Source organism: Neobacillus sp. SAB-20_R2A, from assembly GCF_049568635.1.
GTDB lineage: Bacteria > Bacillota > Bacilli > Bacillales > Cytobacillaceae > Neobacillus > Neobacillus citreus.
The window spans coordinates 4,455,000-4,685,685 of the sequence record NZ_CP145895.1 but is presented as its reverse complement, the minus strand read 5'-3'; the positions used below and the strand labels follow the sequence as shown (position 1 = coordinate 4,685,685).

At 41.7% G+C, this 230,686-nt stretch carries 224 protein-coding genes, 1 tRNA gene, 1 other RNA gene, 1 pseudogene, 1 riboswitch and 5 other annotated features (2 of these 233 only partly in view); of the genes and pseudogenes, 196 read left to right on the top strand and 31 right to left on the bottom strand.

The window, feature by feature from the left end; genetic code table 11:
• Window positions 1-207, top strand: the 3' portion of a protein-coding gene (locus V5M37_RS23005; RefSeq protein WP_423799295.1) for a DHH family phosphoesterase. Its footprint begins 726 nt before the window's first position; 207 of the gene's 933 nt are visible here — the last part of the coding sequence; its start codon lies beyond the left edge, outside the window; it ends in the stop codon at window positions 205-207.
• 143 nt (window positions 208-350) lie between these two features.
• On the opposite strand, the gene ytrI is transcribed toward V5M37_RS23005, so the two are convergent.
• Together ytrI and V5M37_RS22995 are read right to left on the bottom strand one after the other, a co-directional pair.
• Window positions 351-854: a sporulation membrane protein YtrI gene (gene ytrI / locus V5M37_RS23000; protein ID WP_213119916.1), complete on the bottom strand. Its 504-nt coding sequence runs from the start codon at window positions 852-854 to the stop codon at window positions 351-353.
• Window positions 851-1,189, bottom strand: a complete 339-nt coding sequence (locus V5M37_RS22995) for a YtrH family sporulation protein (protein WP_213144620.1) — start codon at window positions 1,187-1,189, stop codon at window positions 851-853. Before V5M37_RS22995 ends, ytrI begins: the two co-directional genes overlap by 4 nt.
• Window positions 1,190-1,349: 160 nt before the next feature.
• Here V5M37_RS22995 and dnaE point away from each other — a divergent pair, with 160 nt between their 5' ends.
• The 7 genes from dnaE (at window position 1,350) to pyk (ending at window position 11,774) form a co-directional block, all read left to right on the top strand.
• Complete coding sequence (dnaE, locus tag V5M37_RS22990; RefSeq protein ID WP_423799294.1) at window positions 1,350-4,715, top strand: DNA polymerase III subunit alpha; 3,366 nt, start codon at window positions 1,350-1,352, stop codon at window positions 4,713-4,715.
• 115 nt (window positions 4,716-4,830) lie between these two features.
• Window positions 4,831-6,069 (top strand): NAD(P)-dependent malic enzyme, encoded by a 1,239-nt coding sequence (locus tag V5M37_RS22985; protein ID WP_213144622.1) that lies wholly within the window; start codon window positions 4,831-4,833, stop codon window positions 6,067-6,069.
• Between the two features lie 55 nt (window positions 6,070-6,124).
• Window positions 6,125-6,691, top strand: a complete 567-nt coding sequence (locus V5M37_RS22980) for a FadR/GntR family transcriptional regulator (protein WP_423802671.1) — start codon at window positions 6,125-6,127, stop codon at window positions 6,689-6,691.
• Between the two features lie 189 nt (window positions 6,692-6,880).
• Window positions 6,881-7,768: an acetyl-CoA carboxylase, carboxyltransferase subunit beta gene (gene accD / locus V5M37_RS22975; RefSeq protein WP_423799293.1), complete on the top strand. Its 888-nt coding sequence runs from the start codon at window positions 6,881-6,883 to the stop codon at window positions 7,766-7,768.
• The gene (gene accA, locus V5M37_RS22970) at window positions 7,753-8,730 is read left to right on the top strand and encodes an acetyl-CoA carboxylase carboxyl transferase subunit alpha (RefSeq protein ID WP_213144624.1); all 978 of its coding nucleotides are present in this window, start codon (window positions 7,753-7,755) and stop codon (window positions 8,728-8,730) included. The genes accD and accA overlap by 16 nt, the downstream gene beginning before the upstream one ends.
• A 303-nt stretch (window positions 8,731-9,033) precedes the next feature.
• On the top strand, window positions 9,034-9,993 hold the full coding sequence (gene pfkA, locus V5M37_RS22965) for a 6-phosphofructokinase (RefSeq protein ID WP_423799292.1): 960 nt from the start codon (window positions 9,034-9,036) through the stop codon (window positions 9,991-9,993).
• A 20-nt stretch (window positions 9,994-10,013) separates the two neighbouring features.
• Window positions 10,014-11,774, top strand: coding sequence for a pyruvate kinase (gene pyk, locus V5M37_RS22960; protein WP_423802670.1), 1,761 nt, complete (start codon window positions 10,014-10,016; stop codon window positions 11,772-11,774).
• 113 nt (window positions 11,775-11,887) lie between these two features.
• On the opposite strand, the gene ytvI is transcribed toward pyk, so the two are convergent.
• A complete protein-coding gene (gene ytvI / locus V5M37_RS22955; RefSeq protein ID WP_423799291.1) occupies window positions 11,888-12,991 on the bottom strand; it encodes a sporulation integral membrane protein YtvI in 1,104 nt (367 codons plus the stop codon).
• A 626-nt stretch (window positions 12,992-13,617) separates the two neighbouring features.
• Here ytvI and citZ point away from each other — a divergent pair.
• The 17 genes from citZ to thrS all read left to right on the top strand — a co-directional run bounded on the left by citZ (window position 13,618) and on the right by thrS (window position 33,650).
• Window positions 13,618-14,736 carry a citrate synthase gene (citZ, locus tag V5M37_RS22950; RefSeq protein ID WP_423799290.1) on the top strand — a complete coding sequence of 373 codons (1,119 nt, stop codon included), beginning with the start codon at window positions 13,618-13,620 and terminating at the stop codon, window positions 14,734-14,736.
• A gap of 135 nt (window positions 14,737-14,871) precedes the next feature.
• Window positions 14,872-16,140, top strand: a complete 1,269-nt coding sequence (gene icd / locus V5M37_RS22945) for an NADP-dependent isocitrate dehydrogenase (protein ID WP_423799289.1) — start codon at window positions 14,872-14,874, stop codon at window positions 16,138-16,140.
• A gap of 93 nt (window positions 16,141-16,233) precedes the next feature.
• Window positions 16,234-17,172: a malate dehydrogenase gene (gene mdh, locus V5M37_RS22940; protein WP_213144628.1), complete on the top strand. Its 939-nt coding sequence runs from the start codon at window positions 16,234-16,236 to the stop codon at window positions 17,170-17,172.
• Between the two features lie 85 nt (window positions 17,173-17,257).
• On the top strand, window positions 17,258-17,734 hold the full coding sequence (locus tag V5M37_RS22935; RefSeq protein WP_423799288.1) for a MaoC/PaaZ C-terminal domain-containing protein: 477 nt from the start codon (window positions 17,258-17,260) through the stop codon (window positions 17,732-17,734).
• Between the two features lie 935 nt (window positions 17,735-18,669).
• Window positions 18,670-19,386 (top strand): winged helix-turn-helix domain-containing protein, encoded by a 717-nt coding sequence (locus tag V5M37_RS22930; RefSeq protein WP_423799287.1) that lies wholly within the window; start codon window positions 18,670-18,672, stop codon window positions 19,384-19,386.
• On the top strand, window positions 19,383-20,807 hold the full coding sequence (gene pnpS / locus V5M37_RS22925) for a two-component system histidine kinase PnpS (protein ID WP_423799286.1): 1,425 nt from the start codon (window positions 19,383-19,385) through the stop codon (window positions 20,805-20,807). Before V5M37_RS22930 ends, pnpS begins: the two co-directional genes overlap by 4 nt.
• 4 nt (window positions 20,808-20,811) lie before the next feature.
• Window positions 20,812-23,448: a DNA polymerase I gene (gene polA, locus V5M37_RS22920; RefSeq protein WP_423799285.1), complete on the top strand. Its 2,637-nt coding sequence runs from the start codon at window positions 20,812-20,814 to the stop codon at window positions 23,446-23,448.
• Window positions 23,449-23,475: 27 nt separating this feature from the next.
• Entirely contained in the window at window positions 23,476-24,333 is an 858-nt protein-coding gene (gene mutM / locus V5M37_RS22915; RefSeq protein ID WP_423799284.1) for a DNA-formamidopyrimidine glycosylase, read from the top strand.
• Window positions 24,334-24,409: 76 nt separating this feature from the next.
• Window positions 24,410-25,045 carry a sporulation membrane protein YtaF gene (gene ytaF / locus V5M37_RS22910; RefSeq protein ID WP_423799283.1) on the top strand — a complete coding sequence of 212 codons (636 nt, stop codon included), beginning with the start codon at window positions 24,410-24,412 and terminating at the stop codon, window positions 25,043-25,045.
• Between the two features lie 26 nt (window positions 25,046-25,071).
• Window positions 25,072-25,683 carry a dephospho-CoA kinase gene (coaE, locus tag V5M37_RS22905; RefSeq protein WP_378584272.1) on the top strand — a complete coding sequence of 204 codons (612 nt, stop codon included), beginning with the start codon at window positions 25,072-25,074 and terminating at the stop codon, window positions 25,681-25,683.
• Between the two features lie 166 nt (window positions 25,684-25,849).
• Complete coding sequence (locus tag V5M37_RS22900; RefSeq protein WP_423799282.1) at window positions 25,850-26,881, top strand: glyceraldehyde-3-phosphate dehydrogenase; 1,032 nt, start codon at window positions 25,850-25,852, stop codon at window positions 26,879-26,881.
• A gap of 101 nt (window positions 26,882-26,982) precedes the next feature.
• The gene (locus tag V5M37_RS22895) at window positions 26,983-27,381 is read left to right on the top strand and encodes a hypothetical protein (protein ID WP_423799281.1); all 399 of its coding nucleotides are present in this window, start codon (window positions 26,983-26,985) and stop codon (window positions 27,379-27,381) included.
• Between the two features lie 102 nt (window positions 27,382-27,483).
• Window positions 27,484-27,945, top strand: a complete 462-nt coding sequence (gene nrdR / locus V5M37_RS22890; RefSeq protein ID WP_213144638.1) for a transcriptional regulator NrdR — start codon at window positions 27,484-27,486, stop codon at window positions 27,943-27,945.
• A gap of 48 nt (window positions 27,946-27,993) precedes the next feature.
• A complete protein-coding gene (locus V5M37_RS22885) occupies window positions 27,994-29,382 on the top strand; it encodes a replication initiation and membrane attachment family protein (protein WP_378584422.1) in 1,389 nt (462 codons plus the stop codon).
• A gap of 16 nt (window positions 29,383-29,398) precedes the next feature.
• Complete coding sequence (dnaI, locus tag V5M37_RS22880) at window positions 29,399-30,328, top strand: primosomal protein DnaI (RefSeq protein WP_423799280.1); 930 nt, start codon at window positions 29,399-29,401, stop codon at window positions 30,326-30,328.
• A gap of 117 nt (window positions 30,329-30,445) precedes the next feature.
• Window positions 30,446-31,324, top strand: coding sequence for a sporulation protein YtxC (gene ytxC, locus V5M37_RS22875; RefSeq protein ID WP_423799279.1), 879 nt, complete (start codon window positions 30,446-30,448; stop codon window positions 31,322-31,324).
• Between the two features lie 87 nt (window positions 31,325-31,411).
• Window positions 31,412-31,671: a binding site (T-box leader), on the top strand.
• Window positions 31,672-31,718: 47 nt separating this feature from the next.
• Complete coding sequence (gene thrS, locus V5M37_RS22870; protein ID WP_423799278.1) at window positions 31,719-33,650, top strand: threonine--tRNA ligase; 1,932 nt, start codon at window positions 31,719-31,721, stop codon at window positions 33,648-33,650.
• A 423-nt stretch (window positions 33,651-34,073) separates the two neighbouring features.
• On the opposite strand, the gene V5M37_RS22865 is transcribed toward thrS, so the two are convergent.
• A complete protein-coding gene (locus V5M37_RS22865; RefSeq protein WP_423799277.1) occupies window positions 34,074-35,003 on the bottom strand; it encodes a nuclease-related domain-containing protein in 930 nt (309 codons plus the stop codon).
• Window positions 35,004-35,211: 208 nt separating this feature from the next.
• Window positions 35,212-35,343, top strand: a sequence feature (ribosomal protein L20 leader region).
• Window positions 35,344-35,449: 106 nt separating this feature from the next.
• Here V5M37_RS22865 and infC point away from each other — a divergent pair.
• The 6 genes from infC (at window position 35,450) to V5M37_RS22835 (ending at window position 38,532) form a co-directional block, all read left to right on the top strand.
• Window positions 35,450-35,953 (top strand): translation initiation factor IF-3, encoded by a 504-nt coding sequence (gene infC / locus V5M37_RS22860; protein WP_277398316.1) that lies wholly within the window; start codon window positions 35,450-35,452, stop codon window positions 35,951-35,953.
• A 16-nt stretch (window positions 35,954-35,969) separates the two neighbouring features.
• Window positions 35,970-36,170 (top strand): 50S ribosomal protein L35, encoded by a 201-nt coding sequence (gene rpmI, locus V5M37_RS22855; RefSeq protein ID WP_213119942.1) that lies wholly within the window; start codon window positions 35,970-35,972, stop codon window positions 36,168-36,170.
• A gap of 38 nt (window positions 36,171-36,208) precedes the next feature.
• A complete protein-coding gene (gene rplT, locus V5M37_RS22850) occupies window positions 36,209-36,568 on the top strand; it encodes a 50S ribosomal protein L20 (RefSeq protein WP_423799276.1) in 360 nt (119 codons plus the stop codon).
• A gap of 58 nt (window positions 36,569-36,626) precedes the next feature.
• Window positions 36,627-36,887: a DUF1294 domain-containing protein gene (locus V5M37_RS22845; RefSeq protein ID WP_423799275.1), complete on the top strand. Its 261-nt coding sequence runs from the start codon at window positions 36,627-36,629 to the stop codon at window positions 36,885-36,887.
• A gap of 2 nt (window positions 36,888-36,889) precedes the next feature.
• Complete coding sequence (locus tag V5M37_RS22840; RefSeq protein ID WP_423799274.1) at window positions 36,890-37,381, top strand: dUTP diphosphatase; 492 nt, start codon at window positions 36,890-36,892, stop codon at window positions 37,379-37,381.
• Between the two features lie 65 nt (window positions 37,382-37,446).
• The gene (locus V5M37_RS22835; protein ID WP_423799273.1) at window positions 37,447-38,532 is read left to right on the top strand and encodes a M42 family metallopeptidase; all 1,086 of its coding nucleotides are present in this window, start codon (window positions 37,447-37,449) and stop codon (window positions 38,530-38,532) included.
• Between the two features lie 234 nt (window positions 38,533-38,766).
• On the opposite strand, the gene sspI is transcribed toward V5M37_RS22835, so the two are convergent.
• The gene (sspI, locus tag V5M37_RS22830; protein ID WP_213119948.1) at window positions 38,767-38,976 is read right to left on the bottom strand and encodes a small acid-soluble spore protein SspI; all 210 of its coding nucleotides are present in this window, start codon (window positions 38,974-38,976) and stop codon (window positions 38,767-38,769) included.
• Window positions 38,977-39,206: 230 nt separating this feature from the next.
• On the opposite strand from sspI, the gene V5M37_RS22825 reads away from it, so the two are divergent.
• From V5M37_RS22825 to pheT, 3 genes are all read left to right on the top strand, one after another.
• On the top strand, window positions 39,207-39,962 hold the full coding sequence (locus V5M37_RS22825) for a TrmH family RNA methyltransferase (protein WP_423799272.1): 756 nt from the start codon (window positions 39,207-39,209) through the stop codon (window positions 39,960-39,962).
• A gap of 349 nt (window positions 39,963-40,311) precedes the next feature.
• Entirely contained in the window at window positions 40,312-41,349 is a 1,038-nt protein-coding gene (pheS, locus tag V5M37_RS22820; RefSeq protein WP_423799271.1) for a phenylalanine--tRNA ligase subunit alpha, read from the top strand.
• Window positions 41,350-41,361: 12 nt separating this feature from the next.
• On the top strand, window positions 41,362-43,776 hold the full coding sequence (gene pheT, locus V5M37_RS22815) for a phenylalanine--tRNA ligase subunit beta (RefSeq protein ID WP_423799270.1): 2,415 nt from the start codon (window positions 41,362-41,364) through the stop codon (window positions 43,774-43,776).
• 44 nt (window positions 43,777-43,820) lie between these two features.
• Here pheT and V5M37_RS22810 read toward each other — a convergent pair whose 3' ends face one another.
• Both V5M37_RS22810 and rnhC read right to left on the bottom strand, forming a co-directional pair.
• Complete coding sequence (locus V5M37_RS22810; protein WP_423799269.1) at window positions 43,821-44,108, bottom strand: 4a-hydroxytetrahydrobiopterin dehydratase; 288 nt, start codon at window positions 44,106-44,108, stop codon at window positions 43,821-43,823.
• Between the two features lie 20 nt (window positions 44,109-44,128).
• Window positions 44,129-45,097, bottom strand: coding sequence for a ribonuclease HIII (gene rnhC, locus V5M37_RS22805; RefSeq protein ID WP_423802669.1), 969 nt, complete (start codon window positions 45,095-45,097; stop codon window positions 44,129-44,131).
• Window positions 45,098-45,201: 104 nt separating this feature from the next.
• Here rnhC and zapA point away from each other — a divergent pair, with 104 nt between their 5' ends.
• The 13 genes from zapA (at window position 45,202) to V5M37_RS22740 (ending at window position 60,165) form a co-directional block, all read left to right on the top strand.
• Complete coding sequence (gene zapA, locus V5M37_RS22800; protein ID WP_423799268.1) at window positions 45,202-45,462, top strand: cell division protein ZapA; 261 nt, start codon at window positions 45,202-45,204, stop codon at window positions 45,460-45,462.
• A gap of 5 nt (window positions 45,463-45,467) precedes the next feature.
• Window positions 45,468-46,010, top strand: coding sequence for a CvpA family protein (locus V5M37_RS22795; protein ID WP_423799267.1), 543 nt, complete (start codon window positions 45,468-45,470; stop codon window positions 46,008-46,010).
• An 82-nt stretch (window positions 46,011-46,092) separates the two neighbouring features.
• Window positions 46,093-47,808, top strand: coding sequence for a DNA polymerase/3'-5' exonuclease PolX (gene polX, locus V5M37_RS22790; protein WP_423799266.1), 1,716 nt, complete (start codon window positions 46,093-46,095; stop codon window positions 47,806-47,808).
• An 18-nt stretch (window positions 47,809-47,826) separates the two neighbouring features.
• Window positions 47,827-50,190, top strand: a complete 2,364-nt coding sequence (locus V5M37_RS22785) for an endonuclease MutS2 (protein WP_423799265.1) — start codon at window positions 47,827-47,829, stop codon at window positions 50,188-50,190.
• A 113-nt stretch (window positions 50,191-50,303) separates the two neighbouring features.
• Window positions 50,304-50,711, top strand: coding sequence for a DUF350 domain-containing protein (locus tag V5M37_RS22780; RefSeq protein ID WP_423799264.1), 408 nt, complete (start codon window positions 50,304-50,306; stop codon window positions 50,709-50,711).
• A 339-nt stretch (window positions 50,712-51,050) separates the two neighbouring features.
• The gene (locus tag V5M37_RS22775; RefSeq protein WP_423799263.1) at window positions 51,051-52,757 is read left to right on the top strand and encodes an AMP-binding protein; all 1,707 of its coding nucleotides are present in this window, start codon (window positions 51,051-51,053) and stop codon (window positions 52,755-52,757) included.
• Window positions 52,758-52,922: 165 nt separating this feature from the next.
• Complete coding sequence (locus V5M37_RS22770) at window positions 52,923-53,507, top strand: TetR/AcrR family transcriptional regulator (protein WP_378584250.1); 585 nt, start codon at window positions 52,923-52,925, stop codon at window positions 53,505-53,507.
• Between the two features lie 24 nt (window positions 53,508-53,531).
• Window positions 53,532-54,305 (top strand): enoyl-CoA hydratase, encoded by a 774-nt coding sequence (locus V5M37_RS22765; RefSeq protein ID WP_423799262.1) that lies wholly within the window; start codon window positions 53,532-53,534, stop codon window positions 54,303-54,305.
• 113 nt (window positions 54,306-54,418) lie between these two features.
• Window positions 54,419-55,192, top strand: coding sequence for an electron transfer flavoprotein subunit beta/FixA family protein (locus V5M37_RS22760; protein WP_423799261.1), 774 nt, complete (start codon window positions 54,419-54,421; stop codon window positions 55,190-55,192).
• A gap of 41 nt (window positions 55,193-55,233) precedes the next feature.
• Window positions 55,234-56,211: an electron transfer flavoprotein subunit alpha/FixB family protein gene (locus V5M37_RS22755; protein ID WP_378584247.1), complete on the top strand. Its 978-nt coding sequence runs from the start codon at window positions 55,234-55,236 to the stop codon at window positions 56,209-56,211.
• 168 nt (window positions 56,212-56,379) lie between these two features.
• Window positions 56,380-56,694 carry a thioredoxin gene (gene trxA, locus V5M37_RS22750; RefSeq protein ID WP_423799260.1) on the top strand — a complete coding sequence of 105 codons (315 nt, stop codon included), beginning with the start codon at window positions 56,380-56,382 and terminating at the stop codon, window positions 56,692-56,694.
• 130 nt (window positions 56,695-56,824) lie between these two features.
• On the top strand, window positions 56,825-58,600 hold the full coding sequence (gene uvrC, locus V5M37_RS22745; protein WP_423799259.1) for an excinuclease ABC subunit UvrC: 1,776 nt from the start codon (window positions 56,825-56,827) through the stop codon (window positions 58,598-58,600).
• A gap of 66 nt (window positions 58,601-58,666) precedes the next feature.
• A riboswitch (Lysine riboswitch) is annotated at window positions 58,667-58,844 on the top strand.
• A 103-nt stretch (window positions 58,845-58,947) separates the two neighbouring features.
• The gene (locus V5M37_RS22740) at window positions 58,948-60,165 is read left to right on the top strand and encodes an aspartate kinase (RefSeq protein ID WP_423799258.1); all 1,218 of its coding nucleotides are present in this window, start codon (window positions 58,948-58,950) and stop codon (window positions 60,163-60,165) included.
• A gap of 95 nt (window positions 60,166-60,260) precedes the next feature.
• Here the strand turns inward: V5M37_RS22740 and V5M37_RS22735 are convergent, their stop codons facing one another.
• Window positions 60,261-60,704: a YslB family protein gene (locus tag V5M37_RS22735; protein ID WP_423799257.1), complete on the bottom strand. Its 444-nt coding sequence runs from the start codon at window positions 60,702-60,704 to the stop codon at window positions 60,261-60,263.
• Between the two features lie 420 nt (window positions 60,705-61,124).
• On the opposite strand from V5M37_RS22735, the gene V5M37_RS22730 reads away from it, so the two are divergent.
• From V5M37_RS22730 to yihA, 19 genes are all read left to right on the top strand, one after another.
• Window positions 61,125-61,733, top strand: a complete 609-nt coding sequence (locus V5M37_RS22730; RefSeq protein WP_213144665.1) for a succinate dehydrogenase cytochrome b558 subunit — start codon at window positions 61,125-61,127, stop codon at window positions 61,731-61,733.
• Between the two features lie 59 nt (window positions 61,734-61,792).
• The gene (gene sdhA / locus V5M37_RS22725) at window positions 61,793-63,544 is read left to right on the top strand and encodes a succinate dehydrogenase flavoprotein subunit (RefSeq protein ID WP_423799256.1); all 1,752 of its coding nucleotides are present in this window, start codon (window positions 61,793-61,795) and stop codon (window positions 63,542-63,544) included.
• A gap of 21 nt (window positions 63,545-63,565) precedes the next feature.
• Entirely contained in the window at window positions 63,566-64,327 is a 762-nt protein-coding gene (gene sdhB, locus V5M37_RS22720; protein ID WP_423799255.1) for a succinate dehydrogenase iron-sulfur subunit, read from the top strand.
• 129 nt (window positions 64,328-64,456) lie between these two features.
• Complete coding sequence (locus V5M37_RS22715; protein WP_423799254.1) at window positions 64,457-65,053, top strand: class D sortase; 597 nt, start codon at window positions 64,457-64,459, stop codon at window positions 65,051-65,053.
• Between the two features lie 175 nt (window positions 65,054-65,228).
• Window positions 65,229-65,453 carry a spore germination transcription factor GerE gene (gene gerE, locus V5M37_RS22710; RefSeq protein WP_019154738.1) on the top strand — a complete coding sequence of 75 codons (225 nt, stop codon included), beginning with the start codon at window positions 65,229-65,231 and terminating at the stop codon, window positions 65,451-65,453.
• Between the two features lie 145 nt (window positions 65,454-65,598).
• Complete coding sequence (gene hmpA / locus V5M37_RS22705) at window positions 65,599-66,888, top strand: NO-inducible flavohemoprotein (RefSeq protein ID WP_423799253.1); 1,290 nt, start codon at window positions 65,599-65,601, stop codon at window positions 66,886-66,888.
• Window positions 66,889-67,057: 169 nt separating this feature from the next.
• On the top strand, window positions 67,058-67,507 hold the full coding sequence (locus tag V5M37_RS22700) for a MarR family winged helix-turn-helix transcriptional regulator (protein WP_423799252.1): 450 nt from the start codon (window positions 67,058-67,060) through the stop codon (window positions 67,505-67,507).
• A gap of 103 nt (window positions 67,508-67,610) precedes the next feature.
• The gene (racE, locus tag V5M37_RS22695; protein ID WP_423799251.1) at window positions 67,611-68,405 is read left to right on the top strand and encodes a glutamate racemase; all 795 of its coding nucleotides are present in this window, start codon (window positions 67,611-67,613) and stop codon (window positions 68,403-68,405) included.
• Between the two features lie 135 nt (window positions 68,406-68,540).
• Window positions 68,541-69,593, top strand: coding sequence for a GerMN domain-containing protein (locus V5M37_RS22690; RefSeq protein ID WP_423799250.1), 1,053 nt, complete (start codon window positions 68,541-68,543; stop codon window positions 69,591-69,593).
• A gap of 133 nt (window positions 69,594-69,726) precedes the next feature.
• Window positions 69,727-70,485 (top strand): ribonuclease PH, encoded by a 759-nt coding sequence (gene rph, locus V5M37_RS22685; RefSeq protein WP_213144671.1) that lies wholly within the window; start codon window positions 69,727-69,729, stop codon window positions 70,483-70,485.
• An 11-nt stretch (window positions 70,486-70,496) separates the two neighbouring features.
• Window positions 70,497-71,108: an XTP/dITP diphosphatase gene (locus V5M37_RS22680; protein WP_423799249.1), complete on the top strand. Its 612-nt coding sequence runs from the start codon at window positions 70,497-70,499 to the stop codon at window positions 71,106-71,108.
• Window positions 71,105-71,617 (top strand): metallophosphoesterase family protein, encoded by a 513-nt coding sequence (locus V5M37_RS22675; RefSeq protein WP_423799248.1) that lies wholly within the window; start codon window positions 71,105-71,107, stop codon window positions 71,615-71,617. Before V5M37_RS22680 ends, V5M37_RS22675 begins: the two co-directional genes overlap by 4 nt.
• A 105-nt stretch (window positions 71,618-71,722) precedes the next feature.
• Window positions 71,723-71,799 (top strand) — tRNA-Arg (locus V5M37_RS22670).
• Between the two features lie 103 nt (window positions 71,800-71,902).
• On the top strand, window positions 71,903-72,931 hold the full coding sequence (locus V5M37_RS22665) for a tetratricopeptide repeat protein (protein WP_423799247.1): 1,029 nt from the start codon (window positions 71,903-71,905) through the stop codon (window positions 72,929-72,931).
• 165 nt (window positions 72,932-73,096) lie between these two features.
• The gene (gene tig / locus V5M37_RS22660) at window positions 73,097-74,383 is read left to right on the top strand and encodes a trigger factor (RefSeq protein WP_423799246.1); all 1,287 of its coding nucleotides are present in this window, start codon (window positions 73,097-73,099) and stop codon (window positions 74,381-74,383) included.
• Window positions 74,384-74,759: 376 nt separating this feature from the next.
• On the top strand, window positions 74,760-76,022 hold the full coding sequence (gene clpX, locus V5M37_RS22655) for an ATP-dependent protease ATP-binding subunit ClpX (protein ID WP_213144676.1): 1,263 nt from the start codon (window positions 74,760-74,762) through the stop codon (window positions 76,020-76,022).
• A 361-nt stretch (window positions 76,023-76,383) separates the two neighbouring features.
• Complete coding sequence (gene lonB, locus V5M37_RS22650; RefSeq protein ID WP_423799245.1) at window positions 76,384-78,051, top strand: ATP-dependent protease LonB; 1,668 nt, start codon at window positions 76,384-76,386, stop codon at window positions 78,049-78,051.
• Between the two features lie 238 nt (window positions 78,052-78,289).
• The gene (gene lon / locus V5M37_RS22645) at window positions 78,290-80,617 is read left to right on the top strand and encodes an endopeptidase La (protein ID WP_213144678.1); all 2,328 of its coding nucleotides are present in this window, start codon (window positions 78,290-78,292) and stop codon (window positions 80,615-80,617) included.
• Window positions 80,614-81,195 carry a ribosome biogenesis GTP-binding protein YihA/YsxC gene (gene yihA, locus V5M37_RS22640; RefSeq protein ID WP_423799244.1) on the top strand — a complete coding sequence of 194 codons (582 nt, stop codon included), beginning with the start codon at window positions 80,614-80,616 and terminating at the stop codon, window positions 81,193-81,195. The genes lon and yihA overlap by 4 nt, the downstream gene beginning before the upstream one ends.
• A 38-nt stretch (window positions 81,196-81,233) precedes the next feature.
• On the opposite strand, the gene V5M37_RS22635 is transcribed toward yihA, so the two are convergent.
• Complete coding sequence (locus V5M37_RS22635) at window positions 81,234-81,722, bottom strand: LiaF transmembrane domain-containing protein (protein WP_423799243.1); 489 nt, start codon at window positions 81,720-81,722, stop codon at window positions 81,234-81,236.
• Window positions 81,723-81,936: 214 nt separating this feature from the next.
• Between V5M37_RS22635 and hemA the strand changes: the two genes are divergently transcribed.
• From hemA to ysxE, 9 genes are all read left to right on the top strand, one after another.
• A complete protein-coding gene (gene hemA, locus V5M37_RS22630; protein WP_423799242.1) occupies window positions 81,937-83,274 on the top strand; it encodes a glutamyl-tRNA reductase in 1,338 nt (445 codons plus the stop codon).
• Between the two features lie 15 nt (window positions 83,275-83,289).
• Complete coding sequence (locus V5M37_RS22625) at window positions 83,290-84,123, top strand: cytochrome c biogenesis protein (protein WP_378584221.1); 834 nt, start codon at window positions 83,290-83,292, stop codon at window positions 84,121-84,123.
• A 14-nt stretch (window positions 84,124-84,137) separates the two neighbouring features.
• Entirely contained in the window at window positions 84,138-85,073 is a 936-nt protein-coding gene (gene hemC / locus V5M37_RS22620; RefSeq protein WP_213144683.1) for a hydroxymethylbilane synthase, read from the top strand.
• A complete protein-coding gene (locus V5M37_RS22615; protein WP_423799241.1) occupies window positions 85,070-85,846 on the top strand; it encodes a uroporphyrinogen-III synthase in 777 nt (258 codons plus the stop codon). The genes hemC and V5M37_RS22615 overlap by 4 nt, the downstream gene beginning before the upstream one ends.
• A gap of 159 nt (window positions 85,847-86,005) precedes the next feature.
• The gene (hemB, locus tag V5M37_RS22610) at window positions 86,006-86,986 is read left to right on the top strand and encodes a porphobilinogen synthase (protein WP_423799240.1); all 981 of its coding nucleotides are present in this window, start codon (window positions 86,006-86,008) and stop codon (window positions 86,984-86,986) included.
• A gap of 24 nt (window positions 86,987-87,010) precedes the next feature.
• The gene (gene hemL / locus V5M37_RS22605) at window positions 87,011-88,297 is read left to right on the top strand and encodes a glutamate-1-semialdehyde 2,1-aminomutase (RefSeq protein WP_423799239.1); all 1,287 of its coding nucleotides are present in this window, start codon (window positions 87,011-87,013) and stop codon (window positions 88,295-88,297) included.
• Between the two features lie 620 nt (window positions 88,298-88,917).
• Entirely contained in the window at window positions 88,918-89,691 is a 774-nt protein-coding gene (locus tag V5M37_RS22600; protein WP_423799238.1) for a hypothetical protein, read from the top strand.
• Between the two features lie 146 nt (window positions 89,692-89,837).
• On the top strand, window positions 89,838-90,971 hold the full coding sequence (spoVID, locus tag V5M37_RS22595) for a stage VI sporulation protein D (protein ID WP_423799237.1): 1,134 nt from the start codon (window positions 89,838-89,840) through the stop codon (window positions 90,969-90,971).
• Window positions 90,972-91,064: 93 nt separating this feature from the next.
• Window positions 91,065-92,117 carry a spore coat protein YsxE gene (ysxE, locus tag V5M37_RS22590; protein ID WP_423799236.1) on the top strand — a complete coding sequence of 351 codons (1,053 nt, stop codon included), beginning with the start codon at window positions 91,065-91,067 and terminating at the stop codon, window positions 92,115-92,117.
• 26 nt (window positions 92,118-92,143) lie between these two features.
• Here the strand turns inward: ysxE and V5M37_RS22585 are convergent, their stop codons facing one another.
• Window positions 92,144-92,332, bottom strand: coding sequence for a hypothetical protein (locus tag V5M37_RS22585; RefSeq protein ID WP_213119996.1), 189 nt, complete (start codon window positions 92,330-92,332; stop codon window positions 92,144-92,146).
• 270 nt (window positions 92,333-92,602) lie between these two features.
• Window positions 92,603-92,836 (top strand) — a binding site (T-box leader).
• Between the two features lie 52 nt (window positions 92,837-92,888).
• Between V5M37_RS22585 and V5M37_RS22580 the strand changes: the two genes are divergently transcribed.
• From V5M37_RS22580 to V5M37_RS22555, 6 genes are all read left to right on the top strand, one after another.
• Window positions 92,889-95,531: a valine--tRNA ligase gene (locus V5M37_RS22580; RefSeq protein WP_423799235.1), complete on the top strand. Its 2,643-nt coding sequence runs from the start codon at window positions 92,889-92,891 to the stop codon at window positions 95,529-95,531.
• A 67-nt stretch (window positions 95,532-95,598) separates the two neighbouring features.
• Complete coding sequence (locus V5M37_RS22575; RefSeq protein WP_423799234.1) at window positions 95,599-96,927, top strand: bifunctional folylpolyglutamate synthase/dihydrofolate synthase; 1,329 nt, start codon at window positions 95,599-95,601, stop codon at window positions 96,925-96,927.
• A 71-nt stretch (window positions 96,928-96,998) separates the two neighbouring features.
• Window positions 96,999-98,720, top strand: a complete 1,722-nt coding sequence (locus V5M37_RS22570; RefSeq protein WP_423799233.1) for a sensor domain-containing diguanylate cyclase — start codon at window positions 96,999-97,001, stop codon at window positions 98,718-98,720.
• Between the two features lie 189 nt (window positions 98,721-98,909).
• Window positions 98,910-99,362, top strand: a complete 453-nt coding sequence (locus V5M37_RS22565) for a prepilin-type N-terminal cleavage/methylation domain-containing protein (protein ID WP_423799232.1) — start codon at window positions 98,910-98,912, stop codon at window positions 99,360-99,362.
• A complete protein-coding gene (locus V5M37_RS22560; protein ID WP_423799231.1) occupies window positions 99,350-99,766 on the top strand; it encodes a prepilin-type N-terminal cleavage/methylation domain-containing protein in 417 nt (138 codons plus the stop codon). Before V5M37_RS22565 ends, V5M37_RS22560 begins: the two co-directional genes overlap by 13 nt.
• A gap of 9 nt (window positions 99,767-99,775) precedes the next feature.
• Window positions 99,776-101,104, top strand: coding sequence for a pilus assembly PilX N-terminal domain-containing protein (locus V5M37_RS22555; protein ID WP_423799230.1), 1,329 nt, complete (start codon window positions 99,776-99,778; stop codon window positions 101,102-101,104).
• A 44-nt stretch (window positions 101,105-101,148) separates the two neighbouring features.
• Here the strand turns inward: V5M37_RS22555 and V5M37_RS22550 are convergent, their stop codons facing one another.
• From V5M37_RS22550 to V5M37_RS22540, 3 genes are read right to left on the bottom strand one after another with little or no spacing between them, the layout of a single operon-like run.
• Window positions 101,149-102,150: a hypothetical protein gene (locus V5M37_RS22550; RefSeq protein ID WP_423799229.1), complete on the bottom strand. Its 1,002-nt coding sequence runs from the start codon at window positions 102,148-102,150 to the stop codon at window positions 101,149-101,151.
• Between the two features lie 50 nt (window positions 102,151-102,200).
• Window positions 102,201-102,638 carry a PilW family protein gene (locus V5M37_RS22545; RefSeq protein WP_423799228.1) on the bottom strand — a complete coding sequence of 146 codons (438 nt, stop codon included), beginning with the start codon at window positions 102,636-102,638 and terminating at the stop codon, window positions 102,201-102,203.
• A 9-nt stretch (window positions 102,639-102,647) separates the two neighbouring features.
• Entirely contained in the window at window positions 102,648-103,178 is a 531-nt protein-coding gene (locus V5M37_RS22540; protein ID WP_423799227.1) for a PulJ/GspJ family protein, read from the bottom strand.
• A gap of 159 nt (window positions 103,179-103,337) precedes the next feature.
• Here V5M37_RS22540 and V5M37_RS22535 point away from each other — a divergent pair, with 159 nt between their 5' ends.
• The 28 genes from V5M37_RS22535 to pheA all read left to right on the top strand — a co-directional run bounded on the left by V5M37_RS22535 (window position 103,338) and on the right by pheA (window position 128,407).
• Window positions 103,338-104,129, top strand: a complete 792-nt coding sequence (locus tag V5M37_RS22535; protein WP_423799226.1) for a hypothetical protein — start codon at window positions 103,338-103,340, stop codon at window positions 104,127-104,129.
• Between the two features lie 42 nt (window positions 104,130-104,171).
• Window positions 104,172-105,476: a VanW family protein gene (locus V5M37_RS22530; RefSeq protein ID WP_423799225.1), complete on the top strand. Its 1,305-nt coding sequence runs from the start codon at window positions 104,172-104,174 to the stop codon at window positions 105,474-105,476.
• Window positions 105,477-105,491: 15 nt separating this feature from the next.
• Window positions 105,492-107,153, top strand: coding sequence for a GspE/PulE family protein (locus V5M37_RS22525; protein ID WP_423799224.1), 1,662 nt, complete (start codon window positions 105,492-105,494; stop codon window positions 107,151-107,153).
• A gap of 12 nt (window positions 107,154-107,165) precedes the next feature.
• Complete coding sequence (locus V5M37_RS22520) at window positions 107,166-108,215, top strand: type IV pilus twitching motility protein PilT (RefSeq protein ID WP_423799223.1); 1,050 nt, start codon at window positions 107,166-107,168, stop codon at window positions 108,213-108,215.
• Window positions 108,208-109,413: a type II secretion system F family protein gene (locus V5M37_RS22515; RefSeq protein WP_423799222.1), complete on the top strand. Its 1,206-nt coding sequence runs from the start codon at window positions 108,208-108,210 to the stop codon at window positions 109,411-109,413. The genes V5M37_RS22520 and V5M37_RS22515 overlap by 8 nt, the downstream gene beginning before the upstream one ends.
• 141 nt (window positions 109,414-109,554) lie before the next feature.
• Window positions 109,555-110,004, top strand: a complete 450-nt coding sequence (locus V5M37_RS22510) for a prepilin-type N-terminal cleavage/methylation domain-containing protein (protein ID WP_423799221.1) — start codon at window positions 109,555-109,557, stop codon at window positions 110,002-110,004.
• Entirely contained in the window at window positions 110,004-110,759 is a 756-nt protein-coding gene (locus tag V5M37_RS22505) for a prepilin peptidase (RefSeq protein ID WP_423799220.1), read from the top strand. The genes V5M37_RS22510 and V5M37_RS22505 overlap by 1 nt, the downstream gene beginning before the upstream one ends.
• Window positions 110,760-110,777: 18 nt before the next feature.
• Window positions 110,778-111,773, top strand: coding sequence for a type IV pilus biogenesis protein PilM (gene pilM / locus V5M37_RS22500; RefSeq protein WP_423799219.1), 996 nt, complete (start codon window positions 110,778-110,780; stop codon window positions 111,771-111,773).
• Window positions 111,773-112,651, top strand: coding sequence for a PilN domain-containing protein (locus V5M37_RS22495; RefSeq protein ID WP_423799218.1), 879 nt, complete (start codon window positions 111,773-111,775; stop codon window positions 112,649-112,651). Before pilM ends, V5M37_RS22495 begins: the two co-directional genes overlap by 1 nt.
• Window positions 112,648-113,505 (top strand): hypothetical protein, encoded by an 858-nt coding sequence (locus V5M37_RS22490; protein ID WP_423799217.1) that lies wholly within the window; start codon window positions 112,648-112,650, stop codon window positions 113,503-113,505. The genes V5M37_RS22495 and V5M37_RS22490 overlap by 4 nt, the downstream gene beginning before the upstream one ends.
• Before the next feature lie 132 nt (window positions 113,506-113,637).
• Window positions 113,638-114,702 carry a hypothetical protein gene (locus V5M37_RS22485; RefSeq protein WP_423799216.1) on the top strand — a complete coding sequence of 355 codons (1,065 nt, stop codon included), beginning with the start codon at window positions 113,638-113,640 and terminating at the stop codon, window positions 114,700-114,702.
• Between the two features lie 237 nt (window positions 114,703-114,939).
• Entirely contained in the window at window positions 114,940-115,512 is a 573-nt protein-coding gene (locus tag V5M37_RS22480; protein WP_423799215.1) for a Maf family protein, read from the top strand.
• A 43-nt stretch (window positions 115,513-115,555) separates the two neighbouring features.
• Window positions 115,556-116,245: a RadC family protein gene (gene radC / locus V5M37_RS22475; protein ID WP_213144708.1), complete on the top strand. Its 690-nt coding sequence runs from the start codon at window positions 115,556-115,558 to the stop codon at window positions 116,243-116,245.
• A gap of 149 nt (window positions 116,246-116,394) precedes the next feature.
• Window positions 116,395-117,417 carry a rod shape-determining protein gene (locus V5M37_RS22470; RefSeq protein ID WP_213144709.1) on the top strand — a complete coding sequence of 341 codons (1,023 nt, stop codon included), beginning with the start codon at window positions 116,395-116,397 and terminating at the stop codon, window positions 117,415-117,417.
• A gap of 22 nt (window positions 117,418-117,439) precedes the next feature.
• Window positions 117,440-118,321 (top strand): rod shape-determining protein MreC, encoded by an 882-nt coding sequence (gene mreC / locus V5M37_RS22465; protein WP_423799214.1) that lies wholly within the window; start codon window positions 117,440-117,442, stop codon window positions 118,319-118,321.
• Window positions 118,318-118,836: a rod shape-determining protein MreD gene (gene mreD / locus V5M37_RS22460; RefSeq protein WP_423799213.1), complete on the top strand. Its 519-nt coding sequence runs from the start codon at window positions 118,318-118,320 to the stop codon at window positions 118,834-118,836. The genes mreC and mreD overlap by 4 nt, the downstream gene beginning before the upstream one ends.
• Window positions 118,837-119,034: 198 nt before the next feature.
• On the top strand, window positions 119,035-119,715 hold the full coding sequence (minC, locus tag V5M37_RS22455; protein WP_423799212.1) for a septum site-determining protein MinC: 681 nt from the start codon (window positions 119,035-119,037) through the stop codon (window positions 119,713-119,715).
• Between the two features lies 1 nt (window position 119,716).
• Entirely contained in the window at window positions 119,717-120,520 is an 804-nt protein-coding gene (gene minD, locus V5M37_RS22450) for a septum site-determining protein MinD (protein ID WP_213120020.1), read from the top strand.
• A 110-nt stretch (window positions 120,521-120,630) separates the two neighbouring features.
• Window positions 120,631-121,416: a peptidoglycan DD-metalloendopeptidase family protein gene (locus tag V5M37_RS22445; protein WP_423799211.1), complete on the top strand. Its 786-nt coding sequence runs from the start codon at window positions 120,631-120,633 to the stop codon at window positions 121,414-121,416.
• Window positions 121,409-122,278, top strand: a complete 870-nt coding sequence (locus tag V5M37_RS22440; protein ID WP_423799210.1) for a M50 family metallopeptidase — start codon at window positions 121,409-121,411, stop codon at window positions 122,276-122,278. The genes V5M37_RS22445 and V5M37_RS22440 overlap by 8 nt, the downstream gene beginning before the upstream one ends.
• A 121-nt stretch (window positions 122,279-122,399) precedes the next feature.
• Window positions 122,400-123,845, top strand: a complete 1,446-nt coding sequence (locus tag V5M37_RS22435; RefSeq protein WP_423799209.1) for an Rne/Rng family ribonuclease — start codon at window positions 122,400-122,402, stop codon at window positions 123,843-123,845.
• Between the two features lie 35 nt (window positions 123,846-123,880).
• Window positions 123,881-123,962 (top strand) — a sequence feature (ribosomal protein L21 leader region).
• Between the two features lie 13 nt (window positions 123,963-123,975).
• A complete protein-coding gene (gene rplU / locus V5M37_RS22430) occupies window positions 123,976-124,284 on the top strand; it encodes a 50S ribosomal protein L21 (RefSeq protein ID WP_213120024.1) in 309 nt (102 codons plus the stop codon).
• Between the two features lie 15 nt (window positions 124,285-124,299).
• On the top strand, window positions 124,300-124,632 hold the full coding sequence (locus tag V5M37_RS22425; RefSeq protein ID WP_423799208.1) for a ribosomal-processing cysteine protease Prp: 333 nt from the start codon (window positions 124,300-124,302) through the stop codon (window positions 124,630-124,632).
• 12 nt (window positions 124,633-124,644) lie between these two features.
• A complete protein-coding gene (gene rpmA, locus V5M37_RS22420) occupies window positions 124,645-124,935 on the top strand; it encodes a 50S ribosomal protein L27 (RefSeq protein WP_213144717.1) in 291 nt (96 codons plus the stop codon).
• Between the two features lie 191 nt (window positions 124,936-125,126).
• Entirely contained in the window at window positions 125,127-125,654 is a 528-nt protein-coding gene (locus V5M37_RS22415; protein WP_423799207.1) for a Spo0B C-terminal domain-containing protein, read from the top strand.
• A gap of 69 nt (window positions 125,655-125,723) precedes the next feature.
• Complete coding sequence (gene obgE / locus V5M37_RS22410; RefSeq protein WP_423799206.1) at window positions 125,724-127,016, top strand: GTPase ObgE; 1,293 nt, start codon at window positions 125,724-125,726, stop codon at window positions 127,014-127,016.
• Between the two features lie 23 nt (window positions 127,017-127,039).
• Window positions 127,040-127,495: an ACT domain-containing protein gene (locus V5M37_RS22405; RefSeq protein ID WP_423799205.1), complete on the top strand. Its 456-nt coding sequence runs from the start codon at window positions 127,040-127,042 to the stop codon at window positions 127,493-127,495.
• A 57-nt stretch (window positions 127,496-127,552) separates the two neighbouring features.
• Window positions 127,553-128,407 (top strand): prephenate dehydratase, encoded by an 855-nt coding sequence (pheA, locus tag V5M37_RS22400; protein WP_423799204.1) that lies wholly within the window; start codon window positions 127,553-127,555, stop codon window positions 128,405-128,407.
• 41 nt (window positions 128,408-128,448) lie between these two features.
• Here pheA and V5M37_RS22395 read toward each other — a convergent pair whose 3' ends face one another.
• Together V5M37_RS22395 and V5M37_RS22390 are read right to left on the bottom strand one after the other, a co-directional pair.
• Complete coding sequence (locus tag V5M37_RS22395) at window positions 128,449-128,988, bottom strand: transcription repressor NadR (protein WP_378584166.1); 540 nt, start codon at window positions 128,986-128,988, stop codon at window positions 128,449-128,451.
• A 53-nt stretch (window positions 128,989-129,041) separates the two neighbouring features.
• Window positions 129,042-130,190, bottom strand: a complete 1,149-nt coding sequence (locus V5M37_RS22390; RefSeq protein WP_423799203.1) for an IscS subfamily cysteine desulfurase — start codon at window positions 130,188-130,190, stop codon at window positions 129,042-129,044.
• Between the two features lie 101 nt (window positions 130,191-130,291).
• Between V5M37_RS22390 and nadB the strand changes: the two genes are divergently transcribed.
• The 13 genes from nadB (at window position 130,292) to yajC (ending at window position 142,795) form a co-directional block, all read left to right on the top strand.
• Window positions 130,292-131,860 (top strand): L-aspartate oxidase, encoded by a 1,569-nt coding sequence (gene nadB, locus V5M37_RS22385; RefSeq protein WP_423799202.1) that lies wholly within the window; start codon window positions 130,292-130,294, stop codon window positions 131,858-131,860.
• Complete coding sequence (nadC, locus tag V5M37_RS22380; protein ID WP_423799201.1) at window positions 131,829-132,677, top strand: carboxylating nicotinate-nucleotide diphosphorylase; 849 nt, start codon at window positions 131,829-131,831, stop codon at window positions 132,675-132,677. The genes nadB and nadC overlap by 32 nt, the downstream gene beginning before the upstream one ends.
• 1 nt (window position 132,678) lies before the next feature.
• On the top strand, window positions 132,679-133,782 hold the full coding sequence (gene nadA / locus V5M37_RS22375; RefSeq protein WP_423799200.1) for a quinolinate synthase NadA: 1,104 nt from the start codon (window positions 132,679-132,681) through the stop codon (window positions 133,780-133,782).
• A gap of 152 nt (window positions 133,783-133,934) precedes the next feature.
• Window positions 133,935-135,641, top strand: coding sequence for a SafA/ExsA family spore coat assembly protein (safA, locus tag V5M37_RS22370; RefSeq protein WP_423799199.1), 1,707 nt, complete (start codon window positions 133,935-133,937; stop codon window positions 135,639-135,641).
• A complete protein-coding gene (locus V5M37_RS22365; protein WP_423799198.1) occupies window positions 135,628-136,614 on the top strand; it encodes a phosphotransferase in 987 nt (328 codons plus the stop codon). The genes safA and V5M37_RS22365 overlap by 14 nt, the downstream gene beginning before the upstream one ends.
• 99 nt (window positions 136,615-136,713) lie before the next feature.
• Complete coding sequence (locus tag V5M37_RS22360; RefSeq protein WP_423799197.1) at window positions 136,714-137,400, top strand: YhcN/YlaJ family sporulation lipoprotein; 687 nt, start codon at window positions 136,714-136,716, stop codon at window positions 137,398-137,400.
• Window positions 137,401-137,526: 126 nt separating this feature from the next.
• Complete coding sequence (locus V5M37_RS22355; protein WP_423799196.1) at window positions 137,527-138,057, top strand: BofC C-terminal domain-containing protein; 531 nt, start codon at window positions 137,527-137,529, stop codon at window positions 138,055-138,057.
• A 288-nt stretch (window positions 138,058-138,345) separates the two neighbouring features.
• Window positions 138,346-138,957 carry a Holliday junction branch migration protein RuvA gene (gene ruvA / locus V5M37_RS22350; protein WP_423799195.1) on the top strand — a complete coding sequence of 204 codons (612 nt, stop codon included), beginning with the start codon at window positions 138,346-138,348 and terminating at the stop codon, window positions 138,955-138,957.
• A 10-nt stretch (window positions 138,958-138,967) separates the two neighbouring features.
• A complete protein-coding gene (gene ruvB, locus V5M37_RS22345; protein WP_213144733.1) occupies window positions 138,968-139,969 on the top strand; it encodes a Holliday junction branch migration DNA helicase RuvB in 1,002 nt (333 codons plus the stop codon).
• Between the two features lie 20 nt (window positions 139,970-139,989).
• A complete protein-coding gene (locus V5M37_RS22340) occupies window positions 139,990-140,172 on the top strand; it encodes a DUF2905 domain-containing protein (RefSeq protein ID WP_423802668.1) in 183 nt (60 codons plus the stop codon).
• Window positions 140,173-140,191: 19 nt separating this feature from the next.
• Window positions 140,192-141,220 carry a tRNA preQ1(34) S-adenosylmethionine ribosyltransferase-isomerase QueA gene (queA, locus tag V5M37_RS22335; RefSeq protein ID WP_423799194.1) on the top strand — a complete coding sequence of 343 codons (1,029 nt, stop codon included), beginning with the start codon at window positions 140,192-140,194 and terminating at the stop codon, window positions 141,218-141,220.
• Between the two features lie 127 nt (window positions 141,221-141,347).
• Window positions 141,348-142,487 carry a tRNA guanosine(34) transglycosylase Tgt gene (gene tgt, locus V5M37_RS22330; RefSeq protein ID WP_213144735.1) on the top strand — a complete coding sequence of 380 codons (1,140 nt, stop codon included), beginning with the start codon at window positions 141,348-141,350 and terminating at the stop codon, window positions 142,485-142,487.
• Window positions 142,488-142,516: 29 nt separating this feature from the next.
• Window positions 142,517-142,795: a preprotein translocase subunit YajC gene (gene yajC, locus V5M37_RS22325; protein ID WP_423799193.1), complete on the top strand. Its 279-nt coding sequence runs from the start codon at window positions 142,517-142,519 to the stop codon at window positions 142,793-142,795.
• A gap of 45 nt (window positions 142,796-142,840) precedes the next feature.
• Here yajC and V5M37_RS22320 read toward each other — a convergent pair whose 3' ends face one another.
• Window positions 142,841-143,200, bottom strand: a complete 360-nt coding sequence (locus V5M37_RS22320; protein WP_423802667.1) for a TIGR04086 family membrane protein — start codon at window positions 143,198-143,200, stop codon at window positions 142,841-142,843.
• 264 nt (window positions 143,201-143,464) lie between these two features.
• On the opposite strand from V5M37_RS22320, the gene V5M37_RS22315 reads away from it, so the two are divergent.
• The gene (locus V5M37_RS22315; protein ID WP_423799192.1) at window positions 143,465-144,127 is read left to right on the top strand and encodes a DUF421 domain-containing protein; all 663 of its coding nucleotides are present in this window, start codon (window positions 143,465-143,467) and stop codon (window positions 144,125-144,127) included.
• A gap of 95 nt (window positions 144,128-144,222) precedes the next feature.
• On the opposite strand, the gene spoVB is transcribed toward V5M37_RS22315, so the two are convergent.
• Window positions 144,223-145,776 (bottom strand): stage V sporulation protein B, encoded by a 1,554-nt coding sequence (gene spoVB / locus V5M37_RS22310; RefSeq protein WP_423799191.1) that lies wholly within the window; start codon window positions 145,774-145,776, stop codon window positions 144,223-144,225.
• Between the two features lie 128 nt (window positions 145,777-145,904).
• Here spoVB and V5M37_RS22305 point away from each other — a divergent pair, with 128 nt between their 5' ends.
• The 6 genes from V5M37_RS22305 (at window position 145,905) to dtd (ending at window position 154,465) form a co-directional block, all read left to right on the top strand.
• Complete coding sequence (locus tag V5M37_RS22305; RefSeq protein ID WP_423799190.1) at window positions 145,905-146,189, top strand: post-transcriptional regulator; 285 nt, start codon at window positions 145,905-145,907, stop codon at window positions 146,187-146,189.
• A gap of 130 nt (window positions 146,190-146,319) precedes the next feature.
• Entirely contained in the window at window positions 146,320-148,581 is a 2,262-nt protein-coding gene (gene secDF, locus V5M37_RS22300; RefSeq protein WP_423799189.1) for a protein translocase subunit SecDF, read from the top strand.
• A 113-nt stretch (window positions 148,582-148,694) separates the two neighbouring features.
• Window positions 148,695-151,058 carry a single-stranded-DNA-specific exonuclease RecJ gene (gene recJ / locus V5M37_RS22295; RefSeq protein WP_423799188.1) on the top strand — a complete coding sequence of 788 codons (2,364 nt, stop codon included), beginning with the start codon at window positions 148,695-148,697 and terminating at the stop codon, window positions 151,056-151,058.
• Window positions 151,049-151,561 carry an adenine phosphoribosyltransferase gene (locus tag V5M37_RS22290; protein WP_423799187.1) on the top strand — a complete coding sequence of 171 codons (513 nt, stop codon included), beginning with the start codon at window positions 151,049-151,051 and terminating at the stop codon, window positions 151,559-151,561. The genes recJ and V5M37_RS22290 overlap by 10 nt, the downstream gene beginning before the upstream one ends.
• A gap of 254 nt (window positions 151,562-151,815) precedes the next feature.
• Window positions 151,816-154,011, top strand: a complete 2,196-nt coding sequence (locus V5M37_RS22285) for a RelA/SpoT family protein (protein ID WP_423799186.1) — start codon at window positions 151,816-151,818, stop codon at window positions 154,009-154,011.
• Between the two features lie 13 nt (window positions 154,012-154,024).
• On the top strand, window positions 154,025-154,465 hold the full coding sequence (gene dtd / locus V5M37_RS22280) for a D-aminoacyl-tRNA deacylase (RefSeq protein ID WP_423799185.1): 441 nt from the start codon (window positions 154,025-154,027) through the stop codon (window positions 154,463-154,465).
• A gap of 43 nt (window positions 154,466-154,508) precedes the next feature.
• On the opposite strand, the gene V5M37_RS22275 is transcribed toward dtd, so the two are convergent.
• The gene (locus V5M37_RS22275; protein ID WP_423799184.1) at window positions 154,509-156,296 is read right to left on the bottom strand and encodes an SH3 domain-containing protein; all 1,788 of its coding nucleotides are present in this window, start codon (window positions 156,294-156,296) and stop codon (window positions 154,509-154,511) included.
• Window positions 156,297-156,460: 164 nt separating this feature from the next.
• On the opposite strand from V5M37_RS22275, the gene V5M37_RS22270 reads away from it, so the two are divergent.
• The 16 genes from V5M37_RS22270 to V5M37_RS22195 all read left to right on the top strand — a co-directional run bounded on the left by V5M37_RS22270 (window position 156,461) and on the right by V5M37_RS22195 (window position 171,653).
• Entirely contained in the window at window positions 156,461-156,637 is a 177-nt protein-coding gene (locus tag V5M37_RS22270; RefSeq protein ID WP_423799183.1) for a hypothetical protein, read from the top strand.
• A 63-nt stretch (window positions 156,638-156,700) separates the two neighbouring features.
• Window positions 156,701-156,940, top strand: a binding site (T-box leader).
• A gap of 78 nt (window positions 156,941-157,018) precedes the next feature.
• Window positions 157,019-158,290, top strand: coding sequence for a histidine--tRNA ligase (gene hisS, locus V5M37_RS22265; protein WP_423799182.1), 1,272 nt, complete (start codon window positions 157,019-157,021; stop codon window positions 158,288-158,290).
• 15 nt (window positions 158,291-158,305) lie between these two features.
• Window positions 158,306-160,075 (top strand): aspartate--tRNA ligase, encoded by a 1,770-nt coding sequence (gene aspS, locus V5M37_RS22260; protein ID WP_423799181.1) that lies wholly within the window; start codon window positions 158,306-158,308, stop codon window positions 160,073-160,075.
• A gap of 67 nt (window positions 160,076-160,142) precedes the next feature.
• Window positions 160,143-160,338: non-coding RNA, 6S RNA (gene ssrS / locus V5M37_RS22255), on the top strand.
• A 96-nt stretch (window positions 160,339-160,434) separates the two neighbouring features.
• Window positions 160,435-161,610: a nickel pincer cofactor biosynthesis protein LarC gene (gene larC, locus V5M37_RS22250; RefSeq protein WP_423799180.1), complete on the top strand. Its 1,176-nt coding sequence runs from the start codon at window positions 160,435-160,437 to the stop codon at window positions 161,608-161,610.
• 2 nt (window positions 161,611-161,612) lie between these two features.
• Entirely contained in the window at window positions 161,613-162,239 is a 627-nt protein-coding gene (locus V5M37_RS22245; RefSeq protein WP_423799179.1) for a nucleotidyltransferase family protein, read from the top strand.
• A gap of 87 nt (window positions 162,240-162,326) precedes the next feature.
• Entirely contained in the window at window positions 162,327-163,094 is a 768-nt protein-coding gene (locus V5M37_RS22240) for a tRNA threonylcarbamoyladenosine dehydratase (protein ID WP_217033761.1), read from the top strand.
• Between the two features lie 105 nt (window positions 163,095-163,199).
• Window positions 163,200-164,741: a spore germination protein gene (locus V5M37_RS22235; protein ID WP_423799178.1), complete on the top strand. Its 1,542-nt coding sequence runs from the start codon at window positions 163,200-163,202 to the stop codon at window positions 164,739-164,741.
• 7 nt (window positions 164,742-164,748) lie between these two features.
• Window positions 164,749-165,858 carry a GerAB/ArcD/ProY family transporter gene (locus tag V5M37_RS22230; protein ID WP_423799177.1) on the top strand — a complete coding sequence of 370 codons (1,110 nt, stop codon included), beginning with the start codon at window positions 164,749-164,751 and terminating at the stop codon, window positions 165,856-165,858.
• Window positions 165,833-167,080, top strand: a complete 1,248-nt coding sequence (locus V5M37_RS22225) for a Ger(x)C family spore germination protein (protein WP_423799176.1) — start codon at window positions 165,833-165,835, stop codon at window positions 167,078-167,080. The genes V5M37_RS22230 and V5M37_RS22225 overlap by 26 nt, the downstream gene beginning before the upstream one ends.
• 1 nt (window position 167,081) lies before the next feature.
• Entirely contained in the window at window positions 167,082-167,237 is a 156-nt protein-coding gene (locus tag V5M37_RS22220; RefSeq protein WP_423799175.1) for a hypothetical protein, read from the top strand.
• 148 nt (window positions 167,238-167,385) lie between these two features.
• Window positions 167,386-168,312, top strand: coding sequence for an ABC transporter ATP-binding protein (locus V5M37_RS22215; protein WP_423799174.1), 927 nt, complete (start codon window positions 167,386-167,388; stop codon window positions 168,310-168,312).
• Entirely contained in the window at window positions 168,305-169,255 is a 951-nt protein-coding gene (locus tag V5M37_RS22210; RefSeq protein WP_423799173.1) for an ABC transporter permease, read from the top strand. Before V5M37_RS22215 ends, V5M37_RS22210 begins: the two co-directional genes overlap by 8 nt.
• 116 nt (window positions 169,256-169,371) lie before the next feature.
• Entirely contained in the window at window positions 169,372-169,665 is a 294-nt protein-coding gene (locus V5M37_RS22205; RefSeq protein ID WP_378584136.1) for a HesB/YadR/YfhF family protein, read from the top strand.
• Window positions 169,666-169,817: 152 nt separating this feature from the next.
• Complete coding sequence (locus V5M37_RS22200) at window positions 169,818-170,657, top strand: 2OG-Fe(II) oxygenase (RefSeq protein ID WP_423799172.1); 840 nt, start codon at window positions 169,818-169,820, stop codon at window positions 170,655-170,657.
• Between the two features lie 21 nt (window positions 170,658-170,678).
• Complete coding sequence (locus tag V5M37_RS22195) at window positions 170,679-171,653, top strand: rhodanese-related sulfurtransferase (protein ID WP_423799171.1); 975 nt, start codon at window positions 170,679-170,681, stop codon at window positions 171,651-171,653.
• A gap of 58 nt (window positions 171,654-171,711) precedes the next feature.
• Here the strand turns inward: V5M37_RS22195 and V5M37_RS22190 are convergent, their stop codons facing one another.
• Complete coding sequence (locus V5M37_RS22190) at window positions 171,712-172,983, bottom strand: replication-associated recombination protein A (RefSeq protein WP_423799170.1); 1,272 nt, start codon at window positions 172,981-172,983, stop codon at window positions 171,712-171,714.
• A gap of 155 nt (window positions 172,984-173,138) precedes the next feature.
• Between V5M37_RS22190 and cymR the strand changes: the two genes are divergently transcribed.
• The 5 genes from cymR (at window position 173,139) to V5M37_RS22165 (ending at window position 179,281) form a co-directional block, all read left to right on the top strand.
• Entirely contained in the window at window positions 173,139-173,558 is a 420-nt protein-coding gene (gene cymR, locus V5M37_RS22185; protein ID WP_213144757.1) for a cysteine metabolism transcriptional regulator CymR, read from the top strand.
• Window positions 173,559-173,603: 45 nt separating this feature from the next.
• The gene (locus V5M37_RS22180) at window positions 173,604-174,746 is read left to right on the top strand and encodes a cysteine desulfurase family protein (protein ID WP_423799169.1); all 1,143 of its coding nucleotides are present in this window, start codon (window positions 173,604-173,606) and stop codon (window positions 174,744-174,746) included.
• A gap of 41 nt (window positions 174,747-174,787) precedes the next feature.
• Complete coding sequence (mnmA, locus tag V5M37_RS22175) at window positions 174,788-175,906, top strand: tRNA 2-thiouridine(34) synthase MnmA (RefSeq protein WP_423799168.1); 1,119 nt, start codon at window positions 174,788-174,790, stop codon at window positions 175,904-175,906.
• A gap of 259 nt (window positions 175,907-176,165) precedes the next feature.
• A complete protein-coding gene (locus tag V5M37_RS22170) occupies window positions 176,166-176,819 on the top strand; it encodes a tetratricopeptide repeat protein (RefSeq protein ID WP_423799167.1) in 654 nt (217 codons plus the stop codon).
• Window positions 176,820-176,854: 35 nt separating this feature from the next.
• Window positions 176,855-179,281 (top strand): SF1B family DNA helicase RecD2, encoded by a 2,427-nt coding sequence (locus tag V5M37_RS22165; protein ID WP_423799166.1) that lies wholly within the window; start codon window positions 176,855-176,857, stop codon window positions 179,279-179,281.
• Between the two features lie 36 nt (window positions 179,282-179,317).
• On the opposite strand, the gene V5M37_RS22160 is transcribed toward V5M37_RS22165, so the two are convergent.
• Window positions 179,318-180,010 (bottom strand): N-acetylmuramoyl-L-alanine amidase, encoded by a 693-nt coding sequence (locus V5M37_RS22160; protein ID WP_423799165.1) that lies wholly within the window; start codon window positions 180,008-180,010, stop codon window positions 179,318-179,320.
• A 147-nt stretch (window positions 180,011-180,157) separates the two neighbouring features.
• Between V5M37_RS22160 and V5M37_RS22155 the strand changes: the two genes are divergently transcribed.
• The 16 genes from V5M37_RS22155 (at window position 180,158) to V5M37_RS22080 (ending at window position 194,465) form a co-directional block, all read left to right on the top strand.
• Entirely contained in the window at window positions 180,158-180,634 is a 477-nt protein-coding gene (locus V5M37_RS22155) for a PRC-barrel domain-containing protein (protein ID WP_213144763.1), read from the top strand.
• 12 nt (window positions 180,635-180,646) lie between these two features.
• Window positions 180,647-180,838: a hypothetical protein gene (locus V5M37_RS22150; protein ID WP_213144764.1), complete on the top strand. Its 192-nt coding sequence runs from the start codon at window positions 180,647-180,649 to the stop codon at window positions 180,836-180,838.
• Window positions 180,839-180,860: 22 nt separating this feature from the next.
• Window positions 180,861-180,995 carry a YrzQ family protein gene (locus tag V5M37_RS22145; protein WP_213144765.1) on the top strand — a complete coding sequence of 45 codons (135 nt, stop codon included), beginning with the start codon at window positions 180,861-180,863 and terminating at the stop codon, window positions 180,993-180,995.
• Between the two features lie 93 nt (window positions 180,996-181,088).
• The gene (locus V5M37_RS22140) at window positions 181,089-182,168 is read left to right on the top strand and encodes an AI-2E family transporter (protein ID WP_423799164.1); all 1,080 of its coding nucleotides are present in this window, start codon (window positions 181,089-181,091) and stop codon (window positions 182,166-182,168) included.
• Window positions 182,169-182,501: 333 nt separating this feature from the next.
• A complete protein-coding gene (gene alaS / locus V5M37_RS22135) occupies window positions 182,502-185,141 on the top strand; it encodes an alanine--tRNA ligase (RefSeq protein ID WP_423799163.1) in 2,640 nt (879 codons plus the stop codon).
• 55 nt (window positions 185,142-185,196) lie between these two features.
• Complete coding sequence (locus V5M37_RS22130; protein ID WP_066311816.1) at window positions 185,197-185,463, top strand: IreB family regulatory phosphoprotein; 267 nt, start codon at window positions 185,197-185,199, stop codon at window positions 185,461-185,463.
• Between the two features lie 3 nt (window positions 185,464-185,466).
• The gene (ruvX, locus tag V5M37_RS22125; protein ID WP_423799162.1) at window positions 185,467-185,883 is read left to right on the top strand and encodes a Holliday junction resolvase RuvX; all 417 of its coding nucleotides are present in this window, start codon (window positions 185,467-185,469) and stop codon (window positions 185,881-185,883) included.
• Window positions 185,884-185,895: 12 nt separating this feature from the next.
• Window positions 185,896-186,198 carry a DUF1292 domain-containing protein gene (locus V5M37_RS22120; protein WP_213120080.1) on the top strand — a complete coding sequence of 101 codons (303 nt, stop codon included), beginning with the start codon at window positions 185,896-185,898 and terminating at the stop codon, window positions 186,196-186,198.
• 179 nt (window positions 186,199-186,377) lie between these two features.
• On the top strand, window positions 186,378-187,502 hold the full coding sequence (gene mltG / locus V5M37_RS22115; protein ID WP_423799161.1) for an endolytic transglycosylase MltG: 1,125 nt from the start codon (window positions 186,378-186,380) through the stop codon (window positions 187,500-187,502).
• A 232-nt stretch (window positions 187,503-187,734) separates the two neighbouring features.
• Window positions 187,735-188,379, top strand: coding sequence for an O-methyltransferase (locus V5M37_RS22110; protein ID WP_423799160.1), 645 nt, complete (start codon window positions 187,735-187,737; stop codon window positions 188,377-188,379).
• Window positions 188,380-188,381: 2 nt separating this feature from the next.
• On the top strand, window positions 188,382-189,311 hold the full coding sequence (locus V5M37_RS22105; protein ID WP_423799159.1) for a peptidase U32 family protein: 930 nt from the start codon (window positions 188,382-188,384) through the stop codon (window positions 189,309-189,311).
• Window positions 189,312-189,335: 24 nt separating this feature from the next.
• Window positions 189,336-190,604, top strand: a complete 1,269-nt coding sequence (locus tag V5M37_RS22100) for a peptidase U32 family protein (protein WP_423799158.1) — start codon at window positions 189,336-189,338, stop codon at window positions 190,602-190,604.
• 1 nt (window position 190,605) lies between these two features.
• Window positions 190,606-191,241: a uridine kinase gene (gene udk, locus V5M37_RS22095; protein WP_213144773.1), complete on the top strand. Its 636-nt coding sequence runs from the start codon at window positions 190,606-190,608 to the stop codon at window positions 191,239-191,241.
• Window positions 191,242-191,406: 165 nt separating this feature from the next.
• On the top strand, window positions 191,407-191,883 hold the full coding sequence (gene greA / locus V5M37_RS22090) for a transcription elongation factor GreA (protein WP_423799157.1): 477 nt from the start codon (window positions 191,407-191,409) through the stop codon (window positions 191,881-191,883).
• 66 nt (window positions 191,884-191,949) lie between these two features.
• On the top strand, window positions 191,950-193,698 hold the full coding sequence (locus V5M37_RS22085; protein WP_423799156.1) for a peptidoglycan D,D-transpeptidase FtsI family protein: 1,749 nt from the start codon (window positions 191,950-191,952) through the stop codon (window positions 193,696-193,698).
• A 95-nt stretch (window positions 193,699-193,793) separates the two neighbouring features.
• Window positions 193,794-194,465, top strand: coding sequence for a YrrS family protein (locus V5M37_RS22080; protein ID WP_423799155.1), 672 nt, complete (start codon window positions 193,794-193,796; stop codon window positions 194,463-194,465).
• A 30-nt stretch (window positions 194,466-194,495) separates the two neighbouring features.
• On the opposite strand, the gene V5M37_RS22075 is transcribed toward V5M37_RS22080, so the two are convergent.
• Window positions 194,496-194,699 (bottom strand): YrzA family protein, encoded by a 204-nt coding sequence (locus V5M37_RS22075; protein ID WP_213120089.1) that lies wholly within the window; start codon window positions 194,697-194,699, stop codon window positions 194,496-194,498.
• A gap of 189 nt (window positions 194,700-194,888) precedes the next feature.
• Between V5M37_RS22075 and mtnN the strand changes: the two genes are divergently transcribed.
• The gene (gene mtnN, locus V5M37_RS22070; RefSeq protein ID WP_423799154.1) at window positions 194,889-195,581 is read left to right on the top strand and encodes a 5'-methylthioadenosine/S-adenosylhomocysteine nucleosidase; all 693 of its coding nucleotides are present in this window, start codon (window positions 194,889-194,891) and stop codon (window positions 195,579-195,581) included.
• A gap of 524 nt (window positions 195,582-196,105) precedes the next feature.
• Here mtnN and V5M37_RS22065 read toward each other — a convergent pair.
• Window positions 196,106-196,366: a YrhC family protein gene (locus tag V5M37_RS22065; protein ID WP_423799153.1), complete on the bottom strand. Its 261-nt coding sequence runs from the start codon at window positions 196,364-196,366 to the stop codon at window positions 196,106-196,108.
• A gap of 523 nt (window positions 196,367-196,889) precedes the next feature.
• On the opposite strand from V5M37_RS22065, the gene V5M37_RS22060 reads away from it, so the two are divergent.
• From V5M37_RS22060 to V5M37_RS22050, 3 genes are read left to right on the top strand one after another with little or no spacing between them, the layout of a single operon-like run.
• Window positions 196,890-197,030: a YrzI family small protein gene (locus V5M37_RS22060; RefSeq protein ID WP_213120092.1), complete on the top strand. Its 141-nt coding sequence runs from the start codon at window positions 196,890-196,892 to the stop codon at window positions 197,028-197,030.
• Between the two features lie 36 nt (window positions 197,031-197,066).
• Window positions 197,067-197,207, top strand: a complete 141-nt coding sequence (locus V5M37_RS22055; protein ID WP_423799152.1) for a YrzI family small protein — start codon at window positions 197,067-197,069, stop codon at window positions 197,205-197,207.
• A gap of 39 nt (window positions 197,208-197,246) precedes the next feature.
• The gene (locus tag V5M37_RS22050) at window positions 197,247-197,387 is read left to right on the top strand and encodes a YrzI family small protein (RefSeq protein ID WP_213144781.1); all 141 of its coding nucleotides are present in this window, start codon (window positions 197,247-197,249) and stop codon (window positions 197,385-197,387) included.
• A 431-nt stretch (window positions 197,388-197,818) separates the two neighbouring features.
• Here V5M37_RS22050 and V5M37_RS22045 read toward each other — a convergent pair whose 3' ends face one another.
• Together V5M37_RS22045 and V5M37_RS22040 are read right to left on the bottom strand one after the other, a co-directional pair.
• Window positions 197,819-199,621: a M3 family oligoendopeptidase gene (locus V5M37_RS22045; RefSeq protein WP_423799151.1), complete on the bottom strand. Its 1,803-nt coding sequence runs from the start codon at window positions 199,619-199,621 to the stop codon at window positions 197,819-197,821.
• A gap of 122 nt (window positions 199,622-199,743) precedes the next feature.
• The gene (locus V5M37_RS22040; protein WP_423799150.1) at window positions 199,744-199,911 is read right to left on the bottom strand and encodes a hypothetical protein; all 168 of its coding nucleotides are present in this window, start codon (window positions 199,909-199,911) and stop codon (window positions 199,744-199,746) included.
• 160 nt (window positions 199,912-200,071) lie between these two features.
• On the opposite strand from V5M37_RS22040, the gene V5M37_RS22035 reads away from it, so the two are divergent.
• Window positions 200,072-201,046: a F510_1955 family glycosylhydrolase gene (locus V5M37_RS22035; protein ID WP_423799149.1), complete on the top strand. Its 975-nt coding sequence runs from the start codon at window positions 200,072-200,074 to the stop codon at window positions 201,044-201,046.
• A gap of 13 nt (window positions 201,047-201,059) precedes the next feature.
• On the opposite strand, the gene sigK is transcribed toward V5M37_RS22035, so the two are convergent.
• Window positions 201,060-201,779 (bottom strand): RNA polymerase sporulation sigma factor SigK, encoded by a 720-nt coding sequence (gene sigK / locus V5M37_RS22030; protein WP_213144785.1) that lies wholly within the window; start codon window positions 201,777-201,779, stop codon window positions 201,060-201,062.
• A gap of 171 nt (window positions 201,780-201,950) precedes the next feature.
• Window positions 201,951-202,490, bottom strand: a complete 540-nt coding sequence (pssA, locus tag V5M37_RS22025) for a CDP-diacylglycerol--serine O-phosphatidyltransferase (protein WP_213120099.1) — start codon at window positions 202,488-202,490, stop codon at window positions 201,951-201,953.
• A 131-nt stretch (window positions 202,491-202,621) separates the two neighbouring features.
• Between pssA and V5M37_RS22020 the strand changes: the two genes are divergently transcribed.
• Entirely contained in the window at window positions 202,622-203,404 is a 783-nt protein-coding gene (locus tag V5M37_RS22020; RefSeq protein ID WP_423799148.1) for a phosphatidylserine decarboxylase, read from the top strand.
• A gap of 63 nt (window positions 203,405-203,467) precedes the next feature.
• Here the strand turns inward: V5M37_RS22020 and V5M37_RS22015 are convergent, their stop codons facing one another.
• Complete coding sequence (locus V5M37_RS22015) at window positions 203,468-203,608, bottom strand: sporulation histidine kinase inhibitor Sda (RefSeq protein WP_213144787.1); 141 nt, start codon at window positions 203,606-203,608, stop codon at window positions 203,468-203,470.
• 488 nt (window positions 203,609-204,096) lie between these two features.
• Between V5M37_RS22015 and V5M37_RS22010 the strand changes: the two genes are divergently transcribed.
• The 8 genes from V5M37_RS22010 to V5M37_RS21975 are packed head-to-tail and all read left to right on the top strand — an operon-like array spanning window position 204,097 to window position 209,123.
• The gene (locus V5M37_RS22010) at window positions 204,097-204,612 is read left to right on the top strand and encodes a YqeG family HAD IIIA-type phosphatase (RefSeq protein WP_423799147.1); all 516 of its coding nucleotides are present in this window, start codon (window positions 204,097-204,099) and stop codon (window positions 204,610-204,612) included.
• Between the two features lie 3 nt (window positions 204,613-204,615).
• Window positions 204,616-205,722, top strand: a complete 1,107-nt coding sequence (yqeH, locus tag V5M37_RS22005) for a ribosome biogenesis GTPase YqeH (protein ID WP_423799146.1) — start codon at window positions 204,616-204,618, stop codon at window positions 205,720-205,722.
• 27 nt (window positions 205,723-205,749) lie between these two features.
• Window positions 205,750-206,580 (top strand): shikimate dehydrogenase, encoded by an 831-nt coding sequence (aroE, locus tag V5M37_RS22000; protein ID WP_423799145.1) that lies wholly within the window; start codon window positions 205,750-205,752, stop codon window positions 206,578-206,580.
• Between the two features lie 3 nt (window positions 206,581-206,583).
• Window positions 206,584-206,874, top strand: a complete 291-nt coding sequence (gene yhbY / locus V5M37_RS21995) for a ribosome assembly RNA-binding protein YhbY (RefSeq protein ID WP_423799144.1) — start codon at window positions 206,584-206,586, stop codon at window positions 206,872-206,874.
• 17 nt (window positions 206,875-206,891) lie between these two features.
• On the top strand, window positions 206,892-207,461 hold the full coding sequence (locus V5M37_RS21990) for a nicotinate-nucleotide adenylyltransferase (RefSeq protein ID WP_423802666.1): 570 nt from the start codon (window positions 206,892-206,894) through the stop codon (window positions 207,459-207,461).
• Entirely contained in the window at window positions 207,451-208,020 is a 570-nt protein-coding gene (gene yqeK / locus V5M37_RS21985) for a bis(5'-nucleosyl)-tetraphosphatase (symmetrical) YqeK (protein ID WP_423799143.1), read from the top strand. The genes V5M37_RS21990 and yqeK overlap by 11 nt, the downstream gene beginning before the upstream one ends.
• Window positions 208,021-208,377, top strand: a complete 357-nt coding sequence (gene rsfS, locus V5M37_RS21980) for a ribosome silencing factor (protein ID WP_213144793.1) — start codon at window positions 208,021-208,023, stop codon at window positions 208,375-208,377.
• Window positions 208,374-209,123, top strand: a complete 750-nt coding sequence (locus tag V5M37_RS21975) for a class I SAM-dependent DNA methyltransferase (protein ID WP_423799142.1) — start codon at window positions 208,374-208,376, stop codon at window positions 209,121-209,123. The genes rsfS and V5M37_RS21975 overlap by 4 nt, the downstream gene beginning before the upstream one ends.
• 69 nt (window positions 209,124-209,192) lie before the next feature.
• Here the strand turns inward: V5M37_RS21975 and comER are convergent, their stop codons facing one another.
• A complete protein-coding gene (gene comER, locus V5M37_RS21970; RefSeq protein WP_378584100.1) occupies window positions 209,193-210,017 on the bottom strand; it encodes a late competence protein ComER in 825 nt (274 codons plus the stop codon).
• 87 nt (window positions 210,018-210,104) lie between these two features.
• On the opposite strand from comER, the gene V5M37_RS21965 reads away from it, so the two are divergent.
• From V5M37_RS21965 to V5M37_RS21955, 3 genes and pseudogenes are all read left to right on the top strand, one after another.
• The gene (locus tag V5M37_RS21965; RefSeq protein WP_423799141.1) at window positions 210,105-210,758 is read left to right on the top strand and encodes a helix-hairpin-helix domain-containing protein; all 654 of its coding nucleotides are present in this window, start codon (window positions 210,105-210,107) and stop codon (window positions 210,756-210,758) included.
• Window positions 210,759-210,831: 73 nt separating this feature from the next.
• Window positions 210,832-211,278, top strand: a pseudogene (locus V5M37_RS21960) (ComE operon protein 2); the annotation flags it as partial.
• Window positions 211,279-211,355: 77 nt separating this feature from the next.
• Entirely contained in the window at window positions 211,356-213,686 is a 2,331-nt protein-coding gene (locus tag V5M37_RS21955; RefSeq protein ID WP_423799140.1) for a DNA internalization-related competence protein ComEC/Rec2, read from the top strand.
• Window positions 213,687-213,753: 67 nt separating this feature from the next.
• Here the strand turns inward: V5M37_RS21955 and V5M37_RS21950 are convergent, their stop codons facing one another.
• On the bottom strand, window positions 213,754-213,888 hold the full coding sequence (locus V5M37_RS21950; protein ID WP_213120113.1) for a YqzM family protein: 135 nt from the start codon (window positions 213,886-213,888) through the stop codon (window positions 213,754-213,756).
• 341 nt (window positions 213,889-214,229) lie between these two features.
• Between V5M37_RS21950 and holA the strand changes: the two genes are divergently transcribed.
• Window positions 214,230-215,246, top strand: coding sequence for a DNA polymerase III subunit delta (gene holA, locus V5M37_RS21945; protein ID WP_423799139.1), 1,017 nt, complete (start codon window positions 214,230-214,232; stop codon window positions 215,244-215,246).
• A 34-nt stretch (window positions 215,247-215,280) separates the two neighbouring features.
• On the opposite strand, the gene rpsT is transcribed toward holA, so the two are convergent.
• On the bottom strand, window positions 215,281-215,541 hold the full coding sequence (gene rpsT / locus V5M37_RS21940) for a 30S ribosomal protein S20 (protein WP_213120116.1): 261 nt from the start codon (window positions 215,539-215,541) through the stop codon (window positions 215,281-215,283).
• A gap of 220 nt (window positions 215,542-215,761) precedes the next feature.
• Here rpsT and gpr point away from each other — a divergent pair, with 220 nt between their 5' ends.
• The 12 genes from gpr (at window position 215,762) to mtaB (ending at window position 230,036) form a co-directional block, all read left to right on the top strand.
• The gene (gpr, locus tag V5M37_RS21935; RefSeq protein WP_423799138.1) at window positions 215,762-216,877 is read left to right on the top strand and encodes a GPR endopeptidase; all 1,116 of its coding nucleotides are present in this window, start codon (window positions 215,762-215,764) and stop codon (window positions 216,875-216,877) included.
• 105 nt (window positions 216,878-216,982) lie between these two features.
• Window positions 216,983-218,182: a stage II sporulation protein P gene (gene spoIIP, locus V5M37_RS21930; RefSeq protein ID WP_423799137.1), complete on the top strand. Its 1,200-nt coding sequence runs from the start codon at window positions 216,983-216,985 to the stop codon at window positions 218,180-218,182.
• A gap of 18 nt (window positions 218,183-218,200) precedes the next feature.
• Window positions 218,201-218,527, top strand: a complete 327-nt coding sequence (locus V5M37_RS21925; RefSeq protein WP_213144801.1) for a DUF3679 domain-containing protein — start codon at window positions 218,201-218,203, stop codon at window positions 218,525-218,527.
• 110 nt (window positions 218,528-218,637) lie between these two features.
• Window positions 218,638-220,473: a translation elongation factor 4 gene (gene lepA / locus V5M37_RS21920; RefSeq protein WP_423799136.1), complete on the top strand. Its 1,836-nt coding sequence runs from the start codon at window positions 218,638-218,640 to the stop codon at window positions 220,471-220,473.
• A 74-nt stretch (window positions 220,474-220,547) separates the two neighbouring features.
• Entirely contained in the window at window positions 220,548-221,690 is a 1,143-nt protein-coding gene (gene hemW / locus V5M37_RS21915; RefSeq protein ID WP_423802665.1) for a radical SAM family heme chaperone HemW, read from the top strand.
• Window positions 221,691-221,767: 77 nt separating this feature from the next.
• On the top strand, window positions 221,768-222,799 hold the full coding sequence (hrcA, locus tag V5M37_RS21910; RefSeq protein ID WP_213145290.1) for a heat-inducible transcriptional repressor HrcA: 1,032 nt from the start codon (window positions 221,768-221,770) through the stop codon (window positions 222,797-222,799).
• Window positions 222,800-222,900: 101 nt separating this feature from the next.
• Window positions 222,901-223,527 (top strand): nucleotide exchange factor GrpE, encoded by a 627-nt coding sequence (gene grpE, locus V5M37_RS21905; protein ID WP_423799135.1) that lies wholly within the window; start codon window positions 222,901-222,903, stop codon window positions 223,525-223,527.
• A 34-nt stretch (window positions 223,528-223,561) separates the two neighbouring features.
• A complete protein-coding gene (gene dnaK, locus V5M37_RS21900) occupies window positions 223,562-225,397 on the top strand; it encodes a molecular chaperone DnaK (protein WP_423799134.1) in 1,836 nt (611 codons plus the stop codon).
• Window positions 225,398-225,700: 303 nt separating this feature from the next.
• A complete protein-coding gene (dnaJ, locus tag V5M37_RS21895; protein ID WP_423799133.1) occupies window positions 225,701-226,837 on the top strand; it encodes a molecular chaperone DnaJ in 1,137 nt (378 codons plus the stop codon).
• A gap of 17 nt (window positions 226,838-226,854) precedes the next feature.
• Window positions 226,855-227,796 (top strand): 50S ribosomal protein L11 methyltransferase, encoded by a 942-nt coding sequence (gene prmA / locus V5M37_RS21890; RefSeq protein WP_423799132.1) that lies wholly within the window; start codon window positions 226,855-226,857, stop codon window positions 227,794-227,796.
• 109 nt (window positions 227,797-227,905) lie between these two features.
• On the top strand, window positions 227,906-228,655 hold the full coding sequence (locus V5M37_RS21885) for a 16S rRNA (uracil(1498)-N(3))-methyltransferase (RefSeq protein ID WP_423799131.1): 750 nt from the start codon (window positions 227,906-227,908) through the stop codon (window positions 228,653-228,655).
• Window positions 228,656-228,662: 7 nt separating this feature from the next.
• The gene (mtaB, locus tag V5M37_RS21880; RefSeq protein WP_423799130.1) at window positions 228,663-230,036 is read left to right on the top strand and encodes a tRNA (N(6)-L-threonylcarbamoyladenosine(37)-C(2))-methylthiotransferase MtaB; all 1,374 of its coding nucleotides are present in this window, start codon (window positions 228,663-228,665) and stop codon (window positions 230,034-230,036) included.
• A 23-nt stretch (window positions 230,037-230,059) separates the two neighbouring features.
• On the opposite strand, the gene V5M37_RS21875 is transcribed toward mtaB, so the two are convergent.
• Window positions 230,060-230,686, bottom strand: partial view of a Na/Pi symporter gene (locus tag V5M37_RS21875; protein ID WP_213144810.1) — the 3' portion only. 318 nt of this gene lie beyond the right edge of the window; 627 of the gene's 945 nt are visible here — the last part of the coding sequence; its start codon lies off the right edge, out of view; it ends in the stop codon at window positions 230,060-230,062.

The window sequence follows — 230,686 nt, the reverse complement described above, 5'->3', positions numbered from 1 at the left end:
GGGGATGTAAAAGGGATTAAAGCATGGGTTTTCTTCATTGAGGAAAGTGATCAGATAAGGGTGCGGCTTCGTTCAAAGGGACCGGTCATCAATGTGGTCGCCAGAAAGTTTAACGGAGGAGGTCATCCGTTAGCGGCAGGTGCCTCCATCTATTCATGGGATGAAGTAGATAATGTACTTAGAGAACTACATGCAGTTTGTAAATAATACACAAAGAAACGGCCAGATGCGGCCGTTTCTTTATTCAGCTAATAGGAAAGTATAAATTTTCACAAATTTATACTTTCCTAACGCATGAATTCAATTACGTCTCTGTCTTCGTCCTATCGGACTCGCCAATCGACGAGTTTTCATTCAGCAAATTCCATTTCCAACTGTATGGTCAGGGTGGTATAGATAACCATTTCCTTTACCTTAAGGCGATACCGCTTTTCGTTTAATTCATATGGTTTGTTTTCAATGATTTTTTTCAGCATGTCTTTGCTTTTAGCGACTGTTTCCAAATCTTTTGCCAGTACGATTTTGATATCATCTCTGACGGCTTCTTCTGTTTGAAAAACACTGAACTGATCTAATTTATATTTCTCCCAGTTGGTTATTCGGATATTTATTTTTTCAATCGTGATTTTTCCTAAATTTTTATTATTCAATTCAGCGTAATCTTGTTGCCAAATTTTAACGTCGTCTTTTAACTCCGCTATATCCTTCTGCTGCTTTCTGATTAATTTTGCATTGTCCTCTTGAAAAACTCCATAAATATATAAAAATATGCACCAGCTGATGGCACCGCCGACGGCCATTCCGGAAATAAAACGCTGCCACGAAGGTCTGCGGTAATAAGGAGGAATTCTCATGATGAAATATGCTCCTGGGTCAGCCAGTTAATAATCAGTGCACCTGTCTGGGCACCGCCCAAGGCCGAAAGAATTAATAGAAATTGTTTAAATAGGTCTTTCGTATCGGCGTTTAAAAAACCGCGTTCAAATGTATAAACCGTATCAAAAGTTCCTCCTATCGCCGCCACAATCGCCCAAATTCTAAGGGCGGATGATAATCGGTAAACCGTTGTTAATGGAGGCTGTCCAGTTATAAAGGAGGCAATCCCCCCAATAAGCGAACCTCCCAGCACAACTCCTAACGCAATAAAATAGCTTTCGATAAAAGCTGGAAAAAAACCAAGTTCTTTCATTCCTTCAACCGCCTTTGTCTAGCCAAATGATCTTTATACATTTATATGGACAAGTGCAATTTAATATGAGTTGGCAGTGAAAAATAGAACATATTTTCTTTTTTTCATATCAAGTTTTATAATGGAAGTAAGATAAAAGTAGAATGAGAGGTGCGACCGGATGTCTTTTATTCACCTTCATGTATATAGTGCCTATAGTTTATTGACCAGCACGGCGTCTGTATCCGATTTAGTGGAGAATGCCCGAAGCAAAGGATTTCGGACGCTGGCATTAACCGACCGGAATGTTATGTACGGGACGATTGAATTTTATAAGCTTTGCAAAAAACAACAAATAAAACCGATTATTGGACTGACGGTGGATATCGAAAGTGAACGGATGGAAGAAGGACCGTATCCACTTGTGTTGTTAGCGGAAAATGACGCAGGCTATAAGAATCTATTAAAAATATCCAGTGCCGTGCAAACAAAGGCTGAAAATGGACTTCCTCACAAATGGCTCAAAGCTTATTCTAAGGGACTCATTGCCATTACACCGGGAATAGAAGGGGAGATTGAGCAGGCTTTATTAACAAACGAAGTGGCTTTGGCCAAAGATATTGCTCTTGAACTTTCTGATATTTTTGGCCGCGGCAATTTTTATCTTGCCCTTCAAGACCATCAGCTTGAACAGGAAAAAACACTTAGGGAACCGCTCCTCCGGCTTTCAAAAGAATGGAATATCCCGCTCGCGGCCACCAATCAAGTTTATTATTTGGAAAAAGAAGATATGTTTGCTCATGAATGCCTGTTAGCCATTAAAAATGGTGACAAATTGCAGGACGACCATCGTCAGCAGCTGGGCAGTGACCAATTCTATTTAAAAAGTTCCGCTGAAATGGCTGAGTGCTTTGCGGATGTCCCGGAGGCGCTGGAAAATACGCTTAGGATTGCTAAACGTTGTAATATAAACATAAATTTAGACAAAACGTACCTTCCATCCTTTCCAACGGAAAACAGCATGCCGGCGGAAGAATATCTGGAAAAACTTTGTCAAAAAGGTTTAAAGGAAAGAATTTCGGAGGAACCATCAACGGAGTACTTGGACCGCCTGGCCTATGAATTGAATGTAATTAAGCGGATGCAGTTCAGCAATTATTTTTTAATTGTTTGGGATTTTATGAGATACGCACGGGAAAAGGGGATTTTAACCGGACCGGGCAGGGGATCTGCTGCTGGGTCCCTAGTCGCCTATGTGTTATACATAACCGATGTTGACCCTCTTGAGCATCATCTGTTGTTTGAGAGATTTTTAAACCCTGAACGGATTTCCATGCCTGATATTGATATCGATTTTCCCGACCATCGCCGGGATGAGGTCATTGAATATGTGGCACAAAAATATGGAGAGCTGCATGTTGCACAAATTGCTACATTCGGTACACTTGCTGCGAAAGCAGCCTTAAGGGATGTCGGAAGGGTGTTCGGTTTAAATACGAAAGAGTTGGATTATATGTCAAGGCTTATTCCTTCTCGCCCGGGTCTAACCTTAAAGGATGCCTATAAGGAATCGGAAGGTTTACGGAAATTCATCCAGGAGACTCCTTTAAATAGCCGATTGTTTAATACAGCGCTGAAACTGGAAGGGCTGCCCCGTCACACCTCAACGCACGCTGCAGGTGTTGTCATCAGTGAGAAGCCGTTAATCGACTTAATCCCGATTCAGCAAGGATCAGGTGAGATTTTTTTAACCCAGTTTTCTATGGAATACTTAGAGGAACTGGGTCTGCTCAAAATGGACTTCTTGGGGCTTAGAAATTTATCGTTAATTGAAACGATCCTGTCTTCCATCTATCGCCACACAGGAAGGAGATTGGATATTGGCTCTATACCGCTTGATGATGATAAAACCTTCAATCTATTAGCTCAAGGCGAAACAACAGGTATTTTTCAGCTTGAATCAGAGGGAATGAGGAAGGTGTTAACACGCCTGAAGCCGACTCATTTTGAGGATATTGTTGCTGTCAACGCTTTGTACAGGCCGGGTCCGATGGAAAATATCCCGCTTTTTATTGACAGGAAGCATGGCATGCAGAAAATTGATTATCCGCATCCTGACCTTCAGGCGATCCTTGAGAATACGTACGGCGTCATTGTCTATCAAGAACAAATTATGCAGATTGCTTCCATCATGGCAGGATTTTCCCTTGGTGAAGCAGATCTGTTAAGAAGAGCGGTTGGGAAGAAACAAAAAGAAGTGTTGGATAAAGAGCGTCAGCATTTTGTCCAAGGCACGCTGAAGAAGGGATACAGCGAAACTTTGGCAAATGAAATATATGATTTGATTGTCCGATTCGCCAATTATGGGTTTAATCGCAGCCATGCCGTGGCTTATAGCTTAATTGCCTATCAGCTCGCCTTTTTAAAAGCCAATTATCCGGTTCACTTTATGGCTGGCCTGCTTACCTCCGCCATCGGAAACGAGGCGAAAATCGGCCAGTATATTTTAGAAGCAAAACAAAAGGAAATTGATATCCTATCTCCTTCCATTAATTTGAGCAGTTATTTATTTCAAGTGGAGAAAGGAAAAATCCGCTATAGTCTGGGTGCCATCCGCGGGGTTGGGGCGGCTGCTTTGAAGGAAATTTTTCAAGCGAGAAAACGAAAGAAGTTTAGCGATTTATTTGATTTTTGTATCAGGGTATCGGGAAAGGCAATCAATCGTAAAACACTTGAATATCTAGTCCATTCCGGCAGTTTTGATGAATTCGGGGAGGACCGGGCCGTCCTATTGGCCAGTCTGGATGTTGCGATCGAGCATGCGCAAATATTTAAAACGGATGACACAAATCAAATTGATATGTTCGAGGATGAACTGATTCCGAAACCGAAATATGTGCAGGTTGATGAAATGACCCAACAAATAAAGCTTTCCTATGAAAAAGAGGCGCTTGGTTTATATCTTTCCAATCACCCGATCTCCATTTTTGAAAAAAAGCTTAGACGGGCAGGTGCTCAAGCCTTATTTCAATTAAATAGCCAGATCAGGAAGGCGCAAGCAGGAGTCTACATTACATCCAAAAAATCAATCCGGACGAAAAAAGGGGAATCGATGGCCTTTTTAACTATAAGCGATCCAACCGGTGAAATGGAGGCAGTCGTTTTTCCTGATGCATACCGAAAATACTCCCAATACTTAGGGGAAGGATGCTTTGCCCTGCTTGAAGGGAAAGTCGAAGAACGTGATGGAAAGCGGCAATTGATTATTCAACAAGTTACAGAAATCGAGAAATGGCTGGATGCGCATGCAGTCAAACAGACTGTGCTGTATTTAAAAATCACCCATGACAAGGAAGATGAAAGGACTCTCCAAGAATTAAACAAGCTTCTAAGTAGCAATAAGGGGACTGCAACGGTAGTCTTGCATTATGACACCACAAAGAAAACAGTAAGGTTAGGCGCGGAAAAAAATATTAACCCCCATTCGGAAATTATCCAATCCTTAAAGGATTTATTGGGTAGTCATAACGTAGTCTTGAAAGATTAAATCTTTACAACTTTGGAAGATATGTTATAGTGGTAAGGAGACATGTGTGGTCTGACCACCAATGTTAAAACGGGGAATTTATTTTATTTTTTTATTCATTTGCGGGGTGACAGTCTTGACTTTAAGAGAAGAAGCATTACATATGCATCGAATTAATAAAGGGAAATTAGAGTCGAAATCGAAGGTGCCAGTAAGAAATGCACAGGATTTAAGCTTAGCCTATTCTCCAGGTGTAGCAGAACCTTGTAAGGATATTTATGAAAAACCGGAAACTGTCTACGACTATACAATGAAAGGGAATATGGTTGCAGTTGTTTCTGACGGAACAGCCGTTCTTGGACTTGGCAATATTGGCCCTGAAGCAGCGCTGCCGGTTATGGAGGGTAAAGCGGTCTTGTTTAAGAGCTTTGCCGGCGTCGATGCCTTTCCAATTTGTTTAAACACTACCGATGTAGACAAAATTGTTGAGACTGTTAAGCTTTTAGAACCTACCTTTGGCGGGGTAAATCTTGAAGATATTGCCGCCCCAAACTGCTTTGTCATTGAGGAAAGATTAAAGAAGGAAGCGAATATTCCAGTGTTCCATGATGATCAGCATGGAACAGCTATAGTAACCGTAGCAGGACTTGTCAATGCTTTAAAGCTGACAGGCAAGAAAATGACGGAAATTAAAGTCGTGGCTAACGGTGCAGGAGCAGCAGGGATTGCCATTATAAAATTATTATTTAGCTATGGTGTAAGAGATATCATCATGTGTGACACTAAAGGTGCGATATATGAAGGTCGTCCGGAAGGCATGAACAATGTGAAGGCTGAAGTGGCGAAGTATACGAACCGTGACAGCTTGGCAGGAAGCCTGAAGGATGTAATTAAGGGTGCCGATGTATTCATTGGTGTTTCCGCTGCGGGTTCGTTAACGAAAGAAATGGTTGCATCCATGAATACTGACCCGATTATTTTTGCGATGGCAAATCCGGTACCGGAAATTATGCCTGATGAAGCGAAAGAAGCAGGGGCAAAAGTAGTGGGAACAGGACGTTCTGATTTTCCGAATCAGGTAAACAATGTTCTTGCATTCCCTGGGATTTTCCGCGGAGCACTTGATGTTCGGGCTACCCATATTAATGAAAAAATGAAAATTGCTGCAGTTGAAGCCATTGCCGGTTTGATTAAGGAAGAGGAAATCAATGCAGATTATGTCATTCCGGGGCCATTTGACCCGCGGGTTGCTCCAAATGTTGCCGCTGCAGTAGCAAAAGCTGCCATGGAAACAGGTGTAGCACGGATAAAAGTAGATCCTGAAGATATAAAGGAAAAAACAAAAAGGCTCGCTCTAATTGGCAAAAGTGAGTGATTCTTTCGTGAGCAATTCTAAAGTGTACCTAGAGATTTTAAAACAGCTAAGAGAAATGATAACGGATGATGGACTAAAGCAGGGGGATAAAATTCCTTCGGAACGTGAACTGTCGGAGCGCCTGAATGTCGGGCGCTCTTCCGTTAGAGAAGCACTGAGAGCTTTGGAACTGTTAGGCTTAATTGAAACACGCCGGGGTGAGGGTACTTATCTTCGAGACTTCCGGGGAAATCAATTGGTCCAGCTTCTCAGCACGTTTATTTTGCAGGATGAAAAAGCAAAACTGGATGTCTTCGAAACAAAAAACTTTATCGAAATGGATGGTCTGCGCCTCGCACTGAAAAGAATGGACCGATCGAATATCGCTGCCGTGAAAGAATGGGTGACGGAGTCAGAAGGATTCCAGGATGATGAATTTTTTTATCAGATTTTTGAAGCCGCAGACAACCATCTTTTTTTTAAGATATGGGAAATCTTAAAGGATTACTATCATTCGTTATCTTCTTCTCCTGTAGAGTACAAGCGTGAAGACTATCTATATTTATTGGATGCAATGGCTGATAAAGACGAAATGAAGGTCCTTTTGGCATACGTTCAATTACGAAAATTGTCATCTGTCTAACGACAGAAAGCAACAGATTTTGAACTTTTTTTATTTTATAGTAAATTATACAAGCCCCTTTTTAGGGCATTTTTAAATCCTTCAGTGGTCTGGCCACCTATCGGTATATGTATGAGAAAGCCAATTGTTAGAAAGACTGCTGATAGATTATCGTCATCAGCCAAAATTCCATACAAGGAGGTTTATTTTTTGGCGCTTAAAGATTTATTTTCCAAAAACCAGACAAAAAAGAAGAAATACGCAACCATTCCTACAGAAGCGGCGAAAAGCGACGTTCCTGAAGGAATAATGACAAAATGTCCTTCATGCAAAAAAATTATGTATACAAAAGAACTTTCAAAAAACTTAAAGGTTTGTCTTCATTGCGGACATCATTTCCCTATGAATTCAAAGGAGCGTATTGAAAGTTTTCTTGATGAAGGAAGCTTCGAGGAATTCAACGAAAATATGATTTCAAAGAATCCTTTGAATTTTCCCGACTATCTAGAAAAGGTTGAAAAGGACCGCAAAAAAACCAATATAAATGAAGCGGTTGTCACTGGGGTTGGTACAGTTAACGGCCATAAAGTCGTTGTGTCCGTTATGGATTCAACCTTCCGTATGGGCAGTATGGGATCGGTTGTCGGCGAAAAAATTACCTTAGCGATTGAAAAAGCGGATGAATTGTCCGTTCCATTCGTTATTTTTACAGCATCGGGCGGAGCCAGGATGCAGGAAGGTGCACTAAGTTTGATGCAAATGGCGAAAACAAGTGTTGCCTTAAAGAAATTCAGCGACAATGGCGGTTTAATCATTTCAATTATGACCCATCCAACAACTGGCGGGGTGTCTGCTAGCTTTGCATCATTGGGGGATTATAACCTTGCCGAACCTGGAGCATTAATCGGTTTTGCGGGACGCAGGGTGATTGAGCAGTCAATCCGTGAAAAATTGCCGGAAGACTTTCAAACAGCAGAGTTTTTGTTAAAACATGGGCAGCTTGATGCCATCATTTCCCGATTAGAATTGGCAGAGAAAATTGCAACGATACTTGATATCCATCAGCCAGGGGGTGTGTTTGAATGGCAGGCGAATTAGAATTTGAACGCCCGATCAATGAACTGAGAAAAAAAATAGCTGAGCTTAAGGAATTTACAGATACCACTGATGTGGATTTGAGTTCGGAAATCAATAAATTAGAGGCCCGGTTGGAGAAGCTGGAACGGGAAATATATGAAAATATTAAACCGTGGGACCGGGTGCAAATAGCCCGCCATCCTAACAGGCCAACAACCTTGGATTATATTTCCTATCTATTTGACGATTTCTTTGAATGCCATGGGGACAGGACTTTTGGCGATGATGAAGCGATTGTTGGCGGGATTGCCAAATTTAAAGGGTTGCCTGTCACAGTAATAGGCCATCAGCGTGGAAAGGATACGAAGGAAAATATCCGCAGAAACTTTGGAATGCCTCATCCTGAGGGCTACAGAAAGGCTTTGCGGTTGATGAAGCAGGCTGATAAGTTCAACCGGCCGATTATTTGTTTTATCGATACGAAAGGCGCATACCCTGGTAAAGCAGCAGAAGAGCGGGGACAGAGTGAAGCAATTGCCCGTAACCTGTTCGAAATGGCAGGGTTGAAAGTACCAGTTATCTGTATTGTCATTGGTGAAGGCGGAAGCGGCGGCGCGCTTGGACTAGGTGTTGGCAACCGGATTTACATGCTTGAAAACTCCACCTACTCAGTCATTTCGCCTGAGGGAGCGGCGGCAATTTTATGGAAGGACGCTGCCTACGCTAAAAATGCGGCAGAATCTATGAAAATCACGGCGCCTGACCTAAAGGAACTAGGAGTTATCGATGATATCGTTCCAGAAATTAAGGGCGGTGCTCACAAGAATGTGCAAGGACAAGCTGCGGAAATTGAACCTGTCCTAATTAAATCTTTGGAGGAGCTTTTGAAGCTTTCTGCTGACCAATTAATTGCTGATCGATACAAGCGTTTTAGAACAATCGGAGAGTTTGGATTGATAAATGAATACATTGGAGTAAATTAAGGAAAATGCGTGCTCATTTGGGCACGTTTTTTCGTTGAGCATTCACAAAAAGTTCATATAAAAATGGCTGTAAAATCCATGACAACGTTCTCATTATGTTATGAAACGCTTTCAGTTAACGAACTATTCCGTCTATTCTAAAATGGCTATTGACATAGTTGTTATGGCTATTGCTTCGTGATATTTTATTAATATTCAAGGGTTTTATGTTAATAATAGAAGAAGGAAAACAAATGCAATTATAAACCATCCTTCTTAAAGAGGCTTACATAGTACCTTTATCCTATTAATGAGGTGATTACCATGAAAAAAATTGGGGTGCTGACAAGCGGCGGGGATTCACCAGGAATGAACCCAGCAATCCGCGCTGTTGTCCGAAAAGCCATTTATCACAATGTTGAAGTTTATGGCATCTACGGTGGTTACTCAGGGTTAATTTGCGGCAATATAAAAAAGCTTGAGCTCGGTTCAGTTGGAGATATCATTCATCGCGGAGGAACAATGCTTCAATCGGCCCGCTGCCCGGAATTTAAAACAACAGGGGGCCAGCAAAAAGGAATTGAACAGTTAAAGGCTCATGGTATTGAAGGACTTGTCGTCATTGGCGGTGACGGGTCATATCGCGGTGCGAAGGCATTGACAGAGCTTGGCTATCCTTGTGTTGGTGTACCGGGTACGATTGATAATGACATTCCTGGAACTGATATGACAATCGGTTTTGACACGGCATTAAATACAGTCATTGATGCAATAGATAAAATTCGCGACACGGCTACCTCGCACGAAAGAACTTTTATTATTGAGGTAATGGGGCGAGATGCCGGTGATATTGCCTTGTGGGCAGGGCTTGCCGGAGGAGCGGAAACGATTCTGATTCCAGAAGAGAATTACAACATGGACGAGATTGCTGATCGTTTGAGAAAAGGTCAAGAACGTGGGAAAAAGCATAGTATTATTGTGGTCGCCGAAGGTGTATGCAGCGGGGGTGAGTTTGCTAAGCAGCTAAAGGATGCCACCAACCTCGATACAAGGGTATCAGTATTGGGACATATTCAACGTGGGGGTTCGCCAACTGCCGCAGATCGGGTGCTTGCCAGCAGATTGGGTGCGAGAGCAGTGGAACTTCTAATTGAGGGCAAAGGCGGCCGTGCTGTCGGTGTGGAGAATAACAAGCTTGTCGACTACGACATTATTGACGCTCTTGCCAAAAAACATACATTGGATCTTGAACTATTTAATCTTTCTAAAGAACTTTCGATTTAAAAAAGGGAGGGCAAGAAATGTTGCGCAAAACAAAAATTGTTTGTACGATTGGCCCTGCAAGTGAAAGTGTTGACAATTTAACACAATTAATGAATGCAGGAATGAATGTAGCACGATTAAATTTTTCTCATGGGAATTTTGAAGAACACGGCGCTAGAATCAAGAATATCCGTGAAGCAGCCGGTTTAACAGGTAAAACAGTTGCCATTTTGCTTGATACAAAGGGGCCAGAAATTCGTACCCACAATATGCAAAATGGAGCTATTGAACTGAAGTCCAGAGAAGAAATTATTGTATCAATGACTGAAGTGGAGGGAACCACAGAGAAATTTTCCGTTACATACGAAGGTTTAATTGATGATGTACAAGCAGGTTCCAAAATTCTGTTGGATGACGGTTTAATTGGGCTGGAAGTGATCAACATTGATCATTCTAAGGGCGAAATTAAGACGAAAATTTTAAACAGTGGTACATTGAAAAATAAAAAAGGTGTTAATGTGCCGGGAGTTTCAGTTAACCTGCCCGGTATTACAGAGAAGGATAAACAGGATATTTTATTTGGAATTGAGCAGGGCGTTGATTTTATCGCGGCCTCATTTGTTCGCCGTTCCAAGGATGTCTTGGAAATTCGCCAGCTTTTAGAAGAAAACCAGGCAACACATATCCAAATTATCCCTAAAATTGAAAACCAAGAAGGCGTCGATAATATTGATGAAATTCTTGAGGTTTCAGACGGACTGATGGTAGCACGCGGTGACCTTGGTGTAGAAATTCCTGCAGAAGAGGTTCCATTGGTGCAAAAATCTTTGATTAAGAAATGTAATGCCCTAGGTAAACCGGTTATTACTGCAACACAAATGCTTGATTCAATGCAAAGAAATCCAAGGCCAACTCGTGCGGAAGCAAGTGACGTGGCCAATGCCATTTTTGATGGAACAGATGCTATAATGCTTTCTGGAGAAACTGCTGCAGGGCTATATCCGGTTGAAGCAGTGCAAACGATGCATAATATCGCTTCACGGGCTGAACAGGCTCTGAACCATAAAGAAATCCTTTCACACCGCAGCAAGAATGCAGAACACAACCTAACTGATGCGATTGGTCAATCGGTTGCTCATACAGCATTAAATTTAGAGGTAAAGTCAATTATCACGCCAACTGAAAGTGGACATACAGCTAGGATGATTTCAAAATATCGTCCGAAGGCAGCGATCGTGGCAATTACTGCGGATGAATCAACCTGCAGGCGTCTAGCACTTGTCTGGGGAGTTTATCCACGGATGGGAAGAATGTGTACCACGACGGATGAAATGCTTGAAAGCGCCGTAGAGGAAAGCTTAAACAGCGGCATTGTTAAACACGGTGAGCTGGTGGTCATTACTGCTGGTGTTCCTGTCGGAGAAGCGGGAACAACGAATTTAATGAAAATCCATGTAGTGGGCGATATTATTACGAAGGGACAAGGGATTGGACGCAAGTCCGCTTTTGGAAAAGTCGTTATTGCCCATGATGCAAATGAAGCTACTGAAAAGGTAAAAACGGGTTCCATTCTTGTAACCATCGGCTCCGACCGGGAAATGGTTCCGGCCCTTGAGAAATGTGCCGCCCTTATTACAGAGGAAGGCGGCTTAACAAGCCATGCTGCTGTTGTTGGTTTAAACTTAGGTATTCCTGTTATTGTGGGAGTTGAAAATGCACTCAAACTGTTTAAGGAAGGCCAAGAAATCACGGTGGACGCATCAAGAGGCATTATTTATAACGGACATGCTAGTGTACTATAATAAAAAAACTCGCCAATCGGCGAGTTTTTTTAGCTAATAGGAAAGTATAAATTCAACTACGGCTCTGTTTTCGTCCTATCGGACTTGCCAATCGGCGAGTTTTCCTTTAGCTTTTAAGCTTCTTTTCCCACGATAAACTTCCATAAATCATGAAAAACATTGGCCCTGTATAGCGTGCTTATGATGACAAGAGTTACGGGACCGACAATTAATCCAAGAAAGCCGATTAGTTTAAAACCTACGAAAAGTGCAATTAGTGTTGCCAAAGGGTCCAGTCCAATGTTTGAAGAAAGGATTTTTGGCTCCATGATCTGTCTTTGAACCAACACGATTATATATAGGACACCAAGCCCAATGGCAAGCCCCACGTCGCCGCTTATAACTTCATAGACAATCCAAGGGACGAATACCGCTCCTGTACCAAGGTAGGGAATAATGTCGACTAGACCAGTCAAAAGGGCAATGGTAATGGCATAGTCCACACGAAGAATAAGCAATCCAACAAGAATGATAACCGTTGTTATGGAAATCAGCGTCAACTGCGCTCTAATAAAGCCGAAAAGTGCCTTTTTCAAATCAACAAATACTGTTTTTCCACTTGTTCTGGCTTTTTGTGGCAAAAGCCTTCCACCCATCGCCTTTAAACGGTACCAATCCTTGCTGATGAAAAAGGTTGCCAACAAGGAGAAAATCAATACGGTTGCAGCATTTGGAATCCATGAAATAACATTAGGAATGCTGCCAAAAAAGCCTTGAATAAAGTTTCCGACAGTTGACCCTACCCTTTTGCCGATATTCTGAATATTAGTAATGATCGTGTCTTTCTGCCCGGGATTCAACTTATTAAAGACGCTAGTTAATTGATTGTACAAATCTGTAAAATAGTCTTCTAGGAATTTAATTAAAGTGTTTAAATGCTCTGGAATAACTTTAGCTAAGTAAGTGGCTCCGGTAACGATCTCGACTACGAGCAAAGTAATCAAGCCGGCAAAGATGGCAAATATAATAATGAGGGCAACAAAAACAGCAAGTACTCTTGGCATTTTTGTTTTATTTTCAAAAAGATTGACTAGCGGGTTTATGGCAAGTGCTATAATAAGGCCGATTAAAAATGGATAGGTTATTCTTGATAAATAGTAAAAGGAAAGCAGCCCTAAAACAACAACGCCGATAACAATTAAAAACCTAATGCTCCGGTTTATGTATTTGGGATTCAAAAGTAATAGACCTCCATTTTTTTAAAATCGCTTACTCTATTTTACCATTTTATTAATTTTTCTGCATATTTTTCCATCGCCTAAAATTTCTTCTTAAATTTATACGTTCAGTTATTAAAATTAGTTTCAGAGGAATATAGAAAAAAACTACTGGAGTTATTGTATTCCACATCATCGATAATGTTATGGTAAAATAACTTTAAGGGAGATTCGGTGAAAACATAGGCTGAAACTAAGTGAAATGGCTCTTGTTTTTAGCGCCGTTTTTTTTGAAATAATATTTTTTTGCTATTTTTAATTCCTTTTCATTCACAAAAATCTGATTATTGTTTATAATAGGCTTGTAGCAATATCTTTTTTTACATAAACCGTATAGGAATACTGGAATACTTGAAAAATTATTTATTCCTGTGAATGAAAGGGCATACAGACTTTTTGGTTTTAATCCGAGCAATCGCTCAGTCACCTAGGGTAATGATCAGTTTATCGGCGATGATTTTGCAGTGGAAATCTTCAAATTACTTTATGCCGTTTCTTTTTATCCTAGACTGGGGATTTTCCGGTTTAAAAGAATTAATGAAGCAGTGGGTAATGGGGAATTTTACAATGTAAAGGAGAGATTTTTGATGACAGTAACACGTGGTCTCGAAGGGATTGTGGCAACTACTTCTTCCATTAGTTCAATTATTGATGATACGCTGACATACGTTGGCTATAACATCGATGATTTAGCTGAAAATGCAAGCTTTGAAGAGGTTATTTATCTATTATGGCATCGCAAGCTGCCTAATTCAGAACAATTGGCTGAATTAAAGCAACAGCTTGCTGAAAGTGCTGCACTTCCACAGGAAGTAATTGAGCACTTTAAATTGTTCCCGGTTCAGACAGTACACCCAATGGCAGCACTTCGTTCAGCTGTTTCTTTATTAGGACTTTACGATACGGAAGCAGATGTAATGGAGAAGGAAGCTAATTATCGTAAAGCGATTCGTCTTCAAGCTAAAATGCCTTCTATCGTGGCAGCTTTTGCACGTATCAGAAAAGGACTTGAGCCAGTTGCACCTAGACAGGATTTGAGCTTTGCGGCGAATTTCTTATATATGCTCTCCGGTAAAGAACCGGAACAAATTGCAGTAGAGGCAATTGATAAAGCCCTAGTTCTGCATGCCGACCACGAATTAAACGCTTCTACATTCACAGCTCGTGTCTGTGTTGCTACATTATCCGATGTTTATTCTGGTATCACAGCAGCAATCGGAGCGTTAAAAGGACCTCTTCACGGAGGAGCAAATGAAGCGGTAATGAAAATGCTTACCGATATTGGTACCCTTGAAAACGTCGAGCCTTATATCCGCGGCAAGCTTGAGAATAAAGAAAAAATTATGGGCTTTGGCCACAGGGTTTACCGCCAAGGAGATCCTCGGGCCAAGCATTTAAAAGCAATGTCCAAAAAATTAACAGAACTAACTGGCGAACCACAATGGTACGATATGTCAGTGAAAATTGAGAGCATCGTAACCGGTGAAAAGAACCTGCCGCCAAACGTTGATTTCTATTCCGCATCTGTATATCACAGTTTAGGTGTTGACCATGACCTAATGACGCCAATTTTCGCTGTCAGCCGTGTATCCGGATGGCTTGCTCATATTTTAGAGCAATACGACAACAACCGTCTAATCCGCCCACGTGCTGAATACACAGGTCCTGGAATGCAGAAATATATTCCAATCGAACAAAGAGGATAACATTTTACTTTTTTTCGAAAAATTGGTTAAATAAGATTTGGTAGAGGTTAGGGGTGAATACCTGCTAACCTTTACTTAAGTCTTTACCATATCATCAGGTTTTCACGTTTTTACATACTAGGAGGGAGAACTACCATGCAAGGTGAAAAAATCACGGTAACAAATGGAGTCTTAAACGTACCAAACAATCCAATTATCCCATTCATTGAGGGAGACGGCATCGGTCCAGATATTTGGGCTGCATCTGAGAGAGTTTTAAATGCAGCTGTTGAAAAAGCCTATAAAGGCGAGCGTAAATTAGTTTGGAAGGAAGTTCTTGCTGGAGAAAAAGCATTCAATCAAACTGGCGAATGGCTTCCAAAAGAAACTTTAGATGTAATTAATGAGTACCTAATTGCCATCAAAGGTCCACTTACTACTCCTGTTGGCGGAGGAATTCGTTCGTTAAACGTAGCTTTACGCCAAGAGCTAGATTTGTTTGTGTGCTTACGTCCTGTAAGATGGTTTGAAGGTGTTCCTTCACCAGTTAAGCGTCCGCAAGATACAGATATGGTTATCTTCCGTGAAAACACTGAAGATATTTATGCAGGTATTGAGTATGAAAAAGGAACTGAAGCAGCTAAAAAGGTAATTGACTTCCTTCAAAACGAAATGGGCGTAAATAAAATCAGATTCCCTGAAACTTCAGGTATCGGTATTAAGCCTGTTTCTCAAGAAGGTACAACACGTCTTGTCCGTGCTGCTATTAATTACGCAATTAAAGAAGGCCGTAAATCCGTTACACTCGTGCATAAAGGCAATATCATGAAATTTACAGAAGGCGCGTTTAAAAACTGGGGTTATGAGCTTGCAGAAAAGGAATTTGGCGATAAAGTCTTTACTTGGGCTCAATATGATCGCATTAAAGCTGAGCAAGGTGCAGATGCTGCTAACAAGGCGCAGGCTGATGCTGAAGCTGCTGGCAAGATTATCGTGAAAGATGCGATTGCTGATATCTTCTTACAACAAATCCTAACTCGTCCACGTGAGTTCGATGTTGTGGCTACAATGAACTTAAACGGCGACTTCATTTCAGATGCACTTGCAGCACAAGTTGGCGGTATCGGGATTGCTCCAGGAGCTAACATCAACTATGAAACTGGACACGCAATCTTCGAAGCAACACACGGTACTGCACCGAAGTACGCAGGTCTTGATAAGGTAAATCCTTCATCTGTCATTTTATCAGGTGTACTACTGCTTGAGCACTTGGGCTGGACTGAAGCAGCTACAATGGTCATTAAATCAGTGGAAAAAACGATTGCTTCAAAAGTTGTTACTTATGACTTCGCTCGTTTAATGGAAGGCGCAACTGAAGTTAAAACTTCTGAATTTGGTGACGAACTAATTAAGAACATGGAATAAGAAAAGCTAATGTGATAACAACAAAGTGTATTTAGGGCTGTTTTTATAACAGCCCTTTATTTAAAAAGTTCATTCAAAAAGGGGAGAAAAAGTATGTCATTAAAACGTAAAAAGGTTTCTGTAATTGGCGGAGGTTTTACTGGAGCAACTACTGCATTTTTGCTTGCCCAAAAAGAGCTTGGTGATGTTGTATTAGTTGATATTCCGCAAATGGAAAATCCCACTAAAGGGAAAGCGTTAGATATGCTTGAAGCAAGCCCTGTTCAAGGATTTGATGCCAATATTACTGGAACATCAAATTATGAAGATACGAAAGACTCAGACATCGTTGTTATCACTGCAGGTATCGCACGCAAACCGGGCATGAGCCGTGATGATTTAGTGCAAACAAACCAAAAAGTAATGAAAGCTGTTACCTCTGAAATCGCAAAATATTCTCCAAACTGTACAATCCTTGTATTAACGAACCCGGTGGATGCGATGACCTACACTGTGTTTAAGGAATCTGGCTTCCCTAAAAACCGTGTAATCGGTCAATCCGGTGTACTTGATACTGCTCGGTTCCGCACATTTGTTGCACAAGAATTAAACATTTCAGTTAAAGATATTACGGGCTTCGTACTAGGAGGCCATGGGGATGACATGGTACCACTCGTACGTTATTCTTATGCCGGTGGTATTCCTTTAGAAACGCTGATTCCAAAAGATCGGTTAGAAGCAATTGTTGAACGCACAAGAAAAGGCGGCGGTGAAATCGTTAACCTTCTTGGTAACGGAAGTGCTTACTATGCTCCTGCAGCCTCATTGGTTGAAATGTGTGAAGCGATTTTAAAAGACCAACGCCGTGTATTACCTTCTATCGCTTACCTTGAAGGTGAATTTGGTTATGAAGGCATTTATTTGGGTGTGCCGACTATCCTAGGTGCGAATGGTATTGAAAAAGTAATCGAGCTTGACCTGACTGCAGAAGAAAAAGCTGCGTTAGATAAATCGGTTGAATCTGTACGTAATGTCATGAATGTTTTAGTTTAATAATGGTGCTTTATATTCGGGAAGGGCATAAACCCTTCCCGAATTTTCCTGAGGTAATGAAATCGTTTTCAAATGGAGGTTCGTGATGCTTTTAGGAAAAAAACGTAAGCTAGGAAGAAGAATTGAGGAAATAACCGTTGGGGAAAAACTTTCCTTCTCAGAGAAGGTGGAGGATAAAGACCTTCTTTTATATTTGGGAATAACCGACGATGCTAATCCGCTCTACATACAGCACGACTATGCTTCACAGACCCCTTTTGAAAAGCCGATTGTCCCAAGCGTGATGCTGACAGGGATGATGACTTCAGCAATCTCAAAATATCTCCCTGGCCCGGGAAGTCATGTAATGAGCCAAACGATCGAATTTACAAAGCCTGTTTACCATTATTCAACAGTTGAATTTCTATTTGAAGTAATCGAGGTAAATCGTGAAGGGCATTTTGTTGCTATTCATGTTTCGGCATTCAATGAAAAAAATGAAACGGTTATCAACGGTGTGCTTAAAGTCTGTCCGCCATATCGCCTGGAAGAAATCCATGCCAGAGCATTAGATAATTTTTAATAGAACCTGTTTTTTATTAATAGATTGTCTCTGCATTTGGGCCTGTTGATTTCCGCTCCGGGCACACGCTTTCCGCGGGGAGGTCCTGGAGCCTCCTCGGCGCTGAATGCGCCTGCGGGGTCTCCAGTGACCTCTATATCCCGCAGGAGTCGGTGCCCTCCACTCCAATCAACAGGGAGTCATTCAACTAAAGATTGCAAGACACTTTTTCTAAGATTATTAAGTGTGTTGCAATCTTTTTTTATTTTTTGGTCTGTTATAACTGAAAGTTGATTTCACTGTGTTTGTAAAATAAACGGTAAAATTCCGTTTAAATTGGGAAATACCCATATTTCCTTAAAAATAAAGGAAGCTTTTCCGTTAATATGCTCCAAATCTTTGGATTTTGTCTTATTTAGAGCAGTTAATCGGAATAACTCCGTTTATTTCTGCTTCTTAAGCTTCCTCTATATACATTAGCGGGAAATTCTCCGCCTATGAATTCTCTTAGCTACAAGAAATCAACAATGAATAATAACAGAGCCTATTTTTTATTGTGTGATTAAGGTCCTTATTAAATACACCTGTTGATTGGAGCGGAAGGCGCGAAGACTCCTGCGGGAGTACGGGGCAGGGGAGACCCCGCAGGAGCTTTAGCGACGAGGAGGCTCCCCGGCACGCCCGCGGAAAGCGAAGCGCCTGGAGCGCAAATCAACAGACCTGTTGAAAAGCCTTTAAACTAATAAAATCATAACAAATTAACGCGTTGAAAATTGTTATAGATTGAGGTGAAATAAAAGGCTATCGAAAGTTCTTCGACAGCTTGAGGAATGTGCAAATACACATTCCTTTTCATATTTTCAGTGCGAGTTATCCGATAAAGGTTTTCTTTTCGGATTTATAATATAATAATGTTAAATGAAGGAAAGAGAGAACCGAAATCGGAGGGCCTTACGATGAAAACAAAGGTATTGGTAGTTGATGACGAACACTCTATTGTGACACTTCTAAAATACAATTTGGAACAGGCGGGATATGAAGTAATTACCGCAATGGATGGCGAAGAAGGGCGGCAGCTAGCTGTACAGGAATCACCAGACATCATCCTGCTGGATTTAATGCTTCCCAAAATGGATGGTATGGAAGTCTGCAAGCAGCTTCGGCAAGAGCGTATAATGACACCTATATTGATGCTAACGGCAAAAGATGAAGAGCTTGATAAAATCTTGGGCTTGGAGCTTGGCGCGGATGACTATATGGTGAAGCCTTTCAGTCCAAGGGAAGTGATTGCACGTGTTAAGGCGATTCTCAGAAGAACTTATTTGCAGACGGATGTGGGAGACCCAAGCCCAAAAGAAGATTCATTGATTACAATCGGGAAAATAACCATTTTTCCGGGAAAATATGAAGCATTTATTGAGGGGAATTTGCTTGAGCTAACTCTTAAAGAATTCGAATTGCTGCACTACCTTGCCCAAAACAAAGGAAATGTCTTAACCCGGGATCAATTATTAAGTGCTGTTTGGAATTATGACTTTGCTGGCGATACTAGGATAGTCGATGTACATATTTCTCATTTAAGAGAAAAAATTGAAAAGGATACCAGAAAACCGGCTTATATAAAAACTATTCGCGGACTTGGTTACAAATTGGAGGAGCCAAAAGAAGAATGACAAAGTTTCGAACTAAACTTTTGTTTTCTTTAATTATATTAATTTTTTCAGAATTAATCGGATTGGGAATTCTGTTCGGTCAGTTGTTCCATAGCTATTTTGTACATTCATTTAATGAAAGGCAAATATGGTGGATCCTATCCGTCAGTCTTTTAATTGACCTTATCATCATTGTTTATCTCGGAATCCGAATTTCCACCAGATATATAAAGCCGATAAAGTCTGTGACAAATGTAGCGGTCGAACTCTTAAAGGGAAATTACCGTGCCCGGACAACTGTTGACAGAAATGATGAAGCAGGGATGCTGGCTGTCACCATTAATAGGCTGGCAGAAAATCTTCAGGAACTCAAAAAAATGCAGGAAATGCAGCAGGACCGTTTAAAGGCATTGATTGAGAACATGGGAGCAGGTTTAATTCTTATTGACAGCCGAGGGTATATTAATTTAATTAATAAAGGCTATATCGAACTATTCCAAGTAGAACCATCTGATTATTTAGATAAGCTTTATTATGAAGTTCTTCAGGAAAAAGAACTATGCCAGATCATAGCAGAGGTTTTTCGGACAGAACAAAAAGCAAGAAAGCAGCTGCTTATCCCATTACAAATTGAAAGAAGATATTTTGATGTATACGGTGTTCCAATCATTGGGAAAAACAATGTCTGGAAAGGAATTTTACTCGTTTTTCATGACATTACGGAAATGAAAAAGCTCGAACAAATGCGAAAAGACTTTGTCGCCAACGTTTCGCACGAACTAAAAACACCAGTCACATCAATTAAAGGGTTTTCAGAAACTCTTCTGGATGGAGCAATGAATGACAAAGAGACATTGGAATCATTTCTTTCTATTATTTTAAAAGAAAGCGATCGGCTACAATCCCTAATCCATGACCTGCTAGAACTTTCAAAGATTGAGCAGCATAACTTCCTGTTAAACATTAATGAATTGGATTTATTTGAGCTGCTAGAGGACGTCATTACTCTATTATCCGGTAAAGCACAAGCGAAAAACATTCAGCTTGAGCTTGTCAGCGAGCAAAAAAGTGCCTGCCTTAAAGGTGATATTGACCGATTAAAGCAAGTTTTTATTAATCTTATAGGGAACGCCATTACCTACACACCTTCAGAAGGAGTAGTAAAGGTATTACTCGTTGAAAAGGACGAAGTTGTCCGTGTTCATGTTAAGGACTCTGGTGTAGGGATAAAGAAGGATGAAATTCCCCGGATTTTTGAACGTTTTTACCGGGTCGACCGGGCCAGAGATCGAAATTCAGGAGGGACAGGCCTTGGTTTGGCCATCGTGAAACATTTGATTGAGGCACACCATGGAAATATTAAAGTGAAAAGTGATTTAGGAAGCGGCAGCGAGTTTATAATCGAACTGCCGAAGAACGTGAACTATTTTTTAGGAAGGTGATTGAATGGAACACAAAAAGCTTGTGCTGATTGATGGCAATAGTATTGCATACCGGGCTTTTTTTGCATTGCCGCTTTTGAACAATGATAAAGGTATTCACACTAATGCGGTCTACGGCTTTACCATGATGCTGATGAAGATTTTGGAGGAAGAGAAGCCAACCCATATTTTGGTTGCTTTTGATGCCGGCAAAACAACCTTCCGCCACAAAACCTTTGAAGAATACAAAGGCGGCAGACAGAAGACACCGCCGGAATTATCAGAGCAATTTCCGTTTATTAGGGAGCTATTAGATGCTTACGGAATATCAAGATATGAATTGGAGAATTACGAAGCGGACGATATTATTGGGACGCTTTCGTTAACAGCTGAAAAAGACGGATTTGAAGTAAAGGTTATTTCCGGCGACAAGGATTTAACACAGCTTGCTTCACCGCATACTACCGTGGGGATTACCCGTAAAGGGATTACAGATATAGAGGTGTACACGCCGGAGCATGTTCAGGAAAAGTATGGCTTAATCCCTGACCAAATTATTGATATGAAAGGTCTGATGGGGGACTCATCCGATAATATACCTGGCGTACCAGGAGTAGGCGAAAAAACTGCCATCAAGCTGCTGAAGGAATTTTCCACTCTTGAACAATTATTAGAATCAATTGACAAGGTTAGCGGGAACAAGCTGAAGGAAAAGCTTACAGAGTTTAAAGAGCAGGCGGCAATGAGTAAGCAGCTTGCAACGATTGAAAGACATGCGCCCGTGGAGGTAGACTTAGAGGATATCTCATATGATGGGTTTACGAGAGAAAAATTAATAGGCTTGTTTAAGGAATTAGGATTTTCATCTTTATTGGATAAATTTGGTGAAGATTCGGCAGTAGATGTGATACAAGAGCTTGAAGAGGTTGAATACATAATTCCATCCGAAATTAGCGGCGATTTATTTGCAAATACCAATTATTTTTATGTGGAAATGCTAGAAGATAACTATCATCAAGCGGAAATCATCGGATTTTCGATCGTTAACGACAATGGACATTTCTTTCTCCCAACGGAACAAGCGCTAAATTCGGAATCGTTTAAGAACTGGGCTGAGGATGAAGGGAAGAAGAAAACGGTATATGACGCAAAACGCACTGAAGTTTCCTTAAGAAGACAGGGAATTCATTTAAAAGGGGCGGATTTTGATATTTTAATGGCTTCTTATATTTTGAATCCATCAGAAACGGGTGAGGATTTAGCGGCAATTGCGGGTAAGTATGGCATTCGTAATATTCAATCTGATGAATCGTTTTATGGAAAAGGGGCTAAACAAAGGATTCCTGAAACAGACCGGCTTGCCGAGCACCTTGTCCGCAAGGGGATGGCTATGGCCGAATTAAAAGACAAATTAGAAGATGACCTAAAGAAAAATGAACAATATAGTTTATTTACGGAACTCGAAATGCCGTTATCACTCATCTTAGCTGATATGGAATCATGCGGCATTAAGGTGGAGCGGGAGCGCCTGGAGTCAATGGGTCGTGAGCTTAACGAACGGCTTATTGAAATCGAGGAGAAAATCTGTGAATTAGCCGGTGAAAAATTTAATATTAATTCTCCGAAACAATTAGGCGTCATTTTATTTGAAAAATTGCAGCTCCCTTCTTTTAAGAAAACGAAAACCGGGTATTCGACCTCGGCCGATGTTTTAGAAAAGCTGGCTGGTGAACATGAGATTATTGAACATATTCTTCTTTACCGTCAATTAGGAAAGCTGCAATCCACTTATATTGAAGGATTGCTAAAGGTAATCGAACCAGAGACAGATAAGGTTCATACAAGATTCCAGCAAACCTTAACGGCTACAGGGAGGTTAAGCTCCATTGATCCCAACCTGCAAAATATCCCGATTCGTCTCGAGGAAGGAAGAAGAATCCGTCAGGCCTTCGTTCCGTCCGAAAAAGACTGGTTGATTTTTGCAGCGGACTATTCACAAATTGAGCTGCGGGTTCTTGCACATATTTCCGGTGATGAAAAGCTAATCCAAGCATTTAAAGAGGATATGGATATTCATACACGCACAGCCATGGAGGTATTCCATGTTGATACAGACCAAGTTACCTCCAATATGAGACGGCAGGCAAAGGCTGTAAACTTCGGGATCGTTTATGGAATCAGCGATTATGGACTCTCCCAGTCGCTCGGCATTACGAGGAAGGAAGCAGGGCAGTTCATTGAGCGTTATTTGAACAGTTATCCGCGTGTAAAGGAATATATGGAGACAATCGTCCATTCAGCAAAGCAGAAAGGATATGTCTCTACATTGCTCCATAGGAGAAGATACCTTCCGGAAATAACGGCCCGAAATTTTAACTTGAGAAGCTTTGCCGAAAGAACGGCAATGAATACGCCCATTCAGGGAAGTGCCGCTGATGTCATAAAAAAAGCGATGATTGATATGGATGAGGCATTAAAAGATAAAGGGTTGAAATCACGATTACTCTTGCAGGTACATGACGAATTGATTTTTGAAGCTCCTGAGGAGGAATTGGAAATACTTAAACAATTAGTGCCGTTAGTGATGGAAAATGCGATTGAGCTATCCGTCCCGTTAAAAGTAGATTATGCTTACGGACCAACATGGTTTGATGCAAAGTAAATACACCAGCAAAGGGGGCTGCATTATATGCCAGAGCTTCCAGAAGTAGAAACAGTCAGGAGAACACTGGAAAAGCTTGTTCTTCATAAAACCATCGAAGATGTAACCGTGTATTGGCCGAAAATCATTAAAAATCCTGCTGAAGCGGAACAATTCATCGATGCTTTAAAAGGTGAGACTTTTGCTGCAATCGGAAGAAGAGGGAAATTTCTAATTCTTTATACAGAGAATTTAGCCTTAGTTTCCCATTTGCGTATGGAGGGCAGATACGGATTATACCCGAAGGAAGAGCCATTCGATAAGCACACCCATGTGATTTTTCACTTTACAGATGGGACTGAACTGCGCTACCGGGATGTCCGGAAATTTGGAACCATGCATCTATACAAAAAGGGTGAGGAATTTACTAAGCCTCCCCTTATCCAGCTTGGTCCTGAACCTTTTTCAGAAGACTTTACCAAAGAGTACTTAGGGGAAATGCTTAAAAAAACGAATCGAAAAATTAAAACGGCTTTATTGGACCAAAACCTATTTGTTGGTCTTGGAAATATATATGTTGATGAAGCGTTATTTCGGTCAGGTATCCACCCCGAAAGGCTGGCGGGATCACTGAAGAAAAAAGAAATTGAGTTGCTGCATAAAGAAATTGTTGAAACTTTAAGTGAAGCAGTCGAAAAAGGCGGCAGCACGATTCGCTCCTATGTGAATTCTCAAGGGGAAATTGGCATGTTTCAACTAGAGTTATATGCCTATGGCCGCAAAGGGGAACCTTGTAAGAAATGCGGAACGCCCCTTGAAAAAACGACCGTAGGGGGAAGGGGCACCCATTATTGCCCGAAATGTCAAAGGCTTAAAATTAAAAGAGCAAAGAATGAATCTGTCTAGATTCCAGTTTTAACACTGGATAGGCTCCTGCCATATACTATCGTAGTATTTTGCAGGAAGGAGTCCTAGACACATCATGGTTCAGTTGTTCTCACTTCTCATACTCGCTCTTGCTCTCAGTCTTGACAGCTTTAGCGTAGGGTTTACGTATGGATTAAGAAAAATGGTTATGCCGTTTAAGTCCATTCTCATCATTGCATGCTGCTCAGCCATCTCATTGATGATTGCGGTATCAATTGGACATGGACTTGAAAAAGTATTATCACCGAGTATTACAGCAAGACTTGGAGGATTTATTTTAATCGGGCTTGGAGCATGGGTGTTATACCAGTTTTTCCGCCCTGAGAAAGAAAAAGAACCGATTGAACATGAAAAAACAATTGTAAACTTTGAAATTCGGTCATTGGGGCTGGCAATCAATATTTTAAGAAAACCGATGTCGGCGGATTTTGACAAATCCGGGACGATTACCGGGATAGAGGCATTAATGTTAGGCTTCGCTCTTTCACTGGATGCCTTTGGTGCAGGAATTGGAGCAGCGATGCTTGGATTCCCACCCATTTATTTAGCCTTGACCGTTGCGGTTATGAGTTCATTATTTGTGTTATTGGGAATTAAATTCGGGTCCTTTTTTTACCGTTTTGACTGGGTTCAAAAGTTTACGTTTATACCGGGAATCTTATTAATCATCATAGGAATATGGAAGATATAACATTAGGAAAGGGAAAGGGCAGGAGTATGTCACTTGTTATCGGTTTAACAGGCGGAATCGCCAGTGGAAAAAGCACAGTATCTAATATGTTAAAAGAAATGAATATAACAGTTGTTGATGCAGATGTCGAAGCGCGTCTGGCGGTAGACAAAGGAGAACCTGCCTACCTGAAAATCATTGCCGAATTTGGTCAGGACATCTTATTAGAAAATGGGGAAATAGACAGACAAAAACTCGGCGCGATTATTTTTTACCAAGAAGAAAAAAGGCAGCTTTTAAATCAAATTGTTCATCCCGAAGTTAGAAAAAGAATGATGGAGAAGATTCAAAAGGCTTCGGAGAATCAAGAAGAAGTAATTATTCTTGATATTCCTTTGTTATTTGAAAGCAAGCTGACCTTCATGGTTGAAAAAACGATCCTTGTTTATGTAGACAGAGAAACGCAGTTGAAACGGCTGATGCAGAGAAACCAGCTATCAGAAGCAGATGCACAGGCCAGGGTCAACTCGCAAATGCCGCTTGCTGAAAAAGTAAAACTGGCCAATGCCGTCATTGATAATAATGGATCAATAGAAGAAACAAAAAAGCAGCTCATTGAAATATTAGCCGGATGGGGAATTCAAAAAACATATCAATAACTATGGAAGGGGGGCATTCACCCCTTCTTTTTTTGTGTGGAGTTATCTGAATTATAAAACTTTTAAAAAATACGCTTTTTATTCATCACAAATAAAACTAAATGTGTTATACTAATACCATCAGATGGAGATAAAAGTATAACATTAATGCGGAAGGGGCCGTAAAATGAGAGCAAGAATTGCCATTAACGGGTTTGGAAGAATTGGAAGGATGGTTTTTAGACAAGCAATCCTTGAGAAAAAGCTGGATGTTGTCGCAATCAACGCAAGCTATCCTGCTGAAACGTTAGCACATTTAATTAAATATGATACCAATCACGGAACATTCCAGGGAGAAGTTATCCCTTTAGATAATGAACTGCTTGTAAATGGAAAAAGAGTCAAGCTTTTAAGTAATCGTAATCCAGAAGAACTTCCATGGAGAGAATTGGGAATTGATATTGTCATTGAAGCAACTGGAAAGTTTAACGCTAGGGAAAAGGCTGCGCTGCATTTAGAAGCGGGAGCAAAGAAGGTAATCCTTACTGCACCGGGTAAGAATGAAGACGTTACGATTGTTATGGGTGTAAATGAAGAAATGCTCGATATTGAACACCATGAAGTTATTTCTAATGCATCTTGTACAACAAACTGCCTTGCACCAGTTGCAAAGGTTTTAGATGATAAATTTGGAATTGAATGCGGATTAATGACCACTGTTCATGCTTACACAAATGATCAAAAAAATATCGATAATCCACACAAGGATTTACGACGGGCTCGTGCGTGCGGACAATCTATCATTCCGACTACGACAGGAGCAGCGAAAGCACTATCTCTTGTTCTGCCGCAATTGAAGGGCAAACTACATGGAATGTCACTGCGCGTTCCAACGCCAAATGTTTCCCTTGTTGATTTAGTTGTAGACCTTAAGCAAGATGTAACGGTGGATGATGTTAACAAGGCGTTTAGAGAAGCTGCCGGAGGTCCGTTAAAAGGAATTTTAGACTTTACGATGGAACCATTAGTTTCAGTCGATTTTAATACGAATGAACATTCCGCCATTATCGATGGACTTTCCACGATGGTAATGGGGACAAGAAAAGTAAAAGTATTGGCTTGGTATGATAATGAGTGGGGCTATTCTACACGAGTAGTCGACTTAAGTTTACTTGTCGCCGAAGAAATGGCTAAAATGTCGCAGGTAAAGGTTAGCTAAATAAGATAAGATTAAAAAGAGGTTGCTTTACAGGCACCTCTTTTTATATTTTCGGGATATTGATATACACTAGAAACAAAGGTTTACAAGGAGGGACGCTAATGGCGATTTTATTGGGGCTCTTTACCCGTTTTAAAAGACAAATTGAAACAACAGATAAACAAACTGATGATTCTTTAAAAACTCATTATTATAAAGGGACATTCAATCAGGTTTTCGATTCGGTAGAACAAATTTTTAAAGAAGATGCTGATTGCCATGTTACAACGGTTTCTAAGGAGCACGGCGAGATTGCTGTTGATATTCAGAAGCCCTTCCCATGTTTTCTTATTGCAACAATTGTCTCTGTTAAACCGATGGAAACAGCTGTGGATTTTACTATTTCATCCGAAAAGTTCGCAATGCTTGGGACCTATCCGGAATTAAAAAAACGTATTGTCGCCTACTATAAGCGAATTAGCCAAGTACATACCAATATTGGAACAGGAAAAAACTATTAATACTTTTACTTGTGAAAAGGTGTTCTTTTTTATAAGATAATAGTAAGAATTGTTGCGGAAAATGTTCGGATTTACCTATTAGATTTGGAGTTGGTTTAGGAGATGAAATGCCCTTCATGTCAGAATTATGGCACACGCGTACTTGATTCCCGGCCTGTGGATGAGGGACGTGCAACACGAAGACGACGAGAATGCGAAGAATGCGGGTACCGTTTTACTACATTTGAGAAAATCGAAGAGATTCCTTTAATTGTCGTCAAAAAGGAAGGAACGAGGGAAGAATTCAGCCGCGATAAAATCCTGCGCGGGCTTATTAAGGCATGTGAAAAGCGCCCTGTTGCTTTAAAGGAATTAGAGGACATTACACATGGTGTAGAGAAAGCTCTTCGAAGTCAGGGTGTTTCTGAAATTAAAAGTGATGAGATTGGCGAAATGGTAATGGACAGGCTCTCAAAAGTAGATGAGGTTGCATATGTCCGCTTTGCATCAGTTTACCGCCAATTTAAAGATATCAATGTTTTTATCGAAGAATTAAAAGAATTAATGAACAAAGAGAAATTATAAAGAGCTGTTTCGGCTCTTTTTTAGCTAATAGGAAAGGTTTGAATGAAAATGGCGCAGCATTGGCAGGAAATACTTCCAATCGATCGTTATATTGTTACCGCTAATGGACTGCTGCATGAGTATGACCGAAAAGTGCTGACATTTTTATACCAGCCTTTAATTGGGTCAACTTGCTTTAGCTTGTATATGACACTCTGGGCTGAACTGGAAGAAAATCGATTATGGTCGGAATCCTCCACACACCATTTATTAATGAATCTACTAGGTCGGAATCTAAATGAAATCTATGAAGCACGCCTAAAACTCGAAGGAATCGGCTTGGTGAAGACTTATGTTAAAACGGAGGATGAGGTGCGTTCCTTTATTTATGAACTCCACCCTCCGTTAAGCCCGGACCAGTTTTTTTTGGATGGTATGCTTAACATTTATCTTTATCGTAAAATTGGAAAAAATCATTTTTCCCGTTTAAAACGCTTTTTCTCGGAACAGCAAATCCCAAAAGGTACAGGATATCAGGAAACCACTAAGGCGTTTCAGGAAGTGTTTATGTCAGCAACACCCGGTACTATCCAATATATGCAGGATAACTCTGAGGATCTTGCTGCCGATACAGACCAGCACTTTATAGGGCGTCACGATTCAAGTGGTGTGCAAATTGATATCGGTACGTTTGATTTTGATCTGCTTATCGCCGGTTTAAATGAATCGCTTGTCCCGAACAAAGCTTTAAACCATAAGGTAAAAGAGGTTATTAGTAAACTCGCATTTCTTTATAATATCGATGCTATTCAAATGAAAAATATTATTCTCAGTGCTGTTAATGAGGCAAATGAAATTGATTTGGAAGAGTTGCGAAAAGCTGCGCGTGATTGGTATCAATTTGTGAACTATGACCAGCTGCCGACACTCATCGAACGTACCCAGCCGGCTGCCCATCGGGTTCAAACGGAAGAGCCAAAAACAAAGGAAGAGAAGCTCATTCATTATTTGGAAACAACGTCCCCTTTGCAGTTTTTAAAAGACCTGTCGGGAGGGGCAGAACCATCAAAATCGGAAATTGAGCTGATTGAAGAGATCATGTTCAATCAAAAGCTTCTTCCAGGTGTTTTAAATGTGCTGATGCATTTTGTGATGCTAAAGACCGATATGAAGCTGACAAAGGGGTACACCGGGACAATTGCCAGCAACTGGGCAAGGCTGCAAATAAAGACGGTCAAAGAAGCGATGGAGCAAGCCAAGAAGGAATCCCAAAAAACGGCCAAAAATAAACAGGCTACCGGAAAAACATCAAAGCAAAAGCCAATCCGGACGGAGTTTCTTCCAGAATGGTTTGACGAAGATCCATCCAAAAAGGCTGAGCCGCACAAGGAAACGACCAAAGATTTAGAAGCAAAAAAACGTGAAATAGAAGAAATGCTTAAGGCATTTGATGACTAGATGCTGGAGGTGAATTATGGAAAAGATCAACAAAACTCTAAAACGGTTAGCCTCACATGAGAATTTTCAAAAACGATTTGCGCAAATGCGTGAGGACACATTGGCCAATCCTGATGTCAGGGATTTTTTAAGGAAGCATCAGCAGGACCTCACGGAGGAGATTATTGAGAAGAGCCTGATGAAGCTTTATGAATATACGCAGCAAAGCAGGTACTGTCACAAGTGTGAAAATCTTGAGGCATGTACCAACATGATGAAGGGGTATCATCCTGAATTAATTTTAACGAGGAGTTCCATCGATTTGCGGTACGACCGCTGTCCGCGAAAAATTATGGAAGATGAGAAGCGGAAAAATGAGAAACTCATTAAAAGTTTACATGTGCCAAAGGATATCCTGAATGCCTCGTTCGAGGAACTTGAACATGATGAGGAACGGATCGATGCCGTTCAGAAAGCGGCCGCTTTTTTACTGAAATATGAGCAGGGCAAGCCGGTGAAGGGACTTTATTTTTACGGGAAGTTTGGTGTTGGAAAGTCCTATTTATTAGGAGCCATTGCCAATAAACTTGCCAAAAAACAGATTTCTTCGATGGTTGTCTATGTTCCGGAGTTGCTGCGGGAGATGAAAAGCTCCATCGCCGATTCGACTTTAAACGAAAAAATCGATGCGTTAAAAAAAGAGCCGATTTTAATGCTTGATGATATTGGTGCTGAAGCGATGTCCAGCTGGACGCGCGATGAAGTGCTTGGACCAATCCTGCAATTTCGCATGCTTGAGAGCCTGCCGACCTTCTTTACTTCTAATTTTGATTTTCAAGGGCTCGAGCACCATTTAACCTACAGCCAACGCGGCGAAGAGGAAAAAATGAAGGCCCGCCGCATAATGGAGAGAATTCGTTCTTTGAGCGAACCCGTAATGGTGGGCGGTTCCAACCGCAGAAATTAATGTTACAAGGGATTCCGGTATTTCGCCGGAGTCCTTTTTTGCACTTTTAAAACTTCTATTTTGGCCAAGTCCCCCATATATATTAAAACAGAGATTCGGTTTTTAGGGGGGATTTGGTTGGCAGAAATCATCTTCCAAAATAAGATGGATGCAATCCGTTTTTATAATCATTTGCAAAAAGTATTAAATAATCTTCTTGATTATGAAAATATTCTTCTTTTTGAAGATCGACATATAGTGAAAATAATGGATGGCTCTTGTTCTGACCATTTATTTGCCAAGGTTAAAGACGCTTTTTATGAGTTTATTACATGTATCAAACGCGATGACTGGTTTATGGATATTTTGGAGCAGCAATTTTTTTACGAAGACCTGGAGGAACGGCAGCAAATTTTGGAGATTCTTTATTCCATTTTAGAAGGGCATCGCTTTGAACTTTCTTCTTTTTTACAGGAAAATAATGAGGAACCTAATATTAAGGAAGCCATTCATCATGTTTTCCAGGAAAATATTTCGTTCTCGTTTGATTCGTTTGCGAAATTTAGGTTGCGCTCGTATCTCCAGCTCCTTGAAAGCTATGTGGAGCTTTCAATTGATGAATATAAAATGGAGCAGGAATACCAAATGTTTGTGAATATGCTGAGAGATTTTTTGGCAAATCGGGAGCCGAAAATTGATGTGCTGCATCTATTATTTGATGATGAAATCACCTTTTACAATGAACATTTTGAAGAAATGAAACGAAGCGAATTGATACGTCTGATTGACCGAAAGCTGTTGGTGAATCATCCGGTTTACGTCGATTCGGCCTCGATTGCCCCGCTATTATCTCTGGCGCCAACATCTATTTTTCTTTATACAAATGATCCGGAGGCCCCGCTTGTCAGAACAATTAAGAATATTTTTGAGGAAAGAGTGAAGGTCAGGCAATTCGAGGCGCTCCGGGAAGTGAAAAATTGGGTAGGAAAAGCAACTTCCTCCGAAAACCATGGATAAAAAATACAAATTGTTAAAATAATTTGTTTTATGAAGTTGATTTTTTAAAACTAAATCATTATAATAACGTACATAGCTTATATCATAGTAAATGTAATGATAAGGACAACAGTATTTTTTTACGGTTTTTAGAGAGGGAGGACGCGGCTGAAAGCCTCCTAACACGAAAGAAATACTTACCACCTTTAAACTTCACCAGTGAACACTTCATTTTTTCATGAAGCTAGTAATTGTTGACGGCAATCAGCCGTTACCCTGACCTAAAGTCATTTTCAGTATGCCTGTTGGCAGCTTCTGAAAATGAAAAATTGGGTGGAACCACGTGTTAATCAAAACTCGTCCCTATTCCTAGGGACGGGTTTTTTATTTTTTATTTTATAAGGAGGAATTGATGATGTCAGATGTTGTAAAAATTGCATTTCCTGATGGGGCAGTAAAGGAGTTCCCAAAAGGAACGACAACAGAAGATATTGCGGCATCCATCAGCCCTGGTCTGAAGAAAAAGGCTATTGCCGGCAAACTAAACGGTCAAATGTATGATCTTCGCCGTCCAATTCAAGAAGACGGTTCAATAGAAATCGTGACACCAGAATCTAAGGATGCCCTTGAGGTATTGCGCCACAGTACTGCCCACTTAATGGCACAGGCTGTTAAGCGTTTGTACCCGGGAGCGAAGCTTGGTGTCGGCCCTGTTATTGAAGGCGGATTTTATTACGATATGGATTTAGAGGAATCTTTGACACCTGAAGACCTTCCTAAAATCGAAAAGGAAATGGCGAAAATCGTTAGCGAGAACATTGAAGTTGTCCGCAAAGAAGTCAGCCGTTCCGAAGCGGTTCAGCTTTTTAAAGAAATCGACGATGAGTATAAGCTTGAGTTGATTGAAGCTATTCCTGATGATGAACAAGTAACGATCTATGAGCAGGGGGATTTCTTCGACCTATGCCGCGGTATCCATGTTCCATCAACTGGAAAAATTAAAGAATTTAAGCTGTTAAGCATTGCGGGTGCCTACTGGCGCGGCGACAGCAATAACAAAATGCTTCAGCGCGTATACGGCACTGCCTTTTTCAAAAAGGAAGAGTTGGCTGAACATCTTCGTTTGCTTGAAGAAGCAAAAGAGCGTGACCACCGCAAGCTTGGTAAGGAGCTTAACTTATTTACTAATTCTCAAAAGGTAGGGCAAGGGTTGCCGCTTTGGCTGCCAAAGGGTGCAACCATCCGTCGTATCGTTGAACGCTATATCGTGGACAAAGAGGTCAGCCTAGGCTATGACCATGTTTATACACCGATTATGGCAAACGTGGAGTTATATAAAACTTCCGGCCACTGGGATCATTACCATGAAGATATGTTCCCGGTAATGGAAATGGACAATGAGCAATTAGTGCTCCGCCCGATGAACTGCCCACACCATATGATGGTGTACAAAAATGCGATGCACAGCTACCGTGAGCTTCCAATTCGGATTGCTGAGTTAGGAACAATGCACCGTTATGAAATGTCAGGTGCTTTATCCGGATTGCAGCGTGTCCGCGGGATGACTTTGAACGATGCGCATATCTTTGTTCGTCCGGATCAAATTAAGGAAGAATTCCAGCGAGTTGTTCGGCTGATTCTAGAGGTTTATAAAGATTTCGATATTAAGGAATATTCATTCCGATTATCGTATCGTGATCCTCAAGATAAGGAAAAGTACTTCGATGACGATGCAATGTGGGAAAGAGCACAAAGCATGTTAAAAGAAGCGATGGATGACCTTGGCCTTGATTATTTCGAAGCTGAAGGAGAAGCGGCATTCTACGGTCCTAAATTGGATGTTCAAGTCAGAACTGCTTTAGGCAAGGACGAAACTTTGTCGACTGTGCAATTGGATTTCTTGCTGCCTGAACGTTTTGATTTAACGTATGTTGGTGAAGATGGCAAGCAGCACCGTCCGGTTGTTATCCACCGTGGCGTGGTGTCCACTATGGAACGGTTTGTGGCTTACTTAATTGAAGAATACAAGGGCGCATTCCCAACTTGGCTGGCGCCTGTACAGGTTCAAGTGATTCCTGTTTCGCCAGAAGCGCATTTTGATTATGCCCGAAAGGTACAGGAACAATTGAAGGCTGCAGGCTTCCGCGTTGAATTGGACGGCCGTGATGAAAAAATCGGCTATAAGATCCGCGAAGCGCAAATGCAGAAAATCCCTTATATGCTGGTTGTCGGCGATAAGGAAGTCGAGGAAAACGCTGTTAACGTACGTAAATATGGCGAGCAGAAGTCTGATACTAAGGCGTTTGAGGAGTTTCTTGCTGGGTTGAAGGCGGAAGTGCAGAAATAATTTTAGAAGGGGAGAGCAATCTCCCTTTTTTGTTTTTTAAGGACAAAACTGCTTGAAATAGAGGCGGAAGTGTCCGAATCAGCGTAACCTTCGGACAAAATCGATTGAAAAAGAGATGAAAGTGTCCGAACCCGGGCAACCTTCGGACAAAACCGATTGAAAAAGAGATGGAAGTGTCCGAACCCGTGCAACCTTCGGACAAAACCGATTGAAAAAGAGATGAAAGTGTCCGAACCCGTGCAACCTTCGGACAAAACCGATTGAAAAAGAGATGGAATTGTCCGAACCCGAGCAACCTTCGGACAAAACCGGTTGAAAAAGCGATGAAAGTGTCCGAACCCGTGCAACCATCGGACAAAACCGGTTGAAAAAGCGATGGAAGTGTCCGAACCTGAGCAACCTTCGGACAAAACCGTTCCGGACTTACTCGAAAAAAGTATTTGAACTAACCCCAATTGCTTTAAAGTGCTTATTCAATATCCTTCTGATTCTCTTTTTACATTCAACAACCCCGCACCATTCATAAACAACATTAGTCGTTATTTTCATCCCAGGAAAAAGCAGCTTAATTTCGCTCACACATCGCAAAACAGCGTCTGTCACCAACTCTTCATTCCCGCAATCCAAGCAAATACAATTCTTTCCTTCAACAGAAATCGAAAACGAGTTGCAGATTTTACAGGTATGTCCTTTTCTCAGCTGGTCATATCGATATGAGGGCAATTGTGTATAAGGTGATTTTTTAATATGGAGAGAAACAAGTTTGTCTGCAAGCCTCTTGTGATAGTCAGTTAGCTTTAATGGTGACTTGTCCAATTTTTCTAAATAACTAGATACCTGTGTTGGAAAAATAAAGGGCTTGGTGAGGGGAGCTTGGTATAGTGTGAACTTGGGATTGATGAAAATTACCTTGGCTTCAATCGGCAGATTTACTCCCAGGCTTTGAAGCAATTGGCGGAGCAAAGATTCACTCCGAATTAACTGGTAAAGTGGATTAGTATATTCAGTCTTTGGCAGCTTATATAATCTATCTGATTCTGGTTCGGATTCTGGCCCTAACTCGTAAAAATAATTACCTTCATAATTTTTTACTTCATACAAATAAATTTGTTCAGGCACAATAATCAATGAGTCAATTTGAAAAGTTTGATTGTGTACCGTAAACAACAAATCGTTTAAAATAATGCTTTCGCATCTGAGCTGTTCCGTCAGCTTATCAAACATTATCTCTCCTTCATATCCCTTTTTTAGTCGTAGATAATGCTTCTTGTCATCATCTGATAAAGTCATCCGGGCATTTAACAGTCCTAAAATGAGTAATTCTTCAGACTCAGTTCGCGGTTTATATGCCATTTAGCCACATCCTTTCTCCAAATTTATTTTAATAAAAAATGCTTCTCCTAGGAATGAATATTTTGTTAACTTTTACCTGTAATAAAAATATGTTGAATAATTTCCGCTTTCCTGCTAAAATAAATTTCGTTGTCACAAAAGGAGTTCATTTGACAAAAGTTCTTTGCTTGTGATATAGTATCTAAGGTATAAATTGAATACTTGTTTCTAGGAAAAGAAGAAGCACCCGCTTCTCACCTGATTGACGCAGTTTGGTAGTTGGCAGGTTTTACGAGGACTTTTAGTTATTTTAACTTTGTTCGTAAAGTGTGGGTGTGTACATCCACACTTTTTTATTTGTACTTCTCATGGACTGCCAAACATAAAAAAATCTTGGTGGGGAGTATGTTTTTCCAAACGTTGTATTCTTGATTAAACCTTGGAGGTGGCTAATTATTAGCAAAGACATGTTAGTAAATGATGGGATTCGCGCTCGTGAAGTTCGCTTGATTGATCAAAATGGCGAGCAGTTAGGAATTAAATCCAAAATCGAAGCGCTGGAGATTGCCGGACGAGTGAATTTAGATTTAGTGCTTGTAGCACCAAACGCTAAGCCTCCGGTAGCCCGGATTATGGACTACGGCAAATTTAAATTCGAGAATCAAAAGAAAGAAAAAGAAGCTCGAAAGAACCAAAAGATTATCACGACAAAAGAAGTTCGTTTAAGTCCAACAATTGATGAGCACGACTTTAATACAAAGCTTCGCAATGCTATTAAGTTCTTGGAAAAAGGCGACAAGGTAAAGGCCTCCATCCGTTTCAAGGGCCGGGCAATTACCCATAAAGAAATCGGTCAGAAAGTATTAGACCGTTTTGCAGTAGAGTGTAAGGAAGTAGCTACGATTGAGTCTCATCCAAAAATGGATGGCCGTAGCATGTTCTTGGTTTTAGCACCTAAAATCGAAAAGTAATAAGGAGGACATCCCAATGCCAAAAATGAAAACTCACCGCGGCGCTGCTAAGCGTTTCAAGAAAACTGGATCTGGTCAATTAAAGCGTGACCACGCTTATACAAGCCACTTATTCGCAAACAAATCTACAAAAGCTAAGCGTAAGCTTCGCAAGTCTTCACTTGTATCTAAAGGTGATTTCAAACGCATTCGTCAATTATTAACAAACGTAAAGTAATCGATATAAGCATTGATTTAATCTAGGAGGGAAATTACATGCCACGTGTAAAAGGCGGTACAGTTACTCGCAAACGTCGTAAAAAAGTTCTTAAATTAGCTAAAGGTTATTATGGTTCAAAACATACATTATATAAAGTTGCTAACCAACAGGTTATGAAATCTTTAATGTATGCATTCCGCGACCGTCGCCAAAAGAAGCGCGACTTCCGCAAACTTTGGATTACTCGTATCAACGCAGCAGCTCGCATCAACGGTCTTTCTTACAGCCGTTTAATGCATGGTTTAAAGCTTGCTGAAATCGAAGTAAACCGCAAAATGCTTGCTGAATTAGCAATCAGCGATGCAAACGCATTTGCTGAATTAGCAAACGCTGCTAAAGCTCAACTAAATAAATAATTAAACATATGGCCATTCTCTATGATGAGGATGGCCTTTTCTGTAGAGGAGATTGTTTATGGTAGGATTATGGGCAGCTATTATGGCTATAAACATAGTGGCGTTCAGCTTAATGGGCGTTGATAAAAACAGAGCGAAGAAACATCAATACCGGATTCGTGAAAGAACGTTATGGCTTGCAGCGTTATTTGGCGGTGCTGTTGGCGCTGCGGTTGGGATGTACTTTTTCCGGCATAAAACAAAGCATCTGCAGTTCAAGATTGGCTTTCCGATTCTGGCAATCATCGATGTCATACTTTTTATAAAGGGAGTGTTCTAATAATGAACCTTGTGAAGTTGTTTCAAATGCAAAAGGCATTAGATTCGCATATTGAGGAAAAGCATCAGCTTCAGGACGAGGATTTATTCAGCCGAAAAGTTCTCGCTTTATTAGTTGAGCTTGGTGAGCTCGCTAACGAAACCCGCTGCTTTAAATTTTGGAGCGTTAAGCCTTCATCATCAAAAAATGTGATTCTTGAGGAGTTCGTTGATGGGGTTCATTTTATTTTATCGCTGGGGATTGAGTGCGGATTTGATCAAAAAGGAATGGAATTAAAGGCTGCACAGCCTGAGTGCAGCGTGACGGAACAGTTCTTACGTGTTTATGAAGGGGTCACCATTTTTCAAAAAACACAAAGCTTTGAGGATTACCTGCGATTATTCGAAGCATATTTGCAGCTTGCAGTCCTGCTTGGGATATCTTATGAAGAAATGGAACAGGCATATTTTTCAAAAAACGAAGTAAATTATCAAAGACAGCAAAACAACTATTAATTTGTTAATTGTCAAATAGTTTCGTTATAATGAAAATGATCGTACATATAAAAGGGGGCTAAATAATGGCAAAAATGGATGAAACATTGACCATGTTGAAGGATTTAACCGATGCCAATGGAATTCCTGGCAATGAGCGTGAAGTCCGCGAAGTCATGAAAAAATACATAGCACCATATGCAGATGAAATCACGACTGACGGATTAGGCAGTTTAATTGCAAAGAAAGTCGGCAAGGAGGGCGGCCCTAAAATCATGGTAGCCGGTCACTTGGACGAAGTCGGTTTTATGGTGACGGCAATTGATGACAAGGGTTTCCTCCGTTTTCAAACAGTCGGCGGCTGGTGGGGGCAGGTCATGCTTGCACAGCGTGTCACGATTGTTACTAGGAAAGGCAATGTAACAGGAATTATCGGCTCTAAGCCGCCGCATGTTTTATCAGCGGAAGCCCGCAAGAAGCCAATTGAAATCAAAGATATGTTTATTGATATCGGTGCATCAAGCCGGGAGGAAGCATCTGAGTGGGGCGTGCGTCCTGGAGACATGGTCGTGCCATATTTTGAATTTACCGTAATGAACAATGAAAAGATGCTTCTTGCGAAAGCTTGGGATAACCGCATCGGCTGTGCGATTGCGATTGATGTTTTAAAGCAATTGCAAGGTGTTGATCATCCGAATGTTGTTTACGGCGTCGGAAATGTTCAAGAAGAGGTTGGCTTACGCGGTGCCAAGACAGCTACTTATAAAATCGAGCCGGATATCGGCTTTGCAGTTGATGTAGGTATAGCCGGCGATACACCTGGAATTAGCGAAAAAGAAGCGATGAGCAAAATGGGCAAAGGGCCCCAAGTGGTTGTCTATGATGCGTCGATGGTAGCGCACAAAGGACTGCGTGATTTTGTAACGGATACTGCGGATGAACTCAACATCCCTTACCAGTTTGAATCCATCCCAGGCGGTGGAACAGATGCGGGCTCCATCCATTTAACGCATAATGGTGTACCAGCGCTGGCGATTACGATTGCAACCCGTTATATTCATTCACATGCTGCAATGCTCCATCGAGATGACTATGAAAATGCTGTTAAGCTGATTGTAGAGGTCATTAAGCGTTTGGATCGCGAGGCTGTTGATAAGATTACGTTTGAATAAGAATATTGGGGTCCCCGGCTGCTGTGTTTGCGCCGGGGATTATTTGTAATTTGGCGATTCGCCGATAGAATGCTCCGATTCGCCGATAGAATGCTGCGATTCGCTGATAAAACCCAAAAATTCGCCGATAGACTTCTCAAATTCGCTGATAGAACCCGAAAATTCGCCGTTAGACCCTGCCTCCCCAAAAAAAACAGCCGCCAACCCATCGGCTGGCGGCTAAAAATCCCATTTTTAATGCTTTAACCCGCTTTCAAGCGTGCCAAGCATCTCTTTTTTCTCTTGTTCAGATGAATTTTGCCAAATTACTTCAAATAAAACGCCTAAACCCGGCAGCATTTTCTCTTCCCCGCTTTGAATCGCATCGACAATGGTATCCTCTAATTGGTCTTGCGTATTATTGGAAACATTGTGAATAACAGCATTCCGCAAATTGAAATTCATAATGGGCCACTCCTTCTTTAACCTTAAATTCTTTAGTTAATAGGGAATTTTAAAATTCCCCAAATTTATACTTCCCTAACGCATAAATTCAACTACGCTTCTGTCTTCATCCTAACGGACTCGACAATCAGCGAGTTTTCATCTATTATCATTTCTAATTTTGGTTTTAATATGTATTTTAAATGGGCTATAATGTAAAAATCAGAGTAATTTTTAAAGGGGAAACAGAATTGAAATATATCCAATCGCAGCAAAATCCGCAGGTTAAGCAATGGAAAAAGCTTTTAACGAAAAAAGAGCGGGACCGCTCAGATACATTTTTAGTGGAAGGCTTTCATTTAGTGGAAGAAGCACTCAAACAGGATGAACAAGTTTTAGAAATCATTATTTCTGAAAAAATAGGTGTGCCGCCGCGCCTCGATGCAGGGCAGACACCTATTTACATGGTGACGGAGGAAATCGCCGATTCCTTATCGGAAACGGAGACCCCCCAGGGGATTTATGCTGTCTGCCGGCAAGCCGATCAAAAAACAGACTTAAAAAATGCAAAAACGTACCTCCTAATCGATGCTGTTCAAGATCCCGGAAATCTCGGCACGATGATTCGGACAGCCGATGCGGCGGGAATTGATGCGGTAATTGTAGGTAAAGGCAGCGTCGATGTCTTTAACGGAAAGGTTCTTCGTTCCGCTCAAGGAAGTCACTTTCACCTTCCAATCATAAGAGGCGACCTTCAAGAATGGACGAAAAAACTGAAAGAAAAAAATATACCTGTATATGGAACAGCACTCGAAGGAGCTTCTGCATATACTGATATTTCAACCGGTGAAGCTTTCGCCCTGATTGTCGGCAACGAGGGGATCGGCATGGATAAAGGACTTCTGTCCCAAACAACCGCCAACCTTTATATTCCGATTTACGGCAAAAGCGAATCGCTGAATGTCGCGGTTGCGGCAGGAATTCTTTTATATTACTTGAAAAAATAAATTTGAAACACTCAAAAAATTAGTATATAATAATGAACAATGTTGATATTTAAAAGACAATGACGGAGAAAAGTATCTTGTCAAATGGCCATTTTTAGGGAGAAAGTGCCGCGACTGAAAGCACTTTTATGGACAGGGCAGGAGAAGTTCACCTCCCGAGTCGGCATCGGGACCATTTCCATTGGAGATGTAAAGATGCGCCCGGCTACAGCCGTTATCTGAATCGAGCGAACACAATATGTGTATACATACGTGTTTACAAGGGTGGTACCGCGATCTAATACCTCGTCCCTTTTTTGGGGGCGGGGTTTTTTTATTTTTTACATAAAAAATTTAAGGAGGAATCCAAATGCAAGAGCGTTTAAAGGAATTGCAAGCTGAAGCAATTCAGAAAGTGGAACAGTCTTCAAGCTTAAAAGATTTGAATGACATCCGTGTTGCATATTTAGGGAAAAAAGGCCCGATTACCGAGGTATTGCGTGGCATGGGCAAATTATCGGCGGAAGAGCGTCCGGTGATTGGAGCTCTCGCTAATGAAGTACGTGAAGCCATCGCTGCTAAAATCGAAGCTAAGCAAAATCAGCTGGAAGAAGCAGCTGTCTTAGAAAAATTGGCTTCTGAAAGCATTGACGTCACCCTTCCAGGGCGTCCTGTTAAGGTTGGGAACCATCATCCATTAACAAAAATCATCGAGGAAATCGAAGACTTGTTTATCGGAATGGGCTATGAAATAGCAGAAGGACCTGAGGTAGAGCAGGATTATTATAACTTCGAAGCGTTGAACCTGCCGAAAGGCCACCCAGCACGCGACATGCAGGATTCCTTCTACATTACGGAAGAAATCTTGCTTCGCACCCATACATCGCCGGTTCAGGCCCGGACGATGGAAAAGAACAACGGCAAAGGTCCGATCAAAATCATCTGCCCTGGTAAAGTATACCGCCGCGATAATGATGATGCGACGCACTCACATCAGTTCATGCAAATTGAGGGCTTAGTGGTAGGCGAAAATATCCGCATGAGTGACCTTAAGGGAACGTTGGATGTATTTGCTAAAAAGATGTTCGGCCAAGACCGTGAAATCCGTCTTCGCCCAAGCTTTTTCCCATTCACAGAACCTTCCGTTGAGATGGATATTTCCTGTAAAGTATGCGGCGGCCACGGCTGTAATGTTTGTAAGCAGACAGGCTGGATTGAAATCCTTGGCGCCGGAATGGTTCATCCAAACGTACTTGAGATGGCTGGCTATGATTCAAAGAAATACACTGGATTTGCTTTTGGAATGGGACCTGAGCGGATTGCGATGCTGAAATACGGTGTTGATGATATCCGTCATTTCTATACAAATGATGTTCGTTTCTTAAAGCAATTTTCGGTGGAAGAATAGGAGGTTGACATTATGTTCGTTTCATATAAATGGCTCCAGGATTACGTAGACTTAACTGGAGTATCGGCAAATGAATTAGCTGAAAAAATTACTAAAAGCGGGATTGAAGTAGAAGGCGTTGAAATCCTAAATGAAGGCATTAAGGGTGTTGTGGTTGGTCATGTAGTAGAACGTGTGCAGCATCCAAATGCCGATAAATTAAGCAAGTGTCAGGTTGATATTGGCGAGGGTGAGCCAGTTCAGATTATCTGCGGTGCGCCGAATGTCGCCCAGGGTCAAAAGGTAGCTGTTGCAAAAGTTGGTGCCGTTCTTCCAGGCAATTTTAAAATTAAGAAAGCAAAACTTCGCGGCGAAGAATCAAACGGTATGATTTGTTCTTTACAAGAGCTTGGCATGGAAGGGAAAATTGTTCCTAAAGAATACGCAGAAGGAATCTTTGTTTTTCCAGCAGATGCAGAGGTCGGGACAGATGCACTCGCCTTGTTGAATCGCGACGACGAAGTTCTTGAACTTGGGTTAACGCCAAACCGTGCCGATTGCTTAAGCATGTTAGGGGTTGCTTATGAAGTGGCAGCAATTCTTGGCAGAGAGGTTACGCTTCCGGAAACAAGCCTAGAGCCGCTTAGTGAAAAGGCAACGGATTATGTAAAGGTTGTTGTCGAGGCGACTGAGGATAATCCGCTATACGTTGCGAAAATGATTAAAAATGTAAAAATCGGGCCGTCACCACTGTGGATGCAAACCCGCTTAATGTCTGCGGGAATCCGTCCGCACAATAACGTGGTTGATATCACAAACTACATTCTTCTCGAATATGGCCAGCCGCTTCATGCGTTTGACTACGACCGTTTGGGTTCAAAAGAAATCCTTGTCCGCCGTGCGAACGATGGCGAGAAATTTGTGACGCTTGATGATGTAGAGCGCACATTAACGGCTGACCATTTAGTGATCACGAACGGAACAGAACCTGTTGCGCTTGCTGGTGTAATGGGCGGTGCCAATTCTGAGGTAACTTCTGATACGACTACTGTGTTATTGGAAGCAGCTTATTTTAACGGGGCAACAGTAAGAAAAGCGTCTAAAGATCACGGCCTGCGCAGTGAAGCTAGCGCCCGGTTTGAAAAAGGGGTAGACCCGAACCGTGTACGTGTTGCTGGTGAACGTGCAGCCTACTTAATGGCTAAGTACGCTGGCGGTGAAGTGTTAGAGGGTGCAGCAGAGGTTGATACATTAACTGTTGAGCCGGCAGTGGTTTCAGTTACTCTTGAAAAAATCAATCGCGTACTTGGAACCGGCCTTGAAATGAAGGATGTGGAAGCCATCTTCGACCGCCTTCAATTTGGGGTTTCTGTTGAAGGTGACACGGTTACTGTAACGGCACCAACACGCCGCGGCGATATCAAAATCGAAGAGGATTTACTCGAAGAGGTTGCCCGCCTATTCGGCTATGACAACATCCCGAAAACCTTGCCGATTGGTTCCACAACACCAGGAAAGCTATCTGAATACCAAAAGAAACGCCGTGTCGTCCGTGCTTATTTAGAAGGAGCCGGTCTGTACCAGGCCGTAACTTATTCTTTAACAAGTGAAGAAAAAGCATCTCAGTTTGCTATGGAAAAGCGGGATTTCATTCGCCTAGCGATGCCAATGAGCGAAGACCGCAGTATACTTCGCCTAAGCATCCTGCCACAGCTGCTCGAAGTATTGAAATACAACAGCGCTCGTCAAAATGACAGCCTAGCAGTATACGAAACCGGAAATGTCTTTTTATCCAACGGTGTGGAAGTTCTTCCTGAAGAAAAAGAGCATTTGGCTGGAGCGATTACCGGTCTTTGGAACAATCATTCTTGGCAGGGCGAAAAGAAACCTGTTGATTTCTTCGTTTTAAAAGGTATTTTGGAAGGATTATTCGCAAAGCTAGGTCTGACAGAACGTGTCTCATATGTTCAAGCACAAGTAGAAGGCATGCACCCAGGGCGCACCGCTGAAATCCGGATAGATGGCTCGAAAATTGGTTTTGCCGGCCAGCTGCATCCAAGCGTCCAAAAAGACTTAGATTTAAAGGATACCTATGTATTTGAAATATCCTTAAAAGCAGTTCTTGGTGTAGAAACGGAAGTACTGCAATATCAGTCTATTCCGCGCTACCCATCCATCACAAGAGACATTGCTCTTGTGGTAAACCGAGAAACGGTGTCAGGCACGTTGAAGGATATTATCGTTAAAGCTGGTTCACCTCTTTTGAAAGAAGCTTATGTCTTTGATTTATATGAGGGCGATAAGATGGAGGAAGGCAAGAAGTCGATTGCGTTCTCATTGAAATATGTGGATCCAGAACGTACTTTGACAGATGAAGAGGTAACAAAGGTTCACGCGCGCGTGCTTGAGGCATTAAAAGAGCAAGCAGGTGCGGTTTTAAGGGGATAAGTATTAAAAAAGAGTATCCATTGGCGTGGATACTCTTTTTGCGTTTAGTTGTGTTTCTCGTAGAGGGTGTCATATTGTTTTGCAAGGGAGATATCTAGGTCGGTTAAACCTCCAGCATGCCAGGAGGTTATTTTTAAAGTGACCATTTTATAGTCAATCGATATGAATGGATGGTGATTGTTTTCTTCGGATAATTGGGCGATGTCATTAACGAATGCAATCCCTTTTAAAAATTCCTGAAAGCGGTACTTTTTTACGATGAACTTGCCGTCCAGTTTCCAGCCGGTTAGATTATTAAGCACTAAAGCAACTTCTTCATCACTTAATCTCAATTTAACCCCTCCCTAAAATCTTACTTCTTCTTTTTATTAACTAATGCCAACGCCTTATCCGTATTTGCAAAATGAATCTTCACAAACCCCGGCAGCACTCTTTGCCCTTTTTTCAAGATAAGCTTGGCAGCAGCCTCATCCACCTGAGACCCGGCCCCTTTCGGCAGTCGAAAACCGGCCGCTTCGCTGAGTTTATCGATGTATTGGATAAAAGCATACCGGGCGAGAATACTTGCCGCGGCCACGGCTAAATGGATGCCCTCGGCCTTCGTGCTGAAATAGACATTCTCCCTGACAATTGCTTTCTGCCCTTTAAGATGCTGATAATAAGTTCCCGACTGAACAAATTGGTCAATTAAGACAGCGTCAGGCTTCTCCGGTGAAATTTTTTCTAAAACCTTCAAAATCGCCTGGTTATGAAGCAATGCCTTCATTTTTCCCTGTGACATTCCTGCCGCCTGAACTTGATTATACTTTTCATTTTTTAATGTCATGAGGCTAAAGGGAACAATATCCTTGATCACCTTTGCGATTTCAATTATTTTGTCATCGTTTAAATCCTTCGAATCTCTAACTCCCAATTCTTTTAATAAAGGAATATCCTTTTTCCGTACATAAGCAGCGACAACCGTAATCGGACCGAAGAAGTCCCCAGTTCCGACTTCATCCGAGCCAATGACAGACCATTCACTAAAACCGGCCGGAAGCCCCGCCCCTGCCTTGGCAGAGGAAGACGTCATTTTTCCATTGCCGGCTGCCTTCTTGGCAGGCTCGGCTCCTGAAGCGGCCCCGCCCCATCTTCCCGCTTCCTTCTCACAATCATTCCCCTGAAACAAAACCTTTCCCGATTTATAAGCGGTAATGGCACAACCGGGAGTTTTCGCGGCAAACACGCTTCCGGGCGGAACCTTATCCGTTAAATGCTTGCTGTAAAAGTCTTTCATCTTTAAAATGGTATTCATATTACATACTAAAACAACATTTGCCACTAAAAGCACCACATTTCTATTAAATATATTCATTATTACAACTTTTCGACTTTAATCTTTTCATGTTATGATATAGTGTAGGATTCCTGAAAGGGGCATTAACATTGTCGAATACTCAGAAAAATAGAATTACCGTAGATATTTACGGGCAACAATACGTGATCTTAGGCACGGAAAGTGCGAGTCATATTCGCTATGTAGCATCGTTGGTCAACGCTAAAATGCGCGAAATTAGTTCTAAGAATCCAGGACTCGAGGTAAATAAACTTGCAGTTTTAACAGCAGTTAACGCAGTCAATGATTATATCAAAATAAAAGAAGAGATGGAACGACTGACGATAGAACTTCAAAAAGAAAAGGAATAAAAACAATGTTAGATTTAGTCATTATTTTATTTTTAATTATTGGTTTTTTTGTCGGCCTGAAAAGAGGCTTTATCCTGCAGCTTGTACATTTAACAGGGTTCATAATTGCCTACATCGCCGCCTATATTTACTACGATGATCTTGCACCAAAACTGACCCTTTGGATTCCTTATCCAAACCTTGGCGAGGATACGGCATTAAAAATTATCACTGATGCCGCAAACATGGAGACCGCCTTTTATCGGGCGATTGCTTTTGTTATTATCTTTTTTGCTGTAAAGGTGATTATGCAGATTATCGGGTCCATGTTTGATTTTATCGCCCATTTACCGGTACTAAGGCTGTTGAACGTATGGGCTGGTGGAATTTTAGGATTTTTGGAAGTCTATTTAATTATCTTTATTGTATTATATATTGGCGCCTTATTACCAATTGAAATTTTCCAAAATATGCTAGATAGCTCCTTCATGGCAAAGGCGATTGTGAATTACACCCCTGTTCTTTCTCAGCAGATTAAGGACTGGTGGATCGAATATAAAGCTGCGTGAACTTCTCTAATGCAGAGAAGTTTTTCTATTGTTGGAAAAAAGGTTAAAATGAAAATGTGTTAATTAAAGGCAGGTGGAGTTAATGGAAGTGAACAAGAAGGAAGTCATTCGTTTATTGGAAACAATCGCGATTTATATGGAATTAAAGGGTGAGAACCCATTTAAAATTTCGGCCTTCCGCAAGGCTGCAAATGCTTTGGAGACGGACGAACGAAGTTTATTAGAAATAGACGACTTTACAGCACTATCCGGTATCGGCAAAGGGACGGCTGCTGTTATCGAAGAATACATAAAGGAAGGTTCTTCCACCGTTTTAAAGGAGCTAAAGGAAGAGGTTCCGCCAGGTTTGATTCCGCTTCTGCAAATCCCAGGTCTTGGTGGTAAAAAAATCTCCAAGCTTTATCAGGAATTAGGAATTACCGATGTATCAAGCTTAAAAGAAGCATGTGAAGCCGGCCGAGTACAGGGGCTGGCGGGTTTTGGAAAGAAGACGGAGGAAAAAATCTTAAGTGCAATCTCAAACGTGGGGACAAGACCAGAGCGGCTTCCCCTCGCTTACATGCTTCCGATTGCGGAGTGGGTTGAAGTGAACCTGGGGAAATTCAACAATATTGACCGGTTCTCAAGGGCCGGAAGCCTGCGGAGGATGCGGGAAACTATTAAGGATCTGGATTTTATCATTGCTACTGATCAGCCAGAAACTGTCCGTGAACAGCTGTTAAAATTGCCGAATATTAAAGAAGTGATTGGCGCGGGGGATACAAAGGTATCAGTTACCTTGGAATTTGATTATGATATATCCGTTGATTTCCGCTTGGTGAAGCCGGAGGAATTTATTACAACGCTGCACCATTTTACCGGTTCAAAGGACCATAACGTGCGGATGAGACAATTAGCTAAGGAACGCGGCGAAAAAATAAGTGAATACGGCGTTGAAAACGTGGAAACAAGGGAAATCCTCACCTTCTCTTCCGAAGAGGAATTTTTCAAGCATTTCGACCTTCCATTTATCCCTCCTGAAGTGAGAGAGGATGGCCGAGAAGTAGATACATTCAAAGCCGATGAGGAATTAATCGAACTTGAAGACATCAAAGGCGACCTGCACATGCATTCGACCTGGAGTGATGGGGCCCATACGATTGAACAAATGGTGGAGGCCTGCCGGGCCAGGGGCTATCAATACATGGCTATTACCGACCATTCTCAGTATCTGAAGGTGGCGAACGGATTAACTCGCGAAAGACTGTTGCAGCAAAAAGAAGAAATTAAGAAGCTAAATGAAATATATGATGACTTTTTGATTTTATCTGGTGTGGAAATGGACATTTTACCGGACGGCAGTCTGGATTACGAGGATGAACTTCTAGCGGAAATGGATTTTGTGATCGCCTCCATCCATTCAGCTTTTTCACAGCCAAAGGAAAAAATCATGGAGCGCCTAAAGAACGCGCTGCAAAATGCCCATGTTGATTTAATCGCCCATCCGACCGGCCGCAAAATTGGCCGTCGCGAGGGCTATGAAGTGGATATGGACCTACTGATCCAATTGGCGAAAGAAACGAACACAGCATTAGAGTTGAACGCGAATCCAAACCGGCTTGACCTTGCCGCAGAGCATTTACGGAAAGCCCAGGAGGCTGGCGTCAAAATATTAATTAACACCGACGCTCATCAATTGGATACATTAAAGCATATGGAAATCGGTGTGTCCGCGGCTAAAAAAGGCTGGATTAAAAAATCAACTGTAATTAATGCCTTGGATAAAAAGGACTTGCTTAATTTTCTGCATAATAGATAAAAAAGGAGGCTCGCCCTCATGCAAGATAGAGTTTTAAAGGTTTTAGAGTTTACCAAGGTCAGGGAGCAGCTGTTAGAGCACGCTTCCTCCTCCCTTGGAAGAGAAAAAATTAAAAATTTGGTGCCCTCAACAGATTACAATGAGGTCGTTAAGCTGCAAGCCGAAACAGATGAGGCGGCAACTGTTTTACGTATAAAAGGCAATGTACCGCTCTCAGGCATTCACGATATCCGGCCGCACATAAAACGCTCTGTAATTGGTGGTGTATTGAGCCCGCATGAGCTTGTGCAGATTGCCAGCACGATTCATACAAGCCGCCAAATGAAGCGTTTCTTGGAGGAAATTGCCGAGGAACGGACGGAAATTCCAATATTACTTGATCAGGTGGATCAAATTATACCACTAACGGATCTCGAGCAGGCCATCAAAATGGCCATTGACGAAAGCGGTGAAGTCCTTGATGGCGCAAGCGAACTGCTTCGTTCGTTAAGACATCAGCTTCGTACCAGCGAAGCGCGGGTGCGTGAAAAGCTGGAAAGCATGATTCGCTCTTCTAGTGCTCAAAAGATGCTTTCCGATGCGATTATTACGATTCGTAATGACCGTTTTGTCATACCTGTAAAGCAGGAATACCGCGGGCATTATGGCGGGATTATTCATGATCAAAGTTCATCGGGGCAGACGCTATTTATCGAACCCCAAGTGATTGTGCAGCTGAATAACCAGCTCCAAGATATCCGAGTGAAAGAGCATCTGGAGATTGAGCGGATTTTAATAGAGCTTTCCGCCAAGGCAGCAGAATACGAGAGTGAACTTCAGGTCATTGTAAAGATTTTGGCCAATTTGGATTTTGTTTTTGCAAAGGTCCGCTATGGGCGAAAGATAAAAGCGTCAATGCCGGCGATGAACAATGAGGGCAGAATCTCCTTATATAAGGCAAGACACCCCTTAATTCCTATCGAGGAAGTGGTCGCGAACGATATTATGCTCGGCAAAGACTATACGACCATTGTCATTACCGGTCCAAACACCGGGGGAAAAACGGTTACCTTAAAAACGCTCGGCCTATGCACCTTGATGGCACAGGCGGGCCTGCAGGTACCAGCTCTGGATGGTTCTGAGCTGGCTGTGTTCGGGGCCGTCTACGCCGATATTGGTGATGAGCAATCGATTGAACAGAGCTTGAGTACATTTTCCTCACATATGGTGAACATTGTTGACATTTTAGAAAGGGTTGATTTCAACAGCCTCGTCCTGTTTGATGAACTTGGGGCTGGTACTGACCCGCAGGAGGGGGCTGCATTGGCCATTTCCATTCTAGACGAAGTTCATAATCGAGGAGCAAGGGTAGTTGCTACAACCCACTACCCGGAATTAAAAGCATACGGCTATAACCGTGAAGGTGTGTTAAATGCAAGTGTAGAGTTTGATGTAGAAACATTAAGTCCAACCTATAAGCTGCTCTTAGGCGTCCCAGGCCGGAGCAATGCTTTTGAAATCTCGAAACGGCTCGGCCTGAATGAGCGGGTCATTGGGGCAGCACGATCGCATGTAAGCGAGGATACAAATCAAATTGACAAAATGATTGCCTCTCTTGAAGAAAGCAGACGTCAGGCTGAAAACGACCGTGATGAGGCTCTTGATTATTTAAAGCAGGCTGAAAAGCTGCACAAAGACTTGCAACAGCAAATGATCGAGTTTTATGAGAAGAAGGACTCGATGCTTGAGAAAGCCGCAGAAAAGGCGGAGGTAATCGTCGAAGAGGCGAAAAGAGAAGCGGAGCAAGTAATTCGTGATCTTCGCAAGATGCGGACCGAAAAGCATGCTGATATCAAAGAACACGAATTAATTGAAGCAAAAAGGCGCCTAGAAGGCGCGGCACCGGAAATCAAGAAATCGGATAAGCTCATCAATAAGAAAACGAAAAAGTATACTTTCACACCAGGGGATGAGGTAAAGGTACTTACGTTTAACCAAAACGGAATTCTGGTGGATAAAGTCTCGGATAACGAATGGCAGGTTCAGATAGGCATCTTAAAAATGAAGGTTAGAGAAAAGGATTTAGAATATATCGGTGCCTCTCAAACAAAACAACCGGAAATGAAGCCGCTGGCGATTGTTAGGGGGCGGGATTCAAATGTGAAGCTTGAATTGGACCTAAGGGGAGAACGGTATGAAGATGCCCTCTTAAAGGTGGAAAAATATATTGATGATGCCCTGCTGGCCAATTATCCGCGTGTTTCCATTATCCATGGAAAAGGAACAGGTGCATTGAGACAAGGAGTTCAGGAGTATTTGCGGAACCATCGTTCCGTCAAGAAAATCCGCTTTGGAGAAGCCGGTGAAGGCGGTTCAGGTGTCACCGTCGTTGAATTTAAATGAAAACTCGCCGATTGACAAGTCCGCTAGGACGAAGGCAGAGGAGTAGTTGAATTTATGCATTCGGAAGTTGAAAAAATTCCGATTAGCAAAATAGATTCAGGGGAGAGTAGGCAATGGACCAGTTCTGGGAAAACGAATATATTCAAATAGCGGCCTATTACAGTGTTGTCATTTTATGTATGATTGTATTTTTAGCCGTTTTCGAAATGGTTACGAAATACAAAAATTGGGATGAAATAAAGAAGGGAAATTTGGCTGTGGCAATGGCAACCGGTGGAAAAATTTTTGGCGTTGCCAATATTTTTAGACATACCATTGAAGACCACAGTTCATTGCTTTCCATGATTGGCTGGGGCATATACGGCTTTGTACTGCTGCTGGCCGGTTACTTTATCTTTGAATTCTTAACTCCAAAGTTTAAAATTGATGAAGAAATTCAAAATGATAATCGGGCTGTAGGCTTGATTTCGATGATTATTTCCATTGGGCTATCCTATGTCATCGGGGCAGGAATATCATAAGGGGAGAGAGTTTGTGGAAACATTAGCAAAAGTACTAATAGGATTATGCGGACTATTCGTGGTGCTGGGCGTTATCTATCTCTTATTTTAACTTAAGGAAAATCACCGTGTGAAATTATTGCACGGTGATTTTTTATTTTATAAACATAATGATTACGAAAAAAATCATGAATTTGAAACGTGAATAGACTAGATAAACTATTGCTTATTTAGTTGATAGACAAAAGGTAGTAATTATTTCAAGATATGGAAATGTAAATTGTTTATTGTAAAAATTTGTTCTATAATAGGTTTAGATGTTGGAATTTTCACAATTTAATAAACATAAGGGGGCATATTATGTCGGAGTTAAAACCGTGGTTGAAAAATTATCCTAAAGAAGTACCTGCCACACTGGAATACTCCACAGAACCAGTACACAAATACTTGGAAGTAACAGCCAAGAAGTTTCCGGATAAAGTGGCACTCCACTTTATGGGGAAGGAGCTTACCTTTAAACAGCTCTATGAAGATGCCCAAAGCTTTGCCGGCTATCTGCAGGCGAATCTTGGAGTTCAAAAGGGTGACCGGGTTGCAATTATGCTTCCGAATAGCCCGCAAAATGTTATCTGCTTCTTCGGAATTCTGATCGCCGGCGGGGTAGTCGTGGAAACCAATCCATTATACACAGAACGGGAGCTTGAACACCAAATGAATGATTCAGGCGCAAAGGTCATTGTCACAATGGATATCCTTTACCCGCGCGCCGCAAAAGTAATGCCGCACACTGATTTAAAACACATCATTGTTACCGCTATCAAAGATTTCCTCCCATTTCCTAAAAACTTAGTTTACCCTTACATCCAGAAAAAACAATACGGAATTGTTGTAAATGTAAAACATGAGGGCAGCACCCACTTGCTGACAGATGTTTTAAAACAAAAAAAGAAAAAAATAATGGAATATGACTTCAATATTGATGAAGATATTGCCTTGCTTCAATATACCGGTGGAACGACCGGCGTGGCCAAAGGTGTCATGCTAACCCATAAAAATGTGAATGCCAATACCACGATGAACCAGGCCTGGGTCTTTAAAGCTCAGCCAGCAAAAGAAGTCATCTTGGGCATATTGCCGTTCTTCCATGTCTTTGGATTAACCACGGTTATGATTCTGTCCGTAAAGATGGCTGCTAAATTAATTTTAATGCCTAAATTTGATGCGCTTGAGACGTTGAAAACGATACAAAAACACTGTGTAACACTTTTTCCGGGAGCACCAACGATTTTTATCGGCCTGTTAAAACATCCAGATTTGAAAAGATATGATTTATCATCAATTGAGGCATGTATCAGCGGCTCGGCTCCGCTTCCCCATGAAGTCCAGGAAAAATTTGAGGCAATTACAGGCGGTAAGCTTGTCGAGGGCTATGGTCTTTCAGAAGCATCACCAGTTACTCACTCCAACTTCTTATGGGGGGCAGTAAGAGTTAAGGGCAGTATCGGTGTTCCGTATCCTGATACGGATTCCAAAATTGTATCTTCTGAAACAGGAGAAGAGATGCCTGCTGGAGAAATTGGCGAACTCATCATTAAAGGTCCACAGGTAATGAAGGGATACTGGAATCGTCCCGAGGAGACAGCGCAAACAATAAAAGACGGCTGGCTGTATACAGGTGATCTGGGATACATGGATGAAAACGGTTATTTTTATGTGGTTGACCGGAAGAAAGACATGATTATCGCCGGCGGATTTAATATTTATCCGCGCGAAATAGAAGAAGTTTTATATGAACATCCCGATGTTGTCGAAGCAGTCGTCGCGGGTGTGCCTGACCCTTATCGGGGTGAAACGGTTAAGGCGTACATTGTTTTAAAAGAGGGCGTAACGGTTACTGCTGAGGAAATGAACAAGTATGCCAGAAAATTTCTTACTGCTTATAAAGTGCCAAGACTTTACGAATTCAGAAGTGAACTTCCGAAAACCGCTGTAGGAAAAATACTGCGAAGAATGCTGGTCGAAGAGGAAATTCAAAAATTAGAAGACGAGGCTAAAAAGCACGCGTAACTTGTCAAATATTAATTTTTAAAATATTATGAAGAAAATAGCTTGTCTTTCTTGACAGAAAGTTATATAAAAACTATTATAAAAATATGAATGATGATTCATTCATATTTTTTTCTTTTTTAATTTAATTGGTTTGTAAATTTTTCTTCAAAGGGGGGAACGTAAGTGAAAAAAATGAAACCAAAATACATGCAAATTATCGATGCTGCAGTGATTGTCATCGCTGAAAACGGCTACCACCAAGCCCAGGTTGCAAAGATTGCCAAGCAAGCAGGAGTGGCTGATGGCACGATTTATTTGTATTTTAAAAACAAAGAAGACATCCTTATCTCACTCTTTGAAGAAAAAATGGGTAGTTTCGTTGAAAAAATAGATGAAGAAATTGCAGGAAAAAAGACGGCGGCAGAGAAATTATTAGTGTTGGTGGAAACTCATTTTCAGCTTCTATCTGAAGACCATCATATGGCAATCGTCACACAGCTGGAATTACGCCAATCCAATAAGGAATTGCGGATGCGGATCAATAATGTTCTTAAAGGCTACTTGCAGGTGATCGACAAGATTATCATTGAAGGCATAGAAACTGGTGAGTTCTCAGAAACCCTGGATGTTCGACTGGCCCGGCAAATGGTCTTTGGCACCATTGATGAAATCGTTACTTCATGGGTGTTGAACGAGGAGAAGTTTAACTTAACAGCGCTTGCACCTAAAGTCCATCGTCTTTTAATCAACGGGTTTGCAGGCTGCTAGATCACAAATTAGAGGAGGGATACTATGGATTATTTAAAATGGTCAGTGGAGGACTCCATCGCAACCATTACGTTGCAGCGTCCTCCGGCAAATGCGCTTTCATCAGGCCTCTTACGGGAATTAACCGCAGCACTAGATGAAATTGAACCAAGCCGCGAGATCAGAGCAGTTGTCATCCATGGTGAAGGACGCTTTTTCTCGGCAGGTGCCGATATTAAAGAATTTACAACGGTAAGTTCTTCAGAAGGTTTTTCAAACCTCGGCAAATTTGGACAAGATTTGTTTGACCGGATGGAGAAATTTCCAAAACCTATTATTGCCGCAATCCACGGTGCAGCACTAGGCGGCGGGCTGGAACTAGCTATGTCATGCCATATCCGTCTTGTTAGTGAAACCGCAAAACTAGGGCTTCCTGAATTGCAGCTTGGGATCATTCCAGGCTTTGCTGGTACCCAGCGTCTGCCAAAATATGTTGGCACTGCAAGAGCAGCAGAGATGATGTTAACATCCGAGCCAATCACTGGATTGGAAGCGGTTCAATATGGATTGGCTAACCATGCTTATCCGGAAAATGAAGTCTTGGAACAAGCCTATAAAATGGCTGGAAAAATTGCCAAGAAGAGCCCTGGCTCTGTCAAAGCCGCTATTGAACTATTAAACTATTCAAAAACAAAAGAATTTTATGAAGGTGTAAAGCGGGAATCAGAACTATTTGGTGAAGTATTTGTTTCTAAAGATGCCAAAGAAGGCATTCAAGCCTTTATTGAAAAAAGAGAACCTCATTTTAAAGGTGAATAAACTTTCCTAGTCCTCCGAGCGAGTGCTCGCTAGGAAGCTTATTATATTTTTTTATAAAAAATTTTCTCAATCTTTCAAACTAAACAAATGTTTGAATATTTAGGAGGGTAACCATGAACATTTTTGTGTTAATGAAAAGAACCTTTGATACAGAGGAAAAAATTACGATTTCCGGCGGCAAAATCAATGAAGACGGTGCTGAATTCATCATTAACCCTTATGATGAATACGCCATCGAAGAAGCGATTCAGGTCCGTGATGCAAACGGCGGCGAAGTAACTGTTATTTCTGTCGGCAACGAAGAAGCTGAAAAGCAATTGCGTACTGCGCTTGCCATGGGTGCAGATAAGGCTGTTCTCATCAATACTGAGGATGATGTTGAAAACGGCGACCAATTTACAACTGCCAAAATTCTTGCTGAATACTTAAAAGATAAAAATGCTGACTTAATCCTTGGCGGAAATGTTGCCATCGACGGCGGATCTGGCCAAGTTGGACCGCGTGTGGCTGAACTTCTAAATATTCCTTATGTAACTACTATTACAAAGCTGGAAATTGACGGAACAAAGGCGACCGTTACTCGTGACGTTGAAGGGGATTCTGAAGTAATCGAAACAAGCCTTCCGCTTTTAGTTACTGCCCAGCAAGGCTTGAACGAGCCGCGCTATCCATCATTGCCAGGTATCATGAAGGCAAAGAAAAAGCCTCTTGATGAGCTGGAATTAGATGATCTTGATCTTGAAGAAGATGATGTGGAAGCAAAAACAAAAACAATTGAAATTTACCTGCCGCCAAAGAAAGAAGCAGGCAAGGTTTTATCTGGCGATTTAGCCGACCAAGTAAAAGAACTTGTTCAACTGCTCCACACTGAAGCAAAAGTAGTCTAATCGGTTTATCATAAAAATTGATTTGCAGGAGGTAAACACTAATGTCTAAAAAAGTATTAGTTTTAGGAGAAGTTCGCGACGGATCCTTACGTAATGTATCTTTTGAAGCAGTTGCTGCAGCTAAAACTGTTGCTGAAGGCGGAGAAGTAGTAGGAGTATTGCTTGGAGAAGCAGTACAAAGCCTTGGTGCAGAATTAATTCAATCCGGTGCAGACCGCGTCGTCGTTGTTGAAAATGAAAAATTAAAGCAGTATACATCAGATGGCTATTCTCAAGCACTATTAGCTGTCATTGACCAAGAAAAGCCTGAAGGTCTTGTTTTCGGTCATACAGCACTTGGGAAAGACCTTTCTCCAAGAATTGCTGCTAAGCTTTCATCAGGTCTAATTTCTGATGCTACAGCTGTTGAAGTGGCTGGCGGAAACGTTGTCTTTACAAGACCAATCTATTCTGGTAAAGCATTCGAAAAGAAAATTGTGACTGACGGTTTAATCTTTGCAACCGTTCGACCAAATAACATTGCTCCACTTGAAAAAGATGAGTCAAGAAGCGGCGAAGTTTCTTCCCTTTCTGTAGAAATCAAAGACCTTCGCGCCATCGTTAAAGAGGTAGTCAGAAAAGCTACTGAAGGTGTAGACCTGAGCGAAGCAAAAGTCGTTATTTCCGGCGGACGCGGCGTGAAGAGCGCGGAAGGCTTTGCACCTCTAAAAGAATTGGCTGCTGTATTAGGCGGAGCAATAGGAGCTTCCCGCGGTGCGTGTGACGCTGAATACTGCGATTACTCACTGCAAATCGGGCAAACTGGTAAGGTTGTAACTCCAGACCTATACATTGCCTGCGGTATTTCCGGCGCTATCCAGCATCTTGCGGGTATGTCCAACTCTAAAGTTATTGTAGCCATTAACAAAGATCCTGAAGCAAACATCTTCAAAGTGGCAGACTATGGTATCGTTGGTGACTTGTTCGAAGTTGTTCCACTTTTAACGGAAGAGTTTAAAAAACTTAAAGTTCATTCATAATAAATAATGGGGGCGAGCGGGATGTTCCGCTCGCCTTTATCATGAGTTTGCATAGAATACTTACTAGGCAAAAAGGGAAAATTACCTGCGAAACAGATTATTAGCGTGATTTTCCAAACGATGTTATACTTTCGTTAGATTTAAGTATTAATTAGGGAGGCAATGAAAATGGCTATTGCACACGTAACAGATCAAAACTTTGCGGCTGAAACAGGTTCAGGTCTTGTTCTTGTAGATTTCTGGGCACCATGGTGCGGACCTTGCAAAATGATTGCGCCAGTTTTAGAAGAGCTTGATTCTGAAATGGGAGATAAAGTAAAAATTACGAAACTTGACGTGGATGAAAATCCACAGACAGCTTCAAATTTTGGAGTCATGAGCATTCCAACTTTACTAGTGTTGAAAAACGGTGAAGTTGTTGATAAAACTGTCGGCTTCCAACCAAAAGAAGCTTTAGCTGGCTTACTTCAAAAGCATCTATAAGCCTCAATTAAAATAACCTTAACCGGTACAACGGTTAAGGTTTTCTTTTTTCTAAAGACTCCCTCTTTAATTTACTGGCGGATTGATTTAAAATTTGAAGAGAAACTCTAAGTGGAGAGGAGCGGCCGGAATGAATGAAACCATTAAACAAAAGTTAACACTGCTGCCGGACCAGCCCGGCTGCTACTTGATGAAGGATCGTCAAGGATCGATTATCTATGTTGGTAAGGCGAAAGTATTAAAGAACCGTGTCCGGTCTTATTTTACCGGTTCGCATGACGGGAAAACACTGCGCTTGGTAAACGAGATTGAAGACTTTGAGTATATCGTGACCTCATCCAATATCGAAGCACTTCTGCTTGAATTAAATTTAATAAAAAAATATGACCCGAAATATAATGTCATGCTTAGGGATGATAAGACTTATCCATTTATTAAGCTGACTGCGGAAAGACACCCAAAGCTAATCATTACAAGAAAAGTAAAAAAGGATAAAGGTAAGTATTTTGGTCCATATCCCAACGTAGGGGCGGCCAACGAAACAAAGAAACTGCTTGACCGGATTTACCCGCTCCGCAAATGTTCTACGCTTCCTGACCGAGTTTGCCTCTATTATCACTTGGGTCAGTGCCTGGCACCTTGCGTGAATGAGGTTTCAGAAGAACAGTATAAACAAATGACCGATGAAATTACCCGCTTTTTAAATGGCGGTTATAAGGAAATAAAAAAGGACCTGACTGAAAAAATGCAGGCTGCCGCGGAAGAGCTTGATTTTGAAAGAGCAAAGGAATTCCGTGACAAAATCATTCATATTGAAACAATCATGGAAAAACAAAAGATCACGATGACTGATTTTACTGACCGTGATGTATTCGGCTATGCCGTTGACAAAGGCTGGATGTGTGTTCAAGTATTTTTTGTGCGGCAAGGGAAGCTGATTGAACGAGACGTTTCGATGTTCCCTATCTATAATGAGCCGGAAGAAGAAATCCTTACCTTCCTCGGCCAATTTTATCAAAAGACGAACCATTTTAAACCGAAGGAAATTCTCATCCAGGACGATGTGGATTTGCAGATGGCTGAGCAGTTATTGGAAGTAAAAGTCATCAAGCCGCAGCGGGGTCAGAAAAAGGACCTTGTCAAAATGGCAATTAAAAATGCGAAAATCGCTTTGAATGAAAAGTTCTCTCTTATTGAAAAAGATGAGGAAAGAACGATCAAAGCCGTTGAAAACCTCGGAGAAATGCTTGGCATATATACGCCCCACCGGATCGAGGCCTTTGATAACTCTAACATTCAAGGAACAGACCCGGTGTCAGCGATGATTGTTTTTACAGACGGCAAAGCAAACAAGCGGGAATATCGGAAATATAAAATTAAGTCTGTTGAAGGCCCGGATGATTATGAATCGATGAGAGAGGTAACGAGACGAAGATACTCGAGGGCTCTAAAGGAAGAGCTTCCGCTGCCTGATTTGATCATCATTGACGGTGGAAAGGGACATGTGGAAGCTGTCCGCGATGTACTAGAAAATGAATTGGGGCTGGACATTCCTCTTGCTGGACTGGTCAAGGATGAGAAGCACCGCACATCACAGCTTATGTATGGGAATCCATTAGAAATTGTAGCGCTTGCCCGGAATAGCCAGGAATTTTATTTACTCCAGCGAATCCAGGATGAAGTTCACCGTTTTGCGATTACCTTCCACCGGCAGACACGCGGTAAAACTGCATTCCAATCCTTACTTGACGACATTCCTGGGATTGGCGAAAAACGCAAGAAGCAGCTATTAAAGGAATTTGGCTCCGTTAAGAAAATGAGAGAGGCAACCCTTGAGGAATTTAGAGGGATTGGCATTCCCCAAAATGTGGCAAAAGAATTAATAAAAAAACTTCAGTCACAATAATTGTCACTCTAATATTACTATGCTATAATGAATAAAAATTTAATAGACTATCACTTTTATAAGTAAAGTGAAGGTAGAGGTGCGAGCTTCAAGAGTAAAGGCCTGGAGAAGGATGAGCTTCAACGATAGGCTTTGAAAGGGAATGTTCGCCGAAGTAGGGAAACTCTCATTATTTTCTCCGCTGGTTCGTCATTGAAAAAATGCCGGATTGTCAAGACCGTTGTCTTGGAGCGCTATCTTTCATTGTCTACTAACGCGAAAATGTTAATTTTGTGTTTTCAAAGCAATGGGATGTGCTCCCATTGCTTTTTATTTTTTTACAAGAATGACTGAGAGAAGGGGAAGACATGGGTTTAATAGTACAGAAATTTGGCGGGACCTCCGTTGGCAACATTGAAAAAATTCTAAATGTCGCAGAAAGTGTGCAGGGGGAAAAGGAACGTGGAAACCAAGTAGTGGTCGTTGTTTCGGCGATGGGAAAATCGACAGACCAGCTTGTTAATATGGCAAAGGAAATATCCGAGCAGCCGAATAAGCGGGAAATGGATATGCTGCTCTCAACTGGTGAGCAGGTGACGATCGCATTGCTTTCGATGGCTTTAAACCAAAAAGGACTGGAAGCAGTTTCCTTTACAGGCTGGCAGGCTGGAATTATGACAGAGCCTGTTCACGGCAATGCAAGGATTTCAAAAATAAACACTGATGCTGTTCAAAACCAGCTTGATGCTGGAAAAGTCGTCATTGTGGCCGGATTCCAAGGGGTTACTGAAGACGGGGAAATCACTACGCTCGGACGCGGGGGTTCCGATACAACTGCCGTTGCGTTGGCGGCTGCGCTAAATGCGGATAAATGTGATATTTATACCGATGTAACCGGGGTATATACAACGGATCCCCGTTATGTCAAGAACGCTCGGAAATTATTATCAGTATCGTATGATGAAATGCTTGAACTGGCCAATCTGGGTGCGGGAGTTCTACATCCAAGAGCGGTCGAGTTTGCAAAAAATTATAATGTAAGGCTCGAGGTCCGCTCTAGCATGGAGAAGGTTGAAGGAACTGTAATTGAGGGGGAAGCAACGATGGAACAAAATTTAGTCGTACGCGGAGTCGCGTTTGAAGATGGAATTACACGGGTTACTGTTTTAGGGCTTAGAAATTCATTAACAAGCTTATCAACTATTTTTACGACATTGGCCAAAAATCACATTAACGTGGATATTATTATTCAAAGCACAACAGAAGAGGGAGCAGCCAATCTCTCCTTTTCCATCCATACCGATGATTGGATCCCAACCTTAAATGTGCTCGAAAGCAATAAAGAAACACTTGCCTATGACCAGCTTGATGCTGAGAATAAACTGGCAAAGGTATCAATTGTTGGTTCCGGAATGATTTCTAATCCTGGTGTGGCTGCGAAAATGTTTGAGGTTCTTGCCAACAGCAATATTCCTGTAAAGATGGTCAGCACCTCAGAAATCAAAGTATCGGCTGTAGTAGAAGAAAAAAATATGCTCAAAGCAGTAGAAGCCCTGCACGAGGCATTTGAACTTGGGCAAAATTAAATGAAAACTCGCCGATTGGCAAGTCCGTTAGGACGGTTCATGAGGCGTAGTTGATTTTGTGCGTTAAGAAAAAGGGGGCTTTGCCCCCCTTTCTTTTAGTCTTTATCCCATTTGACGGTGAAGCAAACTTTGTTAGATTTTTTTACCGGGTGTTCGAAGGTTTCCGCAATAGCCCCTTTTTGGACTTCGATTTGCTGAGCAAGGAAGCCGGCTTCAAGTTGAAAGAAGTTTTCCGCTTTTGATTTAACACGCGATACAATCATTGGACTTGCCAACTCGAATTCCAGCTCATTTTTTGCTTCCTTCTTAATTTCTAACTCACCCCATGAAGCTTTTGCAAAAAAATCTATCAGGCTTTCGTAGCTTTCCAAAGGATATTTTCGAGCGAGGCGTTTCCCTGCCCAGTAAAGAATTTCAGGAGTGTCCTTGCCGAAAATCTCAGGGAGAAGAACTTCTCTAATTAATTCATAGCCAAATATAGAGACTGTCCTTGGTTCAGGCGTTTGTAGATCTTGGTCCATTACTGCACTATCTTTCATTTACTTCCCCTCTTTCTATCATTCTATTATATACAAATCGAGTTCTGTTTCAGTACAGTTTTCTAATAATGTAAAGAAGTCGCAAAGAAATTTATTATTTTACAATATATGTTCTTATTTCTTATCATAATTATCGTTTCCGATATAGGAAAAAAATTCTCCCGTAAGATGTTGGTAATTACAAGCAAAAATAAAGCGCTTACAAAACGATAACATGCTGAAATTCATATCTATCATAATATCAATATATTATAAAAATTTTAGTTTTCAACGCTTTTTTATGTATCCGTTTCCTTGACGCTCTATGATGTTGGGAGTAAAATGGACATGTCACATAATTGTCACAGTGATGCTAGGTTATATTAATGAAGGAAGTAAAAACTTAACATCATTTTTTAAAATTTAAAAGGGGGTAAATCAATGGCGGGGAATCGCGAATTTTTCAATCGGAGACTGCACTCGTTGCTTGGGGTTATCCCAATCGGGGTATTCATTGTTCAGCACCTGATTGTCAACCACTTTGCAACAGAAGGAGTGGAATCCTTCAACAAGGCAGCAAATTTCATGGGGACACTTCCGTTCCGTATTGTCCTTGAAACAGTAGTAATTTATTTACCTTTGCTGTTCCATGCAATCTATGGTCTGTACATTGCATTTACAGCAAAAAACAATGTTTCAAGATTTGGTTTCTTTAGAAACTGGATGTTCCTGCTTCAGCGTGTATCAGGGGTAATCACTCTTATTTTTATCGCATGGCATGTGTGGGAAACACGTATTGCCGCTGCATTTGGTGCTGAGGTTAACTTCCAAATGATGCATGATATTCTTTCTTCACCAGTCATGTTTGCATTTTATGTAATTGGTATTATTTCAGCTATTTTCCACTTTGCGAACGGATTATGGTCTTTCATGGTAAGCTGGGGTATTACGCAATCCCCACGGTCACAAACTATTGCTACATATTTTACGATGGTAGTTTTCGTACTTCTATCAATCGTAGCCGTTCAAACTCTATTAGCTTTTGTTTGATAAATTAATGATTTCTTGATTGGAAAAATATTGGATTTGGATTAAGGGAGTGAGTCACGATGAGTAAAGGTAAGGTGATCATTGTCGGTGGCGGATTGGCCGGCTTGATGGCAACTATTAAAGTTGCAGAACACGGAACTCCTGTAGAATTATTTTCTCTTGTTCCTGTTAAACGCTCTCACTCTGTTTGTGCCCAAGGCGGTATTAATGGAGCAGTAAATACTAAAGGTGAAGGGGATTCCCCATGGATTCACTTTGATGATACGGTTTACGGCGGAGATTTCTTGGCTAACCAGCCTCCGGTTAAGGCTATGTGTGATGCCGCGCCTGGTATTATCAATTTATTTGACCGGATGGGTGTTATGTTTAACCGTACTCCGGAAGGTCTATTAGACTTCCGCCGTTTCGGGGGAACTCAACACCACAGAACTGCATTTGCTGGTGCAACAACTGGTCAGCAGCTTTTATATGCATTAGATGAGCAGGTTCGCCGCCACGAGGTAGCAGGACTTGTTACTAAATATGAAGGCTGGGAGTTTTTAGGTGCAGTCGTTGACGAGGAAGGCGTTTGCCGTGGAATCGTTGCCCAAGACTTAAAAACAATGGAAATCAAATCATTCGTTGCGGATGCCGTAATTATGGCAACTGGCGGACCTGGTATTATCTTTGGTAAATCTACAAACTCAGTAATTAACACTGGTTCTGCAGCATCGATTGTTTATCAGCAGGGTGCATATTATGCGAACGGTGAAATGATTCAGATTCACCCAACTGCCATCCCTGGTGACGATAAACTTCGCTTAATGAGTGAATCTGCACGTGGTGAAGGCGGCCGTGTTTGGACATACAAAGACGGAAAGCCTTGGTACTTCCTAGAGGAAAAATATCCTGCATACGGAAACCTGGTACCACGTGATATCGCAACACGTGAAATTTTTGATGTCTGCGTTAATCAAAAATTGGGTGTTAACGGTGAAAACATGGTATTCCTTGACCTATCTCATAAGGATCCTCATGAATTGGATGTTAAACTTGGCGGTATCATTGAAATTTATGAAAAATTCGTTGGTGATGACCCGCGTAAAGTTCCAATGAAAATTTTCCCTGCCGTTCACTATTCAATGGGCGGACTTTGGGTTGATTATGACCAAATGACTAGCATTCCTGGACTTTTTGCTGCCGGAGAATGTGATTATTCTCAGCATGGTGCGAACCGTCTTGGAGCAAACTCACTTCTTTCCGCTGTATTTGGTGGAATGGTTGCTGGACCAAATGTAGTCAAGTATATTGAAGGTCTTGAAAAGAGCTCTGATGCTGTTTCTTCTACTGTCTTTGACCGTCATGTTAAAGAGCAGGAAGAAAAGTGGAACAAAGTTATGTCATTAGACGGTAATGAAAATGCCTATGTTCTTCATAAAGAGCTTGGGGAATGGATGACCGATAACGTCACAGTAGTACGTTACAATGACAAGCTATTAAAAACAGATGAAAAAATCCAAGAACTATTAGAGCGTTATAACAAAATCAACATTAACGATACATCTAAATGGAGCAACCAGGGAGCGGCATTCACTAGACAGCTGCAAAACATGCTTCAATTGGCCCGCGTTATTACGCTTGGCGCATACAACCGTAATGAAAGCCGCGGCGCCCATTATAAGCCTGAATTCCCTGAACGGAATGATGAGGAATTCATGAAGACAACAATGGCTAAGTTTACAGATGCGAAAACTGCCCCAGCTTTCCATTATGAAGATATTGATGTGTCTTTAATTCAACCACGTAAGCGCGACTATACAACAAAACACTAAAAGGAAAGGGGAGAAGATAAAATGGCTGAAACTAAGACTGTAAAATTTATTATTCAACGTCAGGATAATGAAAATTCTGCCCCTTATGAGGAAGAATTTGAAGTTCCATACCGCCCGGGGATGAACGTTATCTCGGCGTTAATGGAAGTTCGGAGAAACCCTGTTAATGCAAAAGGACAAGCTACAAGCCCAATCACATGGGATATGAACTGTCTTGAAGAGGTTTGTGGTGCCTGTTCAATGATTATCAACGGAAAGCCGCGCCAATCTTGTTCGGCGTTAGTCGATCAATTGGAGCAGCCGATCCGCTTAGCTCCAATGCGGACATTCCCGGTTGTGCGTGACCTTCAGGTTGACCGCAGCAGAATGTTTGATGCGTTAAAGAGAGTGAAAGCATGGATTCCAATTGATGGAACCTATGACCTAGGACCAGGACCACGTATGCCTGAGAACAAACGTCAATGGGCATATGAGCTTTCCAAGTGTATGACATGCGGTGTCTGCCTTGAGGCATGTCCGAATGTTAACAGTAAGTCAAGCTTTATCGGACCGCAGCCATTATCCCAGGTTCGTCTTTTCAATGCTCATCCAACAGGTGCGATGAATAAGGCAGAGCGTCTTGAAACTATCATGGGTGAAGGCGGTCTTACGAACTGCGGTAATTCACAAAACTGTGTTCAATCCTGTCCAAAAGGTATTCCATTGACTACTTCCATTGCAGCATTGAATCGTGAAACTACATTCCAAGCATTTAGAAACTTTTTTGGTTCCGACCGCGACTAAAAATGTTAAAAACCTCCTTTTCACACTGAAAGGGAGGTTTTTTGTTGTCTTAAAATTATAGTCGTTTCAATGCCCGTTTGTTATACTTGGATTAATAGTATAAGCTTTTTGAAAAGGCAGGTATTTATGGTGAAAGCTAAGATTCCTATTCTTATTATATTGGCCGGGCTGATTGTGTTAGGTATCGGTTTATGGCAGATTGCAGACACAAAAATGCAAACAAATGCCTCCCTTCAAGAAGCAAAAAATATAGTGCGCGTGCAGTCAAAAAAGGCTTCAACCAATAATCAAACATTACAGAAACAGGGTGAAAGCAAACCGCCGGATATGGGGGATACAGTCGGTCTATTGGCCATACCGAAAATAAAAGCAGAACTGGCGATCGTGGAAGGGACAAATCCGGATGATTTAGAAAGAGGAGTAGGCCACTATAAGGGATCTTATTTTCCCGGCGACAAAGGGCAAATCGTCTTATCAGGACACCGCGATACCGTTTTTCGTCACTTAGGTGAACTGAAAGTCGGTGACTCATTAAAAATGCAAATGCCTTATGGTAACTTCAATTATGAAATCACCCATACGAAAATCGTAAATTCTGATGATACCAGTATCATCACCTTGCAAAACAAGGAAGAAGAATTAATTCTAACAACATGCTACCCCTTCCGTTACGTCGGAAACGCCCCAAAACGATATATTTTATATGCAAAGCTAAAGAGCTCATAAATGAAGGGCTCTTGTCTTTTTTTATTAGAAAGTTTTTTGGGGAAATTTTTTCATAAAATTCATATCTAACGAGTAAATATAGTCACTCCCCCTGACCAGTTCACATAGGATATGGTGACTAAATATATACCCACCCCCGGTGCATAACTGGCGAAGGCAAGGAGGGTTACAATACTTGAAGGAGAATGAATATACTCACAAGCCATTACTCACCAAACGAGAAAGAGAAGTATTCGAACTGTTAGTACAGGACAAAACAACAAAAGAAATCGCTAGTGAATTATTTATCAGCGAAAAAACAGTTCGGAATCATATTTCGAATGCCATGCAAAAGCTTGGTGTGAAGGGGCGATCACAGGCAGTTGTAGAACTCCTTCGTATGGGAGAGCTAGAACTTTAAACATGACCGGCATCCTTATGGGACGCCGGTTCATACATTTAAATGGACAATTTTTTTGTAAAAACATAACAATACTTACCTTCTTTATCATCTTTAGAGCAGGAGATACTTTAGTTGTAAGGATAAAGGAGGTAAGAAATACATTATGTCTATTACGCAAATTAAAGAAAAAAATTCTTGGCAAGAGGTCGTAAAGACGGTAAAAACTCTTGATCCGAATAAGCTTGAAATCATAAAAGCCACACTTCCGATTGTGAAGGATCATGGTGAACAAATAACCAAGCATTTTTATAAGCGTATGTTTAAGCAGCATCCGGAGCTTCTCAATATTTTCAATCAAACGCATCAAATAACAGGTCACCAGCCTAAAGCACTCGCAGATGCTGTTTACGGGGCAGCGGCAAATATTGAAGATTTCAGCCAAATTATGCCCGTTCTCGAGCGAATTGGTGAAAAACATCGAAGCCTGCAAATTAAGCCGGAGCACTATCCGATAGTTGGTGAAAATTTGCTGGGAGCCATCAAAGAAGTATTAGGCGATGCGGCAACACCAGAAATTATCGATGCATGGGCGGATGCATATGGGGTCATCGCAGATGTGTTTATTAGAATGGAAAATAAAATGTATAAAACGGCGGAGACAATGCCTGGCGGCTGGGCCGGCTACCGGAATTTTGTTGTGGAAAAAAAGGTGAAAGAAAGCGACGTCATCACGTCGTTTTACTTAAAGCCGCAAGACGGTAAGGAAATTGCCAGCTATATTCCCGGTCAATACATTACCGTAAAACTGGAGATTCCCGGTGAACAATACACCCATTTACGTCAATATAGTTTATCAGATCGTCCAGGTCAGAATTATTACCGAATCAGTGTAAAACGGGAAGACCCAAAAGGGGATAACATTCCTGCTGGGATTGTTTCCACCTATTTGCATGCTCATGTAAAAGAGGGAGATACGATTCCGATTACCGCACCTGCCGGTGATTTTTATTTAGATTTGGACACGAGTCTTCCATTAGTATTAATTAGCGGCGGGGTTGGTCTTACTCCAATGATGGCCATGTTAAACACAACCGTAAACGAAGGCCCAAATCGGGAAATTTATTATATCCATGCAGCTATAAACAGCCAACTGCATGCCTTCAGAGCCCATGTAAATGACCTGGCAGCTGGACATAAGAATGTCCACTCCTTCGTTATTTATGAAAAACCATCAGAAGAAGATAAAGAAATGAAAAATTACGATAAAGAAGGATTTTTTAGCCTGGAGTGGCTGCAGCAAAGTTTACCAACGAAGGATGCCGATTTTTATTTCTGCGGACCTGAGCCTTTCATGAAAGTGGTTAATAAAGCTTTAAAACAATGGGGAGTTCCAGAAGAGCGGATCCATTACGAATTTTTTGGCTCCTTTGGAAAGCTGGAAGAGATCGAATAATCCAACTGGCAAGATGAAGCACCTTCATCTTGCCAGTTTTTTTGAGAAGCTGACAAGACAGTTCCGGCTTGAAATTTTCCTGAAAAAAGTAGACAATAAGTACAAGCTTGAAAAGTATTTTTATTTGGTCATGTCATGAGGAGAAGCCTATTTTAGGAGTGTAGAACAAATGAAACTCGAAAATTCCCAAAAAATGACTGGGGACGTTGTCGCAAATATCGAAAAAGAACTACGGTATATATCAGGCATCATTAAGCAAAAGGGAAGAGAGATGTTGAGTAATTATAAAATTACTCCTCCCCAATTCGTTGCCCTGCAATGGCTTTTTGAAGACGGAGATATGACAATTGGCGAGCTCTCTACTAAAATGTATTTAGCCTGCAGTACTACCACTGATCTGGTCGACCGTATGGAGAAAAATCTTTTGGTAGAGCGGGTGAAAGATACAAACGATCGCCGTGTTGTGAGAATCCATCTTCTCGAAGAAGGCAAGAGAATCATTGATGAAGTGATTAAAAAGCGTCAAGTCTATCTTGAAGAAGTCTTAAAAAACTTCAATAAGGAAGAAATTCAACTCTTGCAAAACAACTTAATAAAACTGCATCAGGAAATGAAGTAAGTCCAGTAGACGGATTGGCGAGCCAGAGGTTCGTTTATGAACGCAGTTGATATGATGCGTTCGAATATAAAGAAGTTGCTAACAGCAAAATGAGGCGAAAAGTTTGAAGCAAGCAATTGGTGTTATAGATTCTGGTGTCGGCGGCCTGACTGTTGCTAAAGAGGTCATGAGACAGCTGCCAAACGAGAAAATCATCTATTTGGGTGATACCGCGCGCTGTCCCTACGGCCCAAGATCGACGAAAGAAGTAAAAAGATTTACATGGGAATTGACCCACTTTTTATTAGAAAAAAATATAAAAATGCTGGTAATTGCCTGCAATACGGCAACAGCAGCTGCGCTCGACGATATCCGCAGGGAATTATCGATTCCTGTGCTAGGGGTCATTAACCCTGGAGCAAGAGCGGCAATAAAGCGGACAAAAAACTATCGTGTCGGAATTATTGGGACAGATGGAACTGTTAAAAGCGGTGCCTACGAAAAGGCATTAAAATCACTTAACAGCCGTCTTTTTGTCAAAAGTCAATCCTGCCCCAAGTTTGTGCCGCTAGTGGAAAGCGGTGAATACGATGGGCCGATTGCTGCGAAAATTGTGGATGAAGCGCTGCAGCCTTTATTGAATCAAAACCTGGATACGCTTATATTGGGGTGCACCCACTATCCACTGCTCGAACCGTTGATTAAAAAATTCATGGGTGAAAAGGTTAGTGTCATTAGCTCAGGTGATGAAACGGCCAGGGAGATTAGCGCCATTCTCCAATATAAAGGACTCCTTGAATCAGACGAGCAGGCACCAGAACATGAATTCTATACGACTGGCTCCACTTGGATTTTCTCAAAAATAGCGTCGCAATGGCTCGGCACCCCTATTGAAAATGTGAAAAAAATAAAATTGTAAAATAGAGTCCTTAAAGGGCTCTATTTTTTATTGAAAAAAATTTAATGAATTTGTCCTATTTTTCTTTTCGAGGCGGTCTAAATTTTTCATAGGCTCGTATACATGATAGTACAAACAGTCTTAGGGGGGAAAAATATGTTCAAAAATAAAGCAAAAATTCTTGGCCTGGCTGTGCTCACTTCCACGGTTGTGCTATCCGGCTGCGGCCTATTTGGCAGTGAAACACAAAAGAAGATTGATCCGCCAAAAACGGTGACGACAACGAGTGAGAAGAACATCAATAAGGAAACAGCGGCCGTAAAGAAGGAAAATGCAGAGAATGTGTTGAAAACGGAGCTATATCTCATTGACAAGAATGGTTATGTTGTCCCGCAAACATTAAATCTTCCAAAAACCAAATCAGTCGCTAAACAGGCGCTGGATTACTTAGTGGTGAACGGACCTGTAACGGATATGCTGCCGAATGATTTTAGAGCCGTTCTGCCTGAGGATACAAAACCATCGGTTAATATTAAAGATGGGGTTGCAGTTGTTGATTTTTCAAAGGAATTCAAAAACTATCAGCCTGAGGATGAATTGAAAATCCTTCAGTCAGTCACCTGGACCCTGACGCAGTTTGATGGTGTCAATTCTGTTAAGCTGAAAATGAACGGTCATGAATTAACGGAAATGCCTGTAAAAGGAACGCCAATCAGCGAAAAGCTTTCCAGGGCAACAGGCATCAACTTAGATACAAAGGATGTAGTGGATATCACGAATACGAAGCCAATTACTGTATACTTTATTGGCGGTGAAGAAGGCTCCTACTATTATGTGCCAGTTACCCGCAGGGTGAAAGCAAGTGAGAAGGATCCAATCACAGCGGCAGTCAATGAATTAATCAAGGGCCCAAGTGAAAAGTCGAACCTTGTTTCCGAATTTATGACTGATGTTAAACTAAATGAAACACCGAAATATCAGGACGGAACTGTAACCTTAAACTTTAACAAAAATATTTACGGCAGCTTTGAAGAGAAAGTGATTTCGCAGAACCTATTGGATACACTTGTGCTTTCCTTGACTGAACAGAAGGGCGTACAAAAGGTAGCTGTTTTAGTTGACGGTAAAGCGGAATTGAAGAATGACAAGGGTAAGAAGCTTTCTGCACCGGTTACCCGCCCAGAAAAAGTCAATACAGGTAGTTTTTAAAAAATAATTTTTGTTATACTATATAATGACAATCAAAGAGGTTGGCTGACTGCCGCCTCTTTCTATTTTGTATTTAGTGTTTTTGTAAGGGGGGAGAGTCCCTTACAGTGACCACGGAGGAGGAGTTTGGGATATGGCGCGTGCAGACGGAAGAGAGCCATTGCAATTAAGACCCGTACATATTGAAACCAATTATTTAATGCATCCGGAAGGCTCGGTCCTTATTTCAGTCGGCAATACAAAGGTGATTTGTACCGCTAGCATTGAGGATAAAGTCCCGCCGTTTATGAGAGGGCAAGGCAAAGGCTGGATCACCGCGGAATATGCGATGCTTCCCCGGGCAACGGAAACAAGGAATATCCGAGAGTCCTCGAAAGGCAAAGTTACCGGCCGGACAATGGAAATCCAGCGATTAATCGGCCGTGCCTTAAGAGCGGTAGTGGATCTTGAAGCGCTGGGCGAGCGAACTGTTTGGATTGACTGTGATGTCATTCAGGCGGACGGCGGAACAAGAACAGCTTCGATAACGGGGGCTTTTGTGGCTTTGTCTCTTGCCTTACAGTCGTTTTCTGGGAAAAAATCATTATCGAAATTTCCGATTACTGATTATTTAGCAGCAACAAGTGTCGGAATTTTAGAGGGCGGCCAAGTAGTGTTAGATTTGAATTACATAGAGGATTCCAAGGCACAGGTCGATATGAATGTTGTCATGACAGGCAGCGGCGAATTTGTTGAGTTGCAGGGAACGGGTGAGGAAGCGACATTTTCCTACAATGATCTCCAAGGGTTGCTTGGTGCTGCTCAAGAGGGGCTCATGGAGCTGTTTGAACAGCAAAAGGCGGCCCTTGGTGAGGAAATTATGCAAAAAATTGAAAATCGCAGAAAGAAATAGAGGAGATTCATATGAATGAAGTTATCATTGCCACGAAAAATCCCGGAAAGGCCAGGGAGTTTGAGCATATTTTTGCAAGCAGGGGAATTACCGTGCGGACGTTGCTGGACTTTCCGGAGCTTCCGGAGGTAGAAGAAACCGGGACAACCTTTGAGGAAAATGCCACATTAAAGGCGGAAACCATTTCGAAGGCACTTGGGAAAATGGTAATTGGCGATGATTCCGGACTAATCGTTGACGCGCTTGAGGGCCGTCCGGGCATCTATTCGGCCCGCTATGCTGGGGAACCGAAAAATGACTTAAATAACACGAATAAGGTACTTGCGGAGCTAGAGGGTGTTCCTGAGGAGCAGAGAACAGCCCGCTTCTATTGTGCTTTAGCAGTTGCCATCCCTGGTCAGGAGACGTTTACGGTGTCAGGTACCTGTGAAGGCCGGATATTGGAAGAGCCAAGGGGTACCAACGGCTTCGGCTATGACCCGGTTTTCTTTGTGCCGGAAAAGGGAGTAGCAATGGCAGAGCTATCTGCTGATGAAAAAAATAAAATCAGCCATCGGGCGAATGCGTTAATGAAATTGGATTCGGTGCTAGATTCGAAGCTGGAAAGCGCTGAAGGCAAATGAGCAAGGTATTGGTCGTAAGCGACAGCCACGGTATGACGAAGGAGCTTGAGGTAATCAGGGAAAGGCACATGGCCGATGTCGATTTAATGATTCATTGCGGTGATTCCCAGTTGGACCCGGACCACAAGTCCTTAATGGGGTATTTTACGGTTGGCGGAAATTGTGATTTTGGCGGATTCCCGCTGGAGCTGGTAACGGACCTCGCTGGAAAAAAGATTTTCATTACCCATGGCCATCGATATTCGGTCAAAACTTCGTTGATGAAATTAACCTACAAAGCTCAAGAATCTGGTGCTGATATTGTCTGTTTTGGGCATTCGCATATCCTGGGGGCAGAGGTGATCGACGGTACCCTGTACCTGAACCCAGGCAGCATCCGCCTCCCACGCCAGCGTGTTGAAAAAACATACGTGATCCTTGACTTGCAGGAGAATTCCGTCAGGATGACTGTTTATGAATTAAACGGCAAGGACATACCGGGATTGGCTCGTGATTTCAAGGTTAATTAATAATGGGGGGAGCGCCCCCCAATTATTTCTCAGAAAAAATTTATAATCTGTTGACAATAAAATACTAAGGTAATATAATAAATCTTGTCTTTGATTACTGATTATGTCCCAGTAGCTCAGCTGGATAGAGCACACGCCTTCTAAGCGTGCGGTCGGGAGTTCGAATCTCTCCTGGGACGCCACTACTACATACCAAAATATATACTCACCTGATCAGGTGAGTTTTTTTTATGCGTTAATTATGTTACACTATTTTCCAATGATAACCTACAAGGACGGATTCTTATGAAAAAGCGGGAAAAAGTGAAAAAAATAGATAACGTGATTTTTTTCCCCGGAATGGAAAAAAGATTAACGGACAAAGGCTTAGAAAGCCTGCAAAATAAAAAATATACTGAAGCCATCAGGCTTCTCGAAGAGGCGAAAGAATTGGATCAGGATAACGATGATGTTTTAATCGGCCTGGTCCTTGCCTATTTTGAGGCTGGGAATTTTCAAAAGGCAAAGGTCCTTGCAAAGGAATTGCTTCATAAGGGAATCGGTGACTATTTTCAATTGGTGGATTTATACGTAACAGTGCTTATTCAGCTTCATGAATATCAGGAAATCGTCTCAACTATTGAGGCGCTCTTGGAGGAAAAAGAGATTCCGCCGGAAAGACTGGAGCATTTCTTAACCCTTCTCCAATTCAGCCGAAAAATGGCAGAGAACAAAAGCCTTGATCTGAGGAGTGAAGAGCCGGAGGAGGATACCGATCCGGATTCATTAAATCTATTATCCTTAACCAGTCTGAACGAGCAAATGCTGGCCATTTCAAGACTTTCAGATAAAAACATCAGGCCTTATGTCCCCGAAATAGAAGATTACTTAAAAGCGGAAATAGGCCATCCCTTTTTAAAAACAATCCTATTAACTCTTTTAAAAGAGCAGGAAGTCGACAAAAACATAAAAATGGTTAAATTTTCGGAAGAAATAACCATAAATCCGACAGGAATAGCAGATGTAAGACATCAGCCGAAAATGATCTCTATTAAAGAACTGCTTGAGAATCGGCTTGAAAGCAGCAATCCCGTTCTGTTTGCAAGCATCAGTGAAATGGTAGAGCGTATTTTCTTTACCAGCTACCCATTCGAACTGGAGCCAGAGACCCCGGCTGCCTGGGCTGCTGGCTTTCAATATTTGGCGCAGGAATATATGGGGATAAACTCGGAAATAAATGAATTATCTAAAGACTATGACGTATCGCCGGTTGAAATCACCCTTGCTATACAGGAAATAGAAGAAATTGAGAAAATTTCTTATCCTAATCTATAACCTTCGCTGTTGAAAGAAACAAATCCTGTGTTATAATGTAAGGGTTGCATTGTGTAAAAAACTATTTTACAGCAAAAAAAGTGGAAAATGGCTTCGTGGACAAGACATATTCCGAATCTAAATTCGTTACGAATGAAATGAGTAATAGATGTTGGAGGGAAAAGAATGACTGCAAAATGGGAAAAGTTAGAAGGAAACCGCGGTGTCCTTACAATTGATGTAAGTGCAGATAAAGTAAACGAAGGTTTAGACGCGGCTTTCAAAAAAGTAGTAAAACAAATCAATGTTCCAGGCTTCCGTAAAGGGAAAATGCCTCGTGGAATGTTTGAAAAGCGCTTTGGTGTAGAAGCTCTATACCAAGATGCATTAGATTTTATTTTTCCAGATGCATACATGACTGCTATCGATGAAACTGGTATCGAGCCAATTGCTCAGCCTGAAAATGTTGATTTTGACCTTGAGCAAATGGGCAAAGACAAAGACTTTACTTTCAAGGCAACTGTTCAAGTAAAACCTGAAGTAACTTTAGGCGAATACAAAGGCCTTGAAGTAGAAGAGCTTGACACCACTGTTTCAGAAGAAGATGTGCAAAAAGAATTAGAAGCTCTTCAAAATCGTCATGCTGAGCTTGTTGTAAAAGAAGAAGGAACTGCTGTACTTGGCGACACAGTTGTAATCGACTTTGAAGGCTTTGTTGATGGCGAAGCATTCGAAGGCGGCAAAGGTGAAAACTACTCTCTTGAACTAGGTTCAGGCTCTTTCATTCCTGGCTTTGAAGAACAACTCGTGGGCGTTGCTGCCGGCGAATCTAAAGATGTAGAAGTAACTTTCCCTGAAGAATACCATGCAGCAGAGCTTGCAGGTAAACCAGCTGTGTTCAAAACAACTGTTCACGAAATCAAAGGTAAAGAACTTCCTGCATTAGATGACGAGTTTGCTAAAGACGTAGACGATGAAGTTGAAACTTTAGATGCATTAAAAGAGAAAATCAAAACTCGTTTAGAAGACAGCAAAAAGCATGATGCAGAACATAACTTACAAGATACACTAGTGGAAAAAGCTGCTGAAAATGCTCAAGTTGAACTTCCAGAAGTGATGATTGACAACGAAGTAAATCGTCTTCTTCAAGATTTTGAACAACGTCTGCAAATGCAAGGCATGAACCTTCAGCTTTACTATCAATTCTCTGGCCAAGGCGAAGAAGCTCTTCGCGAACAAATGAAGGCTGATGCTGAGAAAAATGTTCGTGTAAGATTAACTTTAGAAGCTATTGCTAAGGCTGAAAACTTAGAAGTATCTGAAGAAGATGTAAATGCTGAGCTTGAAAAAATGGCAGGAATGTACAACATGCCTGTTGACAACATCAAAAAAGCTCTTGGCGGAACAGAAGGCATCAAAGAAGAACTTAAATACAAAAAAGCAATCGACTTTCTTGTTGAAAACAAGAAGTAATACGTAAATAGTTCCAAGGCACGATTTTTATCGTGCCTTGTTTTATACATTTTTTCAATTACATATTATAATAAGGACAGGGTAACCTTTTTTATAAACGGGTGGCAGGAATAAAATTTTTGCCGGCGAATTAATTAAATCCAAGATTGATTTTTAAAAATTATGGTTAAGCTGTTTGAGGTACATATTTCATTTTTTAAGCGAAGTCCAGACAAATAAAAAACATATTTTGAGAAAAGCTTTTTAGTTCCAGTCCGCCCGCTAAATGTGTTACAATGCAAAATACATACCTAATGAATTGTAGAAAAAATCGGATTTGTTTGGAATTTTCGCGAGCTTTAAATAAAGAAATAAGTCGTCTTAAGGGGTGAAAGGGTTGTTTAAATTTAATGATGAAAAAGGACAACTGAAGTGTTCATTCTGTGGAAAAACACAGGATCAAGTCCGCAAGCTTGTTGCTGGACCTGGAGTCTATATATGTGATGAATGTATTGAACTCTGCACAGAGATTGTGGAGGAAGAGCTTGGAACAGAGGAAGAAGTAGAATTTAAAGATGTTCCGAAGCCAAAGGAAATTTGCGAAATCCTTGATGAATATGTAATCGGACAGGATAAAGCAAAGAAAGCTTTATCGGTGGCTGTTTATAACCATTACAAGCGGATCAATTCCAACAGCAAAATCGATGATGTCGAGCTTTCAAAAAGTAATATTTGTATGATTGGACCGACTGGTAGCGGTAAAACATTGCTGGCGCAGACATTGGCGCGCATCTTAAATGTGCCGTTTGCGATTGCAGATGCTACATCGCTTACAGAGGCCGGCTACGTTGGTGAAGACGTTGAAAACATCTTATTAAAATTAATCCAAGCTGCTGATTACGATGTAGAGAAGGCAGAAAAAGGGATTATTTATATTGATGAAATTGATAAAATTGCCCGTAAATCTGAAAATCCTTCGATTACCCGTGACGTTTCCGGTGAAGGCGTTCAGCAGGCATTATTGAAAATTCTTGAAGGAACGGTTGCGAGCGTTCCCCCACAAGGCGGAAGAAAGCATCCGCATCAGGAATTTATTCAAATTGATACAACAAACATCTTATTTATCTGCGGCGGTGCCTTTGATGGCATCGAGCCAATCATCAAGCGCCGTTTAGGGCAAAAGGTTATCGGCTTTGGTGCTGATCCGAAACAACAGCAGGAAATCAGTTCAAAAGAATTGCTTTCCAAGGTTCTTCCTGAAGACCTTTTACGCTTCGGCTTGATTCCTGAATTCATCGGCCGTCTGCCAGTTATTGCTAGCCTAGAGCAGCTTGACGAAGGAGCGTTAATTGAAATTTTAACGAAACCAAAGAATGCTCTTGTAAAGCAATATCAAAAAATGCTTGAAATCGATGATGTCGAGCTTGAGTTTGAAGAAGGAGCACTGCAGGAAATCGCGAAAAAGGCGATTGAGCGTAAAACCGGTGCCCGCGGCTTACGTTCCATCATTGAAGGTATCATGCTTGATGTCATGTTCGACCTTCCATCCCGCGATGATATTACCAAGTGTATCATCACGAAGGATACAGTCGCGGACAACAGCGTTCCAAAGCTGATCCTTGAAGATGGTACGGTTGTTAAAGAAGAAAAATCTGCATAATAGGTGAGGACCCGGACTTATTGGTTCGGGTTCTTTTTATTGGGGTTAAGTGTTACTGTCGTATATGTGCCGAATACTCTCGGATAAGAGCTTAATACTCTCGCATAACGATGAAATACTCTCGGATAATCGCGGATTACTCTCGATTCATGAATTTACTCTCGGATACGTTCAAAATACTCTCGGATAAGAACAGAATACTCTCACATACCCCCAATTTACTCGCGCGTATCTGGATTTTACTCACATCTTCATTTTTTCCTCCCCCTTCAGTTTTTTCAATTCATGGTTTATTCCGCCAGCCTGCAGGAAATACTTATTAATATCTACAGGAGTTAATTAGATACTGGAGGGAAACGAAATGAGTTGGACGGGGATCGCCTTATTTATACAATTGTTTTTTGGAATCATCATCGGTCTTTATTTTTGGAATTTGCTCAAGAATCAGCGCACGCAGAAGGTGTCAATTGACCGGGAATCCCGGAAGGAAATGGAGCAGCTTCGCAAAATGAGATCTATTTCATTAACCGAACCGCTTTCTGAAAAAGTGCGTCCGACAAGCTTTCAGGATATTGTCGGCCAGGAGGATGGCATTAAATCTTTAAAAGCGGCCCTTTGTGGACCGAATCCACAGCATGTGATCATCTACGGACCGCCCGGTGTCGGTAAAACGGCGGCAGCAAGGCTCGTTCTCGAAGAAGCCAAAAAGAACGCAAAGTCACCATTTAAAAAAGATTCCGTTTTTATAGAATTAGATGCCACAACGGCCCGATTTGACGAAAGAGGAATTGCTGACCCGCTAATAGGATCCGTTCATGACCCAATTTATCAGGGAGCAGGAGCAATGGGACAGGCGGGGATTCCACAGCCAAAACAAGGGGCAGTCACAAATGCTCATGGCGGTGTTCTCTTTATTGATGAAATTGGCGAACTGCACCCGATTCAGATGAATAAGCTGCTCAAGGTACTCGAGGATCGCAAGGTATATTTGGAAAGTGCCTATTATCACGAGGAAAATACACAAATTCCTACTCATATTCATGATATTTTTAAAAATGGACTTCCCGCCGATTTCCGTTTAATTGGAGCGACAACGCGAACACCGAGCGAAATTCCGCCTGCCATCCGGTCGCGCTGCATGGAAGTGTTCTTCCGCGATTTAAACCAAGAGGAAATTGTGAAAGTAGCACGAAAGGCTGCGGAAAAGGTCAATATGGAAATTAATGATACCGGAGTCCATACTCTTTCTACATATGCCAGAAATGGCCGGGAAACCGTCAACATGATTCAGATTGCGGCGGGGCTGGCCATAACCGAAGATCGGCAATATATTAAGGACGAAGATATTGAATGGGTAATTCATTCCAGTCAAATGACACCGCGCATGGAACGGATGATTAATGATGCTGCACAGGTTGGGCTGGTTAACGGCTTGGCTGTTTATGGACCGAATTCAGGAGCACTTCTCGAAATTGAAGTGACCGTTATTCCGGCAAAGGAGAAAGGTTCCATTAACATTACCGGAATTGTCGAGGAAGAAAGCATTGGCGGACAAGGGAAATCGATTCGCCGTAAAAGTATGGCGCGCGGTTCAATTGAAAATGTCATCACTGTTCTCCGGTCGATGGGTGTTCCGGCGAATGATTATGATATTCATGTCAATTTCCCTGGGGGTGTGCCGATTGATGGTCCGTCCGCGGGTATCGCAATGGCGACAGGAATTTACTCCGCTATTTATAATATTCCAATTGACAACACGGTTGCGATGACAGGTGAAATCAGCATCCATGGAAACGTTAAGCCGATTGGCGGAGTCTATCCAAAGATAAAAGCGGCGAAAAAAGCAGGGGCGAAAACAGTCATTATTCCACAGGAAAATATCCAAACGATTTTAAACGAAATAGACGGAATTCGAATTGTGCCTGTTACCCATCTGCACGAAGTTTTTGAGATTGCATTTGTGAACGAATTTAAGAAAAATCATGCCGTGCCGGCTTCCATTGAGTTAACAAAAAAAGAATCAATCTAAATTTCCAACTTCGGTTTGTCCTTAAAAGCAAACCGAAGTTTTTATTTCGTATGCTGTAAATTACTTTTTCATAGCTTATATTGAAGTAATTTTTTTGGTTAGGGAGAAACTAACGTATATTGAAAAAAGCGCTGTCTATAAAAATAGACACGTTAATTCAAATAAGATAGAATTGTACAAAGACTTATTCTGCATTAGCAGTATAAATTCATGTTTTTGCATGTGGAGGTGCTGTATTTTGGCGAAAAAGAAAGAATTGATCGTCCCCCTCCTGCCGCTTCGGGGATTGCTCGTATATCCGACCATGGTTCTTCATTTAGATGTGGGCCGTGATAAATCGGTTCAGGCACTCGAAAAAGCGATGGTTGATGACCATATCATTTTTTTAACAACCCAAAAGGATGTTTCCATTGATGAGCCTGCCGAGGAGGATCTATACCGATTTGGAACGCTAACAAAAGTGAAGCAAATGTTAAAGCTTCCAAACGGTACGATTCGCGTTTTGGTGGAAGGGTTAAGCAGGGCAGAAATCGTAACATTTCACGATGAGGACGATCATTATGCTGTCAGTGTTGTAACCTATGAAGATTCTGACACTAAAGATGTTGAAGACCAGGCTCTAATGAGAACCATGTTGGAATATTTTGAACAATACATAAAATTATCGAAAAAAATCTCGGCGGAGACATTTGCTACTGTTGCCGATATTGAAGAACCCGGAAGAATGGCGGACATTATCGCTTCCCATTTGCCGATCAAGCTGAAGGAGAAACAAGAAATCCTTGAGACAATCGAGATAAAGCAAAGAATGAACCGGGTGATTGACCGAATTTTTAACGAAAAAGAAGTACTCAATCTTGAAAAGAAAATCGGCCAGCGGGTTAAGCGGTCAATGGAAAGAACGCAAAAGGAATACTATTTGCGCGAACAGATGAAGGCAATCCAGAAGGAATTAGGGGATAAAGAAGGCAAGACTGGCGAAATCGCCGACCTCACCAAGAAAATCGAAGAAGCGGGAATGCCGGAGCACGTTTATAATGCGGCCATGAAGGAACTGGATCGTTATGAAAAAGTGCCGACAAGCTCCGCAGAAAGTGCGGTCATCCGCAATTATATTGAGTGGCTGATTTCCCTGCCATGGTCGAAAAAGACGGAAGACGATATTGATATTCGTCGGGCAGAAAAGATTCTAAATGAAGAACATTACGGGCTTGAAAAGGTAAAGGAGCGAGTACTCGAATATTTGGCTGTTCAGAAATTGACCAATTCCTTGAAAGGGCCGATTCTTTGTCTAGCTGGACCTCCGGGAGTAGGGAAAACAAGCCTTGCCAAATCGATTGCGACCTCACTTAACCGGAATTTTGTCCGTGTCTCGCTTGGAGGCGTCCGTGATGAATCCGAGATTCGCGGCCATCGCAGAACGTACGTCGGCGCGATGCCTGGACGGATTATTCAGGGAATGAAAAAAGCAGGAACGATTAACCCGGTTTTCTTGCTCGATGAAATTGATAAAATGTCGAGTGATTTCCGCGGCGATCCATCTGCGGCACTTTTAGAGGTATTGGACCCGGAGCAAAACCATAATTTCAGCGATCATTATATAGAAGAAACCTACGATTTATCGAAGGTGATGTTTATTGCTACCGCCAATAACCTTAGCACCATCCCAGGACCGCTGTTAGACCGGATGGAGATCATTACCATTGCGGGCTATACGGAATTGGAAAAGGTTCATATTACAAGGGACCATTTGCTGCCTAAGCAGATTAAGGAAAATGGACTTTCCAAGAGTACACTGCAGGTTCGTGACGATGCGATTTTAAAGGTCGTCCGTTACTACACTCGCGAAGCAGGAGTTAGAAGCCTGGAACGCCAGATGGCCACCATCTGCCGAAAAACGGCGAAAATTATTGTTTCTGGAGATAAGAAGCGAGTTGTCATTACGGATAAAAATGTGGAAGAATTTTTAGGAAAACCAAGGTTCCGTTACGGCCAGGCTGAAGCAGAGGACCAGGTAGGAGTAGCGACCGGACTCGCTTACACAACTGTTGGTGGGGACACCCTGCAAATCGAAGTTTCGCTTGCACCTGGTAAAGGCAAGCTTGTTCTGACTGGTAAGCTTGGAGATGTCATGAAGGAATCAGCACAGGCTGCATTCAGTTATGTACGCTCTAAAGCAAAGGAACTTGGCATCGAAGAAGACTTTCACGAGAAACACGATATTCATATTCACGTACCGGAAGGAGCTGTTCCAAAAGACGGTCCATCTGCGGGAATCACCATCGCTACGGCTTTGGTATCGGCGCTGACCGGCAGACCAATCCGACGTGAAGTGGGGATGACAGGTGAAATCACCCTTCGAGGCAGAGTCCTCCCGATTGGCGGACTCAAAGAGAAAACGTTAAGTGCTCACCGCGCTGGGCTGACAAAAGTTATTTTACCGAAGGATAATGAAAAGGATATTGATGACATTCCGGAAAGCGTCCGCGGTGAATTGGAATTTGTCCCGGTTTCCCATGTCGATGAAGTATTGAAGCATGCCCTTCGTGAAGGAGAAGCACGATGAAGGTAACAAGTTCAGATATCGTCATTAGTGCGGTAAAGCCGGAGCAGTACCCTGACACGGATTTGCCAGAGTTTGCTCTGGCTGGCCGCTCGAATGTTGGAAAGTCTTCATTTATTAATAAAATGCTAAATCGTAAGGGACTGGCGAGAATTTCCTCCAAGCCCGGAAAAACACAGACACTTAACTTTTATCTGATAAATGAAATCCTGCATTTTGTAGATGTTCCCGGCTATGGCTACGCTAAGGTTTCAAAAACAGAGCGGGCCGCATGGGGAAGAATGATTGAAACCTATTTTACAACGCGTGAACAATTAAGGGCCGCTGTCCTGATTGTCGACCTAAGACATCCGCCGACCGAGGATGATGTGATGATGTATGATTTTTTAAAGCATTATGAAATCCCATGTATAGTTATTGCCACGAAAGCGGATAAAATTCCAAAGGGGAAATGGCAGAAGCATGCCAAGGTTACCCGCGAAACATTAGATCTTGACGAAAACGACCAAATTGTCATTTTCTCTTCTGAAACAGGTGAGGGGAAAGATAAAGCTTGGTCCATACTTGAGAGTTATATGTAGAAACATAAAACGCCCGGCGGGTTTATCACCGCAGGGCGTTATTTTTTCTTTTTAAAAAGGAAGTATATACCAATGAGAATTAGAAGGACAGGCCAAAATTTCCAAACTAGACTCATCCCATTCTGCAATAATCCGAAATACCCGGCAATCTTATCATAAAAAAGCAGCAATACAGCAACAATAAGAAAAAGGAAGGCTTGAAATAACCCTGATCCTGTTTTTTGAAAACGCAAGAAAAAGCCAATTGAAATAATCAGGATTAACATGCCAATCGTATTTTGCGGCCAGAAGGAAACGTGGCCAACCAGATGAAAGTGAAGGCCGAACCCGGTCATAATGACTCCCGGAAGAACTGCTTCGGACTCATTGCCAGAAAAGCCTTGGCCTAAAAAGGCAATCCCGACAATGATCATAAGCGTAGGCCAGGTAAAAAATGCAGGGAACAAAGTCATTCCGATTTGCTGTAATAAAAAGTAAGCACCAAAACCGATTAAAATGATTCCAGGAAAAATTCTTTGACTTTTCATTAAAAAACACCACTTCCAGTAAGGTTCACTTGAAACTAGTCTGTTTTTTTGATACTGTACATAAGGAAGTATTCCTATTTAACCAACTTATTCATTTTTCTATATTAACATATAGTGTCGTTTTATGTTCACATTTTTCGTGTTCTGACGGAAAATGTTCATGATATAATCAGTCTAGTTATTACTGTAAACATATTGGGGGTGTCCAAAACAAATGCATATTCTAGCAATCGGTCTAAATTATAAAACTGCCCCTGTTGAAATCCGCGAGCGGTTAACTTTTAATGAAACTGATGTTATGGATGCCGTCAAAAAATTAAGCACAAAGAAAAGCATCCTGGAAAATGTTATTTTATCAACATGTAATCGGACGGAAATCTACGCGGTCGTTGATCAATTGCATACAGGCCGTTACTATATTAAGGAGTTTCTCGCTGATTGGTTCGGAATGGAACAGGCGGAGTTCTCTTCGTTTCTTTTTGTTTATGAAGATGATGGTGCGGTCGAGCATCTATTTAATGTAACCTGTGGATTGAATTCCATGGTTTTAGGGGAAACACAAATTCTTGGACAGGTTCGCACAAGCTTTATGAATGCCCAAGAGCACGGAGCAACAGGTTCGGTCTTTAACCATTTGTTTAAGCAAGCCATTACCTTAGCAAAGCGTGCGCACTCAGAGACAGAGATTGGAGCTAACGCAGTATCTGTCAGCTATGCGGCAGTTGAACTGGCCAAGAAAATTTTTGGTTCTCTTGCCAATAAGCATGTGTTGATTTTTGGTGCCGGAAAAATGGGCGAATTAGCTGTTCAAAACCTGCACGGCAATGGTGTAAGAAAGGTTACGGTTATTAACCGGACTTATGAAAAAGCGATGGACCTTGCCGGACGTTTCGACGGTGAAGCAAGGACCATCGATGAATTGCAGAAATTGCTTGTCGAGGCCGATATTCTAATCAGCTCAACAGGTGCGAAGGATTTTGTCATTACAAAAGAGATGATGGCGGCGGTTGAGAAAAAGCGGAAAGGCAAGCCACTGTTTATGGTCGATATTGCCGTGCCGCGTGACTTGGATCCGCAAATCGCAGAACTTGAAAACGTCTTTTTATATGATATTGACGATCTAGAGGGAATTGTTGAGGCCAATCTTCAAGAGCGGAAGAAAGCAGCTGAAAAAATCATGCTGATGATTGAAAAGGAAGCGGTCGACTTCAAACAATGGCTTGGCATGCTTGGTGTCATTCCGGTTATTTCAGCACTCCGGGAAAAAGCACTCGCCATTCAAGCTGAAACAATGGAAAGTATTGAACGGAAGCTTCCAAATTTATCCGACCGCGATAAAAAGGTCTTAAACAAGCATACAAAGAGCATCATTAACCAGCTCTTAAAAGACCCAATTTTACAGGCGAAGGAATTGGCGGCAAGACCGGATGCCGAACAGGCAATGGACTTATTCATGAAAATCTTTAATATCGAAGAGCTGGCAAAGGAACACCATTCAAAAACAGCCGAAACGAATAAATTAACGGTTGCAGAAGCACAGGCTTCTTTTTAAATGGGGGCCTCGGCTATGTATGATGTCTTGATGACGAGGCTGCACGAATTTACGGTTGTTCTTTATGCCTTCAGTGTTCTTTTATATTTTTTCGACTTTATTCATCATAACCGGAAGGCAAATCGGATTGCCTTCTGGTTACTTGCATTTGTATGGGTTTCGCAAACTGTATTTCTTTTTTTCTATATGATGAAAACAGGAAGGTTCCCTGTCTTAACCATTTTTGAGGGGCTCTATTTTTATGCCTGGGTATTAATAACATTGTCAATTGTTATAAATCATTTATTACGAGTTGACTTTATTGTGTTTTTCACGAATATCCTTGGCTTTACGGTCATGACAATTCATACGTTTGCACCTATGCAATATCATTCCCATGTCATGGCTAAACAGCTGATATCCGAGCTGCTATTAATTCATATTACAATGGCAATACTGTCATATGGGGCCTTTTCATTATCATTTGTTTTTTCAGTGTTGTACCTACTTCAATATGATTTATTAAAAAGGAAGAAATGGGGTACAAGACTGATCCGTCTTGCCGATTTAGACAAACTTGAAAAATCATCTTACATATTAGCAATAATCGGCGTTCCAATGCTTCTGTTAAGCTTAATCTTGGGCTTGCAATGGGCGTTTCTGAAGCTTCCGGGAATGCCTTGGTATGACATTAAAATTGTCGGTTCCTTTATTTTACTCACAGCGTATAGCATTTATTTATATTTGCGGACAGTGAAAAATCTCTCGGGAAAGAAATTGGCGATTTGGAATGCCGGTTCTTTTCTAATTGTATTAATTAACTTTTTCTTATTTGGGCAACTATCATCATTCCATCTATGGTACTCGTAAATTAGGAGGCAGTCATGAGAAAAATTATTGTAGGATCCAGACGCAGCAAGTTAGCTTTAACACAAACCAATTGGGTGATTGACCAACTGAAAAAAATTGACCCCCGCTTTGAATTCGAGGTCAAGGAAATCGTCACCAAAGGTGATAAAATTCTAGACGTTACCCTTTCCAAGGTCGGCGGTAAAGGTCTTTTTGTAAAAGAAATTGAGCAGGCGATGCTTGATAAAGAGATTGATATGGCCGTCCATAGCATGAAGGATATGCCGGCTGTATTGCCTGAAGGGCTAACTATTGGCTGTATTCCGTTCCGTGAAGACCATCGCGATGCGCTGATTTCCAGGGACCATGTGAAATTAGCTGATTTAAAACCAGGTGCGATTATCGGAACAAGCAGTCTGCGCCGCAGTGCCCAGCTTTTGGCGAAACGCCCTGATTTAGAGATTAAATGGATCCGCGGCAATGTTGATACTAGATTGGCAAAATTGAAGGAAGAAGAGTACGACGCCATCATTTTGGCGGCAGCAGGCCTATCCCGCCTCGGCTGGGCGTCTGATGTTGTCACTGAGTTCTTGGATGCTGATATCTGCATTCCTGCGGTTGGTCAGGGAGCTCTATCTATCGAGTGCCGTGAAGATGACCGTGAACTTCATGAACTGTTTGAAAAATTCACTTGTAAGAAAACTGAAAGAGCAGTTCGGGCAGAGCGTGCCTTCCTGCAAAAAATGGAGGGTGGCTGTCAGGTGCCGATTGCCGGCTTTGCGCGTGTCGAGGATAACGATGAAATTGTCTTAAATGTGCTTGTAGGTTCTCCAGAAGGCCAGGAAATTTTTAAAGAAGAAGTACGCGGGCAAAATCCGGAAGAACTCGGGATTAAGGCGGCAGACCTTTTGATTGAAAAAGGAGCGAAGGATCTGATTGACAGGGTAAAGCGGGAGCTGGAGGGTCAATGAGCCCCTCCCTGCCTTTATTGAATAAAAAGGTACTTGTTCCGCGCGGGGAAGGCCAGGCGAAATCATTTTCTGAGCTTGTTGAGAGATACGGCGGGATTCCGATTGAAATTCCGCTGATTGCCTTCCGCCCGATTGAAAAAAACCAGCGCCTTCAGGAAATCCTAAAGGTGCTGGATACATATGACTGGATTATATTTACGAGCAGTGTCACGGTGGAGACGTTTTTTTCGTTTGTTGATCGTATTAGGGCGGAATTCCCAAGGGTAGCGGTTATCGGCAAAAAAACTGAAAAAGTACTTAAGGAAAGAGGCATACGGGTCAATTTTGTTCCCACTGTCTACGTGGCTGAAGAATTTGTTGAGGAATTTTTGCCTCAAGTTAAGCCGGGCATCCGGGTTTTGCTGCCAAAGGGTAACCTTGCCCGTGAATACATTGCAACTGGTTTACGAAAGGCCGGGGCTGTGGTGGACGAGCTGATTATTTACGAAAACTACATGCCTGAGGAAAGCCGAGAGAAACTTGCGAAGATGCTTTCCGAGCGGGAGCTGAACATTTTAACTTTTACGAGCCCATCGACGGTGGACCACCTGATGGACGTGGTTGGGGAGTATGGGCTTGCCGACCATCTGAATGGGTGTATCATCGCCTGCATCGGACCAGTTACCGAGAAAAGGCTGCTCGAATACGGGCTGCCGATTCATGCCTCTCCGGAGGAGTATACGGTGGATGAGATGGTTAAGAGCGTTATTGTTTTTTTGGAAAAGAAAGATTGATGGCTGATCCTCAAGTTGGGGCTGGCTATCCGCAAGTAGGGAAGGGTTATCCGTAAGTTGAGAGGGTTATCCGCAAGTTGGAGAGGGCTATCCGCAAGTTGAGAAGGGTTATCCGCAAGTTACATATTAAATTAGCTAAATTTAATGGAGGTATACACAATGGAACTTCAATTTTCACGTCATCGCCGTTTACGTTCAAGCGCCAGCATGCGTGCGCTTGTTAGGGAAAATCATTTAAAGGCGGACGATTTCATCTATCCGCTGTTTATTTATGAAGGGGAAAATATCCGTAATGAGGTATCTTCCATGCCTGGAGTATATCAAGTATCAATGGATCACCTCCATGCCGAGATGGAAGATATCGTTGCTCACGGTATCAAAGCCGTTCTATTATTTGGTATTCCAGAAACAAAGGATGAGTGCGGCACAGGAGCGTTCCATGACCATGGTATTGTTCAAGTTGCCACTCGCTATATTAAGGAACATTTCCCCGAAGTTTTAGTTGTTGCGGATACCTGCTTATGTGAATATACAAGCCACGGTCACTGCGGCGTCGTTGAAGGCGAAAAAATCCTTAACGACCAATCATTAGACCTGCTTGTAAAAACAGCTATAGCTCAAGCCCAAGCTGGCGCTGATATTATTGCACCGTCAAACATGATGGATGGATTTGTGGCTGCCATCCGCGCAGGATTGGATGAAGCTGGATTTACTGAAATTCCTGTCATGTCTTATGCGGTTAAATATGCATCTGCATTCTACGGACCGTTCCGTGAAGCGGCTGAAGGTGCACCGCAATTCGGTGACCGCAAGACCTATCAAATGGACCCTGCTAACCGCATGGAAGCATTCAGAGAAGCAGAATCAGATGTGGCGGAAGGGGCAGACTTCTTAATAGTGAAGCCAGGCATGCCATACCTTGATATTGTTCGTGATATTAAAAACAACTTTAATTTGCCGGTTGTTGTTTACAACGTCAGCGGTGAATATGCGATGATCAAAGCGGCTGCGCAAAACGGCTGGGTTGACGAGAAAAAGACTGTTCTTGAAATGTTAATGGGCATGAAGCGCGCAGGTGCGGATTTAATCATTACCTACCATGCCAAAGATGCAATCCGTTGGCTGAAGGAAGAAGAATAATATTTTTTGAAAAGAGGGAAAAGGATGCGTTCGTATACCAAATCGATTGAAGCATTTAAAGAAGCCCAAACATTGATGCCTGGCGGTGTAAACAGCCCGGTTCGCGCCTTTAAATCCGTCAACATGGACCCTATTTTCATGGAACGCGGCAAAGGTTCGAAAATTTATGATATCGATGGCAATGAATATATTGACTACGTACTTTCTTGGGGACCGCTTATCCTTGGACATTCCAATGACCAAGTAGTTGAAGCGTTGAAAAAAACTGCCGAGTCAGGTACAAGCTTCGGAGCGCCGACGCTATTGGAAAACAAACTGGCCAAGCTTGTGCAAGACCGCGTACCATCAATTGAAATTATCAGAATGGTCAACTCGGGTACGGAAGCTACAATGAGTGCCTTAAGGGTTGCCCGAGGATATACCGGCCGGAATAAGATTTTAAAATTCGAGGGCTGCTACCACGGCCATGGTGATTCATTATTAATTAAAGCAGGATCCGGAGTTGCTACACTTGGTTTGCCTGACAGCCCAGGTGTACCTGAAGGTGTTGCTTCCAATACAATCACAGTCCAATACAATGACCTTGATGGGGTAAAGTACGCATTTGAACAGTTTGGCGATGATATTGCTTGTATCATCGTTGAACCAGTTGCAGGCAACATGGGACTTGTTCCTCCACTGCCAGGGTTCTTGCAAGGACTACGTGATATTACCACTGAATACGGGGCGCTGTTGATTTTTGATGAAGTTATGACTGGTTTCCGTGTCGGCTACAATTGTGCTCAAGGGTACTTCGGTATCACTCCGGACTTGACCTGTTTAGGAAAAGTAATCGGCGGCGGTCTTCCTGTCGGCGCTTACGGTGGCCGTGCGGATATTATGGAACGTATCGCACCAAGCGGCCCGATTTACCAGGCGGGTACGTTATCCGGAAATCCGCTTGCCATGACTGCGGGCTATGAAACCTTAAGCCAGTTGACACCAGAGCACTACAATGAGTTTATCTGTAAGGGAGATATCCTTGAAAAAGGTATTAAGGCTGCTGGGGAAAAATATGGAGTTCCAGTTACCTTTAACCGTGCTGGTTCGATGATTGGTTTCTTCTTCACGAATGAAGAGGTCATCAATTATGAAACAGCCAAATCATCCAATTTGGAGTTCTTTGCCGAATACTACCGCCAAATGGCCGACCAAGGCGTATTCCTGCCGCCATCTCAGTTTGAGGGATTATTCCTATCAACCGAGCATTCGGATGAGGATATTGAAAAGACGGTTAAGGCTGTTGAGGTTGCTTTTTCGAAGCTTAAATAGAATTTGTTTTTATAAGAAGGCAGTGGATTAAATTTAAAATTAGTCCACTGTCTTTTTTGTGGTAAAATATGTAACAATATATTATTTTTTTGTAAAGTATAGTAATTACAAGACAATATCGCCGGGGAAAAGAGGTTTAACGGTAATATAAAAGGTTCATAAGACCAAATCGAAGTGAGAACAAGAGGTGAAGTGGTCTTATAAAAGGTTCATAAGACCAAATCGAAGCGAGAACAAGAGGTGAAGTGGTCTTATAAAAGGTTCATAAGACCAAATCGGAGCGAGAACAAGAGGTGAAGTGGTCTTATAAAAGGTTCATAAGACCAAATCGGAGCGAGAACAAGAGGTGAAGTGGTCTTATAAAAGGTTCATAAGACCAAATCGGAGTGAGAACAAGAGGTGAAGTGGTCTTATAAAAGGTTCATAAGACCAAATCGAAGCGAGAACAAGAGGTGAAGTGGTCTTATAAAAGGTTCATAAGACCAATCGAAGAGAAACAAGGGCTCCAGGGTCTTATAAAAGGTTCATAGGACTAAATCGAAGTAAGAACAAGGGTTCAAGTGGTCTCATAAAAGGTTCATAAAGCCAAAGCGTCGTAGAAAAAGTCGTAGGAGAAGCGGGTGCAAAAAATGATAGAATACTATATTGACGGTTCAACCAAGGAACACACCATCGGAGTAGGAATCGTAAGGGTAAACGAATTTGGTTTCATAGAAAAACACCATTTTAAAACTGAGCATATCAGTCCTACCTCAAATATAGCAGAAGGCTATGCATTAGAAAAAACAATTGAATTAATAAAAGAAAACGACATCGATAAACATGAAATCATCAACATCTACACCGATAGTCTAAAAATATTTCAAACACTCATGTACAACGAAAACACCGAGTTTACTAGAGGTAATTTTTTTGTCAAACAAGAGTCTAATAGCTACCTCCAGCATTTAAGAAGCCTATACATAGCATTGATATCGAGAAACGCCCAGTATCCTTTATATTACTGCGACAAAACAAAAGCGCCCCGGCCCCTTATTAAAATATTTTTTAAAGACCAAGCGGTAGATAATAAATATTTACAGGAGGCCCACTCATTAAGCCGGACTTATATTAAGGAAGAACCCGTCCCAATTAAGGTAGAATTAAAAGCGGTTAAAGAGAATACCAAGTGGGTCATAGTAAAGAACAATAAAGATGTTGTCGCGGAAAATAAACGGCCAATAATTGCCCTTTCGGACGCTCTAAAAAAGACCGATGCACACACAAAGCAAATCAAATTGTGCCCCCAATTAGAAACTATTTTAAAAAATACAATGAAAAACAAGTTATCTAATGGCTCAATGAAATCAGCCATTAAAATAATCGAAGATTATAAATCTTTGATAAACCATTAGAACAACCCAGCTCTCCCATTAGGGGAGTTTATTTTTTTGCCTCTTTTCTGCACAATCCATCTTTTTTATTCATAAATAAAAATTTCCCCTCATAAAGTGTAAGTGACATAGTGATTTTGCATTAGGAAACGAAAGGAGGAGTCGCTTTGTCTCAGGAGAATCAATCGTACCTAAGATTTTCTGTGGAGGAGTCCCTGTGGTTTAGAAAAGGACAGGAAGTCGAAGAGCTTATTTCCATTTCCTTAGACCCGGATATTACCATCCAGGAAAACGATCAGTACGTCACCATACGCGGTTCGCTGGAGCTTTCCGGCGAATATAAATGCTACAAGGACCAAGAGGAAGGAAATGAAGAGGGTGCTGTCTCACAGAAGTTTGTAGAACGGGTGGCCGAGCGTGAGGAGGGAGTAGCTGAATTTACACATCGATTCCCGGTTGATATCACGATTCCTAACAATCGAATTCAAAGTGTGTATGATATCGATGTCCTTGTGGAAACGTTTGATTATTCCATGCCTGAGCGCAGCTGCTTAAAGCTGTCAGCAGAGTTGACCATCAGCGGCCTCTATGGAAATGAGCAGCAACAGCAACAGCAGCAGGAGGAAGAGCCTGAACTTGAACTCCTGTACCGCGCAGGAGCCGAGGAAGAGGAGGAAGAATACGAATTCCCTCAACCAACAGCACAAAGCCCGTATCAAAACAATTTCTTATTCCAGACGGAAGCACGTAAACCGCAGGAGGAAGAACAGAGCACAGATGCATTTCCAAAGTTCCCAAACTTTAATTATCAACCTCAGGAACAAACTCAGGAGCAGCAGGAATATCGGCCGCCTTGGCAGTACCAGGAGTATAATGCCGAAGCAAATGAACCTGCATGGCGTTATCAGGAGAGAAAAGAAGAAAAACAGCCTGTAGAGGTTGAAGTTCAGTTTGAGGAAGAGATCATTGTGGAGGAATCCCCAGCAGTAGTCGTGGAATATGAAGAGGAAAGCTCGTCATCTTCATCGTCATCTGAAGAGGAGCCAAAGCAAAAGAAGAAGCTGTTTGGTGCCAAGAAGAAATCGATGACCCTGACAGAATTCTTTGCCCGAAAGGACGAAGGTTCTTCGCAAACAAGGTTAAAGGTTTGTATTGTTCAAAGAGGGGATACGGTAGAAAGTTTATCTAAACGTTATGATGTTTCTGTTCAAAATCTCCTTCGTGTTAACAATCTGGAATTGAACCAGGATGTTTATGAAGGTCAAGTATTATATGTTCCGGCAGCCTTTGCCAAAAAATAACCAGACCTTAGAAGGTGAGCGGGTTCGAACGGGGCCTGCTCTGCTTTCTTTTTATGCCCTTTTGCTTTTCTAAATGAAAGAGAGTGAATTCTCATGAATGACTCGAATAGGCTGGAGACCCTTACGCCGATTTTGGAGAACTACCAGGTAGAGCCGTATTTTGTAGAGGATTTTGGCGGCATTCAAAAAATTTATTCTAACAAAGGTACCTTTGCCCTGAAAAAAATCCCCCCAGCCTTAGGGACTGATTTCATTCGGCATGTCCATTATCTCTATCAAAAAGGCTTTAACCGGATTGTTCCTATATATCCTACAATGGACGGCAGATATGCGGTATTGCATGATAATAATCTTTACTATCTTATGCCTTGGATGGCGAACGACCAAAGAGAAGACCACCAGTACAAAAGCCAGCAGCTTTTTCGCGAATTGGCCCGGCTTCATACCCTTTCCGCAAAGGAAATCGAAGTAAACAAGGAGGAGCGGGCAGAGCATTACGAAAAAACCTTGCAGCTGCTTGATAAAAATCAAGAATTTCTTGATGGCTACATTGATTTTTGCGAAAAGAAAACCTATATGTCACCATTCGAACTGCTGTTTTGCCTATACTACAATGAAATCAGCCAGGCGCTCCGGTTTTCAAAATCAAAATTTGAAGAATGGTATGAGAGCACAAAGGAAAATGAGAAAGCCCGAATGGTGGTTGTCCATGGGAAGCTTTCATCCGATCATTTTCTTTATGATGAACGGGGATACGGCTTTTTTATTAATTTTGAAAATGCCCGTTACGGCTCACCAATCCATGACCTGCTCCCATATGTATCAAGGACTTTAAACACAAGTCCGAAACGAAACGATGACGTGATCGGTTTGGTGTATCATTATTTTAAATATTTTCCGTTTAAGCCGGAGGAAAAATTATTATTCAACAGCTACTTGGCCTACCCAATACCCATCATCCAAATGGCAGAAAAGTATTATCGGAAGCCTCGTCCGAAAAATGAGTTAAAATATGTCCGCCAGCTGCAGCATCGCTATTGGCATTTAAAAAATACCGAATATATTGTGATGCGGATGACGGAAATCGAGAACCAACAAAAAGCAGCCCAAGAGGCAGCCCAGCAGGCAAAAGAAGGAGCCCAATAGCAGGATTCATCTGCACATAGGGCTCCTTAAATAATTTCAAAATAAATGGAAATGGCAATGACGATAAAAAGGGATAATAACAAGACATCAAAAATAGTTGGCAGAAAAATAGTTCGTATAAACTGAAAGATAATAAATGGGACCACCAGCTGTCCGGACAATCTCCGAAACGTTCTAAACCAGGGACGGTGTTTATACTTATGGAAATTCTTCACCCCAAACCCCCCCTTTCCCAATTTACCCTTATCATATGTATATTCGAAAATTTGTGTGAATGCCCCAAAACCTTTCCAAAAATCACCGAATTAGAAATTGAAAAATAATGTAACTTATAAAGCGCCTATTTAACATCAATTAAAAAATAATTCTAATTCAAAATTATGAGCAAGCCTGTGCCTTTTAACATATAGTATAAAATACAAAAAACAAGGATATCCTGATTGACGAAGGCCCTGTTTTTTGGGTAGTATTATATATAATTGAAAAATAAAGCTTTGACAGGGAAGAGTACGGTGAAAGCCAGCTTTTAGAGAGGGGAACCATTAGCTGAAAGGTTTCCTAAGCGGAGCATCGGAAAGTCGCCCAAGAGCTTCTTCTGTGAACAGGTCAAAAGGCTCCAGTAGTAGAAGACGGATGAAATCCGTTATCCGATGAAGTGCCAATCATCACTATGATTGGAAAAAAGGTGGTACCGCGAAGCAACTCCATTCGTCCTTTTATGACGAATGGGGTTTTTTGTTGTTTCTAGAAAGACAAAGGAGGAAAATTCAGATGGAAACAAAAGAAATTACGATGCCGACCAAATACGACCCGCAAACCATCGAAAAAGGTCGTTATGATTGGTGGCTGCAGGGGAAATTTTTCGAAGCAAAAGATGATGAGGGAAAACAGCCATATACAGTCGTTATCCCACCGCCTAACGTTACTGGAAAACTCCATTTAGGGCATGCATGGGATACAACTCTTCAAGATATCATCACACGCATGAAGCGGATGCAGGGCTATGATGTTCTTTGGCTTCCGGGTATGGACCATGCTGGAATCGCGACCCAGGCAAAGGTTGAACAAAAGCTTAAAAGCGAAGGCAAAAGCCGTTATGACCTTGGCAGGGAAAAATTCGTTGAGGAAACATGGAAGTGGAAGGAAGAGTATGCTTCCCATATCCGTGAGCAATGGGCAAAGTTAGGTTTAGGACTTGACTATTCCCGCGAGCGTTTCACTCTCGATGAGGGACTTTCTAAAGCGGTTCGCGAAGTATTCGTTACTCTTTACAACAAAGGCTTAATCTACCGCGGCGAATATATCATTAACTGGGACCCATCCACAAAAACGGCCCTTTCTGATATTGAGGTTATTTATAAGGATATTCAAGGTGCCTTTTATCATATGAAGTATCCGTTAGCTGACGGTTCCGGCTACATTGAAGTAGCAACAACTCGTCCGGAAACGATGCTAGGGGATACAGCGGTTGCTGTTCATCCGGAAGATGACCGTTACAAGCACTTGATTGGCAAAACGGTTATCCTGCCAATCGTTGGCCGGGAAATTCCGATTGTGGGCGATGATTATGTTGATATGGAATTCGGTTCTGGGGCTGTTAAAATTACTCCTGCCCATGATCCGAACGACTTTGAACTAGGCAACCGTCACAATCTCGAGCGTATATTAGTCATGAACGAAGACGGGTCTATGAACGAAAAGGCCGGTAAATACCAAGGTCTTGACCGTTTCGAATGCCGCAAGCAAATTGTTAAAGACCTTCAAGAACAAGGCGTTCTGTTTAAAATTGAAGATCACCTGCATTCCGTTGGCCATTCTGAGCGCAGCGGGGCAGTAGTAGAGCCTTATCTTTCTACACAATGGTTTGTTAAAATGCAGCCGTTGGCAGATCAAGCAATTGCACTTCAAAGCAAGGAAGAAAAAGTACACTTTGTTCCAGACCGTTTCGAAAAAACATACCTGCACTGGATGGAAAACATCCGCGACTGGTGTATTTCCCGTCAGTTATGGTGGGGACATCGCATTCCTGCTTGGTATCACAAAGAAACAGGTGAAGTATTTGTCGGTCATGAAGCGCCAGCTGACAGCGAAAACTGGGAACAGGACAAAGACGTATTAGATACTTGGTTCAGTTCAGCGTTATGGCCATTCTCGACTATGGGCTGGCCAGACAAAGAAGCGGCTGATTTCAAGCGGTACTTCTCAACGGATGTTCTTGTAACAGGCTACGATATCATCTTCTTCTGGGTATCGAGAATGATATTCCAAAGCTTAGAGTTCACCGGTGAGCGTCCATTTAAAGATGTTCTCATCCATGGACTTGTTCGTGACGAGCAAGGCCGTAAAATGAGTAAATCGCTTGGAAACGGTGTTGACCCAATGGAGGTTATCGACAAATACGGTGCAGACGCCCTAAGATACTTCCTATCCACTGGTTCATCACCAGGCCAAGATTTGCGTTATAGCACAGAAAAGGTTGAAGCAACCTGGAACTTTGCCAATAAAATTTGGAATGCTTCCCGTTTTGCTTTAATGAATATGAACGGTCTCAGCTATGATGAAATTGATTTCAGCGGGGAAAAATCTGTTGCCGACAAATGGATTCTAACACGCTTAAATGAAACAATCGAACATGTGACAAAGCTGTCAGAGCGGTATGAATTCGGTGAAGTTGGCCGTGCCCTTTATAACTTTATCTGGGATGACTTCTGTGATTGGTATATTGAAATGGCGAAGCTTCCTTTATACGGTGAAGATGAGGCGGCTAAGAAAACAACCCGTTCCATTCTTGCCTATGTTTTAGACCAAACAATGAGATTATTGCATCCGTTCATGCCATTTATCACCGAGGAAATTTGGCAGAACCTACCTCATTCCGGTGAATCGATTACGGAAGCCAAATGGCCGGAGGTAAAATCGGAGTATACAGATGAAGAAGCTGCACAGGAAATGAAGCTTCTGATGGAAATGATCCGCTCTGTACGTAATATTCGTGCTGAAGTTAACACACCTATGAGTAAGAAAATCAACATGTTGGTGAAAGCTAAGGATGAAAAAATATTATCGGCTCTTGAGAAGAACCGCAGCTACATCGAAAAGTTCTGTAACCCAGAAGAACTGCAAATGGGGCAGAACATCGAAACCCCTGAAAAAGCAATGACCGCGGTTATTACGGGTGTCGAGATTATCCTTCCGCTCCAAGGTCTGATCAATATTGATGAAGAAATTACCCGCCTTGAGAAGGAATTGGATAAATTAAATAAAGAGGTAGAGCGTGTTCAAAAGAAATTAAGCAATGAAGGCTTTATGAAAAAAGCACCTGAAAGTGTTGTAGCCGAAGAACGTGCCAAAGAACAAGACTACCTAGAAAAACGAAATATTGTAGAAGCTCGTATTAAAGAGTTAAGAGGTTAATGAAGCTGAAGGCGAATCCACTTTGGATTCGTCTTGGCTTATTTTTTTAACAAAAGGGGTGTAAGACATGTTTACTACTTATAAAGAAGCCCTTGATTGGATTCATGCAAGGCTCAGGCTCGGCATTAAACCAGGGTTAAAACGGATGGAGTGGATGATGGACAAGCTCGGCCACCCGGAAACAAAAATCAAAACTGTCCATATAGGCGGGACAAATGGAAAAGGGTCAACGGTTACATATTTGCGTTCCATGCTACAGGAAGCAGGGTATATAGTCGGTACATTTACATCTCCCTATATTGAAACATTCAACGAGCGAATTAGTGTTAACGGTAAGCCTATCACAGATCAAGAAATCCTTGAATTAACAAATGTCATTCTTCCTTTAGCAAATGAATTAGAGGAAACAGACCTTGGCGGACCGACAGAATTTGAAGTTATTACGGCCATGTCGTTCTATTATTTTGCTAATAATCCTGAAATCGATATCGTCCTTTATGAGGTCGGGCTTGGGGGACGATTTGATTCCACGAATATTGTGCAGCCATTGGCTTCACTTATTACAAACATTGGTCTTGATCATACCAACATCCTTGGCAACACCCATGAGGAAATTGCGTTTGAGAAGGCGGGAATCATCAAGGAAAGGACGCCGATTTTTACAGCGGTCAAACACCCTGGAGCACTTAAGGTAATTGAGGAACAGGCAGAGAAAAAAGAGGCACCAATATTTCGCTTAAATCAAGAATTTTCGATTGATGCTCATGAATCAATCTTAAAAGGTGAAATATTTACTTTACAAACAACGGGGGATACATTAGAAAAGCTTGAAATCAGCATGATTGGCCAGCACCAAACCGAAAATGCAGCACTTGCAGTCAGCGCAGTTCTATATTTAAACCAACATGCCAGCATTTCAGTAACTGAACAGGCTATCAGGAAGGGTTTGAAAAAGGCCTATTGGCCGGGCCGCTTTGAGGTTTTATCTGAAAACCCTCTAGTCATCATCGATGGTGCACATAATGATGAGGGAATCACAGCATTGGTTCATGAATTGTCGACCCGTTATGCCAATCGCAATATCCATATTATATTTGCGGCATTAAAAGATAAGAAGCTAGACAAAATGATAGCCAAGCTTGACGAAATTGCGGCTCAGATTTCTTTTGTAAGCTTTGATTTTCCAAGAGCGGCTAATGCTGAAGACTTGCTGAAACTCAGCCAATCTGCAAATAAATTCGCAGTCGAAGATTGGCTGCCTTTTATAAAAGAAGAAATTTCTCACCTGCCTCCCAATGACAATGACATGCTTGTCATCACGGGCTCTCTTTATTTTATCTCAGAAGCAAAGCCAATTATTTGTCAATATTTGAAAAATATGACGATTTCTCTGTGACAGAATGGCTATTTTTTGGTAAAATAAAATTATCTTGAATTAATAATAATTGGGTGAGGAGGGGAAGGAAGATGGGGGTTAAACCGCATGTCCAAACAGCAATTTATCTGATCTGGATTATGTTAGTACCAGCTGGAATGTGGTTTACCTATCAAACTTTTCCCCCGCACCTGTCCGGGAATTGGCATGAACTTATTGCTTTTTTAGCTCTTATGGCAATTGTGGCCAGTATGCCAATTATAATCAACAATGTGCCTATTTTTCTCATTCAATGGGTGTCTTTTACCGTTTTTTTAATTTTCGGCTTGTTTGTGGAAATAGTATTTACTCAGATTGCAGTACTTGTTTTGCTACTAAAACTAAGAGTTCCAAAAGAGCAGCTATTCCGCTTACCACTTAACATGATTATGTTCTTTATTGTTTCAGTCCTGAGCGGTACTGTTTATTATCTGCTTGGCGGCCAAACGACTCCGCAATTAACTGAAGATAGCGAAGCTTTTTTGTTGGCCATTTTGTATGCGGTGTTAAATTATTTTATTAATCAAGTGATTGTTTCTTTCAATCTATTTTTTATCTATAAGCGTAAGAACGCTTACTTTGGAAAAGATTTATTGGTAGAGACTTTGACGACAATTATTACTATTCCAGTCGGTGTTGTGTTATACATTCTTTATAATGAATTACGGTTATTGTCGCTTCTTTTTGTAGGGATTCCGTTCGTCAGCTTATCGGTTATTTTTAATCTCTATTACTCTAGTGAAAAAATTAATAAGTATCTGCAAAAAGCGGCTGAAATTGGCCATCAAATGGCGGAACGCCTCCAAGTTGATGATGTCGTTACCTTATTTATCCAAAAGCTTGGGGGAATGCTTCCAGTAGATTATGCCTATGTCTTTGAAGTTTCGGGTGATGAACTAAAATTGACCCGCTATGTTGAAGAAGGAAGGGTAGATCCATATAATAGGCCGCCTTTGAAAAAAAATGAAGGAATTTCCGGGATGGTTTGGGACAAGCAAAAGGCTTGTTTTTATTCACGGAAAAAGGAATGGCAGCATCACACAAGCGGAGGATATCTTCCACAGGATGCTAAAAGTATATTAAGTGTTCCAATCATGCGTAATAAACTGGTTATTGGCGTACTGTTGCTTGCTTCAAAGCAGGAACGAGCCTATGAAAAATATCAGCTGACGATTGTCGATATTCTCTGCTCGTATTTTGCCGTTGCCATGGAAAATGCCAAGCATTACGAACGCACGAAAATGCAAAGCGAACGCTGTTCACTCACTAAATTATATAATTACCGCTACTTTGAAAATGCATTAACGAAGGAGTTTGAGCTGCTAAAGCGCTTTGACCGAGATGTGATTTCGTTAATCATTCTTGACATTGACCATTTTAAAAAGATTAATGATACATATGGCCATCAAAGTGGAAATGAAATTCTAATAGATATTGCAGGAAGAATCAATAAATTAGTAGGAAGTCGCGGTACTGTTGCCCGCTATGGCGGGGAAGAATTCGTTGTTCTCTTACCTGATGTTTCCAAAGAGGAGGCCTATCAAACGGCTGAGTTAATCAGAGAATCCATCGCCAATTGGCCATTTACCCTCTATCAAACGATTGATCAGGAACAAAAGAAGCAACAGGTCAAAATAACGGCCTCAATTGGAGTGGCGACCGCACCAGAGGATGCGGAGGATGCTCTTGCCCTGATTCGACATGCGGACAGAGCACTGTATGTTGGTGCGAAACGGGCTGGGCGGAATCGGGTGGCGGAGTATTCGTCGTGTTAATTGAAAAATGATAAGCCATAAATGGGGATCCTAAAGGGTTCTCCTTTATTTTGTCTAAATTGTGGATTACTCAAAAAGTATTAATGTAATAGGATATATCTACTATTGAAATGCTATTTTTTAACTGTTAAACTACAATAAATGAAAAATATGTCGAATTTTGATATTTTATATACTTAGGAGTAAAGTATGAATAAATACAGGAAAACCTCCTTCTCACCAGCAAACTCCGAAAATGGAATGACTTTGGTAGAAATACTAGTATCGATCATTATCTTATCTATCATTATTATTTCTCTATTATCTATGTTTGTTCAGTCTTCACAAACAAATCGCGTCTCCAAGAATATGATGGATGCGACCTACCTTGCTGAATCACAAATGGAAGAGATCAATAATATGAATACTTCCACTGATTCCCCATCGATTGATAATTTGTCTTCTCAGTTATTAGCGAAAGGCTATGCGCAAGACAGCTCCTGCAGCTATTGTTATAGCATGCCAAAAAACGGCCATTATGTGTTCGTGCAATTAAAAAATGTTTCAGCTGAATTAGGCAATGTTATGGTAAGAATATACAAAGATGATAAAAAGACTTCTCAGGAAGCCCAAATGGAGCTGGTTATTTCATGGAAAAAATAGCCGAAAAAATTAAAGGAAACCGCGAACAAGGCTTTACGTTAATAGAAGTAATGGCTGGATTAACCCTCCTTTCGATAGTTTTACTCCTAGCGAACTCTGTTGACTTATTTGGGCAAAAACAGATGAACGTCCAAACCACGGAAATACAAAGCCAATCTGATGACCGGCTGGCGATGAAGCTTATTACCAAAGAAATAAGAAAGGCGCAGACAGTAGAGGTCAACAATCTCAATGAATTAACGATTGACAGTGTAGACGTTTATAAGCTTAATGGAACCACGTTATTAAAAAATAGTGAGGCATTTATTTCTAATATCAGTAAGTTCACGGTGTCAAAAAACGGAAATAAAATTACCTTAACGATTGGTAAATTGCCCGAAACCAATATTTATTTAAGAGAATAGGTGAGCAGGATGAAACAATTTTTGCTTAGAATAAAGAGAGTAAACAACGAGCGGGGCGCAGCTTTAATTGTTGTATTAATGGTTTTTTTGGTCATCTGTATTTTGGGGGCAGCGATTACCGGACTGGCAGCAAATAACATGAAAATGAGCTCGAATGAACGATCATCGCAATCCAGCTATTATATTGCGGAATCGGGTGTTACCCAAAGGGTGAATGAAATTGGCCCGACACTTAAGGATGTCTATGGTCTGGCTGTTAATGGGACAGATTTCTTTAACAAAGTAGATAGCGCCCTCGAATTGGGCATAGAGAAAGAATACCGGAACTTTCAAAGCTCACTTGGACAGAATCCCGTAGCTAAGGTAAAGATTGAAAGAGTTTCGAGCGATACCATCATTTCCTACTCGAACGATTACAAAATTACTTCAGTTGGCACGATCGGGAATAGTTCAAGAAAGGTAACAAAAATCATCCATGTTGCCTGGAAACCCAAAAGCACGGTAACGATTCCTGCTGATACGGTCTTGTTTTCCAAAGATGATTTTTTAGTGAAAAACTATAAAATTACCGGTTCGGTTGGTTCAAACGGTACCATCACGCTGCAAGGTGGACAAGCCAGCATTTCAGGGAATGTATATAATAAAGTAGGCACTTCTTTAACGATGCCGGCATTTCCTACGTTTACTATTCCAGCAACGGCAGTGAACTATCAGGACACCTCTCTAAAAATGGACCATGATAAAGTATTTAATACTTTAACTGTAGCTAGCAACAGTACCTTGACAATCGATGTAGGCAAAACCAACAAGAATCTTATAGTAAATAATCTTAACCTATTAAGCTATGGGAAGATTAGAATTATTGGCGATGGCAAGCTTTCCATTTATGCCAAGAACATAACCTTGAGTGGTTACAATGTGATTAACACGGATGGAAATATTGAAAAGTTATATATATTTTTGGAGGGTTCGGGGTCTACCCTAAACAATGGATTGATTTATGGGTCCATGTACGCCAATAATACAAGCCTTACCGTTAATAACGACTCAGGAATTCAAGGGCATTTAATTACCAATGGGTCTAATATTTATATTAACGGAGCTGCACTAACGTATTCGAAAATGATCTATGCACCGAATGCAACGGTAACAATAAATGCCTCGGTAACAGGAGCAATCATTTGTAAAACGATCTCTTCAAGTGGTAACGACGATAATATCAAGTTTCAATTCGTCCAGATCAATTATGATAACTCCCCGCTTTATGTTGATAATGGGAAAGGTCTTTCTCCTGTTAAGGATATGATTACTCAAGAACCGGTAAAGGAAAGTAACTAAGGCAAAATAGGAAAAGCCAGAAGCTAGGCTTTTCCTAAATGTGATTAATAGGTAACGTTTATTCCATTTTCCGGATCAATACCCCAGCTGCCCTTTCCGCATACATTTCTTAAATTCGAATAATTGGGGAGAGGCTGCAGCTTATTATTGGAATCAACCAGATACGTATTGCCAATAATGCAAACATCGAATGCATTTCCATCCAGTGTGTCAATGCCAGTCCTTAAAAAAACATCACCAAACACAATCAATGTGCCATTACCGCCCATACTCAAACTGTCAAAAATGGTATCCCCTTGTACAAGAAGGCCGGCGTTACCACTTAGGTTTAGAATTTTTATGTAGGCTTCATTGGTAATGGAAAGAAAGGTATTTCCAAGTAATGTGCCATTTAATAAGGCAATGATATTTGTGCTAAGGACATCATTCCCGGTTAATTGAAGGTCAAGCTGATTGATCAGGCTAAAGGCAGATAAATTTGGACCTTGCTCACCTACTCTGTTTAAAGTGTTCGACTTAGCCACAACAAAATTTCCTGACAGTGTAATATTCTCATTGGCTGTTTTCCCAGTACTTTCAAAGGTGACAGGAAAACTCTCTGCATCCGTACAGGTGGACACGATATTGGCTTTAACCTTATATTTATTTTCTCCTTCGACGGTGAAAAAGTCTGACTCATACGTTAGGTCGTTGATCTTTTTAAAATTCGTGTTAGCTGCGAGGGATTCTTGTTGCAACTGCTTAAATTTTTCACAGAAATTACGATTGTAGGTTAACACAATTTGCGCATCTGTAATCAATCTGCTTTTATGCTGCAGCATTTCTTGGTCTATTTGTGTTTTTACATCAATAGCCGTTTTCTTTGTGGCAGCGTCTTCCGCTTTGACCACCAGTTGGTTGACCAGGGTCTGATAATAAGCAATGCCCATTTCTGCTACGTCGGTAACCTTATTGCGATCATCAGTTTTATGAAATTGTTTACTCGCTGTCAGGGTTGCCCCACTGAGTGCAAGCCCGAGAATCATGGAAACAGCAATGATGACCAATACAACGATTAATGTATAGCCCTTTTCGCTTTTAATTTGAATCTCCTCCTTTAATATCTTTTGATCATTGTGGTAGTTTCATAGGTTTGGCCTTCCTTGTCTTTGAGTGTAATGGTGATTTCTATCGGCTTGTTTGTTTGGTCGATGGTGACATCGCCATTTGTATACGTGGTCCCCTTGAATGTAATGGTAAAGGTGAGCAAGTCCAGGTCATTCCGATTTAATTGGTTACTTGCTGATGCATCACCGATAAAGGCTTTCTTAGCTGTTGAGTCAAAAGATAGCTTATAGCCTGTGTTTTTTAAATGGTAGCTTCGGATGGTAGAAATAATGAGATTCGTTTCTTTTTGCAAATCTGTTTTTCCTGATATTTGGGCATAGTTTTTGTTCATTCCGAAAAAAACACTAAATATTATGTAAGAAATAATCATGAGGATTGTTAATACCGCTAATATTTCAACTAATGTCATTCCTTTCTGATTATTCATGTCGTCAGCTCACTTTCGAATATAGGTATAGGTTTCAGTCTGGCTTGCTGGATTATTAGGATCGATGACCATTATCTTTATTTTGATTAATTTTACGTATGTATTTTTAGAAGGGTCAGTGTCATTAACCGTGACAGTATCGTTGGAGATAATCGCACTTACACTATAATTGGTGGTAATCGTTTTTTTGAGGAGCGCTTCAATCTCTCCTTTATCCTTCAATAAAAATGTCCCATTTGCCGGCTGCAGATTAGAGTTTACAGTTCCGTAGCTATCCGTAATTGGTGTTGCGTATAGAACTTGTCCGTTTTTGTCTTTTAAAGGCAGCTTCAATGCTTCTCTTGTCACATTTTCCTCCACCATATTCACGACCATTTGCGCCGTTTGCAGGGTGCCCAGTTTTTGCTCGTTCTTCTTGGCAAACATAGCCGACTGGGTAAAAAAGCCTAATAGAGATGTAAGGACAATAGAGAGCAGGACTATAGATATAAGAACCTCCACTAAAGTTAGCCCTTTTTGGCTTTTGAAATTTTCCAGCATAAAAAACTCTCCGCCTTCTTTTAAAATATTTAATAGTATTATACAATATTTAGTAGACGAAATTTGTCTAAATTTAGAATTTGGTTACAAAAAATTGGTCTTTTTGGAATATTATGTTGTTTAAAAGTATAATAGATGGCTAGATTAGGGGGAAAATGGATGCAAATGATAATTTGGGCCTTTGGGTCTATGGTGTTAACTTTACTTGTACTGGCTATATTGCGAATTGGTCTTACCTTCAAAGGGAAATTTCTGATTGCATCGGCAGCTTTTGTAATTGCTCTTGGCGGGAATGCGGCGGTTTCGACCTTCCCATTATGGCAAACAGCTTTAATGCTGCTAGTGCTCGTCTTTCTGATTGCTTATGTTTTTGATTCCCGGATGGGGGCAGCAATTTATCAAAAGTCTTCCGTATTTGCAGAGGAATTTGATTCGTTTTTAGAAATAGAGCAGCCAGCGCCAATAGAGGGAAGCTCTATTGAATTAAAACAGCAAAATATCCTGCCTCAATCCATTCTTGGAGAACTTGACAAAGATTCTAAAAAGGCAGAATTAAACTCGTTTGTTCCAAACCACGAAGAGGATACAGTTCACCCTGCTGATATCAAAGAAGAGGATATATCCTTCCTGCTGGATCGAGATACAGAAGAAATTATGGAACACGCTGAAATATTGGAACCAACAGAAGGGTATATGTCTGATATCGAAAGCTTGCTGGAATTGGAAACACAGGCAGAGACAGAGCCTCAGGAAGAGGAAGTATTGGACAAAATTCCTGGCCGTGAAGTTGAGTTTTCGGACGAGGAATTAGAAGTAATGGATGAGGATGCTCCGTTAGATGATGCCCTGTTGGAGTTTTTAAGCGCCGATCGTGAGGCAGCCGCAGCACTCAATTCGGAAGATACACTAGAGGAAATAGAGCTGGACAAAAAACTTAGCTTAAGCAAATAAATACCCATCCTGTAAAGGCAAAGACGAGGGGAGACATAAGAATTGGGTAAAAATAAACAAATGTTTAAATTGTTTGTTGTACTTTTTTTCAGTACAGCTTTTATTTTCAGCTTCTCCCATTTTGGTGCTAAGGCTTTTGAAAAAATGTCAAATGCCGACGGTAAATATTCCGAAGGGACAACAGTTGGTTCATTGGATGTATCGGGGAAAAGACCTGATGAAGCATTGGCAATGCTTGAAGAGAAGTATGTCAATTGGGTGAAAGACACTTCCATGGACATGCAATATGGAGAAAAAACGACATCGTTTGATTTGAATTTGTTTGCATTAGATGCTAAAACTACAGTTGCTTCTATCAAAGAGGGCCAAAACAATGCGATTTACCTTTCTGTTGAGAAGGAACAGGTGGAAGAACAGCTGCAAACCTTGTTTCCACAAATGAAATTGGCCGACTATGATTTGGAAAAGCTGACACAAAGCTTAAATGCCTCAGCAGCCAATTTCCAAACGGGTTCCCATTCCTTTAATCTTTATAATGACTTTCTGCTGGCAGATCGTGTCCAAAAGGATGCGGTGATTAGCTCGGCAACGGTAGAAATCCCTAATTTCACTAATTTACAAACTGTTATAGATAAGAATATTAAAATGGATATACCGGAGAATGGGACTGTCTCACTATTAGATTTTGCGAAAAAGAATCAGATTGATAATGGTGAAACACTGAATGTATTGGCAACAGGTATTTATAAAGCGGTATTGGCGTCGAATTTTACCATTGTTGAAAGAAATATCAGCAGCCATCTTCCAAATTATGCAATGCTAGGCTTTGAAGCGAAGGTTGATCCGGCAAAAATGATTGACTTGGCGATTTCTAATCCAAACAAAAGCAACTATTCTATTGAATTTCATATTGATAATGGCCTGTTAAAGGTAACAATAAAAGGCCAAAAATTGCTATATGATTATAAAATTACTACAAAAGATGAACAGAAACTAAAGCCTAAAACAATTGTACAATATAGCCCAGAACTTTCTCCTGGAAAGAAAAAGATTCAAACGGCTGGGGAAGAAGGCTTAATCATCAAGGTATACCGTGAAGTGTATCAAGGCGAACAGCTTGTTAGAAGCGAAAAGATTTCCGAGGATTATTACCCGCCTGTTTATCAAGTGGAAATCCAGGGAATTCCAGCTGCAAGCCAGCAACAGACATCAACAGCTACAACCAATCAAGCAAGTGTAGATAACAGCACTAGTGTAACCGATACCTCTAACCAGGCGCAGTCCACAACAAACGGGGAACAGCAGGAAAGTGACATATGGGGAAAGCCAAATGAACAACCAAAATAAAAGCAGGGGTATAAAATGAGGCAAACTAGAAAACGACTTGGAAATTTATTAATTGAAGAAGGATTGATTACAGCCGAACAGCTTGAAGTTGCTTTAAAGGATAAAGATCCGAATCAAAAATTAGGTGAGGCTCTTTTGCAAAGAGGCTACCTGACAGAGCAGCAGCTGATCGAAGTGCTGGAGTATCAACTGGGGATTCCGCACGTAAATCTGTTTCAATATTCATTTGATACCAGTCTTTTTACGCTTATTTCAAAAGAAACAGCGCGGCGAAATTTAATTATTCCCTTAAAACGCGAAGGGAATAAATTATATGTGGCGATGGCCAATCCGATGGACTTCATTGTGATTGACGACCTTCGTCTATCGACCGGATTCCAGATTGAGCCAACGATCGCCACGAAGGATGAAATTCTCCGTACCATCAATAAGTATTATGACGTGGACGATGGATTGGACGAACTTTTGGACGAGCTTCCACAGAATGAGCGCGGTCAGTCCGATAACATTACGGACTTGGATTCGCCGATTGTCCGGCTGGTTAATCAGATTTTATCGAATGCGGTGATTCAAAGGGCCAGCGATATCCATGTTGACCCGCAGGAGACAAAGGTCATTGTCCGCTACCGGATTGACGGAGTATTAAAGGTTGAACGGGTACTCCCCAAAAATATGCAAAGTGTGTTAATTGCCAGAATCAAGATTATCTCGAACCTTGATATCACTGAGCATCGAATTCCTCAAGACGGCCGGATTAAATTAAATCTTGATTTCCATCCGGTTGATCTCCGCGTATCAACGCTGCCGACTGTGTATGGCGAAAAGATTGTCATGCGTATTCTTGATATGGGCTCCACGTTAAATGACCTAAATAAACTGGGGTTTAATGCATTAAACCTGAAACGTTTTAATGAAATGATTGAAAAGCCGACGGGAATTGTTTTAATTACCGGGCCAACTGGCTCCGGAAAATCCTCTACCCTTTATGCGGCGCTTAATAAATTGAATAGTGATGAAGTCAATATCATTACCGTCGAGGACCCGGTCGAATACCAATTAGAAGGAATTAATCAGGTTCAAGTAAATCAGAATGTCGGGATGACGTTTGCGGCAGGATTAAGGTCAATTCTCCGTCAGGACCCAAATATTATCATGGTCGGAGAAATCCGGGATTCGGAAACGGTTGAGGTAGCCATTCGGGCCTCATTGACGGGGCATTTGGTATTGAGCACCTTGCACACAAATGACTCGATTGGGACTGTTACCCGTCTTATCGATATGGGTGTGGAGCCATTCCTGCTTGCTGCCTCGCTCAGCGGGGTTGTATCTCAGCGTTTGGTGCGGAAGGTCTGCCGTGACTGTGCCGAAATCCAGGAAGCATCCAAACGTGAAGTCGAGATATTCGCCAAACGTGGCATGAAAATTGATAAAATAACTCGGGGAAAAGGCTGTCCTTCCTGTAACATGACAGGGTATAAAGGTAGGATCGCTCTGCATGAGGTCCTTGTAATTAATGACGAAATGCGCAGAGTCATGATGAATGGGGAAACTTTTCAAAAGATGAAGGAAATTGCCATTAAAAATAAGACAATCTTTCTAATCGATGATGGTCTTTTGAAAGTAAAACAAGGTCTTACCACTACAGAAGAAGTTTTACGTGTCGCAATTCCAGAGTAGGAGAACAAGATGATGAAAGATAGAATTGATGCTATTTTAAGAGCGGCTATTGAATATAAAGCCTCCGATATTCATTTAACGGTTGGAGTGCCTCCAGTATTCCGGATAAATGGTGAAATCAAAAGATATGGTTCGGATAAATTGATGCCGGACGACACCGAGGCTATGGCAAATGCGATTATTCCTGAAGATAAGTGGGAGCAGTTTAAGGAAAAAGGCGAGCTGGATTTCTCTTACGGTGTTCCAGGCAGCTCAAGGTTCCGTGTCAATGCCTACCATCAGCGGAAGAGTGTTTCCTTGGCACTTAGAGCTGTTGCCTCAAAGACGCCAACAATGGAAGAGCTTGATTTACCGGAGATTATTTCTAAATTAGTGCAAAAGCCTCAGGGATTGATTTTGGTTACAGGTCCAACAGGAAGCGGTAAGTCGACTACCCTTGCTTCCATGATTGATTATATGAACCGCAATATGCGCAAACACATTATTACACTTGAGGACCCTATCGAGTACCTCCATAGGCATGGCAATTCGATTATCGACCAACGTGAAGTGGGCTACGACACGATGAATTATGCAAGCGGCTTAAAGGCAGCGCTCCGTCAGGACCCGGATGTCATTCTAGTTGGGGAGATGCGTGACCTTGAAACAATTAGTATTGCCATTACGGCTGCGGAAACAGGACACCTTGTGTTAGGGACCCTGCATACCTCTAGTGCACCGACAACCATTAACCGGATTATTGACGTTTTCCCGCCTGCCCAGCAGCCGCAAATCCGCGTACAGCTGGCTTCGGTTTTGGTGGGAATTATTTCGCAGCGCCTATTCCCGACGGTGGACAAAAAGGGACGGAAGGCCGCAACGGAGGTCTTAGTCAACAATCCGGCAATAGCCAACCTAATCAGAAATGAAAAGATCCATCAGATTACAAGTACGATGCAAACGTCCCGTGCCCAGGGAATGCACACGCTTGAAATGAGCATCCGCGAATTGATCGAACGCGGCCAGATTGAAAAGGAAGCTGCCTCACAATATCTACATGAAAAGATGATGATGAATGGCTAAATTTAAATATTCCGGGCGCGACCGCAAAGGCAAACGGCAGGGCACCGTTAATGCGGCATCCAAGCGCGAGGCAGTGGAGAAGCTGAAGGAACAGGGGATCCGTGTCATAGAGTTGAGTGAAGTACCGGAAACATTGTTGACTAAGGATATCTCCTTTGGAAACCCAGTTAAGCTCCAAGATTTTGTTATTTATTTACGGCAGTTTGCAACGCTAATTAAGGCTGGTGTGACCGTTGTTGAGGCCACTTCAATTCTTTCTTATCAAACTGATAGTAAAGCATTGAAGAGGGCTTTATTAGAAGTGGAGCAGGAATTGCGGGAAGGAAATCCACTTTCGGATGCAGTAGCTAAACATAAAAAAATATTTAACCCGATGTTTGTTAACATGCTAAAAGCAGGAGAGGTCAGCGGTAATTTGGATGTAACGCTTGAGCGTCTTGCAGAGGACTTTGAAAAACAGCACCATACTAGGCAAAAGGTTGTGTCCGCCCTCACATATCCAATGGTTGTTGGCGCAATCGCTATTCTTGCCGTTATTTTTTTGCTTGTTACTGTAGTACCTAAATTTGTGCAGATGTTTAATGATATGGGAGCAGAGCTTCCGGCAATTACGAAGTTTGTTTTAAGTGCAAGTAAATTTATGCAGTCTTTTTGGTGGCTGGTTGCGCTCATTTTTATATTAATTTATTTGTCTTTTATGTTCATGAAAAAAAATGTCAAATTCAAATATTACTTGGACTATGCGCTATTAAGGATGCCAGTATTCGGCAAATTGATGCAAAAAGGGGTATTGGCAAGGATGATGAGGACGCTCAGTACCTTATTTTCCAGCTCGGTTCCTATCCTTCAAGCGATGTCCATTATTGAAAAAGTTGTCGAAAATGAGGTCATCTCAAAGGTGATCCGTGAGTCACGGGTTTCTCTTGAGAAGGGACGGTCAATGACAGAGCCGATGAGCGAGCACTGGGCCTTTCCTCCGCTTGTCACGCAAATGATTTCAATTGGGGAGGAAACCGGTGCCCTTGATGCCATGCTCGCCAAAATTGCTGAATTCTATGAGAAAGAAGTAGAAACGGCAACAGACAAGCTTAAATCATTAATTGAGCCGATTATGATCGTTTTATTAGCCGGTCTTGTTGGTGTCATAGTGATGGCAATAATGGTGCCAATGTTTAGTATGTATGACCAAATGAGCTAATTAGACAAATATGTAGTAAAAATGTCAAGAACCAAAAAATAAAGACAAAAATCGATAAAAAACTTCTTTTCTGCAGCTTACAATTATTGTATACTCATAGTGAAATATTAATAGGTTTTTAGAACCAGAGGGAGAGGAAATATGGTACAAGCATTAAAACAAAAAATGAAGGAACAAAAAGGTTTCACCCTTATTGAATTATTAGCAGTTATCGTTATTTTGGGGATTATTGCTGCGATTGCGATTCCAGCTATCGGGAATGTCATCAACAAGTCAGACAATAAAGCTAAGGTTCAAGAAGGCATTCAGATAATAAATGCAGCTAAACTATATGTTGCAAATACTGGGAATTTAACGTTTGCTGAAAGTGGTACAACAACCAAAACCTATACTCTGCAATTACAAAATGATGTATTAAGCACTTATTTAGACCATGTAAAAGATAATAACTATACAGTTATTGTAACAAAAGACTCTAACAATAAGTATACGTACTCAATTACTAATCACGAATCAGGTGAAGTTGTTGGGGCCACAAAGAGCCAATCAGATGTAGTTGACGAACAAACTTTAACAAGTAACGCGCGATAATGTTTAATATTTTACTTTTTCTTTATGGCCTACTTTTAGGTTCCTTCTTTAATGTAGTCGGTTTAAGAGTACCATTAAAGCAATCAATTATTTCACCAAGATCAGCATGTCTCACATGCGGACATCAACTAACACCATTAGAACTAATCCCAGTAATATCATATCTGTTTCAAAAGGGGAAATGCCGCGGCTGTCAGTCGCGGATTTCTCCTATATATCCGACAATGGAACTATTAACAGGTGTACTTTTTGCTGTTGTACCACTTGTCGTTGGATGGTCAGGAGAGTTAGTAGTTGCTTTAACACTCATATCACTGTTTATGATTATCATTGTTTCAGATATTCATTATATGATCATCCCTGATAAAATTTTAATTTGGTTTGCAGGGATTTTTTTATTGGAACGAATTTTCTTCCCGCTCAATCCTTGGTGGGATAGCCTGCTTGGGGCTGTTACAGGATTTACCCTCCTTTTGGTTATTGCCATAGTCAGCAAGGGCGGTATGGGCTTTGGAGACGTAAAGCTTTATGCCGTACTTGGCTTTGTTTTAGGATTTAAGCTTGTCCTTTTATCGTTCTTTTTATCAACCTTATATGGTGCCGTCATTGGCGGATTGGCCCTTCTATTTAGAATTGTGAATAAACGGCAGCCCATTCCTTTCGGGCCATTTATCGCTGCTGGCACACTAACTGCTTATTTTTGGGGATTGGATATAATAAATTTTTATATAGATTTTCTTAATCAAGGATTTTAATTAAGGGGTTTTTTAGATATGGCTTTTTCCCTGTTTACACCCAAAAACCGAATTATCAATCTGGTCCTTAATGACCATTCCATTCGCTGCCTCGAATTAAAGCAAGCGAATCCTCCCACAGCCCAAAAATGGGGGGAGCGTTTCCTCCCGCCAGGTATTATTAGCGATGGGAAAATCGTCAATGTCGAAGCCTTATCTGCTATTTTAGAAGAATGCATTGATGAATGGAAAATCCAGAGACGGTCTATCCGCTTTATTGTACCGGATCAGCTGGTAATCATCCGGAAGGTATCCATTCCTGCAGATATAGCGGATGATGAGATAAAAGGTTATTTATATCTTGAACTTGGCGCAACGATTCATTTACCGTTTGAAGAACCAGTATTTGATTATTATCCTCTAATAAACAATGGAAAAACAAAAGATATTCTCCTGTTTGCCGCTCCAGAGCAGTTTGTCATGGAGTATGCGGATTTATTTTCCAGTTTAAAACTGAATCCCATTGCTGCGGATATTTCACCGCTGGCACTTTACAGATTGTTCTATCAACTTGGTCTTACTGAACAAGATGAAACGACCATCTCTGTTCAATTTGATTTGACTAGTGTCAATCTATGTATCTTTGAAGGTTCCATCCCGGTCGTGATGCGGCCGTTTAATTTTCCATTTGATTTGGATAAATGGGAAGTTAAACGGGATAGTTTAGGATCGATGGTCTGCAGGTATGCTGGAGATACAGATGAATTGGCAGACCAGTTTGAAGATATTCTTAAAGAGGTTAATAAGTTAATAGACTTTTATCGTTACACCTTAAATCATGAGAATAACGACATCGATCGGATTCTATTAAGTGGAGATCATCCGATGCTTGTTGCCATTACTGATGAATTGAAAGAGCGATTTGACATTCCTGTTGATATCCTTTCACTTGAACAGGATGCATTTGATAAACAAAACAACCTTCCAGCTAATTTACTATTATCTTTAGGTCTTGCCTTAAAAGAGGTGCAATAATGTTAGTTGAAATCAACCTGCTTCCTCAAAAGGAGCCGAGAAAATTTGCTTTTTTTGTTACACTAGCTGGAATTCTTGTGATCTTATTATTGGCTGGCAGCTACTATTATTTTCAAATCAGCTCGGTCAAATCTGATATAGACTCTGTTAATCGAGAAATTACAATGACAAAAAAGATCCGTGAAGCAGCGGAACAGAAAAATACTACGGCAGAATCATCAACATCTGTTACGCAGCTTAAAAGTGCGATTGAATGGGCACATACCTATCCGATACGGACCATTCCGGTCATGCGTCAGCTCACGGCATTGCTGCCGGAACGGGGATTCATCCAAACCTTTGCCTACACAGAGACTGGAACAATAACCCTAACCGTTCAGTTTGATAGTCAAAGGGAAGCGGCATTCTTTTTAAACAGTCTACATGACTCAACCTGGATCGAAGATGCAAGCTTAAGTTCTTTAACCGCTGTTGTCCAGAGTGATACTACTGCCTCGGGCACGCAGGTTGCCTCAACTCAGAGTGGTACTGTCAGCTCTGTTAGTCAGAATAGTGAAGTGACGGTTTCTGGAAGCAATACGGCTGGACAAGCTGCTGCAGCCACAGGAACTGCAACTACGGGTGCTACAACCAATGGAACTACTGCTACTGGAACTGCGACCAATGGAACTACAGCTGCTGGAGCTGCAACCACGACCGCCGCTGCTCAAGCAACCAAAGCTAGTGGCACTGCTTCTAGCAATTCAACTGCAGCAAGTACCAAGGATAGTAATCTATTGCCACGATATACAGGGCAATTTGAAATTACCCTTAATAAGGATGTCGTAAAGGAAAATATTAAGAAGAGCTGGGATGCGAAGGGAGTGAGCGGATCATGAAACTTGCTTTCTCTAAAAGGGACAAACTAATTTTATTGGCCGCTGTTCTATTGGTAGTCTTGCTCATTGTATATGCTCAATTTATCAAGCTTTCTCCTTTACATTCTGATTTACAGAGCCAGCAGCAAACCTTAAAGACGGAGAAAAAGCTTCTCGATGTAGTCAGCCAAAAAAAAGCGGAAAGCGCGAAGACGGTTGCTGAGAATACCAGAGAATTACAGAAAGTACTGCCTGTTAACCCTTTACAGGAGCAGCTTATTCTGGATCTTGAAAAAGCTGAAGCCGCTGCAAACAGTCAGATTCTTTCGATGAGTTTTTCCAAGGATGGCACCGTTGCTGCTGAAGCTCCTCAAACAGATTCGCAAAATGCTGGAAATCAGCAGAGTAATGCGAATCAGGCTGCTTTAAACCAGAATGCTGGAAATCAGAGTCAAGGTACAACAAACCAAGCTTCGACTACCACAGCTTCTCAAGGGACAGATGCTAATAGCCAAACTTCAGGTGATCAAGCTGCACAGCAGCCGGCAGCACCTGCTGCACCGGCATTAAAGAAGCTGATTGTACAGTTATCTGTCGAAGCACCAAGCTACGAAGAATTTGAAAAATTTGTTGAAACGTTAGAGACGCTGAAGCGGATCGTGGTTGTGGAAAGCATTAATTATACCGGCACAACTGAAGTCACAACGCAACAGGAGGAAACTCCGAAGCTGACCTTTTCATTAACGGTTTCTGCTTTTTATATGCCAGACCTGGCTGACCTTAAGCAAGATGTACCGAAAATAGATGCTGAAGCTCCTGCTGGAAAAACAAATCCCTTAAGCCAGTTCCCAGAAACGGCAACAACTCAACCATAATTAAAACGATGCCGAACTTATAAATAATTTGACGAAACTCTAAGATAACAAGACGACAAAAGTCTTGTTATTTTTTTTTGCCGGTATGTTAGGATGGAACATATTACTGTCGAACAGAAAGGAGAACGTAAAGTGGACAAGCCTAAAAAGGGCCATACCATCACGATTAAATTAAATGGAGAACCCAAATCCTTTCGTGAAGAACCCCGAAAAAATGTGCCGGAACCTACACCAGAACCTATTCCAAACGAAATAAAAATAGATTCAGAATTACACGAATCAGAAGGAGTCAATGAAGCAGCAGCGGCTCAGGAATCCATCGAAGAAAGCTTTGATTGGATTATTCCTGAATCCTCTGAAAATGATGTAGAGGAATTTACAATAGTCAATTCCCCGAACACTAAAAAAAGTAAATCAACAAAATCTTCAATTTCATTTGCTAGTTTTTCTAACAAAAACAATCGCCGGCCAATTGGATCTATTGTCATTACCGCCGTTTGCGCGATTCTCATTGGCTTAACGATTGGCTTTTTTATGCTTAAGCTAGTCATAACAGAATCCGGTGAAAAGCCTGTCACCCAACCAAATGTGGCTGGAGAAACTGGAAATGAAAAAGAACAAACGGAAACAACCGATAAAACAGCGGCCACTTCGATCGAACAGCTTTCTACTTATGTAGTCCAAGGCGGTGTTTTTACCTCGAAAGCAGGTGCTGAGGATACTACTAAACAATTAAAGTCTAGAGGTATTCCTTCCGAACAGGTAGAAATCGGCGGAAAGTTTTATTTATTTTTGAGCGTGGCGGATTCGCTTGAAACGGCCAAATCAATAAGTACTAAATACAAAGATAAAGGTGCCGAGGGGGCCTTCGCCAAACCGTTGATGCTAGATGAAAAGAAGCTTTCAAACCTTACAGATAATGAAAAGAGTTTTATCGAATCGCTTCCAAGTATCTATCAATCTCTTTCAACCATGGTTTCTGGTGCGCTCGTATCAAGCAGTGTGTCTGCTGATGCTGGTATAAGTGAAAAATTAAAAATTAATAACATTAAAAACGATAGTATCAATAAAATGAAAACAGAGTTATTGGGCGCTGACGAAAAGGTAAAAGCTTTTCAAAAATCTAAGGATACAAAAAGCTTAGTTGATGCTGAGCAGCATTTACTAAACTTCCTGTCCATTTATAATTCGTTGTAGCATCTTTTGACAAACTAAACCACCGCTCGATATTTTCCGGGAAATTATTGCAAAATAAAGCCTGCCGAATCGACGGCGGGCTTTTTATAGCACACATTCGGCAAATATTGATAAAGGTTGTATAATCTGACAAATTTCTTCAAAATTTAATAATATAAAAATTGTTTGCACCGCTCTTTTTTGATACGATTAACTTGTATCTCCCTAATGCGTTGCAAAAAAAGGTAAGGTGATGAAATGCAGAACCTCATTTTAGCCTCTTCTTCTCCACGGCGAAAAGAACTTCTAGAAAATCTCCATTTAACATTCACAATTTCAAGCAGTGATGTGGATGAAAGCTTTGACCCCAAGCTTTCTCCGGAAGAAGTCGTAATGGAATTGGCCGAACGCAAGGCACAGGCTGTTTTTAAAGAAAATAGGGATGCCTTTGTGATTGGTTCCGACACTATTGTGGTTACGAACAATCAAATCTTGGGAAAGCCAGCTGATGAGGCGGAAGCCGTACAAATGTTAAAGACCCTTTCAGGCAGTCAGCATGATGTATTTACAGGTGTTTCAATACTATCTCCAACTAGCTCAACTAAGTTTTATGAAAAAACAGAAGTTTGGTTTTGGGAGTTAACGGATGATGAAATACGGTCATATGTAAAAAGCGGTGAACCGCTTGATAAAGCAGGGGCATATGGCATTCAGCAGCTTGGAAGCATGCTTGTCAAAAAAATCTATGGGGACTACTTTGCGGTTGTCGGCCTGCCGGTTGCAAGAACCAGAAGGGAATTGAAACGGTTAGGTTATCATTTGCCGTACTAATTTTTTCTGACAATAACTCCCGACACTAAGGGAGGGAAAAGTTATGTCAACCAACACATTAATGATTCGTGATTTCCCGCAAGATGAACGGCCAAGAGAACGGTTTATCCAGCATGGCCCGCAAAGTTTATCGAATCACGAGTTAGTTGCAATATTGCTTCGGACCGGAACGAAGGATGAATCAGTGCTGCAATTATCGAATCGCCTCTTAACTCATTTTGAGGGGTTAAGGCTGTTAAAAGCGGCCACTTTGGAGGAAATTACCGAAATAAAAGGGATTGGCTCGGCGAAAGCGATACAGCTTCTGGCGGCTGTCGAAATTGGCAGGAGAATTGCCAATTTGGAATATAATGACCGCTATGTAATCCGCTCGCCGGAAGACGGAGCCAAGTATGTCATGAACGATATGCGCTTTCTGTCACAGGAGCATTTTGTCTGCTTGTATTTAAATACCAAGAATCAGGTCATGCATAAACAAACGGTATTTATTGGCAGCTTAAACGCTTCCATCGTTCACCCGCGTGAGGTATATCGGGAGGCACTAAAGCGGTCTGCAGCATCCATCATTGCTCTTCACAATCACCCGTCCGGTGACCCCGCGCCAAGCCGGGAGGACATTGAGGTGACGAAGCGGCTGGTAGAATGCGGCAAGATCATTGGAATCGATCTTCTGGATCACATCATCATCGGGGAAAATAAGTTTGTCAGCTTGAAGGAAAAAGGATATTTGTAATGCTATGATTTTATTTGACGTTAGGATATAATATTGGTTATGATTTTTTAGGACTGCCTATTCAATTACGTTACAATTATTGGAAAATTTTACGATAAACACCTGCCTTAGGACAGAGCATTTAGTATCAGAAAGGGAGATACAACGTTATGTTTGGAATTGGAACAAAGGATCTTGGGATAGATTTAGGAACTGCCAACACCCTTGTGTATGTAAAGGGGAAAGGGATTGTCACAAGGGAGCCATCTGTGGTGGCGATGCAGACGGATTCAAAACACATTGTTGCGGTCGGAAATGACGCCAAAAACATGATTGGCCGGACTCCGGGAAATGTGGTTGCCGTTCGTCCGATGAAGGATGGCGTCATCGCTGATTTTGAAACAACAGCTGTTATGATGAAGCATTTATTCCGCGAGGCCCAAAAGAATAAAGGCTTTTTCGCCGGTAAGCCGTATGTGATGGTCTGTGTACCATCAGGGATTACAGCGGTTGAAGAGAGAGCGGTTATTGATGCAACTAGACAAGCGGGAGCAAAGGATGCCTACACGATTGAAGAGCCGTTTGCTGCCGCTATTGGTGCCAATCTTCCAGTCTGGGAACCGACGGGAAGCATGGTTGTTGACATCGGCGGCGGAACAACGGAAGTAGCGATTATTTCTTTAGGGGGAATTGTTACTTGCCAATCAATCCGTGTTGCCGGTGATGAGATGGATGAGGCGATTATTTCCTATATTAGAAAAACATATAATTTGATGATTGGTGACCGTACTGCGGAAACAATCAAAATGGAAATCGGTTCTGCAGGCACTCCTGAAGGTATCGATAACATGGAGATTCGCGGCCGTGACCTTCTGACTGGTCTGCCAAAAACAATTGAAATTTCCGCCAAGGAAATTGCCTCCGCTTTAAGTGATACGGTTTATGCCATTGTTGAAGCAGTAAAGAATACGCTTGAAAAAACACCACCGGAATTGGCTGCCGATATTATGGACCGGGGCATCGTCCTCACGGGCGGCGGGGCGCTGCTGCGCAATATTGACCGTGTTATTAGCGAAGAAACAAAAATGCCTGTCCTGATTGCAGAAAACCCTCTCGATTGCGTGGCAATTGGTACAGGAAAAGCTTTAGACCATATCCATTTGTTCAAAAACAAAGCTAAAGATTCAAGATAGATAAAAATAGAGGTGTAATATCATGCCACAGTTCTTTTTGAATAAGCGTTTGATCATTTTGCTCGTCAGCATCATTGTTCTCGTGGCATTGATTGGGTTTTCTTTAAGGGAGAGGAGTAAACTTACCTGGCCGGAGCAGTTCGTTAAGGACTCAACCGGCTGGGTTCAATCCCTGGTTTCAAGGCCTGCCCAGTATGTTGCAGGCTTTTTTGAGAATCTTCAGGATTTGCAAGATACATATGATGAGAATAAGGAATTAAAATCACGCGTTGAGAAAATTGCCAGCCTTGAAGCAGAAGTTCAAGAACTGAAAAAAGACAACAAAGAATTACGTGACGTTCTCGATGAAAAAAAGACCCTGAGAGATTTGGAACCAATGCCGGCAACAGTTATTGGCAGAAATCCTGATCGTTGGCATGAAATGATTATTATCAATAAAGGCAAATTAGATGGAATTAAAAAAAATATGGCTGTTATAACAGCAACAGGATTGATCGGAAAGGTGAAAAACGTCACACAATTTAGCTCAACAGTGCAGCTATTGAGTGCAATGGACCCGAAAAACCGGATCTCCGCTGTGATTCAGGGGGAAACCGAGGTTTACGGATTCGTTCAGGGCTTTGATGATAAACAAAAAATGCTTCTCGTTAAAGCTATTCCATCAGGAGCTAAGGTGGAAAAAGGGCAGACAGTCATCACCTCAGGAATGGGCGGTGTCTTTCCTAAGGGGTTGATGATTGGAAAAGTAGAAGAGGTGAAACCGGACCAATATGGCTTAAATCAAACCGCACTAGTGAAGCCGGGAGCGGACTTTTACGATATTGAAAATGTCATGGTCATTAAAAGGTTAATGACGAGCCCTGAGGAAAGTGCGATGAAATCCGGGAAGGAGGAAGATCTGTGAGGAAATTCTTTCTCCCTCTTTTGTTTTTGCTCCTTTTTATTTTTGAAAGTCTGTTTGTTCAATTTTTGCCCGCTGATTCCTTTGGAAACCGTATACTAGTTCCGCGGTTCTTGTTTGCCACTTTGCTTTTTTTGACGATATATGTTGGGAAAAATCAGGGGATTATTTATGCGGCCATCTTTGGACTTCTATTTGATATCGTATATGTCGAAATTATCGGCATTTATTTTTTCTTGTTTCCATTTATCTGCTACCTAGCAGCAAAGGTTATGCAGGTGATTCAGTCCAATATCGTTGTCGCTTTCTTCGTTTCCCTTTTGGGAGTTGCGCTGTTAGAAGTGGGCGTGTATGAAATTAATTATTTAATCCATGTGACAAATCTTGATTTTATGAGCTTTGTCAATTTGCGTTTCTATCCCACTCTTATATTAAATGGAGTTTTTCTCGTGTTAGCAGCCTATCCTTTAAAACGCCGCTTTGAAAAACATGCCGAGGCAATGCGGGAGGATTTATGAATCGGGGAAAAGTCTTGGTATGGTCTCTTCCTCATTCACAAATTGTTCCTGATGACAAAGTTTGGGGAATGTTTTTTTAAAAAAAGGAGAATGGACAGTTCGTGTCGAACTCTTTAAAGATGGATGTTTATGATTTGGATTTGGGAAATAATAGCTTAAATCCGAAATTGTTTTTGTATTTTGAGGTGAAAATTCTCCATGAAAAATCGGCAAAATGTTACAATAAAAGGAACAAAGGATGGGCTTGTTCTTCATCTTGATGATACCTGTTCCTATGAGGAATTAAAGCAAGAACTGGACCAAAAGCTCTCCGCCAACTCCAGAACGCAGGAGGAACGCCACTTAATTTCTGTGAAAGTGGATATTGGCAATCGCTATTTAACGGATGATCAAAAGGAAGAACTAAAAGAATTAATCCGTCAAAAGAAAAACTTAATGGTGGATGATATTGAATCGAATGTGATTACGAAGGAAGAAGCCAATCGACTAAAGGAAGAAAACGAGGTCGTAACGGTTTCAAGAATCATCCGTTCCGGGCAAGTATTAAGAGTATCAGGGGATTTACTGTTAATTGGAGATGTGAATCCAGGCGGAACCGTGATTGCAGGCGGGAATATTTTTATAATGGGTGTCCTCAAAGGAATTGCTCATGCAGGGTGTTTTGGCAATGAACAGGCAGTCATTGCCGCTTCGAGCATGAAGCCATCGCAGCTAAGAATCGGCGAATATATAAATAGATCCCCAGATTCGAATCCTGCTAATGAGCACAGAGAAATGGAATGTGCTTACATAAATGAGAACCATTATATTATTATCGATAGATTACAAGCTTTAAATCATTTAAGGCCTAATTTAACGAGATTAGAAGGGGGACATTAAAGTGGGAGAAGCAATCGTAATTACATCAGGTAAGGGCGGCGTTGGCAAAACAACAACCTCTGCCAATATCGGCACTTCGCTGGCTCTTCAGGGAAAGAAAGTATGCTTAATAGATACGGACATCGGCCTTCGAAACTTAGATGTCGTAATGGGGTTAGAAAATAGAATTATCTATGATTTAGTCGATGTGGTTGAAAAAAGATGCAAAACCCATCAGGCACTTGTTAAGGATAAGCGATTCGATGGCCTTTTGTATTTGCTTCCGGCAGCGCAGACTGTCGATAAGTCAGCTGTTACACCCGAGCAGATGCAAGAGTTAATTACTGAGTTAAAACAGGACTATGACTACATAATCATCGATTGTCCGGCCGGAATCGAGCAGGGCTATAAGAATGCCGTTGCCGGTGCGGATAAAGCCATTGTAGTGACAACGCCGGAGGTTTCTGCTGTCCGCGATGCCGACAGGATCATCGGCCTTTTAGAAAAAGAAAAAGACATGGAGCCGCCAAGGCTAATCGTCAACCGGATTCGCAATCATATGATGAAGACCGGTGATATGCTTGATATTGATGAAATTACCCAACATTTATCAATCGAACTGATTGGCATTGTCGCTGACGATGAAGAGGTCATCAAAGCATCGAATCATGGTGAGCCGATTGCACTAAATCCTAACAGCAAGGCATCGATTGCCTACCGAAACATCGCCAGAAGAATTCTCGGAGAGTCTATCCCGCTTCAATCACTCGAAGATCAAAATAAAGGTGTATTTTCAAAACTGAAGAAATTCTTTGGAGTTCGATAAAAATCAAAGCCTGTTCACAAGATCTGTGGACAGGCTTTTTTATATGCTTGTCATACTCTATAAAAACTCTACATAAACTTGTACAAACTGTGTGAAAAGGGTTGATGGGTATGGCGCGGTCTACTCCGGATGAAATACGGCGGCGAATCGCAAAGAGGAAAAAAGAGATGGGCGGCAGCAAGGCAAATGCGCCAGATCGGAGCTTGTTATGGCCAGGGGATGAGGAAAAATATGAATTTAATTATATACCCCCGTCTGCAGGCGGTGATGGTGATGATGGACACCCCTTATTTAAAAAGGAAGTATTCTTTTTCAAAATTCTAGCATCGGTCCTCTTGTTCTTAGTAGTTGCGATTATGTTCCGCAATCAAACGGCCACTTTTCAGCCGGCGAGGGACGTCGTCCTAAAAACAATGGATCAAGATTTCAAGTTTGCCGTTGTTTCCAAGTGGTATGAAGAAAAGTTTGGCAAGCCGCTTGCTTTGTTGCCTTTTTCTGAAAAAGACAAATCAGATCCGAAAGAGCAGGTCCAAAAAGGGGCTGTTCCGGTAACAGGAAAAATTCTTGAGAACTTTGAGAAGAACGGCCAGGGAATCATGATTGAGACTGGCAAAGGAGCGGCTGTCCAAGCGATCAGTGACGGGTTTGTCATGGATGCTGGAGAAAAAGAAGGCATCGGGAAAACAGTCGTTATTCAGCATTCCGATGGAACAGAAACATGGTATGGGAATTTAAAAGATATCAAGGTCAAGCTCTATGAATATATCGATAAAAGAGCAGTGGTGGGGACAGTTTCTGATTCAGCGGGAGAAGACAAAGCAAAAGGCCAGTATTATTTTGCTGTTAAAAAAGGCGATGAGTTCATCGACCCGATTCAGGTGATTCGTCTTGAATAAAGCGATCGAGTTACTCCGCCATGTTCATATCCACCCGCTGTTATGGTTAGTCGTTGCACTCTCAATCGCCACGGCTCATTTTATGGAAGTCAGTTTACTCCTGGGCATCATTTTCGTACATGAAATGGGGCATGCGGCGGCGGCTTCTTTTTTTTCCTGGAGAATCAAAAGGATCACCCTCCTGCCATTTGGCGGGGTCGCGGAGATGGATGAGCACGGGAATCGTCCGCTAAAGGAAGAGGCGATTGTTGTCTTGGCAGGTCCGCTCCAGCATGTATGGATGGTGGGAGCGGCATTTGCTCTCCTTCATTTCAATCTGTTTCCCGAGGATTTATTTCCATTATTTATTGAATATAATCTGATGATTTTAATTTTTAACCTTTTTCCAGTTTGGCCGCTCGATGGCGGGAAACTGGTATTTTTACTGTTATCATTGAAAAATTCTTTTGCAAGCGCCCATCGCACCACGCTGATGATTTCCTTCGTCAGTTTATGCATTTTTTCATTTGTAATATTAGCTACAGCACCAGCCCATATCAATGTTTGGGTAGTAATCGGCTTCTTATTCTTTTCGCTTTATTACGAATGGAAGCAGCGGCGCTTTATTTTCATGCGCTTTTTACTTGAACGTTATTACGGGAAAAAATCATCAAGTCCAGACTCCTTGAAACCTATCCAGGCAGATGAGCAGGATCTTTTGATTAACGTCTTGGAAAAATTCCAGCGCGGTTGCAAGCATCCTATAATAGTCGAGGTCGACGGCAGGGAAAAAGGCACTCTCGATGAAAACGAATTGCTGCATGCCTATTTCACCGAAAAACGTTTAAACGACAAAATAAGCGACCTTCTCTTTTTGTATTAGTAAGGTATAATAGATAGAAAGCAGAGAGCGCTCGTGTGGGTACGAGCGCTTTTTCCTGTAACTTTGGGTAAAATAATGGTTAACCCAATAAGCTATTTATAAAAAGGTGAGGAAACAAGGTTTGGAAACATTAATTATAAATTACATAGGACGGGAAAAGCGCTTCGCTTATCTCCGTGGAAATCGTATAGAAAAGATTATTTTTGACCGGCCAGAACATCGATCGCTGGTTGGTAATATTTATTATGGGACCGTGACAAAGGTTTTACCCGGGATGAATGCTGTTTTTATCGATATCGGGGAAGAAAAAAATGCTTATTTACATCGTGATCAGCTTCCAGCATATGTATTAGCATCAGAAAAACAAGGAAAGGTCTCGTCCTACGTCCATCAAGGGGAAAAGCTGCTTGTACAGGTTGACAAGGATGCAACAGGTACCAAGGGTCCGAAAGTGAAAGGTATTATCGAAATACAAGGCACAAACCTAATTTACATGCCAAAAGGGCGATATGTCGCAGTATCCAAAAAAATCGCGGACGAAAAACAAAAAGCACGGCTTCGACAAAAAGGGAACCACTTGAAAACCGAAGAAGAAGGCCTGATTTTTCGGACATCAAGCATTACCGCAACCGACGATGAGCTCCGTGAAGAATTAAGCAGCCTGCGTGAACAATATCAGGAATTTACCCAAAAAGCCGCTGCCTTAAAAAAGCCGGGACTAATTTTTCAAAAAGATACCTTTTTGGAAATGATTCAACATCAAGCTGAAAATATGTCGTCAGGTGAAATTATCTTAGATGACCTGGAACTAAAAAAACTACTCGGAGAAAAGCATGCCTGCACCTATTATAATGGAAAAGAAAATATCTTTTCCGCCCACCAAATTGAGCATGAAATTGATAAAGCTCTAAAGCGGGTTGTCTGGCTTGACCATGGTGCCTATCTCATCTTTGATGAAACAGAGGCCCTCACCATTATCGACGTAAATACCGGGAAATTTTCCGGCAAGCAAGATTACCAGGATACCGTACTTAAAACCAATCAGCTGGCAGCGAAAGAAATCGTCAGACAGCTGCGTCTTCGTGATATTGGCGGGATTGTGCTCATTGATTTTATTGATATGAATCGTGAATCGGACAAGCAATCGATTCTAAATCTTTTTGAAAAAGAGCTGTCAAAGGATGAAAAAAGAACGAAAGTGATTGGCTTTACGCCGCTAGGGATTCTGCAGCTGACTAGAAAAAAAACGAAGGTTACTTTGTCGGAAGCGTTGCAGGAAAAATGTCCGGTATGTGAGGGGACAGGAAAAATCTTAAGTGCAGAGACGATTGCGTTCCGACTAGAAAGGGAGCTATTGGAGCATCGCTATTCTGAATTTGATGCAGTCCTTGTAGAAACGACAAAAGAGGTTAAAGAGCAGTTTCTTCCGCATTTAGACATCTTAGAAGAAATGCTTCATTTTAAAGTATTTTTTACAACTACCATAGCCCCAGCACATTATTATTTATTGAAGCAATTTGGGCCAGTGGATGAGATATCCCAAAAAGCTGTTGACACTTTCGTCTAAATTATGTATGATTTTAATGTTATGTTTGTAGCGCACCCGTGCTACAACCGCACATGACAGGTAGTAAGTCTTACGCTTTAGCATAAGCGCCTGTTTTTGGCGAGTCTGAGTTTATAAGGAGGTGCAGTTCATGTACGCAATTATCGAAACTGGCGGAAAGCAAGTGAAAGTTGAAGAAGGTCAAGCTATCTACATTGAAAAACTAAATGCAGAAGCTGGCGAAACAGTTACTTTTGACAAGGTTCTTTTTGTTGGCGGTGAAAATGTAAAAGTAGGAAGCCCTGTTGTTGCAGGCGCTACTGTTACAGCTAAAGTTGAAAAACAAGGCCGTCAAAAGAAAATCATTGTTTTCAAGTACAAGGCGAAGAAAAACAACCGTAAGAAGCAAGGTCATCGTCAACCTTATACTAAAGTAGTCATCGAAAAAATCAACGCGTAAGGTGTTGAGCAATAGATGATTCACATTACGATTAATCGTACTGAATCCGGACTCATTTCTTCCTTTACGATGAGCGGACATGCTGACTTTGCAAAACGAGGCCGAGATATTGTTTGTGCTGGTGCATCGGCTGTTTCATTTGGAACAGTGAATGCCATCGAGGCTCTTACGGGAGTCAAAGCACAGGTTAAACAAGGGAATGGCGGCTTTCTCCAATGTACGTTTCCAGAGAATATTTCAAACGAAACACAAGAGAAAGTTCAGTTGTTGCTTGAGGCGATGATTGTCTCACTTGAAGGGATTGAAAAAGAGTACGGAAAGCACATAAAATTAACCTTCAAACAGTAGGAGGTGGAACAAATGTTAAGATTAGATCTTCAGTTTTTCGCTTCTAAAAAGGGAGTAGGTTCAACAAAGAACGGACGTGACTCTATCGCAAAGCGCCTTGGTGCTAAGCGTGCGGACGGTCAATTTGTAACTGGCGGTTCTATCCTGTACCGTCAACGCGGTACTAAGATTTACCCAGGTGAAAACGTTGGCCGCGGTGGAGACGACACTCTATTTGCGAAAATCGACGGCGTTGTAAAATTCGAACGCTTTGGTCGTGACCGCAAAAAAGTGAGCGTATATCCAGTAGCTCAAGAAGCTTAAAGTTACTAGAAAACTCTAACCATAACGGTTAGAGTTTTCTTTTTACCTTAACACCCTCACCTGTTTATTCATCATCATTGCACTTTTGCCTCTCCAAATCGTATCATTCAACATAAAAATTGCTTACTCATGGTTGTTTTTTTGATATACTAACAGAAAATAGTTTCCGATAAAGGATTGGGAGAGTACGCATGGAGAAAGAATGGGATATTATCGAAGTGCTGCGGCATTCACGACATGATTGGTTAAATAAGCTGCAGCTCATCAAAGGTAACCTCGACTTAAATCGAATTGACCGGGTTAAAGAGGTCATTACGGAAATTGTAGTGGAGACACAGCATGAGACAAAACTGTCTAATCTGGGACTTCCGCAATTTGCCTCATTATTATTTACAGCTAATTGGGAAAGTCATGCCTTTCAGCTAGAATATGAGGTTTTTGAGGATTCTGAGTACATAAAGATTAATGACTTCAAATTAACTGAATGGACAAAATCCCTTTTTGCCCGTTTAAATCAGACGATTGAAGCATTTCAAGAAAACCATTTATCCATAACAATTGAACCGCAGTCAGATGGAATTCGTTTCTTTTTTGATTTTCGCGGGATAATAAATAACAAGGAACTGATTGAACAATTCCTGGATGGTTCACAAGAGGTGACCATTAAGGAATTTACCGAAAGCGAATTCGCGTTAGAGGTGTTTATGCCTGCTGTTTAATTCTGTGTGCATACGCCCGCGATCTCGTCGCATTCATCAGTTATTTCAAAGTACGACGGGAGGATCAACATGTTTGTCGATCAAGTAAAAATTTATGTTAAAGGCGGCGATGGCGGTAACGGAATGGTTGCGTTTCGCCGTGAGAAATATGTACCTAATGGCGGTCCAGCTGGTGGTGACGGCGGCAAAGGTGCAAATGTAGTTTTTGAAGTGGAAGAAGGCTTGCGGACGCTGATGGATTTCCGTTATCAGCGTCATTTTAAGGCTCCGCGGGGTGAGCACGGCATGTCCAAGGGGCAGCATGGAAGAGGCGCCAAGGATATGATTGTTAAAGTGCCGCCGGGAACGGTTGTGATGGATGCAGCTACAAATGAGGTCATTGCCGATTTAGTTGAGCACGGTCAGCGAGCGGTTATTGCCAAAGGCGGCCGCGGCGGCCGTGGGAATACCAGATTTGCGACACCTGCAAACCCAGCTCCTGAGATTGCTGAAAACGGCGAACCGGGCCAAGAGCGCGACGTCATTCTTGAATTGAAGCTTCTTGCCGATGTGGGTCTTGTTGGATTTCCGAGTGTCGGAAAATCAACATTATTATCAGTTGTTTCTTCCGCCAAGCCGAAAATTGCGGAATATCATTTTACGACCATCGTTCCTAATCTTGGAATGGTTGAAACCGAAGATGGCCGCAGCTTTGTTATGGCCGACCTTCCTGGGCTTATTGAAGGCGCACATGCTGGAGTTGGCTTGGGGCACCAATTTTTACGACATATTGAACGGACAAGGGTCATCGTCCATGTTATTGATATGGCGGCGGCTGAGGGAAGAGACCCATATGAGGACTATCTAACGATTAACAGGGAACTGCAAGAATACAATCTCCGTTTGACCGAGCGGCCGCAGGTTATTGTCGCGAACAAAATGGATATGCCTGATGCGGAAGAGAATTTGCAAATATTTAAAGAGAAGCTGCAGGAGGATTATCCGATTTTTCCAATTTCTGCGATATCACGAAAAGGTCTTCGTGAGCTGTTGTTTGCAGTTGCTGATAAGATTGAGGAAACACCGGAATTCCCGCTTCAGCATGAAGAAGAAGAGGAAACAGGCGTTCACCGCGTCGTCTATAAACATGAAGCCGATGCTGATGCGTTTAACATTACAAGAGATCCGGATGGAGCATTTGTCCTTTCTGGTGATAAAATTGAAAGACTGTTTAAGATGACTGATTTTTCAAGGGATGAATCTGTGCGCCGTTTTTCACGCCAGCTCCGCGGCTTTGGGGTTGACGATGCATTAAGAAAAAGAGGAGCAAAAGATGGGGACATCGTGAGGCTGCTGGAATTTGAATTTGAGTTTTTAGAATAAGTTGAGGTCCCTAAGAGGGAGAGATGAGCATGGCTAACTTTGATAAAAAATTTTATTTGGTCCGTGAGGATGTTCTGTCGGATGCGATGAAGAAAACCATCGAAGCGAAGGACATGCTGGAAAGAGGGAAGGCAGAATCCATTTGGGATGCAGTTCAAAAGGTGGATTTAAGCAGAAGTGCTTTTTATAAATATAGAGATACTGTCTTTCCTTTTTCTTCGGTTTCAAAGGACCGCATCATTTCGTTGTTTTTCCATTTAGAGGACCGTTCCGGAACCCTGTCAAAACTGTTAAGTGTTGTTGCGGGTTCAGGCTGCAATGTTCTAACGATTCACCAAACGATTCCGCTTATGGGGCGAGCTAATGTTACACTTTCATTAAACACTGCCGGTATGTTAGATGATATAGATTCTTTGCTGGCCGAACTGAGAAAGCTTGAATTTGTAGAAAAGGTTGAAGTGCTGGGAACAGGTGCATAGTGAACAAAAGTTCACTTGCCCGGCTCCTAGCTTTTTTTAGAAAGGGAGTAGAGAAAAGTGAAGGTAGGATACTTAGGACCAAAGGCGACATTCACAGAGATAGCCGTTAGAAGAGTTTTTTCGGGATTGGAACATATACCGTTTCAGACGATTCCGGGATGCATGGATGCTGTTGTTGAACAGGAAGTGGATTTCGCTGTTGTTCCGCTTGAGAATGCCCTCGAAGGTTCCGTCAATATTACCCTTGATTATTTAACCCAGGAAGTAGATCTTCCGATTATTGGCGAAATTACGCTTCCTATTAAGCAGCATTTAATGGTTCATCCTTCAAATGCTTCGGACTGGCAGCAGGTTTCAAAAGTCTACAGCCATTCGCATGCGATTGCCCAGTGCCATAAATTTTTACATACGCAATTAAAAGGTGTTCCGTTTGAAAGTGTGTCATCCACAGCGGCGGCTGCAAAAATGGTGATGGAAGCACCTGAGGCTAATATTGCGGCCATCGCTAATGAGCTTGCGGCGGAGGAATACGGCCTTTCAATTGTCCGCAGAAATATCCATGATTTTGATTATAACCATACTCGATTTGTTGTTTTGGCAAAAGAACAAACCGAATTAAAGGGATTAAGCGGATCAGCTCACCATAAAACGACCTTAATGGTTACTCTTCCATCAGACCAGGCAGGTGCGCTGCATCAGGTGCTGTCCGCATTTGCGTGGAGACGGATTAACCTCTCGAAAATAGAGTCTAGACCAATGAAAACCGGTATCGGCAATTACTTTTTCATTATTGATTTAGAAATGAAGCTTGATGAAGTGTTAATTCCGGGGGCCATGGCTGAGTTGGAAGCATTAGGCTGCGGTGTGAAGCTATTGGGGAGCTATCCTTCGGTGATGGTTGAGATGAATTAGTACTATAAGGGAAATCAGGACCCGTCAACCGACGAGTCCTTTTAATATTCCATCAAAAATCCTGCTTCCTTCATGGCTGCTTCCGTACGCGTTATTGCTTCCTCACTAGAGGCAGTAATTGTATGCAGATGGATGCCATCTGTCAGCTCCGATAAAAAAGCTGCCTTATTGCTGCGGATTCTTTCGATAAACTGCTTCACTTCCTGCCGGTTCGAAACCATAATCGAAGCTGTTAAGTCCCCGTAAACAGCATGCTCAATTCTAACATCCTTTACGGTCACGCCATGATCAACAAAAATATACAGCTCTTTTTCCGTGTCCTCTGGGTTATGGCGGCAGGCAATTGTTTTTTCGTAAACATGGGCGCCGGGAGTTTGGCTAAAATACAAGTACCCCTGACTTGTCGCAATTATCGGTTCATTTTTCGCTTTAAGGAGAGTGATATCGCCTACGATGACCTGCCTGCTTACATTAGTTCTGGCAGCAAGGTCGCTTCCAGTTAGTGGCGAAGCACTTTCCTTTAGCAGTTTTAATATCAGAGTCCTCCTTTCCTCCCCTAAGATTTTCTTTTGCTCCGTCATAAAAACCCTCCCATTTGATATCTGTGAACCTATTCTAACATAATATCGGCTAATTAAATAACAGATGAGACCGCAAATTCATTGGCAATCTTCAATATCCCTGCGCCCAAAGCTTCGACTTCATTCATCGTTGTGGGATAGCCGAATGAGATCCGGATAAATTCCTTGGATTCATCAATTGTCAGCCTCAATGCCTGGGTAACCTTTGCAGGCGTCTGCATGCCAATCTGACAGGCGCTTCCGGTTGATATTGCAAAGCCCAACCGGTTGCATTCGAGCATCATCCATTGGCCCTCGATGCCGGAAATCCGCATGCCGATGATATTCGGCAGCTGTGAATCACCTTCAGCCTGATAGACGTGGACTCGTTCACTGATAGGTTGAAGGGCGTAAAGAAATGCGTGCCGGAGTTCAACAAATCTTCGCGCATTCTCCTGAATTCTGCCAGTAATTTTCTGGGCTGCGGTGGTCATCGCGGCAATTGCTGGCACATTCACCGTCCCGGGTCTAAATCCTTTTTCATGAGAAGTTCCCGGAAAAAACGGACTCCATCCAATTTTTGGATTAACATACGCTCCTCCAATCCCTTTTGGACCGTAAATTTTATGTCCGGAAAAAGAAAAGCTGCTTACCAAAGATGTAATGTTTCGTACATCGATTTTTCCAAAGGACTGGACCATATCGGTATGAAAGTGGATATTGTTTCCAGTGCATATTTTAGCAAGCTGCTCAATAGGCTGGATGGTGCCTATTTCAGAATTAACATGCTGAATGGCAACAAGAATGGTATCATGCTTGATGGCATTTAATAGATTTTCAGGATCAATCACTCCGGATGAATTGAACGGTAAATAGGTAATAGAATAACCATCTTTTTTAAGCCGTTTTAAGATTCCATGGACGGACGAGTGCTCCGCCATTCCGGCAATGATATGTTTGCCTGGTTTTTTTGGAGCGGATAATAACGCCTCAATAGCCAAGAAATTTCCTTCAGAACCCCCGCTTGTAAAAAACAACCCCTGTTTATCCACGCTCAAAAGCTGGGCCATTTCTTCCCGGCAATGCTCAAGCAATGCGGCAGATTGTCCCCCGATATCATGGAGGCTGCTGGAATTACCAAAGAACTCGGTCGACGCCTTTACAAAAATCTCTGCAGCTTCCGAATCCAACGGGGTGGTGGCAGCATAATCAAAATATTTCATATCCGCTCTCCCTAAAGTTTAATAGAAAAATATCTTGTGTTTAGTGTAATTCTGTGTAAATATATATGTCAAGACACCTGTTAATCCAGGAGGGTCAAACAATGACAAAATCAGATGTTGTAATTATTGGAAGCGGGATAGCGGCTTTACAGCTGGCTGCCCACTTAAGTGAACATAAGAATGTGAGGGTTCTCACAAAGTCGAAATTACGAACAGCAAACTCTTACCTTGCCCAAGGCGGAATAGCCGCAGCCATCGGACCAGCAGACCATCCGGAAAAACATGTAGAGGACACCTTGGAGGCGGGGGCGTTTCATAATGACCCGGAAGCTGTTCGAAAAATCATTTATGAAGCACCTAACCTAATACAAGAAATTTCCAAGGTATTTGACCGTGATTCGGAGGGAAAATTGCTGCTTGGAATGGAGGGTGCCCATAGTGAACACCGAATTGTCCATGCCGGCGGTGATGCGACGGGTAAGAACGTCGTGGAGCACCTTATTAGCACACTTAAAGCACATATCACGGTTGAAGAGGACGCCTTTGCATATGAGTTGGTCATCACCCCTGAAAACAACCGCTGTATTGGGGTAAAAGTTAAAGACTCAAAAGGTAACCTCAAAGTGCATTTTGCCAGCCACATCATTCTTGCAACTGGCGGCTGCGGGCAATTGTATCGCTATACCTCCAATGCTCAAACAGTCAATGGTGATGGGATCGCCCTTGCTTACCGGGCGGGTGCTGACATTATCGATATGGAATTTATTCAGTTTCATCCGACGCTTTTATATGTCAATGGTGAAACCAAAGGCCTTATTTCTGAGGCGGTGAGAGGAGAAGGGGCAAAGCTTATAACAGAGGAAGGCACTCCGATGATGGAAGGAGTTCATCCTTTCAAGGACCTTGCCCCAAGACATATTGTCTCGCAAACCATCTATGACTATTTGAAAAATGGCCATAAAGTATTTTTAGATATAACGAATGTAAGAGATTTTGAGACAAGATTCCCTACCATCACCGAGCTTTGTGAAAACAATGGAATTAACTTAACTGAGGGGAAAATTCCAGTTGTTCCCGGAAGCCATTTCTTAATGGGGGGAATAAAAACGGACCTTATTGGCCGCACATCAATCCAAGGATTGTATGCCATTGGGGAATCGGCTTGTACAGGACTGCACGGAGCCAACCGGCTGGCCAGCAACTCCTTGCTGGAAGGACTGTATCAAGGAAAGAAACTGGCGGAATGGATTAATAAAACGCCGACAGAGGTCATTCCAGCAATCTCAGTTACAACCAAAAGCAGGCACACCCATAAAAAACTAAAGTTGCCATCCATCCAGCAAATAAAAGATTCGATGATGGACCAAGTAGGAATCGTCCGCAATGAGCTTGCCTTAACAAATCAAAAAAAGTGGCTTGAGCAATTTAAAATCGATAAATTGCAAACGATTGATTCTTTTTCAAAACAAGAATTAACAAAAATCTTTATGCTGATTTCCGCCAAATTGATAACAGATTCAGCCCTAAAAAGGACAGAAAGCCGTGGCGGACACTTCCGAAGCGATTACCCAGCCGAGGATGATGAAAATTGGCTTCAGAAATCCATCATTCATACTAAAAAAGAAGTGGAGAGGAATCATGAACAAATTAAAACTGCGCTCACTACTTGAAAGCTTTTTTATCGAGGATATCGGCGAACAGGATATCACAACAGATTTAATTTTTTCGGATGATACGCAAGGCGAGATCGTTTTTCTTGCCAAGGATGAAGGGATTTTTTGTGGGGAAGAAATTATCAAAACCGGATTCGAATTATTAAATCAGGATCTTTTAACCCGGGTTCTTGTAAAGGATGGGGAACCATTCGAAAAGGGACAGCAGCTGGCAACCGTCACCGGGAAAATTTCCGACTTGTTAAAAGGGGAACGGGTTGTGTTGAACCTGGTGCAGCGGATGAGCGGAATTGCAACGCTTACCAACAAAGCCGTGACAACTCTTAATAGCGATTTTACAAGGATTTGCGACACAAGGAAAACGACGCCGGGGCTCCGTATGCTGGAGAAATATGCAGTCCGCTCTGGAGGCGGATATAATCACCGCTTTGGGTTGTATGATGCCGTGATGATTAAAGATAACCATATTTCGTTTGCGGGCTCCATCAGCAGGGCAGTGGAGGCAGTAAGAAAACAAGCCGGCCATATGGTGAAGGTGGAAGTAGAGGTTGAAACCGAGGAGCAGGTAAGAGAAGCCGTCCAAGCCGGTGCGGATGTCATCATGTTTGACAACCGAACACCAGATGAAATAAAAGAGCTGATTAAATTGGTGCCGCCAGGAATTATCACTGAAGCTTCAGGCGGGATTCAATTGAGCAATCTTGCTTCCTATGGAGACACAGGTGTACATTACATTTCCTTGGGATTTTTGACTCATTCCTATAAATCGTTAGATATTAGTGTAAAAGTGCTATGGAGCAAAGGAGAGGAATAAGATGAGCATTTTGGCAGCCTTCCAGGCAAATAAAATGATTCCTGAAAAATACAAGCAGATGTCCCGCGAGGAGCTCGAAGCGCGCGTTAAGGAAGTAAAAGAAAAATACGGCTCCCGTCTGTTTATACCGGGACACCATTATCAAAAGGATGAAGTAATTCAATTTGCCGATGCTACTGGGGATTCCTTGAAATTAGCGCAGTTATCGGCAGAAAATACAGAAGCAGAGTTCATTATTTTCTGCGGAGTCCATTTTATGGCGGAAACAGCAGATATTTTAACCAGTAAAAGTCAAAAGGTATTTTTGCCTGACATGAGGGCCGGCTGCTCAATGGCTGATATGGCCGACCTAAACCAAACTGAAAGAGCGTGGGATAAACTCCAAAGTTTATTTGGAGACACCATTCTGCCATTAACCTATGTCAATTCTACTGCAGCCATTAAAGCGTTTGTCGGTGCAAACGGAGGTGCAACCGTTACTTCTTCCAATGCTGAAACAATGGTCAAATGGGCCTTTGAACAAAAGGAGCGGATTCTCTTCCTGCCGGATCAGCATCTCGGGCGGAACACAGCTGTCGAGCTAGGGGTTGGCTTGGATGAAATGGCGATTTGGAATCCTATTAGTGACAGCCTTGAATACAAGGGTGATTTTTCAAAAATTAAAGTCATCCTATGGAAGGGGCATTGCTCCGTCCATGAAAACTTTACGGTGCAAAATGTGATTGACACACGAGAACAATATCCAGACATGAAAATCATCGTCCATCCGGAATGCCGTCGCGAGGTAGTGGAAATTTCCGACTTGGCCGGGTCAACAAGCTTTATCATTAATACGATTGAAAAGGCGGAACCAGGCTCTTCATGGGCCATTGGTACGGAAATGAACCTTGTCAACCGCATAATCCAGAATCATCCGGATAAGCAGATTATTTCTCTAAATCCTCATATGTGCCCATGCCTGACGATGAACCGGATTGACCTTCCGCATCTTGTGTGGAGCCTCGATACCATTGAGGACGAAAATAACAATAATATCATTAAAGTAAGCTCAGAGATTGCGGAAAACGCAAAATTAGCTTTAAAGAGAATGCTAAACCATTCATGACATAGATGCTGTGACTGCATCTATTTTTTTTGCCCTGCAATGGTCCTATTCATAATTTTTCAATAAATAGCATAAGTTTTTGTGAAGAATATTAGCATTTTGCCTATTTCCACATACACTATATGGACTTATGCCATAGGAGGGAAATCAGAGTGAAGATCCATATCGTACAGAAAGGGGATACTCTTTGGAAGATCGCCAAGAAGTACGGCGTGAATTTTGAAGAGCTGAAGAAGTTGAATTCGCAGCTCAGCAACCCTGATATGATTATGCCCGGTATGAAAATAAAGGTTCCGACAGCTGGCGGATCCATAAAAAAAGAAGGCGCAATCAATTTAGGAGCGAAAAAAGAGGTTCCGCTGAAAGAACACCCATTTGCCAAGGAGAAACCAATACCCATTAAAGAAATGCCAGTAAAAGAAATGCCAGTAAAGGAAGTGCCGATTAAAGAGCAGCCTATCGTTAAAGAAGTACCAAAGGTACCATATACTCCAAAAATGCCTCTACAAGTCGTCCCTGAAATTGACATCAATAACTACTACCAAGTGAATATGCAAAAAATGACGGTTAAAGAACAACCGAATCTCCCGCCAAAACCAGTAAATATTCTTCCAGAAGTTAAAGAAGTTCCAAAGAAAGAAATTCCTATTCCAGCACCTGTTGCTCCTGTACAAGAAATGCCGCAGGATTATTGTGTACCGATGACTCCAGTCATGCCTGGACCGGGATTCTGTCCGCCATACGGTGGTTTCCCTGCAGGGCCGTATACGCCGTACACAGGTGGTCCTGGAATGCCAATGGCCCCGGGTATGGCAGGCGGTCCTGGAATGCCAATAGCCCCGGGTATGGTAGGAGGTCCTGGAATGCCGATGGATCCGGGTATGGTAGGTGGCGCTGGAATGCCAATGGCACCAGGAATGGCTGGTGTTCCAGGAATGGCCGGCGTACCGGGTGCGGTGGGCCCAGCCGGATATCCTGCAGCTGCAGGCCCGGGCTATATGCCATATCATTATGATGATGAATCGTCAGCTTTCATGCCGCATATGCCGGCTGTAAATCCGGGTTATAACCCAGGTGCTGTTATGGGCGTTCAAAACCCAGGATTCAATCCGGCTATGCAAACAACTTATATGGACCCGGCAGCCTTTGGACAGATGCCTGCGGGATACAGCCAGGCTCCGGTTGGATACGGTCAAGTCCCGGCAGGATACAGCCAGGCCCCGGTTGGATACGGTCAAGTCCCGGCAGGATATGGCCCGGCGCCAGTTGGTTATGGCCAAATGCCAATGGAATATGGCCACGTGCCTGGAGGGTATGGTCAAATGCCAATGGAATACGGCCAAATGCCTGCAGGATATGGTCAAATGCCAGGTGGATATGCCCCTACTCCAGCAGGAGTTCCTCAACAAGGAGGTTATCCGGCAGGAATGGAATTTGGTCCATCCATGCCAGCTGGGCCTGAAGCATCATTTGGCGGCCAGGCACCGGGCGTTCCTTATGGAGCGGGAGCACCATATGGACAATTGCCCTACGGTTATCCGCAAATGTCTGGGCCGGCCCCTCAGGTAATGGGGGCAATGGATTTCCCATCGTCAGACGATATGGTGCAAGGAGCTACAGCACCATTCATGCAAAATCCTGCACAGGGTCTGCCAGTAGGAACAGGAGCATTGGTTGACTGCGGCTGCGGAGCGCCCGCTCAAGCACCAGCACCACAAGCTTTTGTTCCACCGACCCCGCCAATTTACAGTGCGCCATATACAGCACCATTAAATGTTGCCCAGCCGCCATTTATGAACCCTTATGGAATGGGGCCGGCAGGCTATGGCATGACGGGTTTTCCTGATGAGAGCAGTTAATATAAGAAGTGGAAACGGAGACGATGCATATTTTGATCGTCTCTTCTCTTATTTTCAGTCACAGTTTCAGGGTGAAATAAGCAAATTTGTTCCAATTCGTGGGAATGTTTTTTTAATCAAGACGAAAAAACAAAGCTATATCCTTAAAGGGTATTCGAACCATCGAAAGCTGAAATTGCAGGAGGCTTTTACTGCAACGCTGAGAAAAGAGGGATTCAAGAAAACCTATCGTTTTTTAGAACCTCCCTCAAAGGAACAGTTATATTTTGAAGGAACCCATTATGGCTGTCTCGAATATCTATCCGCAAATAAATCCGCCTTTTCTTTTCAGACCCGCAGTAACCGCCAAGAAGGATTGGACCTAATCGAACAATTTCACGATACGACTAAGTCTTTTGAAAAAAGGTATCGCACATTGCTGCCGAATGGAGATATACTGGCAAAATGGACGGAAAGGTATCATTTATTTTTAAATAATCTTCCCTTCCTTCGCCATTTTATAAAAGAGCCTTTTGTCTCGGAAATGGTGTCGTGGGCGTATTGGTCTCTAACAGGAATGGAACAGCAACAAACTTTTTTTCATAACGAGGCCGATGTGATATTGCATGGTGATGTTGCACATCATAATTTTTTACGGGACAAAACAGGTAAACTGCATTTAATTGATTTTGATTTGATTAATATTGGACCGCCGGTTTTTGATTATTTACAATATGCAAATCGAATTCTTCCTTTTATCGATTGGTCCTACGACAATTTGCTAACCTATACTCAAATGAAGAAATACAAAAGAGAACCAGCTTTTTTATATGCTTTAGCATATCCTGCAGATATTTTTCGGGAATGGAATCGGATTATCCGAGAAAAATCTTATTCTGATGAGACGAAATTAAGGCAGGTTATTGATTTATCCGTCGGCCAGTTTACTGACAGAAAAAACTTTGTGGAGCAATTAAAGGACCTTTTGGAATAATCATGTAGCTGTTCTACAAGAATGAAACTCCCTTAAAATTAACACCCTAATAAAGAGCATGCTTCATATGCTCAGGATGTTTAGAAGGGGGTTTTTCGCTTGAACAAGAAACAGTGGATGATTCCTTTTTCTGCCCTTATGCTAATGGGTGCAGCTGGCTGTGCAAACAACAACAAAAGCTCCGACCAAAATAATAATCTGATGCGGCCGGTTGGTTATTATTCCAATGAAAACCATTCCGATAATAATTATGGGTACTTAAGGGATAATGACGGTGCCTTGCCGGAAGTATTGGATCACACAATTGGCGACGAGGACAACGTGATTAATGAAAACAGACGTAATGCGCTGCAAACAAAAGATGAAAATGGGAATCCGAAAAATCCTACAACACCTTTAGCCAAAACTGACCGGAATTTTTTCCAGCGAGATAACCGTTTCAGTACGGCGGATATGAATTATCACGGCCACTTGAATAAACCTATAGGGTCTGGAACAGTGACTGATCCAGGGTTTCAAGAGCAAGTGACAGATCAAATTAGAGACAGGGTAGCCGATATCGATAATGTTCGCAGCATAAGGTCGGTTTCTTTTGGTGATCAGGTGATTATCTCGGTAAAACTAAACAACCAAGACCGTGCTGCTGAAACTAAGCGGGCAATCAAGAAAGCGGTAAAGAAATATGCTGAAGGAAGAAGCATAAACGTTATCACCGATGAAGGTTCTCTAGGACGGGACCGTAATCATAACAACGAACTTCCACAGCCAGAGCCTGATGGCCGATAGAACTGAGGGGCAAAGCAAAAATATGCTTTGCCCTTTTGTAATGTTTGAGTTCGGATAAAAAAGGAAAAAAAGGCTAAACTAGAATTGTAAACATGTTCAATTCTTAACATTTAAGAGGTGATTAGCATGAGGTTCAAACAAAAAATGCTGTCGTGGTCATGGTTTGCTATTCTCTTAATAGGAGGAGAAGTCTTTGGTGGAACAAGCACTGTCACAGCAGCCCAGCTCAATGATCAAAGAAATACCGAACCTCTGCAAATGACAGTGACTTTAGAACGAGTCTACCTCGATGGTGAAATCAGTCAAGAAACATTCCAGGAAACAGTCTGGTCGATGGAAAACTTTTGGGCAAAATATGACCAATGGCAGGTTTTGAGTATTGATGAATCTACTGTAGTATTTAAACAGCAGGTCGATGATATTTCCCCGTTATTAAAGGGAAACGGCTATTTTGGAATTACTGACGGCGGCGTCTTAACTATTTTTAATGGAAGACCTGACCGCTCGCGAATTATTCAATCGTTTTTTCAAATAGACATTAAAAAGCTCGAAAGTAAGGCGCAAAAAGAACTGCTTCAAGGAATTCCTATTAAAAACAAGGATCGATATGTCGAGGTTTTGGAGACATTTAAGCCTTATTCGATAAAAAAAGAATAAAAAGGAATCAAATCAGTCTGAAATTAAGTTATCAGCCTGATTTTTTTTCGTTAACTCTGAAATATTTACCTGTTTTTTAAAAGGAAAAACGTTCTATTGACGAATTTTAACATTCTATCAGCGGATTTAAGCATTCTATTAGCGATTTTAAACATTCTTATTGGCGAATTTCGCAATTCTATTGGCGAATCAAATAAACGGACCGATTTTCTTCAACTCACCCAAAATTGTATGATAGAATGGAATACAGTGTGTAAGCACAGCAGGAGACTAGGGGAGAGAATCAAATTGTTTGAATTTATAAAAGGTACCGTTGAGTTTGTCGGTCCAGAATATATCGTTATCGAAAACAATGACATCGGCTACCAGATTGCCACGCCAAATCCGTTCGTTTATTCGAGAAAAATCGAAACCAAAGTGACGGTCTATACGTATCACTATGTACGGGAAGATATCATGGCGTTGTATGGTTTTGAATCTCGTGAGGAAAAACGGCTTTTTACAAAGCTGTTAAATGTATCAGGTATCGGGCCGAAAGGGGCTCTTGCCATCCTGGCATCAGGCGAGGTCCAGCAGGTGGTCAACGCGATTGAAAATGAGGACGAAGGCTTTTTAATTAAATTCCCTGGGGTCGGCAAAAAAACTGCGCGGCAAATGATCCTTGATTTAAAAGGGAAATTACAGGATATCGTTCCGGATTATTTTCCGAATCTTTTCAATGCGGATACACTTCCAGTACATACACAGGACGGCGGCGAGGCATTTGAGGAAGCAGTGCTTGCTTTAAAAGCTTTGGGCTACTCCGATAAAGAAGTTAAAAAGATTTCCCCTGAATTAAGAAAGGAACAGCTGACAACTGACCAATATATCAAAAAGGCCCTTCAACGGCTTTTGAAATAGGTGATGGTTTATGGAAGAACGGATTATTTCCGGTGAAGTAAACGAGCAGGAGATAAGCTTGGAACAAAGTCTTAGGCCACAAACATTAAAGCAATACATTGGGCAAAATCAGGTGAAAGGGAATCTGGAGGTATTTATCAAGGCTGCAAAGCTGCGGAGAGAAACCTTGGATCATGTCCTCCTTTACGGACCGCCCGGACTCGGTAAGACGACGCTTGCTGTCATCATCGCGAATGAAATGGGCGTCAATATCAGGACCACGTCCGGGCCTGCAATTGAACGTCCGGGTGATCTGGCTGCGATTTTGACTGCTCTTGAACCGGGAGATGTATTGTTTATTGATGAAATACATCGGCTCCCAAGGTCCATTGAAGAAGTTTTATATCCGGCGATGGAGGATTTTTGCTTGGACATCGTCATCGGGAAGGGGCCGACCGCCCGATCGGTGCGCCTCGACCTCCCGCCGTTTACCCTCGTCGGCGCCACTACAAGGGCTGGGGCGCTTTCCGCCCCGCTTCGTGACCGATTTGGAGTTTTGGGCAGGCTCGAGTATTATAAAGAGGATGAGCTTAAAAATATCGTTAAACGAACGGCTGAATTGTTCGATACGGAAATTGATGACCAATCGGCAGGAGAAATTGCCAGACGTGCTCGTGGGACCCCGCGGATTGCAAACCGCCTTCTTAGACGCGTCCGGGATTTTGCCCAGGTAAAAGGGGACGGTTCCATCAATCTTGACCTGGCCAAGGAAGCATTGGAACTTTTGCAGGTTGACCGGCTTGGCCTTGACCATATTGACCATAAACTCTTAAAGGGGATTATTGAAAAATTTCGCGGCGGCCCTGTCGGACTGGACACAATTGCTGCTTCCATCGGAGAAGAGGCAGAAACAATTGAAGATGTATATGAGCCTTATTTGCTGCAAATTGGTTTTCTTCAGAGAACTCCAAGGGGCCGGATGGTCACCCCTAAAGTTTATCATCATTTCGGCATGGAGGTACCTTCACCGTGACGGGGCTATCGAAAACAATTATGATCATAGGCGGAGTCCTTTTTCTAATCGGTTTTTTAATGCAGTTTTTGCATCTCGGTAAGCTTCCGGGGGATATTGTTTTTAAAAAGGGGAATACTACCTTTTATTTCCCTGTGGTTACCTCCATTTTGCTTAGTATTGTGTTATCCCTGATTTTTTACATCATGGGAAGATTTCGTTAAGAGTAGGGATGTTTAAATTATGAAAGTTGATATTTTTGATTTCCATTTGCCTGAGGAATTAATCGCGCAGGTACCGCTTAAAAACAGGACGGATAGCCGATTAATGGTCCTAAATAAAGAAACAGGCGACATAAAGCATGAAGTGTTTAAAAATATTACTGAATACTTGCGTGAGGGAGACTGCCTTGTCCTTAATGATACCAAGGTTCTTCCTGCACGCCTTTTTGGTGTCAAAAATGATACTGGCGCCAAAATTGAAGTGCTGCTCCTAAAGCAGACCGAAGGTGACCGATGGGAGACCTTAGTAAAGCCTGCAAAACGTGTGAAGGAAGGGACCGAAATCGAGTTCGGCGATGGTCTTTTAAAAGCTGTTTGCACTGGAACCTCGGACCATGGCGGACGTATTATGGAATTTAGCTACGAGGGGATTTTTTACGAGGTGCTCGACCAGCTCGGCGAAATGCCGCTTCCGCCATACATAAAAGAGCAGTTGGAAGATCGCGATCGCTATCAGACAGTCTATGCCCGCGAACCGGGGTCGGCAGCGGCGCCGACGGCCGGCCTCCATTTCACGGATGAACTATTGGAAGAGATTAAAGCAAAAGGGGTCCATGTTACCTTTATCACCTTACATGTTGGTCTCGGTACCTTTAGGCCGGTAAGTGTGGATGATGTTGAAGGGCATGACATGCATTCTGAGTTTTATATAATGACCGAAGGAACGGCTGAGCTTCTTAATGAGGTAAGAAGGAACGGCGGCAGGATCATTACGGTAGGAACCACTTCAACACGGACGTTGGAAACAATTGCTTCTGCAAACGATGGTAATTTCAAGGCAGGCAGCGGCTGGACAAGTATTTTCATTTACCCAGGTTACGAATTTAAAGCCATCGATGGCATGATTACAAACTTTCATTTACCAAAATCCACACTAATTATGCTGGTCAGTGCCTTGGCTGGCCGGGAAAATATTTTGCGAGCTTATCATACAGCCGTTGAGGAACGTTACCGCTTCTTCAGCTTTGGCGATGCGATGTTTATTATTTAGTGGAAAAGGGGCGGAGCGACGCATATATGAATCACTTTAGCAAAGCTTGGTATAAAAAATACATTCTTCACTTAAATAAGTTTTTGCTTAGCGCTAATCACACCGCCTTTTGGAAGGAGAAAAGAATTTGACTGCAATTCGCTATGAATTAATCAAAACGTGTAAGCAGACGGGTGCACGCCTTGGCAGGGTTCACACCCCGCACGGTTCTTTCGACACCCCGGCCTTTATGCCGGTAGGAACGCTGGCAACCGTTAAAACAATGTCACCGGAAGACCTTAAAGAAATGGGTGCCGGTATTATTTTAAGTAATACTTATCATCTATGGCTCCGTCCGGGCCATGAAATCATTAAAGAGGCGGGCGGATTGCATAAATTTATGAACTGGGACCGGGCGATTTTGACCGATTCAGGCGGCTTCCAGGTGTTCAGTTTAAGTGAATTCCGAAAAATTGAAGAAGAAGGAGTTCATTTCCGCAACCATCTAAGCGGCGAGAAATTATTTTTATCGCCGGAAAAAGCGATGGAAATTCAAAATGCCCTTGGTTCAGATATCATGATGGCTTTTGACGAATGCCCGCCCTTCCCTGCAACCTTTGAATATATGAAAAAATCGGTGGAGCGGACTTCAAGATGGGCCGAACGCTGCTTAAATGCCCACCAGCGCCCTGAAGATCAGGGGTTATTTGGAATTGTTCAAGGCGGGGAATATGAGGAGCTGCGAAAGATGAGTGCCCAGGATCTCGTGTCGCTGGATTTCCCAGGGTATGCTGTTGGCGGTTTGTCTGTCGGCGAACCTAAGGATGTTATGAATCGTGTGCTTGAATTTACCACGCCTCTGTTGCCAGCCAATAAACCTCGCTATTTAATGGGGGTTGGTTCACCAGACTCACTTATTGACGGGGCTATTCGCGGGATTGACATGTTTGACTGCGTCCTGCCGACTAGAATTGCCCGGAACGGGACTCTGATGACAAGCTCTGGCCGGCTTGTTGTAAAAAATGCCCAATATGCAAGAGATTTTGGCCCGCTTGACCCTGAGTGTGATTGCTATACATGCCGAAATTACAGCAGGGCGTATATTCGCCACTTAATTCGCTGTAATGAAACGTTTGGAATTCGTCTAACGTCTTACCATAATCTATATTTTCTGTTAAGATTAATGGAGAAGGTCAGACAAGCCATCATGGAAGACCGGCTTGGTGATTTCCGCGAAGAATTTTTTGAGCGTTACGGGTTTAATCAGCCAAACGCGAAGAATTTCTGATAGATATTTTTTGAAAGGAGGGAAACAGTATGGGAAATCTGGGATCCATTATTCCATTAATTTTAATGTTTGTCTTGTTTTATTTCCTGTTAATTCGCCCGCAGCAGAAGCGCCAAAAGGCGGTTCAGAACATGCAAAGTGAATTGAAAAAGGGTGACAAGATTGTCACGATTGGCGGCTTGCATGGTTTTGTCGATTCAATCGATGAAAATAAGGTTGTCATCAAATGTGGCGATGGAAGCCGTCTTACATATGACCGCTCTGCCATTCGTGAAGTGACTGAATCAAGTAAGGAAGTACAAGTATAAGACAGGAAAGGAAGCTGTTTCGATAACAGCTTCCTTTTTTGTATTTTACGCAGTTCTTGAATTATTGGTTGCAAGATTAACTCCTAAAATTCCGCCCATCATTGAAATTAATGTATAGCAGGTATGATAGATTACTTGCTCAGCAGAAAACAGCCGGTCATAACCGAGGTATTGAAATAAAAAGACGATTAGTGAGTAAATCAGACCAGTAACGCCGCCGATCAGCCAGCCTTTTTCTTTCCGCTTGCCGCCGGACAGAAACCCTCCCCCAAACAAGCCAATAAATGATAGGGCCGTTACCACATATTGAAGCGTTGACTCCTGGGCGGACGTGAATCTTAACACAAAGGAAAAAATAAGGCTGGCAATGCTTGCAAAAGCGAAAATAAAAATTAATCCGTACAGTATGGCTGTACCAAAGCTCTTTGATTCGATGGCTCTCTCCCCCTTTTGTTCCTGCCGGGCTAAATTTAATTTATTTTCGATATTTTATTCGCGAAGGCCCGGAATACAGTTTTCTTCCTAGTACAAGCGTATTCAGAAGGTCGGCAAAGTAGAATTAAATTTTCGTTTATTCCTAAAAAGCACATCTGGGATATTATTCCTTTCATGATTTTTTCCTTAGGGGCAAACAATATAATGGAATGCAATTAAAGGAGCGACAATAGGGTGGAAGATTTTCTAACGATACTTTTTAGGACTCTTTTTTTATATGCTGTTATTCTTGTTATTTTTCGCTCTATGGGAAAACGGGAAATTGGGGAACTTAGTATTCTTGATCTTGTTGTCTTTATCATGATTGGTGAATTGGCCGTTGTCGCAATCGAAAGACCAAGCGTTAAATTATTTCATGCTGTTTTGCCGATGTTCTTGCTCATGATTATCCAAATTGTAATGGCGCTTCTTTCCTTAAAAAGTAAAAGGTTCCGCGATATGGTCGATGGAAAGCCGACTGTTATCATTAACAGAGGGAAGGTAGACGAGGATGCAATGCGGAAGCAGCGCTATAATTTTGATGATTTATTGACCCAATTAAGAGAGAAGGACATTCGCAGCATTGCAGATGTTGAGTTTGCTATTTTAGAGTCATCTGGAAGCCTGTCCGTAATTGAAAGACAGAAGGGAAGTCAGAACGAGCCGAAAAATGGCGATATCACCATTCCATTAATTATGGATGGGACGATTGATGAGGAGAACCTAAAAAAAATAAACAAAACAAATCTCTGGCTTCGTCAGGAATTAAAGAAAAAGGGGTACCGTGACATTAAAAAAATTTCCTTCTGCAGTTATGAAAACGGAAAGTTTTTTATCGATTTATTAGACGAAGAATAAAGACACGCCAAGATATGTGCGTGTCTTCTTAACGCATAAATTCAACTACGCCTCATGAACCGTCCTATCGGACCCGCCAATCGGCGAGTTTTCATTTATTTTGCTATAAAAAATTTTTTAATCCATGGAATTCTTTGCAGTTCATCTTTTTTAATTAGACCTAATAATAAAAGCATCAAACAATAGGATATACTCATCGCGAATAAAGCGGCCAGAACTCTCACAGCTAAAGGTTCTGATAAAAGCATGTTGTCAAATAGCCAGAATCCCAGCCAGCCTGATGCCCCCATTACCAAAAATCCTTTTAAGTAGTCGCGGATATAAAAGGGAAAGGAAATCCTTTTTAAAACCGTCGCAAAGTGAAGGAGGGTAACAGCGACAAAGCCTACGATAATCCCTAGCGCAGCTCCGGTTATTCCGAAGGCAGGCTGAGCAGCAAGGATAAAGATGACGGCCGTTTTCACAATCGCCCCGATTAAACTATTAATCATTGCCGCTCTTGCTAAATTTAATGCTTGAAGGACGGCCTGAAGCGGGCCTTGATAATAATAAAACAAAAAGAATGGCGCCATCAGCCGGATAAAATAAGCCCCCTTTGTGGAACCATACATCAATTGCATCAGAGGATCAGCTAACACATAAAGCACAATGACCGCAAGTCCGCCTGTCAAAAAAGTCAATCTTAATGCCTGCTGGAGCCTGTACTCTATTAATTTATAGTTTTTCTGCGAATTCGCTTCGCTGATGGCTGGCACAAGGGAGGTAGCCAACGAGAAAGTCACAAAAGAAGGAAGCATCAACAGCGGCATTGCATAACCTGTCAGGGCGCCGTATTGTTTTGTCGCATCAACCGCCATCACACCCGCAATTGCCAGGCTGTGAACGACCACAATTGGCTCAAAGAACCACGAAACTGACCCAATCATTCGGCTTCCCATTGTCGGAATCGCAATCTCCATCAAATCTTTAAAGGTTTGTTTCCCCTTATGGACAAACTGGAAAAAATTCTTGCGCAGCCTGAAACGTTTTTTAAATTTAAAGGTTGTCATTAAGTAAATAAGAGAAACTACCTCACCTAAAACGGAAGCCGCCATCGCCGCCGCCGCCGCATATTCGACTCCATAAGGGAGAAAGGCTTTGGTCATAACGGCAATTAAGGTGATCCGCACAAGCTGTTCCAAAATTTGCGATACAGCTGATGGCCGCATGTTCTGTCTTCCTTGGAAGTATCCTCTTAACACAGAAGAGATAGCAATAATGGGAACCGCCGGTGCAATCGCCATCAAAGGATAATAGGTTCTTGGGTCGGTAAAAAGTGTTGTTGACAAAACTGGTGCCAGTAATAATAATGCAGGCGTTATAATGATGGACAGTGTAATCGTTGTGGCAAGGGAGACAACAAGAATTTTTTTAATTTCGGCGTGATCTCCTTTTGCCTCCGCCTCAGCGATATTTTTCGAAATAGCCACCGGTAACCCAAGCTGTACAATCGTCACCACAAGGATAAATGTAGGATATGCCATCATATATAAGCCGACGCCTTCTTCACCAATGCTGCGCGCCAGGACAATCCGATAAATGAAACCAAGGACTCTCGTAATCAATCCGGCAACTAATAGGATGAAAGTCCCCTTTAAAAACTTTGACATACTCTTCCCACCTTCTCAAAATAGGCGATATCATATACAATTATCTATATGCGATATGGTGGACAAAGCATGACAAGCATTTATACGGCAGTTTAATTTATGGATACTTCTTTCGGGGGGCAATGAAGATGGATTATGGGCAATTTCGTACTCAAGTAAAACCTGCTATGGTGAGCAAACTGGAAGAATTTCGTTTGCTGGGTTATGATTCAGTCAGCGAATCAGAGCTCTGGGAATACCTGACCAAAAAAAAGTGGAGAAAGGTAACGGATGAAAAGAAGCTTTACGAAATCATCCAGGATATTCTCTCCATTAAGGTAAGTGATTTCATCAGCTTTGCAACGATTGAAACATATAAAACTGCCGAATTCTCTCTTGAAGATGAAGAGGAATGGAAAGAGCTTTTAAAATAGTCTTATCTATCTTTTTCTAAATTGACAGTGCTGTTGACATATTCCATAATGAAGGAAGTGATTTTGGACAGTATTGGACTAAGAAAAAGCAAACGGTGCTTTTGTTTTATTTAAGGAGGAACAATACATAATGGTGAAACGCAGTCGAATTTTGGCCTTCCTTCTAATAGTTGTGTTATTAGGAAGTACGATGGGAGTAACAGTAAAAGGAATTTTGAACAACATTAAGCTTGGCTTGGACCTGCAAGGTGGTTTTGAGGTTCTATATGAGGTGCAGCCGGCGAAAAAAGGCCAGAAAATTGACAAAGATATCTTGGCCAGTACGGCTAAAGCGCTCGATAAGCGGATTAACGTCCTCGGGGTCAGCGAGCCAAACATTCAAATTGAAGGGACAAATCGAATCCGGGTTCAGCTTGCCGGTGTCGAAGATCAAAATCAAGCGCGGGAAATTTTGTCTACCCAAGCAAATCTTTCCTTCCGTGATGCCAATGACCGCCTAATGATGGACGGTACTGATTTAAAAGAAGGCGGAGCGAAGCAAACTTTTGACGAAAATGGTAAACCAAGTGTTTCGTTAACGTTAAAAAGCGCTGATAAGTTCAAAACAGTGACGCAGGAAATTGTCAACTCGTCTCCAAATGTTTTAGTCATTTGGCTTGATTTTATCGAAGGAAAAGATTCCTTTAAAGCAGAAGCAGCAAAGCAAGACCCTAAATATTTATCTGCTCCAACAGTAAACCAAGTCTTTAACCAGAATACTGTTTCTATCGTCGGTAACTTTACTGCTGAGGAAGCACAAACATTAGCTTCACTTTTAAATGCCGGTGCTCTACCTGTAAAACTGAAGGAAGTTTATTCTACATCTGTCGGAGCTAGTTTTGGTGAGCAGGCATTGAATGAAACCATTCTGGCCGGTATTATCGGTATCGCTATTATTTATCTTTTCATGCTTGTGTATTATCGCTTCCCTGGATTCATTGCAACAATTACATTATCTCTATATATTTATCTCGTTTTACTCATCTTTGACTGGATGAACGGAGTGTTGACGCTGCCGGGTATTGCCGCCTTAATCCTCGGGGTGGGGATGGCTGTCGACGCCAACATCATCACATATGAGAGGATACGGGAAGAAATTAAGGTTGGTAAATCCATTAAATCCGCGTTCCAAGCAGGAAGTAAGAACTCCTTTTCATCGATTCTTGATGCCAACCTGACAACGATTTTGGCCGCCGGCGTGCTGTTCTTCTATGGTACAAGCTCGGTTAAAGGCTTTGCTACGATGTTATTGGTGAGTATCCTGCTAAGCTTTGTGACAGCCGTTTTCGCGTCCCGTTTATTCTTAGGATTCTGGGTAAACAGCGGTTTCTTGAATAAAAAGCCGGGCTGGTTTGCTGTTAAGAAGTCTGCGATTAAGGATATTGCCGAAAACTTTGATACATTGGATTTGCCAACACGATTTGATAAGCTGGATTTTGTTAAAGGAAGAAGGGTGTTCTTCATTATTTCCGGAGCGCTGCTAACCGTCGGTTTAGTGCTGCTCCTTGTGTTCCGTTTGAATTTGTCAATTGACTTTTCAAAAGGAACCAGGATTGAAGTCTTATCTAATAACCCTTTAACAACCCAAACGGTCGAAACGGCCTTAAACAAGCATCATATTACACCGGATGATATTGTGATTTCCGGTGATAAAAAGGAAATTGCATCTGCTCGTACGAAGGATGTTTTATCCAAAGATGAAATTGCTAAGTTGAAATCAGACTTCAAGCAGGAATTCGGGTCAGAGCCAAACGTCAGCACCGTCTCGCCGACGGTCGGTAAAGAACTGGCAAAGAATGCGTTTATTTCCTTGATTATCGCTTCAATTGGAATTATTCTTTACGTTACGATTCGGTTTGAATGGGCGATGGCTGTTTCCGCGATTGTTTCCTTATTGCATGATGCCTTCTTCATGGTTGCTTTCTTCAGCATCACAAGACTGGAGGTCGACTTAACGTTCATCGCTGCCGTCTTAACGATTGTCGGTTATTCGATTAACGATACAATAGTGACGTTCGACCGAATGCGTGAAAACATGCAGAAGAAGAAGCGTCTTAAAACGAATCAAGATATTGCCGATGTACTTAACGTAAGTATCAGACAGACATTGACGCGCTCTGTTAATACAGTCTTTACCGTATTAGTAACAGTTGTTGCGATGATTATCTTTGGCAGTCCGTCCATTCAGAACTTCTCGATCGCCTTGTTTGTCGGCTTAATCACTGGTGTGTATTCATCCATTTGTGTCGCCGGTCCATTATGGTACGTCTTTAAGACGCGTGAGCTTAAAAAGAAAGGCGTTATCAAAACCGTTAAAGAAAAAAGAAAGTATTCGGATCAGCCGCAAGTATAATAAAAAACAAAACCGCAGCCCAGGCTGCGGTTTTATTTTGGCTAATATATCCATCATTGAAAGGGACCTCATGCTCCTGTATAATAAGAAGGTCTAAAGGGGTGAACTTCTACATGTTAAAGTCTAAAACAAGATGGATTGTTCGTGAATCAGATCCGACTCTAGTAAAAGAACTGGAAAACGAGTTGAAAATTACACCTCTAGTGGCTTCGCTGCTTGTTAACCGCGGATTAGATACCGTTGATTCTGCACGGTATTTTTTATTTGGAAAAGATGACTTCCACGATCCCTATTTGTTAAAAGGGATGGATATCGCTGTTAAACGTATTCGTGAAGCAATCGAACGGAAGGAACCGATTCTTATATTTGGCGATTACGATGCGGATGGTGTCAGTAGTACATCCGTGTTAATGATTACACTCAGAGATTTAGGGGCAGACGTCCAATTTTATATTCCAAACCGTTTTACAGAAGGCTATGGCCCTAATGAGCCTGCATTTCGCCATGCAGCGGAAGCGGGAATAAAGTTGATTATTACCGTAGATACCGGAATTGCCGCTATTCATGAAGCGGCGGTGGCAAAGGAATTGGGTGTGGATTTAATCATTACGGACCACCATGAACCAGGGCCTGTTTTGCCGGAAGCTTTGGCGATTATTCATCCAAAGCTGCCTGACAGCATTTACCCGTTTCGCGAACTTGCTGGTGTGGGGGTTGCCTTTAAATTAGCCCACGCTTTATATGGAAAAGTGCCTGAGCATTTGTTTGAAATTGCGGTGATTGGTACAATTGCCGATTTAGTCTCTTTAAAAGACGAAAACCGGCTGATTGCCAAAAAGGGCCTAGAAAGATTGAAAGTCACTGAGAACATTGGTTTGCGGGCCATTTTTAAAATCGCTGGTGTTAATTTGCAAACAATAAATGAAGAAACCATTGGTTTTACACTCGCACCTCGTATCAATGCCGTAGGCAGGCTTGAGGATGCCGATTTGGCGGTCCGTCTCCTTCTTACCGATGACCCTATGGAGGCAGAGGAATTAGCCGCTGAGATGGATTCCCTCAATAAAACGCGGCAATCTATCGTTAACACAATAACGGAAGAGGCAATTGAGGAAGTTGAAAAGAATTTCCCGATTGAGGCCAACAAGGTTTTGGTGATTGGCAAGGAAGGCTGGAATGCCGGTGTCATTGGGATCGTCGCCTCGAGACTGGTTGAAAAATATTACCGCCCGACAATCGTGCTAAGTTTTGACCATGAAAAAGGGCTGGCAAAGGGCTCGGCACGCAGTATTCCCGGTTTTGATCTTTTTCATAATTTATCAACTTGCAGGGAAATCCTGCCTCATTTTGGCGGACATCCCATGGCTGCAGGAATGACACTGAAAATTGATGACGTACCAATCCTAAGGGCGCGCTTAAATAAGTTAGCCGATGACCTCCTAACGGACGAGGATTTTATTCCGGTAACCTTTCTTGATGAAAAGGTTCATCTAGAGGATATTCATTTAACCTCCTTGGAAGAAATGAACCTGCTGTCACCATTCGGAATGGATAACTCCAAACCAAAGGTGTTAATCAATCAGGTGGATGTTGCCAGTATCAGAAAAATCGGCAGCGAGCAAAATCATCTGAAACTATCGCTTAGTGAAAATGACGCCAATCTTGATGGGGTAGGCTTCGGTTTGGGTTCCATTGTTGATGAGATTTCTCCATCGGCTAAAATTTCGTTAATTGGTGAATTATCGATTAATGAATGGAACAATATACGTAAACCGCAAATCATGGTACAGGACATTGCTGTACAGTCGTGGCAGCTGTTTGATTTTCGCGGCCAAAAGCGGCTGAATAGCATTGTTGCTACGGTGCCTGCAGAAAATAGGAAGATTATCTTTTTTAATCAATCCCATCTTGAAAAACTTGCTCCAAACCTTCAACAGGAAAGCATTATGATCCGGGACACAATGGAAGCGAGTGCATTTAATGGCTATGAAGGTAACATTATACTAGCAGATTTTCCATCTTCAAAAGAGCTTTTAACGGAATTGTTAAAGGGGAATAAGCCTGGAAGGATTTACGCTTATTTTTATAAAGAATCCAGTGATTTTTTCAGCACCTTACCGACAAGAGAACATTTTAAATGGTATTATGCTTTTCTTTTGAAAAATGGACCTATTGATTTGAAAAGGTATGGCGACGATATCGCAAAGCGCCGCGGCTGGTCAAAGGAAACGATTAATTTTATGTCAAAGGTGTTTTATGAATTGGATTTTGTTACAATAAATAATGGTTTTATTACTTTAAATCGGTCAGCGCAAAAGCGCGATTTAACTTATTCGCCAACCTATCAATTGAAAAAGAACCAATATGATCTTGAAAGGGAATTATTGTTTTCATCCTATCAAGAATTAAAAGGCTGGTTTGATGGGATTATTGGTGAGTCAGTTGTAATTGAGGAGGCAGTAAAGGAATGGATTTAACAAAGTTTGTGGCAATTGTACCGGATTACCCAAAACAAGGTATTGTTTTTAAAGATATTACTCCTTTAATGGGTGATGGCGAGGCCTATAAATATGCGACAGACCAAATCGTCGCCTATGCCAAGGATAAGGACATCGATATTATAGTTGGACCTGAAGCGCGCGGCTTCATCATTGGCTGCCCGGTTGCGTATTCTCTTGGAGTGGGCTTTGCTCCAGTTCGTAAGGAAGGAAAGCTTCCTCGTGAAACAGTTAACGTCAGTTATGGACTGGAATATGGGACAGATGTCTTAACCATTCATAAAGATGCGATAAAACCTGGTCAGCGTGTCTTGATTACGGACGATTTGCTGGCAACCGGCGGAACGATTGATGCAACGATTAAGCTGGTTGAGCAGCTCGGCGGTGTAGTGGCTGGAATCGCCTTTATTATCGAGTTGACTTACCTAAACGGCAGAAGCAAGCTTGATGATTATGATATACTAACATTAATGCAGTATTAACGTTTCATGAGGGCACTCGAAAGCATGAGTGCTCTCTTTATATAATGAAAAAAGATTAAACTCTTTACATCTTGGTTATTTTTTTCGATAATAGTAACAATCATTCTAATTTAGGAACAATTTTTCCTAGATTGAATTTATATAAAAATACAAATTCCGTTTTTTGGCATATAGAGAAACAACAAGCTCGTCAGATTTGTAAAAAGAATGCTGATGGCTCATAAAACGAGATGGAAAATAAAAAAGGTGATTTCATGGCGAATGATCAAGTGTTAACATCCGACCAAGTCATCGACAAGACAAGAAAATATTTAAACGAAGAGCATGTGGAATTAGTCAAGAAGGCATATGATTTTGCTAAGCATGCTCATCGTGATCAGTATCGTAAATCAGGTGAGCCATATATTATCCATCCAATTCAGGTCGCCGGCATTTTGGCTGATTTAGAAATGGATCCATCAACGGTGGCGGCAGGTTTTCTTCACGACGTCGTTGAGGATACGAATGTTTCCTTGAAGGATATTGAACATACTTTTAATGCCGAAGTGGCTATGCTTGTCGATGGGGTTACGAAACTGGGGAAAATTAAATATAAATCTCATGAGGAACAGCAGGCGGAGAACCATCGGAAAATGTTCGTGGCCATGGCACAGGACATCAGGGTTATCCTTATTAAGCTTGCCGACCGTTTGCATAATATGCGGACGTTAAAGCATCTTCCGTTAGAAAAGCAGCGTCGGATTGCCAATGAGACACTTGAAATATTTGCCCCTTTAGCCCATCGTCTTGGTATTTCAACAATTAAGTGGGAGCTTGAGGATACTGCATTACGATATTTAAATCCGCAGCAATATTACCGGATCGTCAACTTAATGAAGAAGAAGCGGGCGGAGCGGGAGCAATATCTTGACGATGTTATTGACGAAGTGAAGGCGCGCCTTTCTGATGTCTCTATTAAAGCAGATCTTTCTGGACGTCCCAAGCATATTTACAGCATTTATCGGAAAATGGCCTTGCAGAATAAGCAATTCAGTGAAATTTATGATTTGCTCGCTGTTCGTATTGTCGTCAATAGCATAAAGGATTGCTACGCCGTTTTAGGGATTATTCATACATGCTGGAAACCGATGCCAGGGCGTTTCAAGGATTATATTGCGATGCCAAAGCCGAATATGTATCAGTCCCTTCATACCACGGTTATCGGTCCAAAAGGCGATCCTCTTGAGGTGCAGATTCGTACGTCTGAAATGCACCGCATCGCCGAGTTCGGGGTTGCCGCCCACTGGGCCTATAAAGAGGGAAAATCCCTCAGCGATAGTTCTTCCTTTGAACAAAAGCTAACGTGGTTTAGAGAGATTCTTGAGTTCCAGAACGATACAGCTAATGCTGAAGAGTTTATGGAATCATTAAAAATTGATCTCTTCTCTGATATGGTGTTTGTTTTTACACCAAAGGGCGATGTAATTGAATTGCCGTCCGGTTCTGTTCCGATTGACTTCGCTTACCGGATTCACTCAGAAATAGGTAATAAGACGATTGGAGCCAAAGTGAACGGCAAAATGGTTACGCTTGATTACAGGCTGAAAACGGGCGACATCATTGAAATTCTAACCTCCAAGCATTCCTATGGACCGAGTCAGGACTGGTTAAAGCTTGCGCAAACATCTCAGGCGAAAAATAAGATTCGCGCTTTCTTTAAGAAGCAGCGCCGCGATGAAAATGTCATCAAGGGCAAAGAGCTGGTTGAAAAGGAAATCCGGAATTTGGAGTTTGATATTAAAGAAATTTTAACACCAGACAATCTTAAAAAAGTAGCCGAAAAATTTAATTTTACCAATGAAGAGGATATGTATGCGGCTGTCGGCTATAATGGGGTAACTGCGCTTCAGGTGGCCAACCGCTTAACGGAAAAATGGCGCAAAAAACGAGATCAGGAGCAGTCAGCAAGCCTTGCGAATGCGATTACTGATTTAAAGGCGTTCCCGCAGTCTAAAAAGCGCGAATCTGGAGTCCGTGTCCAAGGCATTGATAATCTTCTAATCCGCTTGTCCAGGTGCTGTAATCCTGTTCCAGGGGACGAAATTGTCGGCTATATTACGAAAGGGCGCGGCGTTTCCGTTCACCGTTCGGATTGTACGAATATTGACACCGGCGATGCCCAGTCGAGACTTATTCAGGTAGAATGGGAATCCGCCTTAAATGACCGGAAAGAATACAATGTCGATATCGAGATTAGCGGCTATGACAGGAGAGGGCTGTTAAACGAGGTTCTGCAGGCTGTGAACGAGACGAAAACCAATATCTCCGCCGTATCCGGCAAAACGGACCGCAATAAGATGGCGATGATTAACATGTCCATTGCGATTCATAATGTTGCTCATTTACAAAAGGTCGTTGACCGAATTAAACAGATTTCCGATATTTACTCGGTTCGCCGGATGATGAATTAAAGGAGTTTTTGTGATGCGAATAGTAGTTCAACGTAGCAAGGCGGCCAAAGTAACGGTGGGTGGCGAGGTGATTGGGCAGATTGAGAAAGGTCTTGTCCTGCTTGTTGGAGTCACCCATGACGATAAGATAGAGGATGCTGCTTATCTTGCAGATAAAATCGTCAATTTAAGAATTTTTGAGGATGCGAACGAAAAAATGAACATGTCCTTGCTGGATGTTGGCGGGGAGATTTTGTCCGTTTCGCAATTTACCCTTTACGGGGATTGCAGCAACGGAAGACGGCCAAGCTTTATCAAAGCGGCGAGACCCGAATATGCGGTGGAAATTTATGAAACCTTCAATCATTTATTACGTGAAAAAGGAGTCCATGTCGAAACCGGTCAATTCGGGGCTATGATGGATGTGCAGTTAACAAACGACGGCCCGGTAACGTTAATTGTCGAAAGCAAATAACTGCTTTAGAGCGTTAAAAAGAGACTGACTTGGTCAGTCTCTTTTAATTTGACTTAAAATATCTTGCAAGTCCCTCGTATAAACCTGATGCAGCATTTTCTTGGTAAGTGCTGGAGTTCAAAGTCATTTCTTCTTCCGGGTTGCTTAAATAACCTAACTCCATGAGTACAGCTTTTTGATTATTTTCCCGAATGACATGATAATCGCCAATGCGAACTCCGCGATTTTTCAGTTTCGCTTGTCCTACCGCAGCGTTGTATAGGGTGTCAGCCAGATTTCTTTGATAAACGTGATAATAATAGCCTGTCATTCCGCGCACACTTCGATCTAAGTCACTGTCATAATGGAGACTGACGAACGCATCCGCATTATAGGAATGGGCCATTCCAACCCGAGACTGCAGGGAAATAAAGGAATCATTGTTTCTTGTAAGATAGACATTTGCTCCGGCTGCCTTCAATTTATCATATAAAAGACGGGCAGTCCTAAGTGTCAAATCCTTTTCTAATGTCCCGTTCGCTCCCGTTGTTCCATTGTCGCCGCCGCCGTGGCCTGGGTCAAGGACAATCGTTTTATTTTTCAAATAGCCTTCTGCGCCTGCTCTCTCAATCTGCGGTGCAGAGCCGTTAGCCGAGACCACCCAGCCGGCTACATAAGCAGTATTTCCATCTTCCAGTTTAATTTCATACCAATCATTCTGCACGCTGTTGACAGAATAAGCTTCACCTTCATTTGCCCGCACCACTACATCTGATTGTACGCTAGGCGATTTACGGATGTTAGTTCCATTTTGCAGAATGGTGATGGCACTTTCCTTTACAGTTTGTCCAGCATCCGAAGAGGTCTTTGTTCCGCTCTTATCCAGATAAAACCCGGATACCCAGCCGAAGCTGCCTGATTTTAACTCTATTTTTGCCCAGTTATTGTTCTCTTCAACGATAGTAAAGCGTTGTCCTCTTGTTACAGTTCCAATCACTGAGGAATTTAAAGTAGCCTCGGAGCGAACTCTTAAACTATCGGCGGTAACAAAACCGGACATTCCGGTTGTTTGCTTGCTTTTCGCTGTAACTTTTGAGACCTCCGAATCAAGGTTAATAAATTCAGCGCTGACCCAGCCCTTCACATTTAAATAGCTAACCTGTACCCATTTATTTTGCTGGGATAAAATCGCCACGCTTGTCCCTTTTGTCAGTTTCCCGATAACCGGACTTGCTGCATCTGGTGACTGCCTTACATTCAACGTGTCGCCAATTACACTGCCCGTATCGGCACCGGCACGTGTACTTGTTTTATTACCCGCATTAGTAGTTGAACTATTTTCCTGCTGACCAGCTGTTTTTAGATCAATAAATTCCTTCGCAACCCAGCCCTCCCCGAACATTGAGGAGATTTTGTACCAATTTTCATTTTGGTCAATTACCTTAACTGCTTGACCTTTTGTTAAAGAACCAATGACGCGGAAGCTTGTCCCTGGGCCGGTTCGGATTCTTAATTGACTGGAATTGGCAGTTGCAGCAGATTGACCGGAAGAGGAGACGGCTTTGGCTGTTTGTTCATTATCCTTTGTTACGAGCCAATTGACTACCCAGCCTGTTTTGGCAAAGGAAACTTGAATTTGTATCCATTCTCCTTGTTCTTTTACGATTGGAAATGTTTCGCCGCGGTTCACTTGCTTCAATAATGGATAGCTTAAACCGGGTCCGGTGCGAACATTAAGCGAATCCACGGCAATCGATACGCTGCCGCTTGCAGCGCTGCTTTTTCCTTCAGGCAGGAAGGCTCCCAAAAAAAGAATGATAGATAATAATAGCAGACTAAACTTTTTGTGCATATCTTCCTCCTTTACCATTTTATTTTAACGTAAAATATACTGAAAATCATTCCTTAAATGGTCATTTTTGGACAAGCTTTATTAAAAAATAAAAAGTGATGAAATTTTTTCTCCCGAGATGGAAAGAATAAACACAAAAGGAAGTTTAACAGGGGGGATTTGCGATGCGGTCAAGTGACAAGGGAATGGACATCCAATCAATGAATGGCCGGCTGTTCGGTATGGATTTCCATGATTTTATTGAAAAAGAACAGCATTCTGGTTCCTATGAGCTTGCATCTGAATTTGGATTAACGATGAGGGATGTAAGAAAGCTAAAAAAACGTTTGGAGCGATCTTAAAACTTGCTTGACAAAAGTTGCTGTTGCTCCGTATTATTATTAAATAATCAAAATATTATTTGCATAAAACCAATGATGGAGCATAGTAGTTAAGACAATCCATGAAAAGAGAGAAAATGCCCTGGGCTGAAAGCATTTTTGCATGAATCTTAATGAATGAACACTCCGTAGGTTTCTCTCTGAAAAAGGGTATTCCTCTATTAGGAGAAGAACGTGGCAGGCGTTAACTGTTTGAGAGGAAGCCGCTGAACTTAAGCGCGCTTCAACTAGGGTGGCACCGCGGAATAAACTTCCGTCCCTTGTTTTAATACAAGGGATGGGAGTTTTTTTATTTTGTTTTGAACCGCCATACATAAATACGTATTTAAGGAGGTCATTGGCATGTCAATAAACATACCAAGAGGAACCCAAGACATATTGCCAGGAGAAGTAGAGCTATGGCAGATGATTGAAGAGAAGGCTAGAGAACTTTGTGAAAAATATCAATACCAGGAAATCCGAACTCCTATTTTTGAACACACGGACCTTTTTTCCAGAGGTGTCGGTGACACCACCGATATCGTTCAAAAGGAGATGTATACATTTGAAGACAAGGGCGGCCGCAGCATTACTTTAAGACCGGAAGGAACAGCATCCACTGTACGGGCATTTGTGGAGAAAAAGATGTTTGGGCTTCCAGGGCAGCCGATCAAGCTTTATTATATGGGGCCGATGTTTCGATACGAACGTCCCCAATCTGGCCGTTTCCGCCAATTCGTCCAATTTGGCGTTGAAGCATTAGGCAGCAACGACCCCGCGATTGATGCGGAAGTCATTTCGCTTGCGATGAATCTATATAAAGAAATGGGTTTATCAAAGCTGAAGCTGATCATTAACAGCCTTGGTGACAAGGACAGCCGAAATGCGCACCGTGAAGCGCTAATCAATCATTTCAAACCAAGAATCGGTGAGTTTTGTTCGGACTGTCAAAACCGTTTGGAAAAAAATCCGCTTCGAATTTTGGATTGCAAGCAGGACCGCGACCATGAGCTAATGCAGACGGCACCGTCCATTATTGATTATCTCAATGAAGAATCTAAAGCTTATTTTGGAAAAGTCCAGCAGTATTTAACCCAGCTTGATATTGAATTTGAGGTTGATCCAAACCTTGTCCGTGGTCTGGATTATTACAACCACACCGCCTTTGAAATTATGAGTAATGCCGAGGGCTTTGGTGCCATTACGACACTCTGCGGGGGCGGCCGCTATAACGGGCTGGTCGAAGAAATCGGCGGTCCAGAAACACCGGGCATCGGTTTTGCTTTAAGTATTGAGCGTTTCATTGCCGCTCTTAAAGCAGAAGGCATTGAAATGGAAATCAATCAAGGGATTGATTGCTACCTTGCCGCACTTGGAGAGGAAGCAAAGGATTACACTGTCGGCCTCCTGCAGCAGCTTCGTTTGGCTGGTTTTTCCGCAGAGCGGGATTATTTAAATCGAAAAATTAAAGCCCAGTTCAAGGCAGCTGACCGCTTACAGGCGCGTTATGTAGCTGTTCTTGGCGATGATGAATTAAAAAACAATAAAATTAATGTAAAAAATATGGAGACAGGCGAACAAGTGGAGGTTGAACTGAATTCCCTCGTCAACTATTTTCAAGGTTTAAAAGCATAAAGGAGGATTTTTAGCATGTTTGGGAGATCGTATTTTTGCGGCGAAGTTCCAGAGACCGCAGTTGGGGAAAAAGTAACGTTAAAGGGATGGGTTCAAAGAAGACGCGACCTGGGCGGATTAATATTTATCGATTTGCGCGACAGATCCGGCATTGTTCAGATTGTTTTCAATCCGGATGTTTCAAAAGAAGCTTTAGAAACAGCGGAAAAAATCCGTAATGAATATGTTCTTGATATAGTCGGCACAGTCATTGCCCGCGAACCTGGAACCATTAATGAAAATCTTAAAACAGGAAAAATTGAAGTTCAAGCAGAACAGGTAACGATCATTAACGAGGCAAAAACACCTCCATTTACCATTTCTGACAGGACCGACGCTTCTGAGGATGTCCGCCTGAAATACCGTTATTTGGACTTCCGCCGTCCGGTCATTTTTGAAACATTAAAGATGCGTCACCAAGTGACAAAAGAAATCAGGAACTTCCTTGATGGGGAAGGCTTTTTGGATATTGAAACACCGATTTTGACCAAAAGTACACCAGAAGGAGCCCGTGACTATTTAGTTCCAAGCCGCGTGCATCCTGGTGAATTCTACGCACTGCCGCAATCACCGCAGCTGTTTAAGCAATTATTGATGGTTGGCGGCGTAGAACGCTACTATCAAATTGCCCGCTGCTTCCGCGACGAAGACCTGCGTGCAGACCGTCAGCCGGAATTCACCCAAATCGATATTGAAACAAGCTTTTTAAGTCAAGAGGACATAATGGCCTTGATGGAAAAAATGATGTCCAAACTGATGAAGGAAGTAAAAGGTGTAGAGGTGGCAGCGCCATTCCCGCGTATGGGCTATGACGAGGCAATGAGTCGTTACGGTTCAGATAAGCCTGATACCCGCTTTGGATTGGAGCTAGTCGATGTTTCGGAAATTGTAAAGGAATCTGGCTTTAAGGTATTTGCTTCTGCCGTTTCGAGCGGCGGACAAGTGAAGGCGATTAATGTAAAAGGCGCAGCGGCTCAATACTCCCGAAAAGATATCGATGCCCTGACCGATTTTGTGGCTGTTTATGGTGCGAAAGGTCTGGCTTGGCTAAAAGCAGAAGCAGATGGACTAAAAGGACCGATTTCAAAGTTCTTCTCTGAAGATGATGCTGCAGCCCTGAAAGCTACACTGGAAGCTTCTGAAGGCGACCTGCTGCTGTTTGTAGCTGATAAAAAGAGTGTAGTAGCTGACGCGCTGGGAGCTTTACGGTTAAAGCTTGGCAAGGAATTAGAGCTAATCGACCAAAGCCGTTTCAATTTCTTATGGGTGACAGACTGGCCGCTGCTTGAATTCTCAGAAGAAGATGGACGTTATTATGCTGCCCATCATCCGTTCACAATGCCTGTCAGAGAAGATCTGGAGTACTTAGATACTGATCCTTCCAAGGTTCGCGCCCAAGCCTATGACCTTGTATTAAACGGCTATGAGCTAGGCGGCGGATCGTTAAGAATATTTGAACGGGATATTCAGGAGAAAATGTTCAGTGTTCTTGGTTTTACGCCTGAACAGGCCAAAGAACAATTTGGCTTCCTGCTGAATGCTTTTGAATACGGTACACCACCGCATGGCGGAATCGCTCTTGGGCTCGACAGATTGGTTATGCTGTTAGCTGGCAGCACCAACCTTCGCGATACGATTGCATTCCCTAAGACTGCAAGCGCAAGCGACTTGTTAATGGCAGCACCAAGCGAGGTTTCCGATGCCCAATTACAGGAACTAAATTTGTCACTAAAAATTAATAAATAGCAGGCATTAGCTCACATGGTCACCTTGAAGGTGCTTTGAAAATATGCTATGATTAAGTCAATCAAGAAGAGTCCTGAAATGTACGTTGTGTTACCTGAAGTTTTGACCGAACATTGTTTATTTGGGAGTCCGGAGTTTTCTGAATGCGTAAATGCCTCATTCCAAGCGAATAAGGGGACTTACAAAATCGGGGACAGGACACCCCCCTGCTGAGTGCGGGATCAAAACGAAGGATCAAAAGCGACGGCACCATTGGGACTCTTCGTTTTTTCGCAAACACACCTTCTGTCAGTGATGGCAGAAGGTTTTTATTTCATTTTTGATATATACAAAAAATTAAGAATGGGTGGAAGCCAATAATGAAGACGCTCTATCTTGATTGTACTTTTGGCATTGCCGGGGACAGGGCTTTGGCCGCACTAATCGATTTAGGAGCCGACATCTCTTACATAGTTGGTCATTTGAGAAAGTTACCAATAGAGCCGTTTGGAATCGAAGTACATAACATTACGAATCAAGGCATTGCTGCAAAAAAAATAAGCATCTTTTACCAATCGGAAAAAAATCAACATCAGGGTGCGCAAGAGATATCTAAAATAATTGCAGAAAGTGAGCTCCCAGATAAAACTAAAGACCGCAGTTTGGCAATATTTCATGAATTCGCAAATGCCAAAGGAAAGCTAAATGGTATCGACTCGAATGAGGTTTATTTTGAAATAGCTTCTATAATCGAAATCATTGGCTTCTGCCTAGCGCTTGAAAGCCTCGAAATCGAAGAAATATTCGCATCACCCGTTCCGGCAGGTTTTGGCCACAAAATGACAGCTCACGGGCTCTATCCAATACCGTCTCCAGTCACGCTTGAGCTGCTAAAAGGGATTCCGCTTGCAGAATTAAACGTCCAAGGAGAATTGACGACACCAACTGGGGCAGGGATATTACGTTCACTCGTAAAAAAATTCATCACTATTGGCGGACATGTGGTGGACAAGATTGGGTATGGGGCAGGTGAAACGGATTTTGACCACCCGAATGTTCTACGGGCATTATTCATCTTCCCTATTAAGCAAGACCCAAATCAAGAACGGGAATCAATCTATATATTGGAAGCCCAACTTGATGATATGACTGGTGAGGGTCTTGGGTTTGCAATGGAACGTCTGCTGGCTGCAGGAGCTCTTGATGTTTTTTATACCCCTGTTTACATGAAGAAAAATAGGCCAGGTACCCTTGTAACCGTTTTGGTTTCCTTAAACCAGGCAGACCGTTGTGAACAAATTTTATTGGAAGAGACTACTACTCTGGGGGTCCGAAGAAGCATGTGGAGCCGCAATATTCTTGACAGAAGATTTATTGAGGTTGAAACTCCCTATGGTCCAATTAGGGTGAAGCAGGCCTGCAGGGGGAATAAAATCCTCCACCAAGCTCCGGAATATGAGGATGTTGCAAGAGCAGCAAGGGAGCACAAGGTACCGTTTCAAACGGTTTACCAATATGCCATGAAATTAGCAATGAATGAGCAGATGGGGGATTAAATATGGTCCATTTGATTCCCATTACAGCTGTTGTGTTAGCAGCAGGCAACTCCTCAAGGATGGGGGATTTTAAACCTTTGCTGCCTATCCAAGGGATTCCTATGCTTGAGTTGGTGCTAAGGAATGTTTTATCCTTCCCATTTGAAAATGTGATGGCAATAATCGGCCATAATGAAAATAAAATTAAAGATGCCATACATATTCCTGATCAGCGCTTTAAATGGGTAAGCAACATCCATTTTAATCAAGGTTTAAGCAGTTCAATAAAAACTGCTGTTCAGCAATGCAATGTTGAACCCTGCGGTCTAATGGTCTTTTTGGGCGATCAGCCTTTACTTAAGAAGTCAACAATACAACAAATAATCCAGACAATCCTGAAAACGAACGTAAATCAATCAAATTACATTCTTCAGCCAACCTACAACAGTGTTCCAGGACATCCGGTTTATATATCTTCACAGCTGTTTCCATATGTTGGTAAAATAACCGGAGATCAGGGGGCAAAAGCGATATTTAAGTTTGCCGATAAACATTTCCAAATTCCCATAGACGATGAAGGGACCATTTTAGATGCCGACACCTATGAGGATTATCAAGATATTATCCAAAAGATAAAAAAATCATTCTAGGTGCTTCTGTTTTCAGGAAAGTATGATATATTTTTTAAGGTGAAAACATAATAAAATAAATCGAATTTAATTTCTGGAGTGAACACTATGCTGCATCAATTTTCTCGTAATGAGCTTGCAATTGGTAAAGAAGGCCTTGATATAATGAAAAACAGCACGGTTGCCGTGTTAGGGATTGGCGGCGTCGGTTCTTTTGCCGCGGAGGCGCTTGCCCGTTCTGGAGTCGGCCGTCTAGTGTTGATCGATAAAGACGATGTTGACATTACTAACGTTAACCGCCAATTAATTGCCTTGCTATCTACTGTAGGCAGACCAAAGGTTGAAATTATGGAGGAGCGGATTAAGGATATTAATCCCGATTGTGAAGTTATTTCCCTAAAGATGTTTTATACAGAGGAAACATATGAAGAAATCTTCAGCCACAAGTTAGATTTTGTTGTTGATGCTTCAGATACAATCATGTATAAAATCCATCTGATGAAGGAATGTTTAAAGCGAAATATCCCAATTATATCAAGTATGGGCGCCGCTAACAAAATGGATCCCACCCGCTTCAAAATTGCGGATATTTCAAAGACGCATACAGACCCGATTGCTAAGGTAATTAGAACAAAATTGCGTAAGGAACGAATTCACAAAGGCATTCCGGTTGTCTTCTCCGATGAAAGCCCAATTGTCATCCGTGAGGATGTTAGAAAAGTTGTTGGAAACGAAAAAGCTGAGATTCGCAAGGCGAAAATGCCGCCATCTTCTAATGCATTCGTGCCATCTGCATGTGGGTTAATCATGGCAAGCTATGTAGTTAGCCAATTACTAAAAGATATCAAAATCATGCGCGTAGCAGATGAGAAATAGTTTACCAGGCTCTAAGCAAAAATGCTTAGGGCTTTTTTTTGCTGAAAAATCATAAATACCCCTAAAATTGGAAAGCTATAAAAAAATTGGGTGTGGTGGTTTATGATGAAAAAAAGCTTTTTAAAGCCGCTTCGCAATTTGTTTAAAACGGAATCTCAATTTTACGAACAATCAAACCAACAAAGAATTCATTTAAAAGAACAGGATATAAGCAGTCATTATGAACAAAATTTAGAAACTTTTAAGTCCATTTTTTCAATCCCAAAAAACTTTGATGTCAAGATACATGACTTTACCGTCCGTGCCCTAAATCGCCGTGCGTTTGTGCTGTACATCAGTACCATGGTCGACTTAGAACAAATTCGGAAAAATATTTTCGGGCCTCTTATTGAAAGCGATCAGCCAATAAGAGAGATTCAAGAGATTGTTACCTTCCCAATTGAGCGGACAAGCACCCAAATAGGAGAAATTACGGAGACCATCACCAGTGGCTTTACCGCGCTACTAATCGACGGTGATCCTCAATGTTATTTATTTGGAACATCGAAAGTCCAGGGACGCAGCATTGAAAAATCGGATAACGAAGTGATTGTCAGAGGGGCGAAGGAAGCCTTTAACGAAAAGCTGATTGATAATATTTCGTTAATCCGGAAAAAGATTAAAAATGAAAACCTGATTATAGAGGCTCACGTTGTTTCTAAACGTTCCAGGAATGATGTTCTGATCGTTTATGAACAAGACCTAGTGAATGATGAATTGCTGAAGACGATAAAGGATAAGCTTGAATCTTTGAATACTGACAGTATTATCGATTTAAGCATATTGGAGCAGTACATTGAGGAACGGCCAAGATCGCTGTTTCCGACCATTTTAAACACGGAACGCCCAGACCGGGCAGTATCATTTATAGAAGAGGGACACATTGTTTTGTTAATGTCCAACTCGCCTAACTGCCTTGTTCTCCCGGCAACCTTTTGGGCCCTGTTCCATTCACCGGAAGACCATTACCTGCGGACACCGTATGGTAATTTCATTCGGCTTTTGCGATTTATGGCATTATTTATCTCAATTTTTTCCTCGTCCTTTTATATTGCGATAACAAATTATCATGTCGGGATGATTCCGCCCGATTTGTTGATGGCCATGGCGGGTACAAGAGAACGAGTTCCTTTCCCTTCCATCATTGAAATTCTTATGATGGAACTGGCCTTTGAACTGATTCGGGAAGCGGGGCTGCGCGTGCCCTCTCCGATTGGGCCCACGATTGGAATTGTCGGTGCTTTGATTTTGGGCCAGGCAGCCGTTCAAGCCAACATCATCAGTCCAATTGTCATCATCGTCATCGCCTTAAGCGGGTTAAGTTCCTTTATTATCAGCGATACCAGTATGAATTTTGCGATTCGTTTAAGCCGCTTTTTGTTTATTTTTGCCGCAGGCTTTATGGGGATTTATGGTATGGGGGCATTAATAGTTTTGGGTCTCTTTTATTTAGTTTCAATAAAGTCATTCGGTGTCCCTTACTTTGCACCGATGACCCCGCATTTCTCTTCGGGAAGGGACTTAATCATCCGTCCAGTACCTATGAAGCAAAGGTTACGCCCGGGTTATCTAAAGCCGAAAGATATGGTTAAACAAAGAAGGGATTAAGATTAGCATGAAACAGCAGCCGGGAAAACTTGGTATTCGAGAGTATGTATCAATCGCGATTTTGATGGTCGGTTTAAAAGCGACTGAAGAAACACCAGCTGGTTTATATAATATGGTCCAAAATGCAGCTTGGATGATTCCACTTTTATCAGCTGCATTCTTCTTCATCCCGCTCTTTTTGTTGATTAAAACAATGTCTTTATTTCAGGGGGAAAATTTGTTTTATGTGATTCAAAAATTACTTGGCCGCTATTTCGGATTTTTTGTTTGCCTTGTTGTTTTTGTCCTCAGCTCATTTGCCATTTCGTTTGATTCTCGAGATTATACCAATATCATACGGGCATTTTATTTTAATACGACACCCGTGTTGGTCCTTTATGCCATTTTAATATCAATTTGTGCTTACGGAGCGAAGAAAGGAATTCAGCATATCGGTTCGGTTTCTTATTTGATTATTTTTTATGTCATTCTCACTTTCATTGTTGCGTTATTATTAAGTACTCAAAATAGTAATATTCAAGCCATGTTGCCAATTTGGGGGGCGGGAAAACTTGCTATTTTAGAGAATAGCTCGCAAAGAATTTCGATGTTTGCTGAATTTTTTATGCTTACCATGCTCGTTCCTTACTTAAAGACAAATAATGAATTTCGAAAAGGCACTTGGATTGCTTATTTTTGTGTCAGCATTCAAACAAGTGTTTCAACACTATTTTTCATTTGTTTAATGGATCAATCTTTAGGAGGAATGGGTTATCCATTTCATACGACGATTCGCTTTATTTCACTGGGAAGTTATATTCCTAATATCGAAATCTTCTTTTTTGTTATCTGGATTATGGGAGTCTTTATCCGATTTGCCGCTTTTTTGTATATAATTGCCCTGATGTTCGGCCATATTTTCAAAATCAAGGACTTTGAATACTTGATCCCACTGCTTGGAACCATTTATTTATTGATTGGTAATATGCCAAACAATCCAATTGAGGTAACGCTTGAACTAAAACCGTTGATTGGGATGATATCCGGTCCCGTGTTTTCTGCCATTGCCCTGCTATTATGGCTTTCTGCCTTGTTAAAAGGAGAATTTAAACATGCAAAAAACAAAAAAAGTATCTAAATTTTTGTTGATAGCCGTGATTGTTTTTTCCTTAACAGGCTGCTGGGATCGTGAGGAAATGGAGGATAAATCCTACGTGATTGGACTTGGCATTGACCGTTCTCACCATAAAGGGAAAATCAAAGTGACCATGCTGCTTGCTAACCCGGAAGTAGGGAGTCAGCAAGGCGGCGGCGGTTCAACGGAAAAGCCTAGAGAGATTGTTTCCTTTGATGCCAACGATATCATTGCCGCAAAAGTGACGGCAAATTCGGTTGTCTCGCGAATTATAAGTTATGATTTATTAAAGATTATCGTAGTTTCCGAGGAATTTGCAAAGGATCCAAAATTTTATAATATCCTTAATGACGTAGTCTTTGATAAAGAAATTCGCATGAACGCCTATTTGGCAGTTTCGAAAGAAAAGGCCGCTGAGTATTTTTTGAAAAATAAACCAAAAATGGAGACCAGGCCCCATAAGTACTTTCAATACATGATTGACCATGGTATAGAAAATGGTTTAATCCCCGATTCGACTCTTTTCCGCTTTTTTAAGACAACAGATAGAGGATCAGACCTTTTTTTAGCGATGAACACCTCAGCTGTTAGGGAAAAGCATCCTAAATTTAAAGGGGAAGATGAATATTTTGCCGGGCAGCTGAATGCATCCGGGGAGTTCGATGATACTCAATTTATCGGTTCGGCAGTGTTTAGAAACGGAGTAATGATTGGGAAGTTAACCGGTCAGGAAACAAGTATGGTCAATATTCTTGATGATACAACAAACATGAGTGATTTTTTTCTGGATATCCCTAATCCCTTTCCAGGCGAACGAAAATCATTCGCCGTAAGAGTGATAAAAAAAGAAAACAATAAAATCAAAATGGACCTAAAGGGGTCTCGCCCAAAGATTTTTATCACCATACCCGTAAAATTTGAACTCATGTCAAATCCCTCGAGGATTGACTTTACGAAAAAGAAAAATCAAGAAGTCATAAAAAGGAAAATCGCCAGCCATTTTAAAACGGAATTTGAGAAGTTTTTGAAAAAAACACAGAAAGAACTAAAAGGTGCCCCATATCCGTTGTCCTTTTACGCTCGAAGATATTTTGGAACCAACCCGGAATTTGAAAAATTCAATTGGCCGAAATCGTATTTAAAAGCAGAAATATCCGTAAATCCCGACGTTGAAGTAATAGATTTCGGTAAAAGGCAAAAGAAAAACTTAAAGGTGGAGAAATAACGTGAAAATCCTATCAATCGTTGTGTTGTTTGTTATTATCCTTTATTCCCTTGGCTTTGGCATCACCTTGTGGAAGGATAAACAAAGATTGGGGGCGATAGCCGTTTTTTTCCTTTGTCTAGCTATTGTTGTCCTTCCGTTTTTTTCGATCTTTTAATCATTCTCAGTCTCCAGCCCTAGTTTCTTTCCACCTTCAGCCGCTTAATTCCCTCCTGAGATTAAGTTAAGATCATTAGTGAATTAGTAGGAAAATTTTAACTGATGGGTTAAAATGTAGGGGCACTCGAAGAGAGGGGAGAAAATTTTTGGAATCAATCGTAGAATTAAAAAATGTAACGAAAGTGATTAAAGGCAGAACGATTATTGACGATATCAGCTTTCAGGTATATAAAGGCGAGGTTTTTGGTTTTTTGGGTCCGAATGGTGCTGGGAAAACGACGACGATTAGGATGATTGTCGGCTTAATGGGAATTACTTCTGGGGACATTATTATTGGCGGTTCCAGCATTAAAACACAATTTGAAGACGCCGTCCGCCATGTCGGGGCCATTGTGGAAAATCCGGAAATGTACAAGTTTTTAACAGGTTATCAAAACCTGATACATTATGCGAGAATGGCCAAGGGAATAACGAAGGAAAAAATTGCTGAAGTGGTCGAACTGGTAGGACTGTCGGACCGAATCTACGACAAGGTGAAGACCTATTCTCTTGGGATGCGGCAGAGATTAGGGCTTGCACAATGTCTATTACATGACCCGGAGGTATTGATTCTTGATGAACCGACAAACGGTCTTGATCCTGCAGGAATTCGGGAAATCCGAGACTATGTCCGCCGTCTGGCACGTGAAAAAAATATGGCAGTCATCGTTTCCAGCCACCTCTTGTCCGAAATGGAAATGATGTGTGACCGAATCGGCATTATTCAAAATGGGCAATTGATTGATGTTCAGCAGGTGAAGGAATTCATTCAAGGCAATGAAACGGTCCATGAATTGGAAGTAATTCCGAGCGAAACAGCTCTACCAATCGTACACGCTCACTTCCCAGATGCAGAGGCAAATCTGTCACGAAACGGAATATCTGTCAGTCTTTCAAAAGAGGATATCCCCCATCTGGTTAAAATCCTCGTCCAAGAAGAAATCAAAATTTTTGGCATAAAGGAAACAGCGAAAACTTTAGAGGACCGCTTCCTTGAAGTAACTAAAGAAAAGGAGGCGGAAGCCCATGTTTAATTTAATAAAAAATGAATGGATGAAAATTTTTCGGCGTCCCGGCACCTATGTCATGATTGCGCTGCTGATTGTTATAACCTGCATTGTCGGCGCCTTTTTTAAATACCAAGAAACTGGCTCTAATGCTGTTCCGGATAAGAATTGGCAGCAAACATTGCAGGAAGAAAACGATGCCTTAAAGAAGCAGATGGAACAAAGCCGAACCAAAATAGAAAAGGACTTTTTCAAAGAGGAAATCGCCATCAATGACTATCGAATTAAACATAATCTTCCGGCAAAAGAGAAATTTAATGTTTGGTCGTTTGTTAAAGAAGCATCCGAACTCATCACACTGGCTGGCTTGTTTACGATTATCATTTCCGCCGGAATTGTTGCGAGTGAATTTAATTGGGGGACCATTAAACTGCTGTTAATTCGGCCAATCAATCGAAGCAAAATATTAATTTCAAAATATCTGACCGTTTTATTGTTTGCGCTGACTATGCTGGCAATTTTATTTGTGTTTTCGGCGGCCCTTGGCGCACTGTTATTCGGAATGCCTGAGCATGCCGCTCCGTATTTAAACTACCATAACGGTACGGTTACTGAGCAAAATATCGTGGTCCATTTATTAATCTATTATGGTTTAAGCTCCATTGATATGATTATGCTTGCGACGATGGCGTTCATGATTTCTTCTGTCTTCCGAAACAGTTCACTTGCCATCGGATTATCTATTTTCTTATTATTTACTGGAGCACAATTTACCGCGCTGCTGTCTCTTAAGTTTTCCTGGGCAAAATATATTCTATTTGCCAATACAAATTTAATGCAGTACTTTGAAGGAACCCCGATGGTCGAGGGGATGACGATGAATTTTTCAATCTTTATTCTAGTTATTTACTTTGTTATTTTTCAATTCTTGGCATTCTTTGTGTTCAAAAAACGGGATGTTGCTGCATAGTCAGATGAAATGGGGCTGTCTCATCTTAGCTGTTGAGACAGCCTCCTTTTTTCCAATTATAGTGAAATGATATGGGTAAACTATTTTGTAGAAAAAATTATCTGGAGGACTTTTATATGGAAATTAAAATCAGCAATCAGGCATTAAAATGGTTTAAAGAAGATATTGGCCTTAAGAAGGGAGATAAACTGCGATTTTATACGCAAGTTTATGGAAATAGTCCTATTCAGAAGGGGTACTCTTTGGCGTTTACTCAAGAGGAGCCCTTAAAAATAGCAGCCAGTACTGATCTGGATGGGATCCTTTTCTTTGTTGAAGACGGTGATGTCTGGTATTTCGACGGGCATGATTTACATGTTGATTATGATGCAAAAGAAGATGAATTGAGATATGAGTATGTTAAACCCTGACTCACTCCACGGGGCAAGCCCGCTTGGTTTTACGGGCTATTTTTATAACCTAATAGGATAATTCGGGCAGGAACAAGGATATCCATCGCTGGTAATTTTCTTGTCGTTAAGAGATAATTGTTTGGTACTCGTTCTAAAAGGAGAAATATAGAGTGGAAAAAATCAAGCATATCTCCAGCGAATTTAAAGATTGGATCATACAGACATTAAATAGAGGTGCAAGCCCGGAGAAAATCGTCGATGCGATGATTAGTAAGGGATTCGATGAAACATTTGCATTAAGGACTTTATTGCGTATTGGTGGAAACCAATCGATTGTAACAGCTGATAAGCAAAGCCCTTATTATTATGAAATTCCTGAAATTGGCCAAAAGGGCAATAAACTATATGCAGGGGACCGGGAAATTAAGGTGCTTTCTAGAGTGGAGCATCCATTTATTCTGCATTTAGATAATGTGTTAAGCCGCGAAGAATGTGACAAACTGATTAGCCTTTCAAGCGACAGATTACAGCCTTCTCATATTATTGATAAAAACACTGGGGAGAACCGTGCAGCTTCTGGCAGAACGAGCAAAGGAATGTATTTTACAATCAATGAAAATGGACACGTCTCCACAATTGAGAAAAGAATTGCTGAATTAACTGGCTATCCGATTGAAAATGGTGAAGGGCTGCAGGTATTGAACTATAAAATAGGCGAGGAATATAAACCCCACTTCGATTATTTCCCGGCAAACCTGGTTAAAGAAGATAAAGGGGGACAGCGGATCGGCACCTTTTTAATCTATTTAAATGATGTCGATTCAGGAGGAGAAACCGTATTCCCAAAGTTAGGAGTATCGATTGTTCCGAAGAAAGGAACAGCTGTTTACTTTCATTATGGGAATAGTAAGGGACAAGTCGATCGACTGTCCTTGCACACCAGTGTGCCGGTATCCGAAGGTGAAAAATGGGTTGCCACCAAGTGGATCAGGCAAGGGAGAATTTACTAACAAAGATAGGGGCAGTAACAAATGACAGAAAATAAACCATATAGAGTATTACTATATTATATGTATGTACCAATCGAGAATCCGGAGGAATTTGCCGCTCTGCATTTGCAGTTCTGTAAGGAACTAGGACTTAAAGGACGAATTTTAGTGGCTGCCGAAGGGATTAATGGTACGGTATCGGGAACGGTCGAGCAGACTGAAAAGTATATGGAAATCATGCATCAAGACGAACGTTTTGCTGATATGGTTTTTAAAATTGATGAAGAGGATGAACATGCCTTTAAAAAGATGCATGTCCGCCATCGGTCGGAGCTTGTCACCCTTCGCTTAGAAGACGATATCAATCCTAATGAAACGACGGGTAAACATTTGAGTCCGAAAGAATTCTATGAGGCAATGCAGGATCCAAAGACCGTTGTCATTGATGCCCGAAATGACTATGAATTTGATTTAGGTCACTTTAGAGGAGCTGTTCGGCCAGACATAACAGCCTTTCGCGAGCTTCCGGACTGGATTCGGGAAAATAAACAGCAGTTTGAAGGGAAAAAAATCTTGACCTATTGTACTGGCGGAATTCGCTGCGAGAAGTTTTCAGGCTGGCTTGTAAAAGAAGGCTTTCAAGATGTTGGACAACTACATGGGGGTATCGTGACCTACGGGAAGGACCCTGAAGTGCAAGGACAGCTTTGGGACGGACAATGCTATGTATTTGACGGAAGGATCAGTGTGCCGGTTAATCAGGTTGAACATGTTATCGTCGGGAAAGATTATTTCACGGGTGAACCTTGTGAACGATATGTAAATTGTGCAAACCCGGAATGCAATAAACAAATTATTTGCTCAGAGGAAAGTGAGCACAAATACCTTAGGGGCTGCACACATGAATGCCGAGTGCACCCAAGGAACTTGTATGTGAAGGAACATGAGTTAACGGAAGAAGACGTAGAATTGAGATTACAGCAGATTGGCGAAGAGTTTTCAGTTAAAAACAGCTGATCTAATTTATATAAAAAAATGACGTGTGAATTGGTACACGTCATTTTTTTATACATGTTTAATTTTTTCGTGTAAGCTTTTCATAGACAGATGCGAGTGCCTGTTCGAATTTCCCTGTCTTTTTCGGCTGATAGTATTGTTTGTTCTTGATCCGGTCCGGCAGATATTGCTGCGGTACCCACCCGTTCTCATAGTCATGCGGATACTTGTAGCCAATGCCTCTGCCAAGCTCTTTCGCCCCTTTGTAATGGGCGTCTTTTAAATGGTCCGGGACATCGCCGGTTATTCCTCTTTGAATATCGGATAGGGCCGCATCAATCGCCAAAATAGCAGAATTGGATTTGGGCGACAGGCATAATTCAATGACCGCATTGGCAAGTGGAATACGTGCTTCGGGAAAGCCTAGCCTTTCTGCCGTTTCAATGGCCGCCAATGTACGTGCTCCCGCCTGAGGGTTGGCAAGTCCGATATCCTCATAGGCAATTACAATTAACCGGCGGCTAATGCTTACTAAGTCCCCGGCTTCAATTAATCTGCCAAGATAATGAAGGGCGGCGTTTACGTCACTGCCGCGGATTGACTTTTGGAAGCCTGACAATACATCGTAATGAGCGTCCCCGTCTTTATCCGCGGCAATGCTTTTCTTCTGCAGGCATTCTTCAGCTGTTTGAACATCGACATGGATAACGTCATTTTCATCTGAATCTGATGAAAGAATGGCTAATTCCAAGGCATTTAAAGAGCTGCGGACATCTCCTCCTGAGCCTTGGGCAAAATGCTGAAGCGCCTCCTCGGTTATATCAACTTTTAATCTGCCGTAACCCCGTTCCTCATCTTCTAAGGCCCGAACTAAGGTTTGCGTAACTTCATTAGGTGTTAATGGTTTAAGTTCAAAAATTTGACAGCGGCTGCGAATGGCTGGATTAATGGCATGATAAGGGTTGCTGGTTGTAGCTCCGATCAATACAATCATTCCGTTTTCCAAATAGGGCAATAGGAAATCCTGTTTGGCCTTATCTAACCGGTGGACCTCGTCCAACAGCAGGATTACTTTTCCGGACATTTTCGCCTCGGCAGCAACAATTTCCATATCTTTTTTATTATTTGTAACGGCGTTTAACGTTCGAAAGGCATATTTGGTACTGCCGGCAATGGCGCTCCCTATCGAGGTTTTTCCTATCCCGGGAGGACCATACAGAATCATTGAAGTCAGCTGCTTGGCTTTTACCATTCTAGCAATGATCTTGCCCTCACCGACAAGATGCTGCTGGCCGGCAACTTCTTCAATTGTTCGCGGCCGCATTCGAAATGCCAACGGTTTTTGCTGCATAGTAATCTCTCCAATAAATATTTTGCTATATCCTAACAATACCATTTCCTCGTGGAAAAGCATATTAAAGAAGAATATGTTATAATTCTAATGCCAACCAAAATACTACGGATTTTTTTGAATATAGATTTTTTAAAAAATAGAGGTGTTATTTTATGAAAATATCAACAAAGGGCCGCTACGGTCTGACAATTATGATTGAATTAGCAAAAAATTACGGAGAAGGGCCAACTTCTTTAAAAACAATAGCCCAAGCGAATGACCTATCTGAGCATTATTTGGAGCAATTGATTGCACCGTTACGAAATGCTGGATTAGTGAAAAGTATCAGAGGAGCATACGGGGGTTATATATTAACTGATGTACCTGCTAAAATTACCGCTGGCGATGTCATTCGTGTGCTTGAGGGCCCGATTACACCGGTTGAAGGAATTGAAGATGAAGAACCGGCTAAACGGGAGTTGTGGATTCGCATTCGCGATGCGATTAAGGGTGTATTAGACAACACGACTCTTGAGGACTTAGCAAGCCACAGTGAAGATGGCGAAATGGAAGGTTATATGTTTTATATTTAATGACGAAGCTAATAATAGAGAATTATGTTGATTTGAGGTGTCATAATGGAACGAATTTATCTCGACCATGCCGCAACCTCTCCGATGCATCCAAAAGTGATTGAAAAAATGCATGAGACGATGAAATCCGTTTTTGGAAATCCATCAAGCATCCATGCTTTTGGCAGGGAAGCGCGACATTATATTGATGTGGCGCGGGCAACACTCGCGGGGAGCATTGGGGCAAAGGAAAACGAGATTATTTTTACAAGCGGCGGTACCGAAGCGGATAATATGGCCTTATTTGGCGTTGCGGAAAGCTATCAGCATTTAGGAAAGCATATTATCACTACCCAGGTAGAACATCATGCTGTTCTTCATGCTTGCCAGAAGCTTGAAAAAATGGGCTTTGAGGTCACCTATTTGCCAGTTGATGAAACAGGCAGGATTTCCGTTACTGACCTGCAGGAGGCGTTAAGGGACGATACCATATTAGTTTCCGTCATGTATGGAAACAACGAGGTTGGCACCATCCAGCCGATTGCAGAAATTGGCCGGCTTGTGAAGGATCATCAGGCAAAATTTCATACAGATGCTGTCCAGGCCTATGGGATGGAAAAAATAAATGTCGATGAAAGCTATATTGATTTGCTATCGGTTTCTGCTCATAAAATAAATGGACCAAAAGGGATCGGTTTTCTTTATGTAAAGTCAAATGTTAAAATTTCACCACGTTTATTTGGCGGCGAGCAGGAGAGAAAACGGCGCGCTGGAACAGAAAATGTCGCATCTATTGCCGGGTTCCATGAAGCGGTTCTGATTGCGATGGAAGAACGTTCTGCAAAGAGAGAACAGTTTGCTGAGTATAAGCAGCTTTTGATGAACAAGCTTCAAGAATCAGGGATTGAGTTCACTGTAAACGGATTGCTTGAAAATTCCTTGCCGCATGTATTAAACTTAAGCTTTCCCGGAACTAACGTGGAAGCCATGCTGGTCAATCTTGACTTGGCGGGGATTGCGGTTTCGAGCGGTTCTGCCTGTACGGCCGGATCAATTGAACCATCGCATGTCCTTGTGGCGATGTTCGGAAAAGGCTCAGAGCGATTGTCGAATGCAATCCGTTTTAGTTTTGGCTTTACCACGACAACCGAAGAAATCCTACAAGCGGCGGAGGAAACAGCAAAGGTTGTTTCGCGGCTTAGAAAATAAAAGCAAGATTATTTTGTGTGTAAAGAGAGGTGAATTTTTAGATGGAAAGAAAAGACCCAAAAGATACCCGAGTTGTTGTTGGGATGTCCGGAGGTGTTGATTCATCTGTTGCGGCACTGTTGTTAAAACAGCAGGGTTACGATGTGATCGGCATTTTTATGAAAAACTGGGATGACACCGACGAAAACGGTGTTTGTACAGCAACGGAGGATTATAATGATGTGATTCGTGTCTGCAACCAAATTGGCATCCCTTATTATGCGGTTAATTTTGAAAAGCAATATTGGGACAAGGTATTCACCTATTTCCTTGCTGAATATCGGGCCGGCCGGACACCAAATCCAGATGTCATGTGCAATAAGGAAATTAAGTTTAAAGCCTTTTTGGAGCATGCGATGAATTTAGGTGCCGACTATCTCGCGACAGGTCACTATGCCCGCGTTGAATATCGCGACGGTGAATATAAAATGCTGCGAGGCCTTGATGAAAATAAGGATCAAACCTATTTCCTAAATCAATTGTCGCAAGAGCAAATCAGCAAAGTCATGTTCCCAATCGGAAATCTTGAAAAAGCGAAGGTGCGGGAAATTGCGAAGGAAGCGGGTCTTGCTACGGCGGCGAAAAAGGACTCGACCGGAATTTGTTTTATCGGAGAACGGAATTTTAAGGAGTTTTTAGGTCAATACCTGCCTGCTCAGCCCGGCAACATGGAAACGTTTGACGGCGAAGTTAAAGGCAAACATGAAGGCCTGATGTATCATACCATTGGTCAGCGTCATGGGCTCGGCATTGGTGGATCGGGTGAACCTTGGTTTGCCATTGGTAAGGACTTAAAACGAAATGTTTTATATGTTGGCCAAGGTTTCCATAATGAAAAGCTTTATTCCGATTCGATTATTGCGACGGATGTTAGCTGGGTTTCTGACCGAGAAAAGCCTGTGGAATTTAGTTGTACTGCGAAATTCCGTTACCGTCAGGAAGACCACAAGGTTAAAGTTCGTCTATTAGATGGTGGTAAGGTTGAAGTTATTTTTGCAGAACCGATTCGTGCTGTCACACCTGGACAAGCCGCTGTTTTTTATGACGGTGACGAGTGTCTTGGCGGTGGAACGATTGATGAAGTTTATAAAAATGGTGAACGTTTGACATATGTTGGCTAAGTTTAAGGACCCTGATTCCGGTTTTGGAGTCGGGGTTTTTTGGTGCAGGAAAATAGGTTTGGCGGATTTCTGCTGGACTTCGGCGGATAATCTAACAGGGGTGGCGGATAACCGGCTATTTTTGGCGGATAATCTCTTCAAATTGGCGGATACCTTGCCAAATTGGGCGGATATCTCAAATCACCTGCCTGCCCCCTTTTACAACCTCAACTTTTAATCAAAATATGGTATACTTCCATGTAGAACGGAGTTGAAAAACATGGACAAAAACCAATTAGGTGTTCAATATATGCAAGAAGGCAACTGGGAAATGGCTGTGAAGGTTTTCAATGAGGCTATCCAGGAAAATCCGGCTGACCCAGTCGGCTATATTAATTTTGGCAACGTCCTCAGCGTTGTCGGTGAGGCTGAAAAAGCGCTAAAATTTTTCCAAAAGGCGATTGAACTTGACGAAAATGCAGGTGCAGCCTATTACAGCGCAGGTAATCTATATTTCAGCAATGATCGTTTCCAAGAAGCCCAGAACATGTTTGAAACGGCGATGAGAAAAGGACTGGAAACTAGCGACAACTACTTTATGCTGGGGCTTTCATTAGTCAATCTTGATCAGAGCAAATTTGCCTTGCCCTACTTCCAAAGAAGTGTCGAATTGAATGAAAATGATGCCGAGGCACACTTCCAATACGGATTATGCCTGGCAAACCTGGAACTGATTAGCGAAGCAATCAGCCAATTTAAGAAATGCGTTGAACTCGATCCAAACCATTCAGATGCATACTATAACCTGGGCGTTTCCTACGCATTCCAAGAGCAAGGCCAGCAAGCGCTGGAGATGTTCGACAAAGCGTTAGAAATCCAGCCGGACCATTTATTGGCCGGAAATGCGAAAAAAATATTAGAAATGAATCAGTAATCCATTAATTTTTCACGAGGAAGGAGGGAGCAGATATGGTGAAAAAGCAGGAATCGCTTGATTTGTTCAGTGAGCAGGGGAAATTTATTAAAGGCCGTCCGATAGTGACCATCTTTCACAATGAGCAAAACCTTTATACCGTGATTCGAATCCGGGTAGATGAGACCAATCATCAGTATGATGACAAAGAAGCCGTCGTTACTGGCTATTTTCCTAGAGTACATGAGCAGGAAACATATATTTTTTACGGGGAATTTAAAGAGCATCCACGCTTTGGTACACAATTTCATGTCAACCATTTTCGCAAGGATATGCCCCAATCGAAGCAAGGGGTTATTGCTTACTTATCCGGCGAAATGTTCAAAGGAATCGGTAAAAAAACGGCGGAAAATATCGTCGAAACCCTGGGTGAGGATGCGATTTCGAAAATTCTCAATCAGCCTTCCCTCCTTGATACCGTACCAAAGCTCCCTCCGGATAAAGCAAAGCAGCTTTATGACACGTTAATGGAGCATCAAGGCCTCGAGCAGGTGATGGTCGCGTTAAACCAGTATGGTTTCGGCCCGCAGCTGTCGATGCGGATTTATCAAACTTATAAAGAAAATACACTCGAGATTATTCAAAAAAACCCCTATCAGCTGGTTGAGGATGTCGAGGGAATTGGTTTTGGCCGGGCTGATGAGCTAGGTTACCAGCTTGGCATATCAGGCAGCCATCCTGACCGAATTAAGGCAGGCTGCCTCTATACATTAGAAAATGAATGTATGCAGACAGGGCATGTCTACATGCAAGCCGAAGCACTGCTTGAACAGGTAAAAGCTCTTCTAGAAGAGAACCAGCGTGACGTCATTGATTTTCTGGCTATCTCAAACGAAATTATCGGGCTTGAAAAGGAAGGTAAAATTATTGGCGAAGAGAAACGAGTTTACCTGCCTTCCTTATACTTTGCGGAAAAAGGACTCGTTACCAGCATTAAACGAATCCTGCAGCAAAAAGAGTATCAGGATCAATTCCCGGAATCGGAATTTTTGCTGGCATTAGGTGATTTGGAAGAACGGCTTGGGGTCCAGTATGCGCCAACGCAAAGGGAAGCCATCCAAACAGCGTTAATGTCACCGATGCTGATCTTAACAGGGGGTCCCGGAACAGGGAAAACGACCGTGATCAAGGGGATTGTCGAGCTTTATGGAGAGCTCCACGGCTGCTCCTTGGAAATAAAGGATTATCAAAAAAAGGACGAACCATTTCCGTTTCTGCTCGCGGCACCTACCGGGAGAGCAGCGAAACGGATGAGTGAATCGACTGGATTGCCTGCTGTCACCATACACCGTCTGCTCGGCTTTAACGGGACGGAAGGCTTTGATCGTGATGACGGGAGCCCGCTTGAAGGGAAAATTCTCATTGTTGATGAAACCTCGATGCTCGATATTTGGCTCGCGAATCAACTCTTCAAAGCGTTGCCGGAAAACATTCAAGTCATCATGGTTGGTGACGAAGACCAGCTGCCGTCTGTCGGCCCTGGTCAGGTTTTAAAGGATTTACTAAGATCGGAGCGAATCCCGACAGTACGGTTAACGGATATCTACCGCCAGGCGGAAGGCTCCTCTATTATTGAACTGGCGCATGAAATCAAAAAGGGACATTTGCCGGCTGACATAACCCAAAAACAAGCCGATCGTTCCTTTATCAGATGTACTACCGCACAAATTGCAGAAGTAATCGAAAAGGTCGCATTAAATGCTAAAAATAAGGGTTATACGGCAAAGGATATTCAGGTCCTAGCCCCAATGTACCGGGGTCCAGCCGGGATTGACCGATTAAATTTGCTCCTGCAGGAAATCTTTAACCCAAACCCGGATGGCAAAAGAAAAGAAATCCAATTTGGCGATGTTAAGTACCGGATTGGCGACAAAGTTCTTCAGCTAGTCAACCAGCCTGAGAATAATGTGTTTAATGGCGATATAGGGGAAATCATCTCCATCATCTATGCAAAGGAAAATACTGAAAAACAGGATATGATTTATATTTCCTTTGAAGGCAATGAAGTGGAGTATACAAAGCAGGATTTGACGCAAATCACCCATGCTTATTGCTGCTCGGTCCATAAATCACAGGGAAGTGAATTTCCGATTGTCATTCTTCCTGTAACTAGAAGTTATTACAGAATGCTGCAAAGGAATTTAATTTATACGGCGATAACAAGAAGTAAACAATCCTTGATATTATGCGGAGAGGTCGATGCACTGCAAATGGGGGTTGCGCGGGCGGATGAAATGTCAAGACTGACCACACTTTGTGAAAAACTTCAGGAAACCATTGCCATTGCCGATAAAACAGCCGAGCCTCAAAAGGACCAAGAACAGAGTAAATTGTCTCTTGAGGAAGAATTAATGACCGTCAATCCGATGATTGGGATGGAAAATATAACGCCATATGATTTCATGGAGAAAACTGGAAGCTAAATGAAAAAGGACCCCGGAGGATGGGTCTTTTTTTATTCATTTACTTGATAGTTCCTGTATTTTTCGAGACACAAGCGGGTAAAAATTATTGATGGCGTCGGTAGTCGAGTTACCCCCGAAAAAACCTGTTCCCGGGCAGGTTTTTACATTGTATTCCGGACCTCTGTCTAGAACTCGCTCACCCGTTTTTACATTCCACCAATGATGATAGGTAATGCTGTCAATGGAGGGGGTCAGTCCGAATCTTAAGGAAAGTGCAGCCGTGATGTAAACAATCGTTTCTTTTTGCTCAGCTGTCATTACATCATGGCCGATATCGAAGTTACCGACATTTTCAATCATGATTCCGGTTGTGTTAGCGATCGGGCCAATCGAGCCTTCCGGAGCAATGTCAAACGGCCTGGACACTGCAACCTTTCCATCGGGAAACGTTGTTAAGTTTTGCGCGATATTCTTCCAGCCTCTTTGCTTAACATGGAAATTTTCCATGCTCTCGAGCATTTTAAAATGATTATTCCCATAAAACTGCTTGTAGGACGGAAGCCAGGTATGATGCTGCTGGATGGTGTTTATATTTCTGGTAAATTTATTTTGAAATAACCAATCCTTAAATTCCTCTCTGGTCATCAAAATATATTGTCCATGTGTAGCCGCCCCAAGCGCACGGGAAGGGAAAATAGTAATCATCATGACAAAAATGAAACTAAAAAAGATTAGATTTTTTTTCATTGTTTCGACCTCTGCTTAACCTCTTTTCTACATTGTTTGTTAAACAACCTTTCTTATTCCAAACAGCTCTTTTTGGAAAACGTTTCACCTTATGAATTGATGAAAGATAACGGAAACTAAGATTGTTCGAAGGAGGTGGGATACTCTTTGCGAACATTTTCCTTATTGAAGGGGCAGCCGGTTTTTGAAACGAAAAGAGGAACGAAAATCGGCGAGGTTTGCGATCTTTGCATTTCAAAAAATGGAACCGTCAAAGGCCTATTGATTAAAAAAGGCGTTTTCTTCAAACAATCCTGTTTCTTGGACATTCAGAAGGTTTCTTCCTTTGGCTGGGATGGGGTCATGATTGAGGATGCTGGCAGCTTAGAAAAGCTGAAAGAAACTCCTGAGTTTACATTGAACCATCAGCATTCACTTGAAGGGATGATGATGCTTTCCAATAGCGGTCAGTCGCTCGGATTGTTAAAAGATGTATACTTTCAGGAAGAAGTGGGAACAATCGTAGGGTACGAAATCACGGATGGCTTCTTTTCAGATATCACTGATGGGAAACAGGTAATTCAGTCCGAGAAACCCTTAACGGTTGGAAAAGATGCCATTATCGTTGACGTTAATCAAACGTGAGGTGTCTTTTCCATGCTTAAGTGTCCCAATTGTGCGAGCAAGGATATCGGAAAAATCGGTATCAATCAATACTATTGCTGGAACTGTTTTATTGAATTATCTGTTGCCAAAGGAATTATCAATACCCATCAAGTCGAGGAAGACGGAACCCTAAGTTCATTAGACGATTTGTTCGAAGAAGAATTACGTCGTTACACACTCTAAATCCAAATAAGAGGTGAAACGTATGAACAAAATGATGACGACCATGGTTGCTTTTGGTGCCGGGATGGCTGCTTATAATTTGGCGCAAAGAAATAATTTGATGTCAGGCCGGCAAATGAAAAGAATGCAGAGAAAAGTAAAACGAGCGATATTTTAAATGGTTAGGTCCCCCTCACATGCAGAGGGGGATTTTTAATGAATATTTATTTACCGAGTCTCCAAAAATAACCACTAAAGGAGGGCACGGGCGTTGGATATTCGTATGAAATGGTATTACCGAATCGGTTTTTCTCTCCTTTTATTAATTGTCATTTACGTATTTCTTAAAATACGTTTTGTCTGGTTGCCGGTTGTAAAAGTGGCCATCATTATTGCGCTTCCGTTTGTCATTTCAGGATTTATCACCTATTTGCTGCATCCGATCGTTGAAAAACTGCATGAAAAAGGACTTCATCGTGGCATTGCCATTCTGCTCATTTATGTCATATTTTTTGGTGGACTTGGGTTTACCCTTTATAAGGGGATTCCAGCAGTCATAGATCAAATAAAAGACCTTTCGGAAAGTGCACCTGTTTTGGCTGAGCAGTATCGAGATTGGATTCGTACTCTCCAATCCCATACAAGAGAATGGCCAGACGGACTGCAAACGAGAATCAATGACGGCATTGATGCCTTTGAGAAAAGACTTGATTCTCTTTTATCTATTATTGTTGGCTATTTAGGTCAATTGTTAAATTCAGCAGCACTTTTGCTGATTATCCCTTTTATCACCTTCTATATGCTGAAGGATTTTGCCCTAATTAAACGAAGTGTTTGGTATATGACACCTAAAAAATGGCGGAAAAGAGGAACCCTGTTTCTAAAGGATGTTGATGATTCACTTGGCAGATACATTAGGGGCCAGCTGCTTGTTTGTGTCATTATCGGAACAGTCTCGTCTCTTCTTTTCTGGGTGTTTGATTTAAAGTATCCCTTATTGTTAGGAATGATTGTAGGAGCGACAAATGTCATCCCCTATTTTGGCCCCATCATCGGTGCTGTTCCAGCGGTAATTGTGGCAGCAACGATCTCAGTGAAATTGGTTATTATCACGCTGATTATTGTATTTGGATTGCAGTTTCTCGAAGGTAATATCCTATCGCCCTATATTGTGGGTAAAAGCCTTCATATGCATCCCTTAGTCATCATGGCGGCACTGACAGCAGGCGGTGAGATTGGCGGGATCTTAGGGTTGATTTTAGCGGTTCCGGTGGTAGCGATTCTGAAGGTTGGCATCATTCATGCAAAGAATCACTTTATCGCTGCCCGAAGTAATGAAACATCTCCATAGGTATTTGACAAACTAAGTCAGTACTAGCTATAATTCGTCATAGATAATATTGGTTAAAATGAAGAAGGAACAAGTATGTTATAGACCATCTGTAACGCATTATGCGCTGAAGAGAGGGGCCCCCTTGGCTGAAAGGGGTTCTGGATGAAGGATAACAGAACGCTAATCCGGAGTGCAGCTAACCACTGCCGTAAGACCTGCGTTAAAGGCTTTTGAGAGATGGGTGCAGTTTTTGTATCCATAATCAGGGTGGTACCGCGAGATATGCTCTCGTCCCTGTTTTGGGATGAGGGCTTTTTTGTGTGCTTTTTTAAAATAAAGGAGGTATAAAATATGAAAAATTTAACTGGATCGCAAATTCGCTCGATGTTTTTACAATTTTTTAATGAGGAAAAAGGTCACCATGTTGAGCCAAGCGCATCTCTAGTTCCCCATGATGACCCGTCATTGTTGTGGATTAACAGCGGTGTCGCAACCTTAAAAAAGTATTTTGATGGCCGTGTCGTGCCTGAAAATCCAAGAATCACAAATGCTCAAAAATCGATTCGGACTAATGATATTGAAAACGTCGGCAAAACCGCCCGCCACCATACTTTCTTTGAAATGCTTGGGAACTTCTCTATCGGTGAGTATTTCAAGAAGGAAGCCATTGAGTGGGCTTGGGAGTTTTTAACGGACGAAAAATGGATTGGTTTTGAAAAAGAACTTCTTTCTGTGACGATTCATCCTGAAGATCATGAAGCCTATGAAATTTGGCATAACACAATCGGCATTCCGGAGGAGCGGATTATCCGTCTTGAAGGGAACTTCTGGGATATCGGCGAAGGCCCAAGTGGTCCAAATACGGAAATTTTCTATGACCGCGGACCTGAGTATGGCAATGACATTAACGATCCAGAATTGTATCCTGGCGGGGAAAACGAACGCTACTTAGAGGTTTGGAACCTTGTGTTCTCTCAATTTAACCATAATCCTGACGGTACATATACACCGCTGCCAAAGAAAAACATTGATACCGGTATGGGACTAGAGCGGATGGCATCAGTCGTGCAAAATGTTCCGACCAACTTTGACACAGACCTGTTTATGCCGATTATTCGGGCGACTGAAGAAATCTCCGGCGTAAAATATGGTGTCGAGAAGGGGCAGGATGAAGCTTTCAAAGTGATTGCTGACCATATCCGAACCGTAGCCTTTGCGATTGGTGACGGAGCGCTGCCATCAAATGAAGGCCGCGGCTATGTGCTAAGACGCTTGCTCCGCCGTGCTGTCCGGTACGCTAAGCAAATTAACATCAATCGTCCATTTATGTATGAGCTTGTTTCGGTTGTAGGTGAAATCATGCATGATTTCTATCCGGAAGTAAAGGATAAGGCTGAATTCATTCAGAAAGTCATCAAAACGGAAGAAGAACGCTTCCATGAAACCCTTCATGAAGGCTTAGCGATTTTAGCAAGTGTTATTAAGAAAGAAAAGGAAAAAGGCAGCGACATCATCTCTGGTGAAGATGTTTTCCGTCTTTATGATACGTATGGTTTCCCTGTTGAATTGACTGAAGAATATGCCGAAGAAGAAGGCATGAAGGTTGACCACGATGGCTTTGAGGCAGAAATGGAAGTCCAGCGGGAACGTGCCCGTGCGGCCCGTCACGATGAAAATTCGATGCAGGTTCAAGGCGGCGTATTAAGGGATATTACTGTGGCAAGTAAGTTTGTTGGGTATAATGAACTGACCACAAACTCCACAGTTTTAGCGATTATTAAAAATGGCGAACTGGTGGATGAGGCTTCAAGCGGTGAAGAAGTTCAGCTTATTCTTGATGTTACTCCGTTCTATGCGGAAAGCGGTGGACAGATTGCTGACCGCGGTGTCATTCAAGGCGATGGGACAATGGTTTCAGTTAAAGACGTTCAAAAAGCGCCGAACGGCCAGAACCTTCATAAAGTTACAGTGCAAAGCGGAACAATAAAGACAAACCAGCAGGTAACTGCCCAGGTGGATCCGGAAAACCGTGTGAAAATCATTAAGAACCATACAGCTACCCACTTATTGCATCGTGCGTTAAAGGATGTATTAGGGGAGCATGTGAATCAGGCAGGGTCGCTTGTCGAACCGGACCGTCTACGCTTTGACTTCTCGCATTTTGGTCAAATTAAACCAGAAGAACTGGAGCAAATCGAAAAGATTGTCAACGAAAAAATCTGGAGCAGCATCGAAGTGGATATTAGCCAGAAGCCAATTGCTGAAGCAAAAGCAATGGGAGCAATGGCCTTGTTCGGTGAAAAATACGGCGACATCGTTCGCGTCGTCAAGGTTGGCGACTACAGTCTGGAGCTGTGCGGTGGCTGCCACGTTCCAAACACCTCTGTTATCGGCGTGTTTAAAATCGTCTCTGAGGGTGGTATTGGTGCCGGCACAAGGCGCATTGAGGCTGTTACCGGCGAATCAGCATACAAAGCTTTAAATGAGCAGGTTGGCATGTTAAAGGATGCTGCGGAGAAATTGAAGGTTATTCCAAAAGAAGTGGGGCATCGAATTGATGGTTTACTGGCTGAAATCAAACACCTTCAAAGAGAAAATGAATCGCTCTCTGCCAAGCTTGGCAATATTGAGGCAGGAAATCTGGTCAACAAAGCAAAAGAAATCAATGGAGTTACTGTCTTAGCCGCAAAAGTTCAAGCGCAGGATATGAACAACTTGCGAAACATGGCTGACGATCTGAAACAAAAGCTCGGCTCTGCAGTGATTGTATTGGGAAGCGCCCAAGATGGCAAGGTGAATTTAATTGCAGCCGTTACAAAGGATTTAATTGAACAAGGTTACCATGCCGGCAAGTTAATTAAAGAAGTGTCTGCCAAGTGCGGCGGCGGCGGCGGCGGCCGTCCGGATATGGCTCAGGCAGGCGGCAAGGACCCTGAAAAACTGGATTCAGCGCTAGCCTTTGTCGAAGAATGGGTAAAATCTGTTTTGTAATAAGGACAAAGTAGTGTAAAATGTAGGTAACAATTCCAATACGAGGTGCACGTTCATGAGCTCATTTGATAAAACAATGAGATTTAATTTTCCTGAAGAGCCTTTTGAACATGATGTCAATGATGTTCTTTTTCAAGTGTATGAGGCATTAAAGGAAAAAGGGTATAACCCTATTAATCAAATTGTCGGTTACCTATTATCTGGAGACCCAGCCTACATTCCGCGTCATCGCGATGCCCGCAATATCATCCGTAAGCTGGAACGGGATGAAATCATTGAAGAACTGGTAAAATCGTATTTAAAACAGCAGCGAGAGGGTTAATCAATGCGTTTAATGGGTTTAGATGTAGGTTCAAAGACAGTTGGAATCGCCTTAAGTGATGAACTTGGGTGGACAGCGCAAGGCCTGAAAACACTCAAAATTGATGAAGAAAAAAAACAGTTCGGTTTTGAGGAAATTGGCCAATTAATCAACGAAAATCAAATTAATACTGTAGTAGTTGGCTTTCCAAAGAATATGAACGGTACAATCGGACCGCGCGGAGAGGCAAGTCAGTATTATGCGGAAGAACTGGAACGCCGGTTTGCCGTTCAAACCGTTTTATGGGACGAGCGGCTGACCACTATGGCAGCGGAACGAATCCTGCTTGAAGCAGATGTCAGCAGGAAAAAGCGGAAGAAAGTCATAGATAAAATGGCGGCCGCCATGATTCTTCAAGGCTATTTGGATAGTAAAAAATAATGAGGTGAAAAAATGGCGCACGAACACCATTATGATGATGAACAATATATTACCCTGATCAATGAAAACGGTGACGAGGAGTTATTTGAAATTCTGTTTACCTTTGAATCTGATGAATTCGAAAAGTCATACGTTTTATGTTATCCGGTTGGTGAGGCAGAGGATGATGAGGAAGTCGTTGTCCACGCCTATTCCTACATCCCTACTGAAGAAGGCGAAATTGGAGAATTATCACCTGTCACAACCGATGAAGAATGGGACATCATCGAAGAAGTATACAATACCTTCATCCAAGATGAAGAAGAAGAGGAATAACACTCAGGAGGAATCAGCTGACAAAGCTGGTTCCTTTATTTTTTTATCGTCAAATTTCCGTCGACAAAATAAATGTAAAATTGACATTTTTCCTACCTTATGCTGAAATTATTACGACATGGTTCAAGTTTATTAAAGAATAAATAAAGCAGCCGAGCTACCAGGGAGGGGGAAATTAGATGACAGAAGACAAGAAACATGTAATTCGGCAAAAAATGCTCGAACATCAGAGTGAAGCACGAATCGTCAGAAGAATTGTGTTAATTATTACGATTATATTGGCGGTCACCATCGTCCTCATTGGCGGCGGGGGATACCTCTATATACAATCAGCGCTTAAACCCGTAGATTCTAGCAGCAAAGTGCAGAAAAATGTGGAAATTCCGATTGGCTCCTCAGTAACTGGGATAGGTGAAAGGCTTGAGCAAAACGGGATCATTAAGGATGCCAAGGTATTCAAATATTATGTAAAGCTCAAAAATGAAGGCGGCTTTATGGCGGGGGACTATCAATTAAGTCCTTCCATGGATGTTCCTGAAATTGTCAGCCGCTTGAAAACAGGCAAGGTCCTTGCCAAGGCATCGTTTAAAATTGCAATACCTGAAGGAAAACAGCTGAAGGAAATTGCCGCCATTATGGCGAAGGCAACAAATCAGGATGAAGCACAGGTACTCGCCAAATTGAATGATAAAGAATTTATAAAAACATTAATGGCAAAATACCCTGATATTCTAACGAATGAAATCTTGAACCCTTCAATCATGTACCCGCTAGAGGGGTATTTATATCCAGCCACCTATCCATTCTTTAAACCGAATCCATCTGTTGAGGAAATGGTTACAGCCATGCTTGATAAAACGAGAGAAGTTCTAGCTGACTACACAGATGAGGCGAAAGATAAAAAGCTGTCCGTTCATCAGCTCCTTACAATGGCATCCTTGGTTGAGGAAGAGGCGACGGAGAAAGCTGACCGAAAAAAGATTTCCAGCGTCTTTTATAATCGGATGGAAAAGGGGATGCCGCTGCAGACGGATCCAACCGTTCTATATGCCCAAGGTAAGCATAAGGAAAGAGTGGTCTATAAGGATTTGGAAGTGAATTCTCCTTACAATACGTATAAAAACCCCGGACTTCCACCAGGCCCGATTGCTAATGCAGGAAAATCATCCATCGAAGCTGCGTTAGAACCGGAACAAACGGATTATTATTACTTCCTGGCAACCGCGGACGGCACGGTTATTTTCACTAAAACGCTAGAAGAACACAATCAGGAAAAAGCCAAGCATATTTCCAGTAAAAAATAGTACGTCACCCGAGGGAATTATTCGCATTCCCTCTTTTTTTATGGTAGAATACTAAAGTGTTTCATAAGGTATCTATAGCGTCACTCACAGGTTATTTTGGCGGTTTACTGCCAGTGTCAATGGTCCGAATGAATATCACTCGGTTCGTTGTTTTTCTGTGAACGCTATTTTTTATGTCTAAAGAGCTATATTTTGGCAACAATGCAGTTTAAAAGGATTGAGGTGAAGCAGCTTGTTAAATGAAAAGCTGCATTCTTATATAGAAGGTCTAATTCCGGAGCGTCATTCTTTGTTAATGGAAATGGAGGGTTATGCCAACGAGCATCATGTTCCAATCATGGAGCTGGCCGGAATGGAAGCGATGCTTCAAATGCTAAGAATCCATGGTGCCAAAAATATCCTTGAAGTGGGCACCGCCATTGGCTACTCTGCATTGAGAATGGCTTTTGCACTTCCGGATTCGAATATTATCACGATTGAGCGGGATGAAGAACGCATTCAATTAGCATTAGAATTTATTGCTAGGTCCGATTACCATGAAAATATTTTTCTCATCGAAGGAGATGCGCTGGATGTAGAAGAGCGTGTAAGAGGCCATGCTCCCTACGATGCTATTTTTATTGATGCGGCTAAGGGGCAATATCAAAAATTCTTTGAAATTTACTCAAAATATTTAAAAGCAGACGGTTTGATTATTACGGATAATGTCTTGTTTAAAGGACTTGTTGCAGAATCGGATATAGAATCTAAAAGGACGCGGAACCTTGTCAAAAAAATAGACGAATTTAACCGCTGGTTAATGAATCATAAGGATTTTGATACGGTTATTCTCCCAGTCGGTGATGGGGTCGCAATCAGTAAACGAAGAGGTGAATGAAAATGAAAAAGACAGAACTATTGGTAACTCCCATTTCTGTTGATGACATTTTGCCATTGGCAGAGGCAGGGGCTGATGCCTTTGTTGTTGGGGAGCAGCGGTACGGCTTGAGACTTGCAGGGGAATTTACTCGAAGTAACGTACAAAAAGCTATTGAACTGGCTCACTCAAAAGGAAAAAAAGTATATGTGGCTATGAATGCCATTTTTCATAATGATAAACTTCCAGAGCTGAACGATTATATTCGCTTTGTATCTGATGCAAAGGCTGATGCTATTATATTTGGCGATCCGGCTGTATTAATGGCTGCGAAAGAAACAGCTCCGGAAATGAAGCTGCATTGGAGCACCGAGACAACTGGTACCAACTGGTATACCTGTAACTATTGGGGCAGAAAAGGAGCGAAAAGAGCTGTCCTTGCCCGCGAAATTAACATGGATTCAATCGTGGAAATAAAGGAACAAGCAGAGGTTGAAATTGAAGTTCTCGTTCATGGAATGAGCTGCATGTTTCAATCGAAGCGTTCGCTCTTAGGCAACTATTTTGAGTACCAAGGCAAAGTTATGGAAATCGAAAACCGTAAACAGCAAAAGAATATGTTCCTCCACGATATTGAACGCGAGAACAAATACCCGATTTTTGAAGATGAAAATGGAACTCATATTATGAGCCCAAATGATATCTGCATTATCGATGAGCTGCAGGATATGCTTGAGGCCGGAGTTGATTCGTTTAAAATTGATGGAATCTTAAAGAGTCCGGAATATATTTTAACTGTTACAAAATTATACCGCGAAGCCATTGACCTTTATTTTGAAGACTCGGACAATTATGAGGACAAAAAGGATGAGCTGTTAGAGGCGATTGAACAAATCCAGCCGGCTAACCGCCCATTAGATACAGGATTCTATTTTAAAGAGACAGTTTACTAATTAAGAAAGGGAGGAGTTCAAATCATGAGTACTGTAAAAGATAAGATTTCAGAGATTATTGATGGAAAACGCGTCATTGTCAAAAAGCCGGAACTCCTAGCTCCTGCAGGCAATCTTGAAAAATTAAAAATCGCTGTTCATTATGGTGCTGATGCCGTATTTATCGGCGGACAGGAATACGGACTGCGCTCCAATGCCGACAATTTCTCTCAAGAAGAAATCAAAGAAGGCGTAGAGTTTGCGAAAAAGTACGGGGCTAAAATTTATGTAACCACTAATATTTATGCTCATAATGAAAATATTCCCGGTCTGAAAGAATATATTCTAGGACTAAAAGACGCTGGAATTGCGGGAATTATCGTGGCAGACCCGCTGATTATTGAAACCTGCCGCAGGCTTGCACCTGAAATTGAAGTTCATTTAAGCACACAGCAATCTCTTTCTAACTGGAAAGCTATTCAATTCTGGCAGGAAGAGGGGCTTGAGCGTGTCGTATTGGCCCGGGAAACAAGTGCGGAAGAAATCCGTGAAATGAAGGAGAAGGTGGATATTGAAATTGAGACCTTCATCCATGGAGCGATGTGTATCGCTTATTCCGGCCGTTGTACTCTCTCTAATCACATGACAGCCCGCGATTCTAACCGCGGCGGCTGCTGTCAATCATGCCGCTGGGATTATGACTTGTATCAGTTAGAGGGCATGGATGAAAATGCCTTATTTGCTGAGGGTGATTCTCCGTTCGCGATGAGTCCGAAGGATTTAAACCTTATTCAGTCCATTCCGAAAATGATTGAGCTGGGCATCGACAGCTTGAAAATTGAAGGACGGATGAAGTCCATTCACTATATTGCCACTGTCGTAAGTGTCTACCGAAAAGTGATTGATGCGTACTGTGCGGATCCTGATAATTTTGTGATTAAGAAGGAATGGCTTGAAGAGCTTGATAAATGTGCCAACCGTGAAACGGCTACGGCCTTTTTCGAGGGTGTTCCCGGGTATAAAGAGCAAATGTTTGGTAATCATAGCAAAAAGACTAGTTTTGAATTTGTTGGTCTTGTCTTGGATTATGACAATGAAACGCAAATGGTTACCCTGCAGCAGCGTAATCACTTCAAACCTGGTGATGAAGTTGAATTCTTTGGACCGGAAATTGAGAACTTTACCCATGTAATCGATAAGGTTTGGGATGAAAAAGGAAATGAATTGGATGCGGCAAGACATCCGCTTCAAATTGTACGATTTAAAATGGACAAACCGGTTTATCCTAACAACATGATGCGAAAGGAGAACTAGCATGATGCATAGGCCGGTTGTGATCGGTGTTGCCGGAGGGTCAGGCTCCGGTAAAACGAGTGTGTCAAAAGCGATATATGAAAGCTTTAAGGGTCACTCGATTTTAATGCTTGAACAGGATTATTATTATAAAGACCAAAGCCATCTGCCGTTTGAGGAGCGGTTAAAAACGAATTATGATCATCCGCTTGCCTTTGATACGGATTTACTTATCGAGCATATCGAACAGCTCTTGAGGTATGAGCCGATTGAAAAGCCGGTATATGATTATTCCATTCATACACGCTCTGACCAGGTGATTGATGTAGAGCCGAAGGATGTTATCATCTTAGAGGGAATTTTGGTTCTTGAGGACGAGCGGCTCCGTGATTTAATGGATATTAAATTATTCGTCGATACCGATGCGGATATTCGTATTATCCGCCGCCTTCAGCGAGATATTCAGGAACGCGGGCGTACACTTGATTCGGTTATAGACCAATATGTCAATGTTGTCCGCCCGATGCATAACCAATTTATTGAGCCGACCAAGCGCTATGCAGATATCATTATTCCTGAAGGCGGGCATAATCATGTGGCGATTGATTTAATGGTCACAAAAATTCAAACAATTCTTGAACAAAAGTCATTTTTATGAAACAATAGCAAGTGATAATCCTAAAAATGTCCACAAAATGGATGAATATTAGCTGCGCGCCCTTAATAGGACGCGCTGCTATCAATTTTTTGCCAATTGGCATAATGCTTACATATCATACATACACAATCTATGGGGGTTGTGAGACCAGAAGGAGTGAGGGTTTTGGCTGCAGAAAAAGTTTTTCCAATGACTCAGGCAGGAAAAGAAAAATTAGAACAGGAACTTGAATATTTAAAAACGGTTAAGCGTAAAGAGGTAGTAGAAAGAATTAAAATCGCCAGAAGTTTTGGGGATTTATCTGAAAACTCCGAGTACGATTCTGCTAAAGAAGAGCAAGCTTTTGTTGAAGGCAGAATCACTACGTTAGAAAATATGATCCGCAATGCCAAGATTATCAGTGAAGGTGAATTGGCAGGGGATACTGTGTCTCTAGGCAGCTCAGTAACATTTGTTGAGCTTCCGGACGGCGATGAAGAAACTTATACGATTGTCGGTAGTGCAGAGGCAGATCCGTTCGAAGGAAAAATTTCCAACGACTCTCCAATTGCCAAGAGCTTAATGGGCAAAAAGGTAGGGGACCAAGTATCTGTCCAAACCCCTGGCGGCGAGATGAGTGTCCGCATTGTTAGTATAAAATAAGGAAAAATCAGCCTGAATAGTTTGAAAACGCTAAACCTCGTCAAAACTTTTGACGAGGTGTTTTTTATGTGGAGAAGAAGAGCAAAAGGCTGGCTTATAATTTGTATCGTTTGCTTTATGCTTTTAATGGGGCGTCTTATGCAAATTCAATTGTTTGAGACGGAAACCTTTTCCAAGCATAATGTGAATTTGCTTGAAGACAGCGTCCAGCAAAGGACACAGGAACTGGTGATTGATAATGGAAGGGGGAACTTTCTGGACCGAAACGGCACCATGCTGACACATAAAAAAGTCAGTGTACTTGTCTTATTCCCATTCCTAAAAAAGTTGGACTGGGATATTAAAAAGGTGTCCGACATCTCAGGCATATCGGAAATTGCTCTGAAAAATGCGGTGGACTCAGCGAAAAAGCCATTTGCCTATGGTGACCCGGCCCCAATTGAATTGACACCTTCACAGATGGAAAGAATCAATGCGTTAAACATACCTGGCGTATTTGCGATAGAGAAGAAATTTGAACGGGCCAATGTGCCGGCAGAACAATTGCTTGGACTGACAGGAGAAAATGCAGCCGAATTGCAAAAGCGCTATCCTAATAAAGAGCTGTCCGAGAAAACCTTAATAGGTGTTTCTGGGCTTGAGGAAAGCTTTGATGAATTCCTGCTTCCTGAAGGGAAATCGAAGCTTGTCTACCACGTAGACGGGGGAGGGGCGCCTTTATTTGGCATAAACGTAAAATATGTTGACCCGGCTAATCCATTTTATCCTGTCAATGTTCGGACAACCATTGATAAAACCATTCAGCAAAAAGCCGAGGAGCTGGTTGATAAGTATCAAATTAAAAAAGGTGGACTGGTTCTGCTGAACATCGAGGATAACAGTGTACTGGCTATGGTTTCAAGGCCTGACGTCAATAAGAAGGATCCTTACAGCGGGACAGGCATTACTAATAGAATGCTGAAGCAGCAAATCATGGGTTCTGTTTTTAAAACAGTTGTTGCGGCGGCCGCAATTGACCATAATCTTGATGATCCAAACAGACTGTTTGACTGCAGTAAAAAAATCAATGGCAAACCGGAATTAAAATATGATTACGGCATGTTAAATTTTACGGATAGTTTTGCCAGAAGCTGTAATCGCACCTTTGGTGAACTGGCGAAGGAGCTGCAAAAGATCGACCCAAATCTTTTGGAAGAGTATGCAGAGAAATTGTCTTTAACGGGTTCTGTCGGTTGGCAGGGAGACGTTTATCACACAAGTGATTTCAAACAGTTTGATAATGAAGACAAGGGCAGGGTCTTTCTGTCCGATGAGGCTAGAAAGGATCCGAACTTTGCCGCAATGTCCGGAATTGGCCAGAATGAGGTCAGGGCAACTCCACTGGCGGTTGCCAATATGATGGCGAGCATCGCTAGGGGCGGCAAGAAAGAATCGGTCCGCGCCGTTTCAAAAATTGAGTATAAAAACGGAACTACGATGGTTAATTTCCCTGAACAGCCGCTTAAAGGAGATTCCATTTCCCCATATACGGCGATGAAACTACAAAAATTACTGAGAGAGGTCGTATTGAACCCAAATGGGACGGGTCGCTGGTTTAAGGAACTCCCATATGAGGTGGCCGGAAAATCCGGTACAGCTGAAACTGGGAAATATGAGGATGGCAAGCAGCTGCATAATAAGTGGTTTGCGGGCTATTTTCCCTATCAGAATCCAAAATATGCACTAGTAACCGTTAATTTGGATGTGACAGAAAATGAAGGAGGGGTAAATTTATTATTTGCTGATATGGTGAAAATGCTGTCCGAGCAGGAGTGATGGCTTAATTCAATGTTAAATCGAGGAAATTCCTTCAAGTTGTTTTGAAATCATGTTAAAATATTCACAGCCTAGCTTTTTAGGAGGGATTATTTTTGAATAATGATTTCAAGCAAAATTCACGGTCTACTTATCGTGCCAAAAGAAAAAAAACGAATATTGTCTTAAATAGTTTAATTATCATTGTCTTGGCCTTAATTATTTTGGTAGCTTATAATATTTTTGCATCCGGAAGTGACGAGAAAGCTGTGACTAAACAGGAAACGCCGAAACAAGAACAAAAACAGGCGGCACCTAAAGAGAAAAAAGCTGAAGAGACCAAGAAAAAGGAAAAGCCTTCAGAAGATAAAGCAGTCAAAGAGGAAGATGTAAAACAAAGCGAGGAAGCCACAGCAGCACCAGAAAAAGCTGATGATTCACAGGCTGTTGTTACTGATGGAGGGACTTCGCCTAATGTGGTAAAAACCATTGAAAATCCAGCTTGGAAGCCAGTAGGTACAACGCAAACAGGAGAACATACAGCTGTCTACGATCAATCTTCAGTTGATTGGCAGGAAATGCTGAAGGCCGTCTCCTATGCAACTGGGCTGGATTCTGGCAATATGACTGTTTACTGGCTCGGCCGGGATAAAACCACTGCTAATGCATCCTTTGCTACAGTTGCATCCAAGGATAAACAGCAGAAATATAATGTATATATCAAGTGGGTTGATGGCGAAGGCTGGATGCCGACAAGGGTTGAAGAATTAGCGGAAATCCAGCAATAGTGAGCAGGATGGGCCTTAACCGGTTCCATCCTATTTCTTTTTAAAATGGACCACTGCCGAAAAGTAGGTTTGTCCTTTTTCATTCACATGGACTTGGTGGGAAACGGAGTGGACCCCCAGCAGGATTCCTTTGTTGACCTCGATTTGGTTCGCGATTTTCTTTTCCAGCGTTTTTAAATCTCCGGCTTCAAAAAACTCCACTTTATCTTCAATAAAATCAAGTTGAAAATTCATCTATACAACCTCCTTCCATGCATAATTCTAATGAAATATTTATTCTAAATCAATGATTTGATAGAAAGCTGTCAGCAAAAAAGGTACAATGATGTTTGCGGATACGATGTATCAATTTGAAGAAAAATAATAAAACAATCGTTTAAGCGAAAAATAAAGCAAAAGCTTTTAGGAGAGAGGTTTATACATATGAAAATTGCTATCATTGGTGCAATGGAAGAGGAAGTAACCTTACTAAGAGACCATATTGAAGGACAAACAAAAGAAGAAGTAGCTGGCTGTGAATTTACCTTTGGGAAAATGCACGGCAAGGATGTCATCCTGTTACGTTCAGGCATTGGTAAGGTAAATGCTGCCATGTCTACAACCATTCTATTGGATAAATATAAGCCAGATTGCATCATCAACACTGGTTCTGCTGGCGGTTTAAATCCAGACCTTAATGTGGGAGATGCAGTCATTTCAACAGAAGTGCGCCACCACGACGTTGATGTAACGGCTTTTGATTATGAATATGGCCAGGTACCCCAGCTGCCGGCAGCTTTCTTGGCTGATGAAAAGTTAATGTCGATTGCCGAAGCAGCAGCAGAGGAGTTGGAAAATTTCCAGATTGTCAGAGGTTTAATTGCAACAGGCGATTCCTTTATGGAGGACCCTAAAAAAGTGGAATTTATCCGCGGGAAATTTAAAAATCTACAGGCAGTGGAAATGGAAGCAGCGGCGATTGCGCAGGTCGCCTTTCGGTTTGGTGTTCCATTTGTAATTATTCGTTCCCTTTCTGATATTGCCGGAAAAGAGTCAGAAATTTCCTTTGATCAGTTTATCGATAAAGCAGCCACAAATTCAGCAACCTTAGTTATGAAGATGGTTAAGGCTCTATAGCCTTTTAAGAAAAAGCTCCTCACAGGATCGAAAGGATCCGCACTTATCGGTTGGGGATCAGGTTAAGCACCCGAACTGAAAAATAGACGGAAAAATTTCGCTTATTTAGTGATTGTTATTAAAAAAGGCTTAAATAGACGGAAAATTTTCGGTTATTGACTCGATAAATTAAAAAATGGGGGATTTTTCTTTGCATAACCGGAAATTCTTCCCTTATTTACCCCAAAACGAGCTCATTTCTGTATTTAACCGGAAAACCTTCGCTTATTTTACTTTTGCTGATTACTCGATTAAGGACAAGGCATCATATTTAATAAGGAGTGAGTTTTTCCATGAGAACGGTGAAGTAAGTGAGGTTTTATATAAATAAGGTTTTGGTTTTACTAATAATAAAACTCGCCAATTCCTATGGCGAGTTTTACTTTTTTAAATACCAATAACGATGCCAATACCACTGTCATTTCGGCCCTTATTTTTAGAAAAGCACCTCAAAAAAGGAACCCTTTAATTCACAGCAGAGGCGCTTATTTTTTCGAGGAATAGTCCTTTCCATCCTCCAATTCTCGCAGCTTCATTTCGCATTGCTTTGAGAAAGTAAAGAAAAGTATCGATGCAGCCAAGAAAGACATTGAGGAAAGGATTAATATATTTAAATCCATCTCCGTTTTTGTATCGGAGGGAATAATGACACCAATAAAGAAAAAGATTCCCACAGCCAATAAAACAGTTCCGAACCGCTTAAAATCAACCATCTTATCAAAAAGACCTTGCGTGTGCTGCTTCACAGCTGCTTCACTCCTTCTTCTAAAAATCTACTAAACCACTTTACCATACAAAAGACCGATAAACATTAAGTAAATTCTTGAAAAGATGCCTAACACTTAATATCATGGGGCTTTTAACCATTTTAAAAAAAGTTTCTAAAAAATGGTTTACAAAATACCTGTGTGTGGATATAATTACCGTAGCAAGTAAAAAATTCCAAAAAGGAGGTCGAAGGTAATGTTATTAGCGATTAATTTAACGAGTTGTGTCCCAAATGCAATGGCTGAAACTGAATATTTGAATATCATGCATTCGACCAGATTGGAATGGATTGCTTAGTGTGTTAATTTGCATCTACATATCCATGCCGCAGGGAGAATGACGCCTTGCGGTATTTTTGTGCCCATTTTTCGGGGAAAGGCCGCAAGGAACTATCTTCTTGCGGCCTTTTTGTGCCCTTTTCACTAGCACTTTGGATATGTTCTGCATAATCTGAAAATGTTGTTGGACTAACAGAAATAACTTTATAAGGAGGTGATCAACATGACACTGAATATTTTATTCTTCACCATCACAATTCGAAAAAGAAAAGTAACATTGCAGGAAGCCGCTCAGCAGGAAATGGTTGAAAAGCTTTACGAACAAAATAGGGATCGCCAGATTTCTATGCATCATTTCATGTAATCAAGAATTTGGCTGCAGAAAGGAAGGTGAATGAGAATGACTTTAAATCTATTCTTTGTAACTGTTACATTCAAAAAAAGAGAAATTAGTCTAGAAGAGGCTGTCCAGCAGGAGATGGTTGAACGGTTATATGAGCAGAACAAGGACCGTCAGATTTCTATGCACCAGCTAATTTAAGGGAAATTTAAAGGGTTTAAACTAAAGGAAGTGATAATCATGACCCTGAATATATTGTTTTTAACGATTACGATTTCAAAAAGAAAAGAAAGCCTTGATGAAGCTCTTAATCAAGAAAGGATTAACAAGCTTTACGAAGAAAACAAAGACCGGCAAATATCAATGTACCGTGTTATGTAAGTGGAACAAAATTTAAATAATGAAAGGTGGTTTTTATAATGATTTATTTAATGCAGGGAAGAGGAGCTTATTTCTGGGTTTTGAAAGATACCACTTAGCCAAGGGAATTTCGGATAGGGAGGTAGTCGGTATGCCGCTGCATATTTTGCTTTTGTCGCTTATTTTTAAGTCTAATAAAAAGGAATCATAATTTCATTTTGAGGATTGAAGTTTGTTAACATAATGTTCACATTTCCCAAAGTTAGATACTGTGAAAATATGATAAATTGAAGGTAAGAAAGCAGTATCCATTAAGGGGTGGGGAAGATGTTCATGGTGGCAATAGCCTTCGTTATTACGGGCGCAATTGGCTGTGTAATCTCTGCTGAGATCAGTGTTGTTGAATAACAAAGAAGCATCGGCCACTTGGCCGATGCTTTTATAATTTCTAATTATTTTCCTTCAGTCAGCTCTAAGAATTCATCGATGTCATCCAAACAGATACCTACAGCTTTTTCCCAGAAATCCTTTTCTGTCAGGTTTACCTGAAGATGTTTCGCTGCAAGGTCTTCAACTGTCATGGATGCTGTATCACGCAGCAAGGAAATGTATTTTTCTTCGTAGCCTTTCCCTTCCGCTAGTGCCTGTGCGTAGATCCCCAATGAGAAAAGATACCCAAATGTATAAGGGAAGTTATAGAACGGAACACCTGTAATAAAGAAATGCAGCTTTGATGCCCAGAATAATGGATGATACTCCTCAAGGGCGTCACAGTACGCTTCCCTTTGTGCTTCTAACATTACCTCATTTAACCGTTCAACAGAAATAGGTCCCTGCTTTCTTTCTTCGTAGAAACGGGTTTCAAACAGGAAGCGGGCATGGATATTCATCAACAGGGCAATGGTTCTTTGAATCTTATCATCAAGTAGAACCAGCTTTTCATCCTCATTTTTCGCACTCTTAACAGAAGCGTCGGCCACAATCATCTCAGCAAACGTGGAGGCAGTTTCGGCCACGTTCATCGCATATAAGCGGTTGATATGCGGGACGCCTCTCATTGCGTACGTATGGAAGCCGTGTCCTAGCTCATGGGCTAGTGTGGAGACATTTGACGGCGTGCCTGAGTATGTCATGAAAATGCGGGATTGTTCGCTCTCTGGCAGATAGGTACAGAATCCGCCCGGTGCTTTGCCTGGCCTGTCTGCTGCTTCAATCCACTGCTCCTCAAACGCCATTTTGGCAAATGCTGAAAGCTTTTCGCCGAATTTTGCAAAGTTTTCTTCAATAAATTGGGCGCCTTCCTGATACGAAAGTTTGGATTCTGTTGTGCCGTATGGGGCATCAAGGTCAAACCAGCTTAACTTTTCAAGGCCAAGGAGCTGTGCCTTCCGCTCTAAATATTTCACGAGTTTTTCCTTGTTTTCTGTGATGACCGCCCACATGGTGGCAAGCGTCTCTTTTTTCATTCGGTTGATGCTAAGGGGTTCTTTTAACACCTCATCCCAGCCCCGTTTTTTGTATACATTTAAACGGAACCCGGAGAGATGATTTAAGGTTTTTGCCAAGAAGTCTGCCTGATCGCCCCATGCCTTCTCCCAGTTTTCAAAAACAGCTTGTCGGATTTCTCTGTCTGGGTTGGAAAATTTATTGAAAGCCTGACCGACAGATAGCTGTTTTTCCTCACCATTTTCGTCGGTATATTGAACTTTGATTTTGCTGACGATTAAGTCATATAATTGCCCCCAGCTGTGATAGCCGTCGACACCAAGAGCGTTAATGAGTGCTTCCTCTTCTTTTGTAAGCTTCTCTTTAGCCCGATCACGCCATTCCGATAAAATAAAACCAAGTTCCTTTAAAGAAGCTATAGATATAATGTTATCCCATACTTTATCGTCTATTGATGTCAGCAGATTGTGAAAAGCTCCAAGCGCTGTTTGGAAGGCTGCACTTAATCCGGTAACCTGTGCATCAAGTGCGTACGCCTTTTTATCCTCGGTATTTTGTGCCAGCAGGCATCCGATAAATGCACCTGCCTGACGGAGCTTTTTTCCAGTTTTCTCAAAATCATGAAGCACCTCTTGCAGGAATGCACTGTCCTGGGCAGAGTTGCTTGGTGTCCAGTTATTTATTTTTGTATGGAAAAGGTTAATCAATTCTTCGGTTTGCTTTAGGTGATTCTGCAATTCCGGGGAATCGCTTCCTCCTTTAAAAAACACATCAAGATTCCAAATATCTGAATATGTAACCGCTGCCATAATGGGACCTCCTTTTTTATATGTACGTTCTTAATTATATTGTTATTTTTCAAAAAATTCCATCAAAATGGCAAGACGGTAATAGAAAAAGCTTATGCCAAAACGCATAAGCTACAAAAAGTTTAATAATAAAAACAACTAAACCACCACCAGGCGAAGAAGATTAACAGCAGTATAAAAAGGATAATCACAACTGCAAACCAAATCCAGCCGCGCCGTGCGCAAGGGGCTGAATATGCAGCATAGGGAGCCCCGAAGCCGGCGGGGGAGTATGGGTAACCAAAAGCCATCTAACACACCCCCTTTTCCAGTTTTTAATAGTCTATGTGGTTGTATGCCTTCATGAATAGGCACCTGCTGAAAGAATATCTATAAACTGATTATTTGACAATGATACTAAGGCTGAGTTATAAGTGATAAGAATTAATATTCTCGCTTGGAGGAATAGAAGTGAAGGGTCATAAGTTAATTTACTTTACGATTTTAATCGTGTTTATTTTGGCTGCTGCTGGCTGCACAAATAATACGAAGGAATCTAAAAAGACTGAACAGAATCAAAAAGCCGATGTACTGCCGAAGTTTGATGTTACAGCAGCAAAATCGATAAAGGTTAACCGGATCTATGGGATTGGTTATCCTGGTAATGACAACGCTCTCTATGTAGCAGCGGGTAATGGTCTAAAGATATATAAGGAAGCAAATTGGTTCGAAACGACAACGAACCGTCATCAATATATGGGGTTTCAAGCCGTGGAAGATGGCTTTATCTCAAGCGGACATCCGCAAAAAGGGACAGGTTTAAAAAATCCGCTTGGGCTTGTTAAAAGCGATAATAAAGGGGAGACCTTAATAAAGCTGGCCTTTTATGGAAAAGGTAACTATGTTTTCATGGCCTCAAGCTATTCAGGCAAAGGTCTTTATGTGATCAGTGATCAAGAGACGGACCAATTAAATACTGGTGTGAATTATTCTAAAGATAACGGGCAGACCTGGCAGCCTAGTAAATTCAAAGACTTTCAAGCAGATTCGCTTGGAATGATGGCTGTCCACCCGGTCAATGGAGACATTATGGCCATGTCTACTCGGTCAGGCATTTATTATTCCACCGATAATGGAAACACGATGAAGCTTATGACAGAGCCATTTATGGTTACTGCTGTTACTTTTGCCGGAGATTCTCTTTTATTTTGTAGTGTTGAAAACGACAAAATACTTTTAAAAACTTTAGATCCTGCAACGGCCGAGCAAACGAATATTGCCATTCCATTCTTGGACTACGATAATCCGATTACATATTTGGCAGTAAATCCCAAGAATCCAAACCAAATGGCCTTCACTACCTACAAAAATGACCTTTATGAAAGCCCAGATGGCGGGAAAACGTGGAATAATTTGTTTTTAAAAGGGGAAAAAGAGCAGGAGTAGCCTGCTCTTTTTACTATGAGTTTTTTTTCTTTTTTTCCTTCTCGGCCCGGTAAAATTCATGGAACATTTTCATCAGAGCCCGCTTTTCAATCCTAGATACATAGCTTCTTGAGATGCCAAGCTCTTTGGCAATTTCGCGCTGGGTTTTTTCTTTTTGCAGATCAAGACCAAAGCGGCCGATAATCACTTCTTTTTCCCGGCTGTCTAAAACCTCGATATATTTCTTGATTTTTTCAAGTTCCATATTCAGCTGGATCGTATCAATAACATCTTCCGATTCTGATTTCAGGACATCGATAAGAGAAATTTCATTTCCTTCTTTATCTTGGCCAATTGGGTCATGCAAGGACACATCTTTTTTCGTCTTTTTTAAAGCTCTTAAATGCATCAATATTTCGTTTTCTATACAACGGGCCGCATAAGTGGCAAGCTTTGTTCCTTTACCCTCTGAATAACTCTCGATGGCTTTGATTAACCCAATCGTTCCAATCGAGATTAAATCCTCAGAATCCTCACCGGTATTTTCAAATTTTTTTACGATATGGGCAACCAGCCGCAAATTGTGTTCAATCAACATATTTCGCGCATGGGAATCCCCTTCGGCCATCAAGCGCAGGTACTTTCGTTCATCTGCAGCGGATAGGGGTTGAGGAAAGGCGTTGTTCTTTACGTAAGATACAAGAAATAAAAATTCTTTTACCAAATAGCCAAGAGCCGTTAAGATTCCAGACATTCACTTCCACCCCGTATCTTTATTGGACTTTAGCCTATTATTAATTCCTATGAAGAAAACGGAAAATTGTGTCTGTCCAGTTAATTTTATTTGAGTGCGGTAGGAAATATAAAAAAAAAGACCTACTTAGTACTAAAACCAAGTAAGTCAAATTTATTAGATTTGGAATTTTTAAACTTTTCTAAGCTTAAAGGTGCTAACCATAAGGAATGAAAGAATGATAATAATAAATAAGAACGTTTGTGACGGTAGGTATGGTATCGCCAAAAAGCTTAGGGTTGCCAAACAGCCAGCAGCAGTAATCGGAAGACCAGTAAAGTAGCCGTTGCTTTCGGTAATATTAAACCTAGCTAAACGAAAGGCACCGCAGCCAATATAAAATACAGTGAAAAATGAACCGGGGCCGCCGAATTCATTTAAAATTCCTTGGTATAGTAATAGTGCAGGGGCAACTCCAAATGATATAATATCACTCATGGAATCTAATTGTTTACCTAATTCCGACTCAATATTAAATTTTCGGGCGATCATTCCATCAAATCGATCTGCCAGCGCCGCAATAAAAATGAGCAGTAAGCTTAATCGCAAATTCCCGTGCAGACCAAACACGATGGCAAATCCACCTAATGATAAATTGGCTAAAGTGATGACATTTGCAGTTTGCGATTTTAATTTCTTGATGGTTTGATCTATAACATCCAATAAAAACATTTTTTACCTACCACTCCTTTCTTCAAGCCGAAGGAATTTATAATTTCCACAGTTTACTTTATAATATTTAATTTTAAGGGTTTTATGTCTATTCGTAAAGAGTATTTTTACACTATTTGGGGGTAATACCAGTGATACAGTCCTTTTACCGATTATTTATTGAATTAACGAATGGAAGGTGGACATCAAGTTTCTTAAAAAGATTTGCCAGGTCCCGTGCGAGCCGCGTCATTGTCCCTTCCTTTGCAAGAGTTTATCATCTCAATTTAGGAGAGATGGAGAAGGAACTGCACGAGTTTCCTACCCTGCATGATTTATTTGTCAGAAGGCTGAAGAAGGATGCACGAAAAATTGATGAAGCAACCGATTCTGTGGTGAGTCCGGTTGACGCAGTCATTGAAGATGTTGGGGAAATCAATCAGAATAGTGAGATTCTTGTAAAAGGAAAAACGTATTCTATCGAAGAAATGCTGGGGGACGCAGGAGCTTTGCCAAAATATTTAAATGGTACATATATGATTCTATACTTAAGCCCAAGTCACTACCACCGGATTCACAGCCCGGTAAGCGGTACGGTTACTAAGCAATGGAAGCTTGGTTCAAAATCCTATCCTGTTAATAAGCTCGGGCTAAAATATGGAGTTCGTACACTAGCCAAAAACTACCGTGTTATTACAGAAGTTCAAACAGAGTTTGGGCATGTGGCGATCGTGAAGGTTGGGGCTATGTTTGTCAATTCTATTGAAACCATTCATGAGGGGTCAGATTTAACAAAAGGCGGTGAGATGGCTTATTTTACCTTTGGGTCAACAGTGGTGTTACTGTTTGAACATAACATCTTTGAGCCTGCTGCGGATCTAGAAACTCCTAAAGAAATTAAAGTCGGCGAAAAAATCGGTACCCTATTAAAATAAAAATAAGGCGAGCAAAAATAGCGCCTGCTTTGGGCAAAAAGAAAAGCCCATTTGGGCAGTTAATTATGATGATTTTTTTATTTTATAAGAAAGGGACCGACGGCGAATTTCGGATTCAATAAGGTTAATAAATTCGCTGCTTAGGTTTAATTCTCTTGCTTTAAAGTAAGATTCAATCAGTAATTCATCGGAAAGTTTACGCATGTCTGATTCCACCTCCGGTTAATAAATTGATGGTTCTATTCTAGTAAAAGGGAACATAATATAGTAAGTTCAGATGGTGTACCCTAAATCTACCAAATTTATTCCTGTAGAACAATCGTTCTAATTATCCACAGGATAAGGTGGATAACTTGTGATTAGCTTGTTTATAAAGCGATGAAAAGTGTATGATTCAATGGGTATAATGTTAATAACGTTATCCACAGGTGTCGGGAAAGTAGATGTTTGTCGAAAAATATTTTTATTTTTTTATGAAACTGCCTTTTTCTTCATAAATCTGATATGATTCTGCCTATTTTGCATACATACATATCATGTATTGTCGGGATTTGAAGAACAATAAGATTAAGAATAAAATGGTTTTGCTTTTTCTTTTGAAACCAAAGTTAAAATTAGTTATGATGGTACAAGAATAGGGAAATCCTTGGCTTCATCACCAAAGATTAGTAATTTAATGAGGTGTACGCTTAGTGCTAAAACAATTTTTACCTGATGAACACGTGAAGAGCATTCTTGAGATATCTCCGGAACAATTAAAATCAAGAGGCATAAAGGGAATTATTACTGATTTGGATAACACATTGGTGGAATGGGACCGTCCAAACGCAACTCCCGCTTTAATTAAATGGTTTGAGGAATTAAAAAAGCAAAATATTCTAGTTACAATTGTTTCAAACAATAATAAAGAACGGGTAGGAGCCTTTGCAGATCCTCTCGATATTCCGTTTATTTTTCAAGCCCGAAAGCCGCTTGCAAAGGCTTTTAAGAAAGCAATTACACAAATGGGCATAAAAAAAGAAGAGGCTGTCGTGATTGGCGATCAGCTGTTAACCGATGTGCTTGGCGGAAATCGCAGCGGCTTTTATACCATTTTGGTGGTGCCTGTTGCCCAGACAGACGGCTTTTTCACAAAATTTAACCGTTTTGCTGAACGGCGGATTTTAAATTGGTTTCGAAAAAAAGGAATGGTTTCATGGGAGGATTAATTAGTGAGTGACCTACAACATATATGCATAGGCTGCGGAGTAAAGGTTCAGACAGAAGACCCTGAGAAAATTGGTTATGCTCCCGCTTCCGCATTGGAAAAAGAAACAATTATTTGTCAAAGATGCTTTCGTCTCAAGCATTATAATGAAGTACAGGATGTCAGCTTAACAGATGACGATTTTTTAAAAATACTAAATGGAATCGGCAAAACTGATGCGTTGGTTGTCATGATAGTCGATATTTTCGACTTTAACGGCAGTTGGCTTCCTGGGCTCCACCGGTTTGTCGGGGGCAATAAAGTGATCCTCGTTGGCAACAAGGTCGATCTGCTGCCGAAATCAGTTAAACATAATAAGTTGATTCATTGGATGAAGCAGGAAGCACGGGAGCTAGGGTTGCGTCCTGAGGAGGTATTTTTGGTCAGTGCGGCAAAGGGCTGGACTATGAAAGAAACAGCCGCTGCCATAGATGAATACCGCGATGGAAAGGACGTCTATGTAGTCGGCTGTACGAATGTTGGAAAATCTACCTTTATCAATCGGATTATAAAAGAGGTAACCGGTGAAGGGGATATCATTACGACCTCTCATTTTCCTGGCACGACGTTAGATATTATCCAAATTCCGCTTGATGACGGAAAATCATTAGTGGATACACCGGGAATTATCAATCACCATCAAATGGCGCATTTTGTTGATAAAAGGGATTTAAAAGTGATTACGCCTAAAAGAGAAATCAAGCCGATGGTTTTTCAATTGAATGAGGGGCAGACATTATTCTTTGGTGGGCTGGCCCGGTTTGATTACGTAAGCGGAGGCAGAAGATCTTTTGTTTGTTATCTTTCCAACGATTTAAACATCCATCGGACAAAAATCGAAAATGCCGATGAGCTTTATGAAAAACATGTTGGGGAAATGCTGACCCCTCCTCGGCAAGAGCAACTGGAAACATTTCCGGAGCTTGTCAAACAAGAGTTTTTCATTAAGGAAGCCAAGACAGATATTGTTTTTTCCGGTCTTGGCTGGGTGACTGTCAATGAACCAGGAGCTAAGGTAATCGCCTATGTTCCCAAAGGTGTTCAAGCATTACTACGAAAATCATTAATATAAAAAGTGAAACTGGGTGGGGAGAAATACGTGAAAAAGCTATATGCGGTTATTGGATATCCAATCGGGCACTCCATGTCCCCGGTGATGCACAATGATTTATTTTCTTTTTATCAAATCGATGGCCATTATCTCCCTTTTCAAGTGGAACCGGAGAACCTCGAGGATGCTGTGAAAGGCTTAAAAGCAATTGGGGTTGGTGGATTTAATGTAACTGTTCCTCATAAAAGCAGGGTCATCCCTTATCTTGATGGGGTAGACGAACTGGCGAATGCAATTGGTGCGGTAAATACCGTCGTTAATGAAGACGGCCGTTTTATTGGTTATAATACAGACGGACTTGGATTTCTAACGGGATTGGAAAACCAATTTGCTTCTATTGAAGGAAAAAAGATTCTCGTGATTGGAGCGGGCGGTGCGACCAGAGGTATTTATTTTACTTTGGCAAAGGAAAAACCCGCTAAGATTGACATTGCCAACCGGACCCTGGAGAAAGCTTGGAGTCTCATTAATGATTGTCCGTATCCCAATTCATCAGCTGCCTTTTCTCTGGAGGAAGCGGAACAAGTACTAGAAGATTACGACTTAATTATCCAGACAACCATAATTGGGATGGCGCCGGAAATTTCTGAACAGCCGCTTAAACTGGACAACTTAAATAAACAGGCGATTGTTTGTGATATTATTTACAATCCGCTGAAAACAAAATTTTTACAAGATGCGGAACAAAAAGGTGCACAAATTCAAAATGGGATTGATATGTTCGTTTTTCAAGGGGCTCTTGCTTTTGAAAAATGGACAGGGACTTTCCCGGATGCAGAACGAATGAGAGCAATTGTGCTCAAACAACTCGGAGGTTAATACATGTTAACAGGAAAACAGAAACGATTTTTACGTTCAAAGGCCCATCATTTAGATCCGATTTTTCAAGTTGGAAAAGGCGGCGTAAATGAGAACATGGTGAAGCAAATTGCCGATGCTCTTGAAGCAAGGGAACTCTTTAAAGTAAGTGTCCTACAAAACTGCGACGAAGATAAAAATGTGGTTGCCCAGCAGCTTGTTGATGGGGCAGGGGCAGAATTAGTACAGATTATCGGAAATACGATCGTCCTTTATAAGGAATCGGTTGAAAATAAACAAATTACTCTTCCCTAAAGTAAAGGTGGGGTTGTATTGTGAAGGTTGGAATTTTGGGCGGAACGTTTGATCCACCACATTTCGGACATCTTTTGATTGCTAATGAGGTTTTAGCCGCTCTTTCGCTTGATGAAATTTGGCTCATGCCGAATCGAGAGCCTCCGCATAAGAAAAAATCGGAATCGATTTCGAACAATGACAGGCTTCAGATGCTGGATTTGGCCATTGAAGGGAATCAGGCATTCAAAATTCAGCCAATCGAACTTGACAGGGAGGGGCCATCCTATACCCTTGATACGATGAAGGTCCTTAATGAAACCTATCCCGGGCATCAATTTCATTTCATAATTGGAGCTGATATGATTGAATATTTGCCTAAATGGCATAAAATTGATGAACTGGTAAAGCTTGTCCAATTTGTCGGCGTGCAAAGACCTTCCTACAGCCATCTTACAGAGTATCCTATTCTGTATGTTGATGTACCGGCGATGGAGGTATCTTCAAGTATGATTAGAGAAAGATTTAAAAACGGAAAAACTGCGCGTTATCTAATGCCTGATTCCATCATCCAATATATCGAGGAGAACCATTTATATGGAACGTGATGTAGCATTAAAGCTTGTAAAGGAACAATTAACGGAGCATCGCTACCAGCATACCTTAGGCGTAATGGAAACAGCCATTGAATTGGCTAGAAGGTATGGGGCAGATGAAAAAAAGGCCGAAACGGCTGCTATTTTTCATGATTATGCCAAATTCCGCCCAAAAGAGGAAATGAAGGAAATTATTAGGACCCAGGGTTTTTCTCAGGATCTGCTCAGGTTTAATGCTGAACTTTGGCATGCTCCTGCCGGCACCTATCTTGTTGAGAAGGAAGCAGGGATTCAAGACCGAGAAATTCTCGACGCTATCCGTTACCATACATCAGGAAGGCCGGGGATGAGCCTGCTTGAAAAAATTATCTATTTAGCGGATTATATTGAACCAGGCAGACACTTTCCGGGTGTTATGGAAGTACGGGAAATGGCAAAAGAGAATTTAGATAAAGCATTAATCCAATCAGTCAAAAATACGATATTATTTTTAATGAAAAAAAATCAGACTGTCTATCCAGAAACGTTTCATACGTATAATGATTTAATCCAAAATGGAAGGGTTGAGTAAATGGACAATCAAGAACTACTTCAATTGACAGTTAAAGCAGCGGATGATAAAAGGGCTGAAAACATTCTTGCACTAAACATGAAGGGAATTTCGCTAATTGCCGATTACTTTATGATTTGTCATGGAAATTCCGATAAGCAGGTTCAGGCAATTGCAAGAGAAATTAGGGAAAAAGCCAATGAAAACGGGCTTGATGTGAAGAGAATGGAAGGTTTTGATGAAGCGCGGTGGGTGTTAATCGATTTGGGGGACGTTGTTGCCCATGTATTCCATCGTGACGAAAGAAGCTATTATAATTTGGAGCGCTTGTGGGGAGATGCCCCGCGGGTTGACGTCCTGAGTGAATTAAATTCATGACAAGCTACCAGCATTTCGCCTATCTTTATGACGAACTCATGAAGGACGCACCATATGATGAATGGATTCGATTTGTGGAAGAGAAGCTTGCCAAATACGATATTAAAGGCAGAAAGCTGCTTGACCTAGCCTGTGGAACAGGGCAGCTTTCTGTTCGTTTTGCCAAGCAGGACTTCCAAGTGACCGGATCTGATTTATCGGCTGACATGCTGGCTGTTGCCCAAGCAAAAGCAGAAGCAGAGGGGCTTGTGATTCCATTCTTTGAACAGAATATGGCTGAATTCGAAAACCTGGAACAGTTTGATGTCATCGGCATCTTTTGCGACTCCTTGAATTATTTGGAAACGGAACAAGAGGTTAAAGAAACCTTTTTGCATGTTTTTCAACATTTACAGCAGGGCGGACTTTTTATTTTTGATGTTCATTCTATTTATAAAATCACTCAAGTCTTTATGAACCAAACCTTTGCTTTAAATGAAGATCATATCGCTTATATTTGGAATAGCTTCCCAGGGGAGGAGCCAAATAGCGTGGAGCATGAGCTGAGCTTTTTTGTCTTGGATGAAAAGTCGGGAAGATATGATCGTTATGATGAGCTTCATTATCAGCGAACCTTTAGTGTTCAGCAATATTCCGATTGGCTGGATGAAGCAGGCTTTCAATTATTAGAGATAAATGCTGATTTTGAGCATGCGAAACCACAAACCCATTCAGAACGAATTTTTTTTATTGCACACAAAAAATAAAGCCATCTTTCTTAAAAAAGATGGCTTTTTTTTATTTATACTTGCAGGAATTTGCGGAAATTTGGCGAATTAATGTTTTGAGATATGCAATTCTACTTTATCGAGATCTTCCTTGAATTTTGCGTGGGTGGCTTGAAATACATGTTCAAACATTTCCCCAAGCTCATTGTCGAGCACCTTAATTCCTTCTCCGGTAATTCCGCCTTTCACACAAACTTTTTCCTGGAGCGATGGTAAGGTATAATGGCCTTGCTTAAGCAATTCACCAAGACCTACAATCATCTCACTGGCCAAAACTGTGGCTACTTTTTCATCGATTTCCGTTTCCTTTACGGCTGCATTAATAAATGCCTGCAGCAAATAACTGAAAAATGCAGGTCCGCAGCTGACAATATCCGATGCTACTCTTGTTACCTTTTCATCAATATCGACTGGGACTGAAATCTTTGTCATTAAATTGTCCATTTCCAATCTCCAATTATCCCGACAGCTTTCCCCATAGGTCATTAAGGAAACTCCCGAAAGAGCCCGATTCGTGATGCTTGGGATGACTCTTACCACAGAACAAGAAACCTTACTCTCAATTTGTGCTGTACTGATAGGGCTTGTTATCGAAACAAGACATTTATTTTCCGTCAAATGGGGATTGATCTTATCTATCACCTTAAAAACATCTAATGGCTTTACACAAACAAATATTAAATCGGATTGAGCCGCAACTTCTACTTCATTTGCCCCAACCCTAATTTCCTTGTATTTATCTTTAAGCAGCATGGCTTTAGCGATCGTTCTGTTCGTAATCAGCATCGAAGAAGGAGATACGGCTTCTCCGTCAATTAACGCTTCCACCAAAATCCTCCCCATATTACCGGTGCCGATAATGCCAATATTCATTGTTTCGACCCTCCTTCACCTCAGAGTTTCTTTTATAACCTTATGAGGAATGTTTGTAAAATATACCTTTAGAAAGGATGGAGCCAAGTGAAAGACTGGTTGATGGAACATAAGAGTTATGCTGTTGCTGTTGCATTGCTTGTCGTGGTCTTGATTTTTTATTTTTACCAAAACGGTGCTAGTGAGGCTATCCAACCGCAGCCCTTAGCGACTGATAAAGTATCAGAGGCTGGCAGTGTTCAAGAAAAATCCGAGGAAAATATGGGGAAGACACAGAGTCAAACAGCTGCAGTAATCATGGTAGATGTAAAGGGACAGGTGAAACAGCCAGGTGTTTATAAAGCCTCAGAGGGGGAGCGGGTTATTGATGTGGTTAGCCGTGCGGGAGGTGTAACCGAACAAGCAGAGCAAGGTCAAGTGAATTTTGCTGAACGGGTAAAGGATGAAATGGTCATTTATATTCCGGCAAAGGGTGAAGGGGCGGTGGTTCACCCGGAGGTATCGGGTAATGGAGTAATGGTCTCAGGGGGGACAGGTCAGAATGAAGGGAAAATTAATCTCAATAAAGCGGAGGTCAATGAACTGCAAAATCTGCCTGGTATCGGGCCGGCAAAGGCAGCGGCGATCATCGATTACCGGGAAACAAGCGGACCTTTTAAACGAGCAGAAGATTTAAAGAATGTCAGCGGAATCGGTGAAAAAACGTATGAAAAATTAAAGGATTTGGTTACGGCGCCATAATTCTATCATTGACGTTCATGGACAAGCACTATTAAACTTAAACAAAGAAAACATCATCAAGGGAGTGGCTAAGGTGAATCGTATTTCATGGGATCAATATTTTATGGCGCAAAGTCATTTGCTTGCACTGAGGAGCACTTGCACCCGGCTCACAGTTGGGGCGACCATTGTCAGGGATAAGCGGATTATCGCCGGGGGCTATAACGGTTCCATTGCCGGCGGAGACCATTGTATCGATAAAGGTTGTTATGTCGTAGATAATCATTGTATTCGTACTATTCATGCTGAAATGAATGCCCTTTTGCAATGTGCAAAATTTGGCGTTCCGACAGCAGAAGCGGAAATTTATGTGACCCATTTTCCTTGTTTGCAATGCTGTAAAGCGATTATCCAGGCTGGCATTAAAACTGTTTATTATGCTGAAGATTATAAGAATCATCCTTATGCAATTGAACTGTTTCAACAAGCGAATGTAAAAGTGGAAAAGGTAGAATTAACCGAATCAGTGATAGATTTTCGAAAGGTTAATTCATAATCTTTGTTTGGCGCCGGACTTGAATCCGGCGTCAATATTATTCAAAGACTGGAGAAGGCACGATGACCGGAAAATATATTTATTTTGCAGTTGCAGCTCTTTTAGGAGTATTGGCGGCACTGAACCATTTTCTGCCCTATTTTATGTTGTCCATCTTTTATCTGTTTGTTTTGCACCATTATAAAAAGTTTCAACCATACCTATTATCTGTAATAACCGCAGTATGGCTTGTATTTTTCCTCTTTGGCTTTCAGGCAGCCAGCCACAATCATACGAAAATTCCTGAGACTGTCGCTTCATTTTCCCTTGAATATATTCAAGACCCCAAAATAGACGGTGATTTATTACAAATCCAGGCAAAAGAGCATGTTTATAAAGAAAAACTCCTTATCCACTATAAAATGAATTCGCAACAAGAAAAAGAAGACCTTAAAGATAAGTCTTTTTATGGTTATGTATGCAAGTTGTCTGGTGATTTGAAGAAACCAAAGATAGCTAAAAATCCGAATGGTTTTGACTATCGTAATTACCTTAAAACAAAAGAAATTTACTGGATTGTTGAAAGTAAGGAAAATCCTCTGAGTAACTGTACTCCTGTAAAGAGAAATTCCCCGTTCACTCTCATTCAAGATCTCCGCTTTATGGGAATACATTACCTCGAAAAACAGTTTCCAACCGAAATTGCATCATTATCTTCCGCTTTAATTTTTGGCGAGAGGGGAATGCTTAGCCCAGATTTACAGGAGGATTATCAAAAGACAGGACTCGTTCACTTATTGGCGATCTCAGGTCTCCATGTTTCCCTCCTGATCGGGATGGTTTTTTATATGGGGATAAGATTGGGTTTGACTAGACAGACGATGACGAATTTTCTTTTGATGGTATTGCCTGTATATGTCATCTTAACTGGCGCGTCTTCGTCAGTAATTCGTGCAGGGCTTATGATTTTTCTTGTTCTGGCAGTAATAAAGTGGAAGAACCAGCTTAAGTTGCTGCCCCTTGATGCCATAAGCCTTGCCTGTATCATATATCTGAGCTTTAATCCGTTGGTGCTGTTTGACGTCGGCTTTCAATTATCGTTTACAGTAAGTGCCGCCATCATCTTGTCTGCAAAGTATATTTTGGGGAAATACTCGATTACTATTATCCAAATGATTGTCATTTCCGCAGCCTCTCAATTAACAGCACTCCCTTTTTTGCTGTATCACTTCTTTGGATTGTCCTTCATAGGAATAGTAGCTAACTTAATCTATATCCCGTTATTTTCATATGTTTATCTTCCTGGATTGTATGGTTTATTTTTTATTCAACTTGTATTAGGGTGGACTCCGGGAATCCTCATAAAATTCTTCATGTCTATAATTACCCTTTTTAACACTTTAATTGCTTTACTTGCTGATTTAAACTTTGCTGCATTAGTGCCCGGAAGACCAAATCTTTTCTTTTTACTATTTGATATGGTGGTGATTGTTTATATTTTTTACATTTGGGAAAAGAGGGGCTATCCAAATAGAAAATGGCATCTTGTCGGTTTGTCTGCCGCTCTATTGACATTTCAATCAGGCTGGAACTGGGCCGACCCCTTTGGTGAGGTAACGATGATCGATGTTGGTCAAGGAGATAGTATCTTCATCCATTTTCCCCGTGGTGGCGGGAATTATTTGATTGACACGGGTGGAACGATGAATTTTATGGATGAAAATTGGCAGAAGCGGGCGAAACCGTACGAGGTGGGAAGAGATGTTGTTGTTCCATTTTTAAAGGGAAACGGGATCACAAAAATTAATAAATTAATCTTAACACACGGGGATATGGATCATATCGGGGGTGCCAAATCTATAATAAAAGAACTTAAAGTAGAAGAAATTCTTCTGCCCTCAGTCGCCGAACCATCTGCCATGGAGGAAGAAATCAGGGCGGAGGCGGAAAAAAAGGGAATAAATCTTGTTCACGTTTCTTCTGGATATCGGTGGGGAAACGCGGATCATCAATTTTATATACTTAGTCCGGATGAGAACTTTAAAGGAGAACGAAACAGCGGCTCGCTTGCCATTTTTGCCCGTTTCGGAGGGTTGAATTGGTTTTTTGGCGGAGATTTGGATAAGCCGGGTGAGGAAAGAATTATCCAGAGATATCCAGAATTAACGGTGGATGTCCTTAAAGCCGGACATCATGGGAGTAAAACATCAAGCTCTGATGCCTTTATTCGGCAGGTTAAGCCTAAAGCGGCCATTATTTCTGTCGGGGAAGAAAATCGATTTGGACACCCCCATCAGGAGGTGATTAGGCTTTTAAAAGAAGTAAATGCAGTAATTTATCGAACTGACCTGCAGGGAGCAATTACTTACAGTTTTTATAAAAATACAGGAACCTTTTCTACGTTTTTGCCATAAGATACATCACTTAATGAAAAAGAGGCTGCGGGTAATACAGCCTCCTGAAACTCTTATGTAGCATTAATTAAGAACCGATCAGCTTAATGACTGTAGCAATGATAAACATTACAGCAAAAAAGCCAAAAGACACACCAAATCCAACCCCTGAATCAATTGCATCGTTACGCTTGCTTTGCGGATTTTTTTCAAATTGGTTCACAGTCTACCCCTCCTATTTCACAATATAGTATAAGCGATTTCCTTAAAAAAATCCAGCCTCCCCTAAATGCTTTTCCTGTACTGACAAGTGTTGTCAAAATAGTTTGACTAACAAAGGGCTACAATAAGCTTACCAAAGGAACTCCGCCTGACATATCGGTACCTAGGGCCGATAAAAGCAGGCGTTCATTATAGATCGGGAATTGGCACTATGGTGAATGCTGTCAATTCCCTTTTAATTATTCGGAAATAACTATTTCAAACCTTGTGTTTTGTACTTGTCAAATTGTCCAAGCTTCATTACGATAATAAAGAGTGAAATAAAGGGGAGCGCTGGACAAAATGGTAACAGATGTGTGGCGGAAAATTAAACAAAATCATATTGCTCCAATTTATTTATTATATGGAACAGAAAGCTTTTTAATCAATGAGACCAAGCAATTGCTGCTAAACCATATATTAAATGAAGAGGAAAAGGACTTTAATTTTGCAGCCTATGATTTGGAGGAGACTCCGCTTGAAATTGCGGTAGAGGATGCGGAAACCTTTCCTTTTTTAGGGGAAAGAAAGGTTATTTTTTTACATAATCCGATTTTTTTAACAGCTGAAAAATCGAAAGAAAAAGTCGAGCATAATATAGCAAAGCTTGAGGCCTATATAAGGGAGCCTGCACCGTATACTGTCTTGGTCATTTCGGCACCTTATGAGAAATTAGATGAACGAAAGAAAATTACCAAAGAACTTAAGCGAACTGCAGAGGTTGTCGAGGCCAAAAAATTAAATGAGCATGAACTAAAAAATTGGGTAAGGGACCGGGCGAAGACAGCAGGAATCGAAATCGAGACTGATGCTGTGGAGCAGCTGCTCGCGCTCTCGGGCACCAACTTATTCATGCTTTCGAGTGAACTAGAAAAGCTTGCTTTATATGCTGCAAATGAGAAAAGAATTGATGGGGCGCTTGTGGAAAAATTGGTTGCTCGTTCATTGGAGCAAAATATTTTCACGCTAATCGAAAAAGTGGTGCAGCGGAAATTGGAGGAAGCATTAAGGATTTATTTTGATTTGTTAAAGCAAAATGAGGAACCAATCAAAATATTGGCGCTGCTTTCTAATCAATTTCGCTTAATTTATCAAGTGAAGGAGCTGTCACGACGCGGATATGGCCAGCAGCAGATTGCCGGTTTCTTGAAGACCCATCCATTTCGAGTGAAGCTAGCTCTCGGACAGGCAGCGCAATTTACGGACGAGGAGCTTGCAAATCTCATGAGCCTCCTTGCCGAAGCCGACTATCAAATGAAAACCGGCGGGATGAATAAGTCTCTGCTGATTGAAATGTTACTGTTCAAATTAAAGAAATAAAAAAACGATTCCTGAAAAAGGAATCGCTTTTTTATTATAGTGCGTTGATTTTCTTCATTAGGCGAGCTTTTTTACGAGCTGCAGCGTTTTTGTGGATAAGACCTTTTGCAGCTGCTTTATCTAATTGGCTAGCAGCATTTACTAAAGCTTCCTTCGCAGTAGCAGCGTCGTTAAGAGTAACAGCAGCTTCTACTTTCTTTACTGAAGTACGCATTGCAGATTTCGCCATTGTATTTTGAGCATTACGAGATTCGCTAGTTTTTACACGCTTAATAGCAGATTTAATGTTAGGCATCAATTTCACCTCCTGTAAAGAATCGAGACTATATGAACTCGACTAAACATTCATAAACAATTATTCGCAACAAGAGATATTTTATCAAATGGTCAACTAGATTGCAATATAGAATTCATTAGCTAGGATAGAATAAATTGCATGTTTTCTTTGAAAAGGGGCAAAAATAGGAAATAGTTTCTATTTGCAGGAAATCTTTTTTTCTAATGGAGGATTGAACATGAAGGAATCTATCGACTTAAGTCAATATTCGGTCCGCACTGATTTAGCGATTGAAGCCAGGGAAATGGTACTTGCCCAATCTGTTGAACAAGAGGAAAACTTGTCTCAAATTGAAGGGGTCATTATTAAAGAAAAAGATGTTGACGATATAAAAATCTCCTTAGTAGAAGTGACGAAACAAGGAGAGGCGCAGCTTGGAAAAAAAGCCGGACGATATTTAACCTTGGAGGTCCAGGGGATCCGTCAGCAAAATACGGAAGTGCAGCAAAAAGTGCAGAAAATCTTTGCTAGCGAGTTTGCCCATTTTCTAGAGGGGTCAGGTGTTAAAAAAACCGATTCCTGTCTAGTGGTTGGATTGGGGAACTGGAATGTAACGCCGGATGCGGTTGGTCCGATGGTTTGTGAAAACCTGCTTGTGACACGCCATCTTTTCCAGTTACAGCCGGAAAATGTGGAGGAAGGCTACCGATCTGTCAGTGCATTGTCACCTGGAGTTATGGGGCTAACGGGCATTGAGACCAGCGACATTATTTTCGGAGTTGTAGAAAAGACCAAGCCGGATTTTGTGATCGCTATTGATGCCTTGGCATCTCGGTCTATTGAAAGGGTAAATTCTACCATCCAAATCTCTGATACTGGCATCCATCCCGGTTCTGGGGTGGGGAACAAACGAAAGGAATTAAGTAAAGAAACATTGGGTGTTCCTGTTATTGCTGTAGGAGTTCCTACAGTGGTTGATGCCGTTTCGATTACAAGTGATACGATTGACTTCATTTTAAAGCATTTTGGCAAAGAAATGAAAGAAGGGAACAGACCTTCAAGAGCACTTGCTCCGGCCGGGATGACCTTTGGAGAACGACGCAAACTGACCGAAGAAGATTTGCCGGAAGAAAAGCATCGTAAAACCTTCCTTGGCATTGTCGGGACACTTCCGGATGATGAGAAACGCAAACTGATTCAAGAAGTCCTTTCACCGCTTGGCCATAATTTAATGGTTACGCCAAAAGAGGTTGATGTGTTTATTGAAGATATGGCAAACCTCCTCGCCAATGGACTAAACGCCGCCCTCCACAGCACTGTTGATCAAGGTAACGCAGGGTTCTATACAAGATAAAAATGTTAGAGGCAGTCTGATTTGGACTTGCCTCTAAAAAATGGTTCTACCAACTCTATTAATGTCATAGGATTTACTAGAATCCTTTTTGTGAGAGGTGGAACCATGAAAACCAAAGCTTCAGGAACCTTTATAATGGTGCAAGGGACAAGTGTCCTTAAGTTTATGGCAGCACTGTTTATATTTTTATTGTTTATTTTTTCTATCAGCGGGCTCTTAACATCCTTAAAGCCCCAATATAGACTATCTTCATCCTCCGTCAACCAGGCGGCAACGAAAGTGAACGGTGAACTTCTTTTTCAACTAATGGGCTGGGAAAACCACCACTTCTTAAAAGTGAAGCCTGACTTTACGATGCCAACATTAACGAATTTGGTTTTTAAACTGTCAAGCAACATTAATTTGGATGACCCAAGGAGTATGCTTGGCCGAGAGCTGCCAGGATTTTTTCAGTTTGATGGGCAGATACTGGTTGCTGGGGAAGGGACAAATTATACAAATATGCCTTTGGAATCCTCGCCGCCGATTGAAATTATGAAAGCGGAACAAGAGGCATCTCTGCAGAATATAGAAGGGTTGGACAAACCTTCGGATAATAATCCGTCACCTGCACCCGGCCAAACGACTGGAGATCGGAAGGTTGTCTACGTTTACTTTACTCATAATCGGGAATCCTATTTACCATACCTTAAAGGGGTCACCAATCCTAATTTAGCTTTCCATTCGCAAATCAATGTCACAAAAATTGGCGACCAATTAAAAGAAAGCCTTGAAGAAAGAGGAATCGGAACCTTTATTGATAAAACGGATGTTCAAGCGAATCTAAATAAAAAGGGTTTAAAATATTGGGATTCTTATACGGAATCACGTTCCGTGGTACAAACAGCCATGGCCTCCAACCGGGATTTGCAATATTTAATTGATATCCACCGCGATTCAAAGCGGAAGAAGGATACGACCGTTACTATTAACGGGAAATCTTATGCCAAAATTGCTTTTATCATCGGTGGTAAAAATCCAAATTATGAAAAAAACGCAAAGCTTGCAAATGAATTACACCAACTTTTGGAAAAAAAGTATAAAGGTTTAAGTAGAGGGGCATTCGTGAAAAATGAACCTGGAAGCAACAATATCTATAATCAAAACCTTTCTGAAAATGCGATGTTAATTGAATTTGGCGGTGTCGATAATACATTTGAAGAACTGAACAGGTCGGCAGATGCACTCGCAGATGTGTTCAGCGATTATTTCTGGCAGGCAGAAAAGGTGAACAAGGATACGGAGCAATCTACTAATAAACAATAGATGATAGGAGCATTTCATATGAAAATGTTCATGGTAAAAAGTTTCATTATCGCAGCGCTAATGTTTATTTCAGTTTTAACGGGAATGGAATTGGCGAACAATGGAATCCAAAAAATGAAAGGGTATCAGGATCCCAATTTTCAAAACGCGGTCTCTATAAATGAAACAGGGACTGATCTAAAGGCGACCTTTCTTGGCAAAAATATTTCCAATCATGATATTGAAGCAAAAAAGAAGAAACTTGAAGAGATCAATGCCTATAATTTTTTCTCCTCAATGGGTAGAAAAATGTCAGATGGCTTAACCAAAGCTTCTGAGAGTCTGATTGATTTGGTAGTGAAATAAACGGCGGCACCAGTGAAGGTGCTGCTGTTTTAGTTTTCGTTGAATCTTGATAATCCTCTTGTTATAATGAAAAATAGTGTATCTGCGCCAATTTAGTAGGAGTGAACCACATGAATAGAGATGAACGACTGAAACGACAAGAAAAAATCAGAAACTTTTCAATTATTGCCCATATCGATCATGGTAAATCGACCTTGGCCGATCGAATTTTAGAAAAAACCAATGCCCTCTCCTCCCGAGAAATGAAAGCCCAGCTCTTGGACTCGATGGACTTGGAGAGAGAGCGCGGGATAACGATAAAATTAAACGCTGTCCAGTTACAATACAAAGCCAAAAATGGCGAAGAATATATTTTTCATTTAATTGACACCCCGGGACATGTCGATTTCACCTATGAGGTGTCGCGCAGCCTGGCTGCTTGTGAGGGGGCTATTCTAGTTGTCGACGCAGCGCAGGGAATTGAAGCGCAAACATTGGCAAACGTTTATCTAGCATTGGATAACAATCTTGAAATCTTACCTGTAATTAATAAAATCGACCTCCCGAGTGCAGACCCAGAAAGGGTGCGCAATGAAATTGAAGAAGTCATCGGGCTTGATGCTTCCGAGGCAGTTTTAGCCTCGGCAAAAGCAGGAATCGGAATTGAAGATATCCTTGAGCAGATTGTTGAGAAGGTCCCTGCCCCTGTGGGAGATCCTGGAGCGCCATTAAAAGCACTGATTTTCGATTCGCTATATGATGCCTATCGCGGTGTAATCGCCTATATTCGTATCGTCGACGGGACTGTAAAGGTAGGCGATAAAATTAAAATGATGGCCACCGGTGCGGAATTTGAAGTGACTGAAGTCGGCGTTCATAATCCAAGAGAAGTGCAGCGAAATGAATTAACTGTCGGTGATGTGGGCTATCTTGCGGCATCTATTAAAAATGTCGGCGATACCCGTGTCGGAGATACAATCACCAATGCCAAAAACGGAGCTAAAGAAGCGCTGCCAGGCTATCGTAAATTAAATCCAATGGTTTATTGCGGAATGTACCCAATTGACACGGCTAAATTTAATGATCTCCGTGAAGCGTTGGAAAAGCTGCAGCTGAATGATTCCGCCCTGCAATTTGAACCGGAAACATCACAGGCGCTGGGGTTTGGCTTCCGCTGTGGATTCCTGGGACTGCTTCATATGGAAATCATCCAAGAGCGGATTGAGCGGGAATTTAAAATCGATTTAATTGCGACTGCTCCAAGTGTTATCTATCATGTCCATATGACAGACGGAGAACTGATCAACGTAGACAACCCATCCAATATGCCTGACCCGCAAAAAATCGACCGGGTTGAGGAGCCATATGTGAAAGCAACCATGATGTCGCCAAATGATTATGTTGGCGCAATTATGGAGCTTTGCCAGCAAAAACGAGGCAATTTTATCGATATGCAATACTTGGATGAAAACCGGGTCAGCATTATTTACGAAATTCCGCTTGCAGAGATTGTTTATGATTTCTTTGATCAATTGAAGTCAAATACGAGAGGCTATGCTTCATTTGATTATGAACTGATCGGTTATAAACCGTCCAAGCTGGTTAAAATGGATATCATGTTAAACGCCGAAAAAGTTGACGCTCTAAGCTTTATTGTCCATAAAGACTTCGCCTATGAACGGGGAAAAGTAATTGTCGAAAAGCTGAAGGAACTAATTCCAAGGCAGCAATTCGAAGTTCCTATTCAGGCTGCCGTCGGGCAGAAAATTGTCGCCCGTTCCACCATCAAGGCGATGCGGAAAAACGTTTTAGCGAAATGTTACGGTGGTGACATCTCCCGTAAACGTAAATTGCTCGAAAAGCAAAAAGAAGGTAAGAAGCGGATGAAACAGGTTGGCTCCGTTGAAGTGCCGCAAGAAGCGTTCATGGCTGTATTAAAGATGGACGACAATAATACAAAAAAATAACTTCAACACGAGGTCAGGACAAGCCTTTAAAGGTGAAGCCTGCCTCTTTTTGTTAGTAAGGAGTTGAAACCTTGATGATTAAAGCTGCCTATCTGCACATTCCTTTTTGTGAACATATTTGCCATTATTGTGATTTTAACAAAGTGTTTCTTAAGGGGCAGCCTGTTGATGAATACTTACTAGCTCTGGATCGGGAAATGCAAATGACTCTTGCGCAGTATCCAGTGAAAGAACTTGATACTATTTTTGTTGGGGGAGGAACGCCCACCTCTTTAAATGAAAAGCAGCTTGAACGATTCTGTGAAAGCATTAACCGACATTTATTGAAAAGTTCAGATGTAGAATTTACTTTCGAGGCAAATCCTGGTGATTTATCGAAGGAAAAATTACAAATATTAAAGGATGCAGGTGTCAACCGGATTAGTCTTGGTGTCCAAACCTTTAATGATGAATTGTTGAAAAAAATCGGCCGTGTTCATCGGGCTGAAGATGTCTATCGAACCATTGACGATGTGAAGAAGACAGGATTTCAGAATATTAGTATCGACCTGATTTACAGTTTGCCCGAGCAAACACTTGAAGACTTTCAAGCTTCTCTTCATACGGCGTTTTCATTGGACATTCCGCATTACTCAGCCTACTCGTTAATTATCGAGCCTAAGACCGTTTTTTATAATTTAATGAAAAAAGGCCGCCTTCCAGTCCCAGGTGAGGATATAGAGGCACAAATGTACGAAATGGTAATGGAGGCAATGGAAAAACACGGATTCAAACAGTATGAAATCAGCAACTTTGCCAAGCCCGGCTTTGAAAGCAAGCATAATTTAACCTATTGGGACAACGAAAACTACTTTGGTTTTGGGGCTGGAGCGCATAGCTACGTAGATGGCTTTCGCCGTTCTAATTATGGGCCTTTGAAAAAATATATGGACCAGATTAACAGTGGAAAACTTCCCTTCATTGAGGAACATCAAGTAACATTAGCAGAACAAATGGAGGAAGAAATGTTTTTAGGCCTGCGAAAAACGGAAGGTGTTTCAATCTCAAGTTTTAAAATAAAATTTGACCGTGATCCCGAGCAATTATTTAAGCAGGAATTAGCTGATTTAACATCAAGACTATTGTTAAATGTACAGGATGGCAGAATATATTTAACTAAAAAGGGCCGTTTGTTAGGAAATGAAGTTTTTCAGTCGTTTTTAGGAGTATGTAATTGACACCATAATTCCTTTTTGATAATTTATTAGTATAATTAGCACTCGTTAATGCGGAGTGCTAACAGAGGTGATGAATGTTGTTAACAGATCGTCAATTGTTGATTCTTCAGGTTATTGTTGATGACTTTATTCGATCTGCACAACCAGTCGGCTCTAGAAGTTTGTCGAAAAAAGAGGAAATTTCCTTTAGTTCGGCAACGATTCGAAATGAAATGGCCGATCTTGAGGAAATGGGGTTTATCGAAAAAACTCATACCTCATCGGGGCGTGTCCCTTCGGAAAAAGGTTATCGTTACTACGTTGACCATTTGCTTTCACCGCAGACTTTGAATCCTCAGGATATTTCAATCATTCAATCCATCTTTGCGGAGAGGATTTTTGAATTTGAAAAAATTATCCAAAGGTCTGCGAAAATTTTGTCAGAAATGACGAATTATACTTCTATTGTTCTAGGGCAGGATGTCGGCATCAATAAGCTGAAAAGAATTCAAATCATCCCCTTAAACAAAGAAACAGCTGTTGCGATCTTAGTGACAGATACTGGCCATGTGGAAAATAGGACCTTTTCACTCCCGGCAGTACTTGATATGAGCGAATTGGAGAAAATCGTCAACATCCTAAACGAAAAATTATCCGGTGTCCCGCTTGAAGATTTACATGATAAGATTTTTAAAGAGGTGGCAATGCTTTTAAAACAGCATATCCGCCGTTATGATCTTTTTCTTCATACCATTGCGGAAACCTTTAAAATGCCAGCAACTGAAAAGTTATTTTTCGCAGGGAAAACGAACATGTTAAGTCAGCCAGAATTTCATGATATTGCCAAAATACGTAATCTATTAACCATGATAGATCGAGAAGATTGGATTACAAATTTAATCAGAAGCAATCAAAAGGGTATTAGCGTGAAGATTGGCAGTGAGAATCAAAATAGTATCATGGAAGATTGCAGTTTGATCACGGCTACTTATTCTGCCGGCACAGAAAAATTGGGGACGATTGCGATTCTTGGCCCGACAAGGATGGAATATTCACGTGTTATCAGCTTATTGCAGTTATTAAGCCATGATTTATCGGCGGTATTAACAAAGCTGTATCAATACAAATAACACTGGTAATATTGAGTAAGGGTGAAATCAACCATTTCACCCTCTTACCATGGTTATCAGCCATTAAATAATTGAGATTTGATTCTTTAAGGGAGGTGAGTATGTTGTCAAACGAAAAAAACAATACCTTGAATGAAGAAATGGAAGATTTAAGAGGCAGCGAAAGCGTTGAATTTACTAATAATGAAGCCGCTCGTGCCGGACAATCAATTGAACAAACAATTGAAATGGAGGCAGAAACTGCTGAACAGCCTGTTCATGCTGAAGCTGAAGCTCAATTGCAGGAAATTCAAATGTTAAAGGATAAACTAGAGGCGGCAGAGAACCGCTACCTTCGCCTGCAAGCAGACTTTGATAATTTCAAACGCCGTACCCGCTTGGATCAAGAGGCGGGCGAAAAATATAGAGCGCAAAAACTAGTGACCGATTTACTTCCGGTACTTGATAACTTTGGAAGAGCTTTGGAGATTGAGGCAGACAACGAACAAACAAAGTCAGTGCTGCAGGGAATGGATATGGTCTACCGCAGCTTAATCGATGCTTTGAAAAAAGAAGGTGTCGAGCCAATTGAAGCAGTGGGGAAGGAATTTGACCCTCATCAACATCATGCTGTAATGCAGGGAGACGATGCTGCTTATGGCTCAAACGTAGTGATTGAGGAATTCCAGAAGGGCTATTTACTAAAAGACCGGGTGATTCGGCCATCAATGGTAAAAGTGAATCAATAAGCCTACATATTATTTTATAAGGAGGATAAAGGCAATGAGCAAAATTATCGGTATTGACCTTGGTACAACCAACTCCTGTGTTGCTGTACTTGAAGGCGGGGAACCAAAGGTAATTCCCAATCCAGAAGGCAACCGTACAACTCCATCTGTTGTAGCCTTCAAAAATGGGGAACGTCAAGTAGGGGAAGTGGCAAAGCGCCAGGCGATCACAAACCCAAATACGATTATTTCCATTAAGCGTCATATGGGTACTGCACATAAGGAAGAAATTGAAGGAAAGCAATATACACCGCAGGAAATTTCGGCTATCATACTTCAGTATTTAAAATCCTATGCAGAGGATTATCTTGGTGAGCCAGTAACAAAGGCAGTCATTACAGTTCCTGCTTACTTTAACGATGCTGAGCGTCAGGCTACGAAGGATGCAGGTAAAATTGCCGGTCTTGAAGTAGAACGGATTATTAACGAACCGACTGCTGCTGCTTTAGCATACGGTTTGGATAAAACAGACCAAGATCAAACGATTCTTGTTTATGACCTTGGTGGCGGTACATTTGACGTTTCCATTCTTGAACTTGGAGACGGTGTTTTTGAGGTAAAATCAACTGCCGGTGACAACCGTCTTGGCGGTGATGACTTTGACCAAGTGATTATTGATTATTTAGTAGATCAATTCAAAAAGGAAAATGGCATTGACCTTTCTCAAGATAAAATGGCCTTGCAACGTTTGAAGGATGCTGCTGAAAAAGCGAAAAAGGATCTTTCCGGCGTGACTTCCACGCAGGTATCCCTGCCATTTATCACTGCAGGCCCTGCAGGTCCGCTTCATTTGGAAGTAACTTTATCAAGGGCTAAATTTGATGAATTAACAGCACATCTTGTTGAACGTACGATGGGACCTGTCCGCCAGGCATTGAGCGATGCAAGTATGTCTCCATCAGAACTTGACAAAGTTATTCTTGTCGGTGGTTCTACTCGTATCCCTGCTGTTCAAGAAGCCATTAAAAAGGCAACTGGCAAAGAGCCGCATCGCGGAGTAAACCCTGATGAAGTTGTAGCGATGGGTGCAGCAATTCAGGGCGGCGTTATCACTGGTGACGTAAAAGACGTAGTACTTCTAGATGTAACGCCATTATCCCTTGGTATTGAAACAATGGGCAGTGTATTTACAAAATTAATCGACCGTAATACAACCATCCCAACTTCCAAGTCACAGGTGTTCTCAACTGCTGCTGACAACCAAACAGCCGTGGATATCCACGTTCTTCAAGGGGAGCGTCCAATGGCAGCGGACAATAAAACATTAGGCCGCTTTCAGTTATCTGACATTCCACCGGCACCACGGGGAATTCCGCAAATCGAAGTAACTTTCGATATCGATAAAAACGGTATCGTAAATGTTCGTGCTAAGGATCTTGGTACAAATAAAGAGCAGCAAATTACCATTAAATCATCTACAGGACTTTCTGATGATGAAATTCAAAAAATGGTCCGCGAAGCAGAAGAAAACGCGGAAGCGGATAAACAACGCAAAGAAGAAGCAGAACTTCGCAATGAAGCGGATCAGCTAGTCTTTACAACAGAAAAAACCTTAAAGGATCTGGAAGGTAAGGTTGACGCTGCTGAAGTAGCAAAAGCAAATGATGCGAAGGATGCTCTAAAGCAAGCTATCGAGAAAAACGATTTAGCAGAAATGCGTGCGAAAAAAGATGCTCTTCAAGAAATCGTTCAGGCTTTGACTGTAAAGCTATATGAACAGGCTGCTGCGGCCCAGCAAGCGCAGGCAGGCGGCGCTGATGCAGGTGCCTCTGGCAAAAAAGACGACAATGTAGTTGATGCAGAGTTTGAAGAAGTTAAAGACGATAAATAGAAAAGCGGAAGCGCCTTGACCAGGGGCTTATGACCCAGAGCCCCTAGGCGCTGGAGCTAGACAGTAATCGTTGTATTAGACGGTTACTTGTATTACTGATAAAAAAGTCAAAGTCAGACTAAAGGCTTTGGCTTTTTTAGCTAATCAGAATTTATTCCATAAGTTCTGAACGCATAAATATAACTACGCCTCTGTCTTCGTCCTAATGGACTCGCCAGTCGGCGAGTTTTTATTTATTGCTATACCTTTCCTAGGGTGTTAGAATAATCTTTATGTGAAAAGATTCGGGAGTGATGGTAATCAATGAGTAAACGGGATTACTATGAGGTGCTTGGTTTAAGCAAAGGTGCCTCTAAGGATGAAATAAAAAAGGCTTATCGCAAACTGTCTAAACAATATCACCCGGATATCAATAAAGAACCGGATGCAGCGGATAAATTTAAGGAAATTGCAGAAGCCTATGAAGTGTTGAGTGATGACCAAAAACGGGCACACTATGACCAATTCGGACATACTGACCCGAATCAAGGCTTCGGAGGATTTGGCGGGGGTTCTGATTTCGGCGGCGGTTTTGGCGGCTTTGAAGATATCTTTAATACCTTTTTTGGCGGAGGCGGTTCTCGTCGGAGAGACCCGAATGCGCCAAGACAGGGTGCAGACCTTCAATATACTATGACCATTTCTTTTGAGGAAGCGGCATTCGGTAAAGAAACGGATATTGAAATTCCTCGTGAAGAAACATGTGAAACATGTAGTGGTACAGGAGCAAAGCCTGGAACGAAGCCAGAGACCTGTAAACATTGTCAGGGTTCAGGACAAGTAAGTGTGGAGCAGAATACTCCATTTGGCAGAATTGTGAACAGACGTACCTGCCACTACTGTAACGGAACCGGTAAAGAAATTAAAAATAAATGTGCCACATGTGGCGGCGCTGGTAAAGTAAAGAAGCGGAAGAAGATTCATGTGAAAATTCCTGCGGGAATCGACGATGGCCAGCAGATGCGTCTCTCTGGACAAGGCGAAGGTGGTATTAACGGCGGGCCGGCAGGAGATCTTTATGTTGTTTTCCATGTTCGGGACCATGAATTTTTTGAACGTGATGGCGATGACATTTATTGTGAAATGCCAATCACGTTTGTTCAGGCGACACTTGGAGCCGAGATTGAAGTGCCAACCTTGCATGGGAAAGTAAAATTGAAGGTACCTTCTGGTACACAAACGGGAACAAAATTCCGATTAAAAGGAAAAGGCGTTCCGAATGTCCGTGGTTATGGTACGGGCGATCAACATATTCTTGTTCGGGTTATCACCCCAACAAAATTAAGTGATAAACAAAAACAATTGCTGCGCGAATTTGATGAGGCAAGCGGCAATGCTCCTCTAGGGGAACATGAAGAAAGCTTTTTTTCAAAAGTAAAACGTGCCTTTAAAGGCGAGTAAGGATTGGAGCTGGTAGAATGAAGTGGTCTGAAATTAGTATCCACACAACAAATGAAGCGATTGAGCCAATTTCTCATATTTTACACGAAGCTGGGGCGAGCGGTGTTGTAATTGAGGATCCATTTGAATTGACAAAGGAAAGGGAAGATCAATTCGGTGAAATCTACCAGCTTAATCCAGATGATTACCCCGAGGAAGGTGTCATTGTAAAGGCCTATTTGCCGGTCAATAGCTTCTTGGGCGAAACAGTCGAAGCGATTAAAGATTCTATTAATAATCTTATCCTATTCAATATTGATATAGGCTTAAATAAGGTTACAATCAGTGAAGTAAACGAGGAAGAATGGGCGACTGCTTGGAAGAAGTATTATAACCCTGTTAAGATCTCTGAAAAGTTCACGATTGTGCCTACATGGGAGATATATACCCCCGTCAGCAGCGATGAATTAATCATTGAATTGGATCCAGGCATGGCGTTTGGTACGGGGACACATCCGACGACGGTGATGTGTATTCAAGCCCTTGAAAGAACGGTCCGCCCTGGTGATCGAGTCATTGATGTTGGAACAGGTTCGGGTGTACTAAGTATTGCTGCTGCCATGCTGAGAGCAGAGGATGTCAGGGCTTTTGACCTTGATGAAGTGGCAGTTACACAGGCAAAATTAAATATTAAGTTAAATAAAGTTCACAATATGGTGAATGTTTCTCAGAATAACCTGCTTGATGGCGTTGAAGAAGGATCAGCTGATGTCATTGTAGCCAATATTTTAGCCGAAGTCATTTTGCGATTTACCGATGATGCGGCCCGGATTGTAAAGCCGGGAGGTTATTTCATTACTTCAGGTATTATTCAGCAGAAAAAAGATCAAGTAAAAGAGGCACTTGTATCTTCCGGTTTTGAAATTACAGAAACCATTTTAATGGAGGATTGGGTTGCCATTATTTCTAAAAGGGTATAATGAAGAAGCGAGGGGGGATATTCATTCCCCTTTTTGTATTTCATTCTTTATTATTGCTTTAAATTTTAGTAAAATAAGACGTATTCTGTTTTAGAGAGGGTGCAAAGTTGTGCAGCGCTACTTTGTTAAAAACCGAGCAAGTGAAGATCGTTTTTTCATAGACGAAGAAGATCGCCACCATATAGTCAAGGTGATGCGCATGGAACTTGGCGATCAAATCATCTGTGTCGATCCTGATGGAAAGCAGGCCATCTGCCGGCTTGCAGAAATTACCGATGAAAGAGTTGCTGCAGACGTTGTACAATGGAAAGAAGAGGTTTCTGAGCTGCCGATTTCAGTTACTATTGCAAGCGGGCTGCCTAAAGGGGACAAGCTTGAGTGGATTATCCAAAAAGGAACGGAATTAGGAGCTCATCAATTTATCCCTTTCTCGGGCGCACGCTCGGTTGTTAAATGGGATGAGAAAAAGGCTGCGAAAAAAATAGAGAGATGGCAAAAAATTGCCAAAGAGGCGGCCGAGCAATCACATCGTGCCGTGCTGCCAAAAGTGGAAAGAGCGATGAGTTTTAAAGAATTGCTTGCTAAAAGTAAAGAATTTGATTATAGATTAGCTGCGTATGAGGAGGAAAGTAGAAACGGAGAAACATCCGTTTTTTCTGCTGTCCTGAAACAATTAAAACCTGGTGAATCTCTCCTTCTTGTCTTTGGACCCGAAGGGGGCCTTTCAGAAGAAGAGGTCCAGCAGTTAACGCATAATGGTTTTAATCTTTGCGGACTCGGTCCGCGCATATTAAGGACGGAAACGGGCCCATTGTATTCCCTTGCGGCCATTTCCTATCATTTTGAATTACTGAGGTGAACATACAATGGCAACAGTTGCTTTTCATACATTGGGTTGTAAAGTCAACCACTATGAAACAGAAGCCATTTGGCAATTATTTAAGCAAGAAGGCTATGAGCGCGTGGATTTTGAATCCATGTCAGATGTTTATGTGATAAATACCTGTACGGTTACGAATACAGGAGATAAAAAAAGCCGCCAGGTCATCCGTCGTGCGGTTAGAAAGAACCCAGATGCGGTAATCTGTGTTACAGGCTGTTATGCACAAACATCGCCGGCAGAGATCATGGCTATCCCTGGCGTAGATGTTGTTGTAGGAACACAGGATCGTGTTAAAATGCTGGACTATATCGAGCAGTATAAAACAGAACGGCAGCCAATTAACGGTGTCGGCAATATTATGAAGAATCGCGTCTATGAAGAACTGGATGTACCATCCTTTACAGACAGAACACGTGCCTCTTTGAAAATTCAAGAAGGCTGCAATAATTTTTGTACGTTCTGTATTATTCCATGGGCACGCGGGCTGATGAGATCACGTGAACCGCAGGAAGTTATTCGCCAGGCCCAGCAATTAGTGGATGCGGGCTATAAGGAGATTGTCCTTACAGGTATTCACACAGGCGGTTATGGCGAGGACATGAAGGATTATAATCTTGCGATGCTGCTTCGTGACTTAGAGGCACAGGTTAAAGGAATAGAACGACTGAGAATTTCTTCGATAGAGGCCAGCCAAATTACCGATGAAGTAATTGAAGTCATCAAGCATTCGAATATTGTTGTCCGCCATTTGCATATTCCAATTCAATCTGGTTCAAATACTGTTTTGAAAAGAATGCGTCGTAAATATACAATGGAATTTTTCGCAGAGAGATTGGAACGTTTGAAGGAAATCCTGCCAGGTCTAGCTGTAACCTCTGACGTAATTGTTGGTTTCCCTGGTGAAACGGAAGAGGAATTTATGGAGACTTATAATTTTATAAAAGAACATAAATTCTCCGAGCTTCATGTTTTCCCTTACTCCAAGCGTACAGGAACACCTGCTGCCAGAATGGAAGATCAAGTTGATGAAGAGGCCAAAAATGACCGCGTTCACCGCTTAATCACTCTTTCTGATCAACTAGCAAAAGAGTATGCTTCAGAATTTGAAGGTGAGGTTCTGGAGGTTATTCCGGAAGAGGAGTTTAAAGAAGAGGCTGAATCAGGCCTTTACGTTGGCTACACTGATAACTACTTAAAGGTTGTTTTCCCGGCAACTGAAGATATGGTTGGCAAAATTGTAAAAGTCAAGATTACAAAAGCCGGATACCCTTACAACGAGGGACAATTTGTCCGTGTGGTTGAAGATACAGCAACTGTTAAGGAAGAAGTTTTTACAACTGAAGAAGCAGCTATTTAAAAAGGACCCATTTGTGGGTCCTTTCATTTTGTTATCGGTTTTGAGGGTCTTCGGTCGTGTAAAAATAATATCATCTCGCCAAACTTTGTTGCAAACGGCAGCACTAACAGAGAGGACACTACATTAAAAATAACGCTGATATGAGCCAGTTGAACATCCTTCCTAGCTGCGAGCAACGGGGCATTTTCGGTCAGCAGAGGGATGAGCGGGATAAATAATAATACGCCAAAAACATTCAGCCACACATGCGCATAGGCTGCCAATTTTGACTCCTTCCCGCCGCCAATGGATGCAATAATGGCGGTGATACAGGTTCCAATATTAGCCCCTAGAACAATGGCAATTCCCGCATCAAGCTGCAGGAGCCCTGCAGTTAGAAATCCCATTGTAATCCCGGTCATTGCCGTACTTGATTGAATAATGGCAGTAATGACCGTTCCCGTTAATAAACTCATCAGAATATTATCATTTATGGAAAGAATGAATTGATGGATCACATTCATCGATGTTAACGGCTCGGCTAACCTTTCAAATCCCTTCATTGCCGTAAAAACAGAAGCGATGCCAAACAGAAGCATTCCGATACTTCTTGCTTTTTTATTGGGAAATAAAATTAGAATTGCCCCAATAATCGCAAATGGGACAAGAAC

What these genes read in the sequence shown, in the direction of transcription:
- mnmA (WP_423799168.1), top strand. Translation starts at nt 174,788, where the DNA reads ATGGAAAGAAAAGACCCAAAAGATACCCGAGTTGTTGTTGGGATGTCC.
- V5M37_RS22690 (WP_423799250.1), top strand. Translation starts at nt 68,541, where the DNA reads ATGTTCAAAAATAAAGCAAAAATTCTTGGCCTGGCTGTGCTCACTTCC.
- V5M37_RS21975 (WP_423799142.1), top strand. Translation starts at nt 208,374, where the DNA reads ATGACAAGCTACCAGCATTTCGCCTATCTTTATGACGAACTCATGAAG.
- yhbY (WP_423799144.1), top strand. Translation starts at nt 206,584, where the DNA reads ATGTTAACAGGAAAACAGAAACGATTTTTACGTTCAAAGGCCCATCAT.
- uvrC (WP_423799259.1), top strand. Translation starts at nt 56,825, where the DNA reads ATGAATGAAACCATTAAACAAAAGTTAACACTGCTGCCGGACCAGCCC.
- V5M37_RS22765 (WP_423799262.1), top strand. Translation starts at nt 53,532, where the DNA reads ATGGATTATTTAAAATGGTCAGTGGAGGACTCCATCGCAACCATTACG.
- V5M37_RS22355 (WP_423799196.1), top strand. Translation starts at nt 137,527, where the DNA reads ATGAGGTTCAAACAAAAAATGCTGTCGTGGTCATGGTTTGCTATTCTC.
- V5M37_RS22775 (WP_423799263.1), top strand. Translation starts at nt 51,051, where the DNA reads ATGTCGGAGTTAAAACCGTGGTTGAAAAATTATCCTAAAGAAGTACCT.
- grpE (WP_423799135.1), top strand. Translation starts at nt 222,901, where the DNA reads ATGTTGTCAAACGAAAAAAACAATACCTTGAATGAAGAAATGGAAGAT.
- hemL (WP_423799239.1), top strand. Translation starts at nt 87,011, where the DNA reads ATGCGTTCGTATACCAAATCGATTGAAGCATTTAAAGAAGCCCAAACA.
- V5M37_RS22505 (WP_423799220.1), top strand. Translation starts at nt 110,004, where the DNA reads ATGTTTAATATTTTACTTTTTCTTTATGGCCTACTTTTAGGTTCCTTC.
- V5M37_RS22575 (WP_423799234.1), top strand. Translation starts at nt 95,599, where the DNA reads ATGTTTACTACTTATAAAGAAGCCCTTGATTGGATTCATGCAAGGCTC.
- V5M37_RS22145 (WP_213144765.1), top strand. Translation starts at nt 180,861, where the DNA reads ATGAACAAAATGATGACGACCATGGTTGCTTTTGGTGCCGGGATGGCT.
- V5M37_RS22445 (WP_423799211.1), top strand. Translation starts at nt 120,631, where the DNA reads ATGGCGCGGTCTACTCCGGATGAAATACGGCGGCGAATCGCAAAGAGG.
- minC (WP_423799212.1), top strand. Translation starts at nt 119,035, where the DNA reads ATGAAAAATCGGCAAAATGTTACAATAAAAGGAACAAAGGATGGGCTT.
- dnaJ (WP_423799133.1), top strand. Translation starts at nt 225,701, where the DNA reads ATGAGTAAACGGGATTACTATGAGGTGCTTGGTTTAAGCAAAGGTGCC.
- spoVB (WP_423799191.1), bottom strand. Translation starts at nt 145,776, where the DNA reads ATGTCAAAGTTTTTAAAGGGGACTTTCATCCTATTAGTTGCCGGATTG.
- dnaI (WP_423799280.1), top strand. Translation starts at nt 29,399, where the DNA reads ATGGAAAAGATCAACAAAACTCTAAAACGGTTAGCCTCACATGAGAAT.
- hemW (WP_423802665.1), top strand. Translation starts at nt 220,548, where the DNA reads ATGATTAAAGCTGCCTATCTGCACATTCCTTTTTGTGAACATATTTGC.
- V5M37_RS22665 (WP_423799247.1), top strand. Translation starts at nt 71,903, where the DNA reads ATGAAAAAGCGGGAAAAAGTGAAAAAAATAGATAACGTGATTTTTTTC.
- hemC (WP_213144683.1), top strand. Translation starts at nt 84,138, where the DNA reads ATGAGAAAAATTATTGTAGGATCCAGACGCAGCAAGTTAGCTTTAACA.
- V5M37_RS22480 (WP_423799215.1), top strand. Translation starts at nt 114,940, where the DNA reads ATGCAGAACCTCATTTTAGCCTCTTCTTCTCCACGGCGAAAAGAACTT.
- pilM (WP_423799219.1), top strand. Translation starts at nt 110,778, where the DNA reads ATGGCTTTTTCCCTGTTTACACCCAAAAACCGAATTATCAATCTGGTC.
- rpmI (WP_213119942.1), top strand. Translation starts at nt 35,970, where the DNA reads ATGCCAAAAATGAAAACTCACCGCGGCGCTGCTAAGCGTTTCAAGAAA.
- mtnN (WP_423799154.1), top strand. Translation starts at nt 194,889, where the DNA reads ATGAAAATTGCTATCATTGGTGCAATGGAAGAGGAAGTAACCTTACTA.
- V5M37_RS22075 (WP_213120089.1), bottom strand. Translation starts at nt 194,699, where the DNA reads ATGAATTTTCAACTTGATTTTATTGAAGATAAAGTGGAGTTTTTTGAA.
- V5M37_RS22015 (WP_213144787.1), bottom strand. Translation starts at nt 203,608, where the DNA reads ATGCGTAAACTTTCCGATGAATTACTGATTGAATCTTACTTTAAAGCA.
- V5M37_RS22235 (WP_423799178.1), top strand. Translation starts at nt 163,200, where the DNA reads ATGAAAAAAAGCTTTTTAAAGCCGCTTCGCAATTTGTTTAAAACGGAA.
- V5M37_RS22785 (WP_423799265.1), top strand. Translation starts at nt 47,827, where the DNA reads ATGCAAGATAGAGTTTTAAAGGTTTTAGAGTTTACCAAGGTCAGGGAG.
- sdhA (WP_423799256.1), top strand. Translation starts at nt 61,793, where the DNA reads ATGAGTAAAGGTAAGGTGATCATTGTCGGTGGCGGATTGGCCGGCTTG.
- sdhB (WP_423799255.1), top strand. Translation starts at nt 63,566, where the DNA reads ATGGCTGAAACTAAGACTGTAAAATTTATTATTCAACGTCAGGATAAT.
- V5M37_RS22195 (WP_423799171.1), top strand. Translation starts at nt 170,679, where the DNA reads ATGACAGAAAATAAACCATATAGAGTATTACTATATTATATGTATGTA.
- V5M37_RS22675 (WP_423799248.1), top strand. Translation starts at nt 71,105, where the DNA reads ATGAGCAAGGTATTGGTCGTAAGCGACAGCCACGGTATGACGAAGGAG.
- V5M37_RS22395 (WP_378584166.1), bottom strand. Translation starts at nt 128,988, where the DNA reads ATGACGGAGCAAAAGAAAATCTTAGGGGAGGAAAGGAGGACTCTGATA.
- mltG (WP_423799161.1), top strand. Translation starts at nt 186,378, where the DNA reads ATGACAGAAGACAAGAAACATGTAATTCGGCAAAAAATGCTCGAACAT.
- pheT (WP_423799270.1), top strand. Translation starts at nt 41,362, where the DNA reads ATGTTCGTTTCATATAAATGGCTCCAGGATTACGTAGACTTAACTGGA.
- V5M37_RS22935 (WP_423799288.1), top strand. Translation starts at nt 17,258, where the DNA reads ATGCTTTTAGGAAAAAAACGTAAGCTAGGAAGAAGAATTGAGGAAATA.
- tig (WP_423799246.1), top strand. Translation starts at nt 73,097, where the DNA reads ATGACTGCAAAATGGGAAAAGTTAGAAGGAAACCGCGGTGTCCTTACA.
- V5M37_RS22680 (WP_423799249.1), top strand. Translation starts at nt 70,497, where the DNA reads ATGAATGAAGTTATCATTGCCACGAAAAATCCCGGAAAGGCCAGGGAG.
- V5M37_RS22275 (WP_423799184.1), bottom strand. Translation starts at nt 156,296, where the DNA reads ATGCACAAAAAGTTTAGTCTGCTATTATTATCTATCATTCTTTTTTTG.
- hemB (WP_423799240.1), top strand. Translation starts at nt 86,006, where the DNA reads ATGGAACTTCAATTTTCACGTCATCGCCGTTTACGTTCAAGCGCCAGC.
- V5M37_RS22545 (WP_423799228.1), bottom strand. Translation starts at nt 102,638, where the DNA reads ATGAATAATCAGAAAGGAATGACATTAGTTGAAATATTAGCGGTATTA.
- V5M37_RS22120 (WP_213120080.1), top strand. Translation starts at nt 185,896, where the DNA reads ATGGCGCACGAACACCATTATGATGATGAACAATATATTACCCTGATC.
- ytrI (WP_213119916.1), bottom strand. Translation starts at nt 854, where the DNA reads ATGAGAATTCCTCCTTATTACCGCAGACCTTCGTGGCAGCGTTTTATT.
- holA (WP_423799139.1), top strand. Translation starts at nt 214,230, where the DNA reads ATGGTAACAGATGTGTGGCGGAAAATTAAACAAAATCATATTGCTCCA.
- hemA (WP_423799242.1), top strand. Translation starts at nt 81,937, where the DNA reads ATGCATATTCTAGCAATCGGTCTAAATTATAAAACTGCCCCTGTTGAA.
- V5M37_RS21955 (WP_423799140.1), top strand. Translation starts at nt 211,356, where the DNA reads ATGACCGGAAAATATATTTATTTTGCAGTTGCAGCTCTTTTAGGAGTA.
- V5M37_RS22540 (WP_423799227.1), bottom strand. Translation starts at nt 103,178, where the DNA reads ATGCTGGAAAATTTCAAAAGCCAAAAAGGGCTAACTTTAGTGGAGGTT.
- sigK (WP_213144785.1), bottom strand. Translation starts at nt 201,779, where the DNA reads ATGTCTGGAATCTTAACGGCTCTTGGCTATTTGGTAAAAGAATTTTTA.
- dtd (WP_423799185.1), top strand. Translation starts at nt 154,025, where the DNA reads ATGCGAATAGTAGTTCAACGTAGCAAGGCGGCCAAAGTAACGGTGGGT.
- rsfS (WP_213144793.1), top strand. Translation starts at nt 208,021, where the DNA reads ATGGACAATCAAGAACTACTTCAATTGACAGTTAAAGCAGCGGATGAT.
- V5M37_RS22755 (WP_378584247.1), top strand. Translation starts at nt 55,234, where the DNA reads ATGTCTAAAAAAGTATTAGTTTTAGGAGAAGTTCGCGACGGATCCTTA.
- V5M37_RS22555 (WP_423799230.1), top strand. Translation starts at nt 99,776, where the DNA reads ATGAAACAATTTTTGCTTAGAATAAAGAGAGTAAACAACGAGCGGGGC.
- V5M37_RS22190 (WP_423799170.1), bottom strand. Translation starts at nt 172,983, where the DNA reads ATGCAGCAAAAACCGTTGGCATTTCGAATGCGGCCGCGAACAATTGAA.
- V5M37_RS22515 (WP_423799222.1), top strand. Translation starts at nt 108,208, where the DNA reads ATGGCTAAATTTAAATATTCCGGGCGCGACCGCAAAGGCAAACGGCAG.
- V5M37_RS22560 (WP_423799231.1), top strand. Translation starts at nt 99,350, where the DNA reads ATGGAAAAAATAGCCGAAAAAATTAAAGGAAACCGCGAACAAGGCTTT.
- V5M37_RS22205 (WP_378584136.1), top strand. Translation starts at nt 169,372, where the DNA reads ATGGAAATTAAAATCAGCAATCAGGCATTAAAATGGTTTAAAGAAGAT.
- polA (WP_423799285.1), top strand. Translation starts at nt 20,812, where the DNA reads ATGGAACACAAAAAGCTTGTGCTGATTGATGGCAATAGTATTGCATAC.
- cymR (WP_213144757.1), top strand. Translation starts at nt 173,139, where the DNA reads ATGAAAATATCAACAAAGGGCCGCTACGGTCTGACAATTATGATTGAA.
- yajC (WP_423799193.1), top strand. Translation starts at nt 142,517, where the DNA reads ATGGGAAATCTGGGATCCATTATTCCATTAATTTTAATGTTTGTCTTG.
- V5M37_RS22865 (WP_423799277.1), bottom strand. Translation starts at nt 35,003, where the DNA reads ATGGCATATAAACCGCGAACTGAGTCTGAAGAATTACTCATTTTAGGA.
- V5M37_RS22740 (WP_423799258.1), top strand. Translation starts at nt 58,948, where the DNA reads ATGGGTTTAATAGTACAGAAATTTGGCGGGACCTCCGTTGGCAACATT.
- V5M37_RS22180 (WP_423799169.1), top strand. Translation starts at nt 173,604, where the DNA reads ATGGAACGAATTTATCTCGACCATGCCGCAACCTCTCCGATGCATCCA.
- radC (WP_213144708.1), top strand. Translation starts at nt 115,556, where the DNA reads ATGTCAACCAACACATTAATGATTCGTGATTTCCCGCAAGATGAACGG.
- V5M37_RS22285 (WP_423799186.1), top strand. Translation starts at nt 151,816, where the DNA reads ATGGCGAATGATCAAGTGTTAACATCCGACCAAGTCATCGACAAGACA.
- ytaF (WP_423799283.1), top strand. Translation starts at nt 24,410, where the DNA reads ATGGTTCAGTTGTTCTCACTTCTCATACTCGCTCTTGCTCTCAGTCTT.
- V5M37_RS22635 (WP_423799243.1), bottom strand. Translation starts at nt 81,722, where the DNA reads ATGAAAAGTCAAAGAATTTTTCCTGGAATCATTTTAATCGGTTTTGGT.
- V5M37_RS22105 (WP_423799159.1), top strand. Translation starts at nt 188,382, where the DNA reads ATGAAAAAGACAGAACTATTGGTAACTCCCATTTCTGTTGATGACATT.
- V5M37_RS22415 (WP_423799207.1), top strand. Translation starts at nt 125,127, where the DNA reads ATGGAGAAAGAATGGGATATTATCGAAGTGCTGCGGCATTCACGACAT.
- V5M37_RS22230 (WP_423799177.1), top strand. Translation starts at nt 164,749, where the DNA reads ATGAAACAGCAGCCGGGAAAACTTGGTATTCGAGAGTATGTATCAATC.
- rph (WP_213144671.1), top strand. Translation starts at nt 69,727, where the DNA reads ATGGCGCGTGCAGACGGAAGAGAGCCATTGCAATTAAGACCCGTACAT.
- nadA (WP_423799200.1), top strand. Translation starts at nt 132,679, where the DNA reads ATGAGCATTTTGGCAGCCTTCCAGGCAAATAAAATGATTCCTGAAAAA.
- comER (WP_378584100.1), bottom strand. Translation starts at nt 210,017, where the DNA reads ATGAATATTGGCATTATCGGCACCGGTAATATGGGGAGGATTTTGGTG.
- prmA (WP_423799132.1), top strand. Translation starts at nt 226,855, where the DNA reads ATGAAGTGGTCTGAAATTAGTATCCACACAACAAATGAAGCGATTGAG.
- mtaB (WP_423799130.1), top strand. Translation starts at nt 228,663, where the DNA reads ATGGCAACAGTTGCTTTTCATACATTGGGTTGTAAAGTCAACCACTAT.
- V5M37_RS22055 (WP_423799152.1), top strand. Translation starts at nt 197,067, where the DNA reads ATGACTTTAAATCTATTCTTTGTAACTGTTACATTCAAAAAAAGAGAA.
- dnaE (WP_423799294.1), top strand. Translation starts at nt 1,350, where the DNA reads ATGTCTTTTATTCACCTTCATGTATATAGTGCCTATAGTTTATTGACC.
- V5M37_RS22520 (WP_423799223.1), top strand. Translation starts at nt 107,166, where the DNA reads ATGAAAGATAGAATTGATGCTATTTTAAGAGCGGCTATTGAATATAAA.
- trxA (WP_423799260.1), top strand. Translation starts at nt 56,380, where the DNA reads ATGGCTATTGCACACGTAACAGATCAAAACTTTGCGGCTGAAACAGGT.
- V5M37_RS22290 (WP_423799187.1), top strand. Translation starts at nt 151,049, where the DNA reads ATGGATTTAACAAAGTTTGTGGCAATTGTACCGGATTACCCAAAACAA.
- hisS (WP_423799182.1), top strand. Translation starts at nt 157,019, where the DNA reads ATGTCAATAAACATACCAAGAGGAACCCAAGACATATTGCCAGGAGAA.
- V5M37_RS22225 (WP_423799176.1), top strand. Translation starts at nt 165,833, where the DNA reads ATGCAAAAAACAAAAAAAGTATCTAAATTTTTGTTGATAGCCGTGATT.
- rplT (WP_423799276.1), top strand. Translation starts at nt 36,209, where the DNA reads ATGCCACGTGTAAAAGGCGGTACAGTTACTCGCAAACGTCGTAAAAAA.
- V5M37_RS22525 (WP_423799224.1), top strand. Translation starts at nt 105,492, where the DNA reads ATGAGGCAAACTAGAAAACGACTTGGAAATTTATTAATTGAAGAAGGA.
- V5M37_RS22510 (WP_423799221.1), top strand. Translation starts at nt 109,555, where the DNA reads ATGGTACAAGCATTAAAACAAAAAATGAAGGAACAAAAAGGTTTCACC.
- V5M37_RS22365 (WP_423799198.1), top strand. Translation starts at nt 135,628, where the DNA reads ATGAGAGCAGTTAATATAAGAAGTGGAAACGGAGACGATGCATATTTT.
- ysxE (WP_423799236.1), top strand. Translation starts at nt 91,065, where the DNA reads ATGAATGACTCGAATAGGCTGGAGACCCTTACGCCGATTTTGGAGAAC.
- V5M37_RS22040 (WP_423799150.1), bottom strand. Translation starts at nt 199,911, where the DNA reads ATGGCTTTTGGTTACCCATACTCCCCCGCCGGCTTCGGGGCTCCCTAT.
- udk (WP_213144773.1), top strand. Translation starts at nt 190,606, where the DNA reads ATGATGCATAGGCCGGTTGTGATCGGTGTTGCCGGAGGGTCAGGCTCC.
- ruvX (WP_423799162.1), top strand. Translation starts at nt 185,467, where the DNA reads ATGCGTTTAATGGGTTTAGATGTAGGTTCAAAGACAGTTGGAATCGCC.
- V5M37_RS22425 (WP_423799208.1), top strand. Translation starts at nt 124,300, where the DNA reads ATGATTCACATTACGATTAATCGTACTGAATCCGGACTCATTTCTTCC.
- rplU (WP_213120024.1), top strand. Translation starts at nt 123,976, where the DNA reads ATGTACGCAATTATCGAAACTGGCGGAAAGCAAGTGAAAGTTGAAGAA.
- polX (WP_423799266.1), top strand. Translation starts at nt 46,093, where the DNA reads ATGGAAGTGAACAAGAAGGAAGTCATTCGTTTATTGGAAACAATCGCG.
- V5M37_RS22150 (WP_213144764.1), top strand. Translation starts at nt 180,647, where the DNA reads ATGCTTAAGTGTCCCAATTGTGCGAGCAAGGATATCGGAAAAATCGGT.
- V5M37_RS22995 (WP_213144620.1), bottom strand. Translation starts at nt 1,189, where the DNA reads ATGAAAGAACTTGGTTTTTTTCCAGCTTTTATCGAAAGCTATTTTATT.
- alaS (WP_423799163.1), top strand. Translation starts at nt 182,502, where the DNA reads ATGAAAAATTTAACTGGATCGCAAATTCGCTCGATGTTTTTACAATTT.
- V5M37_RS22100 (WP_423799158.1), top strand. Translation starts at nt 189,336, where the DNA reads ATGAGTACTGTAAAAGATAAGATTTCAGAGATTATTGATGGAAAACGC.
- gpr (WP_423799138.1), top strand. Translation starts at nt 215,762, where the DNA reads ATGAAGGAATCTATCGACTTAAGTCAATATTCGGTCCGCACTGATTTA.
- V5M37_RS22845 (WP_423799275.1), top strand. Translation starts at nt 36,627, where the DNA reads ATGGTAGGATTATGGGCAGCTATTATGGCTATAAACATAGTGGCGTTC.
- V5M37_RS22390 (WP_423799203.1), bottom strand. Translation starts at nt 130,190, where the DNA reads ATGAAATATTTTGATTATGCTGCCACCACCCCGTTGGATTCGGAAGCT.
- queA (WP_423799194.1), top strand. Translation starts at nt 140,192, where the DNA reads ATGAAAGTTGATATTTTTGATTTCCATTTGCCTGAGGAATTAATCGCG.
- V5M37_RS22835 (WP_423799273.1), top strand. Translation starts at nt 37,447, where the DNA reads ATGGCAAAAATGGATGAAACATTGACCATGTTGAAGGATTTAACCGAT.
- V5M37_RS22760 (WP_423799261.1), top strand. Translation starts at nt 54,419, where the DNA reads ATGAACATTTTTGTGTTAATGAAAAGAACCTTTGATACAGAGGAAAAA.
- V5M37_RS22780 (WP_423799264.1), top strand. Translation starts at nt 50,304, where the DNA reads ATGGACCAGTTCTGGGAAAACGAATATATTCAAATAGCGGCCTATTAC.
- recJ (WP_423799188.1), top strand. Translation starts at nt 148,695, where the DNA reads ATGTTAAAGTCTAAAACAAGATGGATTGTTCGTGAATCAGATCCGACT.
- V5M37_RS22270 (WP_423799183.1), top strand. Translation starts at nt 156,461, where the DNA reads ATGCGGTCAAGTGACAAGGGAATGGACATCCAATCAATGAATGGCCGG.
- V5M37_RS22490 (WP_423799217.1), top strand. Translation starts at nt 112,648, where the DNA reads ATGAAACTTGCTTTCTCTAAAAGGGACAAACTAATTTTATTGGCCGCT.
- yqeK (WP_423799143.1), top strand. Translation starts at nt 207,451, where the DNA reads ATGGAACGTGATGTAGCATTAAAGCTTGTAAAGGAACAATTAACGGAG.
- V5M37_RS22885 (WP_378584422.1), top strand. Translation starts at nt 27,994, where the DNA reads ATGGCGCAGCATTGGCAGGAAATACTTCCAATCGATCGTTATATTGTT.
- V5M37_RS22050 (WP_213144781.1), top strand. Translation starts at nt 197,247, where the DNA reads ATGACCCTGAATATATTGTTTTTAACGATTACGATTTCAAAAAGAAAA.
- V5M37_RS22495 (WP_423799218.1), top strand. Translation starts at nt 111,773, where the DNA reads ATGTTAGTTGAAATCAACCTGCTTCCTCAAAAGGAGCCGAGAAAATTT.
- citZ (WP_423799290.1), top strand. Translation starts at nt 13,618, where the DNA reads ATGACAGTAACACGTGGTCTCGAAGGGATTGTGGCAACTACTTCTTCC.
- V5M37_RS22565 (WP_423799232.1), top strand. Translation starts at nt 98,910, where the DNA reads ATGAATAAATACAGGAAAACCTCCTTCTCACCAGCAAACTCCGAAAAT.
- V5M37_RS22210 (WP_423799173.1), top strand. Translation starts at nt 168,305, where the DNA reads ATGTTTAATTTAATAAAAAATGAATGGATGAAAATTTTTCGGCGTCCC.
- mreC (WP_423799214.1), top strand. Translation starts at nt 117,440, where the DNA reads ATGCCACAGTTCTTTTTGAATAAGCGTTTGATCATTTTGCTCGTCAGC.
- V5M37_RS22535 (WP_423799226.1), top strand. Translation starts at nt 103,338, where the DNA reads ATGCAAATGATAATTTGGGCCTTTGGGTCTATGGTGTTAACTTTACTT.
- V5M37_RS22245 (WP_423799179.1), top strand. Translation starts at nt 161,613, where the DNA reads ATGGTCCATTTGATTCCCATTACAGCTGTTGTGTTAGCAGCAGGCAAC.
- pnpS (WP_423799286.1), top strand. Translation starts at nt 19,383, where the DNA reads ATGACAAAGTTTCGAACTAAACTTTTGTTTTCTTTAATTATATTAATT.
- V5M37_RS22625 (WP_378584221.1), top strand. Translation starts at nt 83,290, where the DNA reads ATGTATGATGTCTTGATGACGAGGCTGCACGAATTTACGGTTGTTCTT.
- V5M37_RS22060 (WP_213120092.1), top strand. Translation starts at nt 196,890, where the DNA reads ATGACACTGAATATTTTATTCTTCACCATCACAATTCGAAAAAGAAAA.
- mdh (WP_213144628.1), top strand. Translation starts at nt 16,234, where the DNA reads ATGTCATTAAAACGTAAAAAGGTTTCTGTAATTGGCGGAGGTTTTACT.
- V5M37_RS21925 (WP_213144801.1), top strand. Translation starts at nt 218,201, where the DNA reads ATGAAAATGTTCATGGTAAAAAGTTTCATTATCGCAGCGCTAATGTTT.
- V5M37_RS22170 (WP_423799167.1), top strand. Translation starts at nt 176,166, where the DNA reads ATGGACAAAAACCAATTAGGTGTTCAATATATGCAAGAAGGCAACTGG.
- V5M37_RS22045 (WP_423799151.1), bottom strand. Translation starts at nt 199,621, where the DNA reads ATGGCAGCGGTTACATATTCAGATATTTGGAATCTTGATGTGTTTTTT.
- V5M37_RS22730 (WP_213144665.1), top strand. Translation starts at nt 61,125, where the DNA reads ATGGCGGGGAATCGCGAATTTTTCAATCGGAGACTGCACTCGTTGCTT.
- icd (WP_423799289.1), top strand. Translation starts at nt 14,872, where the DNA reads ATGCAAGGTGAAAAAATCACGGTAACAAATGGAGTCTTAAACGTACCA.
- lonB (WP_423799245.1), top strand. Translation starts at nt 76,384, where the DNA reads ATGAGTTGGACGGGGATCGCCTTATTTATACAATTGTTTTTTGGAATC.
- V5M37_RS22580 (WP_423799235.1), top strand. Translation starts at nt 92,889, where the DNA reads ATGGAAACAAAAGAAATTACGATGCCGACCAAATACGACCCGCAAACC.
- sspI (WP_213119948.1), bottom strand. Translation starts at nt 38,976, where the DNA reads ATGAATTTCAATTTGCGGAATGCTGTTATTCACAATGTTTCCAATAAT.
- V5M37_RS22615 (WP_423799241.1), top strand. Translation starts at nt 85,070, where the DNA reads ATGAGCCCCTCCCTGCCTTTATTGAATAAAAAGGTACTTGTTCCGCGC.
- V5M37_RS22305 (WP_423799190.1), top strand. Translation starts at nt 145,905, where the DNA reads ATGGATTATGGGCAATTTCGTACTCAAGTAAAACCTGCTATGGTGAGC.
- V5M37_RS22470 (WP_213144709.1), top strand. Translation starts at nt 116,395, where the DNA reads ATGTTTGGAATTGGAACAAAGGATCTTGGGATAGATTTAGGAACTGCC.
- ruvB (WP_213144733.1), top strand. Translation starts at nt 138,968, where the DNA reads ATGGAAGAACGGATTATTTCCGGTGAAGTAAACGAGCAGGAGATAAGC.
- pssA (WP_213120099.1), bottom strand. Translation starts at nt 202,490, where the DNA reads ATGTTTTTATTGGATGTTATAGATCAAACCATCAAGAAATTAAAATCG.
- rpmA (WP_213144717.1), top strand. Translation starts at nt 124,645, where the DNA reads ATGTTAAGATTAGATCTTCAGTTTTTCGCTTCTAAAAAGGGAGTAGGT.
- V5M37_RS22165 (WP_423799166.1), top strand. Translation starts at nt 176,855, where the DNA reads ATGGTGAAAAAGCAGGAATCGCTTGATTTGTTCAGTGAGCAGGGGAAA.
- spoIIP (WP_423799137.1), top strand. Translation starts at nt 216,983, where the DNA reads ATGAAAACCAAAGCTTCAGGAACCTTTATAATGGTGCAAGGGACAAGT.
- lepA (WP_423799136.1), top strand. Translation starts at nt 218,638, where the DNA reads ATGAATAGAGATGAACGACTGAAACGACAAGAAAAAATCAGAAACTTT.
- nrdR (WP_213144638.1), top strand. Translation starts at nt 27,484, where the DNA reads ATGAAATGCCCTTCATGTCAGAATTATGGCACACGCGTACTTGATTCC.
- V5M37_RS22570 (WP_423799233.1), top strand. Translation starts at nt 96,999, where the DNA reads ATGGGGGTTAAACCGCATGTCCAAACAGCAATTTATCTGATCTGGATT.
- V5M37_RS22405 (WP_423799205.1), top strand. Translation starts at nt 127,040, where the DNA reads ATGAGCATGGCTAACTTTGATAAAAAATTTTATTTGGTCCGTGAGGAT.
- mutM (WP_423799284.1), top strand. Translation starts at nt 23,476, where the DNA reads ATGCCAGAGCTTCCAGAAGTAGAAACAGTCAGGAGAACACTGGAAAAG.
- V5M37_RS22900 (WP_423799282.1), top strand. Translation starts at nt 25,850, where the DNA reads ATGAGAGCAAGAATTGCCATTAACGGGTTTGGAAGAATTGGAAGGATG.
- aspS (WP_423799181.1), top strand. Translation starts at nt 158,306, where the DNA reads ATGTTTGGGAGATCGTATTTTTGCGGCGAAGTTCCAGAGACCGCAGTT.
- coaE (WP_378584272.1), top strand. Translation starts at nt 25,072, where the DNA reads ATGTCACTTGTTATCGGTTTAACAGGCGGAATCGCCAGTGGAAAAAGC.
- V5M37_RS22895 (WP_423799281.1), top strand. Translation starts at nt 26,983, where the DNA reads ATGGCGATTTTATTGGGGCTCTTTACCCGTTTTAAAAGACAAATTGAA.
- V5M37_RS22340 (WP_423802668.1), top strand. Translation starts at nt 139,990, where the DNA reads ATGATCATAGGCGGAGTCCTTTTTCTAATCGGTTTTTTAATGCAGTTT.
- nadB (WP_423799202.1), top strand. Translation starts at nt 130,292, where the DNA reads ATGACAAAATCAGATGTTGTAATTATTGGAAGCGGGATAGCGGCTTTA.
- pfkA (WP_423799292.1), top strand. Translation starts at nt 9,034, where the DNA reads ATGAAAAAAATTGGGGTGCTGACAAGCGGCGGGGATTCACCAGGAATG.
- hmpA (WP_423799253.1), top strand. Translation starts at nt 65,599, where the DNA reads ATGTCTATTACGCAAATTAAAGAAAAAAATTCTTGGCAAGAGGTCGTA.
- V5M37_RS22980 (WP_423802671.1), top strand. Translation starts at nt 6,125, where the DNA reads ATGATAACGGATGATGGACTAAAGCAGGGGGATAAAATTCCTTCGGAA.
- V5M37_RS22930 (WP_423799287.1), top strand. Translation starts at nt 18,670, where the DNA reads ATGAAAACAAAGGTATTGGTAGTTGATGACGAACACTCTATTGTGACA.
- secDF (WP_423799189.1), top strand. Translation starts at nt 146,320, where the DNA reads ATGGTGAAACGCAGTCGAATTTTGGCCTTCCTTCTAATAGTTGTGTTA.
- V5M37_RS22700 (WP_423799252.1), top strand. Translation starts at nt 67,058, where the DNA reads ATGAAACTCGAAAATTCCCAAAAAATGACTGGGGACGTTGTCGCAAAT.
- rpsT (WP_213120116.1), bottom strand. Translation starts at nt 215,541, where the DNA reads ATGCCTAACATTAAATCTGCTATTAAGCGTGTAAAAACTAGCGAATCT.
- V5M37_RS22240 (WP_217033761.1), top strand. Translation starts at nt 162,327, where the DNA reads ATGCTGCATCAATTTTCTCGTAATGAGCTTGCAATTGGTAAAGAAGGC.
- V5M37_RS22840 (WP_423799274.1), top strand. Translation starts at nt 36,890, where the DNA reads ATGAACCTTGTGAAGTTGTTTCAAATGCAAAAGGCATTAGATTCGCAT.
- obgE (WP_423799206.1), top strand. Translation starts at nt 125,724, where the DNA reads ATGTTTGTCGATCAAGTAAAAATTTATGTTAAAGGCGGCGATGGCGGT.
- V5M37_RS22160 (WP_423799165.1), bottom strand. Translation starts at nt 180,010, where the DNA reads ATGAAAAAAAATCTAATCTTTTTTAGTTTCATTTTTGTCATGATGATT.
- accA (WP_213144624.1), top strand. Translation starts at nt 7,753, where the DNA reads ATGGCAGGCGAATTAGAATTTGAACGCCCGATCAATGAACTGAGAAAA.
- V5M37_RS22735 (WP_423799257.1), bottom strand. Translation starts at nt 60,704, where the DNA reads ATGAAAGATAGTGCAGTAATGGACCAAGATCTACAAACGCCTGAACCA.
- V5M37_RS22795 (WP_423799267.1), top strand. Translation starts at nt 45,468, where the DNA reads ATGTTAGATTTAGTCATTATTTTATTTTTAATTATTGGTTTTTTTGTC.
- thrS (WP_423799278.1), top strand. Translation starts at nt 31,719, where the DNA reads ATGTCAGATGTTGTAAAAATTGCATTTCCTGATGGGGCAGTAAAGGAG.
- V5M37_RS22085 (WP_423799156.1), top strand. Translation starts at nt 191,950, where the DNA reads ATGTGGAGAAGAAGAGCAAAAGGCTGGCTTATAATTTGTATCGTTTGC.
- yihA (WP_423799244.1), top strand. Translation starts at nt 80,614, where the DNA reads ATGAAGGTAACAAGTTCAGATATCGTCATTAGTGCGGTAAAGCCGGAG.
- infC (WP_277398316.1), top strand. Translation starts at nt 35,450, where the DNA reads ATGTTAGTAAATGATGGGATTCGCGCTCGTGAAGTTCGCTTGATTGAT.
- dnaK (WP_423799134.1), top strand. Translation starts at nt 223,562, where the DNA reads ATGAGCAAAATTATCGGTATTGACCTTGGTACAACCAACTCCTGTGTT.
- nadC (WP_423799201.1), top strand. Translation starts at nt 131,829, where the DNA reads ATGAACAAATTAAAACTGCGCTCACTACTTGAAAGCTTTTTTATCGAG.
- pheS (WP_423799271.1), top strand. Translation starts at nt 40,312, where the DNA reads ATGCAAGAGCGTTTAAAGGAATTGCAAGCTGAAGCAATTCAGAAAGTG.
- larC (WP_423799180.1), top strand. Translation starts at nt 160,435, where the DNA reads ATGAAGACGCTCTATCTTGATTGTACTTTTGGCATTGCCGGGGACAGG.
- V5M37_RS22130 (WP_066311816.1), top strand. Translation starts at nt 185,197, where the DNA reads ATGAGCTCATTTGATAAAACAATGAGATTTAATTTTCCTGAAGAGCCT.